This is a genomic window from Variovorax sp. GW821-FHT09B05, assembly GCF_059418265.1.
Genome location: NZ_JBWKPN010000001.1, coordinates 904,242 through 1,088,218, shown reverse-complemented (window position 1 = coordinate 1,088,218; position 183,977 = coordinate 904,242). Strand labels below are relative to the sequence as shown.

171 protein-coding genes (1 of these 171 only partly in view) are annotated in these 183,977 nt (G+C 69.2%); 88 read left to right on the top strand and 83 right to left on the bottom strand.

Annotation, left to right across the window (positions count from 1 at the left end; all coding sequences use genetic code 11):
- On the bottom strand, positions 1 to 307 hold a 307-nt coding region (locus AC07RM_RS04720), incomplete at its 3' end, for a GntR family transcriptional regulator (RefSeq protein WP_495333390.1).
- Positions 308 to 423: 116 nt separating this feature from the next.
- Here AC07RM_RS04720 and AC07RM_RS04715 point away from each other — a divergent pair.
- Both AC07RM_RS04715 and AC07RM_RS04710 read left to right on the top strand, forming a co-directional pair.
- On the top strand, positions 424 to 1,692 hold the full coding sequence (locus tag AC07RM_RS04715; protein ID WP_495314220.1) for a 4-aminobutyrate--2-oxoglutarate transaminase: 1,269 nt from the start codon (positions 424 to 426) through the stop codon (positions 1,690 to 1,692).
- Positions 1,689 to 3,155, top strand: a complete 1,467-nt coding sequence (locus AC07RM_RS04710; protein ID WP_495333388.1) for an NAD-dependent succinate-semialdehyde dehydrogenase — start codon at positions 1,689 to 1,691, stop codon at positions 3,153 to 3,155. Before AC07RM_RS04715 ends, AC07RM_RS04710 begins: the two co-directional genes overlap by 4 nt.
- Before the next feature lie 21 nt (positions 3,156 to 3,176).
- Here AC07RM_RS04710 and AC07RM_RS04705 read toward each other — a convergent pair whose 3' ends face one another.
- From AC07RM_RS04705 to AC07RM_RS04680, 6 genes are read right to left on the bottom strand one after another with little or no spacing between them, the layout of a single operon-like run.
- On the bottom strand, positions 3,177 to 4,742 hold the full coding sequence (locus AC07RM_RS04705) for an ABC transporter substrate-binding protein (protein WP_495333386.1): 1,566 nt from the start codon (positions 4,740 to 4,742) through the stop codon (positions 3,177 to 3,179).
- A 26-nt stretch (positions 4,743 to 4,768) separates the two neighbouring features.
- On the bottom strand, positions 4,769 to 6,433 hold the full coding sequence (locus AC07RM_RS04700; RefSeq protein ID WP_495333384.1) for an ABC transporter ATP-binding protein: 1,665 nt from the start codon (positions 6,431 to 6,433) through the stop codon (positions 4,769 to 4,771).
- The gene (locus tag AC07RM_RS04695; protein ID WP_495333382.1) at positions 6,430 to 7,257 is read right to left on the bottom strand and encodes an ABC transporter permease; all 828 of its coding nucleotides are present in this window, start codon (positions 7,255 to 7,257) and stop codon (positions 6,430 to 6,432) included. Before AC07RM_RS04695 ends, AC07RM_RS04700 begins: the two co-directional genes overlap by 4 nt.
- Positions 7,258 to 7,265: 8 nt before the next feature.
- Positions 7,266 to 8,210: an ABC transporter permease gene (locus AC07RM_RS04690; protein ID WP_209542038.1), complete on the bottom strand. Its 945-nt coding sequence runs from the start codon at positions 8,208 to 8,210 to the stop codon at positions 7,266 to 7,268.
- 27 nt (positions 8,211 to 8,237) lie between these two features.
- Positions 8,238 to 9,116: an alpha/beta hydrolase family protein gene (locus tag AC07RM_RS04685; protein ID WP_296799729.1), complete on the bottom strand. Its 879-nt coding sequence runs from the start codon at positions 9,114 to 9,116 to the stop codon at positions 8,238 to 8,240.
- A 28-nt stretch (positions 9,117 to 9,144) separates the two neighbouring features.
- On the bottom strand, positions 9,145 to 10,290 hold the full coding sequence (locus AC07RM_RS04680; protein WP_495333379.1) for a C45 family autoproteolytic acyltransferase/hydrolase: 1,146 nt from the start codon (positions 10,288 to 10,290) through the stop codon (positions 9,145 to 9,147).
- A gap of 148 nt (positions 10,291 to 10,438) precedes the next feature.
- Here AC07RM_RS04680 and AC07RM_RS04675 point away from each other — a divergent pair, with 148 nt between their 5' ends.
- The 3 genes from AC07RM_RS04675 to map all read left to right on the top strand — a co-directional run bounded on the left by AC07RM_RS04675 (position 10,439) and on the right by map (position 12,482).
- Positions 10,439 to 11,335, top strand: a complete 897-nt coding sequence (locus AC07RM_RS04675; RefSeq protein WP_495333377.1) for a LysR substrate-binding domain-containing protein — start codon at positions 10,439 to 10,441, stop codon at positions 11,333 to 11,335.
- A 77-nt stretch (positions 11,336 to 11,412) separates the two neighbouring features.
- Positions 11,413 to 11,691, top strand: a complete 279-nt coding sequence (locus AC07RM_RS04670) for a ParD-like family protein (protein ID WP_296740093.1) — start codon at positions 11,413 to 11,415, stop codon at positions 11,689 to 11,691.
- A complete protein-coding gene (map, locus tag AC07RM_RS04665) occupies positions 11,688 to 12,482 on the top strand; it encodes a type I methionyl aminopeptidase (RefSeq protein ID WP_495333375.1) in 795 nt (264 codons plus the stop codon). Before AC07RM_RS04670 ends, map begins: the two co-directional genes overlap by 4 nt.
- Positions 12,483 to 12,494: 12 nt before the next feature.
- On the opposite strand, the gene AC07RM_RS04660 is transcribed toward map, so the two are convergent.
- Entirely contained in the window at positions 12,495 to 13,880 is a 1,386-nt protein-coding gene (locus tag AC07RM_RS04660; RefSeq protein WP_495333373.1) for a tryptophanase, read from the bottom strand.
- Between the two features lie 247 nt (positions 13,881 to 14,127).
- On the opposite strand from AC07RM_RS04660, the gene AC07RM_RS04655 reads away from it, so the two are divergent.
- Complete coding sequence (locus AC07RM_RS04655; protein WP_495333371.1) at positions 14,128 to 14,610, top strand: Lrp/AsnC family transcriptional regulator; 483 nt, start codon at positions 14,128 to 14,130, stop codon at positions 14,608 to 14,610.
- Between the two features lie 21 nt (positions 14,611 to 14,631).
- Here the strand turns inward: AC07RM_RS04655 and AC07RM_RS04650 are convergent, their stop codons facing one another.
- The gene (locus AC07RM_RS04650) at positions 14,632 to 15,534 is read right to left on the bottom strand and encodes a LysR family transcriptional regulator (protein WP_495333369.1); all 903 of its coding nucleotides are present in this window, start codon (positions 15,532 to 15,534) and stop codon (positions 14,632 to 14,634) included.
- Between the two features lie 108 nt (positions 15,535 to 15,642).
- Here AC07RM_RS04650 and AC07RM_RS04645 point away from each other — a divergent pair, with 108 nt between their 5' ends.
- Positions 15,643 to 16,521: an aldo/keto reductase family oxidoreductase gene (locus AC07RM_RS04645; RefSeq protein ID WP_495333367.1), complete on the top strand. Its 879-nt coding sequence runs from the start codon at positions 15,643 to 15,645 to the stop codon at positions 16,519 to 16,521.
- Between the two features lie 707 nt (positions 16,522 to 17,228).
- On the opposite strand, the gene AC07RM_RS04640 is transcribed toward AC07RM_RS04645, so the two are convergent.
- The 3 genes from AC07RM_RS04640 to AC07RM_RS04630 all read right to left on the bottom strand — a co-directional run bounded on the left by AC07RM_RS04640 (position 17,229) and on the right by AC07RM_RS04630 (position 18,960).
- Positions 17,229 to 17,897: a hypothetical protein gene (locus tag AC07RM_RS04640; RefSeq protein WP_495333365.1), complete on the bottom strand. Its 669-nt coding sequence runs from the start codon at positions 17,895 to 17,897 to the stop codon at positions 17,229 to 17,231.
- Positions 17,898 to 18,000: 103 nt separating this feature from the next.
- On the bottom strand, positions 18,001 to 18,396 hold the full coding sequence (locus tag AC07RM_RS04635; protein WP_495333363.1) for a DUF2314 domain-containing protein: 396 nt from the start codon (positions 18,394 to 18,396) through the stop codon (positions 18,001 to 18,003).
- 129 nt (positions 18,397 to 18,525) lie between these two features.
- Positions 18,526 to 18,960: a hypothetical protein gene (locus AC07RM_RS04630; RefSeq protein ID WP_495333361.1), complete on the bottom strand. Its 435-nt coding sequence runs from the start codon at positions 18,958 to 18,960 to the stop codon at positions 18,526 to 18,528.
- A 53-nt stretch (positions 18,961 to 19,013) separates the two neighbouring features.
- On the opposite strand from AC07RM_RS04630, the gene AC07RM_RS04625 reads away from it, so the two are divergent.
- The 3 genes from AC07RM_RS04625 (at position 19,014) to AC07RM_RS04615 (ending at position 23,220) form a co-directional block, all read left to right on the top strand.
- Positions 19,014 to 19,469, top strand: coding sequence for a DUF5990 family protein (locus tag AC07RM_RS04625; protein ID WP_495333359.1), 456 nt, complete (start codon positions 19,014 to 19,016; stop codon positions 19,467 to 19,469).
- Between the two features lie 134 nt (positions 19,470 to 19,603).
- The gene (locus tag AC07RM_RS04620; protein ID WP_495333357.1) at positions 19,604 to 21,943 is read left to right on the top strand and encodes a DUF8426 domain-containing protein; all 2,340 of its coding nucleotides are present in this window, start codon (positions 19,604 to 19,606) and stop codon (positions 21,941 to 21,943) included.
- A gap of 2 nt (positions 21,944 to 21,945) precedes the next feature.
- Positions 21,946 to 23,220: an McrC family protein gene (locus AC07RM_RS04615; RefSeq protein ID WP_495333418.1), complete on the top strand. Its 1,275-nt coding sequence runs from the start codon at positions 21,946 to 21,948 to the stop codon at positions 23,218 to 23,220.
- Positions 23,221 to 23,466: 246 nt separating this feature from the next.
- Here the strand turns inward: AC07RM_RS04615 and AC07RM_RS04610 are convergent, their stop codons facing one another.
- The 3 genes from AC07RM_RS04610 to AC07RM_RS04600 all read right to left on the bottom strand — a co-directional run bounded on the left by AC07RM_RS04610 (position 23,467) and on the right by AC07RM_RS04600 (position 26,988).
- Positions 23,467 to 23,829, bottom strand: coding sequence for a hypothetical protein (locus AC07RM_RS04610; protein WP_495333355.1), 363 nt, complete (start codon positions 23,827 to 23,829; stop codon positions 23,467 to 23,469).
- A 108-nt stretch (positions 23,830 to 23,937) separates the two neighbouring features.
- Positions 23,938 to 24,765 (bottom strand): helix-turn-helix transcriptional regulator, encoded by an 828-nt coding sequence (locus tag AC07RM_RS04605; protein ID WP_495333353.1) that lies wholly within the window; start codon positions 24,763 to 24,765, stop codon positions 23,938 to 23,940.
- A gap of 75 nt (positions 24,766 to 24,840) precedes the next feature.
- Entirely contained in the window at positions 24,841 to 26,988 is a 2,148-nt protein-coding gene (locus tag AC07RM_RS04600) for a PQQ-dependent dehydrogenase, methanol/ethanol family (RefSeq protein WP_495333351.1), read from the bottom strand.
- Between the two features lie 227 nt (positions 26,989 to 27,215).
- Here AC07RM_RS04600 and AC07RM_RS04595 point away from each other — a divergent pair, with 227 nt between their 5' ends.
- The 5 genes from AC07RM_RS04595 (at position 27,216) to AC07RM_RS04575 (ending at position 30,843) form a co-directional block, all read left to right on the top strand.
- The gene (locus AC07RM_RS04595; RefSeq protein WP_495333349.1) at positions 27,216 to 28,661 is read left to right on the top strand and encodes an aldehyde dehydrogenase family protein; all 1,446 of its coding nucleotides are present in this window, start codon (positions 27,216 to 27,218) and stop codon (positions 28,659 to 28,661) included.
- Positions 28,662 to 28,869: 208 nt separating this feature from the next.
- Positions 28,870 to 29,160 (top strand): proteophosphoglycan ppg4, encoded by a 291-nt coding sequence (locus AC07RM_RS04590; RefSeq protein ID WP_495333347.1) that lies wholly within the window; start codon positions 28,870 to 28,872, stop codon positions 29,158 to 29,160.
- Positions 29,161 to 29,177: 17 nt separating this feature from the next.
- Entirely contained in the window at positions 29,178 to 29,852 is a 675-nt protein-coding gene (locus AC07RM_RS04585) for a L,D-transpeptidase (RefSeq protein WP_495333345.1), read from the top strand.
- 86 nt (positions 29,853 to 29,938) lie between these two features.
- Positions 29,939 to 30,439, top strand: a complete 501-nt coding sequence (locus tag AC07RM_RS04580) for a helix-turn-helix transcriptional regulator (RefSeq protein ID WP_495333343.1) — start codon at positions 29,939 to 29,941, stop codon at positions 30,437 to 30,439.
- Positions 30,436 to 30,843: a VOC family protein gene (locus AC07RM_RS04575; protein WP_057589938.1), complete on the top strand. Its 408-nt coding sequence runs from the start codon at positions 30,436 to 30,438 to the stop codon at positions 30,841 to 30,843. Before AC07RM_RS04580 ends, AC07RM_RS04575 begins: the two co-directional genes overlap by 4 nt.
- Positions 30,844 to 30,859: 16 nt before the next feature.
- On the opposite strand, the gene AC07RM_RS04570 is transcribed toward AC07RM_RS04575, so the two are convergent.
- Both AC07RM_RS04570 and AC07RM_RS04565 read right to left on the bottom strand, forming a co-directional pair.
- A complete protein-coding gene (locus tag AC07RM_RS04570) occupies positions 30,860 to 31,216 on the bottom strand; it encodes a hypothetical protein (RefSeq protein ID WP_093346578.1) in 357 nt (118 codons plus the stop codon).
- Between the two features lie 118 nt (positions 31,217 to 31,334).
- Complete coding sequence (locus AC07RM_RS04565) at positions 31,335 to 32,477, bottom strand: type 1 periplasmic-binding domain-containing protein (protein ID WP_495333341.1); 1,143 nt, start codon at positions 32,475 to 32,477, stop codon at positions 31,335 to 31,337.
- Between the two features lie 229 nt (positions 32,478 to 32,706).
- Between AC07RM_RS04565 and AC07RM_RS04560 the strand changes: the two genes are divergently transcribed.
- The 5 genes from AC07RM_RS04560 (at position 32,707) to AC07RM_RS04540 (ending at position 49,028) form a co-directional block, all read left to right on the top strand.
- Positions 32,707 to 33,354 carry a TonB family protein gene (locus AC07RM_RS04560; protein ID WP_495333339.1) on the top strand — a complete coding sequence of 216 codons (648 nt, stop codon included), beginning with the start codon at positions 32,707 to 32,709 and terminating at the stop codon, positions 33,352 to 33,354.
- Between the two features lie 2 nt (positions 33,355 to 33,356).
- On the top strand, positions 33,357 to 33,881 hold the full coding sequence (locus tag AC07RM_RS04555) for an RNA polymerase sigma factor (RefSeq protein ID WP_296786574.1): 525 nt from the start codon (positions 33,357 to 33,359) through the stop codon (positions 33,879 to 33,881).
- A gap of 105 nt (positions 33,882 to 33,986) precedes the next feature.
- Positions 33,987 to 34,985 carry a FecR family protein gene (locus tag AC07RM_RS04550; RefSeq protein WP_398492180.1) on the top strand — a complete coding sequence of 333 codons (999 nt, stop codon included), beginning with the start codon at positions 33,987 to 33,989 and terminating at the stop codon, positions 34,983 to 34,985.
- 208 nt (positions 34,986 to 35,193) lie between these two features.
- Entirely contained in the window at positions 35,194 to 48,273 is a 13,080-nt protein-coding gene (locus AC07RM_RS04545; RefSeq protein ID WP_495333337.1) for a filamentous hemagglutinin family protein, read from the top strand.
- Positions 48,274 to 48,392: 119 nt separating this feature from the next.
- Complete coding sequence (locus AC07RM_RS04540) at positions 48,393 to 49,028, top strand: RNA polymerase sigma factor (protein WP_495333335.1); 636 nt, start codon at positions 48,393 to 48,395, stop codon at positions 49,026 to 49,028.
- Here AC07RM_RS04540 and AC07RM_RS04535 read toward each other — a convergent pair.
- Positions 49,025 to 49,651: a flavin reductase family protein gene (locus AC07RM_RS04535; RefSeq protein WP_495333333.1), complete on the bottom strand. Its 627-nt coding sequence runs from the start codon at positions 49,649 to 49,651 to the stop codon at positions 49,025 to 49,027. The genes AC07RM_RS04540 and AC07RM_RS04535 overlap by 4 nt on opposite strands.
- A 245-nt stretch (positions 49,652 to 49,896) precedes the next feature.
- Here AC07RM_RS04535 and AC07RM_RS04530 point away from each other — a divergent pair, with 245 nt between their 5' ends.
- The 7 genes from AC07RM_RS04530 to hmpA all read left to right on the top strand — a co-directional run bounded on the left by AC07RM_RS04530 (position 49,897) and on the right by hmpA (position 56,684).
- Entirely contained in the window at positions 49,897 to 51,033 is a 1,137-nt protein-coding gene (locus AC07RM_RS04530) for an ABC transporter substrate-binding protein (RefSeq protein ID WP_495333331.1), read from the top strand.
- An 11-nt stretch (positions 51,034 to 51,044) separates the two neighbouring features.
- The gene (locus AC07RM_RS04525) at positions 51,045 to 51,956 is read left to right on the top strand and encodes an ABC transporter permease (protein ID WP_495333329.1); all 912 of its coding nucleotides are present in this window, start codon (positions 51,045 to 51,047) and stop codon (positions 51,954 to 51,956) included.
- Positions 51,953 to 52,783 carry an ABC transporter permease gene (locus tag AC07RM_RS04520; protein WP_495333328.1) on the top strand — a complete coding sequence of 277 codons (831 nt, stop codon included), beginning with the start codon at positions 51,953 to 51,955 and terminating at the stop codon, positions 52,781 to 52,783. Before AC07RM_RS04525 ends, AC07RM_RS04520 begins: the two co-directional genes overlap by 4 nt.
- A 7-nt stretch (positions 52,784 to 52,790) precedes the next feature.
- Positions 52,791 to 53,891, top strand: coding sequence for an ABC transporter ATP-binding protein (locus tag AC07RM_RS04515; protein ID WP_208510783.1), 1,101 nt, complete (start codon positions 52,791 to 52,793; stop codon positions 53,889 to 53,891).
- 24 nt (positions 53,892 to 53,915) lie between these two features.
- On the top strand, positions 53,916 to 54,422 hold the full coding sequence (locus AC07RM_RS04510; RefSeq protein WP_093346614.1) for a nucleoside deaminase: 507 nt from the start codon (positions 53,916 to 53,918) through the stop codon (positions 54,420 to 54,422).
- Positions 54,423 to 54,494: 72 nt separating this feature from the next.
- Positions 54,495 to 55,310: a GntR family transcriptional regulator gene (locus tag AC07RM_RS04505; protein ID WP_218159401.1), complete on the top strand. Its 816-nt coding sequence runs from the start codon at positions 54,495 to 54,497 to the stop codon at positions 55,308 to 55,310.
- Positions 55,311 to 55,496: 186 nt separating this feature from the next.
- Positions 55,497 to 56,684 carry an NO-inducible flavohemoprotein gene (hmpA, locus tag AC07RM_RS04500; protein ID WP_495333327.1) on the top strand — a complete coding sequence of 396 codons (1,188 nt, stop codon included), beginning with the start codon at positions 55,497 to 55,499 and terminating at the stop codon, positions 56,682 to 56,684.
- 12 nt (positions 56,685 to 56,696) lie between these two features.
- On the opposite strand, the gene norR is transcribed toward hmpA, so the two are convergent.
- Positions 56,697 to 58,262 carry a nitric oxide reductase transcriptional regulator NorR gene (gene norR / locus AC07RM_RS04495; RefSeq protein ID WP_495333326.1) on the bottom strand — a complete coding sequence of 522 codons (1,566 nt, stop codon included), beginning with the start codon at positions 58,260 to 58,262 and terminating at the stop codon, positions 56,697 to 56,699.
- Positions 58,263 to 58,333: 71 nt separating this feature from the next.
- Here norR and pdxR point away from each other — a divergent pair, with 71 nt between their 5' ends.
- The 5 genes from pdxR (at position 58,334) to AC07RM_RS04470 (ending at position 61,874) form a co-directional block, all read left to right on the top strand.
- A complete protein-coding gene (gene pdxR, locus AC07RM_RS04490) occupies positions 58,334 to 59,737 on the top strand; it encodes a MocR-like pyridoxine biosynthesis transcription factor PdxR (RefSeq protein WP_495333324.1) in 1,404 nt (467 codons plus the stop codon).
- A 121-nt stretch (positions 59,738 to 59,858) separates the two neighbouring features.
- Complete coding sequence (locus tag AC07RM_RS04485) at positions 59,859 to 60,602, top strand: NAD-dependent epimerase/dehydratase family protein (protein ID WP_495333323.1); 744 nt, start codon at positions 59,859 to 59,861, stop codon at positions 60,600 to 60,602.
- The gene (locus tag AC07RM_RS04480) at positions 60,599 to 61,135 is read left to right on the top strand and encodes a cupin domain-containing protein (RefSeq protein WP_495333322.1); all 537 of its coding nucleotides are present in this window, start codon (positions 60,599 to 60,601) and stop codon (positions 61,133 to 61,135) included. Before AC07RM_RS04485 ends, AC07RM_RS04480 begins: the two co-directional genes overlap by 4 nt.
- Positions 61,136 to 61,221: 86 nt before the next feature.
- Positions 61,222 to 61,551 (top strand): type II toxin-antitoxin system RelE/ParE family toxin, encoded by a 330-nt coding sequence (locus tag AC07RM_RS04475; protein WP_490875689.1) that lies wholly within the window; start codon positions 61,222 to 61,224, stop codon positions 61,549 to 61,551.
- On the top strand, positions 61,548 to 61,874 hold the full coding sequence (locus AC07RM_RS04470; RefSeq protein WP_495333320.1) for a helix-turn-helix domain-containing protein: 327 nt from the start codon (positions 61,548 to 61,550) through the stop codon (positions 61,872 to 61,874). Before AC07RM_RS04475 ends, AC07RM_RS04470 begins: the two co-directional genes overlap by 4 nt.
- Positions 61,875 to 61,899: 25 nt before the next feature.
- Here the strand turns inward: AC07RM_RS04470 and AC07RM_RS04465 are convergent, their stop codons facing one another.
- Complete coding sequence (locus AC07RM_RS04465; protein WP_431514546.1) at positions 61,900 to 62,457, bottom strand: DUF308 domain-containing protein; 558 nt, start codon at positions 62,455 to 62,457, stop codon at positions 61,900 to 61,902.
- Between the two features lie 123 nt (positions 62,458 to 62,580).
- Between AC07RM_RS04465 and AC07RM_RS04460 the strand changes: the two genes are divergently transcribed.
- The gene (locus AC07RM_RS04460) at positions 62,581 to 64,056 is read left to right on the top strand and encodes an HD domain-containing phosphohydrolase (protein ID WP_495333318.1); all 1,476 of its coding nucleotides are present in this window, start codon (positions 62,581 to 62,583) and stop codon (positions 64,054 to 64,056) included.
- A 16-nt stretch (positions 64,057 to 64,072) separates the two neighbouring features.
- On the opposite strand, the gene AC07RM_RS04455 is transcribed toward AC07RM_RS04460, so the two are convergent.
- The 9 genes from AC07RM_RS04455 to hydA all read right to left on the bottom strand — a co-directional run bounded on the left by AC07RM_RS04455 (position 64,073) and on the right by hydA (position 73,903).
- Complete coding sequence (locus AC07RM_RS04455) at positions 64,073 to 64,834, bottom strand: SDR family NAD(P)-dependent oxidoreductase (RefSeq protein ID WP_495333316.1); 762 nt, start codon at positions 64,832 to 64,834, stop codon at positions 64,073 to 64,075.
- The gene (locus AC07RM_RS04450; protein ID WP_495333314.1) at positions 64,831 to 65,751 is read right to left on the bottom strand and encodes an allantoinase PuuE; all 921 of its coding nucleotides are present in this window, start codon (positions 65,749 to 65,751) and stop codon (positions 64,831 to 64,833) included. The genes AC07RM_RS04455 and AC07RM_RS04450 overlap by 4 nt, the downstream gene beginning before the upstream one ends.
- 2 nt (positions 65,752 to 65,753) lie before the next feature.
- On the bottom strand, positions 65,754 to 66,239 hold the full coding sequence (locus AC07RM_RS04445; RefSeq protein ID WP_495333312.1) for an ureidoglycolate lyase: 486 nt from the start codon (positions 66,237 to 66,239) through the stop codon (positions 65,754 to 65,756).
- The gene (locus AC07RM_RS04440; protein ID WP_495333310.1) at positions 66,236 to 67,177 is read right to left on the bottom strand and encodes an NAD-dependent epimerase/dehydratase family protein; all 942 of its coding nucleotides are present in this window, start codon (positions 67,175 to 67,177) and stop codon (positions 66,236 to 66,238) included. Before AC07RM_RS04440 ends, AC07RM_RS04445 begins: the two co-directional genes overlap by 4 nt.
- Positions 67,174 to 68,838 (bottom strand): ATP-binding cassette domain-containing protein, encoded by a 1,665-nt coding sequence (locus AC07RM_RS04435; protein WP_495333308.1) that lies wholly within the window; start codon positions 68,836 to 68,838, stop codon positions 67,174 to 67,176. The genes AC07RM_RS04440 and AC07RM_RS04435 overlap by 4 nt, the downstream gene beginning before the upstream one ends.
- A complete protein-coding gene (locus tag AC07RM_RS04430) occupies positions 68,835 to 69,680 on the bottom strand; it encodes an ABC transporter permease (RefSeq protein ID WP_495333306.1) in 846 nt (281 codons plus the stop codon). Before AC07RM_RS04430 ends, AC07RM_RS04435 begins: the two co-directional genes overlap by 4 nt.
- A complete protein-coding gene (locus AC07RM_RS04425; protein ID WP_203206714.1) occupies positions 69,677 to 70,717 on the bottom strand; it encodes an ABC transporter permease in 1,041 nt (346 codons plus the stop codon). The genes AC07RM_RS04430 and AC07RM_RS04425 overlap by 4 nt, the downstream gene beginning before the upstream one ends.
- Before the next feature lie 73 nt (positions 70,718 to 70,790).
- On the bottom strand, positions 70,791 to 72,407 hold the full coding sequence (locus AC07RM_RS04420) for an ABC transporter substrate-binding protein (RefSeq protein WP_495333304.1): 1,617 nt from the start codon (positions 72,405 to 72,407) through the stop codon (positions 70,791 to 70,793).
- A gap of 62 nt (positions 72,408 to 72,469) precedes the next feature.
- Positions 72,470 to 73,903, bottom strand: a complete 1,434-nt coding sequence (gene hydA / locus AC07RM_RS04415) for a dihydropyrimidinase (RefSeq protein ID WP_495333302.1) — start codon at positions 73,901 to 73,903, stop codon at positions 72,470 to 72,472.
- 353 nt (positions 73,904 to 74,256) lie between these two features.
- Here hydA and AC07RM_RS04410 point away from each other — a divergent pair, with 353 nt between their 5' ends.
- On the top strand, positions 74,257 to 74,964 hold the full coding sequence (locus AC07RM_RS04410) for a GntR family transcriptional regulator (protein ID WP_093346649.1): 708 nt from the start codon (positions 74,257 to 74,259) through the stop codon (positions 74,962 to 74,964).
- A 25-nt stretch (positions 74,965 to 74,989) separates the two neighbouring features.
- Here the strand turns inward: AC07RM_RS04410 and AC07RM_RS04405 are convergent, their stop codons facing one another.
- From AC07RM_RS04405 to AC07RM_RS04390, 4 genes are all read right to left on the bottom strand, one after another.
- A complete protein-coding gene (locus AC07RM_RS04405; protein ID WP_495333300.1) occupies positions 74,990 to 76,204 on the bottom strand; it encodes a GAF domain-containing sensor histidine kinase in 1,215 nt (404 codons plus the stop codon).
- Between the two features lie 181 nt (positions 76,205 to 76,385).
- Positions 76,386 to 77,450, bottom strand: coding sequence for a serine hydrolase domain-containing protein (locus tag AC07RM_RS04400; RefSeq protein ID WP_495333298.1), 1,065 nt, complete (start codon positions 77,448 to 77,450; stop codon positions 76,386 to 76,388).
- A complete protein-coding gene (locus AC07RM_RS04395; protein WP_495333296.1) occupies positions 77,451 to 78,542 on the bottom strand; it encodes an extracellular catalytic domain type 1 short-chain-length polyhydroxyalkanoate depolymerase in 1,092 nt (363 codons plus the stop codon).
- 32 nt (positions 78,543 to 78,574) lie between these two features.
- Positions 78,575 to 79,000, bottom strand: coding sequence for a CopG family transcriptional regulator (locus tag AC07RM_RS04390; protein ID WP_398492232.1), 426 nt, complete (start codon positions 78,998 to 79,000; stop codon positions 78,575 to 78,577).
- Between the two features lie 233 nt (positions 79,001 to 79,233).
- Here AC07RM_RS04390 and AC07RM_RS04385 point away from each other — a divergent pair, with 233 nt between their 5' ends.
- Positions 79,234 to 79,788, top strand: coding sequence for a hypothetical protein (locus AC07RM_RS04385; protein ID WP_495333293.1), 555 nt, complete (start codon positions 79,234 to 79,236; stop codon positions 79,786 to 79,788).
- Between the two features lie 69 nt (positions 79,789 to 79,857).
- Here AC07RM_RS04385 and AC07RM_RS04380 read toward each other — a convergent pair whose 3' ends face one another.
- From AC07RM_RS04380 to AC07RM_RS04335, 10 genes are all read right to left on the bottom strand, one after another.
- Entirely contained in the window at positions 79,858 to 80,499 is a 642-nt protein-coding gene (locus AC07RM_RS04380; RefSeq protein ID WP_495333291.1) for a glutathione S-transferase family protein, read from the bottom strand.
- Between the two features lie 22 nt (positions 80,500 to 80,521).
- Positions 80,522 to 81,355, bottom strand: coding sequence for a helix-turn-helix domain-containing protein (locus AC07RM_RS04375; RefSeq protein WP_495333289.1), 834 nt, complete (start codon positions 81,353 to 81,355; stop codon positions 80,522 to 80,524).
- A gap of 174 nt (positions 81,356 to 81,529) precedes the next feature.
- The gene (rraA, locus tag AC07RM_RS04370) at positions 81,530 to 82,033 is read right to left on the bottom strand and encodes a ribonuclease E activity regulator RraA (protein WP_296786439.1); all 504 of its coding nucleotides are present in this window, start codon (positions 82,031 to 82,033) and stop codon (positions 81,530 to 81,532) included.
- Positions 82,030 to 82,869: an SDR family NAD(P)-dependent oxidoreductase gene (locus AC07RM_RS04365; protein WP_495333287.1), complete on the bottom strand. Its 840-nt coding sequence runs from the start codon at positions 82,867 to 82,869 to the stop codon at positions 82,030 to 82,032. Before AC07RM_RS04365 ends, rraA begins: the two co-directional genes overlap by 4 nt.
- Positions 82,866 to 83,648 (bottom strand): SDR family NAD(P)-dependent oxidoreductase, encoded by a 783-nt coding sequence (locus AC07RM_RS04360; RefSeq protein WP_495333285.1) that lies wholly within the window; start codon positions 83,646 to 83,648, stop codon positions 82,866 to 82,868. Before AC07RM_RS04360 ends, AC07RM_RS04365 begins: the two co-directional genes overlap by 4 nt.
- Positions 83,645 to 85,279: an AMP-binding protein gene (locus AC07RM_RS04355; RefSeq protein ID WP_495333283.1), complete on the bottom strand. Its 1,635-nt coding sequence runs from the start codon at positions 85,277 to 85,279 to the stop codon at positions 83,645 to 83,647. Before AC07RM_RS04355 ends, AC07RM_RS04360 begins: the two co-directional genes overlap by 4 nt.
- A gap of 3 nt (positions 85,280 to 85,282) precedes the next feature.
- Entirely contained in the window at positions 85,283 to 86,518 is a 1,236-nt protein-coding gene (locus AC07RM_RS04350) for a thiolase family protein (protein ID WP_495333281.1), read from the bottom strand.
- A gap of 55 nt (positions 86,519 to 86,573) precedes the next feature.
- Positions 86,574 to 87,572 carry a tripartite tricarboxylate transporter substrate binding protein gene (locus AC07RM_RS04345; RefSeq protein WP_495333279.1) on the bottom strand — a complete coding sequence of 333 codons (999 nt, stop codon included), beginning with the start codon at positions 87,570 to 87,572 and terminating at the stop codon, positions 86,574 to 86,576.
- A 56-nt stretch (positions 87,573 to 87,628) separates the two neighbouring features.
- Positions 87,629 to 88,333 carry a TetR/AcrR family transcriptional regulator gene (locus tag AC07RM_RS04340; RefSeq protein ID WP_177239423.1) on the bottom strand — a complete coding sequence of 235 codons (705 nt, stop codon included), beginning with the start codon at positions 88,331 to 88,333 and terminating at the stop codon, positions 87,629 to 87,631.
- Between the two features lie 328 nt (positions 88,334 to 88,661).
- The gene (locus AC07RM_RS04335) at positions 88,662 to 89,621 is read right to left on the bottom strand and encodes a hypothetical protein (RefSeq protein ID WP_495333277.1); all 960 of its coding nucleotides are present in this window, start codon (positions 89,619 to 89,621) and stop codon (positions 88,662 to 88,664) included.
- 144 nt (positions 89,622 to 89,765) lie between these two features.
- Here AC07RM_RS04335 and AC07RM_RS04330 point away from each other — a divergent pair, with 144 nt between their 5' ends.
- From AC07RM_RS04330 to AC07RM_RS04320, 3 genes are all read left to right on the top strand, one after another.
- A complete protein-coding gene (locus AC07RM_RS04330; protein ID WP_495333275.1) occupies positions 89,766 to 90,674 on the top strand; it encodes a LysR family transcriptional regulator in 909 nt (302 codons plus the stop codon).
- Between the two features lie 78 nt (positions 90,675 to 90,752).
- Positions 90,753 to 92,111, top strand: coding sequence for an MFS transporter (locus AC07RM_RS04325; protein WP_495333274.1), 1,359 nt, complete (start codon positions 90,753 to 90,755; stop codon positions 92,109 to 92,111).
- Entirely contained in the window at positions 92,108 to 93,196 is a 1,089-nt protein-coding gene (locus AC07RM_RS04320) for a M14 family metallopeptidase (protein ID WP_495333273.1), read from the top strand. The genes AC07RM_RS04325 and AC07RM_RS04320 overlap by 4 nt, the downstream gene beginning before the upstream one ends.
- A 24-nt stretch (positions 93,197 to 93,220) precedes the next feature.
- Here AC07RM_RS04320 and AC07RM_RS04315 read toward each other — a convergent pair whose 3' ends face one another.
- Positions 93,221 to 93,928 carry a Crp/Fnr family transcriptional regulator gene (locus AC07RM_RS04315; protein ID WP_495333272.1) on the bottom strand — a complete coding sequence of 236 codons (708 nt, stop codon included), beginning with the start codon at positions 93,926 to 93,928 and terminating at the stop codon, positions 93,221 to 93,223.
- 69 nt (positions 93,929 to 93,997) lie between these two features.
- On the opposite strand from AC07RM_RS04315, the gene AC07RM_RS04310 reads away from it, so the two are divergent.
- Positions 93,998 to 94,813: a crotonase/enoyl-CoA hydratase family protein gene (locus tag AC07RM_RS04310; protein WP_495333271.1), complete on the top strand. Its 816-nt coding sequence runs from the start codon at positions 93,998 to 94,000 to the stop codon at positions 94,811 to 94,813.
- A gap of 3 nt (positions 94,814 to 94,816) precedes the next feature.
- On the opposite strand, the gene AC07RM_RS04305 is transcribed toward AC07RM_RS04310, so the two are convergent.
- Entirely contained in the window at positions 94,817 to 97,198 is a 2,382-nt protein-coding gene (locus AC07RM_RS04305; RefSeq protein ID WP_495333270.1) for a DNA polymerase II, read from the bottom strand.
- Positions 97,199 to 97,239: 41 nt separating this feature from the next.
- Positions 97,240 to 98,682: an aminotransferase-like domain-containing protein gene (locus AC07RM_RS04300; protein ID WP_495333268.1), complete on the bottom strand. Its 1,443-nt coding sequence runs from the start codon at positions 98,680 to 98,682 to the stop codon at positions 97,240 to 97,242.
- A 109-nt stretch (positions 98,683 to 98,791) separates the two neighbouring features.
- Between AC07RM_RS04300 and AC07RM_RS04295 the strand changes: the two genes are divergently transcribed.
- Together AC07RM_RS04295 and AC07RM_RS04290 are read left to right on the top strand one after the other, a co-directional pair.
- Positions 98,792 to 99,667: a DMT family transporter gene (locus AC07RM_RS04295; protein ID WP_296786395.1), complete on the top strand. Its 876-nt coding sequence runs from the start codon at positions 98,792 to 98,794 to the stop codon at positions 99,665 to 99,667.
- A gap of 7 nt (positions 99,668 to 99,674) precedes the next feature.
- Entirely contained in the window at positions 99,675 to 100,754 is a 1,080-nt protein-coding gene (locus tag AC07RM_RS04290) for an ABC transporter substrate-binding protein (protein WP_495333266.1), read from the top strand.
- Positions 100,755 to 100,760: 6 nt separating this feature from the next.
- Here the strand turns inward: AC07RM_RS04290 and AC07RM_RS04285 are convergent, their stop codons facing one another.
- From AC07RM_RS04285 to AC07RM_RS04270, 4 genes are all read right to left on the bottom strand, one after another.
- Positions 100,761 to 101,627, bottom strand: coding sequence for an alpha/beta fold hydrolase (locus tag AC07RM_RS04285; RefSeq protein ID WP_495333264.1), 867 nt, complete (start codon positions 101,625 to 101,627; stop codon positions 100,761 to 100,763).
- On the bottom strand, positions 101,624 to 101,983 hold the full coding sequence (locus AC07RM_RS04280) for a nuclear transport factor 2 family protein (RefSeq protein WP_495333262.1): 360 nt from the start codon (positions 101,981 to 101,983) through the stop codon (positions 101,624 to 101,626). Before AC07RM_RS04280 ends, AC07RM_RS04285 begins: the two co-directional genes overlap by 4 nt.
- Before the next feature lie 106 nt (positions 101,984 to 102,089).
- On the bottom strand, positions 102,090 to 102,530 hold the full coding sequence (locus AC07RM_RS04275) for a GNAT family N-acetyltransferase (protein ID WP_495333260.1): 441 nt from the start codon (positions 102,528 to 102,530) through the stop codon (positions 102,090 to 102,092).
- A 121-nt stretch (positions 102,531 to 102,651) separates the two neighbouring features.
- Positions 102,652 to 103,368 (bottom strand): GntR family transcriptional regulator, encoded by a 717-nt coding sequence (locus AC07RM_RS04270; protein ID WP_495333258.1) that lies wholly within the window; start codon positions 103,366 to 103,368, stop codon positions 102,652 to 102,654.
- Between the two features lie 102 nt (positions 103,369 to 103,470).
- On the opposite strand from AC07RM_RS04270, the gene AC07RM_RS04265 reads away from it, so the two are divergent.
- The 5 genes from AC07RM_RS04265 to AC07RM_RS04245 all read left to right on the top strand — a co-directional run bounded on the left by AC07RM_RS04265 (position 103,471) and on the right by AC07RM_RS04245 (position 108,011).
- The gene (locus AC07RM_RS04265; RefSeq protein WP_495333256.1) at positions 103,471 to 103,989 is read left to right on the top strand and encodes a TRAP transporter small permease; all 519 of its coding nucleotides are present in this window, start codon (positions 103,471 to 103,473) and stop codon (positions 103,987 to 103,989) included.
- Between the two features lie 22 nt (positions 103,990 to 104,011).
- Positions 104,012 to 105,289 (top strand): TRAP transporter large permease subunit, encoded by a 1,278-nt coding sequence (locus AC07RM_RS04260; protein WP_495333254.1) that lies wholly within the window; start codon positions 104,012 to 104,014, stop codon positions 105,287 to 105,289.
- A 41-nt stretch (positions 105,290 to 105,330) separates the two neighbouring features.
- Positions 105,331 to 106,314 (top strand): TRAP transporter substrate-binding protein, encoded by a 984-nt coding sequence (locus AC07RM_RS04255; RefSeq protein WP_431514505.1) that lies wholly within the window; start codon positions 105,331 to 105,333, stop codon positions 106,312 to 106,314.
- Positions 106,315 to 106,429: 115 nt separating this feature from the next.
- On the top strand, positions 106,430 to 107,080 hold the full coding sequence (locus AC07RM_RS04250) for an RraA family protein (protein WP_093346731.1): 651 nt from the start codon (positions 106,430 to 106,432) through the stop codon (positions 107,078 to 107,080).
- On the top strand, positions 107,067 to 108,011 hold the full coding sequence (locus AC07RM_RS04245) for a sugar kinase (RefSeq protein ID WP_495333251.1): 945 nt from the start codon (positions 107,067 to 107,069) through the stop codon (positions 108,009 to 108,011). Before AC07RM_RS04250 ends, AC07RM_RS04245 begins: the two co-directional genes overlap by 14 nt.
- Before the next feature lie 13 nt (positions 108,012 to 108,024).
- Here the strand turns inward: AC07RM_RS04245 and AC07RM_RS04240 are convergent, their stop codons facing one another.
- Positions 108,025 to 109,224 carry a trans-sulfuration enzyme family protein gene (locus AC07RM_RS04240; RefSeq protein WP_495333249.1) on the bottom strand — a complete coding sequence of 400 codons (1,200 nt, stop codon included), beginning with the start codon at positions 109,222 to 109,224 and terminating at the stop codon, positions 108,025 to 108,027.
- A gap of 262 nt (positions 109,225 to 109,486) precedes the next feature.
- Between AC07RM_RS04240 and AC07RM_RS04235 the strand changes: the two genes are divergently transcribed.
- On the top strand, positions 109,487 to 110,368 hold the full coding sequence (locus tag AC07RM_RS04235; protein ID WP_495333247.1) for a LysR family transcriptional regulator: 882 nt from the start codon (positions 109,487 to 109,489) through the stop codon (positions 110,366 to 110,368).
- A gap of 9 nt (positions 110,369 to 110,377) precedes the next feature.
- Here the strand turns inward: AC07RM_RS04235 and AC07RM_RS04230 are convergent, their stop codons facing one another.
- Together AC07RM_RS04230 and AC07RM_RS04225 are read right to left on the bottom strand one after the other, a co-directional pair.
- Complete coding sequence (locus tag AC07RM_RS04230) at positions 110,378 to 111,334, bottom strand: PDR/VanB family oxidoreductase (RefSeq protein ID WP_495333245.1); 957 nt, start codon at positions 111,332 to 111,334, stop codon at positions 110,378 to 110,380.
- Between the two features lie 2 nt (positions 111,335 to 111,336).
- The gene (locus AC07RM_RS04225) at positions 111,337 to 112,272 is read right to left on the bottom strand and encodes a pyridoxamine 5'-phosphate oxidase family protein (protein WP_495333243.1); all 936 of its coding nucleotides are present in this window, start codon (positions 112,270 to 112,272) and stop codon (positions 111,337 to 111,339) included.
- Between the two features lie 130 nt (positions 112,273 to 112,402).
- On the opposite strand from AC07RM_RS04225, the gene AC07RM_RS04220 reads away from it, so the two are divergent.
- Positions 112,403 to 113,302: a LysR family transcriptional regulator gene (locus tag AC07RM_RS04220; protein ID WP_495333241.1), complete on the top strand. Its 900-nt coding sequence runs from the start codon at positions 112,403 to 112,405 to the stop codon at positions 113,300 to 113,302.
- Positions 113,303 to 113,327: 25 nt separating this feature from the next.
- On the opposite strand, the gene AC07RM_RS04215 is transcribed toward AC07RM_RS04220, so the two are convergent.
- Entirely contained in the window at positions 113,328 to 113,699 is a 372-nt protein-coding gene (locus tag AC07RM_RS04215; RefSeq protein ID WP_495333239.1) for a DsrE family protein, read from the bottom strand.
- 238 nt (positions 113,700 to 113,937) lie between these two features.
- On the opposite strand from AC07RM_RS04215, the gene AC07RM_RS04210 reads away from it, so the two are divergent.
- The 4 genes from AC07RM_RS04210 to gstA all read left to right on the top strand — a co-directional run bounded on the left by AC07RM_RS04210 (position 113,938) and on the right by gstA (position 117,474).
- On the top strand, positions 113,938 to 114,849 hold the full coding sequence (locus tag AC07RM_RS04210; protein WP_495333237.1) for a LysR family transcriptional regulator: 912 nt from the start codon (positions 113,938 to 113,940) through the stop codon (positions 114,847 to 114,849).
- 23 nt (positions 114,850 to 114,872) lie between these two features.
- The gene (locus tag AC07RM_RS04205; RefSeq protein ID WP_495333235.1) at positions 114,873 to 115,796 is read left to right on the top strand and encodes a LysR family transcriptional regulator; all 924 of its coding nucleotides are present in this window, start codon (positions 114,873 to 114,875) and stop codon (positions 115,794 to 115,796) included.
- A gap of 181 nt (positions 115,797 to 115,977) precedes the next feature.
- Positions 115,978 to 116,856 carry a glutathione-dependent disulfide-bond oxidoreductase gene (gene yghU, locus AC07RM_RS04200; RefSeq protein ID WP_495333233.1) on the top strand — a complete coding sequence of 293 codons (879 nt, stop codon included), beginning with the start codon at positions 115,978 to 115,980 and terminating at the stop codon, positions 116,854 to 116,856.
- A 6-nt stretch (positions 116,857 to 116,862) separates the two neighbouring features.
- Positions 116,863 to 117,474 carry a glutathione transferase GstA gene (gene gstA / locus AC07RM_RS04195; RefSeq protein ID WP_495333231.1) on the top strand — a complete coding sequence of 204 codons (612 nt, stop codon included), beginning with the start codon at positions 116,863 to 116,865 and terminating at the stop codon, positions 117,472 to 117,474.
- On the opposite strand, the gene AC07RM_RS04190 is transcribed toward gstA, so the two are convergent.
- On the bottom strand, positions 117,471 to 118,304 hold the full coding sequence (locus AC07RM_RS04190) for a phytanoyl-CoA dioxygenase family protein (protein WP_495333229.1): 834 nt from the start codon (positions 118,302 to 118,304) through the stop codon (positions 117,471 to 117,473). The two genes, gstA and AC07RM_RS04190, sit on opposite strands and share 4 nt — an antisense overlap.
- Positions 118,305 to 118,416: 112 nt before the next feature.
- Here AC07RM_RS04190 and AC07RM_RS04185 point away from each other — a divergent pair, with 112 nt between their 5' ends.
- Positions 118,417 to 119,187: an AraC family transcriptional regulator gene (locus AC07RM_RS04185; protein WP_495333227.1), complete on the top strand. Its 771-nt coding sequence runs from the start codon at positions 118,417 to 118,419 to the stop codon at positions 119,185 to 119,187.
- A gap of 25 nt (positions 119,188 to 119,212) precedes the next feature.
- On the opposite strand, the gene AC07RM_RS04180 is transcribed toward AC07RM_RS04185, so the two are convergent.
- The 10 genes from AC07RM_RS04180 to AC07RM_RS04135 form a co-directional block, all read right to left on the bottom strand.
- Entirely contained in the window at positions 119,213 to 120,064 is an 852-nt protein-coding gene (locus AC07RM_RS04180) for an ABC transporter ATP-binding protein (protein ID WP_495333225.1), read from the bottom strand.
- A 20-nt stretch (positions 120,065 to 120,084) separates the two neighbouring features.
- The gene (locus AC07RM_RS04175; protein WP_495333223.1) at positions 120,085 to 120,891 is read right to left on the bottom strand and encodes an ABC transporter permease; all 807 of its coding nucleotides are present in this window, start codon (positions 120,889 to 120,891) and stop codon (positions 120,085 to 120,087) included.
- Positions 120,888 to 121,727: an ABC transporter permease gene (locus AC07RM_RS04170; protein WP_495333221.1), complete on the bottom strand. Its 840-nt coding sequence runs from the start codon at positions 121,725 to 121,727 to the stop codon at positions 120,888 to 120,890. The genes AC07RM_RS04175 and AC07RM_RS04170 overlap by 4 nt, the downstream gene beginning before the upstream one ends.
- On the bottom strand, positions 121,724 to 122,806 hold the full coding sequence (locus AC07RM_RS04165; RefSeq protein WP_495333219.1) for an ABC transporter substrate-binding protein: 1,083 nt from the start codon (positions 122,804 to 122,806) through the stop codon (positions 121,724 to 121,726). Before AC07RM_RS04165 ends, AC07RM_RS04170 begins: the two co-directional genes overlap by 4 nt.
- Positions 122,803 to 124,323, bottom strand: coding sequence for an amidohydrolase family protein (locus tag AC07RM_RS04160; protein ID WP_495333217.1), 1,521 nt, complete (start codon positions 124,321 to 124,323; stop codon positions 122,803 to 122,805). The genes AC07RM_RS04165 and AC07RM_RS04160 overlap by 4 nt, the downstream gene beginning before the upstream one ends.
- A 107-nt stretch (positions 124,324 to 124,430) precedes the next feature.
- Positions 124,431 to 125,306 (bottom strand): LysR substrate-binding domain-containing protein, encoded by an 876-nt coding sequence (locus tag AC07RM_RS04155; protein ID WP_495333215.1) that lies wholly within the window; start codon positions 125,304 to 125,306, stop codon positions 124,431 to 124,433.
- 101 nt (positions 125,307 to 125,407) lie between these two features.
- Positions 125,408 to 127,558 (bottom strand): phosphocholine-specific phospholipase C, encoded by a 2,151-nt coding sequence (locus tag AC07RM_RS04150; RefSeq protein ID WP_495333213.1) that lies wholly within the window; start codon positions 127,556 to 127,558, stop codon positions 125,408 to 125,410.
- 39 nt (positions 127,559 to 127,597) lie between these two features.
- On the bottom strand, positions 127,598 to 127,852 hold the full coding sequence (locus AC07RM_RS04145) for a hypothetical protein (RefSeq protein ID WP_495333211.1): 255 nt from the start codon (positions 127,850 to 127,852) through the stop codon (positions 127,598 to 127,600).
- Positions 127,853 to 127,863: 11 nt separating this feature from the next.
- Positions 127,864 to 130,089 carry a hypothetical protein gene (locus tag AC07RM_RS04140; RefSeq protein ID WP_495333209.1) on the bottom strand — a complete coding sequence of 742 codons (2,226 nt, stop codon included), beginning with the start codon at positions 130,087 to 130,089 and terminating at the stop codon, positions 127,864 to 127,866.
- A 129-nt stretch (positions 130,090 to 130,218) separates the two neighbouring features.
- Positions 130,219 to 131,106, bottom strand: coding sequence for a LysR substrate-binding domain-containing protein (locus tag AC07RM_RS04135; RefSeq protein WP_490878809.1), 888 nt, complete (start codon positions 131,104 to 131,106; stop codon positions 130,219 to 130,221).
- A gap of 147 nt (positions 131,107 to 131,253) precedes the next feature.
- On the opposite strand from AC07RM_RS04135, the gene phnD reads away from it, so the two are divergent.
- From phnD to psrA, 4 genes are all read left to right on the top strand, one after another.
- A complete protein-coding gene (gene phnD, locus AC07RM_RS04130) occupies positions 131,254 to 132,123 on the top strand; it encodes a phosphonate ABC transporter substrate-binding protein (protein ID WP_431514489.1) in 870 nt (289 codons plus the stop codon).
- Positions 132,120 to 132,926, top strand: coding sequence for a phosphonate ABC transporter ATP-binding protein (phnC, locus tag AC07RM_RS04125; protein WP_495333206.1), 807 nt, complete (start codon positions 132,120 to 132,122; stop codon positions 132,924 to 132,926). Before phnD ends, phnC begins: the two co-directional genes overlap by 4 nt.
- Entirely contained in the window at positions 132,923 to 133,747 is an 825-nt protein-coding gene (gene phnE / locus AC07RM_RS04120; protein WP_495333204.1) for a phosphonate ABC transporter, permease protein PhnE, read from the top strand. The genes phnC and phnE overlap by 4 nt, the downstream gene beginning before the upstream one ends.
- Before the next feature lie 74 nt (positions 133,748 to 133,821).
- Positions 133,822 to 134,919: an iron-containing alcohol dehydrogenase PsrA gene (psrA, locus tag AC07RM_RS04115; RefSeq protein ID WP_495333202.1), complete on the top strand. Its 1,098-nt coding sequence runs from the start codon at positions 133,822 to 133,824 to the stop codon at positions 134,917 to 134,919.
- On the opposite strand, the gene AC07RM_RS04110 is transcribed toward psrA, so the two are convergent.
- A complete protein-coding gene (locus AC07RM_RS04110; protein WP_495333200.1) occupies positions 134,920 to 136,065 on the bottom strand; it encodes a DJ-1/PfpI family protein in 1,146 nt (381 codons plus the stop codon).
- Positions 136,066 to 136,105: 40 nt separating this feature from the next.
- Between AC07RM_RS04110 and AC07RM_RS04105 the strand changes: the two genes are divergently transcribed.
- The gene (locus tag AC07RM_RS04105) at positions 136,106 to 137,098 is read left to right on the top strand and encodes a GlxA family transcriptional regulator (protein ID WP_495333198.1); all 993 of its coding nucleotides are present in this window, start codon (positions 136,106 to 136,108) and stop codon (positions 137,096 to 137,098) included.
- Positions 137,099 to 137,124: 26 nt separating this feature from the next.
- Here the strand turns inward: AC07RM_RS04105 and AC07RM_RS04100 are convergent, their stop codons facing one another.
- On the bottom strand, positions 137,125 to 137,622 hold the full coding sequence (locus AC07RM_RS04100; protein ID WP_208508296.1) for a glutaredoxin domain-containing protein: 498 nt from the start codon (positions 137,620 to 137,622) through the stop codon (positions 137,125 to 137,127).
- 101 nt (positions 137,623 to 137,723) lie between these two features.
- Between AC07RM_RS04100 and AC07RM_RS04095 the strand changes: the two genes are divergently transcribed.
- A complete protein-coding gene (locus AC07RM_RS04095) occupies positions 137,724 to 139,253 on the top strand; it encodes an FAD-dependent monooxygenase (protein ID WP_495333196.1) in 1,530 nt (509 codons plus the stop codon).
- 12 nt (positions 139,254 to 139,265) lie between these two features.
- On the opposite strand, the gene AC07RM_RS04090 is transcribed toward AC07RM_RS04095, so the two are convergent.
- Positions 139,266 to 139,619, bottom strand: coding sequence for a DUF1161 domain-containing protein (locus AC07RM_RS04090; protein WP_495333194.1), 354 nt, complete (start codon positions 139,617 to 139,619; stop codon positions 139,266 to 139,268).
- A gap of 23 nt (positions 139,620 to 139,642) precedes the next feature.
- Positions 139,643 to 141,880 (bottom strand): NADP-dependent isocitrate dehydrogenase, encoded by a 2,238-nt coding sequence (locus AC07RM_RS04085; RefSeq protein ID WP_093346814.1) that lies wholly within the window; start codon positions 141,878 to 141,880, stop codon positions 139,643 to 139,645.
- Positions 141,881 to 142,196: 316 nt separating this feature from the next.
- Between AC07RM_RS04085 and AC07RM_RS04080 the strand changes: the two genes are divergently transcribed.
- Positions 142,197 to 142,946: a response regulator gene (locus AC07RM_RS04080; protein ID WP_495333192.1), complete on the top strand. Its 750-nt coding sequence runs from the start codon at positions 142,197 to 142,199 to the stop codon at positions 142,944 to 142,946.
- A 67-nt stretch (positions 142,947 to 143,013) separates the two neighbouring features.
- Here AC07RM_RS04080 and oxlT read toward each other — a convergent pair whose 3' ends face one another.
- The gene (gene oxlT / locus AC07RM_RS04075) at positions 143,014 to 144,345 is read right to left on the bottom strand and encodes an oxalate/formate MFS antiporter (protein WP_093346820.1); all 1,332 of its coding nucleotides are present in this window, start codon (positions 144,343 to 144,345) and stop codon (positions 143,014 to 143,016) included.
- 283 nt (positions 144,346 to 144,628) lie between these two features.
- Between oxlT and AC07RM_RS04070 the strand changes: the two genes are divergently transcribed.
- On the top strand, positions 144,629 to 146,461 hold the full coding sequence (locus AC07RM_RS04070; RefSeq protein WP_495333190.1) for a histidine kinase: 1,833 nt from the start codon (positions 144,629 to 144,631) through the stop codon (positions 146,459 to 146,461).
- On the opposite strand, the gene AC07RM_RS04065 is transcribed toward AC07RM_RS04070, so the two are convergent.
- The 4 genes from AC07RM_RS04065 to AC07RM_RS04050 are packed head-to-tail and all read right to left on the bottom strand — an operon-like array spanning position 146,443 to position 151,608.
- On the bottom strand, positions 146,443 to 148,149 hold the full coding sequence (locus AC07RM_RS04065; protein WP_495333188.1) for an FAD-dependent oxidoreductase: 1,707 nt from the start codon (positions 148,147 to 148,149) through the stop codon (positions 146,443 to 146,445). The two genes, AC07RM_RS04070 and AC07RM_RS04065, sit on opposite strands and share 19 nt — an antisense overlap.
- A 35-nt stretch (positions 148,150 to 148,184) precedes the next feature.
- Complete coding sequence (locus AC07RM_RS04060; RefSeq protein ID WP_495333186.1) at positions 148,185 to 149,177, bottom strand: NADPH:quinone reductase; 993 nt, start codon at positions 149,175 to 149,177, stop codon at positions 148,185 to 148,187.
- A complete protein-coding gene (locus AC07RM_RS04055; RefSeq protein WP_495333184.1) occupies positions 149,174 to 150,394 on the bottom strand; it encodes a CaiB/BaiF CoA transferase family protein in 1,221 nt (406 codons plus the stop codon). Before AC07RM_RS04055 ends, AC07RM_RS04060 begins: the two co-directional genes overlap by 4 nt.
- Positions 150,391 to 151,608 (bottom strand): cytochrome P450, encoded by a 1,218-nt coding sequence (locus AC07RM_RS04050; protein WP_495333182.1) that lies wholly within the window; start codon positions 151,606 to 151,608, stop codon positions 150,391 to 150,393. The genes AC07RM_RS04055 and AC07RM_RS04050 overlap by 4 nt, the downstream gene beginning before the upstream one ends.
- Before the next feature lie 192 nt (positions 151,609 to 151,800).
- Between AC07RM_RS04050 and AC07RM_RS04045 the strand changes: the two genes are divergently transcribed.
- Positions 151,801 to 153,009 (top strand): ABC transporter substrate-binding protein, encoded by a 1,209-nt coding sequence (locus AC07RM_RS04045; RefSeq protein WP_495333180.1) that lies wholly within the window; start codon positions 151,801 to 151,803, stop codon positions 153,007 to 153,009.
- A gap of 12 nt (positions 153,010 to 153,021) precedes the next feature.
- Here the strand turns inward: AC07RM_RS04045 and AC07RM_RS04040 are convergent, their stop codons facing one another.
- From AC07RM_RS04040 to AC07RM_RS04025, 4 genes are all read right to left on the bottom strand, one after another.
- Positions 153,022 to 153,324: a hypothetical protein gene (locus AC07RM_RS04040; RefSeq protein ID WP_495333178.1), complete on the bottom strand. Its 303-nt coding sequence runs from the start codon at positions 153,322 to 153,324 to the stop codon at positions 153,022 to 153,024.
- A gap of 217 nt (positions 153,325 to 153,541) precedes the next feature.
- Entirely contained in the window at positions 153,542 to 153,958 is a 417-nt protein-coding gene (locus tag AC07RM_RS04035; RefSeq protein ID WP_398501000.1) for a MarR family winged helix-turn-helix transcriptional regulator, read from the bottom strand.
- Between the two features lie 43 nt (positions 153,959 to 154,001).
- Positions 154,002 to 154,427, bottom strand: coding sequence for a type II toxin-antitoxin system VapC family toxin (locus AC07RM_RS04030; protein WP_495333176.1), 426 nt, complete (start codon positions 154,425 to 154,427; stop codon positions 154,002 to 154,004).
- Positions 154,428 to 154,473: 46 nt separating this feature from the next.
- Positions 154,474 to 154,737: a type II toxin-antitoxin system Phd/YefM family antitoxin gene (locus tag AC07RM_RS04025; protein ID WP_177239426.1), complete on the bottom strand. Its 264-nt coding sequence runs from the start codon at positions 154,735 to 154,737 to the stop codon at positions 154,474 to 154,476.
- Positions 154,738 to 154,936: 199 nt separating this feature from the next.
- On the opposite strand from AC07RM_RS04025, the gene AC07RM_RS04020 reads away from it, so the two are divergent.
- From AC07RM_RS04020 to AC07RM_RS03980, 9 genes are read left to right on the top strand one after another with little or no spacing between them, the layout of a single operon-like run.
- Positions 154,937 to 156,409 carry an amidase gene (locus tag AC07RM_RS04020; protein ID WP_495333174.1) on the top strand — a complete coding sequence of 491 codons (1,473 nt, stop codon included), beginning with the start codon at positions 154,937 to 154,939 and terminating at the stop codon, positions 156,407 to 156,409.
- Position 156,410: 1 nt separating this feature from the next.
- Positions 156,411 to 157,289, top strand: a complete 879-nt coding sequence (locus AC07RM_RS04015) for a polysaccharide deacetylase family protein (RefSeq protein ID WP_208510699.1) — start codon at positions 156,411 to 156,413, stop codon at positions 157,287 to 157,289.
- A 38-nt stretch (positions 157,290 to 157,327) separates the two neighbouring features.
- The gene (locus tag AC07RM_RS04010) at positions 157,328 to 158,743 is read left to right on the top strand and encodes an MFS transporter (RefSeq protein WP_208510698.1); all 1,416 of its coding nucleotides are present in this window, start codon (positions 157,328 to 157,330) and stop codon (positions 158,741 to 158,743) included.
- A gap of 12 nt (positions 158,744 to 158,755) precedes the next feature.
- Entirely contained in the window at positions 158,756 to 159,535 is a 780-nt protein-coding gene (locus AC07RM_RS04005; RefSeq protein ID WP_495333172.1) for an SDR family NAD(P)-dependent oxidoreductase, read from the top strand.
- 16 nt (positions 159,536 to 159,551) lie between these two features.
- Positions 159,552 to 160,307, top strand: coding sequence for an SDR family NAD(P)-dependent oxidoreductase (locus AC07RM_RS04000; RefSeq protein WP_495333170.1), 756 nt, complete (start codon positions 159,552 to 159,554; stop codon positions 160,305 to 160,307).
- Positions 160,308 to 160,329: 22 nt separating this feature from the next.
- Entirely contained in the window at positions 160,330 to 160,617 is a 288-nt protein-coding gene (locus tag AC07RM_RS03995) for a hypothetical protein (protein ID WP_495333416.1), read from the top strand.
- Positions 160,614 to 161,717, top strand: a complete 1,104-nt coding sequence (locus AC07RM_RS03990) for a CobW family GTP-binding protein (RefSeq protein WP_495333168.1) — start codon at positions 160,614 to 160,616, stop codon at positions 161,715 to 161,717. The genes AC07RM_RS03995 and AC07RM_RS03990 overlap by 4 nt, the downstream gene beginning before the upstream one ends.
- A 2-nt stretch (positions 161,718 to 161,719) precedes the next feature.
- Positions 161,720 to 162,907, top strand: coding sequence for an ABC transporter substrate-binding protein (locus AC07RM_RS03985; RefSeq protein WP_495333166.1), 1,188 nt, complete (start codon positions 161,720 to 161,722; stop codon positions 162,905 to 162,907).
- Positions 162,908 to 162,958: 51 nt separating this feature from the next.
- Positions 162,959 to 163,978, top strand: coding sequence for a GntR family transcriptional regulator (locus tag AC07RM_RS03980; RefSeq protein WP_495333164.1), 1,020 nt, complete (start codon positions 162,959 to 162,961; stop codon positions 163,976 to 163,978).
- Between the two features lie 20 nt (positions 163,979 to 163,998).
- On the opposite strand, the gene AC07RM_RS03975 is transcribed toward AC07RM_RS03980, so the two are convergent.
- Genes AC07RM_RS03975 through AC07RM_RS03965 form a run of 3 tightly spaced genes read right to left on the bottom strand, consistent with a single transcriptional unit; the run spans position 163,999 to position 167,599 of the window.
- Positions 163,999 to 165,990: an oxidoreductase gene (locus AC07RM_RS03975; RefSeq protein ID WP_495333162.1), complete on the bottom strand. Its 1,992-nt coding sequence runs from the start codon at positions 165,988 to 165,990 to the stop codon at positions 163,999 to 164,001.
- Positions 165,991 to 165,997: 7 nt separating this feature from the next.
- Positions 165,998 to 166,729: an SDR family NAD(P)-dependent oxidoreductase gene (locus tag AC07RM_RS03970; RefSeq protein WP_296800737.1), complete on the bottom strand. Its 732-nt coding sequence runs from the start codon at positions 166,727 to 166,729 to the stop codon at positions 165,998 to 166,000.
- 39 nt (positions 166,730 to 166,768) lie between these two features.
- Positions 166,769 to 167,599 (bottom strand): SDR family NAD(P)-dependent oxidoreductase, encoded by an 831-nt coding sequence (locus tag AC07RM_RS03965; protein ID WP_495333160.1) that lies wholly within the window; start codon positions 167,597 to 167,599, stop codon positions 166,769 to 166,771.
- Between the two features lie 167 nt (positions 167,600 to 167,766).
- Between AC07RM_RS03965 and AC07RM_RS03960 the strand changes: the two genes are divergently transcribed.
- Genes AC07RM_RS03960 through AC07RM_RS03910 form a run of 11 tightly spaced genes read left to right on the top strand, consistent with a single transcriptional unit; the run spans position 167,767 to position 176,380 of the window.
- Positions 167,767 to 168,573, top strand: a complete 807-nt coding sequence (locus tag AC07RM_RS03960; RefSeq protein WP_495333158.1) for an ABC transporter ATP-binding protein — start codon at positions 167,767 to 167,769, stop codon at positions 168,571 to 168,573.
- Positions 168,573 to 169,286 (top strand): ABC transporter ATP-binding protein, encoded by a 714-nt coding sequence (locus AC07RM_RS03955; protein WP_495333156.1) that lies wholly within the window; start codon positions 168,573 to 168,575, stop codon positions 169,284 to 169,286. The genes AC07RM_RS03960 and AC07RM_RS03955 overlap by 1 nt, the downstream gene beginning before the upstream one ends.
- A 15-nt stretch (positions 169,287 to 169,301) precedes the next feature.
- Positions 169,302 to 170,174, top strand: a complete 873-nt coding sequence (locus AC07RM_RS03950) for a branched-chain amino acid ABC transporter permease (RefSeq protein WP_057597314.1) — start codon at positions 169,302 to 169,304, stop codon at positions 170,172 to 170,174.
- 2 nt (positions 170,175 to 170,176) lie between these two features.
- Entirely contained in the window at positions 170,177 to 171,217 is a 1,041-nt protein-coding gene (locus AC07RM_RS03945; RefSeq protein WP_495333154.1) for a branched-chain amino acid ABC transporter permease, read from the top strand.
- A gap of 31 nt (positions 171,218 to 171,248) precedes the next feature.
- Positions 171,249 to 171,572 (top strand): 2Fe-2S iron-sulfur cluster-binding protein, encoded by a 324-nt coding sequence (locus AC07RM_RS03940; protein WP_490876657.1) that lies wholly within the window; start codon positions 171,249 to 171,251, stop codon positions 171,570 to 171,572.
- 29 nt (positions 171,573 to 171,601) lie between these two features.
- A complete protein-coding gene (locus AC07RM_RS03935; protein WP_281077911.1) occupies positions 171,602 to 172,258 on the top strand; it encodes a VOC family protein in 657 nt (218 codons plus the stop codon).
- A 13-nt stretch (positions 172,259 to 172,271) separates the two neighbouring features.
- Complete coding sequence (locus tag AC07RM_RS03930; protein WP_495333151.1) at positions 172,272 to 172,739, top strand: DUF3237 domain-containing protein; 468 nt, start codon at positions 172,272 to 172,274, stop codon at positions 172,737 to 172,739.
- Complete coding sequence (locus AC07RM_RS03925; RefSeq protein ID WP_495333149.1) at positions 172,736 to 173,524, top strand: SDR family NAD(P)-dependent oxidoreductase; 789 nt, start codon at positions 172,736 to 172,738, stop codon at positions 173,522 to 173,524. Before AC07RM_RS03930 ends, AC07RM_RS03925 begins: the two co-directional genes overlap by 4 nt.
- Positions 173,525 to 173,541: 17 nt before the next feature.
- Positions 173,542 to 174,306 (top strand): SDR family NAD(P)-dependent oxidoreductase, encoded by a 765-nt coding sequence (locus AC07RM_RS03920; RefSeq protein WP_495333147.1) that lies wholly within the window; start codon positions 173,542 to 173,544, stop codon positions 174,304 to 174,306.
- Between the two features lie 41 nt (positions 174,307 to 174,347).
- Complete coding sequence (locus tag AC07RM_RS03915; RefSeq protein WP_495333145.1) at positions 174,348 to 175,598, top strand: cytochrome P450; 1,251 nt, start codon at positions 174,348 to 174,350, stop codon at positions 175,596 to 175,598.
- Entirely contained in the window at positions 175,595 to 176,380 is a 786-nt protein-coding gene (locus tag AC07RM_RS03910) for an SDR family NAD(P)-dependent oxidoreductase (RefSeq protein ID WP_495333143.1), read from the top strand. Before AC07RM_RS03915 ends, AC07RM_RS03910 begins: the two co-directional genes overlap by 4 nt.
- A gap of 92 nt (positions 176,381 to 176,472) precedes the next feature.
- Here AC07RM_RS03910 and AC07RM_RS03905 read toward each other — a convergent pair whose 3' ends face one another.
- Positions 176,473 to 177,549: a hypothetical protein gene (locus AC07RM_RS03905; protein ID WP_495333141.1), complete on the bottom strand. Its 1,077-nt coding sequence runs from the start codon at positions 177,547 to 177,549 to the stop codon at positions 176,473 to 176,475.
- 342 nt (positions 177,550 to 177,891) lie between these two features.
- Here AC07RM_RS03905 and AC07RM_RS03900 point away from each other — a divergent pair, with 342 nt between their 5' ends.
- The 5 genes from AC07RM_RS03900 (at position 177,892) to AC07RM_RS03880 (ending at position 181,967) form a co-directional block, all read left to right on the top strand.
- A complete protein-coding gene (locus AC07RM_RS03900; protein WP_208510659.1) occupies positions 177,892 to 178,311 on the top strand; it encodes a hypothetical protein in 420 nt (139 codons plus the stop codon).
- A gap of 58 nt (positions 178,312 to 178,369) precedes the next feature.
- Complete coding sequence (locus AC07RM_RS03895; RefSeq protein ID WP_495333139.1) at positions 178,370 to 179,410, top strand: hypothetical protein; 1,041 nt, start codon at positions 178,370 to 178,372, stop codon at positions 179,408 to 179,410.
- A 208-nt stretch (positions 179,411 to 179,618) separates the two neighbouring features.
- A complete protein-coding gene (locus AC07RM_RS03890; RefSeq protein ID WP_093346926.1) occupies positions 179,619 to 179,915 on the top strand; it encodes an iron uptake protein in 297 nt (98 codons plus the stop codon).
- Positions 179,916 to 179,962: 47 nt separating this feature from the next.
- Complete coding sequence (locus AC07RM_RS03885; protein WP_495333137.1) at positions 179,963 to 181,636, top strand: PepSY-associated TM helix domain-containing protein; 1,674 nt, start codon at positions 179,963 to 179,965, stop codon at positions 181,634 to 181,636.
- Positions 181,629 to 181,967, top strand: coding sequence for a DUF3325 domain-containing protein (locus AC07RM_RS03880; protein ID WP_490876665.1), 339 nt, complete (start codon positions 181,629 to 181,631; stop codon positions 181,965 to 181,967). The genes AC07RM_RS03885 and AC07RM_RS03880 overlap by 8 nt, the downstream gene beginning before the upstream one ends.
- Here the strand turns inward: AC07RM_RS03880 and AC07RM_RS03875 are convergent.
- Positions 181,888 to 182,766 (bottom strand): helix-turn-helix transcriptional regulator, encoded by an 879-nt coding sequence (locus AC07RM_RS03875; RefSeq protein ID WP_495333135.1) that lies wholly within the window; start codon positions 182,764 to 182,766, stop codon positions 181,888 to 181,890. The genes AC07RM_RS03880 and AC07RM_RS03875 overlap by 80 nt on opposite strands.
- Before the next feature lie 109 nt (positions 182,767 to 182,875).
- Here AC07RM_RS03875 and AC07RM_RS03870 point away from each other — a divergent pair, with 109 nt between their 5' ends.
- Positions 182,876 to 183,977: the 5' portion of an MFS transporter gene (locus AC07RM_RS03870; RefSeq protein WP_495333133.1), read on the top strand. 512 nt of this gene lie beyond the right edge of the window; the window shows 1,102 of its 1,614 coding nt (coding positions 1-1,102); the start codon lies at positions 182,876 to 182,878; the stop codon falls past the right edge of the window.

The window sequence follows — 183,977 nt, the reverse complement described above, 5'->3', positions numbered from 1 at the left end:
CCCCCCCCCCCCCCCCGCGGCCGGTGGCGAGCTGGCTCTCGGGCGTGGTCTCGGCCACGAAGGTGCCGCTGCCCACGCGCGAATGCACGTAGCCCTCGGCGCGCAGCTGCTCGTAGGCATGCAGCACGGTGTTGCGCGACATGCCGGTCTCGCGCGCCAGGTCGCGTGAGGCCGGCAGCGCGCTCGAGGGCGGCAGGCTGCCGTCGAGGATGGCGCCGCGCAGGCAGTCGTAGAGCTGGCGGTTGAGCGCGGCGCCGGCGGCGGGGGCAATGCGCTGCAGCACCAGGTCGGCGCAGATGGATTTCATGGCTTTTTGGATTGGCTCCATCCTGATTGCAGGAAGTGGATCTTTTTGATGGAGCCAATTGCGCATTCAATCAGAACTTCCGATCGACCTCCAGCCTTTCCCGGACGCCTTCAGCCATGACCACCAACTCCGAACTCCAGACCCGCCGCCTCGCGGCCACCCCGCGCGGCGTGGGCGTGATGTGCGGCTTCTATGCCCAGCGCGCCGAGAACGCGACGCTGTGGGACATCGAAGGCCGCGAATACATCGACTTCGCCGCCGGCATCGCGGTGCTCAACACCGGCCACCGCCATCCGCGCCTGGTGGCCGCGATCCAGGAGCAGCTCGGGCGCTTCACGCACACGGCCTACCAGATCGTTCCCTACGAGAGCGTGGTGACGCTGGCCGAGCGGCTCAACGCGCTGGTGCCGATCTCGGGCCCGGTGAAGACGGCCTTCTTCACCACCGGCGCCGAGGCGCTCGAGAACGCGGTGAAGATCGCGCGCGCCCACACCGGCCGCGCCGGCGTGATCGCCTTCGGCGGCGGCTTCCACGGCCGCACGCTGATGGCGCTGGCCATGACCGGCAAGGTCGCGCCCTACAAGACCGGCTTCGGCCCGTTCCCGGCCGACGTGTTCCACGTGCCGTTCCCGAGCGCGCTGCAGGGCGTGAGCGCCGACGATTCGCTGGCCGCGATCGAGAAGCTGTTCAAGGCCGACATCGACCCCAGGCGCGTGGCCGCGATCGTGATCGAGCCGGTGCAGGGCGAGGGCGGTTTCAACGTCGCGCCCACCGCGCTGCTGCAGGGCCTGCGCCGCCTCTGCGACGCGCACGGCATCGTGCTGATCGCCGACGAGGTGCAGACCGGCTTCGCGCGCACCGGCCGGCTGTTCTCGATGCAGCACCACGGCGTCGAGCCCGACCTGATCACCATGGCCAAGAGCCTCGCGGGCGGCATGCCGCTGTCGGCCGTGGCCGGCCGCGCCGCCATCATGGACGCGCCGGCGCCCGGCGGCCTCGGCGGCACCTATGCGGGCAATCCGCTGGCGGTGGCCTCGGCGCACGCGGTGCTCGACGTGATCGCCGACGAGAAGCTCTGCGAACGCGCCGCCGCGCTGGGCGAGCGCCTGGTCGGCCGGCTGCTGAAGATCAAGGAATCGAACCCGGCGCTGGCCGAGGTGCGCGCTCAGGGTTCGATGGTCGCGGTCGAGCTGCGCGATGCGGCCACGGGCGCGCCCGACGCCGAAGCGGTGGCACGCGTGCAGGCCAAGGCGCTGGCGCAGGGCCTGGTGCTGCTGAGCTGCGGCATGTACGGCAACGTGATCCGCTTCCTCTACCCGCTGACCATTCCCGACGCGCAGTTCGAACGCGCGCTGGCCATCGTCGAGGAGGCGTTCTCGGCATGAGCACCGCATCCACCCTGGGCCTGCAGCGCCCCGACCTGCTGCGCGGCGCCGGCCTGATCGACGGCCAGTGGGTCGCGGCCGACGACGGCGCCACCTTCGCCGTGAACGACCCCGCCACCGGCCGGCACCTGGCCGACGTGCCGCGGATGGGCCGCGCCGAGACCGAGCGCGCCATCGCCGGCGCCGCCGCCGCGCTGCCCGCCTGGCGCGCGCGCACCGCGCCCGAGCGCGCGCGCGTGCTGCGCCGCTGGGCCGAGCTGATGCTCGCGCACCAGGACGACCTGGGCCGGCTGATGACGCTCGAGCAGGGCAAGCCGCTGGCCGAGGCGCGCGGCGAGATCGCCTACGCGGCCTCGTTCATCGAATGGTTCGCCGAGGAGGCCAAGCGCGTGGACGGCGAGGTGCTGCAGCCGCAGCGCGCGGGCCAGCGCATCGTGGTGCTCAAGCAGCCGATCGGCGTGTGCGCCGCGATCACGCCGTGGAACTTCCCGGCCGCGATGATCACGCGCAAGGTCGGCCCCGCGCTGGCCGCGGGCTGCACCATCGTCGTGAAGCCGGCCGAGCTCACGCCGCTGAGCGCCTTCGCGCTCGGCGTGCTAGGGCTCGAGGCCGGCCTGCCGCCCGGCGTGCTGCAGATCGTGGCCGGCAACGCGCCCGAGATCGGCGCCGCGCTGTGCGAGAGCCCGACCGTGCGCAAGCTCAGCTTCACCGGCTCCACCGGCGTGGGCCGCGTGCTCGCGCAGCAGTGCGCGCCGACCATCAAGAAGCTCTCGCTCGAGCTCGGCGGCAATGCGCCGCTGGTCGTGTTCGACGACGCCGACATCGACCGCGCGATCGAGGGCATCGTGGCCTCCAAATTCCGCAACGCGGGCCAGACCTGCGTCTGCGCCAACCGCATCTACGTGCAGGCCGGCATCTACGACGCCGTGGCCGCGCGGCTGGTGGCCGCGGTCGAGGCGATGCGCGTGGGCAACGGCCTCGAGGCCGGCATCACGCAGGGCCCGCTGATCGACGGCCGCGCGGTCGCCAAGGTGCGCCAGCACATCGACGACGCGCTCACGCAGGGCGCCGAGTTGCGCATCGGCGGCAAGCCGCATGCGCTGGGCGGCACCTACTTCGAGCCCACCGTGCTGACCGGCGTGACGCAGGCCATGCGCGTGGCGCGCGAGGAGACCTTCGGGCCGCTGGCGCCGCTGTTCCGCTTCGAGACCGAGGAGGAGGTCATCGCGATGGCCAACGATTCGGAGTTCGGCCTCGCCGCCTACCTGTTCACCGAGGACCGCCGCCGCCTCTGGCGCGTGGGCGAGCAGCTCGAGACCGGCATGGTCGGCATCAACACCGGCCTGATCTCGAACGAGGTCGCGCCCTTCGGCGGCGTGAAGCAGTCGGGCCTGGGCCGCGAGGGCTCGCGGCACGGGATCGAGGACTACCTCGAGCTCAAGTACCTCTGCCTGCAGGACTGAGCATGGCGGCGCGGCGGCCGCTCACGAGGCCTTCGCGGTCGCCGATACGCCCCACAGCCGGGGCTTGCCTTCCCACACCGAGAAGCCGCTCAGGCGCTTGCGCACGCCCCAGGCATCGATGCCGTTGAACAGCATGATCATCGGCACCTGCTGGATCATCAGCGCGTGGATCTGGTCGAACAGCGCCTGGCGCTTCTTCGGGTCCGATTCGGCGAAGCTCTCGTCGAGCAGCTTCAGCGCCTGCGGGTCTTCCCAGACCTTGCGCGACTGCTTGTCCTTCGGGCCCGAGAACTGCTCGTAGCTCAGCGCCGGGTCGAGCCGCGACGAATAGGTGAACGAGCTCATCTGGTAGTTGCCGCTGTTGTAGCGGTCGAGCTGCGTCGCCCATTCGAGCACCTCGATCTGCGCGTTGATGCCCACCGACTGCATCATGGCCTGCGCCAGCACCGCCACCGTGTAGCTCGGCACGTGGGCGCGCTTGTTGGTCTGGATGACGATCTTCTCGTTCCTGTAGCCGGCCTCGCGCAGCAGCTTCGCGGCCAGCGCCGGGTCGTAGTGGTAGCCCTTCTTCTGTACCGGGCCGTAGAAGGCCGAGGTCTTGTGGATGGCGGCATTGTTCACCGTGCCCAGGCCCTCGGAGGCGGCCGCCACGATCTGCTCCATGTCGAGCGAGGCCGCGATGGCCTGGCGCAGCTTCTGGTTCTTGAGCAGCGGATCGCGGGTCTGGATCAGCAGCGTGTTCTTGGTGGCCTCGGTCGGCGCCTGCACGACGAGGTTGCGGTCGGTCTTGAGCTCCTGCGCGTCGCTCGAGGTGATCTGCGCCGCGTCGATGGCGCCCGACTTCAGGCCCGCGGCGGCCGTGGCCGCGTCGGGCACAACCAGGAAGCGCACCGTGTCGACCAGCGGCGCCTTCAGGCCCACGTAGCCGTCGACCTTGGTCGCGCCCGGCGGCGAGGTGTAGCCCTTGAAGGCCGTGACCGTGACGTACTCGCCGCGCTTCCATTCGCCGAACTTGAAGGGGCCGGTGCCCACGGGCTTGTCCCAGCTGCCGTCGGCCTTGACCGAGCTCCTGTGCAGGATTGCCGTCATGCCGCAGTCGGAGCGCGCCAGCGAATCGAGGAACACGGCCGAGGGCCGGTTGATCTTCATCGTGAAGGTGGCGTCGTCGGGCGTCGCGGTCTCGACCACCTTGAGGCCGTTGCGGCCGTCGTATTCGCTGAGGCAGCGCCAGTCGGTCTTCGGGTCCATGTAGCGCTTCCAGCTCCAGGCCACGTCGGCCGAGGTCAGCGGCGCGTCGTTGTGGAACTTCACACCCTTGCGCAACTTGAAGGTGTAGGTGAGGCCGTCGGGCGACACCTCGACCGACTGCGCGAGCAGCGGGCCGACGCTGCCGTCCTGCCGGTAGCCGACCAGGCCCTCGACCATGTTGAGGACGATGCCATCGGTGGTGTTGTCGCGGTTCACGCCCGGGTTGGTGGAACGGATGTCGGCCGGCTGGGCGACCGTCACCGTGGTCTGGGCCAGCGCCGCGCCGCAGGCGAGGCCGGCGCCGGCGAGGGCGGCGAGTCGGAAGAAGGGACGGGGCATGGAGGACTCCTGCGAAAAAAAGAACTTCAGGCGAGGGCGGTCTCGGCGCCGAAGCGCCAGCGCAGCCGCACGCCGCCGGCCTCGGTGGGCTCGAGCGCCGGGATGGCGGACAGCAGTTGGCGCGTGTAGTCCTGCCGCGGCGCGTCGAACACGGTGTCGCGCGTGCCCTGCTCGACGATGCGGCCGTCCTGCATCACGACCACGCGGTCGGCCACCTGCTCGACCACGCCGAGGTCGTGGCTGATGAACAGGCACGAGAAGCCGTGGCGCTTCTGCAGTTCGGCGAACAGCTCGAGCACCTGGGCGCGCACGGTGACGTCGAGCGCCGACACCGGCTCGTCGGCGATCACGAAGGCGGGCCGGCGCACCAGCGCGCGCGCGATCGCCACGCGCTGGCGCTGCCCGCCCGAGAGCTGGTGCGCATAGCGCGGCGCGTAGGCGGTGCCGAGCCCGACCTCGTCGAGCACCTCGGCCACGCGCTTCGCCTTGTCGGCCGTCGACATGCCGGGCACCAGCCGCAGCCCCTCGCCGACCAGCTGGCCGATGGTCATGCGCGGATCGAGCGAGGCGTAGGGGTCCTGGAACACCATCTGGCACTGCAGCCGGTAGTCGGCCCAGCCGGGGTCGGAGCGCGCGATCGGGCGGCCGCGGAACAGGATCTCGCCGCCGCCGGGCTTGAGCAGTCCGGCGATGGTGCGGCCCAGCGTGGTCTTGCCCGAGCCCGAGCCGCCGACCACCGCGACCACCTCGCGCGGACGCACCACGAGGTCGATGCCGTGCAGCGCGCGCTTCGGCGCGGTCTTGGCGAACAGCCGGCGCCGGCCGGGGTAGTCGATGACGAGGTTGCGCACCTCGACCACCGGCGGCTCGTCGGCCACCGCGCGCGCGGGCAGCCGGCGCGGCATGGCCTGCAGCAGCTCGCGCGTGTAGGGGTGCTTCGGCTGCTCGAGCAGGTCCTCGGTGCGGCCGGTTTCCTTCACCTCGCCGTGCCGCATCACGACCATGCGTTGCGTGAAGCGCGCCACCATCGGCAGGTCGTGGCTGATCATCAGCACGGCGGTGCGGTGCTCGCGCGTGAGGCCCACCATCAGCTCGAGCACGTCGCGCTGCACCACGGCGTCGAGCGCGGTGGTCGGCTCGTCGGCGATCAAGAGGGCGGGCTCCAGCAGCATGACCGAGGCCAGCATCATGCGCTGGCGCATGCCGCCCGAGAACTCGTGCGGCCAGGCCGCGAGCGCGCCCTGCGGATCGCGGATGCCCACGCGCGCGAGCATGTCGAGGACGCGCGTGCGCCGCGCGGTGGGCGACAGTTCGCGGCGGTGCAGCGCGAGCGCTTCCTCGAGCTGGCGGCCGATGGTCATCGACGGATTGAGCGAGGTCATCGGCTCCTGGAACACCATGCCCACGCGCGCACCGCGCAGCTCGCGCAGCCGCGCGGGCCTGGCGAGCGCGAGGTCCTCGCCCTCGAACAGGATGCGGCCCGCGGTGCGCACCAGCGGCGGCGGCGTGAGGCCCATCAGGGCGCGCGCGGCCTGCGTCTTGCCGCTGCCCGATTCGCCGACGATGCCGACCATCTCGCCGGGCGCGATGTCGAAGCTCACGTCGCGCACGATCTCGCGGCCGCCGGGGCCGACGGCGAGCGTGAGGCCTTCGACGCTGACCAGCGGCGCGGTGGTAGGAGTGGAAGTCATTGCACGCCCTTCATGCGCGGATCGAGCCAGTCGCGCACCGCGTCGCCCAGCAGGTTGATGCCCAGCAGCGTCAGCGCGATGCACAGGCCCGGAAGAATCGAGAGGTGGCTGGCCTGTGCCATGAACGGCCGCGCCGAAGCGAGCATGTTGCCCCAGGTGGGCGCCGGCGGCGGCACGCCGAGGCCGAGGAAGGAGAGCGCGCTCTCGGCCAGGATCACCCAGCCGAACATCGAGGTGGCCAGCACCGTGAGCGGCGCGGTGCAGTTGGGCAGCACGTGGCGCACCATGGTGTAGAGCTCGGAGTTGCCGAGCACGCGCGAGGACTCGATGAACTCCTTCTCGCGCAGCGACAGCACCGTGCCGCGCACGATGCGCGTCACCGAGGGCGTGTAGGCCAGTCCGAGCGCGAGCACGATGCCGTACTGGTTGGCGCCCACCACCGCGAGCAGGCCCAGCGCCAGCAGCAGCCCGGGGAAGGCCAGCAGCGCGTTGTTGAAGGCCATCACGATGCGGTCGGTCCAGCCGCGCAGGAAGCCCGTGAGCACGCCCACGATGCTGCCCACCACGATCGAGAAGCCCACCGTGAGCACTGCTATCCAGACGCTGGTGGCGGCGCCGGCCATCAGGCGCGAGAGCTCGTCGCGGCCGAACTCGTCGGTGCCCAGCAGGTAGCGCGCGCCGGGCAGCTTGAGTCGCGAGCCGAAGTTGATGCGCAGCGGATCGTGCGGCGTCCACACCAGGCTGACGAGCGCCGCGGCCACGATGAGGCCGACGATGACGATGCCGACCATTGCGTTGAGGGGAATGCGTTTGTTGCGGGTCATCTTCGTGCCTATTCGACGGCGACGCGGGGGTCGAACAGGGGATAGCAGAGGTCGATCACGAGGTTGACCACCACGTAGATCACCGCCACGAACAGCAGGCAGCCCTGGATCACCGGGTAGTCGCGCGCGAAGATCGCGTCGACCAGCAGCCGGCCCAGGCCCGGGATGGTGAACACGGTTTCGACCACCGCGATGCCGCCGAGCAGGTTGCCCAGCACCAGGCCGATCAGGGTCCAGGTCGGGCCGAAGGCGTTCTTGAAGGCATGGCGCATCAGCACCGCGCGCTCCGACAGGCCCTTGGCACGCGCATGCGTGATGTAGTCCAGGCGCAGCACCTCGAGCGTGCTGGCGCGCGCCATGCGCATGAGCACGCCGATCTCGTGCAGGAACAGCGTGAGGATCGGCAGCACCAGGTACAGCAGGCCGTTCTTCCAGTCCTCGGCGATGCCCACGTAGCCCACCACCGGCAGCCAGCCCAGCTTGAGGCCGAACAGCAGCAGCAACAGCAGGCCGAGCCAGAAGGTCGGGACCGACACCAGCAAGGTGGCCGAGCCGACCAGCAGCAGGTCGGGCGCGCGGTTCTGCTTCCATGCGGCGACCATGCCGGCCGGCACCGCCACCAGCGCGGCCAGCGCCACCGCCACCAGCACGATGCGGCCGCTGATGAGGAAGCGCTCGGCCACCAGCGAGAGCACGTCCTGCCCGCTGTTGATCGAGGTGCCGAGGTCGCCCTGCAGCACGTGGCCGAACCAGATGCCGAACTGCGCCGGCAGCGAGCGGTCGAGGCCGAGCCGCGCGCGCAGGTCGGCCAGGCTCGCGGGCGTGGCGAGGTCGCCGAGCAGCAGCTGCGCGGGGTCGCCGGGAATCAGCCGGATCAGGACGAACACCGACACCGCCACGATCAGCAGGGTGGGGACGGCCATCGCGATGCGGGCCGCTGCGAAACGGAACATGGGCCTTCTTCCTCGTGGTGGGTGGGGTCAGGCCGGCGACGGCGCGGCGCGCAGTTCTTGCAGGGCCTTGGCGAAGAAGTCCTGCACATGGCCCACGCAGGCCAGCCCGTTGTGCGGCACGTTGTCGAGCAGCTCGAAAGCCACCTTCACGCCGGCCGCCTCGAAGGAGCGGCGCAGCGTCTCGAGCCGCTCGGGCCGCGTGCGGCCGGCATCGTTGGCGCCCGGCATGAAGAACTTGCCGCCGGGCTTGTGCGTGATCTCCCAGGTCTCGATGTCGGCCTTGCCCGCGATCATGTGCACCGGCAGGCGGCGCAGCGCCTCGAGGTCCATGGGCTTGCCGAAGCGGGTCTCGAAGTCTTTGGTGCCGACCCACCAGCCCTGCTCGGGATCGATCAGGGTGACCGAACCCGGCGCGCCGATCGACACGGCCCACAGGCGCTCGGGGTGCAGCATCGCGAAGCGGTTGACGAACTGCCCGCCGCCCGAATAGCCGAACAGCGCGAAGCGGTCGAAGTCGCAGCCGAACTTCTCGCCCACCTCGGCCACCATGTCGAGCAGCACCTGGTCGTAACGGATGTCGGCCTCGATCAGGTGCTTGAAGCCGTCGCGGTTGCCGTCGCCGCGCACGCCGGCCGGGAACAGCGGGCACAGCACGATGCAGTCGTTCCATTTCGCGAAGCCGCTGAAGGCCTCGCGGTAGTTGACGAAGGCGCGGCCGGTGCCGTGCACCACCACTACCAGCTGCATCGGTCGCGTGCCGGGCTGGCCCACGTGCTCGGGCACGTAGGTGCAGTAGGAGAAGCGCGGGTCGCTGCGCGCGGCGTAGATGGTGCTCGGGCCCAGGTCGTAGAGGGTGCGGGCGCGCCGCTCGGCGAGGGCGGCGGGGGCTTCGGTGGTGTCGGTCATGAGGGAAGGCAGGAGGAAGGGGGAGGGACTACAGCGTGTATTCGCGGAAGTGGCGTGCCTCGTAGGGCTTGCGCGCCACCCACATCACGCGGTTGGCCGCGTCCATCAGCGTGGTGGCCACGGTGGCCGAGATGCTGCTGAAGTCCGCGGGCTTGGGCGTGCGCAGCACGCCGTCGGGCTTGCCGAACTCGTCGGCCAGCGCGGCTTTGACATCGCTCCAGTCGATGCGGCCCTCGACGCGGCGCAGCGCGTTCTCCACGCGGTGCTGGCGGTAGATGCTGTCGGGGCGCTGCGGCAGGCCGGGGTCGCGCAGCTTCATGGTGGCCGCGGGCGACATCCAGTGGTTGGCATGCACCAGCAGGTCGTTCTCGGGCAGGGTCCAGAAGATCTCGCCGGGCGAGGTCTCGAGGCTGATGCCCGAGCCGTCGTTGCCGCTGGCCTGCGCGAGGATCATGTTGTTGGCGCAGTAGCGCTTCGAGGCCCAGATCGTCTTCATCGCCTGTGCCAGGTTGGCGGCTTCGAGCACGCGGCGGCGCAGCAGCACCAGCGGCACGCCCGGGCCCTTGCGGAAGTCCTCGTCGCAGGTCAGCGAGTTGCCGGTCAGCGAGACGCCATGGCTGTTGAAGCCGTGGCGCGCGAGCGCGCCGGCCTCGGTGAAGCTCAGCATGTCGGGACCGTTCTCCGCGCGGATGCGCAGCACGATGCCGGTGTCGACGCATTCCTGGCGCCAGTCCCAGTTGTGGGCATGCATGAGGCGGCCGCTGGCCGAGCGCGCGGGCAGCACCACGAGGCCGGTGCAGTCGCCGTCCTCGCTCGATGCGGCGTCGACTGCAGGTGCGGCGGCCGGCGCCGTGGCCTGCTTCATGTCGGCATAGCCGAACAGCATCTCGGTGCGGCAGTTGATCATCACCACGTCCTCGAGCGCGACGCCCGCGCCTTCGGCGATGCCGCGCATCTCCTCGAGGTAGCTCGCGTCGTAGGCCGCGATCACCGGCAGCATCGACTGCGCGAGCTGGCGGATGGTGGCGTCGTCCAGGCCGCGGCGGCCCAGTTGCGCGCGGTAGAGCGCGATGCCGCCGGCCACGCGCTCGGGCACCGCGCGGCCGTGCTGCACGCCGCGCGCATGCGGCGTGCCGGAAACATCGACGAGGGGAAAGTATTCAGGGGTGGTCATGGCGTTGGTTTGTCATCGGCCTGCCGCGCGAAGGCGGTAGTGAACGGCGCGGCGGTGGCGATGGCCCGCATTGTTTGGCAGGCACAGGAAAAAATAAATTTAAAAATCGTTTAGAGTTAATAAAGGATTTGTTTATCGTCTCGCTCCCATGAGCACCATCCGTTTCCTGCGCACCTTCGTCGCCGCGGCCCGCGGCGGCTCGTTCGCGGCCGCGGCCGACCAGGTCGCGCTGACGCAGGCGGCCGTGGGCCAGCAGATGCGCGCGCTCGAGGCCGAGATGAAGAAGTCGCTGTTCGACAAGACCGGCCGCACCATGGCGCTGAGCCCGGCCGGCCACCTGCTGCTGCCGCGCGCCGAGGAGCTGCTCGCGCAGTACGAGTCGATGCGGCGCGACCTGCAGGACCAGCGCCAGATCGCCGGCACCATCAAGCTCGGCTCGCTGATCTCGGCGATGGGGCTGCTGTCGAGCACGCTGGCGGTGTTGAAGTCGCTGCATCCGAACCTCGAGGTGGAGCTGCGCGTGCGCGAGCAGACGCAGCTGATGCAGGACGTGATCAGCGGCGAGCTCGACGCGGCCGTGGTGGTCGAGCGCCAGTGGCCCGAGGCGCCAGGCCTGCTGTGGACGCCCTGCTACGACGAGGCGCTGACCGTCATCGCCAACTCGGGCATCGCCTCGGCCGAGACGCCGATCGCGAGCCTGTTCGCGAACCATCCCTTCATCCGCTTCGACCGCCGCACGCCGACCGGCGCGCGCATCGACAAGATCCTGCGGCGGCTGCAGTACGTGCCGAAGGAGTTCCTCGAGCTCAACTCGCTGCTGGCCATCGCGGAGCTGGTGCGCAAGAACGTGGGCTTCACCATGGCGCCGTTGCTGAAGAACTTCGACTGGGAGAGCGACCCCGCGCTGTGCGTGCTGCACCTGCCGGGCCGGCCCGTGGCGCGGCGGCTCGGCATGCTCGAGAACGGCAAGCGCAGCCATGTGACGGGGGTGGTGCGCGAGGAGATGCTGGCGCATCTGCGGCGCATGAAGCCGGCGGCGCCCTGAGGGGCGGGCCGGCCTCGCGAGGCGGCTCTGCCGAAAAATCTATATGATTCGTATACGTTTCATATAGACCAGGCACCATGGGCATCGTCAAGATCTCCGACCTCATGCACGAGAACCTGCGCGTCGCAGGCACCGCGCTGAGCCGTTCCATCAACGCGCAGGCCGAGCACTGGATGCGCATCGGCATGCTCGCCGAGCTGCATCCCGATCTCGATCACCGCGAGCTGTGCCAGCTGCTGGTGCGCGCCGAGATGGCCGGCGGGCTCGACCTCGCGATGGCCTGCGCGCCGAGCGAGCCGCATGCGCCGCGGCCATCGGGCCGCGCGGCGGGGCGAACGGCGAAGGTCGTGCAATGAACATGGCCGTGCCCCTGAAGACGCCCGAGCAGATCGCGCTGTCGCGCAAGGCCGGGCACCTGGCGGCCGAGGTGCTGCAGATGATCGGGGCCTACGTGAAGCCCGGCGTCACCACCGAGGAGCTCGACCGCCTCTGCCACGACCACATCGTCAACGTGCAGCGCGCGATCCCGGCCAACGTGGGCTACAAGGGCTTCCCGAAGACCGTGTGCACCTCCGTCAACCACGTGGTCTGCCACGGCATTCCCTCGGCGCAGAAGACGCTGAAGAAGGGCGACATCGTCAACATCGACGTGGCCGTGATCAAGGACGGCTGGTTCGGCGACTGCAGCCGCATGTACTTCGTCGACGAGCCGAGCCCGCTCGCGCGCCGGCTGGTCGAGACCACCTACGAGGCCATGCGCGCCGGCATCCTGGCCGTGCGCCCGGGCGCGACGCTGGGCGACGTGGGCCATGCGATCCAGAGCGTGGCGCACCGCGAGCGTTTCAGCGTGGTGCGCGAATACTGCGGCCACGGCATCGGGCAGATCTACCACGACGATCCGCAGGTGCTGCACTACGGCCGGCCCGGCGAAGGCCTGCGGCTCGCGCCCGGCATGGTCTTCACCATCGAGCCGATGATCAACGCGGGCCGCCGCGAGACCCGCGAGCTGCCTGACGGCTGGACCGTGGTCACGCGCGACCATTCGCTGTCGGCGCAGTGGGAGCACATGGTCGCGGTGACCGAGGACGGCTTCGAGGTGCTGACGCCCTGGCCCGAGGGAACAGGCAGCTATCCCCCCATCGGCTGAGCGCGGGTCGGCTCAGGCCCAGCGAAAACGCGCCGTGAAGTTGCGCAGCAGCGCCGGCTCGTAGGTGAAGGCCATGCCGCGGATGCGCGCTGCGCGCCGCGCCACCTCGGCCAGCGCGTCGGCCACGTAGTCCATGTGGTCGTTGGTGTAGACGCGCCGCGGGATCGTGAGCCGCATCGATTCGAGCGGCGCCTTCTCCTGCAACCCGGTGGCCGGATCGCGCCCGAGCAGCAGCGAGCCGATCTCGACCGCACGCACGCCCGCCTCCAGGTACAGCTCGCAGGCGAGCGCATGTGCCGGAAAGCTTTCGGCCGGCAGGTGCGGCAGCAGCGCGGCCGCGTCGACGAACACCGCATGCCCGCCGGTCGGGTGCTGGATCGGTATGCCCTGTGCGCGCAGCCGCTCGCCGAGGTAGGCGACCTGGCCGACGCGATAGCGCAGGTAGTCGGCATCCATGGCCTCCTCGAGGCCGACCGCGAGCGCCTCCATGTCGCGGCCCGCGAGGCCGCCGTAGGTGATGAAGCCCTCGCTGACCACGCAGCGTTCCTGCACGGCGCGAAACAGGTCCTGGTCATCGCGAAAGCTGCAGAAGCCGCCGATGTTGACCAGCCCGTCCTTCTTCGACGACATCACCGCGATGTCGGCGCAGGCCATCATGTCGCGCACGATGTCGGCTACCTCGCGCTGCGCCTGGCCGGCCTCGCGTTCGCGGATGAACCAGGCGTTCTCCGCGAAGCGCGTGGCGTCGATCACCACCGGAATGCCGGCTTCGCGCGCGAGTCGCGAGGCCGCGCGCAGGTTGGCCAGCGCGACCGGCTGGCCGCCGCTGGTGTTGCAGGTCACGGTGGCCACCAGCGCCACCACGTTGGCCGCGCCATGGGTCTCGATCAGCCGCGCGAGTTCGTCGAGGTCGAAGTTGCCTTTCCAGTCGTGGTAGGTGGCGGTGTCCAGTGCCTCCTTCGTCAGTGCGTTGAGCGCGCGCGCGCCGGCCAGCTCGATGTGGAGCTTGGTGGTGTCGAAGTGGAAGTTCGACAGGAACACCGGCTGCTTCGCGCCGCGGCGCTTCACGAGCTCGGGGTAGAGCAGCTGCTCGGCCCCGCGGCCCTGGTGCGCGGGCACCGTGTGGCGATGGCCGAAGACTTTCTCGATGGTGTCGGCGAGCCGGTAGTAGCTGCGGCTGCCGGCATAGGCCTCGTCGGCCGCCATCATCGCGGCCCACTGGCGGTCGCTCATCGCGCCGCTGCCGCTGTCGGTCAGCAGGTCGATGAAGACGTCGTCGCTGCGCAGCAGGAAGGGGTTGAGCCCCGCTTCGAGCAGGGCCTGCTCGCGGTGCGCGCGGCTGGTCAGGGCGATGCGCTCGATGGTCTTGATGCGGAACGGTTCGGGGATGCGCTTCATGGGTTCTCCTGGTCGAAGCTCGGTGCGGATGGATCGGATGGCTGACCCGGGGCGTTCGCGAATGGCGATGCAATGCAGTTGCGCATTCGTTGCCTATCGAGAGAAGATGTCTCACCTGCTCTCGCCCCTGGGTCGAGCTCGCAACGATTCTTTCGCCCGGCTCGCGCAATGGGTTTTCATCGCGCCTGGGGATCGCCCCTCGAAGAAGAGAAGTTCTTTCGCCATTCCCACCAAACAGGAGAACATTTTGCAACCCGTACCGCTGGACTCGATGGACACCCGCATGCTCGAGGTGCTGCAGAGCCATGGCCGCATCTCCAATCTCGAGCTCGCGGCCGCGGTCGGGCTCTCGCCCGCGCAATGCAGCCGCCGGCATCACCGGCTCGAGGAAGAAGGCGTGATCGCGCGCTACGAGGCACGGCTGCGGCCCGCGGCCGTGGGCCTGCGCGTGATGGCCTTCGTCCAGATCGCGATGGAGCGCGGCCACGTGCGCGATTTCAAGCGCTTCCGCCAGGCCGTAACGCAACTGCCCGACGTGCTCGAATGCCACTCGGTGACGGGCGACGTCGACTACGTGCTCAAGGTGATCGCGAGCGACCTCGAGGCACTCAGCACCTTCCTGACCGAGAAGCTCTCGGCGCTGCCCGGGGTGAGCATGGTGCGTTCGAGCGTGTGCCTGGAAGAACTCAAGGCCGGCGCGGCGTTGCCGCTGTCGCAGGCCGGTCGCTGAAGTCGACGCTGAAGCGCGGCCTCAGCCGCGCCGCGACTGCACGAAATCCACGAAGGCGCGCAGCGGCGCCGGCAGCCGTTCGCGGCCCTGGTAGTAGAGAAAGGGCCCGGTGAAGGGCTGCCACCAGTCCTCGAGCACCGGCACCAGCGCGCCGCTCGCCAGTTGCGGCTGCAGCCATTCCTCGAACAGATGGATCACGCCGATGCCGGCCACCGCCGTTTCGACCGCGAGCTCGACGCCGCCGCCCAGGCGCACGATCAGCGGCCCATCGACGTCCACCGTCACCACCTCGCCCTCGCGCTCGAATTCCCAGCCCGCCATCGCGCCGCTCGCGAAGCGCCCGCGCAGGCAGGCGTGCTGCAGCAGGTCGCGCGGATGCATGGGGCGGCCGTGCGCCGCGAGGTAGGCCGGCGAGGCCGCGGTCGCCATGCGCTGGCGGCGCGGGCCGATCGGGATCGCGATCACGTCCTGTTCGAGCCGTTCCTCGTAGCGGATGCCGGCATCGCAGCCCGCGGCCAGCACGTCGACGAAGCTCTCCTCGACCACCACCTCGAGCAGGATCTCGGGATAGGCCGCGAGAAAGGGCGGCACGATCGCCGGCAGCACCAGCCGCGACGCGCTCGCCGGCACGTTGAGCCGCAAGGTGCCCGCGGGCTTGTCGCGAAAGCCGTTGACCACGTCGAGCGCGGCCTCTACCTCGCCGAGCGCGGGCCCGAGCCGGTCGAGCAGCCGCGCGCCGGCCTCGGTGGGCACCACGCTGCGGGTGCTGCGATGCAGGAGGCGCACGCCCAGCCGCGTTTCGAGCCGGCGCACCGCCGCGCTGAGGCTGGAGGCGCTCACGCTCTGCAGCCGCGCCGCCTCGCGAAAGCCGCCCGCGCGCGCCACCGCCACGAAGACCGCCAGATCGCCGAGCTGTTCCGTCATCGCCTGTCTTTCGATTGTTCGTTTTTCCGCACGACCCGTGCGCATTGAGCCGGCTTATCGTACGCCGCCGCGGTGCCTACATTCAGCGTCAACCTGAAAGGAAAGCCCATGAACCCGCTCGACACCATCTCCACCTTCCGCCTTGGCAGCCGCGACGTGAAGCGCCTCGGCTACGGCGCCATGCAGCTCGCCGGCCCCGGCGTCTACGGCCCGCCGAAGGACCGCGCCGCCGCCGTCGCGGTGCTGCGCGCCGCGATCGAGGCCGGCGTGGACCACATCGACACCAGCGATTTCTACGGCCCGCACGTCACCAACCAGATCATCCGCGAGGCGCTGCACCCGTACCGCGACGACCTGACCATCGTCACCAAGGTGGGTGCCACGCGCGGGTCCGACGCCTCGTGGAACCTCGCGGCCTCGCCGGCCGAGCTGCGCCAGGCGGTGCACGACAACCTGCGCAACCTCGGCCTCGACGTGCTCGATGTCGTCAACATGCGCAGCATGCTGGGCGTGCACGGGCCGGCCGAAGGTTCGCTCGAGGCGCCGCTGACCGCGCTCGCCGAGTTGCGCCAGCAAGGGCTGATCCGCCACATCGGCCTGAGCAACGTGACCGCGAAGCAGGTCGACGACGGCCAGCGCATCGTGCCGATCGTCGGCGTGCAGAACATGTACAACCTCGCGAACCGCGCCGACGACGCGCTGGTCGAGAAGCTGGCGCGCGAGGGGATCGCCTATGTGCCCTTCTTCCCGCTCGGGGGCTTCACGCCGCTGCAGTCGGGGGTGCTGTCGGAGGTGGCGGGCGAACTCGGCGCGACGCCGATGCAGGTGGCGCTGGCCTGGCTGCTGCAGCGCTCGCCGAACCTGTTGCTGATTCCGGGGACTTCGTCGCTGGGGCATCTGCGGGAGAATCTGGCGGCGGCTGGGCTGGAATTACCGGTGGAGGCGGTGGCGCGGCTGGATACGATCGGTGTCGGGGCGGGGCACTGACGGACTTAGTCGGGAAGCAGGCATCCTCGCGCGCCGACCGATGCACCTGAACAGCCGCATCGATGAACTGCTTCCTCGCGATTGGCGTGGCACGCTAAAGGCGGTGCAGGGCTGAAGCAGAGGCTGGGGAGCCCGGTATAGGCCCGCCAGTCAGTCCTCGTTTCGGAGTTTCATGCTCCGCGACGAGAATCCTGTCCACCACCGACCCCGTTCGCCTCGTGAATTGGAATCCTGAGGGTGAATAGAAAGCGGGCACGGTACGCCGTAGCTCGCTCCATGTGACCCAGCGCCTCGGCCGCTCGTTCCATGTCTCGCCAGAAGCCGCCTCGGGGGCGCTCCTGAACCCCGCACGCAGCCAGGAGATCCATGCACGAGACCAGTGCTTCCTCGGAAAGTCTTTGCTCAACCTCCGCGAGAGCGACATGACTATCCGGTATATCCGATGGCACGCGCAGGGAAACGTACTGCTTTGCAGAAAGAAGATGCGCGTGAGTCGATAAAAGCCGTTTGATCCGAGCTGGGTTGTTCATGGCGTTCCTCGGCTGATGCGACGTAGCCAGATTCATGAGCGTATTGTGCCGGCACGACGAACGATTGGTGGTGTCCGAAAAGGGCATCGTAGTGAGGATAGCTACGGCCCAAGCGGAATTGGATCGTGCTTCATACCGATGATTGATTGACGCGGCAGCTTGCTTTCCCCGGGGGGGTTAGCTGAAGGGGTAAGCACTATGTTGAATCTGCTCGAAGTGATGGATCCGGCAAAGCACGCTGTCCTTGATTCGCAGCCTCGTGCAGGCAGCGCTGCGGCAGCGTTCAGGTCCAATTTCCTCGCCAAGCATTTTCCAGAACGCCAATGCCGCTTCGTCACGTTTGCGATCTAGCTGAAGCTGGAACATGTTCGCGTTCTTCGTGATGCGCAGTTCAACAAATTCGCGTGCCTGATCGACGTCTTCGAAAATCCAGTCCAAAGAACTCGCATCCCAGTCAAGGTCGTCGACCAGAAGGCTTCGCAATGCGCCCTTGCAGTCGGCGCCTTCGACAATTGCGAATGGCGACTCCTCAAGCGCTCTCCATCGGTCTGGGACGTTCAAGACTTTTCCGAGCATGTCTCCCCATTGATATGCCATTGCTGAGAAATCCAGAATGACTCCTTCGGGATGCAGTACCTCGTCGGCTGCCCGGAACATTGCATCCATGTACGTCGCATCGCGGTTTCCGGCTGAGCCGTAGCCGTAGTTACCGCTGAAACAGACTCGAAGCAGCTTGCCTTGTTCTGCTGACCTTACAGGAGCGACCTGGAAGCCAACATTAACCGAGCTATGGTCTTCCCACTTCACCGCTGTGAATGCACCATGGTCTCTAATTTCGTTCGCCATACGTATGAGGTGAGATTCTGCTTGATCGAGCGACGTTCTGGTCGCGGCCGAATTTTGCCCAACCGCACGACCGGCTGGTTGTGGCTGAAAGCAGCAGCATTCATCAGTCGCCGTCGTAGATCTGAATGATGTGTTGAGGACCAAATGCCACCAAAGCGCCGATCTGAAGCTCGTTCGTGGACACCGGTTGATTGTTGAGCGAACCGATGTAGCCGGTAGCGATGGCTTCCTCCACGATTACCCACATCCGTTCAACGTCAACGGTCTCATCATGCTCGATGCGAAACACCAGCTTGACGAGTTGGCCAAGCTGCAGGTTGGCCCGCTGCTCCCGAGGAGGGATGTAGAACGTCTCCGGAGCTTCTTCGTGCAGAGCCTCCCCATCATCGAGTTCGAAATGCCCAACTGTCCTCCTTGCTTGAGAGAGTGACCGCCTCCCGGCGAGCTCGGTCTGACTCGTCAGCGATCGGTCCTGGCCGAATTCTGCCTCGGTATCCACGCCGGAAATGCCCGTACGAACATCCCGACAGCCACTTGGCCGTCCTGCTAGTGCGGGCTCGGGATGTGGATGAAATTTCGGCCTTCCGCGAAGTCATATTGACGTCTCGCGCGGAGGGTGGAGCAAACGTCAGTCGGCGTCTTGACCTGGCCAGCCGGGGCCATCACGGAGTGAGTCGTCGTGCTCTGGAAAGCTTGCCAGGTTAGGCCAGGAGATCGGAGCTTCTCCTCGTGCCGTCCGTTTCGCCTGGTCTGCCAAGCTGGCGAAGAGGTCGGAGTAGCCGGGCCAGAACGTGGGATCTCGCCAGCCCGTTGGTCCATTGGCTTCGCTGCGCACTTGTGCCATCACAAGTGCAGACAGGAAGGCCTCCCGGTTGGCAGGCGTGAACGTTCGAGCGTCAAGGAAGCCATAGAGATGGATGCCGGCGTTTTCATCCGAGAGCCATGTTGCGAGTGCATCGTGACCGCGTTCTGTGAGCACCTGCGAAATCTCTCTCACGATCGCGCGACAGATCCAACCAGCACACCCTATTCCTACGTTTTCAGCGGCGATCAATATAGCCATGGGGTTTCCGTGATGATGAGACTCGCGCGAGCGCTGACTCTAAACTGCAGTCCATGCAGAACGACCAAGCACAAAGCCTTCAACTCATTCTCACTCTGCAGTCGCCGCCGCCAGGCGTCGACTTCGCCGTGCAGCGCGGCCGTGATGAGCTGGTGAAACCATTCCTCGCGACGGCAGACGCGGTGTCGTTCGCCATCACGCTGACACTTGGACCTTCGCTGGCCGATGGGGCCCCGAACTTCCGGGGCCCTTTCGCGCAAGGCACGCCCGCGGATCGATTCGTGTACGTGAACTCCGGTTTCTACGCAGGCCAGATGGGCACGCCGTGGGAACGAAGGGCGAAGATCAAGCTGGTTGATATTCCGATCGCGCTGGTGGAAAGCGCGGTGGGCAACCCGAATGCCGCGATCGAGGCGCGCATCGAAGGAACGATGAAGGATGGGGGGCCGGTGTGCGCCAGTGTTCGGGCGCCGCAGACTTCGTGGCAAGTGGTGACGCGGTCCGATTGAGCCAATGAGTGGGATTCGGGCTCCCGGCCTACCGGCTTTACATTTTCGGAAAGCTCGCGCAGCATCGAACTCAAACGCCCGATGTGAGCGATACCAAGGCAGCCCCAAGATAACCACACCATCCTCAAAGAAGAATGTTCAGTCCTACCCCTCGTTTCGAGCAGTTGCTCAGTCTGCTTCGTCAGAGTCCTTTTCCTATCGACAGAGTGGTATCCACCAGCGCTCTGTACCAGGACTTCCTTCGGGCCTATCCTGTGGAAAATCTCAAACTCCTGACTGTCGATGAGTACTGCATCGGTAAAGGCGATAACTCAAGCTTTAGCTGGTGGATCGAACGAGGACTCCAACCCCTCCTGGGAAGGTACATGCCAGGAACCTCGAAAGGTCATCAGGTGCATTGGAGAAAAGACGGCACGCTGTACAAGAATCGCAAGCTGCGCGACCTCGCCGATCAGGACGCCGTAACGTACACGATGCAAATCCAACACGCCATCGCTAGCGCAGAGCTGGGCGACCTCGAATGGGTGGACGATGATGCGCAGGTCTATTCCCGCGCCAATCTCGAGAGCAAGCGCGTCATGATCGGCGAGGGGCGAAAACTTCGTCTGTTGAGTGTCTACCATCCCGATGACATCATCCCGATCTCATCGTCCGAACATATCCGCCACTTTTTGATTGAGTTGGGCTATCCAGCGGCTCTGATTCCTTCGGTAAAGAAGCCTGTGGCACGTCTGACGCTGCTTAGAGAGGTGTATGAAGAGGCTCGGCGACAGATTTCGAAATTGACCGTCCATGGCTTCATGCAAGCGCTGTATAGCGCTGAACTCGGTTTGGCGCCTACAAAGGAGACAGCAACCGAAGACGCGAGCGCACTTGAAATGGATGTGGATGCCGGCGAGGACATCGAAGATTTCAACGACAGCGAAGCCCCGACATCGATCAACACGATTCTTCAGGGGCCACCGGGTACCGGCAAAACCCATGCCACGATTGACGAGGCGCTGCGGATCCTGGATCCGGAGTTTCTCGAGAAAAACGCCGACGATCGTGGTGTACTCAAGGAACGGTATGACGAGCTTACGGAAGCCAAGCGCATTCGCTTCATAACCTTCCATCAAAGTTTCAGCTACGAGGATTTTGTGGAGGGTATCCGGCCCGATACCGACAACTCCGATCCGGGGCAAATCAGGTATGTGGTGGAGCCGGGAATTTTTCGGCAGATCTGCGAAGCTGCATCGGGTACTCCCAAGCAAGACGTGCAACTCGGCGTCAATGCCAGTCCACGGCTTTGGAAAATTTCAATCGATGGAACTGGGCAAAGCGCTACTCGCCAATATTGCTTTGCCAATGGCGAAGCTCGTATTGGTTGGGGACATGTTGGAGACCTACGCAAGGCAGACTTGACGTACCCTGACTTCAAGCTCGGATCGAACGATCGCAGCACGCTCGGTGATTTCTCGCAGAACATCCAGCCTGGCGACATTGTGCTTTGCATCGGAAGCGCAACGGAGGTTGCTGCAGTCGGTGTGATTCAGGGGGAGTATCGTTACGAAGAAGCAGCTCCCGAAGGCGTGCGGAAGGACTACAAGAATGTGCTTCCTGTCAAATGGCTTGCTGTCGGCCTGAAATTTCCAATCACGGAGCTCAACGCCGGCAGGCGCTTCACGCTGAAGACTGTCTACGAAATAGACCGCTTCACTTGGCCTGAGTTGCGGCAGGCCCTGCTCGTCGGTGACGTGAAGATGACGGATCCGGACAAAAAACAGAGCAATGTTGTGCCCCCGCAGATCGAGCCCTATGTCCTGATCATCGATGAGATCAATAGGGGTAACGTTTCCAGGATCTTCGGCGAGCTCATTACGCTGATCGAGCCATCCAAGCGCGTCGGGGCGTCGGAGGCTCTCTACGCCACGTTGCCATATTCTCGCAAGCGCTTCGGCGTTCCGCTGAACGTGCATTTGATCGGCACGATGAATACGGCCGACCGCTCCCTTACAGGCTTGGATATCGCGCTTCGCCGGCGCTTCGCATTCAAGGACATGCCCCCACGGCCGGAACTGCTCGAGGGTGTCGTCGTGGAGGGCATCGACATAGGCAAGATGCTGCGGAGCATGAATGAGCGTATCGAGGTCCTGCTAGATCGGGATCACTGCCTTGGCCACGCATATTTCCTACCGCTCAAGCGCACCCGTACGCTGGACCAGCTTGCCGCGATCTTTCAGCAGAATGTGCTGCCGCTTCTTCAGGAGTATTTCTTCGACGACGCTGAACGTATCGGTTGGGTTCTGAATGATCCGAATGCTCCTTCGGGCGTGGAGCCGTTCATCCGGTCCGACAGCGCGAGTGGAAGCACACTCCAGAGACTATTTGGCGAGGCGAATGCCGCCAAGGTGCGGGACAACCGCTGGGCCGTCAATGAGCGCGCCATGAAGTCCCCCGCTAGCTATCAGAACATCTCAAAAATCGGTGCTTGACCATGCAGATCGTGACGGTCCGTGAGCATGCGCGACTGACCACGCAAAAGCTCTCGGCGAATGATGCTGCGCGCCCTCTTGATCGCGCTCAGATCTCCGCATCCGCCTTCGACTGGCTGTGCGACCTGAGCTCCCGTCTACGGGTCGCTGGTGCTGCGCTGGTGCACGCGGAAAATCGGACATGGCTGCGTTTAGACAACTTCGTGGGCGTGGTGCAGACCCCATGCGGGACTGTGATCGAAATTCTTCCCAAGCACTATGACACTGAGGATGCCGCGCCACGCAGTCGCCTGCTTCTTCGTCGACTCATACTCGGAGCCCTAGACCTTCCAGCGCGTGTTACGGAAGAAGCCGCACTGGAGATCTTCGATGGCCCCGTTTCGGAATGGTTGATCCGCCAATTCCTGCGTGAACTCGATGTGCTGATCAAGCGAGGCTTGCGTTTTCACTATCAGTGTGTTGAAGAGGAGGCGCTCTATCTGCGTGGTCAGTTGAACGTATCCAGACAGATGCAGCAATGGCCCGGCCGAGGGCACCGGTTTCATATTCGCCACGACCTGCATCTGCCTGATCGACCGGAGAACCGCTTGCTCCGGCGCGCGCTCGATCAGGTCTGCAAGGCAACGCAGGATCCTGCCAACTGGCGATTGGCGCATGAATTGCGTGCAGTCATGTCGGAAGTGCCGCTGAGCGCTGACATAGAGAGCGACTTTCGTCGTTGGTCTCACGACCGCCTTATGGCGCACTACGAGGCCGTTGAACCATGGTGCCGATTGATCCTAGGGCACCAGGTTCCGCTTGCCGTCGTCGGCGCATGGCAGGGCATCAGCCTACTGTTTCCGATGGAGAAATTATTCGAGCGCTGCGTCGCCAAGGCGTTGCGTCAATTGATCGTACCGCATGCTAGGCTGCATACCCCTGCTCGCTCGCAATACCTGTGTTGGCACGACGACAGCAGAATTTTTCGGCTCGAACCGGACATGCTCGTGACGCATGGCGAGAATGCATGGGTTCTCGATTGCAAATGGAAACGCGTCGATGATGAAAGGAAAAGCAAGTACGGCCTGAGTCAGCCGGACTTCTACCAACTTTTCGCATATGGCCATCGCTACATGGCAGGCAAGGGGGACCTGTTTCTGGTCTTCCCGCACGGTGCTGAATTTCCGCAGGAACGACTGTTCGATTTCGACGCAGGCATGCGGCTATGGCTTGTTCCCTTTGATATCGACGGAGCCGGATTTGACAGCGATCACCTCTCAGCGCTGCCGCTGAATTGATGATGGCAGCCTCTAGCAAACAATGGTTCAGACAAATGCGGCTGAAGTTCCGGCGACCGGATTGGTCGCAAAGGTTCGAAGGGCCCCTGCTTTTGAGATCAGACGGCTTTCAACCTGAATACCAACGATCTGTACAGAATCCACTTGGGCTCTCTCAAATATCGTGCAGGTGCCCGCAGGCTGAGGTGCATCATTCGGCAGCGCTGGGTAAGCAAGTGCTCTGCCGGAGCATCGCGCCTCGGAATGCTAGAGCCGCTTCTCTCGCAGCAATGTGATGACTTCCCTTTGCTCGGAGAGCAGGCTCTTGCAGTCGTTGTTCAAGGCCATCATCTGCTCACCGCTCAACGGCATTTCCTTCTCCAGTTCATCCACCCAGGCCAGCGTCAGTTGCGTACCGGCGCTGAGCGAGCCAAGCCGCAGCATCAGTCCTCTGACCATCCGGTTTGCATCCCTGACCTTGTCGTCGTGAGCCTCTCGCGCAGCAATGCCGAACAGATAGCTGCATCGGATGGCACGGCGCGAATCTTCCAGCGTCGGATACTGGACTTCTGCGAGAAGCGTCGGTGAGACCAGAAGGAGGGACAGAAATATGGCAACTCTTGAGTTCATGGCCTGGCTGCAGGATAAGAGCGGTGAAGGCGAATACCTGTCTGCTCAAGAACGTGTGGCGCTGGTCTCGCGCCGCGTGCTCAGCGGGCAAGATGGCCAAACATGACCTTAGTGCGACCGCGTCCCCGACATCAAATTCACCAGCCGCGCCGTTGAACTAACCCCCAGCTTGCTCCGCGCACTGCGCAACTGATGATCCACGGTGGAGAACGAACGATTGAGCCGCCGCGCGATCTCCTTGTAGCTCAACCCATCGACCGCCAGCCGAGCCACCGTGCGTTCAGCCGGCGTCAGGCTCTCAAGCAGATCGATCGCATCCCCGCCATGCACCGGTCGACCCACATCGCGCGCGCCGCTGGCCATGCGCTGCGCCGTGCTCATCACCGGCCCCAGCACCACCGCCGCAATCTCCTCGAACCGCGCCCAGCGCTCGTCGCGCGCCGGCTCGCAGGCATCCATCCAGTCGACGCACATCAGCCCCAGCGGCCGCGTGCGGTCCATGATCGGTGCGGCCATCTTCACGCGCGTGCCCATGCGCAGCAGTTCGGCGCGCGTGCTCTGGCCGAGCCTGCGCTCCTGCTCGACGTCGCGCAGCACCACCACGCCGTGCGCATGCCAGACGGTCTGCACGCCGCAGTCGGCGGCGTCGATTGCGAGGCCGATCACCGAGGGCACGTCGCGGTCGCGGCGCAGGGCTTCGGCCTGGGGGCGGTAGCAGGCTTCGTCGGGGCGGCCGAAGCCGCAGTCGACGCGGTCGGCGTCGAAGGCCTCGCGCAGCCAGCCGGCGGCGAAGCGCCAGCAGTCGTCGGGTTCGTCGAGATGCAGCAGCAGGTGCGCGGCCAGGTCGCGCGCGGGCCGCCAGCGCAGGGCGCCATGGCCATCCAGCAGGCTTCGGCGCAACTGGCGTTGCGCGGCCATCAGCTCTTCGTCGTTCATGCGCCCATCTCCGACTGCACATCCAGGTCGGCCGGATGATAGCCAGTCCGGGCAGGGCGTCGGCATGGGGTTTGCCTACTTGGCGGCCGGCCGCGTGGCCGCGATCTCCGCGCTGAGGTCGTGCGTGCGCTTGATGACGTACTGGTGCAGCAGCTGCATGTCCTCGGGCTTGAGCACGCCCGCGAAGCCCGGCATGCCGCGGTTGATGCGCGCGCCGCTCACGGTGGCCGCGAACAGCTCGTGCTGCTCGGGCTTCATGTAGCGCAGGTCGGGCACGACGCCGCCGCTGACGGCATTGAGGCCGTGGCAGGAGCCGCACAGGCCGTTGAACATCAGGCGCGCCTGCTTGATCTGCTCGGCCGAGGCGGTCAGCGGCGGCACGTCGGCGGCGCGCGGCAGCGCGGGCGCGAGCTTGGCAGGCGGCAGCTTCTGGCTGGCGCCGAGCTTGAAGGTGACGACGCGTGCCTCGGGCCGCACGCGGGCGCTCAGCGAGATCGGGCCGGTGATGTGCGGGAAGGCGCCGCCCCAGCCGACCATGAAGCTCACGTACTGCTCGCCGTCGACCTCGTAGCTGATCGGGCCGGCCATGGCGCCGCTGTTGACGGGGCTCTGCCAGAGCTGCTTGCCGTTGTCGGCCGCATAGGCGACCGCGCGGCCGTCGGCTGTGCCCTGGAACACGAGGTTGCCCGCGGTGCTCAGGGTGCCGCCGTTCCAGGCGCTGGCGTAGTCGTGCGACCACGCGGCCTTCTGGCGCACCGGGTCCCAGGCCAGCAGGCGGCCCTTCCAGGCACCGCGGATCTGGGCTTCGATCTTCGGGTCCTCGGGCAGCTCGGGCACCTCCAGGCCGAGGTTGACCACCGACTTGGTCGGCAGGAACAGCGGTTCCTTCTGCGCCTCGAGCTCGGCCATGGTCTCCTGCGCGGGCAGGTAGACCAAGCCGGTCTTCGGGTTGAACGACATCGGGTGCCAGTTGTGGCCGCCGAGGAAGGCCGGGATCACCAGCTTCTTCTGCTCGCCGGGCCCGTAGTTGCCGGCGCCGGTCTCCACCGGCCGGCCGGTCTTCAGGTCGATGTGCGAGGCCCAGTTGACCGGCACGTAGTTCTTCGCCGAGATCAGCTTGCCGTCGGTGCGGTCGAGCACGTAGAAGAAGCCGTTCTTCGGCGCCTGCATCAGCACCTTGCGCAGCTTGCCGTCGATGCGCAGGTCGGCCAGCACGATGTGCTGCGTTGCGGTGTAGTCCCAGCGATCTGCGGGGGTGGTCTGGTAGTGCCAGACGTAGTCGCCGGTGTCGGGGTCGAGCGCGACGATCGACGACAGGAACAGGTTGTCGCCCTTGCCCTCGCTGCGGAACTGGTAGTTCCAGGGCGACCCGTTGCCGGTGCCGATGTACAGCAGGTTGAGCTCGGGGTCGTAGGCCATCGAGTCCCAGGCCGTGCCGCCGCCGCCCCACTTGACCCAGCCGTTGCCCGACCAGGTCTTCATCGCCATGGCCATGGCCTTGTTCTCGGGCGGCTGGGCCGGGTCGCCGGGCACGGTGAAGAAGCGCCAGGCCTGCTGGCCGGTGTCGGCGTCGTAGGCGGTGACGTAGCCGCGCACGCCGAACTCGGCGCCGCCGTTGCCGATCAGCACCTTGCCCTTCACGATGCGTGGCGCGCCGGTGATGGTGTAGCTCTTGGTCTTGTCGAGCACGGTGTCGACCGACCAGACCTGCTCGCCGGTGCGCGCGTCGAGCGCGATCAGCCGGCCGTCGAAGGCGCCGACGTAGACGCGGCCCTTCCACACGGCCACGCCGCGGTTGACCACGTCGCAGCAGCCCTGGCTCAGCGACTCGGCATTGACCTTCGGGTCGTGGCGCCACAGCAGCTTGCCGGTGCGCGCGTCGAGGGCGTAGACGATGCTCTCGGCGCCGGTGGTGTACATCACGCCGTCGACCACGATCGGCGTGGCCTCCACCCCGCGGTCGACGTCGAGCTTGTAGGTCCAGGCCATGCCGAGCTTGCCGACGTTGCGGTCGTTGATCTTCGCGAGCGGGCTGAAGCGCTGCTCGTCGTAGGTGCGGCCGTGGCTCATCCAGTTGCCCGGCTCGCGATCGGCCGCCGCGATGCGCGCGCCGTCCACGGCCTGGGCCGCGGCCGCGCCGGCGAGGGCGCAGCCGGCCAGCAGCAGCGCGAGGCGCGCAGGCGGGCGAAGGCCGGTGAGAGCGGGCGGAAGGCGGTGGGGCATCGTGACTCCTGGTTTCTTGTCGGTTGTTGTGAGGGGGCCGGGGCCGGCGAGGGCAGGGCAGCGGCCCTCGGGATTCTGGAAAGCGCCCGCGCGGCTGGCTATCGCGAGCTTTCGCGATAGGGTTTGCCGCAGGGGGCGGCGCGGCGGGCCCTGGGGAAGGCCCCGGGAATACCCCGTCGCGAATGTTCGCGATGCCATGAAGGCGGCGGGCTCGCAGACTGCGCCCCATGAGCCTTCAAACCTACCCCAACACCGTCGACAACCGTCCGGTCACGTCGGAGCGCAGCTTCGAATCGAAGAACCCCGCCACCGGCGAAGCCATCGGCCTCGTGCCGCATTCCACGGCCGAGCAGGTCGAGCAGGCCGTGCGCGCGGCGCGCAAGGCACAGCCAGCCTGGGCCGCGCGGCCCGACGCCGAGCGCCGCGCGCTGCTGATGAAGGTGGCCGAGGTGCTGCACGGCAATGCCGAGTACCTGGCCGGCTGGGTCACGCGCGAGCAGGGCAAGCCGCTGGGCGGCGTCGGCCCCACCGAGGTGCCGGGCGCGCGCTTCGAGCTGTTCGGCTGCGAGGCCTGGACCCAGGTGCCGGCCAGCCTCGAGATGCCGGTGGAGGTGGTGTTCGAGGACGCCACGCGGCGCGACGAGATGCACCGCAAGCCCTTCGGCGTGATCGCGGCGATCGCGCCGTGGAACTGGCCGCTCTTGATCGCCATCTGGCAGATCGTGCCCTCGCTGCGCGCGGGCAACACGGTGGTCATCAAGCCCTCGGAATACACCAGCATCGGCACGCTCGAGATGGTGCGGCTGATCGCCGAGGTGCTGCCGCCCGGCGTGCTCAACACCATCAGCGGCACCGGCGAGGTCGGAGGCTGGCTGGTCGAGAACCCCGACATCGACAAGATCATGTTCACCGGCTCGAGTGCCACCGGCGCGAAGATCGCGGCCGCCGCGGCGCGCAACCTCACGCCCACCACCATCGAGCTCGGCGGCAACGACGCGGCCATCGTGCTGCCCGACGCCGACCCGAAGGCCATCGCCATGGACCTGTTCTGGGGCGCCTTCCTCAACATGGGCCAGACCTGCGCCTGCGCCAAGCGGCTGTACGTGCCCGATGCGCTGCACGACGCGGTGGTGGCCGAGCTCAAGGCGATCGCCGAGGCGATGCCGATGGGCGACGGCGCGCAGCCCGGCATCGCGATGGGCCCGATCCAGAACCGCATGCAGTTCGACAAGGTGCGCCGGCTGGTCGACGAGGCGCGCGCCGGCGGCGCGACCATCGTCTGCGGCGGCGAGCCGCGCGCGGGCGCCGGCAACTTCTATCCGCTCACGCTGGTCACCGACATCGCGGACGGCGCGAGCCTGGTCGACGAGGAGCAGTTCGGCCCGGTGCTGCCGGTGATCCGCTACCGCGACATCGACGACGCGATCGCGCAGGCCAACCGCGTCGACGTGGGCCTGGGCGCCTCGGTCTGGGGCACCGACATCGAGCAGGCGCGCGCAGTCGCGTCGCGCATCGAGGCCGGCACCGTGTGGATCAACCAGCACGGCGCGATCCATCCGATGGTGCCCTTCGGCGGCGTCAAGAGCTCGGGCTGGGGCCTGGAGTTCGGCATCGACGGGCTCAAGGCAGTGACGCAGCCGCAGGTCATCAGCCTCAAGAAGAAGCCGCAGTAGCCAACGCCACCGAATGGCATTTGCCGGCACGGGCCGGGCGTCGCGCACGCCTGGCCCGTGCCGTTTTGGGGTGTCGCGCTCCTACAGGAGGCCGCGCCGCGAACTGACCTGGCGATTTTTCGTGGGGCCTAAGTTGATCCATGTCGGGCATCCGGTCCGGCGGATCTCAACCTTCCGGCCTTGCCGGATTTCCCCAAGGAGCATTTCCATGAATCGCACGTCTCACCTGATCGCAGCCCTCGCACTCACCGCCGCCGGCGCCGCCTTCGCGCAGGGCAACCCGCCCACCACCGCGCCGCCGAACCCGGCCACCGCCGCCGGCCAGCAGAGCCCCGCGGGTGGCCCGATGGGCACCACCGGCACCACGCCGCAGAACAACACCATGGCCGCCACCCCGGCACCGGCTCCGATGCGCGGCACCGCGATGTCGCAGGACTCGGGCAGCAGCACCATGGCCGCCGCACAGCCGATGCGTCCGGCGCGCGCCGACCGCAACTGAGGCCGCGGGCTTCAGTGATGCACACAGGCATTCCGTATCCGCGGGCGGCGGCGGCAGCGCTGCTGCTCGCGAGCGCGGCGGCGTTCGCCGCCCCGCCCGCGATGCCCGCGGCCCCGCTGACGGCCGATGCCCAGCGTATCGCCCAGGCCGCGGTCGCGGTGCGCGACAACGCGGGCGGCGCCTTCGCGGTGGTCGACAAGAAGGCTGCGAGCGTCTTCGTCTTCGACGCAAAGGGCACGCTGCTCGGCTCATCGCCGGTGCTGCTGGGTCTCGCGCGCGGCGACGATTCGGTGCCGGGCATTGGCGAGCGCCCCATGGCCAAGATCAGGCCGCACGAACGCACCACGCCGGCCGGGCGCTTCGCTTCCGAGCCGGGGCGCAACACGGGCGGCGAGGACATCGTCTGGGTCGACTACGACGCCGCGATCTCCATGCACCGCGTGCGCACCACCAACAAGGCCGACCGCCGGCTCGAGCGGCTCGCCTCGCCCACCATCGCCGACAACCGAATTTCCTACGGCTGCATCAACGTGCCCGCCGCCTTCTACGACGCCTACGTGAAGCCCGCATTGGGTCAACGGCGCGGCGTGGTCTACGTGGTGCCCGAGTCTTCGCCGGTGGCCACGCGCTTCGATTTCCTGAACCCGGCGAAGGATGCGCGCGCGCCATCCGCCGCGCGGCCGGCGCTGTAGGCCACCGCGAAGATCCCCCGCACGCTCCTGCGACACAATGCCGCATGCCGACGCATGGCGGCATGTTCATCGAAGGAGACACACCCATGACAAGTGCGGACGCCGCGCCGCCCGTTCAGGACCCCGCGCTGTTGCGCCGCCTGCTGCGCGCCAAGGACCGCATGGACGCTGCCTCGCACGAGGAATGGCCGGTCGAGCGGCTGGCGCAGGTCAGTGGCGTTTCCGAGGCCCACTTCGCGCGCTCGTTCAAGCAGGCCTTCGGCACCCCGCCGCATCGCTACCTGCTCACGCGTCGCATCGAACGCGCGAGCGCGCTGCTGCGCGAAACCGAACTCTCGATCACCGACATCGCCTTCGCCACCGGCTGGTCCAGCCTCGGCACCTTCGGGCGCACCTTCCGCGACATCACGGGTGGCAGCCCGGGCGAGGTGCGCACGCGCGGCAAAAGCGAGGCGCAGGCCTTCGGGCCCGTGCCCGCCTGCATCGTCAGCGCCTCGCAGCGGCCCCATCTCGAAACAGCAGTTTCGGAGAAGCGCCGCCAGGCCGCGGCCGGTACAAACGAGGCCGAACCACAGGAGATTCCATGAGCCAAGGTATTGAAACGGTCGGTCTGTATGTGCGCGATCAGGAGGAGGCACTCGCCTTCTACGCGGGCAAGCTCGGCTTTCGCGTCCACACCGATGTCGGCAACGGCGACTACCGCTGGTTGACCGTGCAGCATCCCGAGCAGCCGGCGTTCCAGCTCGGCCTGTTCAAGCCCGGCCCGCCGGTGCACGACGCAGCCACGGCGCAGGCCTTGCAGGCGATCGTCGCCAAGGGCGCGATGCCGCCGCTGGTGCTGAGCGTCGACGACTGCCGCGCGAGCTACGAACGGCTCCGCGCCCAGGGCGTGGAGTTCACGCAGGAGCCGGTGGAGCGCTATGGCACTGTCGATGCCGGCTTCAGGGACCCGTCGGGCAACGGGTGGAAGATGATCCAGCGCGCGGGCTGAGATCTGAGATCGCGACTCAGCGCTTGACGAAGTAGTCCTTGGCGCCCGTCGCGTCGAGCACGGCGTTGAGGGCGAAGGCCACCGCGAGCCCGCGGCCATCCACGGCCTGGGCGGGTGGCGGCAGGCCATCCGTCGTCAGGAAGCTGCGTGTGCGCGTCTCCCAGCGGGCCGAGGGGTAGAGCCCCTGGTTCGGGTCCGACGCCATCAGCGGCTTGGCCCCGACCCAGCTTCTCTTGATGTAGGACGACGAAGCGGCCTGCGACGCAGCGGCTTCGAGGAGCGGGTCGCTCGCGGACTGCGCGAGCGACTCCGCGAAGGCATGGCCGTGCGACAGCAAGACGGCGAGCACGCCGGTGGACAGCAGCAATTTCATTTTTTCTCCCTGTTCGATCGTGTCGGCGCGGGGCCGACGGGCATGCGGCCCGGCGTCGCCGTGCCGCGCGCGCATCTTAGCGTCACGATCGGCGGGCCCGCGCGTGCCCCCGCGGCCTTCAGCCCACGAAGTTCCCGCTGCTGTTCAACAGGATCTGGCTGACCTGGCTGCTGGCGCGCGATCCGCCCGCATAGTCGAAGCGCCAGCCATCGAGGTCCACCGCGGCGCGGCGCTTGAACTGGGTCAGCAGCTTCGCGCGCCCGGGCTCGGTGCCCGCGCCGGCGATGACGGCGCCCGCATAACGGCCGCCGAGGTAGCCGGCAAAGCTGGTCGGCGAGGGGTCCTCGTCGAAGTAGCGCTGCAGCGCGTTGCGGTAACTGCGCACGATCGCCACCTTGCTGGTGCGCGGGTCCGGCACCACGCGCGTGAAGATGATCGGCACGCCCTTGCCGGGGCTCAGCTGCAGAAAGGTGTTGGTGTCGACGTCGGACAGGCACACCACGGTGCGCTGCACGCCCCGTTTGGCGAGCCCGCGCGTGAACAGCGCCAGCTCGATGGCATCGCCGGTGAACAGCAGGAAGTAGGGCGTGCTGGCGGGCAGCTGGCCGCCGAAGGCTTCGAGGTCGCGGCCCTTGGGTGCCGTCAGCACCTGCGCCTCGAGCTTGAGGCGCTCGGCGATCTGCGCCATGCCCGGCTGCAGCGCCGTGGCGTGAGCGGCCGTGGGATACACGATGCCGATCTTGGCCACGCCCATGGTCGCGAGGTTCTTGAGCACGTGCCGGATCTGGTCCTCGCGCGATGCGAACAGGGCGAACAGGTTTGGGTTCGCATCGAAGCGCGAATCGGCGAGCCAGGGCGCGACATGCGCGATCTCGAGGCGGCCGCTTTCCGCATGCGCGAGGCTCGCGAGCGCGAGGCGCTCTCCCACGGTGCCCACCAGCGCGACCTGCGCGCTGTCCTCGCCGATGGCCTTGAGCGCGGCCTGGGCGTCGGCGTCCGAGTCGCCGACCTCCACGGCCTTGAGCTGCACGTTGAGCCCCGTCGTGGCCTTGAGCTCCGCGAACGCGAGCCGGAAGCCGGTCGCATAGTCGCGCGACAGCGCCTGCTGGCTCGGCGACGTGTCCATGAGCTGCGTGACCCGGACTGCCGGCTGTTCGGCGGCGCGAGAACCCTGGGCGAAGCTGGCGCCGACGGACGACGCGAAGGCCATGGCCGTCGCACCACGAAGGACTTGGCGGCGGCTGGGGCGATGCAGGCTCATGCGGCCATGCTAGGTGGAATTTATGACATCGGTGCTCGCCGCCGCGCTTGCATCGGCGGGCTCGCAGGCTGTCACGAAAGTGTCGTCTCGAGTCCTTAAGTTTCAGGCCCCGGGCGATTCGCGTCGCTCCTCCCTTCTGGAATCGACGGCTGCGCGACAGGAAATGGCAGGCTCCCCGCTATTGGGTCATGTGGTCGCGCTGGCACGAAGACTGATCTCGCTGTCTCTCATGGCCGGAGCGGGCGCCGCGCATGCGCAAGCGATCGAGTCCGTGACCATCGCGCCGGGATCGAGCGAGTCGCAGATCGAATTCAACATCCCGGCCCAGCCATTGCCCATCGCACTCGACCAGTTCGCCAACGCGGCGCGGCAGTCGGTGCTGTTCGACGACGAACTGGTGGATGGCCGCAGCTCGGCGGCCGTGCAGGGGCGCTACACGCCGCTGGCGGCTTTGCATGCGCTGCTCGCCGGAACCGGCCTGACGGCGGAGAACGTCGGGGGCCACCGGGACCGGATCGCGGCCTTCGTGCTGAAGACAGCTCCGGAGGTCGCGACCCGCGATGTTCCCGCCGAGCTGCATCGCCGCTACGACGGCTCGGTGCAGGCCGGGGTGTGGAAGGCCCTGTGCGCCGACCCGCGCACCGCCCCCAGCGACTACCGCGCGATGCTGCGCTTCCAGGTGGATGCCGCCGGCCTGGTGCGCCAGGCGCGCCTGCTCGCATCGACCGGCAACCGGCAGCGCGACGCGGCCGTGATCTCGACGCTCTCGGCGCTGCGCGTCGAGCCGCCGCCGCCCGATCTCAGGCAGCCGCTGACGCTGATCGTGCTGCCGCTCGATGCGGTCGCGCAGGCGCGCGTCTGCCAGCCGGTGCCCTGACCATGGCTGAAGACGTCCTGCCGCTGTTGCGCAGCTTCCTGGTCCAGCGCTACGGCGACCTGAAGCGCCGGTTGCGCCGCACGGTGGGCAACGACGAGCTCGCCGACGATGCGCTGCACGACACCTGGTTGCGTTTGCAGCGCGGCGAGATCCAGGGGCCGATCGCCAACCCGCAGGCCTACGTGATGCGGATGGCGGTCAACTTCGCGCTCGAGGCGCGGCGCGGCCAGCAGCAGCTGCTGTCCGCCGAAGACGCGCAGGTGCTGCTCGACCTGGTGCCCGACGGCGCGGCCGGGCCGGACCGGGTGGCCGAGGACCGCTCGCAGCTGCAGGCGCTCCACGAGATCCTCGAGAAGATGCCGGCGCGGCGGCGCGACATCCTGTTGCTGGTGCGCTGGGAGGGCTGGTCGCAGCAGGACGTCGCCAAGCACCTGGGGGTGTCGCTGCGCACCGTCGAATACGAACTGAAAGCGGGCCAGGACTACTGCGCGACCCGCCTCGCGCAGCGAAACGGCAGGCCGGGATGAAGATGTCGAGAAGAAATAGTTCGGGGATTCGCCGCGCGAAATCCATCTTGAGAGAAGGCAGGCGTGCGACGGACCGCACGGGCAGCGCGAGGCGAAGGAGCTGAGATGCGCGACCTCTCCGATTCATCCGACAAGACCGATTTCCCCGAGCTGCTGCGCCAGGACGCGCATGCCTGGCTGGTGCTGCTGACCTCGGGCAAGGCGACGCAGGAGGACGCGCAGGCGTTCCAGCGCTGGCGCGCGCTCGGCCCGCGCCATCAGAAGGCCTTCGAGGAGGCGCGCGACCAGTGGCGGCTGCTGAAGCCCGCGTTCGGCAAGCTGCTGGGCACGCGCGCGGAACTCGCACGCCACCACCAGCGGCTGCTGCAGCGGTCGTCGCTCGGCCGTCGCGTCTTCCTGGGCGCGGCCGTGAGCGCCGCGGCGGTCGCGGGCGTGGCCGTGGTGCATCCGCCGCTGGGGCTGTGGACGCCGCTGGACGAGTGGAACGCGGACTACCGCACCGCGGCCGGCGAACAGCGCTCGGTGGCGCTGACGAGCCAGGTCGACGTGACGATGAACACCCGCACCAGCGTGCGCCAGGTCGCCGCGGAGGGCCGGACCGTCGGCCTGATCCTGCTGGCCGGCGAAGCGGCGGTCGATGTGCGCGCCGCCGAGCGCGCCTTCGGCGTGGTCGCGGGCAAGGGGCGCAGCCTCTGCGAGGGCGGGAAGTTCGAGGTGCGCTTTCTCGATGGCAAGGCCTGCGTGACCTGCATCGAGGGCGCGGTGCGCGTCGAGCATCCGGCGGGCAGCCTGTCGTTGCGTGTGGGGCAGCAGGCGAGCTACGACGACGCATCGATCGGCGCGCCGGTCGCGGTCGATCCGGCCGATGCGGCCGCCTGGCGCCGGGGCGAGCTGGTGTTCAAGCGCAGCCCGCTGTCCGCGGTGATCGACGAGATCAACCGCTACCGGCCGGGACGCGTCGTGCTGATGGCGCCGTCGCTGCGCCACAAGACCCTCAGTGCCCGCCTGCAGTTCAAGGCGCTCGATGCGGCGCTGCTGCAGATCCAGCGCTCGTTCGACCTGAGCGCGCGGTCGTTGCCGGGCGGTGTGCTGATCCTGAGCTGAGGGTGGATTCGATGACCGCGTCATGACAGCGGTCCTCGGCCCGGGAGAAAAAAATTCTTCGGGGTTTCGCGCGGTGCCAGCCATCTAGAAGGGACGGGCCTTGCATCGGCGGCTTCCAGCCGCAGCGGTGTCGGGTTCTCTCCGGAAATGGCGGGCCGCGCGAGGGGCCGGCCGTGGCAACGACTCAACCAGCGGGCGGGAACATCACATGAGCACAGGCGGACGCAACGGCGCGGCCAGGCAGGCGACACAGGCGAAGCACCATCCACAGGCGAGGCACGATCTGCGGAGGGCGCCGATCGCGCGGGCCATCGCGATGGCGCTGGCGGCCGGCGGCCTGCTCGGCACGGCGCATGCGCAGCGCGCGTTCAGCGCGGGCTGGATGGCGCAGAAGAACATGGCGCAGAACACCGCCATCGCCACGGGCCGGCTGCCCAACGGCATGCCGGCGTCGAGCCTGACGAGCACGCAGGCGCAACAGCAGCAGGCCAATGCGCAACTGCAGCGTTCCATCGGCAACCTCAACCTGGCGGCGCAGGCCATCGCGGCGCAGCAGGGCGCGCAGGCCGCGGCACGGCAGGCGGCCGCGAACGATCCGGCATCGGTCCCCGACGGCCTCGCCGACGGCGGCCTCAAGGTCGACACCGATTCGCTGACCGCCGGCTGGCTCAACGCCAACGCGCCCGTGCAGACCGTGTCGAACGGCCGCACCAACGTCGCGATCCGGCAGACCGCCGACCGCGCGATCCTGAACTGGGAGACCTTCAACGTCGGCAAGCAGACGACGGTGGAGTTCCAGCAGCAGTCGGCCTGGAGCGTGCTGAACAAGGTCAACGATCCGCAGGCACGGCCCTCGCAGATCCAGGGGCAGATCAAGGCCGACGGCACGGTGATGATCGCCAACCGCAACGGCATCGTGTTCTCGGGCTCGAGCCAGGTCGACGTGCGCAACCTGGTGGCGGCCGCGGCCAGGATCACCGACAACCAGTTCACGAGCGGCGGCCTGTACGGCGCCAGCGTGGCGACCCCCACCTTCACCGACGCGCTCGGCAAGGTCGAGGTGCAGGCCGGCGCGAAGATCACGACCACCGAGCCGCGCTCGGTCACCGACGGCGGCGGCTACGTGATGCTGCTGGGCACCGAGGTCTCCAATGCCGGCGAGATCGCCACGCGCAAGGGCCAGGCACTGCTGGCCGCGGGCGACAGCTTCCTGATCCGCAAGGGCGTGGGCACCGACGGCAACACCTTCTCCACCACGCGCGGCAGCGAGGTCGCGCCGCAGTTCATTGCCGACAGCACCGCGGGCAAGGTCGTCAACAGCGGCCTGCTGCTGGCGCGCGAGGGCGACATCACGCTCGCGGGCCGCGACGTGCGGCAGAACGGCGTGGCCGTGGCCACCACCACGGTCAACACGCGCGGCACGGTCCATCTGCTGACCTCGGCCAACGACGCCACGGGCACCGTGCGCATGGGCGAAGGCGCGGTCACCGCCATCGTGACCGAGGACGACGGCAAGACCACCGCGCTCGACTCCCAGCGCGATGCGCTGATCAAGGACTCGGCCGCACTCGACCAGCTGCGCGCCCTGGCGGCCGCCACCTCCGGCAGGAACTTCGACAACCTGTCCACGCTGACCGACCGGCGCGACCTGTCGCGCATCGAGATCGTCGGCGGCAGTGCGGTCGACTTCGAGGGCGGCTCGCTGACCCTGGCCACCGGCGGCCAGCTCGCCGTGTCGGCCGGCAACGCGGCGGCCGGCACCCGGGAAGACGTCGCCACCACCACGCCGGCCACCTTCGGCGCGATCCGCGTGCGCTCGGGCGCGCAGCTCGACGTGTCGGGCAGCGTGGGCGTGCGGGTGGCGATGGAGAGCAACGACGTCAAGGTCAACGTGCAGGGCAACGAGCTGCGCGACGCACCGCTGAACCGCGACGCGGGCAAGCTGTTCAACCGCGACCTCTGGGTCGACCGCCGACGCCTCGTGCGCGTGCCCGCGGCCGCGGGCGTGTACGACAGCGACCGCTGGTACACGGCCGGCGGGCTGCTCGAGGTCAGCGGCTACCTGGGCAACCAGGGCCACGGCATCGGCGAGTGGACGGCGCAGGGCGGCATCGTCAACCTGGCCGGCGACAGCACCGTCACCGCGGCGGGCTCGAGCATCAACCTGTCGGGCGGCACGCTCGACGTGCAGACCGGCTCCATCCACAACACCTGGCTCAAGGGCAGCGACGGGCGGCTCTACACGGCGAACAACGCGCCGGCGGACCTGGTCTACAGCGGCGTGTATGTCGGCTACGAGGACAAGCACGCGCGCTGGGGCGTGACCGACTCCTTCTACAACCCGCTGATCGCGCCGCAGCGGCAGATGGAGAACGGCTACACCGTGGGCCGCGACGCGGGCTCGCTGGTCATCGCCTCGGCCAACGCGCTGCTCGATGGCGACATCGAGGCGCGGGTCTACAACGGGCCGCGCCAGACCGACGCGCGACCGCTGACGGTGAGCGATGCCTACAAGCTGAGCCAGACGCAGGCGGCGCTGCCGGCGCGGCTGGTGATCCAGAGCTACGACCCGACGCTCAAGACCGATGGCGCCAGTCCGCGCCTGCAGAGCATCTCCGACGTGCGCATCGACAACGAGCGCCCGTCGGACGAGCAGCCGCCGAGCGCGATCGCCAAGACGGGCAACCTCGTGTGGATGAACCGCGACCGCCTCAACGACGCGGGGCTCGGCGGCCTGAAGACGGTGGCCTTCGGCGACCTGACGATCGGCGGCGACGTCGCGCTGGCACCGGGCGGCGCGATGGACTTCACCACCTCGGGCAACGTCACGCTCGACGGCAGCCTGAGCGCGCGCGGCGGCTCCGTGAGCCTGGTGGGCGGCACCGGCCTGTTCGGCGACCTCCACGGCCTGACGGTCCAGCGCGGCATCGTGATCGACACGCGCGGCCTGTGGACCAATGCGGCGCTCGACCCCGCGAGCGCCTGGGGCGCGGCCTTCCGCAACGGCGGCACGGTGACGCTGGTCACCAATGGCGCGCTGCAGCTCGAGTCGGGTTCGCGCATCGACGCCTCGGCCGGCGCGGCGCTGCTGTCGAACGGCAGCGTGCTCGGCGGCGCGGGCGGCGACGTCAGCCTGAGCGCGGGCGGCCTGGTGATCGATGGCGGCGGCACCATCGCCTCCTACGGCTTCACCCGTGGCGGCAAGCTCAGCATCGTCACGCCGGCGGCGATCTCCATCGGCGGCACGCTGCTGGCGACCCGCGGCCTGCTGGCGCCCGGCGAGGCGGCGCCCTTCGATCTCACGGTCGGCGCGGACTTCGTGCTGCCGGCCGGCACCACGCTGCCCTTCGAGCTGAAGGTGTCCTCGGGCGACTTCATCCGGCTGGGCGCGGTGGTGCCGCCCAACGCCATCGTGAACATCCCCTTCAACAAGCCGGTCACCGTCGGCCCCAACGGCTGGACCACGCCGATCGACGGCGTGTACGCAAGGGATCCGGTGACGGGCGTGCAGACGGCCTATGCGGCCGGCAGCCTCGTCCCGGCCGGCTACCTCGTGGTGACGATCCAGAATTCCTTCCCGACCGGCTACGTCATGCCGGCCGATGCCTTCACGGCACCGCTGCCGATCTACCGGCGCACCACCACCTATGCCGCCGGCACCGTGCTGGCGATGGACCTCGACGTCATCGCCGGCACCGCCTTGCAGCGCGGTGCCGTGCTGCCGGTGGCGGCGTCGGTCATGCCGGTGTTCGAGGTCACCGATGCCCAGGCCTTCTTCCAGCAGGGCTTCTCGGCCTACAACCTGAGCGGCGCGGCCGGTGCGGTCGTGAAGCCGGGCACCAAGGTCGACGTGGCGATGCCGATCTACCGCCTCACCGGCGCCAGCCTCGGCAGCGGCGCGCCGCAGCAGTCGCTGGCCGGCGATGCGCTGGCCGAGGCCGCGCAGCTCTACCTGCCGCCGCTGTTCACCGAGAACGCGCTCAAGGGCACGCTCAAGCAGCGCGCCGGCGCCGACCTGTCGCTGACCGGCGGCATTCCCAATTCGGTCGCGGGCGCGGTGGCGAATCCGCTGGTCAGCGGCGGCATCGTGATCGGCGAGGGGGCGGTGGTCAGCGTCGACCCCGGCCGGCGCATCGACCTCACCAGCAAGGGCCAGATCACCGTCGACGGCAGCTTCGTGGCGCCGGGCGGCGCGATCTCCATCGTCAACACGCGCACGCTGGACGACGTGGCCGCGGCCTGGCGCATCGCCCATCCCAACGAATGGAACTACGAGGACAACGATCCCGCCGACGCGATGTCGGTGTGGATCGGCGAACACGCGGTGCTCGATGTCGCGGGCCGCGCCTACACCGCGCTCGACGCGCAGGGCCGGACCTACGGCACCGTGCTCGACGGCGGCGCCATCGTGCTCGGCAGCCTGGGCGGCAAGAACCCGCTCGCGAGCGGCGTCATGTCCAGCAGTTCCTACGTGGTCGTGCGCCCGGGCGCGCGCATCGATGCCTCGGGCGCGAGCGCCGTGCTCGACGTCGCGGCCGGCAGCGTCGGTGCCGCCGGTCCCGCGCGCGCGCCGCGGACGGTGGCCAGCGACGGCGGATCGATCACGATCAGTTCCTACCAGAGCTTCTTCCTCGACGGCGAGCTGCGCGCCGCGGCCGGCGGCGCGGGCGCCAGCGGCGGCAGCCTGTCGCTGGTGCTCGAGTCGCCGGTCTACGGCGGCCCCTTCGGCATCGATCCGCTGACCCGGCCGGGCCGCGTGATCATGGTGGCGCAGGACGACCGGCCCGGCAGCCTCGCGGCCGACCTGGCGCCCGGCGCGCTCGACGACGGCTTCGTCGTCGGCACGGCGCGCGTCAGCGCCGCGCAGGTCGCGCGCGGCGGCTTCGACAGCCTGTCGCTGTGGGCGCGCTCCGGCCTCTTCTTCGACGGCGATGTCGACCTGCGCCTGGGCCGCAGCCTCGCGCTGCAGCAGGGCCTGATCTACCAGACCACGGCCGGCGCCAACGTGCGGCTCGCCGCGCCCTACCTGCTGTTCGACGGCGGCATCCAGATGGTGGGGCGCTCGCCGTCCTCGCAGGTGCCGCTGGTGGGCGGCGCCAAGCTGCCCGACCACGAGACCGGCGGCAGCTTCACGGCCGAGTCCGACCTGATCGACCTGCGCAACGCGGTGCGCATGCAGTTCGACCGCACGCTGCTGCAGAGCAGCGGCGACCTGCGCTTCCTCGCCGGCACCGCCTCGGCGCCCGAGGCGCAGCTCAACGATTCGTCGGGGCGCACGACCGAACTGCGCGCCTGGGGCGACCTCGAGCTGGCGGCCGCGCAGGTCTATCCGGTCAGCGGCGCGGTGGCCGTGGCGCGCGCCGGCGCGGGCAAGGCGCCCGATGCCACGACCTCGTCCGTGCTGTCGATCCGCTCGACGGGCGAGGTGCCCGCGCAGCCCTATTCGGTGCTGGGCAGCCTCACGCTGAACGCCGATGTCATCCGCCAGGGCGGCGTCGTGCGCGCGCCCTTCGGTTCGCTCACGCTGAACGCGACGCGCGAGGTCGAGCTGCTCGACGGCAGCGTCACCTCGGTCGGCACCAGCGGCCTCGCGATGCCCTTCGGCGGCACGGTGGACGGCGTCAACTACACCGTCAACGGCGTGGACGTTCTCAAGCCGGCCCTGGGCTCGGGCCAGTTCGGCGGGGTCTTCACCAAGGACGAGCTCGGCATCAACGGCCAGGTCGGCCTCCGGATCAACGCGGCCTCGCTGGTCGGCGATGCCGGCTCGCTGCTGGACCTGTCGGGCGGCGGGCAGCTGCTGGGCGCGGCCTTCGTCACCGGCCGCGGCGGCTCTGTCGACACGCTGCTCAGTCCGCTCAAGGCCGGCGGCAAGGTCTACGCCATCGTGCCCGGCGCGAAGACGGCGCCGGTGCCCGGCGGCTACAACGCGGCCTGGACCGGCGCGGCGCCCGGCATCGGCCAGCAGATCACCATTCCCGACGGCGTGCCCGGCCTGGCCGCCGGCACCTACACGCTGATGCCGGCCAACTACGCCCTGCTGCCCGGCGCCTTCCGCGTCGAGCTCGGCGGTGCGGTGCAGGAGTTCGCGGGCGCGCTGCCGCTGCGCAACGGCTCCTACGCGCTGACCGGCGTGCAGGGCATCGCCAACACCGCCATCCGCGATTCGCTCGGCACCATGGTCACGGTCACGCCGGGCGCCACGCTGCGCACCTACTCGAGCTACAACGAGCAGGGCTACGACCAGTTCCAGTTCGCGCGGGCGAACACCTTCGGCACCCTGCGCCCGCAGCTGGAGATCGACGGCAAGCAGCTGATCTTCAATGCCCGCGTTGCGCCCGACAACGCCAACGCCAGCGCGCTGGTGTTCAACGGCCGCGCCGACTTCTCGGCCGCCCGGGGCGGCTATCCGGGCGCCTTCTCGCTGCTCGGCGGCGTCTATACCGATCCCGCCGCCACCAGCCTCGTCATCACCGCCGACGGCAGCGCCACGCGCAACGACGCCACCACGATCGCCGTGGCCGCCTCGGAGATCGGCAAGCTGCAGGCGCCCAACCTCTACATCGGCGGCATGCCGAACGTCACCACGCCGAACATCGCCCTGCAGGGCGTGATCGGCAACGAAGGCCTGATGGCGAAGAACCTGGTGCTCGAGCGCGGCGTGACGCTGACCGGCGGACAGGTCGTGCTCGGCGCCGCCAGCAAGATCACGCTCGAGGAGGGCGCCAGCATCAGCACGCTCGGCCAGGGCACGAGCTGGCTCGATTCGCGCAACGGCCTGCTGTTCGGCCCCAAGGCCTCGCCCTTCGGCAGCACGGCCATCCTGCTGGTGTCCAACGGCACCTTCACGCTCGATGCGCCCTCGGGCCTGTACGGCAGCAACATCGAGCTGAAAGACGGCGTGGCGCTGTACTCCGAAGGCACGGTGGGCTTCTATTCCGACCTCGGCGTGTCGCTGGTCGGCACGCCGAAGATCGGCACGCGCAACCTCTCGCTCGCGGTGCCCTCGTTCAACATCGGTACCGCGGCCGCGCTGGCGGCGGTGGCGCAACTGCCGGCGGGCATGAGCCTGGACCAGGGCATCCTCGACACGCTGTTCGCCGGCAATCGCGCCGCGGGCGTGCCCGCGATCGAGAACCTGGTGCTGAGCGCGGGCAAGTCGATCAACTTCTTCGGCACGGTCGACCTCGACACCATCGACCCGGCCACCGGCAAGTCGCACCTGAAGCAGCTGGTGTTCAACAGCCCCGCGATCTACGGCTATGGCGCGGCCGGCGACACGGTGCGCCTGAGCACCGACACGCTGGTGTGGAACGACACCTTCACGAAGGTCATCAACGACAACGCCAGCCGGCCGCTGTACGGCAGCGCCGCGCCGGGTGCCGTGATGGCGGGCGGCCCGGGCAGCGGCCGCTTCGAGGTGAACGCGAACAGCATCGTGTTCGGCTACCCGACGCCGGCGCAGCCCGACAGCTCGGTGCGCTTCGACCGGCTGATGCTGGGTTTCTCGGACGTGGCGCTGAACGCCAGCGAGCGCATCGTCGGCAATGCCAACGGCACGGTCTCGATCTACCAGAACGGCGCCGATCCGAGCACCGCCTTCGATCCCGCCACCTACGCCGGCACCGGCGCCACGGTGCGGCTGAACACGCCGCTGCTCACGGCCGAGTCCGGCGCGGTGCTGGGGCTGTACGCGGGCGGCGCGCTCTTCGTGACCGCACCCGACGGCGCCACCGCCAGCACCGACAAGGTCGGCGGCCAGATCGACCTGCACGCGGGCCGCATCGACATCGCCTCGGCGATCGTGCTGCCCACCGGCAAGCTGACGCTGACGGCCGAGGGCGACATCACGCTGGCCGCGGGCTCGCGGCTCGACGTGTCGGGCCGCAGCCTCGCCTTCTTCGACCAGGTGCGCAACACCTGGGGCGGCGACATCCTCATCGAGAGCCGGCACGGCAACGTGCTGCAGGCGCAGGGCTCGACGATCGACGTGTCGGCCGCGCACGAGGATGCGGGCACGCTGCGCATCTCGGCGCTGAACGACGGCGCCGATGCCAGGCCCGATGCCGGCGCCGTTCGCCTCGACGGCACGCTGCGCGGCGGCGGCGCGCAAGGCCATGCGGGCGGCGGCATCGACCTGCGCGCGCAGCGCATCGGCGACAGCGCCGCCACGCTCACGAGCGACTTCGCGGCCCTGAACACCCGGCTCACCGACGCCGGCTTCCTCGGCAGCCGCGGCTTCGCGTTCAAGCAGGGCAACCTGGAGATCGGCGACGAGCTCAAGGCGCGCGACGTCACGGTCTCGGTCGATGGCGGCAGCCTCACGGTGAAGGGCCACATCGACGCCTCGGGCGAGCGCCCCGGCAGCATCCGGCTGGCCGCGCACGACGACCTGCGCCTGGCGGGCGGCGCGGTGCTCGATGCGCACGGCACGGTGCTGCAGGTGGAAAGCTACGGCCAGCCCATCGAGGCCCTGAACCGCGGCGCGATCGAGCTGACGTCGGCCCAGGGTTGGCTGCGGCTGGACGACGGCACCACGCTGGACGTGTCGGCGCCGGGCGTGAACTTCGGGCGCGTGGTGCTCAATGCGCGGCGCGCCACCGAGACGGGCGGGGACATCCTGGTCGATGCCTCGGGCCAGGTGAACGTGCACGGCGCGGCCAGCATCGCGGTGAACGGCTTCTGGACCTATGCGCCCACCGATGCCGCGGGCACCATCGTGCGCGACACCGGCGCCGACAACGTGCCGGCCGGCGCCGTCGGCCTGAACCAGATCGATGCGAAGAGCCAGGTCTTCTACGCCAACGCGCTCGCCAACGGCGCGCTGCAGGGCCGCCTGGCGGGCCTGAAGGCCTATGGCGATGCCTACCACCTGCGCCCGGGCGTGGAGATCATCAGCAGCGAGGCCTCGGGCGGCAAGCTCACGATCGCCAGCGACATCGACCTCGCGGACTACCGCTACGGCCGCGGCGAGCCGATGGCGCTGACGGTGCGTGCCGCGGGCGACCTCGACATCAAGGGCAGCATCACCGACGGCTTCGGCAAGCCCAAGGGCTCGCCCGACGACTTCACGGTGCTGCTGCTCGCCGGCGCCAAGCTGAACGCCGACTACGTGCTGCCGGAGAACGCGACGCTGGCGGTCGGCACCACGCTCGGCGTGGGCGTGACCCTGCCCTTCAACATCGAGTTGCACGACGGCGAGGTGCTGCGCGCGGGTGAGGCCACGCCGCGCCAGATCGTGCTGCATCCCGCCTACGACCCGAACGTGGGCGCGAACGTCTACTACTTCGGCGGCGCGAACTCCTGGGGCGAGATGCTGGAGCCGGTCCAGGTGGTCTCGGGACGCGTGGACGACTGGAACTGGAACGGCACCAGCTTCGGCCCCGGAAGCTACATCGCCTACGGCCTGGGCGACGGTGCGGTCATCTACCCCGGCACGGTCTTCCGTTCGGCCACGGCCGGCTATGCCGACGTGGTGCTGGCACCCCCGCCCCAGGTGGCGGCAGGCAAGTCGCTGCCCCAGGCGGTGACGCTGGCCGCGGGCTACACGCTGTCGGCGGCGCTGACCGCGACCGGCACCATCGCCACGCCGACCCGCACCTGGACCGCGGGCATGACCATTCCCGCCGGCACCGTGCTGCCGAGCGGCACGACGCTGGGCACCGGCGCCTCGCTGCCCTTCGACTTCGACATCGCCGCCACCACCTGGCAGGCGGGCAATCCCCTGGTGCTCGTCGGCGGCTACACCCTGACCGCGTCGATGGACCTGCCGGCCGGCACCGTGCTGCCCGCGGGCACGGCGGTGTCGACCACGGCGGACGTGCTGTCCATGCGCTCGCGGCCGCTGTGGGCGCTGGCGCCGATGCTTGCGGCCGGCAGCCCGTCGGCCTCGATCCGCCTGGTCGGCGGCGCCGACCTCGCCGCCGCCGACACGCGCGCGCTGCGACCGGCCAGTGCGCTGCGCGGCGCCGGCAACATCACGCTGGACGACTCGCGCCTCAGCGGCCTGACGCAGAAGCCAATCTTCAGCGTGATCCGCACCGGCACCGGCGACCTCGACATCCTGGCCGGCGGCGACTTCAGCCAGGCCACGCCCTTCGGCGTCTACACCGCCGGCACGCAGAGCGAGCTGCCCGAGGGCAACGCGGCCTTCGAACTGCCGCGCGCCAAGCTCACCGGCGTGGCCGCCTACGACGCGGCGCTGAACGACCGCAGCACCTGGTTCCCCGACCACGGCGGCGACCTCTATGTCGCCGCGCAGGGCAACCTGACCGACTGGGGACCGTTGAGGGACGACAAGACCACCTCCATCGCCAGCTGGCTGTGGACGCAGGGCGGCGACGGCATGGGACAGCAGCCGGCCTGGTCGATCAACTTCGGCACCTATGTGCAGACCGGCACGCGCTACAACCCGGCCACGGGCCGCAGCGACGCGCTGATCGGCGTCTCGGGCTTCGACGGCTTCGGCGCGCTGGGCGGCGGCAACGTCACGATGCGCGTGGACGGCCATGCCGGCGTGCTCGAGGCCTACGACCCGAACGGCCTCGACGTCGGCACCCGGCCCGCGGGCGGCCTCACGGTGGCGGTCGGCGCCACCGGCCGCGTGACCTCGGTGACCAGCCGCGACGGTGTGGTGACCGGAGGCACGCTGGTGCAGACCGGCGGCGGCGACCTGCGGCTGAAGATCGGCGGAGCGCTCAATCCGGCGCCGGCCGCGGACCGCCGGGCCCTCGCGGACGAGATGAACGGCACCTTCGCCGACCTGCGCGGCGACATCGCCATCGACGCGGGATCGATCGGCAGCCTCCAGCTCGCCTACGGCGTCAAGGGCTCGCAGGATCCGCGCGGCGTGGACCTCTACACCGCCAGCCTCGCGGGCAGCGCCGGCGGTCCGGCCATCGTGCCCGGCGACGGCACGGCGAGCTTCCGCACCCGCGGCGACCTGGTGCTGGGTGGCTACGGCGATGCCACCATGCTCGATCCGGGCACCGTCGGGAACTACCAGTTCAACTACACCGTGCTCGGCGCGCTGGCCTCGGACCCGACCAAGGTCGGCGTGGGCCGCAGCTGGTTCTCGCTGTGGACGCCGCGCACGGCCGTCTCTCTGTTCGCCGCCGGCGGCAACCTGGCGCCGTTCTGGGGCCAGGGCACCAGTGTCAACGAACAAGGCTATGGCGGCATCTACGGCATCGCCCTCATGCCCGCGCAGTTCAGGGCGGTGGCCGGCAGCGGCAGCATCTACTACGGATCGCAGCAGAGCAATGCGCCCACCACCTACGAGCTGACGCCATCGGCCGGCGGCCAGCTCGAGCTGCTGGCGGCGGATTCGATCTATGCCAGCGGCGCGGGCGAGGCGACGGCGCTGGTCGGCATGTCGGGCGCCCGGGCCGGCGTCGACGCGCTGCCCAATCCGTTCAAGCCCGCCTGGCTGCTGGTCGCACCGAACTTCACGTCCAACATCGTCACGCTGACCATCGACGGGATCAACGGCTACGGCACCAATACGCTGGTGCGCATCGCGCCGCCGCCCTTCGTCGGCGGGCCGACGACCTACTCGCCCACGCTGGGGTACTTCGCCTTCCAGCCCGCGGACACGCCGGCCGGCGTGCTGCATGCCGGCGACACCGAGCCGATCCGGCTGTATGCCGTCGACGGCGACATCGTCGGCGCGACGCTGGGCGCCAGCCAGCCGGCCAGCACCTTCGGCGCGCCGCGGCCCGCCACCTACCTCGCGGCCAAGGCCGCGCAGGTGCGCGCGGGGCGCGACATCGTGGGCTTCGGGCTCGGGAATGCCAACGACCCGCTGGGCGCGCCGAGCGTGATCATGAATGCCAACGACACCGACGTCTCGTCGATCGAGGCCGGGCGCGACATCTTCTATGCCAACGCCCGCATCGCCGGTCCCGGCACGCTCGAGGTCGCGGCCGGGCGCAACATCTACCAGGGCGACAAGGGCACGATCGTGAGCATCGGCCAGGTGGTGCCGGGCGACAACCGCGCGGGCGCGGACGTCGTGCTGCAGGCCGGCACCGGTGCCGGCGGCCCGGCCTACGCGGGCCTGATGAAGTACCTGGATCCCGCCAACCTGCTGCCCGAGGGCACCGCGCTCGCGGGCTCGGGCAAGGTGGTCAAGACCTATGAGCAGGAACTGGCCGAGTGGCTGAAGAAGACGCACGGCTTCGGCGGCAGCCCCGCCGAGGCGCTGGCCTACTTCGGCACGCTGGCACCCGAGCAGCAGCACATCTTCCTGCGCACGGTGTACTTCGCGGAGCTGCGCGCGGGCGGACGCGAATACAACGACGAGGCCAGCAAGCGCTACGGCTCCTACCTGCGCGGGCGCGATGCGATCGCCGCGCTGTTCCCGAAGCTCGATGCCGAGGGCAACGCCATCGAGCGCGACGGCGACATCACCCTGTTCGGCGGCTCGGGCGTGCGCACGCTGTTCGGCGGCAGCATCGAGCTGCTGGCGCCCGGCGGGCAGGTGGTGGTGGGCGTGCAGGGCCAGGTGCCGCCCTCGACCGCGGGCATCGTCACGCAGGGCGCGGGCGACATCGGGATCTTCAGCCAGGGCAGCATCCTGCTGGGCCTGTCGCGCATCATGACCACCTTCGGCGGCGGCATCCTCGCGTGGTCGGAAGAGGGCGACATCAACGCCGGGCGCGGCTCGAAGACCACGCTGGTCTACACGCCGCCCAAGCGCGAGTACGACACGCTGGGCAACGTGAAACTGTCGCCGAACGTGCCGAGCACGGGCGCGGGCATCGCGACGCTCGACCCGATCCCGGAAGTGCCGCCGGGCGACGTGGACCTGATCGCGCCGCTGGGCACCATCGACGCGGGCGAGGCCGGTATCCGCGTCTCGGGCAACGTCAACCTCGCGGCGCTGCAGGTGGTGAACGCCGCCAACATCCAGGTCAAGGGCGAGTCGAAGGGCCTGCCGGTGGTGGCCTCGGTCAACGTGGGCGCGCTCACCAATGCGAGCGCGGCGGCTTCTCAAGCCGCGATGGCCGCGCAGGACACGGTGCAGCGCGAACGCGCCACCGCGCGCCAGGCGCTGCCCTCGGTGTTCACGGTGCGCGTGCTGGGCTTCGGCAACGAGCCGGCGGGCACGAGCCCGGGCGAGGAGAAGAAGCCGATGCCGCAGACCGGCTCGCTCTCTTCCTCGGCCCCGACGGGCCCCGACGCGCGGATTCCGGTCCAGGTGCTCGGCCATGGCGGCGGCTTCGATGCCTCGGTGCTGTCGATGCTGAGCAACGAAGAGCGGCGCCTGTTGCGGCAAGGCCGCTAGGCCTTCTTCCACGCCTGCCTGCTTCCTCCTCCGCTCCCGCTTGCCGCGGGGCGGAGGGCGGCGCCCTGCGCGCGGCAGCGGCGGAGTTTGCAACCCCTGAATGCGGAGATCGAACGGCCATGGACCTGAGCGTTATGCAGTATCTGGACGTCGCCGCGCCCGCCGACGCGGACGCGGCGCACCCCGGCGGCATCGACGACGGCCTCGCGCTGCGCGAGGTGCTGGTCATGCACTACGAGAGCCTGAAGCGCCGCCTGGTGCGCAAGCTCGGCTGCCCGGACCTGGCGAGCGATTGCCTGCACGACGCCTGGCTGCGCCTGGGCGAGTTCACCGCCCCGGTGCCCACGCGCAGTCCGCAGGCCTATGTCTACCGCGTCGCCTGCAACGTGGCCATCGACGGGCTGCGCCGCAACCGGCTCTGGCAGCCGGCGGGCGAGGAGGCGGTGGCACCGGAGGCGATGGCCGATCCCGCGCCGGGGCCCGACGTCATCGTCGAGAAGCGTTCCGAGATGCGCGCGATGGACCGCGCGCTGCAGCGCCTGCCGGGCCGGCATCGCGCCGTGCTGGTGGCGCTGCGCATCGAGGAGCGCACGCGCGAGGAAGTGGCCGACTGGCTGCAGATGTCGCTGCGCAGCGTGGACACGACCCTGCGCCAGGCGCTCGACCACTGCGCCGAGGTGTCGGGCCAGACGGTGTGCGTGGGCGTCAGCGGGCCGCGCCGGCACTGGCGCGCCGATGCTGAGGTGAGGCGCTAGAGCTGGTCGATGGCGCCGCTCGCCGAAGCCGCGGCGCCGAGCGCGAAGCGCTGCTGCGTGCCCACGTAGAAGCTCGCGCCGAAGCGTCCCACGGGCCGGTAGTCCTGCAGCTGCACGCGCCAGCGTTCCGCGTCCACGAGCCCGTCGCGCACCGCGAGCCATTTCACGCGGCCGAAGAACACATAGCGGCTCTCGGTTTCCATCGTCTCGTGCAGCACGCATTCGAAGGCCACGGGCGCCTCGGCGATGCGCGGCGGCGCGACGCTGTTCGACGGGATCGCATGCAATCCGGCATGCGCGAGTTCGCTGGTTCCGCGCGGCAGCGAATCGCCACAGGCATGCATCTGCTCGGCCATCGCCTCGTCGGTCAGGTGCACGACGAACTCGCCGGTGCGCAGGATGTTGGCGGCCGTGTCCTTGATGCGCCCGTCGTGCAGGCGGTTGATGCTCACGAAGACCAGGGGCGGGTCTTCGCCCACCATGTTGAACATGCTGAAGGGCGCGGCGTTGACCGTGCCCTCGGGCTCGAGCGTGGTGATCAGCGCGATCGGCCGCGGAACGATGAGGCTCGCCATCAGCTTGTAGCGGGCGTAAGGGTCGAGGGTCTGGAAGTCGATTTCCATGGAGGTTGGGTGTCGGTTATTTAAGAAATCGCATGCAATTTGTTTTTAATTCTGCATGCGAATGGTGCGTTCATGTGCGCTAGAGGCTTCATTGTTGTGCAGTGTATGGCTCGGTGGATGCGGGAGGATCGGTCGATTTCATTGGGAAATTCAAGAATTCTCGCGGCCGGTGGCCCTTGGCATGAAGGATGCATGCGGCAAAGATCGTATGCAATCCGTGTTCCACCCTTTCTGAAGGAGTCGTCATGTCCGCAGCCCCGCTTCCGCCCCCGCGCGATCTCAGCCGTCGCACCTTCCTGCAAGCCGGCCTCGCCGCCGGCGCCGCGGCCGCCGGCGCGGCCTGGACCCCGGCCGATGCGGCGTCGCCCCAGGTGCTGAACTATCTCTCCTGGCCCGGCAATGCCGATCCCTACCTGATCGAAGCCTTCGAGAAGGCCCACGGCGTGAAGGTGCGCATCAAGGAATACGTGGGCGGCGACCAGATGATGGCCGTCATCAACCAGTCCCCGCCCGGCAGCTTCGACGTCGTGCTCGCGGACGCCGAGTACATGCACCTGCTGCACGAGGCCGACTTCATCGAGGCGCTCGATCCCGCCGACTATCCGCTCAAGGACTACTGGCCCGAGTTCCAGAAGTTCCCGCTGCACTGGTTCGACGGCAAGCTCTACGGCGTCATGACGGACTTCGGCTACCTGGGCCTGTCGTACAACACCAAGGCCTTCACGCCCAAGGAGGTGGCCTCCTATGCGGCGCTGTGGAGCGAGAAGGCCAAGGGCAAGGTCGGCCTGTTCGACTGGTACCTGCCGTCGATGGGCTCGATCAGCCTGGCCAACGGCAACCGCCCGCCCTTCGACATCGACAAGGCGCGCTTCGAGGCCGTGAAGAAGAAGCTCTTCAGCCTCAAGCCGCAGGCCTCGGGCTTCTACACCATCGCCGACATCTTCTCGTCGATGACCAATGGCCGCGCCCAGCTCGTGCCCGGCATCGGCGAATGGATCACGCTCGGGCTGCGCCAGAACGGCGTGCCGGTCGACACCATCATCCCGGAGGAGGGCGGGCTGCAGTGGACCGAGTCGCTGTCGATCGTCAAGGGCACGCCCAAGCGCGACCTCGCGCGCAAGTTCATCCAGTACACGACCTCGCCCGAAGGCCAGGTGCGCATGGCCACCAAGGCCGACAACAAGAAGAGCATTCCCTCGATGGCCGGCTGGAAGCTGCTCAACGAGACCAAGCCGAAGGAGGCCGAGATCCTGCGCATGACGCTCAAGGGGCCGAACGTGATGGACGAGTACAAGGCCAGGAAGATCCAGTTCCGCCAGCTGCCCTCGAAGCAGTCGATCGAGGACTGGAACGACGCGTGGAGCCAGTTCAAGAGCCTCTGAGCGCGCGCACCATGAACGCCTCCTCCACGCCATCGATGGCGATCGCTCCCGTGCCCGCCAGAGGCCGCGGGAGCGCGCGCCGCGGTCCCTCGCCCAGGACGGTGCCGGTGCTGCTCGGCCTGCCCGTGCTGCTGTGGCAGCTCGTCTTCTTCGCGGCGCCGCTGCTGTTCCTCGTGGTCGTCACCTTCTGGCAGGTGCGCTCCTTCAAGCTGCAGCCGGCGCTGTCGCTCGACAACTGGACGCGCGTCCTCGGCGCATCGAGCTTCCACCAGGCCGCGCTGCACAGCCTCGCGGTCTCGGCCACGGCCACGGTGCTCGCGCTGGCGATCGCATTCCCGGCCGCCTACACCATCGCCTTCCGGCTGCCCGCGCGCTGGCGCGACGCCGCGATCGCGGCGCTGCTGGTGCCGGTGTTCTCGAGCTACATCCTGCGCATCTATGCATGGCAGATCGTGCTGAGCCCCGAGGGCCTCGCGAACACGCTGCTGGGCGCGTTCGGCGTGCCGGCGCTGCCCTTGCTGGGTGGCGCGCTGTCGCTGCAGATCGGCCTGCTGACGTTGAGCCTGCCGGTCGCGGTGCTGATCCTGGTGTTCGCGCTCGGCGGCGTGGATTCGTCGGTGGTCGAGGCGGCCGAGAACCTCGGCTGCAGGCGCCTGCGCGTGGTGGGCCACGTGCTGCTGCCGGCCATCCGCCCGGCGCTGGTGCTCGCGGGCTCGACCACCTTCCTGCTGGCCTTCGGCGACTACGTGAGCCCGGTGTTCATGACCGGCAGCAATCCGCCGACCCTGTCGATCCTGATCGTCGACACCGTCAAGTCGGGGTCGCAATGGCCGCGGGCCTCGGTGATCGGCGTCTGCATGCTGGCGTTGCTCGGCTTCGTGCTGGGCTTGGCCCGGCGCCTGGGCGCGAGGAGTGCGGCATGAGCGGCATCGACCACGCGCGCGCCAGGAAGATCTCGCGCGCCGCGCAGTACGCCTGGCTGGCCCTGCTGTTCGCCTTCATCGCGGCGCCGATGCTGGTCATCGTCGTGTTCTCGTTCGACGCGAACCGCTATCCCACGATCCCGTGGGGCGGCTTCAGCCTGCAGTGGCAGCGCGCGATCCTCGACGACGAGATGGTGCGCGACGCCTTCGTCAACACGCTGGTGGTCGCGCTCGGCACCGCGGTGCTCTCGACCGTGCTCGGCTTCGCGGCCGCCTACCTCGACCACCGCTATCGCTACCGCGGCAAGACGGCCTTCGCGATGCTGGTGGCCATTCCGCCGGCCGTGCCGGCCACCATCCTCGGCATGGCGATGCTGGCCTTCCTGTCGCGCATCGGCCTGTTCGGCCGGCTCGAGGCCATCGTCGCCTGCCACGTGGCGATCGCGACCTCGTTCTCGATGGCGATCATCCGCCTGCGCCTCGGCGAACTGGGGCCCGACATGGAGCAGGCGGCCTGGAACATGGGTGCGTCGCCGGCCACGGGGCTGGTGCGCGTCGTGATCCCGTACTGCCGGTCGTCGCTGATCGCTTCCTTCTTCCTCGCGGCGGCGGTCTCGTTCGACGAATTCATGATCGCCTGGTTCGTCGGCGGCGTGCACGAGACGCTGCCGGTGCGCATCCTCAACCTGCTGCAGGGCCAGGTTAGTCCGAAGATCAACGCCATCGGCACCGTGGTGCTGGCGGTCAGCGTGGCGCTGGTGCTGCTCGCGCAGCGCTTCATGGGCGTGCGGGCCGGACGACCGGCCGCGCGCATCGCAACCGAGTGAGACCAGGATGAACAACGACGCTTACGTTTCGCTGCGCGCGCTCGACAAGCGCTTCGCGGGCCACCACGCCGTGCGCGGCATCGACCTCGACATCGCGGCCGGCGAGTTCGTCGCCATCATGGGGCCCTCGGGCTGCGGCAAGTCCACCACCTTGCGGCTGCTGGCCGGGCTGGACCAGCCCAGCTCCGGCGACATCCTGATCGGCGGGCGCAGCATGCGCGATGTGCCGGCCTACCAGCGCGACACGCCGATGGTGTGGCAGAGCCTGGCGCTGTTCCCCTTCCTCACGGTGGCCCAGAACGTGGAGTTTCCGCTGCGCATGAAGGGACTGGGCGCCGAGGCGCGGCGCAAGCGCGCGCTCGACTGGCTCGGCCGCATGGGGCTCGCCGGCATGGGCGACCGGCAGATCGCGCAGCTCTCGGGTGGCCAGCGCCAGCGCGTGGCCATCGCGCGGGCGCTGGTCACCGAGCCCTCGATCCTGCTGCTCGACGAGCCGCTGAGCGCCCTCGATGCGCACCTGCGCGTGCGCATGCAGACCGAGCTCGCGCGGCTGCACCGCGAGCTGCGCATCACCTTCGTCTACGTGACGCATGCGCAGTCGGAGGCCTTCGCGCTGGCCGACCGGATCGTGATCATGAACGAGGGCCGCATCCAGCAGGTGGGCGCGCCGCAGGACGTCTACCGCGCGCCGGTGAACCCCTTCGTGGCCGACTTCATCGGCACCAACAACCTGCTGACCGGCACGGTGGGCGCGCTCGACGCCGAAGGTTGGGCGCGCGTCGATGGCGCGCTCGGCAGCTTCGCGGTGCCGGCGCGGCGCGCGCTGGACCGCGGCGCCGACGTGAGCTTCGTGGTGGCGGCCGACCGCGTGTCGCTCAGGCCCTCGGAGGCCGAGGCACCCGCGGGGGCTTCGCGCCTCGAAGGCGCCGTGCTGGGCCTGGAGTTCGTCGGCTCCACGCAGACGGTCTTCATCGAACTGCCGGGCGGGCACGAGTTCCGGGTCCAGAAGCAGCAGCACGAGATCGAGTCGCTCGAGCTCGCGCCGGGCCGGCGCGTGGGCCTGCATTGGGACCCCAGGCATGCGTGGCTGTTGCCGCGCAACGCCTGACGACACCTCGAGACTGGAGCACACATGTACGAAGAGAGATTCATGCGCCAGGCGCTGGCCTTGTCCGCGCAGGCACTCGCGAAACCGGGCACCGAGCCTTTCGGCGCGGTGATCGTGAAGGACGGCCAGGTGGTCGGCGAGGGCTTCAACCATTCGGTCGCGCACTTCGACCCGACCTCGCACGGCGAGGTCGAGGCCATCCGCGATGCCTGCCGGCGGCTGCGGCGCGTCGACCTGTCGGACTGCGAGCTGTATTCGTCGTGCGAGCCATGCGCGATGTGCGTGGCCGCGATGCGCGTGGCGGGCATCCGCCGGCTGTTCCATGCCGCCACGCTCGCGCAATCGGGCGCGGCCTTCGAGGGCCTGCCCGTGGCGGCACGCCATCCCATCGACGTGGACGAGCTGCGCCGCGTGGCCGGTGCCACGCTCGCCGAAGGCCTGACGCCCGCCGAGCAGCACCTGCCGTGGGATGCGATCGAGATCCTCGAGGCCTGGGCGGCCCCGCGCAAGCTGCCGCAACCCTCCCGTTGAGCGGGGCGCCGGCACGGCCGCGGGCGCAATAATCGCGCTTCCCGATCCTTTCGCCACGCGACACCGAGCCCCGTGCCACCCTCCAGACGCCCGCCGAGCAACGCCACCGCCCCCGACGACAAGCTCGGCCGCACGCGGACCGAGACCGTGCACGAGGCCCTGCGGCTGGCCATCATCGAGCAGAGCCTCCAGCCCGGCGCGCGCCTGCCCGAGGACGCGATCGGCGAGAGCTTCGGCGCCAGCCGCACCATCGCGCGCGAGGCGCTGGGCCGGCTCGCGGTCGAAGGCCTGGTCGAGCTCAAGCCCAACCGCGGCGCCTTCGTGGCCAACCCCAGCCTCGAGGAGGGCCGCGAGATCTTCCAGGTGCGCAACGGGCTCGAGCGCACGGTGGTGCAGACGCTGTCGGGCAAGCTCTCGGCGGCGCACGAGTCCACGCTGCGCTCGCACGTCGTCAAGGAGCAGCAGGCCTCGGGGCGCGACGCCGTGCGCTCGATGCGCCTGGCCGGCGAGTTCCATCTGCAGCTCGCCGCGATGACCGGCAACCAGCTGCTCGAGCGCTATGTGCGCGAGGTGGTCTCGCGCTGCTCGCTGATCCTCGCGACCTATGGCCGGCCGCACTCCAGCGAATGCGCCGTGACCGAGCATGCGGAGATCGTCGATGCCCTGGCCAAGGGCGATTTCGCAACGGCCGCCGACGTGATGCAGCGGCACCTCGAAGCGGTGGCCGACCGCGCGCTGCCGCCGATCCGCGCGGGCGTGGACATCCGGGACGTGCTGGCGCGCTATGCGTCGGCATCGGCGGGCACCGGCCTGGAAGCCGAGGCCGCGGCGGTTCCGGCGCCCCAGGCGAAGGGCGGCGGGCGCGGGCGGCCGCGGAAGAAGGGATAGGCGCTGCGGCACGGGCATCGAGCAGAGGATGTCCCCAGTCGATTGGACACGGGCAGTCAGATCGACTCGAAATATCGAGCGGTCGATTCGACATGAAAGCCTCTAACCCGTTGATTTGAAAGGCCCTTCCGCATGGCACACCGGTTGCGTTGAAAGCCCCGTCTTTCAACACCACCCCGAGGTCCCATGCTCACCGCCACCCAGCGCGCCATCGTTTCGTCCACCGTGCCCCTGCTCGAACAGGGCGGCGAGGCGCTCACCACCCACTTCTACCGGATGCTGCTGGCCGAGCATCCCGAGGTGCGGCCCTTCTTCAACGAGACCCACCAGGCCAAAGGCGACCAGCCGCGCGCGCTGGCGAACGGCGTGCTGATGTACGCGAAGAACATCGACCGCCTCGAGGCCATGGGTCCGCTCGCGACGCAGATCGTCAACAAGCACGTGGCGCTGCAGGTGATGCCCGAGCACTACCCGATCGTCGGCGGCTGCCTGCTGCGCGCCATCCGCGACGTGCTCGGCGCCGAGGTCGCGACCGACGCGGTGATCGATGCCTGGGCCGCCGCCTACGGGCAGCTCGCCGACATCCTCATCGGCGCCGAGAAGCAGCGCTACGACGCGCAGGCCGCGGCGCCGGGCGGCTGGCGCGGCATGCGCGCGTTCACGCTGGTGCGCAAGCAGGCCGAGAGCGCCGAGATCGTCTCGTTCCACCTGGCGCCGGCCGATGGCGGGCCGTTGATGGACTTCGCGCCCGGCCAGTACATCGGCCTGTGCCTGCGGGTCGACGGCAAGGACATCCGCCGCAACTATTCGCTGTCGGCCGCGCCGAACGGCCGCAGCTACCGCATCAGCGTGAAGCGCGAGCCCGGCGGCGTGGCCTCGAACCACCTGCACGACCAGGTGCACGAGGGGGACACGCTGCAGCTGCTGCCGCCTTCGGGCGAGTTCACGCTGGCCGACAGCGCGCGGCCGCTGGTGCTGATCAGCGGCGGCGTCGGCATCACGCCCACGCTCGCGATGCTCGAGCAGGCACTGGCCACGCAGCGCGAGGTGGTGTTCATCCACTGCGCGCGCAATGGCGCGGTGCATGCGTTCCGCGAGCACATCGACGGCATGGCGGCGCGCCATCCGAGGTTGAACCGCTTCTATTGCTATGACGAGAGCGACGCGAGCGATGTCGTGCGCCCGCATGCGGTCGGCCGGCTCGACCGCGAGAAGCTCGCGGCCTGGCTGCCCGCGCACACGCGCGATGTCGATGCCTATTTCCTCGGGCCCACGCCCTTCATGCAGCAGGTGCGGCGCGAGTTGCGCGCATGGGGCGTGCCCGATGCGCAGTCGCGCTTCGAGTTCTTCGGGCCGGCCTCGGCGCTCGAGTGAATCGCCCTGCGGTCAGCGGCGCGCAACGCCCAGCCGCTTCGCGGTGCGCGCGAGGTTGGCCGGGTCGACCTGCAAGGCGCGCGCCGCGGCGGCCCAGCTGAAGCCGTGGCGCTCGAGCGCCTGCTCCACCATCGTTCGCTCGAACTGCGCCACGGCCTCGCGCAGGCCTTGCGAACCGATCGCATCGCCCCTAGGGCGCGCCGCCGCGGGCTCGATCTTCGGCGGCGCCGCGGCCGGGCTGGCGAGCCCGAGGTCCTCGGCGCTCAGCGTGAGGATGCGCGGACGCTGCGCATGCCGGCCCAGCGCCTTGAGCACGCTGCGGCCCAGCAGATGTTCGAGCTCGCGCACGTTGCCGGGCCAGTCGTAGGCCAGCAGCGCGGCCTGCGCGCCCGCGTCGAGCCGCACGCCGCCCAGGCCCATGCGCACGCGCGCCTCCTCGAGGAAGAAGCCGCCGATCGGCAGCACGTCGCGCCCGCGCTCGCGCAGCGGCGGCACCTGCAGTGGATAGACGCTGAGCCGGTGGTAGAAGTCGGCGCGCAGGCGGCCCGCGCGCACTTCTTCGGCCAGGTTGCGGTTGCTCGCGGCGATCACGCGCACGTCCACGCGATGCTCGCGGTCGGAGCCCAGGCGCTGGATCTGGCCGTTCTGCAGCGCGCGCAGCAGCTTGGCCTGCACGGGCAGCGGCAGTTCCGCCACCTCGTCGAGGAACAGCGTGCCGCTGTCGGCGAGCTCGAACTTGCCGCGGCGATCGGTCACCGCGCCCGTGAAGGCGCCGCGCACATGGCCGAAGAGCTCGCTCTCGACCAGGTTGTCGGGCAGGGCCGCGCAGTTGATGCTGACCAGCGGCTGCTTCGCGCGCGGCGAGGCCGCATGCAGCGCCTGCGCCACCAGCTCCTTGCCCACGCCGGTCTCGCCCTGGATCAGCACGCAGAGTTCGCTCGGGCCCGCGAGCGCGATCTCCCTGAGCAGCCGCTTGTGCGCGGCGCCGTGGCCGATCAACTGGCGCGGCGCCTGGCCCCCCGCGCGCGCATAGCTGTCGGCGCGCAGCCGTTCGTCTTCCACGCGCGCGGCCAGGCCGTCCATGCGCGCGGCCACCACCACGGTGGCGGCCGCGAGGCTCGCGAAGGCCTGCAGCACATCGAGTTCGACGCGCGAGAAGCGGCCGACCTCGAGCGCGTCGAGCGTCAGCAGCCCCCAGGGCCTGCCGTCGACGCGCAGCGCGCAGCCCATGCAGTCGTGCACCGGCAGATGGCCCTGTACGCCCTCGACCAGTCCGTCGAAGGGATCGGGCAGCCCGCAGTCGGCCGCGAAGCGCACGGGACCGGGCGCCTCGAGCAGCTGGGCGAAGCGCGGATGCTCGCTCGCACGAAAGCGCCGGCCCAGCGTGTCGCGGCCGAGGCCGTCGACGGCCAGCGGCACCAGCCAGTCGCCCTCGAGCCGCAGCATCGCGGTGGCGTCGCAGGGCAGCAGGGCGCGCAGGGTCTGGAGCAGGCGGCGATGGCGTTCGGCCTCGGGCAGGTCCTGGGCCAGGTCGGCCATCAGGGGCAGCAGGGCGGTGAGCAGGCTGGGAGGCGTCATGGAGCAGTGGCCATTGTCGCGGCGCGCCGATGCACGCAGCGGCCGCAAGGCCACCTGCTTAACATCCGCCCATGTCGAAGCTGCAGATACGAATCGACCGCGCGGCACGCGAGCCGGTCAGCGAACAGATCGCCGCGGGCCTGCGCGCGGCCATCCGAGAAGGCCGCCTCGCGCCGCGCGCGCGCCTGCCGTCGTGGCGCGACCTGGCCTCGCAGCTCGGCGTGGCGCGCGGCACGGTGAGCGCGGCCTACGAGCGGCTGCTCGATGCGCAACTGATCGTCTCGCTGGGCGCGGCCGGCACCTTCGTCGCCGAGCACCTGCCGCCGTCATCGCGCCCGCGCGAGGCCGTGGCGGTTCCATCTGCGCCCGTCGGCACCATCCCGAGCTTCCCCGGCCGCTCGGGCATCTTCCAGATGGCGAACCCGGCGCAGGACCTGTTCCCCGCCAAGGTCTGGGCGCGGATCATGACGGGCGCGGTACGCGCCACCTCGCATGCCCGGCAGATCAATCCCGATCCGCGCGGCGAGCTCGCGCTGCGCAGCGAGATCGCGGCCTACCTCTCGCTCGCGCGCGGGCTGCCGTGCACGGCAGCGCAGGTCTTCGTCACCACCGGCTATGCCGGTTCGCTCTCGCTCGCGGTGCAGGCGCTCGGGCTGCGCGGCAGCTCGGCCTGGACCGAGGATCCCGGCTATCCCACCACGGGCCGCTGCCTGCATGCGCTCGGCGTGGAGCCGGTGCCCGTACCGGTCGATGCCGAAGGCCTGGTGGTCGACGAGGGCGTGGCACGCGCGCCCGATGCGGCGCTGGCCGTCGTCACCGCGGGGCAGCAGGCACCGCTCGGCGTGGCGCTGTCGGCGCGGCGGCGGCAGGCGATCCTCGCCTGGGCCGAGCGCGCGCGGGCCTGGGTGGTCGAGGACGACTACCTCGGCGAGCTGCAGCTCGGCGCCCGCGCCGCGCCTTCGCTCGTGGCCGCCGGCGACGGCGCGCGCGTGCTGCACGTGGGCACCTTCAGCAAGACCATCAGCCCGATGCTGCGGCTCGGTTTCCTGGTCGTGCCGGCGGATCAGGTCGAGCGCTTCGCGCGCCATGCGGCGGTGGTGCCGCCGGCCCCGGCGCCGCTGGTGCAGCTGGCGGTGGCGGCCTTCCTGCGCGATGGCCATTTCCTGCGCCACCTGCGCCGCACCCGGCAGGTCTATGCGCAGCGGCGCGCGGCACTGGTCGCCTGCCTCGATGCCGCATCGGCCACCTACATCGCCGCGGGCCTGACCGTGCTGCTGCGCCTCGCGCCGGGCGTGTCGGACCTGGCGCTGGCGCAATCGCTCGCGGCGCACGGCCTGACGCCGGTGCCGCTGTCGCCGTGGTTCGCGCAGCCCAGGCCCGAGAACACGGGGCTGCTGCTTGGCGTGGCGGACCTGCGCGTGGAGATCGCGGCCGAGACCTGCGCGCGGCTGCTGACGCTGGTGCGGCAAGGCTGAGTGCGCCCCGTGATGGGCCGCGATGGTCCATCCGATCCACCGATTCTTGGCACTGTGCGCCGGACCATCGGCTGCCTAAGCTGGAGGCTCCAAAGCATCCGCATCCGAGAGAAAGAACGCCATGAACGAAAGAATTTTCCTGGCCGGCGCCACCGGCGCCATCGGCTCGGCCCTGATCCCGCTGCTGCGCGAGGCCGGCTACGAAGTGCACGGCAGCACCCGCCAGCCCGAGCGCGCCGCGGCGCTCGAGGCCCAGGGCGTGAAGCCGGTGCTGGTCGACGTGTTCGATGCGCAAGCGCTGAAAGCCGCGCTGGTGCGCATCGCGCCGCACGGCGTGATCCACCAGCTCACCGATCTGCCGCGCGGCCTCGATCCCGCGCGCATGGCCGAGGCCACGGCGCGCAACGCCCGCGTGCGCACCGAGGGCACGCGCAACCTGGTCGAGGCCGCGCGCGCCGCGGGCGCGGTGCGCATGGTGGCCCAGAGCATCGCCTGGGCCTACGCGCCGGGCCCCAAGCCGCATGCGGAAGCGCAGCCGCTCGACACCGAGGCCGAAGGCGCGCGCCGCGTCAGCGTGGGCGGCGTGGTGGCGCTCGAGCAGGCCGTGCTTCACGCACCCGGCATCACCGGCACCGTGCTGCGCTACGGCCAGCTCTACGGCCCGGGCACCGGCGCCGACGAGCCCAAGGGCGCGAGCCCCGTGCATGTCGAAGCCGCCGCCTGGGCCGCGCTGCTGGCCTGGCGCCATTCGGCCGGTGGCGTCTTCAACGTCACCGAGGACAACCCCGAGGTCGACAGCGGCAAGGCGCGGCGGCTGCTGGGCTGGACCCCGTCGATGCGCCTGGGCGCGGAGGCACGGTCGTGAGCATCGCGGCCCGCCTATCGTCGCGCGCGCCGCGGCATGCGGTCGCGCTGTCGCTAGCGGGGCTCGCCCTCGGTGCGGCCGCATGGGCCCTGGTGCCGCATGCGGGCAGGCAGGCCACCGTCGCATGGCTCGACGACCTCTGCAGCAGCGTGACGCGCCCGATGTTCGCCTCGGCACCCGCGCCCGAGGGCAGCGCCGCGCGGCCGCAGACGACCGTGCGGCCGCTGTCGTGCGAGCCGCTGCCGAACGTGCCGGGCAAGTCCATCACCACCGCCCTGGTCGAGTTCCCGCCGCTGGCCTACACGCCCGCGCACCGGCACCCGGGCTCGGTGCAGGCCGTGGTGGTCAGCGGCACCGTGCGCTCGCAGATGGCGGGCGGTCCCGCGGTCGACTACCAGGCCGGCCAGACCTGGTTCGAGCCGCCGCGCGCGCTGCACCTGTTCGCGGAGAACCCCGATCCGGTGAAGCCGGCGTCGCTGATCGCGACCTTCATCGCGGATTCGGATTGCGGGCCGTTGGTGTTGCCGCCTTGAGCGGCCAGCTTTTCCAGAGAAGATTCCGCGCGGGAGCGTGCAGAACTGCACTGGAGGATTTAATATAAAATTTTGTATAAATGGGCATGAAGCCCATCGAGTTCCGAGGCACTTCCTTGAACGATCTACGCAGCTTTCCCGAGCTTGCTCGGAGCGAGGCCGGCTACCAGTTGCACCTCGTGCAGAACGGCCTGGCGCCGGTCGATGCCAAGGCGGTGCCCAGCATCGGCGCAGGCGTGGTGGAGTTGAGGATCTGGGATGAAGCGGGAACCTTCCGCGTGATGTACGTGGCTCGGCTGGCCGATGCTGTCTATGTGCTGCACTGCTTCCAGAAGAAGACCCAGCAAACTGCGAAACGCGACATCGAACTGACCAGAAAGCGCTTGAAAGACCTAGTGAAGGACCTTGCATCATGACCGGAGCCCGGCGTTTCGACAGCGTCTTCGACGCCATTGCAGGCACGCCCCAGGAGGCAGCCAGCATGCGCGCGCGTGCCGATCTGATGATGAGCCTGGCCGAAGTCATTCGGCAGCAGGGCATGACGCAAACCGAGGCGGCGCAGCTGTTCGGCGTGACGCAGCCGCGCATCTCCGACCTGGTTCGGGGAAGGATCAGCCTGTTCTCCCTGGACACCCTGATGGACATGGCCGCCACCGCCGGCATGGCGCCGGTGGTGAAGCTGTCCAGACCGAAGGGCCTGGCGCAAGCTCGCCGCCGCAAGGCGGCCGAGGCTGCATAGCGCGGCGCGTCGTCGTACCGACGTTTCAGCGCCTGCGCTCCCGCACCAGAATCACCACCCCCGAAATCAGAAAGTACACCGCCCCCACCGCCGCATACCCCGCCAGCGTCTGCGGAATCGGCGCATCGGTGCCCTGCCGCGAGATGAAGAGCCCGCCGGCCAGCGCGGACTGCGCGCCGCTGAGCATCATCACCCACTGGCCGCGTTCGGCCTTGCGGCGGCGGAGGGCCGTGGCCAGCTGCAGCAGGCCCGACACGATGGCCCAGACGCCAAAGATCAATAGCACGACCTGCCAGCCGGCCACGAGCGAGGCCGCGACTGCGAGCGCGACCAGGGTGCTCATCCAGAGGTTGAGCATCTGCGTGGGATTGGCCTGCGCGCCGCCGCTCATCCGGGCGTCCCACAGGTTCGCGAAGGCGTCCCAGGCGGGGTAGACGATCAGCAGCACGGTGGCCAGCGCGGGCGACTGCTTCGCGACGGTGAAGGCCAGCGCGACCCAGGCGAAGGAGAAGGCGGCGCGGGTGAAATAGAGCTTGCGCAGCCAGGCGGCGCGCGGGGATGGGTTTTGCAGGATGTCGGACATGAGGAAGAGGCGGTGGAGGCCGCGAGTGAGAGGGGCCGCCCGTCGAGCGGTGGATGCCACGATTCTTCCGAGCCACCCCGGCGGCCGGTATCGGTCGAATGACCGACACGCGCAAAATGGGCCATGTCCGACGACACGACCATCCCCGTTTTCGACGCCGTCCGCGCGCTGGCCTTCATCGGCGACCTGAGCATGGGCCAGCCGATCGACCATTCGCTGCGCACGGCCTGGCTCGCGGGCCGGATCGCCGCGCAGGCCGGCTGCACCGCGCCGCAGATCGAGGCGGCGCGCCATGCCGCGCTGCTGCGCTGGTCGGGCTGCACGGCCAATGCACAGGAGTTCGCCGATTTCCTCGACGACGACGTCGAGGGCCGGCGGGCCCTGCTCGCATCGTCGGCACCGCGCATGCGCCAGCCCCACGACAGCGCGCCGGTGCCCGGCGCCGTGCTCGCCATGGCCGAGATCCACTGCGAGATCGCGGGCGACATCGCCCACACGCTGGGGCTGAGCCACGACACCGAAGCCACGCTGCGCGCCGTGTTCGAGGCCTACGACGGCAGCGGCGTGCCGGGCCTGCTGCGCGGCGAGGCGGTGCCGTTCTCGACCTACGTGGTGGCATTGGCCAGCGACCTCGAGATCTTCGGCCGCCTCTACGGCATCGAGCAAGCGCTCGCGTTGGTGCGCGGCCGTGCCGACAGCCTCTATCCGGCCGCGCTGCTCGACGCCAGCGCGGCCGATCTCGCGGCCTGGATGCAGGCGCTCGATGCGCCCGCCGCGCCATGGGCCGAGGCGGCGGAACAGCCGGCCTCGATGCGCCGGCCCATGGGGCTGGAACTGGTCGGCGATGTGATCGACCTCAAGCTGCCGTGGATGACGGGCTACTCGCGCCGCGTGGCCGTCCTGGCGCGCGACTGCGGGGCGCGCATGGGGCTGGACGAAGCCGGCTGCGGCCGCGCCTACAAGGCAGGGCTGATCCACGGCATCGGACGCGCCTCGGTGCCCAATGCGATCTGGAACGCGCCCGGGCCGCTGCAGGCCTCGGCGCTGGAGCGCGTGCGACTCGTGCCGTACTGGACCTCGCGCGCCGCCGGGCAGATCGACGGCCTCGCGGCCGAGGCGGAGATCGCGTCCTTCGCCTTCGAGCGGCGCGATGGCTCGGGCCATTTCCGTGGCCGCTCGGGTGCGGCCATGCCGCTCGAAGGGCAGGTCGTCGCCGCGGCCGAACAGTGGTGGTCGCATTGCACGCGCCGGCCGTGGCGCGAGGCGCTGACGCGGGAACAGGCGGCCGAGCGCATGAAGGAAGACGCCGCGGCCGGCCGCTTCGACACGGCGGTGGTCGAGGCGCTGTGCGCCAGCACGCTGCCGGGCGCGGTGCCGCCGAAGCCCGCGGCGCCGGCGCAGGACGATGCATCGCTGTCCCAGCGCGAGCTCGAGGTGCTGCGCTGCATCAGCCAGGGCGACAACACGAAGGAGGTGGCGCGCGCGCTGGGTATCAGTCCCAGCACGGTGCGCACGCACGTGGAGCGCGTGTTCCAGAAGCTCGGGTGCACGACGCGCGCGGCCGCGACGCTGAAGGCGGCGACGCGGGGGCTGATCTAAGGCTGTTGACGGAGCCTCAGAGCATGACGTCGCCCCCGTTCGGCGACAGGGTCTGCCCCACGTAGAACGCGCCCGCTTCCGAAGCCAGCAGCAGCGCGGTCGGCGCGATCTCGCCCACCTCGCCGAACCGTCCGACCGGCAGCTGGCTCTTCTTGAACGCCAGCCATTGCTCGCTGTGATTGCGCAACAGATCGGTGTCCACGGGACCCGGCGCGATGGCATTGACCAGCACGCCGCGCGGGGCGCCCTCATAGGCCAGCGCACGCGTGAATCCGACAACGCCGGCCTTGGCCGCGCAGTAGTGCGCGAGGCCGGGCGCGCCCTTGTAGGCGAGCTGGGAGGCGACATTGATCACGCGTCCCCATTGGCGCGAGGTCATGCCCGCGAAGAAGGCCCGCGTCACCAGCATCGTGCCGCGCAGGTTCACGCCGACGGTCAGGTCCCAGTCGCGCTCGTCGGTCGATTCGAAGGGCCGGTCGCCGCCGCCGACGCCCGCGGAATTGACGACGATGTCGACCTGCCCGAGCCGCTGCGTGGCCCATTCGGCGAACCGGTCGACGGCAGCGGGGCTGGAGACATCGCATTCGGTGCAATGGAGCGTGTGTCCCCTGGCAGCCATCCGCTCGCGCAGCAGGCTGGCATTGGCCTCGTCGCCCAGATGGCAGATGGCGACCTCGGCACCATGTTCGAGGAACAGCTCGGCGATGGCGCCGCCGATGCCGCGGCTGCCGCCGGTGACGACGGCCTTGCGGCCGGAAAGATCGAACGGGCTCTTCACGATTCGGCTCCCTGGGTTGCAGGCGCCGGATGCACGTGCCGCCAGTGCCGGGCGATGTCGATGCGCCGCGTCACCCAGACGTCGGGGAACTGGCGGATGTAGTCGAGGAATCGCTCCAGCGCAGCGGCGCGCGCGGGATGGCCGACGAGCCTCATGTGCAGGCCGACGGACATCATCTTGGGCTGGGTCCGGCCTTCCTTGTAGAGCATGTCGAAGGCATCCTTGAGGAAGCCGTACCAGTCGTTGCCGGTGCTGACGCCGGCTGCGAACTGGCCGTCGTTGTTGGTCAGCGAGTAGGGGACCACCAGGTGCGGTTGGCCGTCGACCCGCGTCCAGAACGGCAGCTCGTCGCCGTAGTAATCCGAGTCGTAGAGAAAGCCGCCCTCCTCGACCAGAAGCTGGCGCGTATGGACGCTCGGTGCGTAGCGGCAGTACCAGCCCTGCGGGCGCTCGCCGATCGAATGGGTCAGCGATTCGACGGCGCGACGGATGTGCTCGCGCTCCTCGTCCTGCGACAACCGATAGTGCTGGATCCAGCGCCATCCATGCGAGCACACGTCGAAACCCGACGCCTTGATGGCATCGCAGGCCTCGGGGTTGCGTTCGAGCGCCAGCGCGCAACCGAAGATCGTGGCGGGCAGCGAACGCTCCTGCAGGAGCCGCATGACCCGCCAGAAACCCACCCGGCTCCCATACTCGAAGAGCCCCTCGGCGGCGAGGTCTCGCCCCTCGAGGTTGGCCAGGCCGTGGCTTTCGGTGAACCAGGTCTCGGTGAGGCCTTCTCCGTCGTGGACGGAGGGCTCGGACCCTTCCTCGTAATTGAGGACGAAGTTGAGAGCGAGCCGGGCGCCGCCTGGCCACTTCGGATCGGGAGGATTGCGGCCGTAGCCGACGAAGTCTCTTTGAAGGTGGGTCACGATCAAGCTTCTTTCAGGATCTTGGACAAATCGATGGTCGTCGGCTCGACGTCGACGAAGGTCTCGTCGCCTTCGGTCCCGTCGCGCCACATGAAGATGGCATGCGTCGATCGCCTGTCGAGCACATGCAGGCCGAGGTGCCAGACGCCGGGACGGAAGGTGATGCCCTGCGACGGGCCGGCGATGAAGGCGAGCGCCTGCTGCATGTCGGGGCGGCCGAGCGCGTCGGGCGCCACGACCACCAGCCAGCGGCCGGCGCTCATGGGAATGAACGACTGGGACGAGTGCGGGTGGCATTCGAGGCTGCTGAATGCGAGCACGTTCTCGCGCACCGGATCGTTGGTGACCAGGGACAGCGAAGCGCTCGCGTGCGATCGACGCGAGGCCAGTTCCGCGTCGAAATAGTCCCGCCGCGGCAGGGCAGGTGCCTCGATGACGCGCCCGAAAGGCGCGAACCCGGCTTGGGAAAGGGCGCGCGGCTCGATCATGGCCGGCCACTCCGGCGTGCCTCGATCCACTCGGCGTACGAGCGGATGCCTTGTTCGAGCGAGACCCGGGGCTCGTAGCCGAGGTCGCACCGTGCCGCCTCGATGCTGAACTGTTCCTGGAACTCGTCCACCGGGTCCGGCCCGGGCTGCAACACGATGTCGGCTTTCGGAAAGACAAGGCGCACCAGCTGCGCGAGCTCACCCAGCGTCACGCGCGTGTTGCCCGTGACGTTGTAGGTCGTCCTGGGCAGGGATTCGGCATCCAGCGCCTCCAGCAGGCCGTCCACGGCGTCGTCGACATGGATGAACTGCCGGGGAAAGTCCGAGCCGAACGCCATGCGCGTGGGCCGCGCGGCGAGCGCGTCCTCGATCATGGTGCGGACCACGCAGTCCGTCGTCCGTCCGGGTCCGTACACCCACGAGAGGCGGACGCTCGCCGCCGACAGGCCGTACTGCTGCGCATAGGACGTCGTGATGTATTCGGACGCGACCTTGCTCGCGCCATACAGGCTCGCGGGTCGTAGCAGGCAATCCTCCGTGACCGGCGCCGCCGATCGAACGACGCCATAGGCGCTGGTCGACGAGCAGTAGACGAAGCGCCGGGCCTCGTGAACGCGCGCCAGCTCGAGCATGTTGGCCGTGCCGACGATGTTCACCTGCACCATCGCGTGCGGCGTATCGCGGGCCACCATAGGCCCGGAGAACGCCCCGCAATGAACGACCGAATCGATCCCCTCCCGCGTGAGCGCGTACATGCGGTGCACGTCGCCGAGATCGCAGCCGACGATCTCGATGCCGTCCTCGGTGACGGACGCGGTTCGGTCCAGCGCGATGAAGGCGCGTTGCCGGTCGGCCAGTCGGCGCGCGAGCTTGCGGCCGACCAGGCCCGCGGCGCCGGTGACCAGCACCGGCTTGGTGGTTGTTCGATCGAATGTCATGAGGCCTCGGCAGTCTCCAGGGTCAGGGTCGCAACCGGCTCCTTCGCCTCGATGGGAAGCTCGGCCTCCAGCAGCTTGCGCGTGTAGGCCTCCTTGGGGTGCGAGAAGATCTGTTCGGTCGGGCCTTGCTCGACGATCTTCCCGTGGCGCATCACGGCGACGTAGTGGGCCAGCGAGCGCACGGAGTTCAGGTCATGCGTGATGAACAGCGCGGACAGTCCCATGCGCTTTTGCAGGTCGCGCACCAGGTCGATGATCTGGGCGCGCACGCGAATGTCCAGCGCGGTCGTTGGTTCGTCGAAGATGACGAAATCGGGCCGCACGGCCAGTGCGCGTGCGATGCCGACGCGCTTCTGCTCGCCGGCCGTCAGTTCGTGCGGGTAGGCGTTCGCCTTCGCACTGGCGATGCCGACCAGGTCGAGCAACTCCATCACGCGGGCGTCGCGCTCGGTTCGCGACAAGGCCTCCCCGAGCTTCAGCGGCTCCGCCACCAGCTCGCGCACGCGCCATCGCGGGTTCAAGGCGACGTAGGGCTCCTGGAACACCATCTGCATGCGCCGGCGCACCGTTCTGAACGCCTTGTCCGAGAGCGCCAGCGTTTCCTGGCCGTCGAAGCGGATCGAGCCGGCGTCGGATGCCAGCAGCCTGACGAGGCATTGGCCCATCGTCGTCTTGCCGGAGCCGCTCTCGCCCACGAGGGCAAGGGTCTCGCCGCGGGCGATGGTCAGCGACACATGGTCGACGGCGCGCACCACGTCGGAGGAACCATCGACATGGAAGGTCTTGACCAGGTTCGTGACCTCGAGCAGCGGCTGCCCGCCCGGTAGGCCCGCGCTCGCGGAAGCGTCCGGGACCATCGGAAGCGGACGCACCTTGGCCGCTTCGAGCAGTTCGCGGCTGTAAGGATGCCGCGGACCCTGCGTGAGGAACGAGTGAACGCTCTCGAGTTCGAGCAGCTCGCCGGACTTCATGATGCCCACGCGGTCGCAGTACGCGGCGACCATGCCCAGGTCATGGGTGATGAGCACCACGGCGAGACCGAGCTCGCGGCCCTTCTGGACCAGCAGGTCGAGCACCTGCAGCTGGATCGTGGCATCCAGCCCCAGGGTGGCGTCGTCCGCGAGCAGGACCTTGGGTTGCGCGATCAGTGCCATCGCGATGACGACCCGCTGCGCCATGCCGCCGGACAGCTCATGCGGGTAGGCATGGGCGCGGCGCTCCGGATTGACGATGCCGACCTGCTCGAACAGGGCGATGGCCTCGCGCCAGGCTTGCGCCTTGTCGATGCCGCGGTGGGCGCGAAGCACGCGGGCGATCTGCTCTCCCACCTTGACGACGGGGTCGAGCAGCGACTTCGCGTTCGTGCCTATCAGGGCGACTTCGCCACCGCGGAGTCCGCGCTTCTGGGTCTCCGTCATCTTCGAGACGGCCTGGCCGCGAACGAGGACCTCGCCGTCGAGGATGCGGCCGTCGCCCGGCAGCATGTCGATGATGGCGCGCGCCAGCAGCGACTTTCCCGCGCCCGTTTCTCCGACGATGCCGAGGATCTCTCCGGGCCGCAAGCTGAAGCTCACGCCGCGCAGCGCGGGGGAGGCCTGTGCATCGGAGAAACCGACGCTGAGGTTGCGAACCTCGAGCAACGCGTCTGCGACCTGGTTCATGGAGCGCTCCTCGTTTGGGGATCGAACATCTGTTTGGCGGCATCGCCCAGCAGCGCGAATGTCAGCACGGAAAGGACGATGGCCAGGCCCGGGAAGAGCGCGACCCACCACACTCCGAGGATCATTTGCTGCGCGCCGTTGCTCACCATGAGCCCCCATTCGGGCGTGGGCATCCGCACGCCCGCGCCGACGAAGGACAGCCCGGCGGTCAGCAGGATCGCCATCCCGATGCTGATGGAGATCTGGACGATGGCCGGGGTCAGTGCGTTCGGCAGGATGTGCTGGAACATGATGGCGCCGTCGGTCGCGCCGCTGCAGCGCGCCGCGGCAATGAAGGGCCGGTCGCGCAGCGAAAGAACCTCGGCGCGGATCAGGCGCGCGAACACCGGCGTGAAGAGCACGGCCAGCACGATGGCGACGTTCCATATCTCCTGGCCCATGACCGAGACCAGCACCATCCCCAGCACGAAGACGGGAAAGGACTGGACGAAGTCGAAGATGCGCATCGCGAAGGAGCTCGCCCAGCCCTTGTAGTAGCCGATGGCCAGCCCGATCGGCACCCCGATGACGAAGGCGATGGCCACCGCGGTCACGCTGATGAGCAGGTTGATGCGCGTCGCGAAGATCACGCGCGAGAAGATGTCCATGCCGGACACGTCGGTGCCGAACAGGTGCGCGAAGGACGGCGACTTCAGTGCATTGATCGGGTCCGCATCGACCGGGGAATACGGGGCGATCCACGGGGCGAACACGATCGCGAGGAACTGCATGGCCAGCAGCGAGAGTCCGATGGCCAGGGTCAGCTTCGCGCCACGCCGGTGGGCGGCAGCCATGATCTTCATACTTCGATCCTCGGATCGGCAATGCCGTAGAGAACGTCCACCACGGTGTAGACGATCAGGATGAATGCGGCGGCGACGAGCACGAAGCCCTGGAGCGCCGGATAGTCGCTGTTCATGACCGCGGAGACGGCGTACTGCCCGAGACCGCCCCACGCGAAGATGGTTTCGACCAGGACGGCGGCTCCCAGCAGGAAGCCGAACAGGAAGCCGACCATCGTGATGATCGGCGGCAGGCTGTTGCGCAGTGCGCTCTTGATGAGCTGTCGCTCCGACAGGCCGCTCGCGCGCGCATGGCGGATGTATTCGCTGCGATAGTTGTCGGCGAACACGATCTGGGTCATCTTCATCAGCGCCCCGGCATTCACGATCGCCAGGGTCAGCACCGGCAGGCACAGGCGCCCCACGGCCGACGCGAAGGCCGCCGTGTCGCCGGCCAGCAGGGTGTCGATCGTCAGGAAGCCGGTGACCGCGGGCGGCGCCGACATGATGGCGTCGATGCGTCCGAACGGCGCGGGTGCGATGCCGGCGACGTAGAACAGAAAGTAGATCAGCAGCAGCCCGACCCAGAAGTCCGGCACGGCGCCCGCAGCCAGGCCATAGACCTTGCTGAAGCGGCTCACGAATCCCCGGGGCTTGACGACCGAGACGACCGCCAGCGACAGGCTCACGACGATGGTCAGCAGCATGGCGTAGGTGATCAGCTCGAGCGTGGCGGGCACGCGATCGAGCAGGTCCACCGCCACGGGATTGGCGGTGAACATGGACGTGCCCAGGTCGCCGTGCACCACGGTGGAGAGATAGCTCGTGAACTGCGACCACAGGCTGCCGTTCAGTCCCAGCCTTTCCCGCAGGTTGGCGATCTGCTCGGGCGTCGCCATGTTGCCGAGCATCAGCAGGGCCGGGTCGCCCGGCAGCAGCCGGATGAGCAGGAAGGTGGCCAGCAGCACGCCGAACATCTGCGGAATCAGAATGCTCAGCCTGGCCAGGACGATTCGAAGCGGTCGCGGTAGCGATCGCAGCGACGTGCGTAGCGTCATGTCTTTCCTTGTTGGGTGGCTCGCGTGTGCCAGGGCGCCCGCGCAAGCCGCGGATCGCCCGGCACGGCGGGGTTCACTTCTTCGAGAAGTCGGACCAGTTGTTGCTGTTCGGCGTGTACCAGCTGTAGCCCGTCACGCTGGCCCGCGTGGCGAGCTGGTAGCCCGGGTTCATGAGAAAGACCCACGGCGCCTGGTCCATCACGATCTGCTGCACGCGCTTCATCCCGGCCTCGCGCTTGGCTTCGTCGGTGCTCGACAGCCCTTCGTTGATCAGCTTGTCGACTTCCGCGTTCTTGAACTTGGGATAGTTGATCAGCGAGGCGCTGTTGAGCCACAGGTTGGCGACATAGGCGGCGTCCGGCACGATGGCCATGTCGCGGAAGAAATACATCGGGATGGTGCCCTTGGAGTAGCGCTCGACCAGCGTCGATGCGGGCAGCTTGACGAGCTCGGCCTCCACGCCGGCACGCGCGAAGGCGGTCTTCAGGATGACGGCGATCTCTTCCTCGATCTGGTCGCCGGTGCGGTAACCGAGTTGCGTCTTGAAGCCCGACGGCTGGCCCGCCTCCTTGAGCAGGGCCTTGGCCTTCTCGACGTCGAGCGTGTACTTGAAGTACTGGTCGGTGTAGGACGGATAGATCTCGGAGATCGGGCTCTTGGTCGGCCGGGCCTTGCCGTAGTACACGGCCTTCAGGATGTCCTCGCGAGGCACCAGGTAGTTCAGCGCCTGGCGGACCTTGGGGTTGTCGAACGGCGGCGTGGTGTTGTTCATCTCCACGCGGTGGATGTAGTTGCCGAAGACCTGCCAGACCTTCAGCTGGGGGTTCTTCTCCAGGGTGGCGAGTTCGCGCGGCGAGAGCCATTCGGCCACGTCGACCGCGCCGGCCTGCAGTGCCGCCAGCCGGTTGGCGGACGTGGGCATCTCGCGGAAGATCACTTTCTTGATCTGCGGCGCGCCACGGTAGTAGTTCGGGTTGGCCTCGTAGACCACCTCCTGGCCCGACTGGAACTTCGTGACCTGGTACGGCGCGAACGATGCCGAATGCGTCGCCAGCCAGCGCGATGCCCAGGCGTCGTCGGCGGTGGCGTTCTTCTTCGCCGCCGTCGCGTCCAGGATGCCGAGGTCGTTGTTGACCCAGAGGCGCTCGATGAGCGGAGAGGTCTTCGGCAACGTCACCTTGACCGACATGTCGTCGATCTTCTTGAACGCGTCCTCGTACTTGCTGATGCCGAGGATCTGGTTCATGTACCAGCGGAAGTTGGCGTTCTTGTTCCAGCCGCGCTCGAACGACCACATCACGTCGTCGGCGCGCAGCTCGTTGCCGGCCGCGCTCTTCACGCCCTTGCGCAGGAAGAAGGTGATGGAGGTCTTGTCCGCGGAGACCTCCCACCGTTCGGCGAGCGCACCGACGAGCTTGTCGAAGTTCTCGACCTTGACGCCGTCGACCGTCTTCGTGTCGTAGGCCAGCAGGCGCTCGTAGATGTTGCGCTTCGCTTCATGCGTCGCCTCGGTCGGCGGGTACTCCTGGTCCAGGGACTCGGGTGTCCGGGGACCGGCCACCACGAGGATCGATTTCGCATCCTGCGCGAACGCGGCGGGCACGAGGACCGCGCCGAGCAGCGATGCCGCGAAGAGAGCCCGGGCGGCAGGCCCTGCGAGCGATTGCACGACGTCGGTCTTGATGTTCATTGCTGGCTTTCCAAGTTTCTGAGGGTGGTTGAAATGAGAAGGGCGCATGGGGAGGCCGGGCTTCAGGCCGCAGCGAGATGAGCGGGCGGCAGGATCGAGGGGCGACCGGCGGCGATGAAGCGGCCCTGGTTCTTCGGGCCCACGCAGGAGCTGCCGTCCCACAGCACTTCGCCGCGCAGCAGCGTGAAGGCGGGCCAGGCGCCGAGCCGCATGCCTTCGTAGGGGGTGTAGTCGACCGCGTGGTGCAGCGCGCTGTTGCGGATGGTGAGCTCGCGCTCGTCCCAGATCACCAGGTCCGCATCGGCGCCGATGCAGATGGCGCCCTTGCGCGGATGGATCCCGTAGGTCTTCGCGGGGCCGGTGGCGGTGAGTTCAACGAACTTCTCGAGGCTGATGCGGCCCTTGAGCACGCCTTCGGAATAGAGCAGGGGCATGCGCGTCTCGAGCCCGGGAATGCCGTTGGGGATGTGGCGGAAGGCCACCTCTTCGCCGTTCGGGTGCTTGCCGCCGGGGCCATCGAACTTGAAGGGCGCGTGGTCGGAAGAGAACACGCTGAAGAGGCCGTCTCGCAGGCCGTTCCAGATGACCTCCTGGTTGGCCTTGTCGCGCGGCGGCGGGCTGCAGACGCACTTCGCGCCGTGATAGCTGTCGTCGATGCCCAGGTCTTCCGCGGTCAGGAACAGGTACTGCGGGCAGGTCTCGGCGAAGATGTTCAATCCATGGGCGCGGCCCCAGCGGATCTGCTCGATGGCTTCCCGGCCCGAGACATGAACGATGAGGATCGGCACGTCCACCAGTTCGGCGAGCGCGATGGCGCGGTGCGTCGCTTCGCGCTCCACCAGCATGGGGCGCGAGTGCGCATGAAAGCGCGGCGCGCTGCGGCCCATGGCCTCGAGCCGCTGGGTGAGCCATTCGATGCAGTCCGAGTTCTCGGCGTGCAGCATCGCGATCGCGCCATGGCGCTTCGCGACATCGAGCACGTCGAGGATCTGCCCGTCGTCGAGCTTCAGGTCGTCGTAGGTCATGTAGGCCTTGAACGAGGTGTAGCCCTCGCGGATCAACGCGGGCAGCTCGGCATTCAGCACCTCGGGCGTCGGATCGCTGACGATGAGGTGGAACGCATAGTCGACATGGGCGATGCCGTCCGCGCGCCGGTGGTAGTCCTCGACGGCGGCGCGCAGGCTGCCGCCTTTTTGCTGTGCCGCGAACGGGATGACGGTCGTGGTGCCGCCGCAGACGGCGGAAAGGGTCCCGGTGTCGAAGTCGTCGGCCATCCTGACCGGCGGCGGCGAGGGCTGGTCCAGGTGGCAATGGGCGTCGACGCCGCCGGGGGTGACGACGCGGCCCCGCGCGTCGATCTCGCGGCTGCCTCGCGGCAGGTCCAGCCCCAGCTGGACGATCCGGCCGTCCTTGATGCCGATGTCGGTGTCGAACACGTCCGAAGCCGTCGCCGCCCGGGCGTTGCGGATCACTAGATCAAAAAGGGATGCACTCACTTGGGTTCTCTCGCACCAAAAATGTTCAACAAAATGATCTTTCTTTGACTTCAGTGGATTGCTTTGAGTGTTTGCAAAACATATGCCACATTGTCTAAAAGATTGTTGACATAACTTTAGCCGGTCGATGGGCAACGAGAAGGGAGGGCAAACCCTCGAAGGAGAAGCGCAAGAATCTGGTGGCTCGTAGCGCCCGTGCCGGCGGTGCGGCTATCCTCATCGGGCCTTTCCGCAGAGGAGGCAAGGGTTGTCCGGGCGTCGAGCGAGGCGCCCACTGGAGCGCGGCCTCGGTGTTAGACTTTCTACAATCTTCTAAAAAATTGTTGGCACCTGAAGAACCGATGCCTGGAAACATGTCTACGCCTTCCACCGCCATCCCCGCGCCGCGCCGTGAGCGCGACAGCAGCGAAGAGATCTACGAAAAGATCTATGTTGCGATCCAGGAGCACCGGCTGCTGCCGGGGACCAAGCTGGCCGAAGAGCGCCTGGCCGAAATCTTCAAGGTGAGCCGGCCCCGCATCCGGGAGGTGCTGACCCGGTTTGCCTACGAGCAGATCGTCGAGCTCATCCCGAACAAGGGGGCGTTCGTCGCCCGGCCGACGATCGAGCAGGCGCGCGATGTGTTCGAGGCCCGCCGCGTCATCGAGCCGGCGATCATGCGGCGGCTGGCGCAACGGGCCACGCCGGAAGTGGTCGATGCCCTGCTCACGCATGTGGACCAGGAGATGGGCGCGCGCACGCGTGGCGACAAGCGGGCCGTCATCCGCCTGTCGGGCGAGTTCCACAACCTGTGCGCCGACCTGGCCGGCAACACGACGCTCGCGCGCACGCAGCGCGAGCTGTCGACGCTGACCTGCCTGATCATCCTGGTGTACGACGCGCCCCCGGCGGAAAGCTGCCGGGCCGACGAGCATTCACTGATCGTGGAGGCGATCAAGTCGAAGGACGCGGAGCGCGCCGCGCAGCTGATGCTGCATCACCTCGACCACATCGAGAAGAGCGTGAACCTCCATCAGGAGCCTGAAGAGGTCAACCTCGAGGACATCTTCGGGGCCAGCTAGTCCTGGCGCGCCGCCGCGCGGACGCCTAGGCGACGGCCGCGACCCCCGGCCGCACCGGAATGCGCGCCACGAAGCTCGTGCCGTGCTCCGCCGTCGAGGTCACCTGCAGCGTGCCGCCGTGCGACTTCACGATCAGCGAGCAGATGTGCAGCCCCAGGCCCAGCCCGCCATGGCCCCGGCTCTCGGCCGGTCGCCAATAGGGCTGGAAGATCTTCTGCAGGTTGCCGGGCGAAATGGGCTCGCCCTGGTTCTTCACGCTCAGCACGAACCAGCCGTCGCGCGTCCAGGCCGCCACGTCGATGGGGCTGTCGGGCGCGCCGTGCGAGACGGCGTTGCCCAGCAGGTTCGACAGCACCTGCTGCAGGCGGCCGCGGCTGCCGTGCACGATGTCGGTCACGTGGATGTCGGCGGCGATGGTGCGCGCGGGATGCGCGGCGCGCATCTCGGCCACCACGTCGTCGAGCGCGAGGCCCAGGTCGGGAATCTGCTCGCGCGCGACATCGAGGCCGCTGCCCATGCGCCCGCGCGCGAAGTCCATCACGTCCTCGATCAGCGAGGCCATCCGCTTCGTGGTGGCGCGGATGCGCAGCCCCGCGCGCGTGCTGTCGGGGTCGGCCGCGCGCCGGGCCAGCAGCTCGCCGATGGCGCTCAGCGAGGCCAGCGGATTGCGCAGGTCATGGCCGAGCACGGCGATGAACTGGTCGCGCAGCTCGGCGGTCGCCTCGGCATCGAACAGGGCAACCTCGGTCGCGCTCTGCCGGTCCTCGAGTTCCAGCGTGTGGCCGATCAGGTCGGCGAAGCCCTGGAACATCGCGATGGTGCGGGCGTTGTCCACGCCGTGCGGCGTCGGATCGATCGCGCAGAGGTTGCCGAAGTAGCTGCCGTCGCCCTTGACGATCGGCACCGAGATGTAGCTCTCGATGCCGTAGATGCGGGGCGTGTGGTGCGTGCGAAAGACCGGGTGCGTGCTCGCGTGGTCGAAGGCGATGGGCTGGCGCGCCGCGCGCGACTCGACGCACAGCGTGGTGTGGACCTCGAGCTGGCCGCCGGGCTTGAGGCCGAAGTTGATCCGGTCGAGCACGGCGCAGGCGGTCCAGCTGTCGCCGTCGACGCGCGCGACGGCGGCAAAGCCCATGCCCGTCTGTTCGCAGATCAGCCGCAGCATCGAGGGCACGGCGCTGATCCGGCCGATGGCTTCGACGTCGCGCCGGATGTGGTCGGCCAGTTCCAGGGATTCCATTCGGGGTCGTCCTGACTCGGGGTGACCGGACGCATCCGGTCTGTCGTTCGATGATCGACAGGGCCCGTACGTCAGGTCAAAGGCCCAGTCCGCGGCCATTGTCGAGCAAGAAACGGAATGCACCTATGGCAAAAGACACTGCGGCAGCGCGGCGTCCGCGCGCATGCCCCGGGGCGTCCCGTCAACCGGCCAGCGCCACCGCCTGGGCCACGAGTGCCATGATCGCCGTCGTCTGTGCCTGCAGCTCCCGGGGCCCGGGATCGGTGGCCGCGGTGGCGATGGCGAGCCGCAGCGCCGGTGCCACGAAGGCGAACTGGCCGCCATAGCCCCAGGCCCACGCGACCGGGGTGCCGTGAAGCTGCCCGGTGAACCACAGGTAGCCGTACGCGGTCGGCCCGATGGGCGGGATCGACCAGGCGCCCGGCGTGTGTGCATGCGTGCTGTCCTCGATCCAGCGCGACGGCACGACGACCTGGTCGTTCCATCGCCCGCCATCCGCCACCAGCCATGCCACCTTCGCGAGGTCGGCGGTGCGAAGGGACAGGCCCCGGTGCGCGAACGCGCGCCCGGTCCTGTCGCGCTGCCATGCGGAGTGCGCGATCCCCAGCGCGTCGAACAGATCGCGCTGGGCCAGCGCGGCCAGGCCCAGGCCCTGAACGCGCTCGAGGATCGGGCTCAGCAGCGCGATGGCGGCGTCGTTGTATGACCAATGGCCCGGTGGCTGGGCGTCGGCCTCGAGGCCCATCGCGTAGATCGCCGGGTCGGCGGCGATCGAGAGCGCGCGGGCCTGAAGCCGGTAGTCGTAGGCGAGTCCGGTCGTTCCCGAAAGAATCTGTCGCAGCGTCAGGCCATGGGCCGCGGCGTCGGGAAAGCGGGCGGCCAAGTCCGGCAGCAGCTCGGCCACGGTCTGTGACAGGTCGCTCTTCAACTTGCCCTGAGCCACGGCCTGGCCGACCAGCAGCGAGACGATGCTCTTGGTCGCCGAGTGGATGGGCAGCAGATCGTCGGGCCGGGTGCCCGCGTAGTGGCGCTCGCCGACGAGATGGCCGTTCCGGACCACGACCAGGGCTCGAAGCGCGGGCACCAGGCTTCCCGTTTCGAACAGGCGGTCGAGCGCGCCGGCTGCAAAGCCTTGCGTCTCGGGTCCTGCTTTCATCCAGGACGCAGCTGTCGCCGCTGCCGCCGGTATGCCGATGCCGGACGCCAGCGCCGATGCACCCAGCACGAAGGCGCGCCGCGAGCCCATTCAAGGCGCCCGCTGCGGCTCGCTGGCGAGCGTCGACCGATGGGCGAGGAAGAAGCGCAGCATCTCGCGGCTGGCATCGATGCCATCGGGTTGCGTATAGCTGCCCGCGGCGCTGCCGCCCGACCACGCATGGCCCGCGCCATGAAGCAGCCAGTGTTCGGCATCGCCTCGGCCCGGCGATGCGGGATGCACGGTGCGGGTGTAGCGCCGGCCCGCCGCGGAGCGGCCTTCGCTGACCGTACCGGGCATCGCGCCCGCGACGATCGCGCGGCCGTTGCCCGGATGCACCGTCGGGTCCGCGTCGCCGTGGAAGACGATGGTCGGCGGCGATCCCTTCGCCGCGCCGGCGCGTGCCTCGGGCGCCCCGGTGCGCATGACGTTCAACGCGCTCATCATGTCGTTCGCCGCGCCGTGCGGCAGCCCCGAATGCACGCCGACCGCGGCGTAGAGATCGGGATAGCAATGGCCCAGCACGTCGGCCATGGCACCGCCCGCCGAGAGGCCCGCCACGTAGACGCGCGAGCGGTCCGCCTGCTGTTGCGCGACGATGTGCTCGGTCAGCGCGGCGAGCAGCGCGGGTTCTCCGCGTCCGCGTTGCTGGTGCTGGGTCTTGAACCAGTTCCAGCACTTCTGGCCATGGGCGCGCTTCGCCTGCTCGGGGTAGAGCACGATGCAGCCGTTCTCGCGCGCATGCTCGTTCATGCGCGTGCCCGCCGCGAAGTCCGCCGCGCCTTGGGTGCAGCCGTGGAGCATCAGCACCAGGGGCGGGGCGGCCGCCGGCTGCGCCGAGGCCGATGCGGGCACGAAGAGCATGTAGTCGATGCTGCGGCCCTGGTGCGTGAAGCTGCCCGAGGTCCAGGCGTCGGCCGCTTCGGACCCGCGCGGCTCGGGCGTTGGATGCACCTCGACCACGCGCACCTGCGCTTCGATCACGTCGTCTTCCACCACCGCTTGAGACGTCGTGGTGGGCGCCTCGGCGGGCGACGTGTCGCCCCGCAAGGCGCGCTGAATGAGCTGCGTGGCATCCACGAGGCGGCCAGTGCGCGTGAGTTGGGCAGCGTCGCGCATCAGGCCCGAGAAAAGTGTGTTCATGGATGAGAGTCCGTTGGATGCCGACCGCAAGGTCAGCGAATGCGGTCCGCCAGCGCGGTCTTGACGGCGGGCGACGCGTGGAGGGCACCGAGCACGGTGAGCGAAGCGATGGTGGCCTTGGCAAGCGCGGGGCTCACGTCGGGGGCGATGACGGCCAGGCCGAGCACGCGGATCTGCAGCGTCTCGCCGGCCGCGCGAACGGCCTCCAGGTCGGCCGTGGAAAAGCGCTGCAGGCCCAGCACCAGCATGTTGCGCGACACCGCCTGGCGCAGCGCGTCGGCATGCGTCGCGAGGTGCGTGCGTATCGCCGTGCGGATGAAGTCCGTGCGGTTCGAATAGAAGCCCTCGGCCACCAGCAGATCGACCTGCCCGAGGTCGACGAAGCCCATGTTGATGGTGATCTTCTCGGATTCGGGGGCGCGGGTGACGACGGGGGCGGGGCGGGTTTTGGTCGGCATGGGCCATCCTAGCACCATCTGTATGGATGGTGATGGGATGGAATATGCTGTTACGCACTCCACTGCCGATGGCAAGGCCTTCGTTGCGAGGCCGGGGAAACGCAGCTCTGGACGTACGTCTTCCGCCATACCCTGTCCGGGAGAAGACGAGACGCGTAGACCGCTACAAGATTCCTTTCTCGCGGCGACCGCCTTGCCTCCCTCGAAACCACAGCAGGAGCTCCATCGTGAACTTGGCCACCCAGTTCGAGACCCTCGGAAGAAAGCAGCTCGCGATCCAGGACGGCATCCAGTTGCTGACGCAGGTACGCAGCGACCTCGCGCGCACGCGATCGGCGGCCGATGCGTGGGGAACGATCGCCGTGTTGTCCAACGTCACGCTGATTCCGCTGAATGTGGTGCTCAATGCCTTCGAGCTGAAGAGCGCGAACACGATGTACCAGGTGCTCGTGCAGCAGCTGCACGGAAAGCTCGCCAGGAGCGGCACCCGCCTCGACGGCGCCTGGAAGCCCGTGCTGTCCCTGCTCAAGCAGGCGATCGTCGAGGAACTGGAGCGCAAGGCCCTCACGGCGTTCATTCCCGGCGTCAACATCCTCGTCGGGCTGTCGGAGGATTCGCTGGCCGCGTGGCAAGCCATCCGGCTGGTCGAGTCGGGCAACCGCGAGATCGCCGGGCACCTCGTCAAGCTCGACAGAACGATCGAGGAGGCGAAGCGCCAGCTGGTGGAATTCGGCATCCGACGAGCGGAGATCCTCGGCCTGATGCAGAGTCAGGCGCGCACCGCTTGAGGGACCCTGGCCGGTGACGAGATCGATGGCCGCCCGGCGCTCTGAAGCCGCGCGGGCGAACCAGGCGCGTCAGGACAACAGCGGCACGAGATCGGGGTCCCCCTTCGCCATGGCCTTCCGATAGGCCGGCCGCTCGCCGATGCACTGCAGGTAGGCGCGGATGCCCGGATACGGCGCCAGGTCGACCGGCATGAACAGGCGCATCGTCGTCAGCGAGAACACGTTCATGATGTCCGCGGCGCTGAAGTCCTGGCCCGCGAGCCAGGGCACCTCCGTGAGCCGCGCTTCCATCAGCGCCATCAGGCGCGCGAAGCGATCGCGCGTGGCCGCGAGCACCGGATGGTCCGACCCCGCGGTGGCCCGGCCCACGGTCATGAGCCGCAGCAGCGTGGGCTGCAGATTGCCGTTGGCGAAGTGGAACCAGTAGAGGAAGGCCGCGTAGTCGGGATGCTCGGGGCCGGGCTTCAGGCGCCCCGCGCCATGCCGGCCGATCAGGTACTCCACGATCGCGGCGGATTCGGCCAGCAGCAGGTCGCCGTCCTCGAGCACGGGCGCGGCACCCAGCGGATGCAAGGCGAGCAGTTCGGGCGGCGAGAGACGCGTCACCGGGTCGCGCGTGTAGTGCTGCAGTCGATAGGGCAGGCCGAGCTCTTCGCACAGCCAGAGGATGCGTTCCGATTGGGAGTGCCCGAGATGGTGGATCTTGATCATGGATGCCTTGGTGTGAGCGCTGTCATGGGTTGCGTTCGTGGCCGCGCACCGCGGTGGGCGCGAAGCCGAAGCGGTGGCGAAAGCGCACCGCGAAGCGCGAGGGAGATTCGTAGCCGACCGTGAGCGCCACCTGGGCGACGGGCTGGGTCGTGGCCTGCAGCAGGCTCAGCGCGGTCGCCATGCGCGCGTCGGTCAGCAACTGCGTGAGCGAGGTGCCCTCCGCCGCGAGGCGCCGGCGCAAGGTGGCCTGCGACTGCGCGAGCTCGCGCGCCACGCGATCGGCCGGCCATGCATCGGCCAGGTTCCCGGCGATCAATGCGCGCACGCGTGTCGACGCGTCGGCACGCACGGGTGAGTTGCGCAGCACGATGCCGTGTTCCAGCAGCCAATGCATGACTTCGAGCAGGCGAAGCCGGACGATGGCATCGGGCAATCGCTGTGCGAGCGGCAGCGCCAGCGTCGCGGCGTCGAAGGCGCGCGCCAGCGCCTCGCCGGGATGGGCGAGCACGCGGGCCGGTGCCGAGGCGGCGCCCGCGCGCTCCATCGCGTCGGCGTGGCCGCGATAGTGCGCGTCCTCGAGCAGGGCGGCGTCGAAGACCAGCCAGCGCGCTTCGTACTGCGCGCCCTCGGGAATGTCGTTGTGGAAGTCGACGGTCTGGTGGCCCGCGAGCACGAGCGCCTGGCCCGGGAGCGCACGCACCGTGCGACCTTGCGCCGTGCGCACGGTCTTGATGCCCCGCACCACGAAGACCAGCGCGGCCTGTTCGACGTGCATGCGCAAGGCCGCGAGGCCACGCCCCTGGATCACATGCGCCGCGACGCCGATGCCCGCGCGCGCATGCAGCTGCCGGGCCAATGGCGCGCCATCGGCGGAGGGCGGAAGTTCGGGTGCCGCGGACCGGGAAGGGCGGCGGTCCGCGGCGCGAAGGCGTGCTTGCATGGCCGCAGTCTAGGGCGGCACGCGCGCGGCATCGATGCCGTGCCGATCGACTTCGGTGCCGATTCGATCGGAAGCCGCGCGGCCCGGGCCTCAGCCCGGATAGACGAACGGGGCCGGCCTGTATTCGGTGTCCCGCACCAAAATACCGTCGGCATCGGCATAGACCCAATCGCCGGGCTCGAAGGTCACGCCCCCGAAGCGCACGGCGATGTCGCGTGCGAAAGGCGCGGCCACGGTCGCGCTGCGCGGCGTCGTGCACAGGGCCTTGACGCCGAGCTCACAGGTGGCCATTTCCCGCGCATCGCGGATCGCTCCGAAAACGATCGCGCCCGCCCATCCGTTGCGCACGGCGATCGAGGCCATGGTGCCGCCGAACAACGCGATGCCGCGCGAGCCGTGGCCGTCGATGACCAGCACCTTCCCATGGCCCGGTTCGAGGCAGATCGGGATGCCCGCGCGGTGATCGTCGCGGACCCGCAGCGTGACCGCCTGGCCCCAGAACGTCCGTCGCTGCCCGAAGTCGAGCAAGCCGGCGTCGCACCACCTGCTGGCGTCGGGATCGTCGTCGGAGATGTCGGCGGTGGCGAAGGTCATGCGGGGGCCCCGGTGCCTGCCGTGCTCGCGAGAACCGGTGCGGTCACCTGGTTGTGCAAGCCGCCGTCCACGAAGATGTCGGTGCCCGTGATGTAGCGCGCCGCGTCGCTGGCCAGGAAGGCGGCCGCGTCGGCGGCGTCCCAGGGCGACCCCATGGCGCCGGTCGGGCAGGTGGCGTTGCGCGTGGCCAGCAGATGTTCGAGGCCTTGCGGATGGGCCACGGCCAGTTGCTGGCGCACCAGCGCCGTGTCCATCAGGCCCAGCAGGATGTTGTTGCAGCGGATGCCGCGCCCCGCGTACTGCATCGCGACGCTCGCGCCCAGGGCGTTCAGCGCGGCCTTGCTCGCGTGATAGGCGCACAGCGCGGCCGAACCCGCGCGCGCGGCCGCGATCGACGACACCTGCACCACGGCACCGCGCCCGGCCTTGTCCATCAGCGGCAGCACATGCTTCAGCGCGAGGAACGCCGAGCGCGTGTTCAGTGCAAAGGAGCGGTCCCAGTCTTCCACCGCCAGTTCCGCCGGCCCGCCGTGCATGACGACGCCGACGTTGTTGACCAGGATGTCGACGTTGCCGTTGATCGCCTGCGCGATCCGCACCGCGTCGCGGATCGAGGACTCGACGCACACGTCCGCCTCGATCGCTTCGCAGCGTCCGCCGCTCTCCTGCGCCAGGCGCTGGGTTCGCCGCGCGGCCTCGAGGTCCTTGTCGGCCGCGAACACGAGCGCGCCGTGCTGCGCCATGCGGATCGCGATCGCCGCGCCGTTGCCCGGGCCCGCCGCGGACGCGCCGGCGCCGAAGACCAGCGCGGTTCTGGATTGAAGGGGGAAGTTCATCGTGGATTCATCCTCAATGCGCCGTCGATGCGCACGCACTCGCCATTCATGTAGCCGTTGGTCAGCAGGAACTCGACCAGCCGGGCGTATTCGTCGGGATCGCCGACGCGGCTCGGAAACGGCACCGACGATTCCAGCGCCCGCCGAACATGTTCGGGCCCGGCGCGCAGCATCGGGGTGTCGAAGACACCGGGCTTGATCGTGTTGACGCGGATGCCCTCGCTGGCGAAGTCGCGCGCGATCGGCAGCGTCATGCCCGCCACGCCGGCCTTCGATGCCGCATACGCCGCCTGCCCCATCTGGCCCTCGTCGGCACTGATCGACGCGGTGTTGACGATCGCGCCGCGCTCGCCGTCCGGCAGGCGGTCGAGCGCCAGCATGCCGGCGCTCGACCGGGCGATGCAGCGGAAGGTGCCGAGCAGGTTGATCGCGATCACGCGTTCGTAGTCGGCCATCGGATGGTGGCGGATCGCGCCCGTCGCGCGGTCCCGCGCCGCGGTCTTGTGGGCATGCACGATCCCCGCGCAATTGACGAGGATGCGTTCCTGGCCATGCGCCCGGCGGGCGCGTGCGAAGGCGTCGTCCACGCTGGCGTCGGAGGCCACGTCGGCATGGCAGAACACGCCGCCGATGCGGCGGGCCAGCGCCGCGCCGGCCTCGGCGTCGAGATCGAACAGCGCGACCTTCACGCCGCGCGCGGCGAGCCGGATCGCGGTGGCCGCTCCGAGTCCCCTGGCGCCGCCGGTGACGACGGCCGAGAGCTGGTCGTCGAGCTTCATGCGGCGGCTCCCGCTCCGGCACGGCGGGCGCCTTCCTCTTCGTGCACGCCCAGCGGTTCGCGGGCCAGGGCCTCGATCAGCAGGCGCTCCAGCGGCTTCTCGGAAGCGGTCTTGGGAATCTCCGAGACCACCTGGACGAAGCTCGGCACGAAGTTGGGCTCCAGCGCCGCGCGGCAGCAGCGGAACAGCGCCTGCACATCGAGCGTCGAGCCGTCGAGCGGCACCACCGCCGCCACCACGTCCTTCTCTCCCGGTGCGCCCGAGGCGGCCGGCACGCCGTACACGAACACGTCGCGGACCAGGCCCGATTCGGCGATCGACTTCTCGACATAGGCGGTGTTGATGAAGTCGCCATTGCGGCGCAGGCCGCCGCCCTGGCGGTATTCGAAGAACAGCCAGCCGTCGCCGTCTTCGCGCACGACGTCGCCCATGTGCAGCCAGCCGCCCGCGCACTTGCGCGCGGAGGCCTCGGGATTGCCGACGTACTCGACGCGAAACGGCGAACCGTCGGCCGGCCGCAGCCACAGCTCGCCGGGAACGCCGCGCGGCAACTCGGCGCCCGTGTCGTCCACGATGCGGTAGCTGAAGTGCGGCGCGACCCGCCCGATGCTGCCGACGGGGCCCGCGTCCAGCGGCTTGATCGCGAGGCCGCCCTCGGCCGAGCCGTAGAACTCCAGCACCTTCACGCCGAAGCGTTGTTCGAACCGCGCCCAGATCGCGGCCGGCATGCCCGCCGACACGACGAAGCGCACCGGGTTCTGGGCATCGTCCGCGCGCGGCGGCTCGGCATACAGGGTGGTCGTCATGCCGCCCAGCAGCGTGAAGGTCGTGCACCGGTACTTGCGCGTGAGGGCCCACAGCCGCGAGCGCGTGAAGCGGCGCGAGAACACCACGGGCAGCCCGCCGAGCAGCGCCGGCGCGAGCGTGACCTGCAGCGCGTTGGCATGGGTCAGCGAGAGGCCCGAATACAGCCGGTCGTCGGGCCGGTAGCCGAAGCCCTTCAAGGCCGCGGCGGCGGTGTCGCAGAAGCGGCGATGCGTCATGACGATGCCCTTGGGATCGCCCGTGGTGCCCGAGGTGTGGAGGATCAGCATCGCCTCCTCGCCGTTGTCCGCCGGCACCGGCAGGTCGTCGCCCTCCACGATCCGCAGCGCGGCGTAGTCCTCCACGCGCGGGGCCCACATCGCGCGTCCCGGGCCTTCGTCGGTGGCGAGCGCGGCGATCCATTCGATGCCCGCGTCGTCCTCGAGCAGTTCCTCGGCGCCGGGCAGCGCGTAGTCGGCGGCGACCAGGCCGGTCGCCCTCGAGTTCGCGATCATGAAGCGCAGCTTCTCGCCCCGGGTGCGAGGGTCGATCGGCACCAGCACCACGCGCAGCAGCGCGGCCGCGATCATCAGCTCGACGAACTCGGCATGGTTCGCCATCAGGACTGCGATCACGCTGCCGGGCCCGGCGCCGCGCCGGCCCAGGCCGCGTGCCAGCGCCTGCGCGTTGCGCCACAGCTGGCCGTAGCTGCGCGCGACATCGGGCACCGCATGGCCTCCTTCGAACAGCAGGGACTCGCGCGCCGGCTCGGTGTGCGCGAAGGAATGGACGATCGAGGCGAGATTGACGTGAGAGCGCTCGGCCATGGCTCAGTCCTTCTGCAGCACGCTGACGACGATGGCCGCGGCGTCTTCCCCGATCCAGCCGCCCCCGTTCTCGGCGAGCGCGGTGCGGGCACCGTGGACCTGGCGTGCCGCGCAGCGGCCGCGCAATTGATCGCTGAGCTCGACCAGCTGCGCGCAGCCCGAGGCACCGATCGGATGGCCCTTGCGCAGCAGCCCGCCCGACGGGTTGACCGGCACCCGGCCGCCGAGCCGGGTGGCGCCGCTGTCGAGCAGCGCCACGGCCTCGCCCGGCGCGGCGAGCCCCAGGTGCTCGTAGTAGATCAATTCGGCCGGGGCGCCGGCATCGTGCAGCTCGACCACGTCGAGCTCGGCCGGCCCGAGGCCCGCGGCCTCGTAGGCCTGCGCGGCGACGGTCGGCGCCAGCCGCGCCGGATCGCCGGCCTCGTAGTCCCAGCCCGAAGCCAGCACCGACGACAGCACGCGCACCCGGTCGCGCAGCCCCAGCCGCGCCGCCGCCTGCGCGGATACCAGCACCAGGGCCGCGGCGCCATCGCCGATCGGCGCGCACATCGGGCGCGTCATCGGGTCGACGATCAAGGGCGCGGCCAGCACCTGCTCGATGCTCAGCACCTCCTGGAACTGCGCCTTCGGATTCAGGCTGCCGTGGAACGAGTTCTTTGCCGCCACCGCGGCGAAGTCGCGCTGCGTCACGCCATGCGTCGCCATGAAGTCGCGCGCCATGCCGGCGTACAGGTCCATGAAGAGCGAGCGCGACCTGCCCGCCTCGGAGATGTCCGCCTCGGCGCCGGAGCGCGCGAGGTTGCGCGCCAGCCCCGCGAGCACCTCGTCGATCGCCTCGAGGTCGACGGCGCCGTGGAACACCGAGAAGGTGCGGGCCTTGTCCTCGCTGTAGAGCTTCTCGAAGCCGGCCACGAGCACGATGTCGTAGGCCTGCAGCGTGATCATCTGCACCGCCTGCTGGAAGGCGGTGGCCGAGGTGGCGCAGGCATTCTCGACATTGACGACCGGGATGCGCCCGATGCCCAGGCCGCGCAGCACGACCTGGCCGGGGATCAGCACCTGGCCGGTCATCACGCCGGCGGCCGCATTGCCCATGTAGGCCGCCTGCAGCTGCGAGGCTTCGATGCCGGCATCGGCCAGCGCTTCGCCGATGGCTTCGGCGGCCAGCGACTTGAGTCCACGGTCGAGGAATTTGCCGAAACGGGTCATGCCCGTTCCGGCGATGAAGACGGGTTGCATTGGAAGAAGCGTCGGGTTCGGAAAGGAGCGCGGAGACGGTCGGCTGGGCGCTCGTCTATTCGGGCGTGAAGTTGATCGAGCGCAGCACCTCGCCGACCTTGTCGTAGTCGGTGCGCAGCGTCTTCGTCAGCTCCTCCGAGGTGCGCGGCTGGCCGACGGCGAGGCCGATCTCCTGCAGGCGCTCGCGCACGGCGGGCTGCTCGAGGATCTTCAGGGTGGCCTGGCGCAGCCGTGCCTGCGCCGCGGCCGGCACGTCGGGCGTGGTCCAGACGCCGATCCAGACGACGGTCTCGAGGTCCGGGAAGCCGAGTTCGCGGAAGGTGGGCACGTCGGGCAGCATCGGCGAGCGCTGCGGCAGGCTGACCGCGAAGGCCTTGAGCTTGCCCGCCTTGATCAGGGGCAGCGCGGTCGACATGCCGTCGATCATCAGCGGCACATGCCCGCCCATGACGTCCGTGAGCCCCGGCATCGATCCCTTGTAGCCGACATGCGTCATGTCGAGGCCCGCGGCCTGGTTGAGCTTCAGGCCGGTCACGTGCGCGATCGTGCCCGCGCTGTAGGAGGCGTAGCTGACCTTGCCCGGGTTGGCCTTGATGTAGGCGATCAGTTCGCCCATCGTCTTCGCCGGCACCGAGGGATGGCCGACCATCACCAGGCCGAAGCGCGCGAACTCGGCGATCGGCTTGATCTCCCTGGCCATGTCGATGCGCAGCTTGACGATGTGCGGGACCTCGGAGACCAGGCCGCTGATTCCCACCAGCGCGGTGGCGCCGTCGTGCGGCATCTGCATCAGGTCGTTGACCGCGAGCGCGCCGCCCGCGCCCGGCTTCGGATCGACGACGACCGCCTGGCCCAGTTCCTTCTGCAGGCCGTCGCCGAGCATGCGCGCGACGATGTCGGAGGCGCCGCCGGCGGGGCCCGCGACGATGAGGCGCAAGGGCTTGGCCGATGCGGGCTGTGCCTGCGCGCCGGGCGCGGCGAGGGCGGCGAGCGTTGCCGCGGTGGCGGTGCAGAGGAGGCGGCGCAGCGAGTCCGTGCGCGTTCGGTCGGTCATGTTGTCTCCGGTCTTGGGGGCTGTTGCGAAATCGGGCGGCGGGACGCTTCGAGGCGTCACTTCGCCGTTCTCTTGCGGGGCGCGGTCGGCTTTTTTGCCGCCGCCGCTTCGGGCTCGCGCGCCTTGTGGGGCGTGATGCCGTTCCACAGGATCGACATCAACGGGGCGGCCTGCGCCGCGAGCGAATAGCTGCGGCGGCGGTACTCCCACATCAGGAAGGCCCGGTTGAAGATGGCGTTGAAGGTGTCGAGGATGAGCCGGCTGTCCACGTCGCAGCGCAGTTCGCCTTGCTGCTGCGCTTCGGTGATGGCGTGGAGCAGGCGCCGCATCATCTCGTGCTGTGCGTAGCTCGGATCGCGCATCCATCGCTCGAGCGGAACGGTCATGAAGATGATGCGCCCGACGTTGGGATTCCTCTCGTAGAACTCGAGGTGCAGCGTGAGCACCGCGAGCAGCTTGGACTTCAGGTCGCCCGCGTCGTCGAAGGGCTTGAGCGCCGCCGGATAGAGGCCGCCGAGCCAGTGCTGGATGAACCAGAACAGCAGCGCTTCCTTGTCGCCGAAGTAGCGATAGATGGTGCGAAAGCTCATGCCGGCTTCGCGCGCGATGGTGCGCATGTCGGCGCGATGGAAGTCGCCGGCGGCGTAGGTTTCCATCACGACGGGCGAGAGCCGATCGCGCAGGTTCGCGGGAATGCTCTGCGTTCCGGAAGGGGTCGGGAGGGGCTCGGGCGCCGCCGCCGGTGCGTTGCTCTTGGGCATGGACGATGTCGCGGGTGATGAAGTCGGCCGCGAAGGTAACATCGTTACCCACTGGCTCGTTCAAGGGAAAACCCGGGGCCTTCGCGTGGGCCGGACCTCCCATGAAGAAGGCCCGCGAAGGTCATCACCTTGGCGGGCCGGGGCGCGGCGCATGTGCGAATGCGCGCACGCGGCATCGAATCGATAAGGCGTCGCCCCTTGCGCGGAGCGACGCGAAGATGCCTAGTGGAAGAACAGCGCGATCAGGATGATCACCGGGATCGGCACGCCGAGAAACAGAAGCAGAAGCGAGCGCATGAGAGGTCTCCTCGAAGTGGTGGAAGTGGGTTCAGAGATCGCGGCGACGGCCGCCGTAGGTGGCGGCGAGACTCGCGAAGAAGGCGCCGATGAGCAGCGAGACCACGAGCCACATCGCGGCATAGGCCGAGGCCTTGCGGGCCGTGTCGGCCGCTTCCTTGGCCTTGGCCTGCACGTCGCGCAGCGCGGCCTGCGCCTTGGCATAGACCTCGTTCACGCGCTTCTCGGCGTCCTGCTGGCTCATGCCGGTGCGCTGCGCGACCACCTGGCCGACGTACTTGCTGTCCTCGGGCGGCAGCGCGCCGGTGCGGATGCTGTTGAGGAAGATGCGTGTCACCTCGGCGTTCGCGCCGGCCGTGTCGCGCATGGGCGGCGGCGACACCGCGAGGGTGCCGGCATCGCCGGCGGGCGGCGGCGTGGCACCGGCGTCCTGACGGAACAGCGAATCGACGAAGTAGCTCATCGGGCCCGCGCCGCTGTCCGAGCCGGACTGCGATGCCGCGGAACCGGCGCCCGCCGCGCCAGCAACCGTGGCGGCACTCGCCGCACCGCCGGCCACCGTGGCACTGGCCTGCGCACCCGCGCCGAGCACCGAGCCCACGGCGGAGCTCAACAGCGCGGCCGTGAGCAGCGTCGCGACGGCCCAGGCGAGAAAGCCATGGGCCGTGTCGCGAAAGTAGACCTCGCCGGTATGGATGCCGGCCCACTTGGTGCGCAGCCGGCCCGCCAGATAGCCGCCCAGTCCCGAGGCGGCGAGTTGCGTGAAGCTGAGCCAGAGGATGGTCGCGATGCCGATCGCGCCCGCGCTCGCGCCGCGGCTGGCCCAGGGGCTCACCGCGGACATCCCGAGGCCCGTGCCGAGCAGCAGCAGGACCAGCGACAGCGAGGCCGCGCCTGCGGCGCCCGCGAAGATCGCGCCCCAGGAAACGCCGCTTTCGCCGCGTGGCCCTTCGATGACGTCGACCGGTGAATTGATGCCGTACTGGGCCATGGCTGCTCCTTGTTGTAGAGCATCGACTCTGGACTTCGCGCGACCCGTTGCAGTCGGTTCCCGGCGCGCGAGCGGGTAGGCAACGATCCCGTCGCGACCGCCGTACGTACACTGCAAAACCCCGATCCATCGAGCCCGACCGCCATGAAACTGAGTCAACTCCGCTCGTTCCTCAGCGTCGCCGAGCATGGGAGCATCCGAGCCGCGGCGCGCGCGCTCGGCATGTCGCAGCCGGCCGTGACCCAGGCGATGCGCGAGCTCGAGCTGTCGGTCGATGCACCGCTGTTGCAGCGCGGCACGGCCGGTGTCGAGCTCACCGTGTACGGCCGCTCGCTGGTGCGCCGGGCCAGCGTGATCCAGCGCGAGATGGAGCGCGCGGTGGCGGAGATCGAGGAGATCCGCGACGGCAGCTCGGGCCTGATCTCGATCGCGATCTCCACGGCCGTCGCCTTCGAGATCCTGCCGAAGGCCTTCGCGGCGTTCCGCGCGCGCTTCCCCCATGTCGAGGTCCGCTTCAACGAAGCCTCGATCCCGCACACGCTGCCGCGCATCCTCGACGGAACGGTGGACTTCATGGTCGCGCACATGCTGCCCGGCTCGCTGGCCGACTGGGAGGTCAAGCGCCTGTTCCGCACGGCCATGGTGGCGGTGGCGCGCGAGGGCCATCCGATCCTCGACGCGGCGGACACGGACCGCTTCGCCGAGTGGGAATGGCTGCTGCCCTACGACGACGAGAGCGCGCCCGAGTTGGTGCGCCAGCTGTTCGCGCAGAAGCGCATCGCGCCACCGACGCAGGTGGTGCGCTGCACCTCGACGGCGATCGGCCTGAAGCTCGTGGGCGCGAGCGACCTGGTCGGGGTGTTCGTCGACACGATGACCCGCGAGGAGTTTCCGCACTACGGCCTGGTGAAGGTCCCGCTGTGCGACCCGCTCGCGGCGCTCGACGTCAGCGTGATCTCGCGGCCCGGATCGGTGCTGAGCCCGGCGGCGCAGAACTTCCTCGATTGCCTGCGCCATGAAGCGGCGATGAAAGGCAACGCCTATCACCCCTGAAGAGTGCTTGTCTTCCGGCCGCGGATCGCTGCTCCTAGCATCCGCCATCGCAACAAAAGGCAAGGCCAGGAGACAACGATGGGTACCCAGACAAGTGGCGTCGCGCCACCGCTATCGAAGCGCAAGGCGGTGACGGCGATCACGGTCGGCAACGCGCTGGAGTTCTACGACTTCACCGTCTACGGCTTCATGACGAGCATCATCGGCCGGATCTTCTTCCCCTCCCTGAGTCCCTACGCGCAGCTGCTGCTGGCGGTGGCCAGCTTCGGCGTCGGCTTCCTCGCGCGGCCGCTGGGCGGCGTGGTGATCGGTGCCTATGCCGACCGCCATGGCCGCAAGAAGGCGATGGGGCTGACCATCGGGCTCATGGCGCTGGGCTGCGCCATGATCGCGGCGGCACCGACGCCCGCGCAGATCGGGCTGGCGGCGCCGGCGATCATCGTGCTGGCGCGGCTGATCCAGGGCTTCTCGGCGGGCGGCGAGGTCGGTGCATCGACGGCCATGCTGGTCGAGTACGCGGGCCGCAACGAGCGCGCCTTCATGGCCAGCTGGCAGGTCGCGAGCCAGGGCCTGGGCGTGATGTTCGGCGCGCTCGTCTCGAGCACCGTGATCTCGGTGCTGGCGCCGGCCGATCTCGAGAGCTGGGGCTGGCGGCTGCCCTTCGTGCTCGGCATCCTGATCGCGCCGGTGGGCATGTACATCCGCACGCGCCTGCACGAGACGCATGTCGATGCGCTGACGCCATCGGCTTCGGGCGAAACGGGCGGCAAGATCGGACTGCTGCTGCGCCACCACTGGAAGGAACTGATCCAGGCCAGCCTGCTGTTCCTCGCGTGCACGGTCGGCATCTACGTGGTCGCGTTCTACATGCCCACCTACGCGGCCCGGGAGCTCGGGCTGCCGGTGCAGGTCGGCATCTGGGCCGGCGTGGTGTTCGGCATCGTGAACCTGCTCGTCGCGCCGCTGTCGGGCCTGCTGGCCGACTGGTTGCGGCGCAAGCCCGTGATCTTCTGGTCGCGCGTGGTGTTGCTGCTGCTGGTGTTCCCGTGCTTCCACTGGCTGCTCGCCGCGCCCTCGCCGGGGCGCCTGTATGTGGTCGTCGGGCTGCTCAGCGTGTGCCTGACGTCGCAGTTTCCCGCGCTGCTGGTGATGCTCACCGAGATCTTTCCGAAGCATGTGCGCGCCAGCGGCCTGTCGACCGTCTACAGCGTGGTGGTCGCGGTCTTCAGCGGCTTCTCGCCCTTCGTGCTGACCTGGCTGGTGCATGAGACTGGCGACAAGCTGGCGCCCGCCTGGTACCTGGTGGCCGTGACCGTGGTCTCGACCCTCGTCATGCCCTGGCTCGTGGATCGCACCGGCGAGGACCTCGATGCGGAGAGCCCGAGGGAAGCATCGCCCCGTGCTCGCGCCGTGATGCCCGTGAGGAGCTTCGAATGAAACCCACGAGCCATTTCGCGGCGAACTATGCCGCTGCACGCGAGCGCTTTCTCGCGAGCGCGGATTCGGCGGGGCTCGCGGTGGCCTCGCATGCGATCGAAGGCGTGCGCGGCGCGCAGGGCGAGGAACTCGCGATGGACGTCGTGCGGGTCGGCGATCCGCGTGCCGACAAGCTGCTGGTCCTGACCTCCGCGATCCACGGCGTCGAGGGCTTCTGCGGTTCGGGCTGCCAGTCGGCGATGCTCGTGGACGAGCCGCTGCTGACCACGGCCGGGCGCATGGGCGTCGGCCTGCTGTTCGTGCATGCGGTCAATCCCTTCGGCTTCTCGCACCTGCGCCGCGTCAACGAAGACAACGTGGACGTGAACCGCAATTTCGTGCGCTTCGAGGAGGCGCGTTCGCCGAACCACGGCTATGCCGAGCTGGAGCCCCTGCTGCTTCCGCCCGTATGGCCTCCGGGCCCCGAAGAGGCCGCGCGGCTCGATGCCTGGATCGGCGCGCACGGCGTCGAGGCCTATGGGCAGTCCGTGTTCCAGGGACAGTACGACTCGCCCACGGGAATGTTCTACGGCGGCAGCCGCGCGACCTGGAGCAACAGGACGATCCGGCAGGTTCTTCGGCAAGAGGGCGCCGCGGCGAAGCAGGTGGGCTGGATCGATCTTCACACCGGGCTCGGCCCGCGGGGCCACTGCGAGAAGGTCTTCATCGGCAGGCGCGGCGAGATCGACCGGGCCCGGACCTGGTGGGGCGCCGATGTCATCTCGACCGAGCGCGACGACTCGGTGATGTACGAGATCAACGGCCCGATGGTGACGATCCTCGCGGAGGAATGTCCCGATGCACTGGGCACCACGATCGCGCTCGAGTTCGGCACCGTGCCGTTGCTGCGGATGATCGATGCGCTGCGCGCCGACCACTTCTGCTGGCGGGCCGAGCCGCCCGTCGCGCCACGGCTCAAGGCCGAGGCCGGGCAGGAACTGAAGGCCTGCTTCTACGTCGACAATGCCGATTGGCAGGGCATGGTCTTCGGCCAGGCGCGCACAGCGGTCGTGCAGGCCTTGTGCGGGCTCGGCGCTTCGGCGTGACCGGGTGCGCGGCGCGCCGGCTGGCTAGGTGGCGCGCCCGCTTTTCCTGCGGCCGCCGGCCTTCGCGCCATGGCTCGCCAATCCGGCGAAGTCCACGATCCTGATCCGGGGTCCGTCGAGCTGCACCAGCCCGTCGGCCCTCAGCGCGCGCAGCGCCATGTTGGTCCGCTGGCGCGACAGCCCGCACAGGTTGGCGAGCTGGTGCTGCGGCAGGGCCAGCGCGTCGCCGTCGTCGCCCTGGGCCAGCAGCGACAGGCAGCGCGCGACGCGCATGTCGGGCGCCAGCATGCGCGAGGCTTCGAGCAAGGCCGTGACCGTGCCCATGCGCTGGTTGAGGTTGTTGAGCAGGAAGTTGTTGAACGGCACGCTCTGCGCGAGCAGCAGTTCGAAGGTGGGTGCGGGCAGCAGGCAGACGCGGCTTGCGCGCACCGCGATCACGTCATAGCGCCGCTGCTCGCGCTTGAGCATCGAGCCTTCGCCGCCCCACTCGCCCTCGCGCAGGAAATGCAGCGTGGTCTCGCTGCCATCGGCGGCGGTCACGGACATCTGCAGGAAGCCGCTGTCCACGCCGATCCAGTGCGCGGCGGCCTCGCCCACCCTGGCCACGCATTCGCCGATCGCGGCCTCCTTCTCGACCAGGGTGGCGCGCACCAGCGCCTGCTGCGCCGGCTCCAGCGTGGCGAACCAGGCGGTGCGGTCGAGCAGGGCGGTGGGCGGTGTGGCGGACTTCATGGATGTCGTTGCAACGACAGCGCGATGCGCGTGTCTTCACGATAGTAAGCACTTCAACAGGAGACGCCAATGACCGTGAGAACCGAGAAGGATGGTGCGGTGTGGACCGTGATCCACAGCCGCTTCGACGCAGCGCGCAACGCGATGGACCCGGACAGCGCCGACGCGCTGGTCGAGCAGTTGCAGGCCTTCGACCGCGATCCGCAGGCGCGCGTCGCGGTGCTGTGGGGCGAGGGCGGCGCCTTCTGCGCCGGGTGGGACCTCAAGTACGCGAGCACGCTGGCGGACCGCGAGCGCTTCGACCAGGACATCGTGCGCGGCCTGGCGTTTCCGATGGGTGCCAACGCGGCGCCGCGGGGCCCGCTGGGGCCGACGCGGCTGGAGCTGTCGAAGCCCGTGATCGCGGCGGTGGAAGGCCCCGCGGTGGCGGGCGGCATGGAGCTCGCGCTGTGGTGCGACATCCGCGTGATGGCCGAGAGCGCTTACTTCGGCGTGTACTGCCGCCGCTGGGGCATTCCCCTGCTCGATGGCGGCGCGGTGCGCCTGCCGCGGCTGGTGGGCCAGGGCCGCGCGATGGAGATCATCCTCACCGGCCGCAAGGTGCCGGCCGAGGAGGCGCTGCGCATCGGCATGTGCGAACAGCTGGTGCCGCATGGCGAGGCGCGGCAGGCGGCCGAGGCGATGGCCAGGGAGATCGCGCGCTTTCCGCAGGCCGCCGTGCGGGCCGATCGCCGCACGGTCCACGAGAGCCACGGGCTGCCGCTGCGCGATGCGATGCGCGTGGAGTGGGCCAACGGCGTGGAGGCACATCATCAGGAAGGCGCCGATGGCGCGGGCCGCTTTGCATCGGGACTGGGGCGCGGCGGCGACTTCGGCCGCATCTGATCTTTACTCCTCGAACAGGCGCGACTGCGAGGAGGTCAGCGCCGAGAAGCTCTCGCCCATCGGCTGCAGGATCGCGTCCGCGATCGGCCGCAGCTGCTTCGCGAGGTAGTGCTCGTAGTCGATGCGCGACTGGCGCGCTTCCAGCGGCTCGGGCCCGTTGCGCGTCATCACGTACTGGATCCAGCCGCCGTTCTGGTACTGGCGCGGCCGCTGGGCTCGGTCGTTGAACGCATCGGCGATGCGCGCCGCGCGCACCTGCGGCGGCACGTTGACCTGGTAGTCGTCGAGCCGATGGCGCAGGCGCTTGCGGTAGATCAGCAGCTCGTCCTTGGCGCCCGCCAGCATCGAGCGCGCGTAGTCGGTGACGAAGTCGCGGTAGGGCTCGTCGTGGAAGATGCGCGACAGCAGTCCTTCCTGGAACTGGCGCGCCAGCGGCGTCCAGTCGCTGCGCGCCATCTCGAGTCCGCGATAGACCATCTCCTCCTGGCCCTTCGCATCCACGCTCAGGCCCGCATAGCGCTTCTTGCTGCCGATCTCCGAGCCTCGGATGGTGGGCATGAAGAACTTCTTGTAGTGGGTGTCGAACTCGATCTCGAGGAAGTTGCGCAGCCCCTGTTCGTCGTGCAGGGTGCGGGTCCACCAGGCATTGATCTCGGTGGTGAGCGCCGCCGCGATGGCGTGCGCGTCCTCGCTGGAATGCGCGCGCTTGAGCCAGATGAAGATGGAGTCGGTGTCGCCGTAGATGACCTCGTAGCCGCGCTCCTCCACGAAGTCGCGCGTGAGCCGCATCATCTCGTGGCCGCGCAGCGTGATGGCGGACACCAGGTCGGGGTTGAAGAAGCGGCAGTCGGACGCGCCCAGCACGCCCGCGAAGGAGTTCATGAGCAGCTTCAGCGCCTGCGACAGCGGCTCGTTCTTCGCGCGCTTGGCCTCGTCGCGCGCATGCCAGAAGGTGCTGACGATCTCGGGCAGGCAGTGCCTGTCGCGCGAGAACAGGGTGCCGTTCGGGCCCTTCACGCCCGCGGCCGGGTCTTGCGCGCGCGTGCCTTCCACCAGCCCCACGGGGTCGACGAGGAAGGTGCGGATGATCGATGGATAGAGGCTCTTGTAGTCGAGCACCACGACCGAGTCGTAGAAGCCGGGCTTGGAGTCCATCACGTAGCCGCCCGGGTAGGCCTTGCTGAGGATCTCGCCGACGTTGGGCGCCACGTAGCCCAGCCGGTGCATGCGCGGCAGGTAGTGGTGGCTGAACGCGGCGATGGAGCCGCCGAAGTGGTCGGCCTGCAGGCCCGTGGTCTGGGCGCGCTCCAGCACGAAGCTCAGCAGCTTCGTCTTCTCGAAGATGCGCAGCACCAGCTCGCAGTCGCGGATGTTGTAGGTGGCGAGCGCCGGCTTGTCCTGCTGGTAGCGGCGCTCGATCTCGGCCATCTTGTCGTACTCGTCGCCGATGGCCTTGCCTTCGCCGAGCAAGGCCTGCGACACCGACTCGAGGCTGAACGACGGAAAGCTCCACATGCCGGAGCGCAGTGCCTCGATGCCGTCGATGATCACGCGGCCCGCGGTGGTCGCGAACAGGTAGCCCTGCTTGCCCGGATGCGTGCGCCATTCGAAGGGCCGGCGTTCGCGGCCCGGCAGCAGCGGCGTGCCGGCGGTGTCGGCCGTCTTCTGCAGCACGCGCAGGTCGAACTGGATCACGCTCCAGCCGACGATGACGTCGGGGTCGTTGTGCGCGAACCAGTCGTTGAGGCGCTCGATCATCGCCTTGCGGCTGGCGCAGTAGACGAGCGAGAAGCCCAGCGGCTCGCTCGCCGCCTGCGCGGGCGGCTCGCCCAGCATGTAGACCACGCGCTCGCCCGTGCCGTCGAGCGCGATCGAGTAGAGCTCCTCGTGCTGGCTGGTCTCGATGTCGAGCGACACCACCTTGAGCCGCGGCCGGTAGGCGGGCGCGGGCTTGAGCCTCGGATCGACGATGGCGGTGCCGTCGGGCCGGCCGCCTTCCACGAGCGCGCCCGCCGTGATGAAGCGCTCCATCAGGTAGCGGTCGTGCGGCCGGATGTCGGCCTCGAGCAGTGGAATGTTCTTCGCCTCGAGCAGTCGCACCAGCCGCTTGAGCTGGCGGAAATGCGTGACGTAGACGCCGACGACCGGCTCCTGGCCGAAGGTCTTGAGCGCGAGTTCGCGCAGCTGCAGGCCCGGCAGCTCCGGGGCGTGCGACTCCACCGCCTGCCTGTGCTTCGCCGCGACGAAGGCGACCGAGGTCTGCGCGTTGAGCAGCACCTTGCGCGGGCCCGCGTCGGTGGCGAGCCAGAACTCGATCTCGGTGCCGCCGGGCGCATCGCGCCAGCGCCGGGTGAGGATGAAGCCCTGGAGTTCGGTGGACGGCACGGGCGGCTGGAGATCGGGTGGAGCGGGAGCGTGATGGATTTTCACAGGGCCGCGCTTTGCTTGCGCCTGGCCGTCGCATGGCGCGGCGGCATGCTGTCCTTCATGGCCTCCTTGAGGAGGCCGAACACGCGCCGGTCGCCGAGCTGCGCGACATTGAAGCGCACGAACGCGCCGGCCGTCTGCGAGACGCTGAAGACATTGCCGGGCGCGAGCACGACCTTCTGTTCCATGCAGCGCCGCGCCAGCACCGCGGAGTCGAGGCCATCGGGCAGCCGGCACCAGAGGTAGAAGCCGCCGCGCGGCGCGAGCCAGGGCGCGATCCCCAGCGCGGCCAGGCGATCGGTGGCCTCCTTGCGCGCGCGCGTGAGGCGCTGGCGCACCTCGTCCATGTGCTTGCGGTAGCTGCCGCCGGCCAGCACGCCCGCGATCAGTTCGGTGGCCACCGGGCTCGGGCCGCCGAACTGGGTCGCCACCTGCAGGTCGACCAGTCCGTCGATCCAGTCGCGGCGCGCGGCGATGTAGCCGCAGCGCACCGAGGCCGAGAGCGTCTTGGAGAAGCTGCCGATGCGGATCACGCGCTGCAGGCCGTCGAGCACCGCGAGCCGCGGCGAGGGCGAGGGCTCGAAGTCGGCGAAGACCTCGTCCTCGACGATCGTCATGCCCTGCGCCGCGGCCGCGCCGAGCACGCGGTGCGCGGTCTGCGGCGAGATCGTGGCGCCGGTGGGGTTGTGCAGCGCCGAGTTGGTGATGTAGAGCCGCGGGTTCTGCGCCAGTGCCCGCGTGAAGGCCGCGACGTCGGGGCCGGTGGGCGTGAACGGCACGCCGACGATTTTCGCCTGGTGGGCGCGCAGCAGCGCCTGGAAGTTGAAGTAGCAGGGGTCGTCCACCAGCACCGTGTCGCCGGGCCGCAGCAGCAGGCGGCAGATCAGGTCGATGGCCTGCGTGCCCGAGGTGGTCAGCAGCAGCTGTTCGGGCGTCGCGGCGATGCCCTCGTCGGCCAGGCGTGCCAGCAGCAGGCGGCGCAGCGCGAGCGCGCCGCGCGTGCTGCCGTAGTCGGCCAGCAATGCGTCGTCGGCGCGGCTCAGTGCGCGCAGGCCCTTGCGCAGGGCCGCGTGCGGCATCCAGTCGGCCGGCAGCCAGCCGCAGCCCGGCATGAGGAAGGAGCCATCGGCATCCAGCGACTGGCGCGAGACCCAGAAGGGATCGACGTCGCGCTCGCGCGGCGCGCCCATCTCGGCCAGCGCCATCGGCGGCAGGTTGGCGCCGGTCACGTAGAAGCCCGAGCCGCGGCGCGCGCGGATCACGCCCTCGGCCTCGAGGCGGTCATAAGCCTCGACCACGGTGGAGGGAGAGACGCCCATGGTCTCGGCGAAGCTGCGCACCGAGGGCAGGCGATCGCCTTCCACCAGGGCGCGGTTCGCGATCTTGGCGCGCACCGCCTCCATCAGCGCATCGGTCCGCATCGTTGCCTTCACACCGCTCATCCTCGTCGCCTTCCCGGGTGACTGTGTGGCCGGGATGAGCCATACAGTTTGCGGAAATTGTATGCCTCTGTGCCTTCCCGCCAGTGCGCTGCCCCGCTACGCTGGGCGGATGACAAGCGAAGGTTCTCGACGACATTCCGCCGGCTGGGGCAGCGGCCTGCTGGGCGTGCTCATCTTCAGCGGCTCGCTGCCCGCCACGCGCGTGGCCGTGGCCGATTTCTCGCCGTTGTTCCTGACGGGCGCGCGCGCGGTGATCGCAGCCTTGCTGGGCGCGGTGTTCCTGTTCGCGCTGCGCGAGGCGCGGCCCAAGCGGGCCGATCTCGTGCCGCTGACCTTGGTGGCGATCGGCGTGGTCGTCGGCTTCCCGCTGCTGACCGCGCTCGCGCTGCAGCACATCGATGCCGCGCATTCGGTGGTCTTCGTCGGGTTGCTGCCGCTGTCAACCGCGATCTTCGGCGTGCTGCGCGGCGGCGAGCGGCCCAGGCCCGCCTTCTGGCTGTTCTCGATCGTCGGCGCCGCGGTGGTGGCCGGCTTCGCGCTGCACGGCAGCCGCGGCGGCAGCCTGCAGGGCGACCTGCTGATGATCGCGGCCATCGTGGTGTGCGGACTCGGCTATGCCGAAGGCGCCACGCTCTCGCGCCGCCTCGGCGGCTGGCAGGTGATCTGCTGGGCGTTGCTGCTGTCGCTGCCGCTCATGGCCGCCATCGCGCTGTTCACCCTGCCGCATGCCTGGGACCGCATCGGCGCCCCGGCCTGGGCCGGCCTCGCCTACGTGTCGGTCTTCAGCATGATGATCGGCTTCGTCTTCTGGTACCGCGGCCTGGCGCTTGGCGGCATCGCGGGCGTGGGGCAACTGCAATTGCTGCAGCCCTTCTTCGGCCTGCTGCTGGCCGGGATGCTGCTGGGCGAGCCCGTGGCCTGGACCATGATCGCCTCGACCGTGGTCGTGGTGTTCTGCGTGGCGGGCGCCAAGCGTTTCGCCTGAGCGGCCGATGAGTTCTTCCGCGATCGAGATCGGCGCGCTCGCGCCGCTGAGCCGGCCGGGCTGGGTCGAGGCGGGCGAGCATCTGCTCGCGGGCATGGAATTGGCCGCCCTCGAGATCAATGAGGCAGGCGGGATCGCGGGCAAGCCGCTTCGACTGGTGGTGAGGGACACGGCGGCCGACCCGAACAAAGCCGTGGCCGCGGTGACCGAACTGGCCCGCCTCGGCGTGGTGGCGCTGGCGGGCGAGTACCACAGCGTGGTCGCCCGCGCTGCCGCCGCACGCGCGCATGCGCTCGGCCTGCCGTTCCTCTGCGCATCGGCGGTGCTCGATGCGCTGTGCGAACAGCCGACGCCCTGGGTGGCGCGGCTGGCGCCGGCGCAGTCGCATGGCTGGCGGATCTATGCGGACTTCCTGCTCGGCGAAGGCCATCGCCGCATCGCGGTCGCGGCCGATGCCAGCGTCTACTGGGCGGCGGGCACGGGCATCCTGCGCGAGCACCTGGTCGCGCGCGGCGGCGTGTTGATCGAGCTCGATGCGCGCGCGCTGTCGCCCGCGGCACTGTGCGACCAGCTGTTCGAGCAGCGCGCGACGGCCGTCCTGATGCTGGCCGGCCATCCCGAGCCGGCCGTGCCCATCGTCAAGGCCGTGCGCCATGACCCGCGCCTTGCCGGCATGCGGATCGGCGCGCCGGCCGGGCAGCCCGAGTTCGCCGAATGGATGGCGGCTCTGGGCGTGAATGGCGCGGCGATTCCGTTCCTTCGCTATCTGCCCGAGCACCTCGGTGCGTCAGCCACGCGCATCGAAGCGGCATTGCGCGAGCGACTGGGCGTGGCGCCTTCGTTCGTCGCCTTCGAGGGCTACGACACGATCGCCGTGCTCGCCGAGGCGATGCGATCGCATAGTGCGCGGCGCGAGGGCATCGCCGAGGCCTGGGTTCAAAGGATCTTCGAAAGCAGCCGCGGCCCGCTTCGGTTCTCGCGCGTGCCGGGCATCGATGTCCTGCAGTGGGCCTGGCCGCAGGTCCAGGTCGTCGAGCGCGATCCCTCGAAGCTCGATCGCTTCAAGGTGCTCCACGCCAGCGCCTGATCTGGCTCAGGCGTGCACCCTGCCGAGAAAGTCGCGCATCAGGCCCGATACCTCGTCGAGATGCGTCTCGAGCAGCCAGTGCCCGCCATCGAGCAGATGCAGTTCGGCCTGCGGCAGGTCGCGCAGATAGGCGCGCGCCGATTTCTCGGGCATGTAGTGATCGTGCGGCCCCCAGACGATCAGCGTCGGCGGCTTGTGGGTCGCTAGGTACTGGCGATGCGCCGGAAACCACGCGCGGTTCTGCTTGAGGCCCGCGATCAGGTCGATCGCAACCTCCTTGCGTTTCGGCGTGACCAGCGACCAGTGCAGCTTCCACAGGTCCGGCGGAATCCGGTCGGCGCGCTCGTCGTCCAGTGCATTGAGGAACTCCTCCTTGAAGGTCTTCTCGTCGATGGCCTTCGCCAGTTGGGCGCGCATCTCGGACTCGGGCAAGGTCCAGGTCTCTTCGATCTCCGCGTACTTCGGGCCCAGCGCATCCTCGTAGGGGATGTCGCCGTTCTGGATGATCTGCGCCGCGATGCGCTCGGGCGCCATGATGGCCAGCCGCGCGCCGATCGGCGATCCGAAGTCGTGCAGGTAGAGCGCGAAGCGCGACAGGCCCAGCGTCTTCACGAAGCGGTCGAGGAAGGCCGCATAGCCATCGAAGCTGTAGTCGAAGTCCTCGGGCGTGGCGCTGTACCCCGCGCCCGGATAGTCGGGCGCGACGAGCCGCCAGCGGTCCCCGAGAAGCGGCATCAGGTTGCGGAACTCGTAGGACGAGCACGGGTAGCCATGCGGCAGCAGCACGGCCGGCGCATCGGGCGGACCGGCTTCGCGGTAGAAGGTGTCCACCTTGCCGACCTGGATGCGGCGGTGTCGAACGGCGGAGGTCATGCGGTGCTTCCCGTCTCGACCACGAAGGCATGCAGCTCGGCCAGCTTTCCGTCGCGAAAGCGCCAGACATCGCAGTAGCTGTGATGGGTCGCCTTGCCCGCCTCGTCCTTCAGCGTGATCTCGCCGATGGCCGCCACGATGTCGCCCTCGGCGACCAGCCGATGCACGTCGAACTTCGGCGGCTCCTTGTACGTCTGGGCCATCCATTGGCGAACGGCTTCCTTGCCGTCGAGCGTTTGCTCGCCGACGAAGGTCCACTTCGTGTCTTCGGTGCAGGCACTCAGAAAACCTTCGTAATCTCCTTCGACGATGGCCGCGTTGGCCTTCTCGAGGGTGGCCTTGTTCGTCTGTGACATCCGGAACTCTCCTTCGTTGAACCAGGAACAGGTCCCGGTTGTAGAGCTCCGGTGTCGCGCGATCGTCAGCCCATGGGCAACGATGGCGTACGCGATCGGCTGACAGCTAGCGCAGATCGAATCCGAAGTACAGGCCGCGCGCGAGCAGGCCGTTGCGGAAGTAGAAGCGCTGCGCCAGCGCGTTGTCCATGCCGGTATCGAGCGTGAGGCGCGTGCACCCGGCTTCGCGCGCCAGCGTCTTCAGCGCGCCGAGCAGCGCGCTGCCCACGCCGCTGCTGCGCTCGTCCTGCGTGGTCACGAGGTCGTCGACATAGAGGAAGCGCCCGTGGATCAGGTTGCGCTGGAAGCGGTAGCCCGCGAAGCCGCAGGGCGCATCGTGCTGCCAGGCCGCGAGCATGCGATAGCCCTCGCGGCGCTGCTCGGCCACGGCCTGCTGGAAGGCCTCGGAGCTCGCGAGATGCGGGCGCAGTTGCCGCACGATGGGGTAGCAGGCGAGGAGGTCCGCGTCGGATTCGACGGGGCGGAAACTGATCGGGGTGGCGGTCATGAGGGATGAGGTCGATGAAGGGCGCAGGCAGTGTGCAGCCACTACCTTCCGTCCCCTTGGACCAACTTCGGTGATTCGGAGTGGGCCATGTCGCCATGACCCCGCCCGTTGCGTACCGACTCTAGACGGCCGCGCGCTCGCCGCGCCCCGGCGCCACCATGTTGCGGCAGGCGATCAGGTAGGCCTGCTCCGTGCTCTGGATGTGCTCGCGCAGGATCGCCTGCGCGCGCGCCGCGTCGTTGGCGCGGATCGCGTCGACCACCACGCGGTGGTTGTCCTGGCAGTGCGTGACCTGGCTGTTCTCGGCCGGCAGCCGGTAGCGCAGGGCAGTGAGCTGCGCCGCCACCAGCGTGTAGGCGGACTGGATGTAGCCGTTGGCGCAGCTCTCGATGATGGCGTTGTGGAACTCGGTGTCCAGGCGCGGGAACTCGTCGTGCTGCTGCTTCGAGAAGGCGGCGGCCATGTTGTCCAGGCATTTCTCGAGCGCCTGGATCAGCGCCTCGGGCCGGTGCTCCATGCCGTCGGCCAGCGCCTCGCATTCGATCATCGAGCGGAAGCGGCAGATGTTCGCGACCTCGGCCTCGCCGAGCTGGAACACGAAGGTCCCGCGCTGCGGATGGACCTCGACCAGCCCTTCCATCTTGAGGTGCAGCAGCGCCTCGCGCACCGGCGTCTTGCTGATCCCCAGCGTGGCCGCCAGCACCGACTCCGACAACGCCTCCCCGAACCCCAGCTCGCCCCTGACGATGGCGGCGCGGATCTGGTCGATCGCGAGTTCGGTGAGCGATTTGGGCCGCTCGACCTTGACGGAGAGGGCGGATTGACGGGGCGGGGCCATGCGCGATCCTAACAGGACCGGCCCTCGGGAAATACCGGATCTGATCTCTGGCGTTCCATATCTGGAATCTGATATATTTGTTGCCATAGAACAGGAGACAAGATGAATGCAGCAATGGACCGGCTCTACCGGTGGTTCGAGCACGCGCTCGTGGGCGGCCTGGCCGTGATGTCGCTGATGGTGTTCGCCAACGTGGTACTGCGCTATGTGTTCGACACCGGCATCACCTTCACCGAGGAGGTGTCGCGCATGCTGTTCGTCTGGCTGACCTTCATCGGCTCGATCGTCGCGCTGCGCCAGGGCACGCACCTGGGCATGGACACGGTGGTCAGCCGGTTGCCGCATGCGGGCAAGCTGGCCTTCTTCGTCCTGAGCCACCTGCTGATGCTGGGCTGCATCGTGATGCTGTGGCTCGGCTGCTGGGAGCAGACCCGCGTCAACCTCGACAACCACGCGCCGGTCTCGGGCATCCCGGTGGCGGCGGTCTATTCGGTCGGGTTGGTGGCCGCGGTGCTGATGGGCATCACCCTGCTCGCCAACCTCTGGCAGGCGATGCGCGGCGACCTCAGCGACGCGCAGCTGGTGACGGTGCGCGAGAGCGAAGACCGCGCCGCCGACTGAGCGCAAGGACAGAGGCCATCCCATGACCGTCTTCACCTTCATCGCATCGCTGCTCGGCGCCATGACGCTGGGCATGCCGATCGCGTTCGCCCTCATGGTCTGCGGCGTCGCGCTGATGCTGCAGATGAACAGCTTCGACGTGCAGATCCTGGCGCAGAAGCTGGTCGACGGCGCCGACAACTACCTGCTGATGTCGGTGCCCTTCTTCCTGCTGGCCGGCGAGATCATGAACCTCGGCGGCCTGTCGCGGCGCATCGTCGATGCCGCGATGGCCGTCATCGGCCACATCCGCGGCGGCCTGGGCTACGTGGCGGTGCTCACGGCGCTGGTGCTGGCCAGCGTCTCGGGCTCGGCCATCGCCGACACCGCGGCGGTGGCGGTGCTGCTGATCCCGATGATGCGCAATGCCGGCTACGACGTGGGCCGCTCGAGCGGGCTGATCGCCGCGGCCGGCATCATCGCGCCGGTGATCCCGCCCTCGATCGGCTTCGTGGTGTTCGGCGTGGCCGCGGGCCTGTCGATCACCAAGCTGTTCATGGCCGGCATCGTGCCGGGCCTGATGATGGGCGCCTCGCTGATCGTCACCTGGTGGTGGCTCTCGCGCCGCGGCACGGTGCAGCCGGCGCCGCGCCGCAGCCTGCCCGAGATCGGCGTGGCCGTGCTGCGCAGCCTGTGGGCGCTGGGGCTGCCGGTGATCATCATCTTCGGTCTCAAGCTCGGCGTGTTCACGCCCACCGAGGCCGGCGTGGTGGCCGCGGCCTACGCGCTGTTCGTGAGCACCGTGGTCTACCGCGCGCTGTCGCTTCGCGACCTCTACCGCGCACTGCTGAGCGCGGCCATGACCTCGGCCATCATCATGTTCCTGGTGGCGGCCTCGCTGGTGTCGGCCTGGCTCATCACGGTGGCCAACATCCCCGACCAGATCGTCTCGCTGGCGCAGCCCTTCATCGAGCACAAGACGCTGTTGATGCTGGTGCTGATGGCGGTGGTCGTGCTGGTGGGCACCGCGCTCGACTTCACGCCCACCATCCTGATCCTCACGCCGGTGCTGATGCCGATCATCAAGGAGGCCGGCATCGACCCGATCTACTTCGGCGTGCTGTTCATCATCAACAACGCCATCGGCATGGTGACGCCGCCCGTGGGCACGGTGCTCAACGTGGTGGCCGGCGTGGCGCGCATCCGCATGGACGACGCGATCCGCGGCGTCATGCCCTTCATGGCGGCGCAGCTCGTCGTGCTGCTGCTGCTGATCCTGTTCCCCGCGCTGGTCCTCGTGCCCGCCACCTGGTTCCGCTGAATCCGTTCGTCCATCGAATCACACACAAGGAGACAACAAGCATGCTCAAGAAGATCATCGTCGCGCTCGCGGCCACCGCGGCGCTCGGCCTGGCCCATGCGCAGGCCGGCAAGTTCGGCTACGGCGCCAGCGACGACAACTCGCAGGGCCTGGCGGCCAAGCGCTTTTCCGAACTGGTGAAGACGCGCACCGGCGGCCGCATCAACGTCAACACCTACGGCAGCGGCAAGCTCGGCACCGATGCGCAGATGCAGTCGGCGCTGCAGGGCGGCGTGCAGGAGCTGATGGTCGGCCCGACCTCGGGCCTGGTCGGCGTGGTCAAGGAATACGCGCTGCTCGACCTGCCGTTCCTGGTCTCCAGCTTCAAGGAGGCCGACTCGCTGCTCGACGGCCCGGTCGGCCAGTCGCTGTTCCAGAAGCTCGAGGCCCATGGCCTGGTGGGGCTGGCCTACTGGGAGAACGGCTTTCGCCATCTCACCAATTCGCGCCGCCCGGTCAACAAGCTCGAGGACATCGCGGGCCTGAAGATCCGCGTGATCCCGAACCCGGTCTACATCGAGACCTTCAAGGCCCTGGGCGCCAACCCGCTGCCGCTGCCCTACACCGAGCTCTACGGCGCGCTCGAGACCAAATCGGTCGATGCGCAGGAGAACGGCCTGGGCCTGATCGAGTCGGGCAAGTTCTACGAGGTGCAGAAGTACCTGACCCTGAGCGCCCACAGCTACACGCCCTACATCGTGCTGGCGAGCAAGAAGTGGTTCGACAAGCTGCCCGAGGCCGACCGCGAGCTGGTGCGCAAGGCGGCGGTCGATGCCGGCACCTACCAGCGCCAGATCAACCGCGAGGAAACGCGCAAGCTGGTCGACCAGATGAAGAAGCACGGCCTGCAGGTGGTCGACCTGCCGGCCGCCGAGGCCAACCGCATGCGCGAGAAGGTCAAGCCCGTGCACGAGAAGTTCACCGAGCAGATCGGCGCCGCGCTGATGAAGCAGGCGCGCGAGGAGATCGCCAAGGCCGCGCAGTGAGCGCCTGAACCCCCGATTCGTTTTTTCGCCGCCCTCCGCGAGGAGGGCGGGCGGGAGCCTGCCCGCCATTCGCCGTCATCCAGCCCATCGCATACATACACAAGGAGAGAGATCCATGGACACCCAGCAACTGATCGCCGCCTTCGAGAAGGTCGCGACCGCCTCGGTCGCCGATGCCGTCGACAAGGTCACCGGCAAGCGCGGCTACCTCGACCACGAAATCAAGCCGCGCATCAACGACAAGCGCGTGGTCGGCCCGGCCGCCACCGTGATCGAGGTGCCGACCGACGAGTTCGTGCCGCCGCAGCATGCGCTCGACCTGATCGACGAGGCGCCCGAGGGCAGCGTGATCTGCATCGGCATCGGCGGCGAGAGCGACGTCGCCGTCTGGGGCGGCCTGATGACCGCGGGCGCCTTCGCCAACCGCCATGCGGGCGCGCTGCTCGACGGCGGCGTGCGCGACATCGCCGAGATCCGCCGCGACTACGACTTCCCCGTGTTCGCGCGCAGCGTCTCGCCGGGCACCACGCTGGGCCGCCACAAGACCCTGAGCTCGGGCGTGCCGACCATGATCGGTGGCGTGATGGTGCACCCGGGCGACATCGTGGTGGCCGACATCGACGGCGTGGTGATCGTGCCGCTCGCCCATGCCGAGGCCGTGCTCGCGATGGCGCAGGAGATCGACCAGCGCGAGCTCGAGCAGGCCAAGCTGATCGTGGCCGAGCGCTCGCTGCGCAAGGGGCTGGCGAAATATGGCCGCATCTGAAGCCACCGGCGCGGCGCAGATCGTCGCGCTCGGCGAGCCGATGGTGGAGTTCAACCAGGTCCGCCCTGGCGAGCCGAACTACCTGCAAGGTTTCGGCGGCGATACCTCCAACGCCATCATCGCCGCCGCCCGGCAGGGCGCGCGCACCGCCTACCTCACGCGCGTGGGCAGCGACACCTGGGGCGATGCGCTGATGGCCCTGTGGCGCGCCGAGGGCGTGGCCACCGACGGCGTGGCGCGCGATGCGCAGGCGCCGACCGCGGTGTACTTCGTCACCCACGATGGCGACGGCCATGCCTTCAGCTACCTGCGTGCCGGCAGCGCCGCCAGCCGCATGGTGCCGGCCGGGCTGCCGCGCGACACCATCGAGGGCGCGCGCTTCCTCCATGTGTCGGGCATCAGCCAGGCGATCAGTGCGAGCGCCTGCGACACCGTGTTCGAAGCCATCGCCATCGCGCGCGGCAAGGGCGTGCAGGTCAGCTACGACGCCAACCTGCGCCTCAAGCTCTGGCCGCTGGCGCGCGCCCGCGCGGTGATCCGCGAGACCGTGGGCCTGTCGGACCTGTTCCTGCCGAGCATCGAGGATGCGCAGCAGTTCACCGGCCTCGACGGCGAAGACGCCATCCTCGACTGGTGCTTCGAGGCCGGCGCGCGCACCGTGGTGCTGAAGCTCGGCAAGGCCGGTGCGGTGCTCGCCACGCCGTCATCGCGCGAACGCATCGCTGGCCATGCGGTGCAGGCGGTCGATGCCACCGGCGCCGGCGACTGCTTCGCGGGCTCGCTGCTCGCGCGGCTGGCCGCGGGCGACGCGATCGCGCAGTCGGTGCGCTATGCCAATGCGGCGGCGGCGCTCACGACCACGGGCTTCGGGGCGGTGGCGCCGATACCGCGGCCGGAGGATGTGCGGGGCTTGCTCGCGCGCGCGGCCTAGAGATCGGTGCCGCTCAGCCGGCGGGCGACGCTTCCAGCGCCTGCCGCAGGTCCTCGAGGATGTCCTCGATCCCCTCCAGCCCGATCGACAGCCGGATCAGGCTGTCGCCGATCATGTGCTGCGCGCGCTCCTCGGGCGTGTAGGTCGCGTGCGTCATGCTCGCGGGATGCTGGGCCAGGCTCTCGGCATCGCCGAGGCTGACGGCGCGCGTCACCAGGCGCAGCGCGTTGATGAAGCGGCGCCCGGCATCGAGTCCGCCGTGGATGTCGAACGCGATCACCGCGCCCGGTTGCGCCATCTGCCGCCGTGCCAGCGCGTACTGGGGATGCGAAGGCAGTCCCGGGAACTTCACGCGCGCCACCTCGGGCCTGGCTTCGAGGAACTCCGCGACGCGCTGCGCGTTCGCGCAATGCCGGTCCATGCGCACCGGCAGCGTCTTCAGGCCGCGCAGGATCAGGTAGGCATCCATCGGCGATATGCAGGCGCCGGTCAGCTCCTTGATGCCCACGAAGCGCAGCGTCGACATCAGGGCCCTGGTGCCGACCAGCGCGCCCGCGATCACGTCGCCATGGCCGTTGATGTACTTGGTGAGCGAATGCACCACGACGTCGGCGCCGAGCTTCAGCGGCTGCTGCAGGTAGGGCGTGCAGTAGGTGCTGTCGACCGCGACCAGTGCCGTGCTGTGCGCATGGACCACCTCCGACACCGCCGCGATGTCGACGACGCGCATATGGGGGCTCGCGGGCGTCTCGAGCAGCACGAGCTTCGTTCTCGCGTTGAGATGGGCCGCCAGCTCGCCCGGCTGCGTGAAGTCCGCGACCCGCGTGACGATGCCGAAGTCGGGCAGCAGGTGGTGCACGAGGGCATGGGTGCAGCCGTAGAGCGTGAGGTCGACGAGCAGCTCGTCGCCCGGTCTCAGCAAAGTCCACATCAGCGTGCAGATCGCGCCCATGCCGGACCCGAAAGCGAGCGCGGCCTCGCCGCCCTCGAGCGATGCGAGGCGCTCCTCGAGCAGCTGCACGGTCGGGTTGGTGATCCGCGTATAGATCATGCCCGGCTCTTCCTGCGCGAAGCGCGCGGCGCCCTGCTCGGCCGAGTCGAAGGCGAAGGTCGAGGACCAGAAGATCGGCGGGTTCAGCGCGCCCTGGTGCGCCGAGGCGTCGTAGCCCGCGTGGATGGCGCGGGTCGCGAGGGAGAGAGGGGGTGATTGCATTGCTGGATTCGATCCTAGGTTGAATCGCGCGGTGATGCGCACCGCATTCGATGGCTCATTCTTTCCGAATGCGCCGCTCGACTATCGAGTTGTTTGCATCGCGCGCGCGCATTGATGCGGATCGGGAATCGATGAGCGGCGACTGGACGTTGCCAGCGAGGCCTGTCGAGCGCAGGGACCGTCCGCCTCGAAACGTAGAATGGCCCGGCCCTCCCCCCAAGACACCACAACCATAGCAACCGCAGTGGATCGCGCGCACCTGATGACCGTGTTCCTCGCGGTGGCCGAAGCGCAGAATTTCGCTGCCGCGGCGCGACGCCTGGGGATGTCGGCGCCCGCCGTCACGCGCGCGATCGCCAGCCTCGAGGAACACCTGGGCGTGAAGCTGATCCTGCGCACCACGCGCAGCGTGAGGCTCACGGATGTCGGGCATCGCTATCTGGAGGACGTGAGGCTCATCCTCGCGAAGCTCGCCGACGCGGCCGAAGCGGCGCGCGGCGTGAACAGCGCCGTGCAGGGGCATCTCCACATCACGGCGCCCGCGCTGTTCGGCATCTCGCACGTGATGCCGTGCATCGATGCCTACCTCGAGCAGTTTCCCCGGATGAGCATCTCGGGCTACTTCCTCGACCGCATCGTGGATCTTCGCGAGGAAGGGATGGACGTCGCGATCCGCATCGGCTTTTTTCCCAACACCGGTCTCGAGGCCATCCGCGTGGGGCAGGTCCGGCGCGTTCTCTGCGCATCGCCGGGCTACCTGAAGGCGCACGGCACGCCGAGCGATCCCTCGGAGCTCGAGCGGCATGCGGTCGTGATGGCCGCGCCTTTGTCTCCCGGCAACGAATGGAAGTTCAGGTCCAAGGGCACGAGCGTCGCGCTTCGCCTCGCGCCTCGGCTGATCGTCGGCACCAACGATTCGGCCCTCGAGGCGGCCGTGCGCGGCAGTGGGATCACCCAACTTCTCTCCTACCAGGTCGCCGCGCATCTGGATGCCGGGCGCCTGGCGATCGTGCTGCCGGACCACGAGGAGCCGCCCTGGCCGGTCCATGTGGTCTACGAGAAGGAGCGCGGTGAATCGCCGCGCGCCCGCGCGTTCATCGACCTGCTGGTGCACCGCCTGCGCGGCAGCAAGGCGTTGAACTGAGGGGCGGCCTCACACCCGAAGGGCCAGCCTGTCGCCCGGCTCGGCCCAGGACACGCACAGGCACAGCGAATGCGTGCGCTGCTGCGGTGTCAGGCAGTTGTCACGGTGGATCGGCGTGCCGCCGCTGTAGCTCACGATGCAGGCACCGCATTCGCCGCGCCTGCAGTCCGACGGGATCCACGCGCCCGCGGCCTCGACCGCATCGAGCAAGGTGGTTCCCGGCGAGGCTTCCAGTTCGAGTCCCGATTCGGTCAATGCAAGCCGGACCTTCGTGTCGGTGGCGCTCCACGCGGGCCCGAAGCTCTCGAAGTGGATGCGCGACGACGCAACACCATGGGCCACGGCCGCGAGGCGCACATCGTCGATGAGTTTCGCCGGACCGCAGACGTAGAAGTGAGCGCCTTCGTCGCGCAGATGAGGCTGCAGCAGCCCTCGCACATCCATGCGCCGCGGGGATTCTCCCTGCTGCGTCGCGTAGAGGAACAGCGTGTCGTGTCCCTCGCCGAGCAGCCGGTCGCGAAAGGCCATTTCCCGGTCGTGCCTGGCCGCATAGTGCAGTTCGTAGGACGCACCGCGCTGCTTCAGCGTCGATGCCAGCCCGAGCATCGGCGTGATGCCGATACCGCCGGCGATCAGCACGTGGTGGCTGGCGGCAGGCGCAATGCCGAAACCATGGACCGGCGTGGAGACTTCCAGCGTGTCGCCAACCGCCAGCACGTCGTGCAGGAAGCGCGAGCCGCCGCGGCCGCTGTCGTTGCGCTTCACCGCAATGTGGTAGCGGTCGAGTGCCCCGGTGTCGGAGACCAGCGAATACTTGCGCAGCAGGTGTTGCCCATCGACTTCGAATCCCAGTTCGATGTGCGCGCCGGCATCGAAACGCGGAAGCGGCGCATCGGCGGGATCCTGCAATCGAATCAGGCGCACGTCGTCCGCCAGCGGCTCGGCCCGGGTCACGGTGAGGCGCATGCTCAGTTCACCTCGGGCAGGAAGGGAGAAAACTCGATGAACTTCGTCCGCAGCGTCGTCGGCAGTTCGCTCTCGATCCAGTGCGAGGGCCTGAACTCCCAGAACCGACCGGTGCCGCCCGTGAGGCCCTGCGGGTCGGCCTGGTTCCACATCATCTCGACCGTGCCGGCCAGCTGCAGCACGCGGCGCCGCTCGTAGTCCGGGAAGGCCAGGCCCGCTTGCGGGTTCAGCAGGAAATTCCCGAAGCTGTTGAACATGCTGTTGCCGTTGTAGTCGGGAATCCTCAGCACGCCATCGCCCGCATGCCGAACGAAGCCGCGCGGCCCCCCGCGGTGCGAGCAGTCCGCGCCGCGCGTGGCATGCGCCGATGCGAGGAAGAAGGTGTCGGCGTCCGCTATCAGTTCGAGTTGGGCCGGACCCAGTTCATGGCCTCGACTGGAGGTCGAGGAGGGCGGCGCCTTGCCCGCGTCCGCGAGCACGATCTCGCGCCGGTGGATGTAGCGCGGGCAGATGGGGAAGGACTTGGTCACCTGGACCTCGAGCCGCTCGCCTTCCAGATGGGCCTCGCCGTTGATCTTCAGCCGGCGTCGGCTCTGCAGTTCCAGCAGCAGCAGGCCGATGCGCGCGTCGTGCCGGATGTTCTCCCAGAGCGGGTCCGCATCGAGTTTCGCGACCTTGCCCAGGTCGACCGACAGCGTGGCCGCGTCGTCGCTGGGGGCCAGGAAGCCGGGCTCGCCGAGCAGGATCGAGGCCCACACCTGTCCGCTCGGATCCAGGCTGGCGGCGTAGGCCGTCTTCTGCTGGCGCACGAAGGGCAGGGCGCCCCGGATGATGGTGCGGCCCACGGTGGCGCCGTTGCGCACGGCGATGTCCCTCTCGCCCGCATGGCGCTGGGCCATCAGTTCGCCTTCGTGGAACAGGGTGTCGCTGGTCGTCATGGATCGATGCCTTCGAGAACGGTCATTGGAAAAAAATTGTGCCGATCGACACGGCGACCGGAAAGCAGACGGACCGCAATTGATAATTGCGCGCGACGCAGGGCGGTCGAGCCAGGACAACGGTGGTGCCATGGATGACATTCATTTGATGACGGTGTTCGTCGCCGTCGGCGAGGAACAAAGCCTGGCCGGCGGCGCGCGGCGGCTCGACATCTCGGCCGCGGCGGCCATGCGCGCCATCAACCACCTCGAATCGAAGATGGGCGTCGCCTTCTTCCAGCGCAACACCCGGGGGCTGGCACTCACCGAGAGCGGGCAGCGGTATCTCGAGGATTCCCGCGCGGTGCTGCAGCTGGTCGAGCAGGCCGAGGCCTCGGTGATCGGCGCCAACATCGTCGCGCGCGGCCAGTTGCGGATCACCGCGCCGACGGTGTTCGGCCGGCTCTTCATCATTCCGCTGATCAAGGAATACCTGGCGCTCTATCCCGAGATGGAGATCTCGGCGATCTTTCTCGACCGCACCGTGAACCTGATCGACGAGGGCTTCGACGTGGCCATCCGCATCGCCGAGCTGCCCGATTCGGGCATGAAGGCACTGAAGGTCGGCCAGGTGCGCAGGCTGAGCTATGCCTCGCCGGCTTACCTCGAGAAGCACGGCGAGCCGGTGCATCCGATGGATCTGCAGAAGCACAGGATCATCGCGGCCGAGGTGTCGGCCCAGGTGGCGGTATGGAAGTTCAAGTCGAAGGACAGCGCCATCTCGGTCAAGCTCAGGCCGGTGCTCGATGTGATCGGCAGCGATGCCGCCATCGATGCGGCCGTGCGCGGCATCGGCATCGTGAACCTGCCGTGCTACCAGGTGGCCGACAAGGTGCGCAGCGGCGAGCTTCGCGCGATCCTGGTCGACTACGCGAGCGGCTCGCTGCCGATCCACCTGCTGCATCGCGAGAGCCGATTCGGCTCGTCCAGGGTGCGAAGCTTCATCGACCTGGTCGGACCGAGGCTGCGCAAGGAGATCGCCGCGCTCTAGGCGCGGCGGTGATTGCAGCAGTCGATCAGAAGGTCAGGATGGTGAAGCCGTCTGCCGCCAGGGCGCCGATGCTCGGCAGTCCGGACGTACCCGGCACGTCGTTGCCGGTCAGCAGTTCGAAGCCGTTCTTGATGGCGTCCTCGCGCGCACCGAAGACGTCGGCGCAGCCGCAGGAAACGCCCGCGACCTTGTCCTCGACGGCCTTGTAGAGCCCATGCACCGGGTGGTCGGCATTGCCGACCACGCCGGCCCAGCGCGTGCCGGTGCCCTGGAAATAGATCGCGACTTCGACATTGCGCTGCTTGAAGTCGTAGGCGGTCGCGAGCGCATTGAAGAGGCGCCCGAGGGCTTCTTCACCGGCCTTGGGATCGGAGAAAACGAAGATTGCGAATTTCATGGAAAGGCCTTGAATCGGTTGCATTGAATTGAAAGAAAAGCCTGTAGCCCGGGCTGGCGAAGTCGATCTTAGGTTTGACGGATCGATTCGATGCATCGGCAGACGCAACTCACAATTGCGCCGCGCGTCGCACCCGGCGCGGTGTTCTTGCGTAGAGTCCTGCGTGCACCAATCCGTCTCGCGATGCGGTGCCATCACTCTTCCCATGGACCGTCAAAGACCGCTATCGATCGGACCCTTGCGCGCTTTCGCAGCGGTCGCGAGGCATCTCAACTTCAATGCCGCGGCGGCGGAACTCCATCTGACGCAATCGGCCGTCAGCCGCAAGATCCAGGCGCTCGAGAGCGACATCGGTGCGACGCTGCTGGCGCGTAGCACGCGCTCGGTCGAGCTGAGCGCCGAGGGCCGGGTGCTGGTCAAGGCCCTGTTCCCGATGCTCGACCGCCTCGACGAGGCCGTGCGCCAGATCCGCTCGCCGAGCGCCAAGGCGCGCGTCACCGTCAGCACCTTCGCCTCGTTCACCTCGCTGTGGCTGTTGCCGAGGCTGGAGCAGTTCCAGCGCGAGAACACCGAGATCGACATCCGTGTCTCGTCGAGCGATGCAATGGCGCCGATCGAGAGTCCCGACACGGACGTGTTCCTGCGCTACTGCGCGCCCAAGTTCGCGCCTGCCGGTGCCGCGCGGCTGTTCAACGAGTCGCTGACGCCGGTCATGAGCACGGCCTTCGCGCGGCAGATCGAGCTCGGCGATGCGCCACCGCTCAAGAGCGTCGGCGACCTCGCGCTGCACACGCTGGTCGAGGAGGACGACGCCTATGCCTCGGCCGGCCTGGCGAGTTGGCGGCATTGGCTGCGCATCCACAACCATGCCGAGCTGGAGCCGCGCAACTGGATGCATCTGAACTTCACCTATCAGCAGGTGCAGGCCGCCGTGGCGGGACATGCGCTGGCCTTGGCGCGGCTGCCGCTGGTGGCCGACCTGCTGCGGCGCAACGAGCTGCACGAGGTGTTCGGCGAGGCGTTCCGCACCGCGGGTCCGGGCGCCTATTGGATGGTCGTCAATCCGAATGCGGTCGGCCGCCCCGAGGTCGACGGCTTCTGCCGCTGGGTCCTCCAGCAGGCCGAGGGCACCCGGGCGTTCCTGGCATGACGGGCGGCGGAGCGGGGCGAGCGATGAACAAGCTGCAGGCAATCGAGGTCTTCGTGCAGGTCGTGGACACGGGCAGCTTCACGCGCGCGGCCGAGAACCTGAAGCTGCCGAAGGCGACGGTCTCGACGTTGATCCAGTCGCTCGAGTCCTCGCTGTCGGCCAAGCTGCTGCACCGGACCACGCGCAAGGTCAGCGTGACCGCCGAAGGCGCGGCCTATCACGAGCGGTGCCTGCGCATCCTGTCGGACGTGCGCGAGGCCGATGAGTCGCTGTCGCGCACGCGGCGCAGTCCCTCGGGGCGCCTGCGCGTCGATGCGCCCACGGGCCTGGCGAGCCTGGTGATCATTCCCGCCTTGCCCGAGTTCTTCGCGCGCTATCCCGACATCCATCTGGAACTCGGTTGCAGCGACCGGCCCGTGGACCTGATCGAGGAAGGCGTGGACTGCGCGGTGCGCGGCGGAGCGCTCGGCGACACGCGCCTGGTCGCGCGCCGCGTCGGGGCGATGCACTACGTCACCTGCGCCTCGCCGGCCTACATCGAGCGCCATGGCCGGCCCCTGCATCCGGACGACCTGGCGCGGCATCGCTGCGTCAACTACTTCTCCGCGCGCACGGGCGAGATGTTCCACTGGGACTTCACGCGCGGCGGCGAGCGCGTGCAGCTCGTGCTGTCCGGCCAGATCGCGCTGAACGACAGCTATGCGTACACGGCGGCGGGCCTGTCGGGGCTGGGCATCGTGCAGATGGCGAACTTCCTGCTGCGGCCCATGATCGAGGACGGCCGCTTCGTGCCCGTGCTCGAGGACTGGAGCAACGACCCGCTGCCCATTCACGTGGTCTTTCCGCAGAACCGTCACCTGTCGAACAAGGTGCGGGTATTCGTGGACTGGGTGGCGGAGCTTTTCGAGAAGCATCCGGTCATGCGACAGGGCCGAGACTCGGGCTGATTGGAAGTTTCGAAGAAAGTCTTTCAATGTCGCCGAGCCGTTGCATTGTTCGGGATGCCGAATGCTCAATTCGATGTGAGCCCGTATATCGAATGAAGTCGTCTCCATAGAATTTCCGCACCGAAAGAAGAGTCCTGGATTCCCAGGAATCAAAGTGATTCCGGTGCATATGGAGCGATCAATGACCGACATCCCCGTGGATGAAAACCAGCCCCTGGGCTATGTGCCAGACAAGGTCTGGCGTCCGAAGACCGTCCATGGCGGCCAGTTCGCCGCGATCAATCGCCCGACGTCGGGGCCTCGCTTCGAGCAAAAGCTGCCGGTGGGCAAGCATCCCTTGCAGCTCTACTCGCAGGGAACACCCAATGGGCAGAAGATCACCATCATGCTGGAGGAGTTGTTGGCCGCGGGGCACTCGGGGGCCGAGTACGACGCGTGGCTGATCGATATCTTCAAGGGCGAGCAATTCGGAAGCGGCTTCGTCGACATCAATCCGAACGCCAAGATCCCGGCGCTGGTGGACTCATCGACCGATCCGGCCATGCGCGTCTTCGAGAGCGGCTCGATCCTCGTCTATCTCGCGGAACGCTTCGGCGCGTTCCTGCCGACCGAAGCTGGTGCGCGTACTCGGACCTTCAATTGGCTGATGTGGCAGATGGGTTCGGCGCCTTTCGTGGGCGGCGGTCTCGGTCACTTCTACGCCTACGCGCCGTTCAAGATCGAATACGCGATCAACCGCTATGCGATGGAGACCAAGCGGCAGTTGCACGTGCTCGACACCCACCTCGCGTCGAACGAGTTCCTCGCGGGCGACCAGTACACGATCGCGGACATGGCGGTCTGGCCGTGGTATCCGGGCAGCCTCTACGGCGTCTACAACACCCACGAGTTCCTGGCCGTCGAGGACTACAGGCACCTGCTGCGCTGGTACGAAGCCATTGCCGCGCGGCCCGCGGTCGCACGCGGCAGGGTGGTCAACCGCACGTCGGGCGCGCCGGGCACCGTGCTGCGCGAGCGCCACGACGCCAGCGATTTCGATGCCCTGGTGCCCGCTCTCTAGTCAGTCATGAAACTCTATTACGCTCCCGGCTCCTGCGGCCTTGCTTCGCAGATCGCATTGCAGGAGGCCGGCCAGGCCTATGAACTGATCAAGGTCGACTTCAAGACCAAGACGACGGTCGAAGGCGACTACCTCCAGGTGAGCCCCAAGGGCTTCATTCCCGTCCTCCAACTGGACGACGGCGACCTCCTCACCGAAGGCGCAGTGATCCTGCAGTGGATTGCCGACCGACATCCCGAGCACCGGCTGCTTCCACCCTTCGGCACGCGGGCGCGCTACCGCGCGCTCGAGTGGCTGAACTTCGTCGCAAGCGATCTGCACAAGGGCATGGCCGTGATGTTCTCGCCGTATCTCGATGCGGCCACCAAGAAGCGATTCGCCGACGGCAACCTCACGAGCAAGTTCGCCTACATCGACGAGCACCTGTCGACCCACGACTATGTGCTGGGCGCCGATTTCTCGGTGGCCGATGCCTATCTCTACAACGTGCTGTCGTGGCCGCCGCGCGTGAATCTCGATCTCTCGGGTTATGCGGCGATCCAGCGCTTCATGGTCCGCATGGGGCAGCGCGCCAGCGTTCGCGCGGCGCTGGAAGCGGAACGCCTCGCGGCCCGTTAACTGGAAGCCGGCGGCCACAGCACCGGAAACAGCGGATGCGCCATCGGTGCGCCCGCCGCCAGCTGCTCGGCCAGCCCCGGGAAATCCGGCGAGGTCTTCCAGCGCCGCGGCGCATGCCGCATGTCGTCTCCCAGCATGCGGACCGAGAACACCCGCCGCCGCCGACCGGGCTCGAGCCCGGCCGAGGCGTGCAGCGTGAGCATGTTGAAGGCGATGGCGTCGCCCGGTTCCACGGCCCAGCCGAGGATGTCGTGGGCCGCGCGGTCGGCCTCGATATCGGGCAGGTCCGCCAGCGCGCCTTCGGGAAACCACTTGGCCTCGTTGGTCATGAAGGTGCGTGGCATCAGCCACGGCCCCTTGTGCGATCCGGCGACGAGCTCCAGCGTGGAGGCTCGCGACACCGGATCGACCGGAATCCAGAAGCTGACGTTCTGGCTGCCCTCGACGTTGTAGTAGGGTTGGTCCTGGTGCCAGGGCGTGCGCTGGCGCGTGCCTGACTCCTTGGTGAGCATGTGGTCGTGATAGAGCCGCACCTGCGTGCTCTTCGTGAGCCTGGCTGCGGCGGCCGGCAATGCCGAGCGCGAGATCACGTCCCAGTACGCCGGGATCTCCTGCCAGTTGCAGAAGTCCTCGATGAAGAAGCCCGGGTCATCGGGCCGGCTCGCCACCTTCGCGCGCACGCTCGGCGCGGCGAGGTTGGCATCGATGCCCTGGCGCAGCAGCTCGACCTCGGCCGGCCGCAGGACGCCGCGCAGCACGATGGCGCCATCGCGCGAAAACTCATCGACCTGTTGGTCCGATGGAAGCCGGTCGTCGGGTCGTGCATTCATGGGCGGTGTCTCCTTCGAGGTAGACAATGGTTGCGGGGCCGAAGGCAGTCTAGAGTGACGGCCTGGAAAACAGCCCATCCAATCGGACAAGCGATCGAGCAAGCCGGACAACATGAAGCGACCCCTTAAATCCGCCGCCGACGGGCAACCCGTGCTCTTCAAGGTCGTGCACTTGGCGCCGGGCGGCACCGCGCCGCGCGACAGCCACGAGGAAGGGCAGTTCGTGCATGCGATCTCGGGCGTGATCGAGGTCGGGATGAGCGGCCGGGTCTTCCTGGCGCCGCCGCAGTACGGCGTGTGGATTCCGCCGCGCGTCGAGCACCTGTCGAGCAACCGCCATGCGGCCAGCTACGCCACGGTCTACCTGGCCGAGGCCTTGTGCGACCTGCTGCCGAAGCGCGCCTGCACCATGGTCATCAGCCCGCTGACGCAGGCCGTGCTCGACAGCCTGCGCAGCCGCTCCATCGAGGTGCCGCACACCCCGGCCGAGCAGCGCCTGTTCGAGGTCCTGCGCGATGAACTGGCCATCGCGCCCGGCCACGACAGCTACCTGCCGATGTCGGACGACCTCCAGCTGGGCCGCGTGCTCGAGGCCTTGCAGGCGCAACCCTGGGATGGCCGCTCGCTCGCCGAATGGGCCGCCACGGTGCATTCGACCGAGCGCACGCTGGCGCGGCGCTGCGAGCGCGACCTGCAGATGCCGTTCAGCGAGTGGCGCCAGCGCCTCAAGGTGATTCGCGGGATCGCCCTGCTGGAGGCGGGGCGCGCGGTGAAGGACGTCGCGATCGAGCTGGGCTACGGCTCGCCCTCGGCCTTCATCGCCATGTTCTGCAAGCAGATCGGCATGACGCCGCAGGCGTACATCCGGCAGAAGGGGCGCTGATCGCGCTGACGGCGGCGAGCCATGCTCACCATGCGAGCTGCAATCGCGAGGGCCGTGCCTCGCCGGGTTCGTAGTCGCGCGGTGGCGCGCGGCGCTCGTCGACTCCCGCATCGACGAAGTCGCTCAGCACGTCGTCGCGCAAGCGGATGAAGGCCGGATCGCTGCGGTTGCGCGGATGCGGCAGGTCCACCGCCACGGTGCGGCGGATGCGCCCCGGCGAGGGCTGCATCACCACCACGCGGTCGCCGAGGAACACGGCCTCCTCCACGTCGTGCGTCACCAGCAGCATGGTGATGCGCTCCTTCTGCCAGATGCGCTGCAGTTCGTTCTGCAGCCGTGCGCGCGTGAGCGCGTCGAGCGCGCCGAAGGGCTCGTCGAGCAGCAGCACGCGCGGCCGGTTGACCAGGCCGCGCGCGATGGCCACGCGCTGCGCCATGCCGCCCGAGATCTGGTGCGGCCACGATTTCTCGAAACCGCCGAGGCCGACCAGCGCCACGTGCTCGGCCACCAGCTCGGCCTTCTGCTTCGCGCCGAGCGACGCGTTGCGCAGGCCCACGGCGATGTTCTGCTCGACCGTGAGCCACGGGAACAGCCGGTGGTCCTGGAACACGATGCCGCGCTCGCGGCCGGTGCCCGCGATCGGCTGGCCGCCGAGCAGGATCTGGCCCTCGTACTGGTCGTCGAGCCCGAGGACCAGCCGCAGCAGCGTCGACTTGCCGCAGCCGCTCGCGCCCACGATGCTGGTGAAGCTGCCCGGCGGCACATGCAGGTCGATGTTCTCGAGCACCTGCAGTTCGCCGCCGCGCGCCTGTGCCTGCGCGTAGCGCTTGCCGAGGTCGCGGATGTCGAGTTCGTTCGATGCGATGGAGGTGCTCATGGTGCGGAGAGGAAGAGGTGTCAGGCCCGGCCGGTCCAGCGTGCCAGCCGGCGTTCGAGTGCACGCGCCGAGGCATTCATCAGCCAGCCGACCAGGCCGATGACGAACATGCCGAAGATCACCAGGTCCATCTGGAAATGCTCGCTGCCCTCGATCAGCGTGTTGCCGATGCCCTTGCCGGCCACCAGCAGGTATTCGGCGCCGATGGTCGCGAGCCAGGAATAGATGAGCGCGAGGTACACGCCCGTGAAGATGGCGGGCAGCGCGGCCGGCAGCACCACCTGCGTGAGCGTCTGCCAGCGCGTGAAGCCGTAGACGCGCGCCACCTCGAGCAGCGCGGGCGGCACGGTGCGGATGCCGTCGCAGGTGTTGACCACCACCGGCACCAGCGCGGCCAGCGAGAGGAACACCACCTTGGCCACGTCGCCGAGGCCGAACCAGACCGAGATCAGCGGAATCCACGCGAACAGCGAGATCTGCTTGAAGGTGTTGAAGCTCGGGCCGACGATGCGGTTGAACAGCGGCCACAGGCCCAGCAGCGCGCCGAGCACCAGGCCCGAGGCGGTGCCGATCAGGAAGCCCGTGGCCTCGCGCGCGAGGCTGGCGCTTAGCGCGCGCCACAGACGGCCGCTGACGATCTGGTCGGCGGCGGTCGCGAGCACCTTCTGCGGCGAGACCAGCAGCGCCGAATTGACCACGTCGAGCCACGACAGCAATGCCCACAGCGCGATCGCCACGGCGGGCAGCACCAGGCCGCGCCAGCGGCTGCGATCGACGGGCCGCAACGGCTGCACCGCGTCGCGCGACAGCGAGGCGGGCCCGCTCATCGCGCGGCACCGCCCGGGCGGTGCCGGTGCAGCGTGTTCTCTAGCCGCTCGAGCAGGCGGTCGATGGCCCAGCCGATCGCGCCCACGACCACCACGGCGGCCATCACCAGGTCGAGCTGGAACAGCTGGCGGCCATAGACGATCAGGTAGCCCAGCCCCTCGCTCGAGGCGACCAGCTCGACCACCACCAGCGACAGCCAGGCCTTGGTGAAGCCCAGCCGCACGCCCGTGAACAGCGTGGGCACGGCATGCGGCAGCACGATCTCCAGCACCTGCTGGCGCCGGCTGTAGCCGTAGACCTCGCCGACCTCGCGCAGCGACCGCGGCGTCTGCCGGAAGCCCTGCAGCGTGTTGAGCGCCACCGGCACCAGCGCCGCCTTGGCGATCAGGATGTACTTGAGCGGCTCGCCGATGCCCACGATCAGCAGCACGAAGGGCAGCCAGGCCAGCACCGGGATCTGCACCAGTGCATTGAAGCTGGGCAGCAGGTAGGCCTCGACGCGGCGCGACAGGCCCATGGCCGTGCCCAGCAGCAGCCCGAGCAGCGTGCCGATCGCGAAGCCCACGCCCACGCGCGCGAAACTGGTGCTCACGTGCAGCCACAGGTCGCCGCTGGTCGCGAGGTCGCGCAGCGTCTCGGCCACGAACTCGGGCGGCGGCAGCACCTGCGGCGAGATCCAGCCCTGGCCGGCACCCACGAACCACAGCGCGAGCAATGCGGCGGGCAGCAGCCAGGGCAGGGCGGCGTCGCCGAGGCGGCGCCATGGCAACGAGAGGCGCAGCGGCGCGGCCTCGTCGCGCTGCAGGACCGCCGACAGTTCGGCTTCGGCGCTCATCGCGACGCGACCGCGGGCCCGCCCTTCGGCCGGCCCTTCGCGTCGGAAGCGGTCCAGTAGCCCTCGAGGCCCTGCTTCTTGAGCGCGGCCTTGAGGTAGCGCGTGTCGAACCAGTCGTCGACCGTGACCTCGCGGCGGATCAGCTTGAGCTTGAGTGCGTCGCCGACCACGGCCTTGTAGCGCGCCACGATGAAGTCGTCGGCCAGCGGCGAGTTGCGCTGCGCCAGCGGCTGCTTGTCGAACTCGGCGGTCCACGAGGCGACCGGCGTGCCGCTGCGGGCCCAGATGCGGAACAGCTCGTCGCGGTTCTTCTCTTCCGACGACCAGTGCGCGGCGCGCACGAACACGTCGACCACGCGCTGCACCTCGGCGGGGTTGGCCTGTTCGAACTCGCTGCGCACCAGCAGCGCGGCCTGGCGCGTGAGCGCCGGATCGCGGCCCTGGGTGGAATAGACCACCTTCGCGAGCCCCTGGTCGCGCACCTTGAACCATTCGTAGCCGCCGAAGGCCGCGTCCACGCCGTTCGAGACCAGCGCCGCCTGCGCGCTGCCGGTGTCGAGGTTCACGCCCTTGATGTCGCGCTCGGCCAGCCCGTCGGCCGCCAGCACGTTGATCGCGACCAGGTGGCCGTTGGTGCCGCGGAAGATCGACACCGTGCGGCCCTTGAGGTCCTTGATCGACTGGATGTTCGATTGCGTCGGCGTGACCAGGTAGAGGTTGTTGCGCGCGCCGCTGACCAGCAGCACCCTGGTCTTGAGGCCGTTCGAGCGCCCGACGATCGAGGGCAGGTCGCCCTGGTAGGCGAAGTCGATCTGCTTGTTCGACAGCGCCTCGTTCACGGCCGGGCCCGCGCCCTTGAAGAACAGCCACTCGACCTTGATGCCCGAGGCCTTGAACTCCTCCTCGAGCCAGTTGTTGGCGCGCGCCACGCCGCCGGGCGAGCCGCCCCAGGTGACGGGATCGCCGCCGCCCGCCGTGGCCACGCCGATGCGGATAGTGTCGGGCGCGGCCTGCGCCGAGGCCGCGAGGGCGATGGCCAGCAGCGCGGTCCAGCGCAGCAGATGCCGCACGGGCTTCATGGCGTGCCTTTCTTCGCGGCCATCTTGCGGCCGACCTCGGTGCCTTCGAAGAAGCGCGGGTTGGCCTCGGTGTAGAAGCGGTGCGGGTTCTCGAACACGAAGGCCCGGAAGTCGGCCGCCGAGATCACGCCCTGCTGCACCAGGTCCCAGGTCTCGGCCAGCGGTTCGGTGAACTCGGGCACGTCCCAGTGGCCCACGTCGGACGACCAGATCGCGTTGATCTTCACGCCCAGCGGGTTCACCTTGTCGTTGAAGGCCGCGGCCACGGTGCGGTCGTCGGCTTCCGAGCCGAAGTAGAAGTTGTTCACCCAGCGGTCGCGGATGTCCTCGATCTTCTCGATGCCCGCGAGCGCGAAGTCGTCGATCTCGCTCTCGTTCGGCTCGCGGCTGTGCGGCAGCGCCGAGATGCCCAGGCTGTCGCGCAGCAGCGTGGCCTTGTCGAGCGTGCGGCCCTTGACGAAGTCGCCGCCGTAGCGCTCGAACAGCGAGGCCAGCAGCTCGATGTCGGCCTCTGCCGGGTCGTAGTTGCGTACCGCATGCCGGTTGCGTTTCTCCCAGCGGTCCACCAGGTGCGTGTAGACGTGCGAACCCCAGTCCGCGCCGCCTTCGAGCAGGCCCACCCGCAGCCCCGGAAAGCGCCGCGTCACGCCGCCGAAGAACAGCGCCTTGGCGAAGGCCTGCGAGCCATCGGCGAAGTGGCCGATGTGGTTGTTCATGTAGTTGCTGATCGACTGCCGGCCGGTCCAGCCCTGGCTGCCGTAGTGCGTGGTCACCGGCACGCCGAGTTCCACCACCTTGGCCCAGAAGGGGTCGTAGTCGTGCTCGCTGTCGATGCCGTAGAAGTCGATGTAGCCGACCTGCCTGGCGATCTCGGGATGCTCGACGGCCGGGTACTTCTCGGCGATGGCGCGGATCGGGCGGCGCACGCCGCCCGCGATGTTGATGACCTTCAGGCCCAGCGTCTTGACCGCGAACTCCAGTTCCTCGATGCCCTCCTGCGGCGAGTGCAGCGGAATGCCCGCCACCGGCGTCAGCCGGTCGGCATAGGGCCGGTACTGGTCGGCGTGGAAGTGGTTGATGGCGCGGTGCAGCGGCTGGCGGTACTCGCTGCCGGCCGCGGCCGGCGAGAGCACGTCGTTGGGGAACAGGATCGAGTAGTCCGAGCCCTGCTCGCCCAGGCGCTCGTGCAGCAGCGCGGGCAGCGTGTAGGTCGCGAGGTCGTAGGTGTTGCGCGTGACGCGGGCCCACCAGGGCGCGCGCAGCGTGCGGTGGAACTGGCGTTCCTCGGCCGACTGCTGGTACCAGTCCTTGCCGCCGCCGTTGCGCGTGACGAAGCGCCCGCCGAGCGCCTTGCGCAGCGCGTCGACCAGCTTGTTGCCGCCGTACTGCGCCACGTAGTCCTCGAGCACGGGCGCGAAGTCGTTGACGTGCACGTCGGTGTCGATCACCGGATGGTCGAGGCCGGCCTTCACGGCGGCCGAGCGCGAGGCATGCACGCGCTGGAGTCGGTCGTTCATCTGCGGGGTCCTTGCTGAAAGAGGATCGACGCAGACTAAGGTGGCCGCCGGTGGCGGGCCAACGAAGGCTTTCAGGGATGCTTAGCCGTCGTTCGCATAAGGCCGGATCACGCCGCGGGCGCCGTGCGATCGGCGATGGCCTCGAAGAAGGAAGCGATGAGCCGGCTGTCGCGCCGCTCGCGCAGGCAACACACGTGGATGTGGGTCGAGACCACGTCGCCCTCGATGCGCACCGGCCGCAGGCGCGGGTCGGGCACGTACTCGGATTCCGAGACCGTGCCGATGCCCAGCCCGCGCGCGACGGCCTCGCGCAGCGCCTCGCGGCTGCCGATCTCCATCGCGACCTGCACCGCGATGCCCTGCTTGGCGAGCGCGTCCTCGAGTGCCTTGCGCGTGGTCGAGCCCGGCTCGCGCATCAGCAGCGGCTGGCCCGAGAGTTCGCGCAGCGCGATCGCCTCGCGCTTGGCGAACGGATGGCCGACATGGACGAAGGCGATCACCGGGTAGCGCGCATAGAGCTGCATGTGATAGCGCTCGTCGGGAAAGCGGCTCGCCACCACGCCCACGTCGCTCACGTAGCGGTCGAGCGCGTCGAGCACCACCTCGGAGTTGCCCAGCGTGACCGAGATCTTGATGCGCGGATGCACCGCGTGGTAGGCCTCGATCATCTCGGTGACGTGGTACGGGCCGACCGCGCCGACCTTCAGCGAACCGTGGCGCAGCTTGCCGCTGTCGTCGAGCAGCGAGCTCATGTCGCCCTCGAGCGCGATCATGCGCCGCGCCAGCGGCAGCATCTCGAGGCCGAGCGCGGACAGCTCGACGCGGCGCCCGCGCCGGTGGAACAGCTCGGCGCCGTACTCGAGCTCCATCATCTGGATCTGCGAGTTGAGCGTGCTGTGGCTCATGCCCAGCGTGCGCGCCGCAGCCGTGAATCCGCCGTCGTGGGCGACCGCGACGAAGGCGCGGATCTGGTTGAGCGTCACTGCGGGTCTCCGGGATCGGTGGGTCGTTGCGAAACGCACCATGATGCCGGCCGATCGTGATGGCCTCGTGTAAGTGTGCCGTCGTGCGGCGGCACCTTGCACTACGAGGCGGCGACGCCCATCGCCGGATCGCTGGTGCCGTCCTGGCCGGTCTCGAGCCGGCCGGCGAAGCGCCGCTCGAAGCCATCGCCCATGGTCAGCGTGAAGTCGTACCAGCTGTGGGTGCCGGCGAGGCTCCACGAGGGCTCGAGCTGCATGCCCGGCGACACGGTGTAGGTCCACGGGCCGTCGCCGCGATAGGCGTTGGCGCGCACCGTCACCGCGGCCGGGGCCTCGCCCATGTTCATGATGGTGAGGCGGACCGCGTTGCGCTCGGGGTCGTAGCACACGCGCACCTCGGGGTTGGCCGCGCCGGCCAGCGCGCCGAGCTGGCCCTTGAAGCGCCGGTGATAGCCGTTCGGCCCGAGCACCCAGAGGCTGTAGCGGCCCGCGTCGTCGGTGCTGGCCTGCCAGGCGTCGGAGATCATCTTGCCGGCCTCGACGGTGTAGCGCCGCGGATAGCGCGCGAGGTTGAGTTCGTCGTAGACGTGGAACACCGCGCCCTGCGTGCCCGTGTTGCTGAAGCTGAGCCACACGCGGCGGCCCGCGAGGTCGACATTGGCGCTGGTGTGCAGGCGGTAGGGCAGCGCGCGCGAGGGGCGCAGCGCCAGCGCCTGCGAGGGCAGCGGCACCGAGCCCGCGGCGGGCACGGGCACGCCCGGCGATGCCACCTGCTGCGAGTAGGTGGCATCGGCCTGCGCGCGCGTGGGCGCGGGCGCCAGCGCGGGCCGGGCGCCGTTGGGGTTGCGGAAGTCGAAGCAGGACATCAGGTCGCCGAACACCGCGCGCCGCCACGGGCTGATGTTGGTCTCGCGCACGCCGAAGCGCTGTTCGAGGAAGCGCAGGGTCGAGGTGTGGTCGAAGGCCTGCGAGTTGACCCAGCCGCCCACGCTCCACGGCGAGATCACGAGCATCGGCAGCCGCGAGCTGGCGCCGAAGGGGCGGCCGTCGGGCGTGCGCTGGCTCGAGTCGCCGGCCGGCGCCGACATGGTGTAGTACTCGTTCGCGATGTCCACCGTCGACTTGCCCTCGTGGCTGCCGTCGGCGTTGCGCCAGGGCGGTGCCGGCGGCGGCACGTGGTCGAAGAAGCAGTCGTTCTCGTCGAAGTTGATGATCAGCACCGTCTTGCTCCAGACCTCCGGGTTGGCGGTCAGCATGTCGAGCAAGGTCTGGATGTACCAGGCGCCCTGCTGCGGCACCGACATGCTCGGATGCTCGCTGTAGGCGCCGGGCGCGACGATCCAGCTTACCTGCGGCAGCGTGCCCGCGGCGATGTCGTCGGCCACGGCCTGCAGGAAGCCGCCGTCGGGCATGGTGTTGCCGAAGCCCTTGTAGAGCGGCGACAGCGCTTCCATCGCCGGGCCGTAGGCCGCGTTGGGCGAACCCTGCGCGCGCAGTTGCTCGTCGACCGCGCGGTAGGACGCGAAGGCGACCAACTGGTTGTTGTTGCTGTTGTTGCCGGGGCGCGTGTAGACCTTCCAATTGACGCCGGCCGCCTGCAGGCGCTCGGGGTAGGTGGTCCAGTTCAGGCCGTCGCCCGAGGGGCCGAGGCCGCCCCAGTTGGCGTTGGTGACGCAGGCGCGGCCGACGACGTTGGCGCCGTTGGTGCCGCTCCACAGGAACATGCGGTTGGTGAAGGTGCCGGTGTGGATCGACGTGTGGTACGCGTCGCAGACCGTGAAGGCATCGGCCAGCGCCCAGTGGAACGGCAGGTCGGACTGGCGCAGGTGGCCCATCGAGATCTTGGTGTTCTTGGCCTTCGGCCAGGCCGCCATGCGCCCGCCGTCCCAGGCCGCCTGCTGGTCGCCCCAGTCGTGCGCGCCGCCCACGCGCAGCGCGTTGCCCTTGGTGGCGTCGAGGTAGAAGGGTTGCACCGTGTCGGCCGCGCCCTGCTGCAGCCACACCGGCTGGCCCGAGGCCATCGGGATCGTGAAGCGGTCGCTGAAGCCGCGCACGCCGGGCATGGTGCCGAAGTAGTGGTCGAAGGAGCGGTTCTCCTGCATCAGGATGATGACGTGCTCGACGTCGTTGAGCGTGCCCGTCGCGTTGTGGGCGGGAATGGCCAGCGCACGCTGGATGGCGGGCGGGAAGGGCCCGAGGGCGGCACTGGCCGCGGCGGCGCGCAGCAGGGCGCGGCGGTTCAAGGTGGTCATGGTGATCGGCAATGAGAGTGACTGGCCGGACGCGTGCGCTCAGGGCGCGCAATCGAGCCTGGAATTCCGGACGGGGACGTCGGCGCCGGATTCGGCGCCGTTGCCGGGCGCCGAGACGATCGGCACCTGGGGCGCGGCGGCGCCATCGCCGCTCGCATTGGCCGCGGGCGGCGCGGCGAACGGGGCGCCCGATCCGCCGCCACCGCCGCAGGCGGCGAGCAGCGCACCCGCGGCGCAGGCCAGGGCGAGCGCCTTCGCGGCGGCGCGCCATCCGGGGAAGAACTTGGATGTCATCGCGCTTCCCTTCAGTTGGCCGACAGCGTCGACAGCGGCTTGTTCGACAGGAAGATCGACTGCAGCTCGGCATCGGTCAGCACGCGGTTCCACAGCGCGAGGTCGCCGAAATGCTCCTGGTAGGTCGGCGCGGTCGCGCACTTGCCCGCGACGTACGGCGGCGTGACGGAGCCATTGCACTTGTTCATCAGGAAGGTGCCGGTGCCGTCGTCGCCGATGCCCCAGTGCGGGTACGGCGAGAGCTTCGAGAGGTCCACGGCGCCGGTCGACTTGCCCACCGCCACGCGGTTGGTGGTGCTGGTCACGGGATCGAACACGGTCATGTTCATCGTCTTGGCCACGCCGTCGACCGAGAACGCGATGTAGACCCAGCGGTCGATGGCGATCTGCGTGTAGGGGCTGGTCGGCCCGTCCGCGCGCACGCCGCCACCCGAGCCGATGTTGAAGGCCACGCCGCACTGGTCGCCCGAACTCGCGAACAGGCCGAGCGCGACGCCCGCGTTGCCGCCGCTGACATAGCTCTTGTTGGAGAGGATGGTCACGTTGTTCTTCGAGACGCAGACGGGCGTCTTGAACCACAGGCCGATGGTGAACTGCGGCGCCGTGCCCTTGGCGATGTCGAAGCCCTCGGCCGGCGTGAGCCGGTAGCCTTCGATCCCGGCGGTGGTGACGAAGTTGGTGTCGATCAGCAGGCCGTGCGTGCCCGGGAACGGACCCGGCACAACCAGGCCTGCCGCCGCGGGCAGGTCGCTCGCGGCCGGGCCCATGGTGCTGTGGCCCATGGCGTCGATCGGCGGCAGCGTGGCGCTGAACGGGTAGTAGGAGACCAGGCCGTTCTTCAGCGTCGGCGCCAGCGGCACGGGCGGCACGTACGACACGCGCGGCGAGAGCACGGCCCGCGCGGCCGCGTCGTCGCCGTCGCCGGCCTGCACCGTGTAGTCGAACTGGTAGCTGCCCTTGGCCGTCAGCACCTGCGCGAGCTGGTTGTCGGTAAAGGTGGTGGTGCCGGCCGGCAGCTTCGACGCGATGGGCTGGCCGTCGCGCAGCACCGTGATCGCGCCGGTCGAAGGCGCCACCCAGTCGAGCTTCACGCTCACGGTGGCGGAGTTGTTGTCGAGCACCGAGGCCGTGAGCCGCGACACGGGCTGCGCGCCGGTGAGCCGGCCGCCGTCCATCGGGGATGCCTTCGCGTCGGGCAGCGCCTTCAGGTGGCCGAGCACGGTCGGCGCCACGTCGGCGATGCTGGCGTAGCCGTAGAGCTCGGCCAGCGTCTGCGGCAGCGCCGCGCCGATGCCCTGTGCCGCGATGTTGGCGGGCTGGTTCAGGCCGATGAAGGTGCTCGACTCGGGCACCAGCGGCAGGCCATCGTCCTGGCTGTTGGCGCTGAGGCCGTGGTTGCCGGTGATCACGACCAGCCAGCGTTCGTTGGCGCGCTTCGCGGTGGCCGCGAGCAGCGTGCCGACCGCCTTGTCGAGCGTGGCCAGCGTGCCCGCGTACTGGGGAGAGGCGAGACCGAAGTCGAGCGCCGCGTCCTTGCTCGCGCGGTATTGCGCGAGCACGGTGGCGTAGTCGCCGCCGATGAATTGCGTGGCCTGCGTGGTCACGCAGTCGGTGGCGGTCGCATCCTTCGAGCAGTCGGCCAGCGCATCGAGCGTGCCGCTGTCGTGGTCGGAGGCCAGCAACTGGGCCAGGCCGGCCGAGGCCACGGCGGCGCCGTTGCTCGTGCCGTTCTTCGTCTTGGCCAGCTGGAACACGGTGGCGCCGCGGATCGCCTGCTTCGGCGCTTCCGACATCACCTGGTGGCGCGCGGCCCAGGTGCCGGTCAGCAGCGTGGCCCAGCCGGGCGTGTCGAGCGTGGGCTGCTGGCTCGGCGTGCCGGCCATGCCGCCGCTGTAGGCCAGCCGCGGCTCGAGCTGCGCGAGGTTGGGCAGCGTGCCGGCGGCGATGCCGCTGCGCACCGCGCCGTAGGTGGCGCCATCGAGGTCGATGATCAGCGCGCGGTTCGCGGCCGGCGCCGAGGGGCCCTCGGGCGTGTCGTTACCGCCTTGCGCGGGCGGCAGGAAGGGCAGCGAGGCGCCCCCGCTGCCGCCGCCGCAGCCCGCGAGCGCGGCGACGAGCGTGGCGGCGAGTGCGAAGGCGCGCGTCGATGCGGCCCTGCGGGGGCGCGCGGATTCAGGGAAGCGGCGCGCCGGCGTGGCGCGGTCCGCGGGGGCGTGGGGTAGTTGCTCGACTGGCATGTCTATCGGCCTCTGGTGATGGAGTGGCCGAATTACAGAAGAGCGGGGTGACGTGCCAGAGACGAAAGCCCATGAGTATTTCGTTCGTCCTGTCGGCTTTTTCGTCAGATCGATCGGTGCGAGCGCGGCTCACGCTGCCTCTTCGAACTCCCCCTTGCGCAGCTTCAGCGCCACGTCGAAGAAGGAGGCGAGTACGCGGCTGTCGCGCCGCACCTGCAGGCAGTAGAGGTAGGTCTGCGTCACCGCGGGATCGCCCTCGATGCGCACGGTGCGCAGGCGCGCGTCGGGAATGAACTCGGCCTCGGAGACCGCGCCGATGCCGATGCCGCGCGCGGCCGCTTCGCGGATCGCCTCGCGGCTGCCGATCTCCATCGCGAGCTTCGGCCGCACGCCCGCGCGCGCGAAGGCTTCGTCGAGCGCGCGCCGCGTGCTGGAGCCGCTCTCGCGCTGCAGCATGGGCTGGCCGTGCAGTTCCTCGAGCCGGATCTCGCCGCGCCTGGCGAACGGATGGTCGCGGTGCACGAACAGGATCAGCGCATGGCGCGCATACGGCGTCGCGCTGAAGCCCGGCGCCTCGTGGAAGCGCGCGAGCACGCCGATGTCGACCGCGTATTCCTCGAGGTCCTTGAACACCGACGACGAATTGCCCATGCGGATCGAGACGTCGAGCCGTGGATAGCGCCGGCGGTAGGCGTCGACCATCTCGATCACGTGGAAAGGGCCGACCGCGCCGAGCTTGAGCTCGCCCGACTGCAGGTCGCCGCTGTCGTGCAGCAGGTTGTACGAATCGAGCTCGAGCGCGGCGATCTGGCGCGCGATGGGCAGCAGGCGCTCGCCGACGCTGGTGAGCTCGATGCGGTGACCCTGGCGGTGGAACAGCATCACCTTGTGCTGGCGCTCCAGCGCCTGGACCTGGGTGGTCAGCGTGGGCTGGCTCAGGCCCACGGCGCGCGCGGCGGCGCTGAAGCTGCCGTGCTGGGCGACGGCGAGGAAGGCGCGGAGTTTGGCAGCGGACATCCATAGATTGTTTGAATGGAATCGTGACAAATCCGTGATCGATCTGATATGCGCCTGTCACATGGCGTTCTTAGCCTTGGGGTACTCGCAGGCCGACGCCTGCCGTTCCGGTCCCTTCCAGTCCCTTTTCCCATCCCCAACACCACCATGAACACCCTTCTTCGCCTGCGCCGCAGCCTGATCGCCCTGGCCCTCTCCGCGGTCGCCGCCCTGCCGGCCCTGGCCGCGCAACCCCTCACCATCGGGCTGATCCCGGCCGAGGACTCGCAGGCCATGATCGAGAGCAGCCGCCAGGTGCTCGACAGCCTGCAGCAGCAGCTCGGCATGCCGGTCAAGCCCTTCGTGGCGACCGACTACAACGGCGTGATCGAGGCGCTGCGTTCCAAGAAGCTCGACGTGGCCTACCTCGGCCCGTTCTCGTACGTGCTCGCGAACCAGGTCGCGGACGTGGAAGCCTTCGCGGTGGCCGTGACCAAGAAGACCGGCCAGAGCTCCTACAAGAGCGTGATCATCGCGCGCAAGGAAAGCGGCATCGCCAAGACCGCCGACCTCAAGGGCCGCAGCTTCGCCTTCGTCGACCCGACCTCGGCCTCGGGCCACCTGTTCCCCAAGTCGGGCCTGCTGCAGGCCGGCTACGACCCCGAGACCTTCTTCGGCCGCGTGATCTTCTCGGGCTCGCACGACGCCAGCATCCTGGCCGTGGCCAACAAGAAGGTCGACGCCGCCGCCGTGGCCGACCGCATCCTCGCGAGCGCCATCGCCAAGGGCCAGGTCAAGCAGGACGAGCTCGAGATCGTCTGGTCGTCGAACCCGATCCCCGAGTCGCCGATGGTCTGGCGCAAGGACCTCGATCCGGCGCTGAAGGCGAAGATCGCGAAGGCGCTGGCCAACGTGAAGGACCTGCCCTGGGGCGACCAGGGCGTGCTCAACGGTTTCCAGCCCACCACCGACGCGGCCTACAACGTGGTGCGCGACACCGCCAAGGTGCTCAAGCTCGACCTGCGGAGCATGAAGTGATCTGCATCCGGCAGCTCACCAAGCGCTACGGCGACAACGCCGTGCTGCGCGGTGTGGACCTCGATGCCGCGGCGGGCGAGTTCGTGGTGGTGCTCGGCGAATCGGGTGCCGGCAAGTCGACCCTGCTGCGCTGCGTGAACCGGCTGGCGCTGGCCGATGGCGGCGAGCTCAGGGTCGACGGCATGGACGCCGTGAACTGCGCCGACACGCGCGCGCTGCGCCAGCGCGTGGCCATGATCTTCCAGCACCACAACGTGGTGCCGCGGCTCAGCGCGCTGAAGAACGTGCTCACGGGCCGGCTCGGCGCGGTGTCGACCCTGGCCTCGGTGCTGCACTTCTTCAGCCGCGCCGACATCGCGCTGGCGCACGAATGCCTGGGCCGCGTGGGCCTCGCGCACAAGGCCCATGCGCGCACCGATTCGCTCTCGGGCGGCCAGATGCAGCGCGTGGGCATCGCGCGCGCGCTTGCGCAGCAGCCGCGGCTGATCCTGGCCGACGAGCCGGTCGCGAGCCTCGACCCGCAGACCTCGCGCAAGGTGCTGCAGTACCTGCGCGATGCCTCGCGCGATCTCGGCATCACCGTGCTGTGCAACCTGCACCAGGTCGACTACGCGCGCGAGTTCGCCGACCGCATCGTCGGCCTCTCGCAGGGCCGCGTCGTGTTCGACGGCGCGCCGCAGGCCATGGGCCCCGACGACATCGACCGCATCTACGTGCCGCAGCCCGCGGCCGATCGCAAGGAGCCCGCCGCCCCGGCGGCCGTGCCGCTGCCGCTCTTGGCGCGCACCGAAGGACACGCATGAACAACCCCTCGACCCGATACGCCTGGACCGGCCCGCTGCCCGAGAGCCGCCGCGGCTGGTTCAACCTGCTGATCGGCCTGTGCGTGGTCGGCTGGGCATTGCAATGGAGCGCCGGCGGCGCGCAGCTCAGTTGGTCCGAACTGGCAGCGGGCCTGCCGCAGATCCTCGACTTCCTGGGCCGCACCATGCCGCCCGATACCAACATCCTGAGCCGCCTGGTCGCGCCCGCGCTCGAGACCATCCAGATCGCCGTCTGGGGCACGCTGCTGGCGGTGCTGCCCGCCATTCCGCTGTCCTTCCTGGCGGCGCGCAACCTGCAGAGCCGGCGCTGGGTCTACCAGTGCACGCGCCAGGCCCTCAACGTGGTGCGCAGCATCAACGAGCTGATCCTTGCGCTGGTGTTCGTGTCGGCCGTGGGGCTCGGTCCGTTCCCCGGCGTGCTGGCGCTCGCGCTGCATGGCGCGGGCATGCTCGGCAAGTTCTTCGCCGATGCCATCGAGGAGATCGACCAGGGCCCGCTCGAGGCCCTGCGCGCCACCGGCGCGCGGCCGCTGCAGGTCATCGTGTTCGGCGTGCTGCCGCAGGTCGTCACGGCCTGGATCGCCGTCGTGCTGTACCGCTTCGAGGTGAACCTGCGCTCGGCCACCGTGCTGGGCATGGTGGGCGCGGGCGGGCTGGGCTTCGAGCTGGTGAGCAGCCTCAAGCTGTTCCGCTACCAGGAGACCGCCACCTGCATCATCGTGATCACCGTGATGGTGATCGTGGCCGACCTGCTCTCTAGCCAATTGCGCCACCGCATCCAGCACAGCGGCCGGCACTGAAGGCCGCGCGGATCTTTTCTCTTGAGCGCCCGGCTGCATGACGCGGCCGTGGCGCGAGCTTTCCCGAACCCATCATGTGGACCTACTACAACCCCGTCGACGTGCATGCCGGCTGCGGCTCGCTCGATGCACTGCCCGGGCTGCTCGGCGCACGCCGCGCGATCCTGATCGCCTTCCCCGAGGCGGTCGGCCTCGGCCTCGTCGATCGCATCCGCGGCCTGCTGGGCGAGCGCCTCGCGGCCATCGAGACCGAGGTACTGCCGAACCCCGACGTGGCCTGGCTGGCGCCGATGTACGAACGGCTGTGGCGCGAGCATGCCGAGGTCGACTGCGTCATCGCGCTCGGCGGCGGCAGCGTGATCGACTGCGCGAAGGTCATGCTCACGCGCCCCGCAGGCGGCCGCTTCGACGAACTGCTCGCGCTGCTCGAAGGCGCGGACAGCGCGCCGGCCGCAGCGCGGCGGCACCGGCAACTGCTGGCCATTCCCACGACCGCCGGCACCGGCAGCGAAGTCACGCCCTGGGCCACCGTGTGGGACCAGACGCGCGCGCGCAAGCTGTCGCTGCAGCTGCCCTGGACCTGGCCCGAGGCCGCCATCGTCGATGCCGACCTGATGCTGAGCCTGCCGCATGCGGCCACCCTGGCCAGCGGCCTCGACGCGCTGTCGCATGCGCTCGAGTCGCTGTGGAACGTGCACCGCAACCCGGTGTCGGCAAGCCTGGCCGTGAGCGCGGCGCGCAGCATCGTCGCCACGCTGCCCGAACTGCTGGCGCGGCCCGACCGGCCCGAGCTGCGCGAACGCCTGGCCACTGCCGCGCTGCAGGCCGGCCTGGCGTTTTCCAACACGCGCACCGCGCTCGCGCATTCGCTGTCCTACGACATCACGCTGCGGCACGGCGTGCCGCACGGCATCGCGTGTTCGTTCAGCCTGCCGCGCATCATGCAGCTCGCGGCCGGGCGCGATCCGGCGCTCGATGCGTTGCTGCTCTCGGTGTTCGATGCGCACGACATCGAGCATGCCGTCGCGTCGCTGAGCGCCTTTCTCGAGGGGCTGGGCGTGAGCGTCGATCCGCTGAGCTATGGCATCCCCGAGGCGGACTGGAGCGAACGCATCCTGCAGGCGCTGGCCGGTGCGCGCGGGCGCAACTTCATCGCCGCCGACGCCGGCTGATCAGGACGCGCAGGCGGTGTTCGCTGCCGTGCGCGGGTATTCCATCTCCTGCATCACCCAGTCGCGCCGCGCGTTGCCGTAGCGGCTCGCGATCTCGCACAGCGTGCGGTCGAGCTGCTGCACCGGCTTGAGCGTGGCCACCAGCGGCAGCGGCCGTGCTTCGCGCGTGGCGGGGCCGGCCACCAGCACGAGACCGCTGCGCAGCTTCACCGGGCCCGAGGCCGAGACCGCCTCGACATCGACATGCCCCGTGCGCGTCCATGCATCGGTGGCCAGCGCGAGCGCGATGTCGTCGGCGCCGTCGCGCACCTCGAGCTGCCGACGCTCGCCGCGCCAGAACGCCGTCTTGTTGAACAGGTACTCGGCGCCGCGGCCGGTCGTGAGGCCGAAGGGCGCGCTCGCATGCGCCGGTCCCCAGCCGTCCACGCCGAGTTCGGCCGCCATCGCCCCGGCCTTCGCGGGCCCGCCGATGGCCTCGACCAGCGCCAGTGTCGCGGGCACCGAAGCCGTGATGCCGGTGGTCGTCGCCACGTCGCGATCGACCAGGTAGCGCCGGTCGGGCACATGCGTGGCGCCGGGCCGCTGGCGCAGCGTGCCGCGGTCGTACCAGTGGCCGGCAAAACGCCGGCCGTCGAGCAGGCCGGCCTGCGCGAGCACCAGCGCGCCCGAACACACGCCGATCACGCGCGCGCCTCGGCTGGCCTGTTGTTGCAGCCAGGCCCTCACCGCGGGCGCATCGGCCGGCTCCATCGCGGGCACGATCACGTAGTCGGCGCCCGCGGGATGGGCGCGGTCGAAGGTGGCGAAGTCCTGCGCCCCCTCGACCTGCAGCGCCGGGAACAGCGTGACCCGGCCCGCACGCGGCGCCACGATCCGCACTTCGGCCACGTCGGCGCGCTGCAGCACCGCGTGCGGCAGCAGCAGGTCGGTGAGCTCGGTGCCTTCGTTGAGCGCCAGCATCGCGACCACCGGCCGGCCGGCCCGGCGCGGCTTTATGGCCTCGACGAAGGCCTGCCGGTCGCGCGCGAGCGCCGCCTCGTCGTGCGCCGCGGGCGGCACCGCCGCATCGCGTGTGCCCGTGCCGCATCCCGCCAACCCGATCGCCGCCATACTCGCGCACAGCAGCGCACGCAGCCCGTTCCACATGGAGAATCCCCTTCATGACCTCGATGCACCGAGCTTAGGAATGCCGACCCCCACCCACAAGGACGAAGAAGCCGCGGTTCCTGCCAGCACCGTCGTGCTGATCGCGTTCGATGGCGTCGAGGCCATCGACGTCGCGGGCCCCGCCAGCGTGTTCAGCAAGGCCGAGCAATTGCGCCCCGGCAGCTACGAGGTGCTGATCGCCTCGCCGGGTGGCGGCACCGTGTCGACCAACAGCGGCCTGCAGCTGGGCGACACCCGCAGCCTCGACGCGCTGCCCGCCGCCATCGACACCCTGATCGTGGCCGGCGGCGACGAGCCCGCCGTGCGTCACGCCATCCTCGAGCAACGCATCGGCGACTGGATCGCCCAGGCCGCGCCGCGCGTGCGCCGCGTCGCGAGCGTGTGCAGCGGCGCCTTTGCGCTCGCCGCGGCCGGCCTGCTCGACGGGCGCGAGGCCACCACCCATTGGCGCGTGTGCGAGATGCTGCAGGAACTGCGCCCGCAGGTGCGCGTGCGTCAGCAGCGCATCTACGTGCGCGACGGCAAGGTCTGGACTTCGGCGGGTGTGGTCACCGGCATCGAACTCGCGCTCGCGCTGGTCGAGGACGACCTCGGCCATGAGGTCTCGATGGACATCGCGCGCACCCTGGCGCTGCCGATGCTGCGCGGCGGCGAGCAGCCGCAGCTCACCCCCGCGCTGCAGGCGCAGGCCAGCGCGAGCCACCGGCTGCGCGAACTGGTGGCGTGGATCGGCACCCATCCGCAGGAAGAGCTCGCGGTCGAGGTGCTGGCCGAACGCGTGGGCATGAGCCCGCGCAACTTCGCGCGTGCCTTTGCGGCGGAGACCGGGTGCACACCCGCGCGCTTCGTCGAGCGCACGCGCGTGGCGGCGGCGGCGCAGTTGCTGCGGCAGACCGCGTGGACGCAGGAACGGATCGCGAGCCGCAGCGGGTTTCGGTCGGTGGATGCGCTGCAGCGGGCATTCGTGCGGCTGCATGGGGTGACGCCGGGGGGGTGGAGGGAGGGGAGTTAGGCGGGTCCCCGCTTCCGGCGGGAAAGCTATTTGCGAGGCTGCAGGAAGGCGTCGTAAGCAGAGGCCGTGAAGCCGGTGAGACCTCGGCCATTCACGAACAGTTGGGGCACGCCGTTGTTGCCACCCAGTTGCGCATAGGCCAGCTTGCCTTCGTTGGTGTCGATGTCCACTTCGCGATAGCCGATGCCCTTGGCCGCCAGGTAGGCCTTCGCCTGCCGACAGAAGCCGCACCACTTGGCCGAGAACAGCACCGTGTCGCGAGGGAGCGGTGCCGATGCCCGGCTGTCCGCGGATTGGCGCAACTGCTCGATGTACGCGAGGGTCTCCGCGGACAGGGGGCTGGCCGGCAGGTTCTTGAACGTCAGCGTCTTCGATTCGCGTGCCTGTGGGGGCGGGACGTCGCTGTAGATCGTTCGACCGTCGGGGCCGATGGACTTGTAGAGCGTGGTCGTCGTGGCGGTCGGGCCGTCGGCGGCGGATGCCGCGCTCGCAAGCAGAACCACGAAAATGGGGAGCAACCGCATGGGGCGTACCTGTTGTCTGGTCGAGGCCAAGCAGGGCGATGTTACAGGGCCCTCGTGGTATCCGAACAAGCCGTACACCATCGCATGGAGGACCGCAGGCAATGAGTCGATCGAACGAGACGGGCCGAACCCAGGACGAGATTTCCGCAGGCGTCACCGCGCCTGGCGATGGTCATGCGGTGCTGATCGCAGGCGCGGGCCCCACCGGCATGATGCTCGCGGGCGAATTGGCGCTGGCCGGCGTCGATGTCGCGATCCTCGAGCGGCGCTCGAACCAGGACATCGAAGGATCGCGCGCCGGCGGCCTGCATGCGCGCACCCTCGAGATCTTCGACCAGCGCGGCATCGTCGACCGGTTCCTGGCCGAGGGGCAGACCGCCCAGGTGGCCGCGTTCGGCCTCAACCGGCTCGACATCAGCGACTTTCCGACGCGGCACAACTACGGACTGGCGCTGTGGCAGAAGCACATCGAGCGCATTCTTGCGGGCTGGATTGCCGAACTGGGGGTGACCACGTATCGGGAGCGCGAGGTGGTCGGTTTCGATCAGGACGAGGCCGGTGTCGACGTCCATCTGCGCGACGGCCAGACGCTGCGTGCGCAATACCTGGTCGGTTGTGATGGCGGGCGCAGCGTGATCCGGAAGGCGGCGGGGATCGAGTTTCCGGGGTGGGACCCGACCGTGAGCCACATCCTCGCCGAGGCCGAGATCGCCGACGAACCCACCTGGGGCATGCGTCACGACGCGATCGGCATCCATGGCCTCAGCCGGATGGACGACGGGAAGACGGTTCGGATCATGGTGACGGAACGGGATGTAGGCCGCGCCGATCAACCCACCTTGCGCGATCTCAGCGAAGGCTTGATCGCACACTATGGGACTGACTTCGGTGTCCACAGCCCCCTTCACATCTCACGCTTCACGGACATGGCTCGGCAAGCCGCCAGCTATCGGCAGGGACGGGTCCTGCTGGCCGGCGACGCGGCGCATGTGCACTACCCGGCGGGCGGGCAGGGGCTCAATCTCGGCGTGCAGGATGCCTTCAACCTCGGGTGGAAGTTGGCGCAGGTGGTCAAGGGGATCTCGCCGGACAGCCTGCTCGATAGCTATCAGGCGGAGCGGCATCCGGTGGGGGCGCTGGTGCTGCGCAATTCGCTGGCGCAGGTCGCGCTACGGCGGCAAGACGATCGCAGCAAGGCGTTGGCGGAAAGCATGTCGGAGCTGCTTCGGATGGAGGAGCCGCGCAAGCGCTTCGCGGGGATGATGTCGGGATTGGATATCCGGTACGACCTGGGAGAGGGGCATCCACTGGTGGGCAGGAGGATGCCGGATATCGAGGTCGTGACCGCGGAAGGTACGAAGCGCGTCTTCACGCTGATGCACTCGGCGCGGCCGCTGCTGCTGAATTTCGGGATGCCGGGCAGCCCCGATGTGGAACGCCTGGCCGACAAGGTCCAGGTGGTCGATGCCAGCTTCGATGGCACCTGGGAGCTTCCGGTGATCGGCGAGGTCGGTGCACCGGCGGCCGTGTGGGTCAGGCCCGACGGCTACGTGGCGTGGGTTGGAGGGCCATCGTGGGAGGGTCTTGAAGAAGCCCTGGCCACCTGGGTTGCAGCGCCATGCACGACGTGATGCCTCAGGAAGCTACTTGCAATCCCCACCCATCGACACCCTCCCGTCCTTGCACTCAGTCAGCATCGGCTCCCCCACCGAAGCCGAGCCCGGTCCCGCCGCCACCGGCGCCGACCCCGCGCCAGTACCGACGTCCCTTTCATAGACGATTTTCCTGCTGCCAAGCTCGCAGCTCCCCACCACCTGCCCGTTCGTCGACGCGTTGGCATCGACGACGGCCACGGTGAAGCGCGCCACGCCGGCGGCGGCGATCTTCGACTCGATGCGGGTGCGCAGGGCCTCGCAGTCCTCGGCCGCGTGCGCGCTGCCCGCCGCGCCGGCCAGGGCCAGCACGGCGGGGAGCATCGCGCGCCAGGAGGGCTTCACGGCTGCCACCCGCGCGCTGTCGATCAGCCCTGGGCCGAGGCCAGCGCTGCGTTGAGCGTGGCGCTCGGGCGCATCACGGCTTCGAACTTCGCCTTGTCGGCCAGGTAGTAGCCGCCGATGTCCACGGCCTTGCCCTGCACGGCCGCGAGTTCGTCGACGATCTTCTGCTCGTTGGACGAGAGGGCCTCCGCCAGCTTCTTGAAGCGGCCCTGCAGTTCCGTGTCGTCGGTCTGCGCGGCGAGTTCCTGTGCCCAGTACATCGCCAGGTAGAACTGGCTGCCGCGGTTGTCGAGCTGGCCGGTCTTGGGCGAGGGGTTCTTGTTGTTGTCGAGCAGCTTGCCGGTGGCGGTGTCGAGCGTCTTGGCCAGGATGGCGGCCTGCTTGTTGCCGGTCTTCAGGCCCAGGTCTTCGAGGCTCACGGCCAGCGCGAGGAACTCGCCCAGCGAGTCCCAGCGCAGGTGGTTCTCTTCCACCAGCTGCTGCACGTGCTTGGGGGCCGAGCCGCCCGCGCCGGTCTCGTACAGGCCGCCGCCGGCCATCAGGGGCACGATCGACAGCATCTTGGCCGAGGTGCCCAGCTCCATGATGGGGAACAGGTCGGTCAGGTAGTCGCGCAGGATGTTGCCGGTGGCGCTGATGGTGTCGAGGCCGCGCACGACGCGTTCCAGCGTGTAGCGCATGGCGCGCACCTGGCTCATGATCTGGATGTCCAGGCCCGAGGTGTTGTGCTCGTGCAGGTACATCTTGACCTTGGTGATCAGCTGTGCCTCGTGCGGGCGGTAGGCGTCGAGCCAGAACACGACCGGCATGCCGGAGTTGCGCGCGCGGTTGACGGCCAGCTTCACCCAGTCGCGGATCGCGGCGTCCTTGACCTGGCACATGCGCCAGATGTCGCCCTGCTCGACGTCCTCGCTCATCAGTACTTCGCCGGTGTCCAGGTCGGTGATGTTGGCGACGCCGTCTTCCGGGATCTCGAAGGTCTTGTCGTGCGAACCGTATTCCTCGGCCTTCTGCGCCATCAGGCCGACGTTGGGCACGGTGCCCATGGTCTTGGGGTCGAAGGCGCCGTGCCACTTGCAGAAGTTGATGATCTCCTGGTAGATGCGGGCGAAGGTCGATTCGGGCATCACGGCCTTGACGTCCTTCAGGCGGCCGTCGGCGCCCCACATCTTGCCGCCGTTGCGGATCATCGCGGGCATGGAGGCGTCCACGATCACGTCGTTGGGCGAGTGGAAGTTGGTGATGCCCTTGGCCGAGTCGACCATGGCCAGCTCGGGGCGGTGCTCGTGGCAGGCGTGCAGGTCGCGCTTGATCTCGTCCTGGGTGCTCTGGGGCAGCGTGGCGATCTTGGTGTAGAGGTCGACCATGCCGTTGTTGACGTTGATGCCCAGTTCGTCGAACAGCTTGCCGTGCTTCTCGAAGGCTTCCTTGTAGAAGATCTTCACGCAGTGGCCGAACACGATGGGGTGCGAGACCTTCATCATGGTGGCCTTGACGTGCAGCGAGAACATCACGCCGGTCTTGTGCGCGTCCTCGATCTCCTTCTCGTAGAAGGCCAGCAGCGCCTTCTTGCTCATGAACATGGAGTCGATGACCTCGCGGTCCAGCAGCGCGACCTTGGGCTTGAGCACGATGGTCTTGCCGCTCTTGGTGATGAGCTCCATCTTGACGTTGCGCGCGCGGTCCAGGGTCATGGACTTCTCGCCGTGGTAGAAGTCGCCGCCGTGCATGTGCGAGACGTGCGAGCGCGAGGCCTGGCTCCAGTCGGCCATGCTGTGCGGGTTCTTGCGGGCGTATTCCTTGACGGCCTTGGGCGCGCGGCGGTCGGAGTTGCCTTCGCGCAGCACGGGGTTCACGGCGCTGCCGGTGCACTTGTTGTAGCGCGCGCGGATGTCCTTGTCCTCGTCCGTGGTCGGGTTTTCGGGGTAGTCGGGGATCTTGTAGCCCTTGCCCTGCAGTTCCTTGATGGCCGACTTGAGCTGGGACACCGAGGCGCTGATGTTGGGCAGCTTGATGATGTTGGCTTCGGGCTTGAGCGTGAGCTTGCCCAGCTCGGCGAGGTTGTCCGGCACCTTCTGGTCGTCGCTCAGCAGCTCGGGGAATTCGCCCAGGATGCGGGCCGCCACGGAGATGTCGCTGGTTTCGACGTTGATGCCGGCCGGGTTCGCGAAGGCGCGAATGATGGGCAGGAATGCGTAGGTCGCCAGCAGGGGCGCCTCGTCGGTCAGGGTGTAGATGATGGTAGGTTGCTTCGTGCTCATGCGCTTCTTCCGTAGATGCTGGGCTGTCGGGTCACTGGGATTTCCGGCCGTCGGGGGGCCCTTTTTCTGGCCGTAGACCCGGATTGTCGCGCGGACGGGACCCGGTTCCGCCGCGCGGGCTCCGAAACCCTGGCGTGGGGGTATGTCTCCAGGGGGCACCGACCGGCCGGATACGGTCTTTTCGGGGTATTTTCGCGCCACGCCGGGGGGCGGCGGCCGGCCCGGGGCCCGAAAATACCCGGCTGCCTCAGGGCCATCCCTGTCCGCCACGGGCCATCCTGCATCGCACAATGAGCGCATCTCCCCCGATGCCCCCATGAGCGCCACCACCGTTTTGCCCGTTCCACCCCTTGCGCCCGCCGACCCGCGGATCCGGGTCCTCGTCGCCGACGACCAGCCGCTGATCCGCCGCGGCATGGCCATGCTGCTGGACGCCGCATCCGACATCCAGGTCGTCGGCCAGGCCGCCGACGGCATGGAGGTGGTGGAACTCGCGCGGCGCCTGCTGCCCGACGTGGTGCTGATGGACCTGCGCATGCCGCGCCAGAGCGGCGTGCTGGCCACGCGCGAGATCACGGCCGCGCTGCCGCGCACCCGCGTGATGGTGCTGACCACCTTCGACCGCGACGACCTGGTGTTCGACGCGGTGCGCGCCGGCGCGCAGGCCTACCTGCTCAAGGATGCGTCGGAGGAGGAGGTGCTGGACACGGTGCGCGCCGTGCACCGCGGCGAGTCGCGCATGACGCCGCAGATCGCGCGCAAGGTGATGGACCAGTTCCGGCTGCTGGCCAACCACGTGGCGCAGGACGTGGCGGTGGAAGACCCGCCGGCCTGCGCCGAGCCCGCGTCGGCCGAGCCGCAGGAGGCGCCCGATCCGCTGACCGAGCGCGAGGCCGTGGTGCTCGACCTGATCGCCAAGGGGCAGAGCAACCGCCAGATCGCGGCGGCGCTGAACCTGGCCGAGGGCACGGTGAAGAACCACGCGAGCCGCATCATGCAAAAGCTTCACGCGAACACGCGCACCGAACTGGCGGTGCTCGTGCTCGCGCGAAGAAAACAGTCCTGAAGAAAAAAAGACGCCGGGTCGTGCCCGGCGTCGTTCATTCGCTCATTCGCTCATTCGCTGAAGCGGGTCATTCGCTCAATCCGAAGCGTCCATGCTTGCCCGCGGGATTCGCGGACGAGGCTTCCACGTGCGCCTTGAGCATCGGCCGCAGCGCCACGATGGCCAGGAAGGCGGCGAACAGGTCCAGCGCCGCCACGGTGTAGAGCACGGTCGACCAGGTGCCGGTGGCTTCCATCATCAGGTTGCCGATGGGCACGAACAGCGCGCCGACGCCCTTGGCGCAGTACAGCACGCCGTAGATCTTGCCGATGTGCTTGGTGCCGAAGGCATCGCCGGCCAGCGCCGAGAACAGCGAATAGACCTCGCCCCAGGCCAGGAACACGACGCCCGACAGGATCAGGAAGGCCCACGGGTTGTGGCCGAAGTAGCCCAGCGCGATGATGCCGATGCCCTCGAGCGTGAAGGCGATCACCATGGTCTTCTCGCGGCCGATGTGGTCGGAGATCCAGCCGAACAGGGGGCGCGAGATGCCGTTCATCACGCGGTCGAGCATCAGCGCCAGCGGCAGCGCGGCCATGACGAAGAAGTAGAGGTCGACCTTGAACTCCTTCACGCCCAGGTCCTGCGCGATCACGCCCAGTTGCGCCACGGCCATCATGCCGCCGGTGACCACGCACGAGAACATCAGCAGCATCAGCCAGAACAGGCGGGTGTTCAGCGCTTCCTTCAGCGTGTAGTCGCGGCGGCTCTGCGTGAGCTTGGCCGAGGCGCGGATCTCGTGCGCCTTCGGGGCGCGCAGGAACCACGCGGCCAGGAAGGCCAGCGAACCCTGCATCACGCCGAAGAAGAAGAAGGCTTCCTGGAAACCGGACGATTCGATCATCGCGGCGATCGGCAGGATGGTCGCGGCCGAGCCGGCGCCGTAGCCGCCGGCCGTCAGGCCCACGGCCAGGCCGCGGCGGTCGGGGAACCACTTGAGCGCGTTGTTGATGCAGGTGGCGTAGATCGATCCCACGCCGATGCCGCCGACGGCCGCGCCGATGTAGAAGCCCAGCAGCGTGGTCGCCTGCGAGTTGATGACCCAGGCCGCGCCGATGAACAGCGCGCCGAAGGCCACGATCAGCCGTGGCCCGAACTTGTCGATGAAGTAGCCCTCGATCGGCGCGAGCCAGGTCTGGACCAGCACGAAGATGGTGAAGGCGATCTGGATCGAGGCGCGCTCCCAGCCGAAGGACTTCTGGATCTCCGGCACGAACAGCGTCCACGCGTACTGGATGTTCGCGGTCGCGATCATGCAGACGATGCCGACGACCAGCTGCGTCCAGCGGCTGGCGTACCAGCGTACCGGGACGCCGGCGGAGGCGCCGACGGCCGGCGAGAGGGATGTGGGGGTGCTCATTGTCGAATGTCTCCTTGGCAGGTCACGCCGATCGCGTCGCGGCGTTGTCGAACGGGGTGGATGTGGCGCATCTCTCGACACGCTGCGCGATGGACGCAACTGTCGTCTCGAAAATAACTGCTCGCGCCTGCCGGAAGTCACGCCGCGACCCGAGGAAAACCCCGAGATCTCAGGGTAAGTGCCCATACCGAAAGTCATGGGCTGACGCGCCCCGGGTCCTTTGCGACAATGCGCCGCCCATGACCGCGCGCCCCCCTCCCGCCCCGCCGGCTTCGACCTCTCGATGAGCCTGCTGCAGCGCATCGACCCCCGACGCAGCCTCGCCGCCGCGATCGGCTGGCTGATGATCGCGCTGGCCATCTGCCTGGCGCTGGCGGCCAACCTCTGGCTGCGCAGCTTCGTGCGCTCGACCCTGCTCGAGGTGCACTCCCAGCGGCTGGAGACGGCCGGCGAGCACGTCAGCGCCGAGCTCGACACCGCGATGCTGCTGCGCCTGCAGTCGGTGAGCGTGGTGGCCTCGATCCTGTCGCAGGACGTGCAGGGCGACGACGCCGCGTGGCGGCAGCGTTCGCTCGAGGCGGTGCACCGCGGCGTGCCGGACCTGATCTGGCTGGCGCTGACCGATGCGGACGGTTTCATCGTCGCGGCCACCGACCCGAAGGTGGTGGGCGAGAACGTCAACCAGCATGCGTGGATCTCGCAGGGGCTGGCCGATGCGTGGATCGAGGAGGGCCGCTCGCCGGGCGAGCACTTCCTCAAGCTCAGCGCGCCCGTGAGCAACGCCGACGGTGCCATCGTCGGCGTGGTCGCGGCGCAGCTCAGCTGGCAATGGGTGGACCACACGGTGTCCGGCATCAAGGCCTCGCCGGGCGAGTGGCTGCTGATCGACCGCGACGGCATGGTGCGCCACGGCCCGGCGGCCCTGCTCGGCACGCGCTGGCGCGAGAGGGGCGACCTGGCCGCGCCCTTCGACCCGACGGTCGCCGGGCTGGGCACCGATGGCGCCGACCTGCCGGCGCGCATCCGGGTGCGGCGGCTGGTCGACAACAAGCCCTTCCTGGTGGCGGCGCCGCGCACCGAGCGCGACGGCACCTTGCGGCGCCTGGGCTGGCGCGTGGTGGTGGTGGAGCCGGTGGCCTCGCTGGCCTCGTTCGCGACCGCCATCGAATGGCGCATCACGCTGGTGCTCAGCATGCTGGGCCTGTGCGCCGCGGTGGTCGGCGTGGCCATGACGCACCGCCTGACCCACCGCGTGAGCGTGATCGCGAGCTCGGCCGACGCGGTGCTCGCCGGCAGCGCCTCGCGCATCGAGGTGCCCGAGGGCGCCGACGAGGCCGCGCGCCTGGGCACGGCGCTCGACCGGCTGCTCGACACCCTGCAGCGCGAACGCGACGAGCTGCGCCTGCTCAACGCGGAACTCGACGAGCGCGTGCGCCAGCGCACCGTCGAGATCAGCCGGCTGGCGCAGGAGTCGCGCGAATCCGCCGTGATGCGCGAGCGCCTGCGCATGGCGCGCGACCTGCACGACACGCTGGCGCATTCGATGATGGCCATGCTGACCGAGATCCGCGTGCTCAAGCACATCGCGACCACGCAGCCGCAGGAACTGCCCGACGAGCTGATGCGCGCCGAGCAGGCCGCGCGCGAGGGCCTGGACGAGGCGCGCCGCGCCATCGACCAGCTGCGCAGCAACCCGGTGCGCGACATCGGGCTGGGCGCGGCGCTGGTCGAGCTGGCCCGCGGCATGAACGAGCGCACGGGCATCGTGCTCGACTGCGAGCTCGCGCCCGACCTGCCGGCGCTGGTCGCCGAGCCCGCCGAGACCGTGTACCGCATGTGCGAGGAACTGCTGCGCAACGTCGAGCGGCATGCGGGCGCGCGGCACCTGGGCCTGCGCCTGCAGCCCGCCGCCGACCCGGGCGTTCTGCAGCTCGAGATCGTGGACGACGGCGTGGGCTTCGACAGCCAGGCCATCGCGCCCGGACACTATGGGCTGGTGGGGTTGCGCGAGCAGGCCGAGGCCATGGGCGTGCGGCTGGCCATCGACAGCCGGCCCGGCCAGGGCACGCGCGTGACCCTGCGCTGGGCCGCGCCCGGCTACGCGCCGATCGTCTGAGCGCGGGCCTCGGCCGGCGGCGTCGCCGGGCGCGCCTGCGCCATCTGCCGCGCCGCGATGTAGCCGAAGGTCATCGCCGGCCCGATGCTGCTGCCGCCGCCCGGATAGCGCCCGCGCATGATCGAGTTCATGTCGAGCCCGGCCGCATAGAGCCCCTCGATCGGCGTGCCCTGCGGCGTCAGCACCCGTGCCTCGGCATCGGTCTCGAGGCCGCCCACCGTGCTGAGATCGCCCGGATGCAGTGCAAGCGCGTAGTAGGGCCCGTCGCCGATCGGCGCCACGCCCGGATTGGGCGCATGCGCCTGGTCGCCGCGAAAGCGCGAGTGCGCATCGGCGCCCTTGCCGAACTCGGGGTCCTCGCCGCGCGCCGCGCCGTCGTTGAAACGCCGCACCGTGGCCTCGAGTTCGTGCGGATCGATGTGGAGCCGCCCGGCCAGCTGCGCCAGGGTCGGCGCCTCGATCAGATACCCCGCCTCGATCAGCGAGCGCGCGCTGAAGGGCGCGGGCCGCGCCAGACCCAGCCCGTAGCGGCGCAGGAAATCGCGGTTGGCGATCAGGTGCGCGGTGGTGATGCCTCGCCGGTGCATCGTGCCCACGAAGGTCTGGTACGACCCACCCTCGTTGACGAAGCGCCGCCCGTCGGGCCCGACCGCGATGCAACCGGGCATGGCACGGTCGATGAAGATGTGCGGATACCTCACGATGCCGCCGTCGGGCTTGCGCAGCACCGACACCGGCGTCCAGATGCAGTCGCCCGCATGGGCCGGATCGTGCAGGCCGCCGACCGCCACGCCGAGCCGCACGCCGTCGCCGACGTTGCCTTCGGGCTGCAGCGAATGGTGGTGCTCGGCGAACGGGATGTGCTTGCGGCGCATCGCCTCGCTCGCGCCATAGCCGCCGGTGGCCAGCAGCACGCCGCGCCGCGCGACCACCTGCATGCGGCGGCCTTCGCGCTCGATCTCCACGCCGGTCACGCGGCCGTCCCGCATCGTGAGCTCGAGCGCGGGCGTGTTCTTCCACAGGGTCACGCCGGCCTGGATCGCCGAATGGAACAGCCGCGCGGCCAGCGCGTTGCCGTTGACGATGCGCGTGCCGCGCCCATAGCGCAGCCGGTCGGCGACGAAGCGCCGCATCACGCGCGCGGTGTGGCGAAAACCGGCCCAGGTCTTGAGCGCATGGCGCATCGGGTGGATGTCGGCGCCCTCGATCTGCATGCTGCCGAACAGCATGAGCTGCGGCAGCGGCATGCGCAGGTCGGCCAGGCGGTGGCCGAGCAGCCGGCCGTCGAAGGCCTGGGTCAGCAGCGAGCGGCTGCGCGCCGCGCCCGGCAGGTCCGATTCGTAGTCGGGCAGCGGAAAGGGCTTGAAGCGCACCTCGGAGTGCCGCTCCATGAAGGCCAGCATCTCGGGCGCATGGTCGAGGTAGCTGGCGACGAGGTCGTCCCGGTAGGCCTCGCCGAGCACGGCGCGCAGGTAGGTTTCGGCGGCCGCGCGCGAATCGTCGAGGCCGATCTGCTTCATCACGTGGTTGCACGGAATCCAGGGCGCGCCGCCCGAGTAGGCGGTGGTGCCGCCGAACAGCGCGGTCTTCTCGACCACCAGCACCTCCAGCCCCAGCTGGCGCGCGGTGATGGCGGCGGTGAGTCCGGCCGCGCCGCTGCCGATGACGACCACGTCGGTTTCGATCATGGGGAACCTCTGGGAAATGATGGGATGGAAGGGAGTCAGTCGATGGCGAGCACGACGTTGCCAAGGACCTCGCCGCGCTCCACCAGTTCGTGCGCGCGCACGATCTGTTCGAGCGGCAGCAACTGGCCGATGGTGTGCAGCAGCAGGTCGTCCTCGAGCAGCGGCAGCAGTTCGCGCAGGCAGGCCTCGCGCTCGCTGGGTGCGATCTCGTAGATGGTGAAGAAGCGCAGTTCGGCGCTCTTCTGCATCAGCACCACGGCCGGCAGCACGGCATCGAGGCCGGTCGTGCCGTAGACCACGACGCGCGCGCCGGGCTTCAGCAGCTTCGGGTAGTGCGCCGCGTTGTTCGCGAGATCGACCTCGATCACGCGGTCCACGCCCGCGCCGCCCGTGAGGGCCTTCACGCCGTCGCCGAGGTCCTGCTCGCGGTAGTCGACGACATGGTCGGCGCCGGCCGCGATGGCATGCGCGGCCTTGCGCGCCGAACTCACGCTGGCGATGACCTCGGCGCCGCGCAGCTTCGCGAACTGGATCGCATAGTGGCCCACCGATCCCGCGCCGCCCGCCACCAGCACGCGCTGGCCGGGGCCGCATTCGGCCAGGCGCACGGCGTGCAGCGCGGTGAAGGCGGGAATGCCGAGGCAGGCGCCCTCGGCGAAGCCCAGCGCGGCCGGCAGCGGCACGGCCTGCGCCGACGGCAGCGCGACGTAGTCGGCCGCGGTGCCGAAGGCGCGCCGCCATTGGGCGTTCCAGGTCCACACGCGTTCGCCGATGCGCACGGTGGGCACGCCATCGCCCACGGCGTCGATCACGCCGGCGCCGTCGCTGTGCGGAACGATCAGCGGCGCCACCAGCGCGCGGCCACCGCCGCCGCGCCGCATCTTCCAGTCGGAGGGGTTCACGCCCGAGCTGCGAAGCCGTACCCGCACTTCGCCCGGGCCGGGCTCGGGCCGCGGCTGCTCGCCGACGCGGATCACCTCGGCCGCTTCGCCCTGGCGCGTGTAGAAGGCGGCGCGCATCGTGCTCATGCCTCGCTGCCCGCGACGACGCCGCGCCGCTTGAGCTCGTCGATCTGCGCGGGCGTGAGGCCGATCTCGGCGAGCACCGCGTCGGTGTCCTGCCCGAGGCGCGGTGCGTTGCGCCGCTGCGCACCGGGCGTGCGCGAGAGCTTGGGCACGATGCCAGGCACCTGCAGCGCATTGCCGTCGCCCATGGCGATGGTCTGCAGCATGCCGCGCGCGAGGTAGTGCGGATCGGCCGCGATGTCGGCCACCGAGTAGATGCGGCCGGCCGGCACCGAGGCCTCGTCGAGCCGCGCGAGCACTTCGGCCACATCGCGCTGCGCGGTCCAGGCGCCGATGGCGGCATCGAGTTCGGCCACGCGCGCCACGCGACCGGCGTTGTCGGCCAGCGCCGGATCGGCCGCGATATCGGGTCGCTCGATCGTGGCCATGAGCCGGCGGAAGATGCTGTCGCCATTGCCCGCGATCAGCGCATAGCCGCCGTCGCCGCAGAGGTAGGCGTTGCTCGGCGCGATGCCGGGCAGGGCGCTGCCGGCCGCGCCGCGCACCGCGCCGAAGGCGCTGTACTCGGGCAGCAGGCTTTCCATGCAGTTGAACACCGCCTCGTAGAGCGCCACGTCGATCACCTGGCCGCGGCCCGAGCGCTGGCGCTCCTGCAGCGCCATCAGGATGCCGATCACGCCATGCAGCGCGGCCAGCGTGTCGCCCAGCGAGATGCCCACGCGCACCGGCACCCGGCCGGGTTCGGCCGTGAGATGGCGCAGCCCGCCCATGGCCTCGGCCACCACGCCGAAGCCGGGGCGGTCGCGGTAGGGGCCGGTCTGGCCGTAGCCGCTCACGCGCAGCACGATCAGCCGCGGATTGGCCTCGAGCAATGTTTCGGGACCGAGCCCCCAGCCCTCGAGCGCGCCGGGGCGGAAGTTCTCGATCAGCACGTCCGACTCGGCGGCGAGCCGGCGCACGATGGCCTGCGCCTCGCTGTCCTTGAGGTCGAGCGCGATCGAGCGCTTGTTGCGCGACTGCACCTGCCACCAGACCGAGGTGCCGTCCTTCAGCAGCCGCCACTTGCGCAGCGGATCGCCGGCGCCAGGGGGCTCGATCTTGATGACCTCGGCACCGAAGTCGCCGAGCGTCTTGGCGGCGAAGGGGCCCGCGATGAGCTGGCCCATCTCGAGCACCTTGAGGCCCGCGAGCGGACCGCGCGCTTCGCTCGCTGCCGTCATGCCGGCACGATGCGCATCGGCAGCCGGTCGAGCGTGCGCATCTGGTTGATCGGCCGGTAGCTGGCCGGCGCCGTGAGTTCCATGCGCGCCACGCGGCGGCTCAGCGCGCCGATCAGCGCTTCCGATTCCTGGCGCGCGAGCATCTGGCCGATGCAGGCATGGATGCCGTTGCCCAGCGCGACGTGGCTGCCCGCGAGCGCGGGGCGGTCGACGTCGAAGCGCTCGGGCTCGGGGAACTGGCGCGGATCGCGGTTGGCCGCGCCCATGAACACGCCGATCTTGGTGTCGGGGGCCAGGCGCACGCCCGAGAGCTCGGTCTCGCCGCGCGTGGTGCGGTAGGTGACCTGGAACGGCGTCTCGTGGCGGATGCCTTCCTCGAACGCGGCCTTGACCTTGGCCGGCTCGTTGCGCACGCGCTCCCACTGCGCGGGATTCCTCGCGAGCTGGTGCAGCGTGAAGCCGATGCCGGCGATGGTGGAGTCGGTGCCGCCGCCCACGAAGCTGCGCACCACGTTCGAGGCGATGCCCTCGTCGAGTTCGCCCGCGTCCTCGGCGCGGAACAGCAGCTCGGCGATCGAGTCGGGAATCACGCCCTGGCGCGACACGCTCTGCTCGAACCACGCGAGGTAGGGCTGCGCGGCCTGCATCGCGCGCTCGTAGAGCGCGTTGCGCGGGCCGCTCTGGTTGAAGCGCATCTCGCCGATGGCCAGGGTCTCGGTGCGCGGCAGGCGCACGCCCACCGCGGCCGGGAAGGCCTCGAGCACGAAGCGCTCGGCGCAGTCCTCCACGCCATCGAACTCGCGCTGGTCCAGCAGTTGTTCGACCAGCGACTCGGCCTTGCGCTCGAAGCCTTCCTTCCAGCGCCGGATCACGAGCGGCGACAGCAGGCGCGTGACCACCGAGCGGATCTTCGTATGGTCGGGCGGGTCGGCCTCGAGCAGCCGGCTCGGGATGCGGAACTCGCCGGGCTTGCGGATGTCCTGGATGCCGATGCCGCCCGCGTTGGTGAAGCGCGCATGGTCGGCCAGCACCGTCTTCGCCTCGGCATGGCGGCCCACGGCATAGATGCCGTGCGGCGCGATGAAGGCCACGGGACCGGCTTCGCGCAGCGCCTCGTGGAACGGATAGGGATCGAGCAGCACCTCGATCGCGTACGGGTCGATGTCCAGCACGGGCGCGTCGCGCAGCGCGACGGGTTCGGCGGTGGTGGTCATGCAGGGGCTCCTGGCGTGGGGGAATGCATCGAGTCTCGATGGCCGTCCGCCGCGCGTCAGTCCCCTTGACGGGGACGGCGCGAACCTGTCGAGAGGCTGCGTCCCCGGCAAGGGGACAGACGCCGCGCGCGCCGCTTGATGTACTCGCGCCGGCTCGAAGAACGACCATCCCCGGAACCAGGAGACACACACATGCGCGCTTCCCTGCTAGCCCTCGTGGCCTGCACCGCCTTCGCGACCGCGGCGACGGCACAGGCCCAGAAGACCTACGGCCCCGGTGCCAGCGACACCGAGATCAAGCTCGGCCAGACCGTGGCCTACAGCGGTCCCGGCTCGGCCTATTCGATGGTGGGCCGCATGTCGGTGGCCTACTTCAAGATGCTCAACGAGACCAGGGGCGGGGTCAACGGACGCAAGATCAACCTGCTGTCGGTCGACGATGCCTACAGCCCGCCCAAGACCGTGGAGGGCACGCGCAAGCTGGTCGAGTCCGACCAGGTGCTGGCGCTGGTCAACTCCATGGGCACGGCCTCGCAGACCTCGGTGCAGAAGTACCTCAACGGCAAGAAGGTGCCGCAGGTGTTCTTCTATGCCTCGAGCCCGAACCTGCACGACTCCGCCACCACGCCGTGGACCGTGCCCTTCTCCTTCGCCTACGACATCGAGGGCTCGATCTATGGCAAGTATCTCGTCGACGCCAAGCCCAACGCGAAGATCGGCGTGCTCTACCAGAACGACGACGTGGGCAAGTCGTACATGCGCGGTTTCCGCAAGGCGTTGGGCGCGAAGCAGTCGAACATCGTGAAGGAGGTGAGCCAGGAGATGAGCGACCCGACCGTCGACTCGCAGATCCTGCAGCTGCAGGCATCGGGCGCCGAGGTGCTGGTGGCCTTCACCTCGAACAAGGCGCAGGCGCAGGCGATCCGCAAGGCGGCGGCGATCGGCTGGAAGCCGTTCTACATCGTGCCCTACGTGTCGAGCTCGATCAGCGGCGTGCTGACCCCGGCCGGCCTCGACAACTCGGTGGGGCTGGTGTCGAGCTACTGGTTCAAGACGCCGTCGGACCCGACCTGGAACAACGACAAGGCGATGCAGGAGTACCTGGCCTTCTTCAAGAAGTACCTGCCCAACGACGATCCGGGCGACACCACCTCGGTCTACACCTACATGGGCGCGCAACTCACGGCGCTGGTGCTCGAGCGCTGCGGCGACAACCTCACGCGCGAGAACTTCCTCAAGCAGGTGCAGGGGCTGAAGGACATCGAGCTCGGCATGCTGCTGCCCGGCATGAAGATCAACTTCCGCGCCGACGACTACTACCCGATCCGGCAGGCGCGGCTCGCGCAGTTCGATGGCAAGTCATGGAAGCCCATGACGGAGCTCATCACCATCGAGCGCTGAGCATGCGCGGTGTCAGGGCCGCGGCTGGCGCTCGATGCTGAGTTCGCGCCGGCAGCTCATGTCGGCCATGCGGATCGCCTGCGGCGCGCTGTCCATCGAGCGGCCCGTGGGCTCGAGCGCACCCCACTGGTTGCGCGCGAGTTCGACGCCATAGCGCATCTCCCAGCGCTTGCCGACGATCTGCTCCATGCAGTGCTCGGCGTCCGCATAACGCTCGGCCATCTCCATCGCATCGGCGGGCTCCGCTCGAACGGCGAAAGTGGCGAGCAGCGAACACAGGAGGAGGGCGGAGCGTGCGGGGAGGCGAAGGAGCATGGGGAGGCGAAAGAAGAGATTGAAGGAAAGTCGCGGATTTTAACGACCGGCCCGCGCACGATGCCGGCCGTTGCGGATGCCCGACCCGCGGGCTCAGAAGGTGTGAAGGAACCGTCGCGAGCGCCCCGAGGTCGCGTCGAGGACCGGAGCCGTACTGACGTACGGCGAGGACCGCAGATGCGAGATCGGGGTGCGCAGCAGGTTCATTCACACCTTATCAGTCGCGCAGGCTGCTCGCGAGCCGCACTACCTCGGCCAAGGTCGCGAGCTGGTCGGCATGCGCGGTCGCGAGGCGCGCGAGCTTCTTGCGGCCCGCGGGCAGCAGATGCACTTCCACCTGCCGGCGATCGACGGTGCTGGGCTTGCGCACGACCAGGCCCGCTTCTTCGCAGCGCGACACCAGCGCCACCACGCCATGCGGCTGCGCCTGCAGCCGTTCGGCCAGCTCGCCGATCGAGGCCCAGTCGCGGCCCGGAAAGCCCTGTGTGTGAAGCAGCAGCTGGTATTGCAGCGCCGTGATGCCTTGCTCGCGCGCGGCGTCCTCGCTGAAGCGCAGGAAGCTGCGCAGCGTGTGGCGGAAATTGGAGAGGGCTTCGAAGCGCTGCTTCTGGGCCGGGCCGGAGGAGGTCGACATGGGCGGGATCGGCGGGGGACGCGGGAATGTAGCAGCCGGTCCGTCAGCCGCCTGTGGAGTCCCAGGGATTCATCAGCGGCACGCCGGACGCTTCGAAGTGCTTGAGGTTGCGCGTCACCACCGTGGCGCCGTGCACCAGCGCCGTCGCGGCGATCAGGGGATCGCGGTAGTCGCGGCCATCGGCCCATGCGAGGCTGGCCGCACGCCGGGCCACCACGTGATCGACGGGCAGGATCCGGCCGGCGAAGGCCGGGAGCACCATGGTCTCGAGCCAGCGATGGAAGACCTCGGCCTGCAATTCGTCGCCGCGCTGCGCGGCCTGGCTGATGCCGCGCTGGATCTCCAGCACCGTGACGGCGGACAGGTACATGTCCCCGGTGGCATGAGCGACCATCCAGGCCAGCACGTTTGGGTGGCAACTGCTCTTGCGGACTTCGGAAACGACGTTGGTGTCCAGCAGCCACATCATGCGCGCCGTCCTCCCTCGGGCTCGTTCGTGTGCGAGGGATCGCGCTTCATGCGTCGATGTCCTTGGCGCCGATGCGGATCGGCTCGACGTCCAGGTCGAAGGCGTCGGCTTCGGGCATGCGCAGCAGCTCGACCAGGTTCTTGTCGGTCTTCGTGAGGCGGCGGTATTCGGCGATCGGAATGAGCGCCTGGGTCGGCTCGCCGCGGTCGGTGATGATGACCGTGCCGCCCTCGCTCACCACGCGCCGGGCGGCGCTGACGTTGTGCACGAACTCGCGGCTGGAAACCGTCTTGATCTGTGCATGTCCCATGGTGCGTCCTTTCAATGAGGCGGAACCCGCCATGCAATGTGCATCGCGCCGTTGTCGCCTTCTATGAGAAGGTTAGCTACGTTGCTAACTTCCGTCAAGACAAGCGTTCGCGCACGCGTAATCCAAAGATCGAGTTCACGCGTCAATAAGCATTAACGCCTAAGGCAGGCACGTCAAAAGCACCTACGATCCGCCTGAAATGTACTTTGTCATCAAAGTACAAAACAAACGGATCATGAACCTCGACACAGCACATCAAGCAACGACAGCCGGTGCCTTGGCTGCCGCCTACGCCCGGCGCGAGCTCACGCCCACGCAGGTCGCCGAGCGCTGCCTGGCGCGTGCGCAGACCGCGCGCGGCGTGTTCACGCAGCTCACCGTGTCGCGGGCCCTCGCGCAGGCCGAACGGGCCACCGCTCGCTGGCGGGCCGGCACGCCGCTCGGTCCGATGGACGGCGTGCCGTTGACCTGGAAGGACCTGTTCGACATCCGCGGCACCCCCACCACGGCCGGCTCGGCCTTGCTTGCACGGGCCGAACCGGCGAAGGCCGATGCCACGCTGGTGGCGCATGCCGAGGCGGCCGGCATGGTCTGCATCGGCAAGACCAACCTGAGCGAGTTCGCCTATTCGGGGCTGGGCCTGAACCCGTTCTTCGGCACGCCGGTGAACCCGGCCCTCGGCACGCGCGCCAGGGCACCGGGCGGATCGTCCTCGGGGGCCGCGCTGGCCGTCGCGCTGGGCATCGCGCCGATCGGCATCGGCACCGACACCGCCGGCTCGGTGCGCGTTCCGGCATCGTTCAACGGGCTGGTCGGCTACCGGGCCAGCAGGCGGCGCCATGCGATGACGGGCGTGTTCGCGCTCGCCCCGTCGCTCGACACCGTCGGTCCGCTCGCGCATTCGGTGGCCGATTGCATCGCCATGGATGCGGTGCTCCAGGGCGGCCGCGGCGACGAAGCACGCGAACTGCTCGCCGGCGGCTTCGACGCAGCCCGCCGCACCCTGGCGCAGCAGACCTTCGTCGTCGATCCGGCCATCCTCGACAGCGAGCGCGTCACGACGGCGGTGCGCGAGAACCTGCGGGCGCGGATGCGCTGGCTGCGCGCCGCGGGCGCGACGGTCGTGGAGCGCGAGGTGAAGAGCCTGCACCTCGTGCAGGCGCTGATCGACAGCCACGGCTGGCTCGGCGCCAGCGAGGCCTTCGCGATGCACCAGGCGCGGCTCGATGCGCCGCAGGCCGAGGCCATGGACCCGCGCGTGCGCCGCCGGCTCGAGGCGGCGCGCGATGTCAATGCCGCGCGCTACCTGCACCTGCGCTGGGAGCGGCAGCGGCTGATCGCCGCCTTCGAGCGCGATCTCGAGGGCGCGACCCTGGTGCTGCCCGCCACCGCGCACACCGCGCCGCTGCTGCAGCCGCTGGAGGCCGACGACGAGCTCTTCGCGCGCACCAACCTCGCGACGCTGCGCCTCACGATGCCCGGCAGCTTCCTCGACACGCCCGCCGTCGCGATGCCCAGCGGCGTCGAGCGCGTGGCCGCGCCCGACGGCAGCACCGATCTCCTGCCCACCGGCCTGCAGCTGATGCGCCCCCGCGGCGACGACGCGCGGCTGCTGCAGATCGCCCTTTCCCTCGAGCACCTGTTTTCTTCACCCCACTTCAAGGAGCAATGACATGACCAAGGAAATCTTCATCACCTTCGGCGTCGACGTGGACGCCGTCGGCGGCTGGCTCGGTTCGTACGGCGGCGAGGACTCGCCGGACGACATCTCGCGCGGCATGTTCGCGGGCGAGGTGGGATCGCCGCGGCTGCTGAAGCTGTTCAAGAGGTACGGCCTGACCACCACCTGGTTCGTGCCCGGGCACTCGGCCGAGACCTTTCCGGACCAGATGAAGGCCGTGGTCGACGCGGGCCACGAGCTGGGCATCCACGGCTACAGCCACGAGAACCCGATCGCGATGACGCCCGAGCAGGAAGAGGCCGTGCTCGACCGCAGCATCGACGTCATCACGCGCCTCGCGGGCCGGGCGCCGACCGGCTATGTCGCGCCGTGGTGGGAGTTCAGTCCGGTCACCAACGAGCTGCTGATCAAGAAGGGCATCAAGTACGACCACAGCCTGATGCACAACGACTTCCACCCGTACTACGTCCGCGTCGGCGACCGGTGGACCCGGATCGACTACAGCAAGCATCCGGACAGCTGGATGAAGCCGCTCGAGCGCGGCACCGAGACCTCGCTGGTCGAGATCCCGGCCAACTGGTACCTGGACGACCTGCCGCCGATGATGTTCATCAAGAAGGCGCCCAACAGCCACGGCTTCGTGAACCCGCGCGACATCGAGCAGATGTGGCGCGACCAGTTCGACTGGGTCTACCGCGAGCACGACTACGCGGTGTTCCCGATCACGATCCATCCGGACGTCTCGGGCCGGCCCCAGGTGCTGCTGATGCTGGAGCGGCTGATCGAGCACTTCCAGTCCCACGCCGGCGTGCGCTTCATGACCTGCGACCAGATCGCGGACGACTTCCTGCGCCGCCATCCGCGCGTCTAGGCCCCGGCATTGCACCGCCCCTTCCACAGAGAACGACCATGACCGCCTCGATCCCTCCCCAAGCCGCGGCCGACGCCGCCTGGACGCCGCCGACCGTGACGAAGAAGCAGGTGAACTACGCCACCTGGGTGTGCTTCTTCGCCTGGGTGTTCGCCGTCTACGACTTCATCCTGTTCGGCACCCTGCTGCCCCGGCTCGGCGACCACTTCAAGTGGACCGCCGACCAGCAGACCAACCTCAACACCTGGGTCACGCTCGGCACGGTCATCGTGGCCTTCGGCATCGGGCCGATCGCCGACCGGCTGGGCCGGCGCAAGGGCATCATCATCGCGGTCGCCGGCGCGGCCCTGTGCTCGGGACTGACGGCCTTCGCGGGCTGGGTGATCGGCCTGTCGGCCGGGGTGGGCTTCGTGCTGCTGATCCTGGTGCGCTCGCTGGCCGGGCTCGGCTATGCCGAGCAGAGCATCAACGCCACCTACCTCAGCGAACTGTTCTCGCTGGTGCACACCGATCCGGCCGCCACCCGGCGGCGCGGCTTCATCTACTCGCTGGTGCAGGGCGGCTGGCCGGTGGGCGCGGTGCTCACCGCGGCGCTGGTGGCGGCGCTCTATCCGCTGGGCGAGCGCTGGTTCGGCGAAGGCGGCGGCTGGGCGCTGTCCTTCGTGTTCGCGATGTTCCCCGCCATCGTGATCGCGATCCTCGGCCGCCGGCTGGTCGAGACGCCGCAGTTCATCACCGGCCAGCGCATCGCGCGGCTGCAGCGCGAAGGCCGGGCCGCCGATGCGCAGCGGCTCGCGCAGGCGCAGGGCATCGACCTGTCGGCGCGGCATCACACCGGCATCTCCGCCATGTTCAAGGGCGCATCGCTGCGGCCCACGCTGTCGCTGGCCCTGAGCTTCTTCCTCAACTGGTTCGCGATCGTGATCTTCGCCGTGCTGGGCACCTCGGTGCTCGGCGGCTCGGGCGGCACGCCCGGCAAGGGCGTGGACTTCTCCAATGCGCTGCAGGTGCTGATCGTCTCGAACCTGGCCGGCTTCCTCGGCTACATGTTCCACGGCTGGCTCGGCGACCGCATCGGCCGGCGCAACGCGGTTGCCATCGGCTGGGTGCTGGGCGGGCTCGCGTTCTACCTGATGCTGCAGGCGCCGCAGGGCGACTTCTGGCGCATCGTGCCGCTGTACTCACTCGGCCTGTTCTTCCTGATCGGCCCCTATGCCGCGGTGCTGTTCCTGGTCGGCGAGAGCTTCCCGAGCCACATCCGCGCCACCGCCAGCTCCTTCGTCAACGCGATGGGGCAGGTGGGCGCCATCGCGGCCGGCTTCGGCGTGACCTACACGCTGTCGCACGGCGCCGACTGGGTGCAGGCCGCGGTCGTCTGGGGCGCGATTCCCTGCACGATCTCCGGCATCGTGATGCTGCTGGTGCCGCACGTCGACCCGAAGTCGGTGCGCTGAAGGAGCAACCCGATGACTTCATCGCAAGCAAGTGCGGGCCGCGTGGCATTGATCACCGGTGCCGCGAGCGGCATCGGCCAGGCGCTGGCGCTGGCCTATGCGCAGACCGATGTCGCGGTCGTGGGCGGCTATTTCCCCGGCGATCCGCACGACCCGGCGCAGACCGAGCGGCTGGTGAACGACGCCGGCGGCCGCTGCGTCATGGTGCCCGTCGACGTCGGCGATGCCGACCAGGTCGAGCGCTTCGCGCAGACCGCCATCGAGCGTTTCGGCCGTCTCGACCATGCGGTCGCGAATGCCGGCCTGTTGCGCCAGGCGGCACTCACCGCCATGAGCGATGCGCAATGGATGGACGTGATCAACGTCGACCTCAGCGGCGTGATGCGCACCTTCCGCGCCGCGGCCCGCCACATGGGCGAGGGTGGCGCGATGGTCGCGGTGTCGTCGATCGCCGGCGGCGTGTACGGGTGGGAGCACCATGCCCACTACTCGGCCGCGAAGGCCGGCGTGCCCGGCCTGTGCCGTGCCGTGGCGATGGAGCTCGCGCCGCGCGGCATCCGCTGCAACTGCGTGATTCCCGGGCTGATCGAGACGCCGCAGTCGCTCGACCCGGTCAACTCGCTCGGTCCCGAGGGCCTGCGGCAGGCGGCCGCCGGCATTCCGCTCGGCCGGGTCGGCAGGGCGCGCGAGATCGCGACGCTGATCCGCTTCCTGAGCGGCGACGACGCGTCGTACATCACGGGCCAGTCGGTGATCGCCGATGGCGGCCTCACCGTGCGCTGGCCCGGTTGAACTGGCAGGAGCACCCATGAACGACAGACTCCTCAACGGACGGCGCGCCGTCGTGACCGGCGCCGGCAGCGGCATCGGCGCCGCCATCGCGCTGGCCTATGCGCGTGCCGGCGCCGACCTGCTGCTGGCCGACATCGATCGCGCGCGGGTGGAAGACACCGCGCGCCGCTGCCGCGAAGCCGGTGGCCGCGTCGAGACCGCCGTCGGCGACATCGGCGACGAGGCGGTGGCCAACGAGGCCATCGATGCCTGCGTGGCGGCCTTCGGCGGCATCGACATCCTGGTCAACAACGCCGGCATGCTGACCCAGTCGCGCTGCGCCGACATGCCGACCGCCATGTGGGACGACATGCTGCGCGTCGACCTGCGCAGCGTGTTCCTCTGCGCGCGCCGCGCCGTTCCCCACATGGCGGCGCAGCGCTGGGGGCGCGTGATCAACGTGGCCTCGCAGCTCGGCATCAAGGGCGGTGTCGAGCTGTGCCACTACGCGGCCGCCAAGGCCGGCGTGATCGGCTTCACCAAGTCGCTCGCGCTCGAGATGGCGCCGGCCAACGTGCTGGTCAACGCCATCGCGCCCGGCCCGATCGCCACGCCGCTGGTCGACGGCATCAGCGCCGACTGGAAGCGGGCCAAGGAAGCCAGCCTGCCGCTGGGCCGCTTCGGCCGCGTGGAAGAGGTGGCGCCCACCGCCGTGCTGCTGGCCTCCGATCCCGGCGGCAATCTCTACGTGGGCCAGACGCTCGGGCCCAATTCCGGCGACGTGATGCCCTGAAAGGCGGTGGACCATGTGCGGAATGTGCGGCTTGCTGCAAGGGACGGCGCACTGGAGCCATGCCGCGGCCGGTTCGGTGCAGGGACGGCGCCAGCGGCTGCTCCAGGTGGCGCGGGCCAACCGCCTGCTGCGGCTGTTCCGGCTCGAGTTGCAGGACTTCCATGGGCAGTCCTACCTGCTGCAGGGCGCGACCGGTGCGAGCGTGCTGGTGCCCGACTTCAGCGCGCTATGGAGCGCGGCCGAGCAGCTGCTGGGCCGCACCATCGATCCGCTGGCCATGCCATGGCCCGCGAAGGACGACGCGCCATGACGGACATCGCCTTCGAGGTCCTGCCCGTCGGCATCCTGACCGGCTTCCTGGGCAGCGGCAAGACCACGCTACTGCGGCGCTGGCTGCAGGGCAGCGTCGCGGGCGACACGGCCGTGCTCATCAACGAGTTCGGCGATGTCGGCCTCGACCACCTGCTGGTCGGTGCGATCGATGCCGACACCGTGCTGCTCGACAACGGCTGCATCTGCTGTTCGATCCGCGGCGAACTCAAGGAGGCGCTGATGCGCCTGCTGTCGCGCCGCCAGCGCGGGGAATTGCCGGCCTTCCGCCGCGTGCTGATCGAGACCACGGGCCTGGCCACGCCGGGGCCGGTGCTGGGCACGCTGCTGGGCGATGCGCAGCTTCGCCATCACTTCCGGCCGGCCTTCGTCGCCACCGTGGTCGATGCCCTGCATGCCGAGCGCCAGCAGGCGCGGCACCCCGAATGGATCGCGCAGGTCGCCGCGGCCGACACGCTGTGGCTGAGCAAGACCGACCTGGTGGCACCCGGGCAGGCGACGCGGCTGCGGGCGATGCTGGCGGAACTCAACCCCGTGGCCCGCCAACTGGACGCGCCCTCGGCGGCGTCCGTGCCCTGGCTCGACGATCTCGCGGACGGCGCTTCTCGCGACGACACCGCGGGCTGGATCGCGCGCGTCGCCGCGGGCACGCTGCGGCCGCGTGCCGGCGCACGGCCGGTGCCCGCGCGCATCGGCGGCACCCATGCGCAGCAGCTGGCCGGCACGGGCGCGCGTTCGTTCTGCCTGGTGTTCGAGCGGCCCCTAGAATGGTTCACCCTCACTCTCTGGCTCACGCTGCTGGTGCATCGTCATGGCGATCGATTGCTGCGCATCAAGGGCTTGCTGGGCATCGCGGCCGACGGCTTCGCGCACGGGCAGCCCACGGTCCTGCACGGGATCGGGCACCTGATGCACCCGCCCGAACACCTGGCCGACTGGCCCGACGACGACCGGCGCTCGCGCCTGGTCTTCATCGTGCAGGGCTTGTCCGAGGCGGACGTGCGCGCGTCGTGGGAAGCCTTCGAACGCTTCTACGCGCCGCGGGAAGCCGGGCCGAATCCTCTCACCTCGAAAGCGTAGCCATGGCCGCCCTGGCATCGAAGAGAACCGAGCTGCGCGTGCTGGGCACGTCGGTCACGCTCACGGAAGCCGTGCGCAAGCGCGCCATGTCGGACCTCGGCCTGCGCATCCACTTCGAGGTGCTCGACGGCTTCGACGCGCAGCGCCAGGCCGTGATCGAGCAGGGCAGTTTCGACGTCTACGACCAGTGGTTCCACAGCATCGACTATCTCTGGCCGGCCGGCGCGCTGCAGCCGATCGAGCTGGACCGGATCGAGCACTGGTCCGAGGTCAATGCCCTGCCCAAGACCGGGCGGATCGCGCCGGACGCGCGCTACGGGCAGGGCTGCAATCCCGTGACGCGCCTCTATGTGCAGCCCGACGGCAGCGTGGGCGATGCGCCGAGCGCGCGGATCAGCATGCTGCCGCTCACGCACAACGCCGACAGCTTCGTCTACCTGCCGGCCGAGATCCCGTCGCTGTTCGGCACCGAGGAGAGCTGGTCGTGGCTGGTGTCGCCGGCCTGCAATGGCCGCGTGGCGCTGCAGGCCGATGCCGCGATCGGCGCGCTCGACGCCGTGCTGGCGCTGCGTGCGAGCGGCGAGATGGCGTTCGGCGACATCAGCAACCTCGAGATCGAGGAGGTCGACCGGATGATCGCGCTGCTGATGGCCAAGAAGAAGGCCGGCCTGTTCCGCGGCTTCTGGGGCAACTACGCCGATGCCGCGCGCATGATGATCGATGCCCGCGTCGCGATCCAGAGCAACTGGTCGCCCGCCATCGCGCAGTACGAGCAGGCCGGCCTGGCCTACCGGCTGGCGCGTCCGCGCGAAGGCTATCGAGCCTGGTACGGCGGCCTGGGCATCGCGCGCCGCGCGCAGGGGCCCAAGCTCGACGCGGCCTACCGCTACCTGAACTGGTGGCATTCGGGCTGGGCCGGCGCGGTGATGGCGCGCCAGGGCTTCTACATCTCCAACCCGCTGCGCACGCGCGCGCACCTGAGCGCCGCCGAATGGGACTATTGGTACGCGGGCCTGCCGGCGGCCGAGGACCTGCCGGGAACTGACGGTACCATCCTGATCCGCCAAGGCAGCGTGCGCGACGGCGGCTCCTACGCGCAGCGCATGAGCGACGTGGCCGTGTGGAACACCGTCATGGACGAGCACAACTACCTGGTGCGCAAATGGACCGAGTTCCTGCGCAGCGGCTGACCCCCTGTTGAGACCCCCGAGACGCGACTGCACGACAGCGATGAGAAGACCATGAGTCCGCCAGCCTCCGACCCCGCGTCGGCCGAGGAAAGCTCCGAAGCTGGCGAACGGAAGCTGCGCTACGAACTGATCCGCCACCGGCTGCGCCAGGCCATCGTCGACCGGCGCATCGTGCCCGGGCTGGTGCTGCTCGAAGGACCGGTCGCCGACGTGTTCGGCACCAGCCGCGTGCCGGTGCGCAAGGCCTTCCACCTGCTCCATGAAGAAGGCCTGCTGCAGAAGTTCATGGGCCGCGGCTACATGGTCGCGCCGCGCGGCCAGCAGGTGGAGCCGCTGCGGCTGCCGATCGACGAGGCCTCGCTCGGGCAGGATGCGCAGGACGCGACCATCTACATCCCTTCCGAGGGCGAGCGCATCTACAGCGAGCTGGAGCAGTCGATCTCGGCCGCCATCGTGTTCGGCCATTTCCGCATCGACGAGGCGCAGGCCATGCAGCATTTCAGCGTGAACCGCGGCGCGCTGCGCGAGGTGCTGAGCCGGCTGGTCGACCGCGGCCTGGTCGAGAAGAGCGCCTACGCGGCCTGGCGCGCCGGCCCGCTGACCGCGCGCGCCATGGCGCAGGACTTCGAGGTCCGGCTGCTGCTGGCGCCGGCCGCGTTGCTCGAGAGCGCACCGAAGCTCGATGCGAAGTTCCTGTCGGGCCTGCGCGAGGTGCTGCGCGATCCCGCGGCCGTCGACACGGAAGAGCTGCTGCGCATCGAGAGCCAGATCCACGACACCTGCCTGGCGCACCACCCCAACACCAAGATGCTCGGCATCCTGCGGCAATGCCAGATGCCGCTGATCGTCCATCAGACCTTCTGCCGCATGTTCCACCAGCCGATGCATCCCGCGCTGATCGACGAGTACCGGCAGATCGTCGAGCACCTGTGCGAGGGCCGCTACGCGCAGGCGGCCGAGGCGCTCGCGGCGCACCTGCAGGCCGCGCGCAAGCGCACGCAGCAGCAGCTCAAGGTGCTGGCCGTGCTGCCCGAGCCGCCGTTGCCGGCCTACCTCGTGCGCATTGCCTGAGCGCGGGCCATGGCCCGGCCTCAGCCGATCGCCTGCGCCTCCCTGAAGCCCTCGAGCACCGCGTCGTCCACCTCGCGCGGCGCCACGCAATCGCCGATGCGGCGGACCGCGAGGCCGCGTGACCTCAGCTGGTGGTACAGCCCGTCCTCGCTCTCGCGCAGCATCGACAGCACGACCGTGTCGGCCGCCAGCGTCTCGCTCGCGCCGCCCAGCGTGCTGCGCAACACGACGCGGCCCGGCTCGATGTGCTCGACGGTGGTCGAGGCACGCAGCGCCACGCCGGCCGCGGCCACGCGCGGCATCAGCCAGGGCCAGTCGAGCGTGGGCTCGAGCTTGCGCCCGAGCAGCGCGTCGGCACCAACCACCGTGACCTCGCGGCCGGCGGCGCTCAGCAGCCGGGCCAGGCCCAGCGGCAGGTAGTCGCCGTTGTCGTCGACGATCAGCACGCGGCGCCCGCAGGCGGGCAGGTCGTCGAGCGCCGAGAGCGCGTCCGTCACATGCGGCAGCTCCGCGCCCGGGATCGCGTCGCGGTCGGTGCGGAACATCGAGCGGCCGCCGCGCTGCCAGCGCGCGCCGGTGGCCACCACGACCTCGTCGGCGCCGAAGGCGGCCACCGCGTCGGCCGTGGCCTCGCGGCGCAGCACGATCTCCACGCCGCGCCGGCGCAGCGAGGCCTCGAGGTCGTCGACCAGGAAGTTCCACGAACCGTAGTCGGGCAGCAGGCCGGCGCGGCGGATCTGACCGCCGAGCCGGTCCATGTGTTCCCACAGGGTGACGCGATGGCCGCGCGCGGCCGCGCTGTCCGCGAACTTGAGGCCGCCCGGGCCGCCACCGATCACGAGCAGCGTGCGCGGCGTGGCAGCGGGACGCGCCAGCGCCGCACCGAACTGCAGTTCGCGGCCCGCCTCGGGGTTCACGGTGCAGCTCACGTTCTGCCCCAGCCGTCGCCAGCAGCCCTGGTTGGCGCCCACGCAGCGCCGGGTCTGGTCGGCGCGGCCTTCTTTCGCCTTGCGCACGATCTCGGGGTCGGCGATCTGGGCGCGCACCAGCCCGACCATGTCGGACTGCCCTTGCGCGACGATCTTCGCGGCCGTGTCGATGTCGCGCACCGAGCCCTGGATCAGCAGCGGGATGCGCCCGCGCAACGCCTCGCGCACGCGCGCGGCGTTGGCGGCCAGCGGCGCGGTCTCGCCGCTCGATTGCGGCGGCACCAGCCGGTGGTTCTGGTGGTAGTCGGTGTGCGAGAGGCACAGGTAGTCGAACAGGCGCTCGGCTTCGAGCAGCGCGACCACGCGCAGCGTTTCCTCGGGCGTGGTGCCGGCCTCGCCGAGGTACTCGTCGAGGCTCAGCTTGATGCCGATCGCGAAATCGCTGCCGCAGCGTGCGCGCACCGCGCGGCCGATCTCGAGCGCGAGCCGCGCGCGGCGCTCGGTGTCGCCGCCCCATGCATCATCGCGCCGGTTCCAGTACGGCGAGAGGAAGTTGCTCAGCAGGTAGCCGTGCGAGCCGTGGATCTCCACACCGTCGCCGCCGCCGGCCTGCACGTTGGCGCAGGTCGCGGCGAAACCCTCGATCACTTCGCGAATGTCGTCCTCCTCCATCGGCTGCGGCATCGCACGGTGCACCGGCGAGGCCAGCTGCGAAGGCGCGAGCACGGCGCCCCAGTGCGCGATGTCGTCGGTGCGGCGCGTGCCGCTGGCGCCCATGTGCGTGACCTGCACGATCACCGGCACGCCGAGCCGCTTGCTCGGGGTGACGAAGGCCCGCACCGCATCGGCCCAGCCGGGCTCCCACGGCGACACGCCGGCGCGCGCGCTGGCGGGATGCACATGGAAGCCGTGCGTGACGATCAGGCCGACGCCGCCGCGCGCGCGTTCGGCCAGGTAGGCACCATAGGCCGGCGGCGGCAGGCTGACCTGGTGCGCGGGCAGGTAGATGCGGTTGAGCGCCTGCACGGGGCCGATGCGCACCGGTTCCCACAGGCCGTCGAGGGCGGCCGGCTGCGTCGTCATGCGCGGCTCAGGAGAAGCACATGCCACCGTTGACGTCGAGCACCGCGCCGGTGGTGAAGCTGGCGCCGCGCGAGGCCAGGAAGGCGGCGGGCCAGCCGATCTCCTCGGGCTGGCCCAGGCGCTTCATCGGGTACTGGTCGACGGTGAAGGGCTGGTTTGCCGACACCAGCAGCGGCGTGAAGATCGGCCCCGGCGCCACGCCGTTGACCACCACGCCCGAGGCCGCGGCCTGGCGCGCGAAGTAGCGCACCAGCGCCGACAGCCCGCCCTTCGAGGCCGCGTAGGCCGGCTCCACCGCCAGCGTCGAGCCCGCATTGCGCGCGGCCATCGAGCTGGTCAGCACGATGCGGCCGCTGCCGCGCTTCATCATCGCGGGCAGGGCCGCGCGCAACAGGTTGACCGGGCCCTTCACGTTCACGGCCATGGTGCGCTCGAACAGCTGCTCCCATTCGTCGCCGCCATCGAGCCAGTCGCCCTTGACGTAGTAGCCGCTGGTGTCGATCAGCGCGTCGATCTCGCCGATGTCCTGCAGCAGTGCATTGACGTCGTCGCGCTTCGTGTTGTCGAGCCCGGCGGCGCGGGCCTTGAGTTCGTCGGCCAGCTCGGTCGGCGCCTTCAGGTCGGCGATGAACAGCTCGGCGCCGAGCGCGGCGCACACGCGCGCGGTGGCGCCGCCGATGGCGCCGCCGGCGCCGGTGATCAGGATGCGCTCGCCGCGCAGGTCGAAGAGGTTCTTCATGGGTGGTCGTCCTTCAAGGGGTGGTGCAAAGAGTTCGTTTCAGTCGGGCGCGCCGTAGGCGCCCGCCTCGAGCAGCGCGCGCGAGCCGAGGTCGGCGCCGTTCCAGCGTGTGAAGAAGCCTGCGGCGCTGCCGCCGTCGACGGTCATCACCGAGCCGGTGACGTAGCTCGCGGCATCCGACAGCAGGAACAGCGCGGGGCCGGCCTGCTCCTCGGCCCGGCACAGGCGGCCCAGCGGGTTGCGGTCGACCATCGCGTACTGCAGGTGGTCGGGCGGGATGTTGGCCTGCACGAGCGGCGTGTCGACCACGCCCGGCGCGAGCGCGTTGACGCGCACGCCGAAGCGGCCCCACTCGATGGCGAGCGCGCGCGTGAGGCCGATCACGCCGTGCTTCGAGGCGCTGTAGTGCGCGCGGCCGGCATGGCCGCCGAGGCCGTCGATCGAGGCCACGGTGACGATCGCGCCGCGCCGGCGCTCGAGCATGCGCCGGCCCACGGGCTGCAGCGAGCGGAACATGCCCGTGAGGTTGACGTCGAGGCAGCGGGTCCAGAGCTCGTCGGGCATGGTGTGGGCGGGCGCCGGCGGCGAGATGCCCGCGCAGGCCACCATGCCGTCGATGGCGCCGAGCTGTTCCTCGATGCGTGCCACCGCGGCTTCGCAGGCGGCGGCATCGCGCACGTCGAGCGTCTGCGCGACGGCCTGCGCGCCGAGTTCGCGCAGCTCGGCCGCCACGCTCGTGGCGCGCTCGGCCACCGCATCGACGACGGCGATGCGCGCGCCGCCGCGCGCGGCCTCGATGCCGATCGCGCGACCGATGCCGCTGCCGCCGCCGGTGACGAGGATCACGCGGTCCTGCAGTCCGTAGTCCATGGCTGTGCCTCCACGAGGGAATGAGTGAATGGGGAGTGGGAAGAGGGGAGTGCGGCGAATGTGGCAGCGCCGCCGCGCGGCGTCTGTCCCCGTGGCAAGGGACAGCGCGGCCTGTACCACGGGCAGGGGACTGACGGGCCCGCGATGCGCGGCGAATACTGCCCGCCATGACAACCCCCTCCGTCTCCACCACCGCCGCCGCCGACGACGTGCTGCTGCGCGTCAGCGGCCTCGGCGTGCGCTTCGGCGGCATCGTGGCGCTCGACGGCATCTCCTTCGAGGTGCGCCGCGGCCAGATCTGCGGGCTGATCGGTCCCAACGGGGCCGGCAAGACCACGCTGTTCAACTGCCTGAGCCGCATCTACACGCCGGCCGCGGGAGCTATCGTGTTCGACGGCGTCGACCTGCTCGCGCAGCCGCAGCATGCGATCGCGGCGGCGGGCATCGGCCGCACCTTCCAGAACGTGGCGCTGTTCCCCGCGATGACGGTGCGCGAGAACGTGATGGTGGGCCGCCATTGCCGCACCGGCACCGGCTACCTCGCCAATGCCTTCCGCCTGCCTTCGGTGCGGCGCGAGGAGGCCGAGGTGCGCGAACGCACCGAGCGGTTGCTGGCCCTGCTCGACCTCTCCGCGCTGGCCGAGACGCCGGTGAAGAACCTCTCGTTCGGCACCCGCAAGCGCGTGGAGATGGCGCGCGCGCTGGTGGCCGATCCCAAGCTGCTGCTGCTCGACGAACCCGCGGCCGGCCTCAACCACGAGGAGGTCGACGGGCTGCGCCAGCTGATCCTCGACGTGCGCGAGCGCTTCCACGTGACCGTGCTGCTGGTCGAGCATCACCTGAACCTGGTGATGCGGGTGTCCGACCAGGTGGTGGCGATGAACTTCGGCCGCAAGATCGCCGACGGCCCGCCCGCGCAGGTGCAGGCCGACCCGGAAGTGGTGCGCGCCTACCTCGGCACGGAGATCGCCTGATGGCCGCGCTGCTGGAGGTGAGGAAGCTCGAGGCCTTCTACGGCCCCACGCGCGTGCTCGAGGGCATCGACTTCGAAGTCGCCGAGGGCGGCATCACCACCATCCTCGGCGCCAACGGCGCGGGCAAGACCACGACGCTGCGCGCGCTGAGCGGCCTGGTGCGGCGCACCGGCGAGATCCGCCTCGCGGGCCATCGCATCGATGGCCACAGCACCGAGAAGACCGCCGCGCTGGGCATCGCGCACGTGCCCGACGGGCGCGGCACGCTGGTCAACATGACGGTGGAGGAGAACCTGCGCGTGGGCGCCTACCTGCGCCGCGGCAAGGCCAAGGTCGAGCAGGACATGGCGCGCATGTTCGGCTACTTCCCGCGGCTGCGTGAGCGGCGCGGGCAGCAGGCCGGCACGCTCTCGGGCGGCGAGCAGCAGATGCTGGCGATCAGCCGCGCGCTGATGCAGCGCCCGCGCCTGCTGCTGATGGACGAGCCCTCGTTCGGCCTCGCGCCGCTGGTGATCCGCGAGATCTTCGAGATCATGCGCGTGGTCAATCGCGAGGAGGGCGTGGGCATCCTGCTGGTCGAGCAGAACGTCGCTCGCGCGCTCGAGATCGCCGACCACGCCTGGCTGCTCGAGACCGGCCGCACCGTCATCTCTGGCACCGCGAAACAGCTGCGCGACGACGCGCAGATCCGCCGCTCCTATCTCGGCTTCTGACCAGGACCCCACCCCATGTACAGCCTGCTGCAACAGATCGCCTCCGGCATCGCCATGGGCGGCATCTACGCCTGCCTCGGCCTGGCGCTGGTGATGATCTACCAGTCCACCCACCACATCAATTTCGCGCAGGGCGAGATGGCGATGTTCTCCACCTTCATCGCCTTCCTGCTGCTGAAGTGGGGCCTGCCGTACTGGGCCGCCGCGCTCGCCACGCTGGCCTTCGGCTTCGTGGCCGGCTTCGCCATCGAGCGGCTGGTGCTGCGGCCGCTGGGCGACGTGCCCGAGCTCTCGGTGATCGTGGTCTTCATCGGCCTGTTCGTCGGCATCAACTCGCTGGCCGGCTGGATCTTCGGCCACCAGCTCGAGCCGTTCCCGAGTCCGTTCCCCGACAAGCTGCCCGGCGGCAGCACGCTGATCTCGGGCCACGAGCTCGGCACGGTGGCGGTGGTGCTGCTGGTGATGGCGCTGCTCTATGCCTTCCTGCGCTTCACCAAGGTCGGTCTCGCGATGCGCGCCTCGGCCGAGAACCCGGTGTCCTCGCGCCTCGCGGGCATCCCGGTGTCGCTGATGCTCTCGCTGGGCTGGGGCCTGTCGGCGCTGATCGGCGCGGTGGCCGGGCTGATGGTGGCGCCCGTGGTCTTCCTCGAGCCCAACATGATGGGCGGCGTGCTGATCTACGCCTTCGCGGCGGCGCTGCTCGGCGGCATCGACAACCCCTGGGGCGCGGTGGCCGGGGGCCTGATCGTGGGCGTGGTCGAGAACCTCGCGGGCACCTACCTCGTGGGCACCGAGCTCAAGCTGACGCTGGCCCTGGTGTTGATCGTGGCCGTGCTGCTGGTGCGGCCCTCGGGCCTGTTCGGCCGCAAGCTGGTGGCGAGGGTCTGAAGATGTCGGCACTGCCCTTCATTCCCGAGCAGGCACCGGCCCTGGCCGCCGACGCCGCGCCCGCGCGTTCGCCCTGGCGCATCGCCGCCTTCGCGCTGCTGGCCGTCGCGTCGCTCGCGCTGCCCTTCGCGCTGTCGGACTACCGCCTCTTCCTCGTCACCATGACGCTGATCACCGCCATCGGCGTGCTCGGCCTCAACATGCTGGTGGGCTACAACGGCCAGCTCTCGCTGGGCCATGGCGCGCTGTACGCGCTCGGTGCCTACGTCACCGCGGTGCTGATGGAGCACGGCGGCTTCGCCTGGTGGGCCACCCTGCCGGTGTCGGCCGCGGTGTGCTTCGGCTTCGGCTTCCTGTTCGGCTGGCCGGCGCTGCGGCTCAAGGGCCATTACCTTGCGCTCGCCACCTTCGCGCTCGCGCTGGCCACGCCGCAGCTGCTCAAGCACAAGGCGCTCGAACCCTGGACCGGCGGCGTGCAGGGCATCGTGCTGATGAAGCCCGAGGCGCCCTTCGGCCTGCAGCTGTCGGCCGACCAGTGGCTCTACCTCGTGGTGCTGGCCATCGCGGCGCTGATGTTCGTCTGCGCCTGGAACATGCTGCGCGGCCGGCTGGGCCGCGCCACCATCGCCATCCGCGAGCAGCCGACCGCCGCGGCCGCGATGGGCGTCAACGTGCCGCACGTGAAGGCCATGACCTTCGGCATTAGCGCGCTCTACACCGGCGTGGCCGGCTCGCTCGGCGCCATCGCCACCGCCTTCGTGGCGCCCGACAGCTTCGGCATGTTCGTGTCGGTGTTCTTCCTCGTGGGCGTGGTGGTGGGCGGGCTCGGCACCATCTCGGGCGCGCTGGTGGGCGCGGCCTTCATCCAGTTCATACCGAACATCGCCGACCAGATCTCGAAGTCGGCGCCCTCGGCGATCTTCGCGGGCTTCCTGATCCTGTGCATGTTCCTGATGCCGCAGGGCTTCGTGGGGCTGGTGCGCAGCGTGCTGCGGCGCCTGCGCGGCAACGGCGCGGCCCAACGTCCCCGTCGAGGGGACTGACGCGAACGAGCGCCTGAGAGAAAGTCCTTCCATGCCCCGCGCCATCTACATCCATTCCAACGGCGAGCGCACCGAGCTCGAGGTCGCAGAAGGCCAGAGCCTGATGCTCGCCGCCACCAGCCACGACCTGCAAGGCATCGTCGGCGACTGCGGCGGCGTCATGAGCTGCGCCACCTGCCACGTGATCGTCGACGCGGCCTTCATCGACAGGCTGCCGCCCGCGGTCGACACCGAGAACCAGATGCTCGACTACACGGCCGCGCCGCGCGAAGCGGGCAGCCGGCTGTCGTGCCAGATCGTCATGAGCGACGCGCTCGACGGCATCGCCGTGCGCATCGCCGACCCTCAACTGTAAGAGCCGACATCAACACGGAGAAACGCTTCATGCAAGCCACCGCAACCGACAACAGCACCAAGCCCAAGGCGGCGCTGACCCCCAATCCCGGCCTCACGCCGATGATGCTGAACCATGCGGCCTGGGTCACGCCCGACGCGGCGGCCACCACCGACTTCTACACCCGCATCATGGGCATGGAGCTCGCGAGCACGGTGCTCGACGACAGCGTGCCCTCGACCGGCGACGCGATTCCCTACTTCCACATCTTCTTCCGCATGGGCGACGGCTCCACGCTGGCCTTCTTCGAGGCACCGGGCGTACCCGCGCCCTCGAAGTCCAGCCATCCGGCCTACGACATCTTCAACCACATCGCGCTGCAGGCGAAGGACCGCGCCGAGGTGACGAAGTGGTACGAGTGGCTGACCTCGCAGGGCGTGGAGGTGATCGGGCCGACCGACCACAAGGGCCTGATCCTGTCGATCTACTTCCACGACCCGGCCGGCGTGCGCCTGGAGATCACCACGCCGCTGGACAAGGAATGGAACCGCCACACCGACAAGGGCTATGCCGACCTCAAGCTGTGGGAGGACTGCAAGCGCCAGGCCAAGGCCGAGGGTCGCGACGTGCCCGAGGCGCTGCTGGAGCTGATCCAGGACGTGCGCAAGCGCTACGGCACGGGCCACGGCGAGAAGGCCGGCGAGTGAGCGGCGCGCCGGCATGACACCGATCGAACTGCGTCCCCTCTTCACGATCAAGGCCGAGGTCACGGCACCGGCCCAGCTCGTGGGCGCCGTGCCGCACGGCTACACGCGGCGCGTGATGTGCGTGAGCGGCGGCCGTTTTGAGGGAGAACGGCTGCGCGGCCGGGTGCTGCCCGGCGGCGCCGACGTGGTGCTCGAGCGGCCCGATGGCGGCCTGCACCTCGACGTGCGGCTGGTGCTCGAAGCCGAGGGCGGCGGACTGATCTACATGACCTACAACGGACGCCGCAACGGGCCCACGCCCGAGATCATGCGCAAGATCGTGAACCGCGAAGCCATCGCGCGCGGCGAGGACTACTTCCGCGTCGCGGTGCAGTTCGAGACCGCGGCGCCGGGGCTCGAATGGCTCAACGACCGCATCGCGGTCGGCACCGGCACGCGCGAGAGCGACGGGCCCGTGTACGACGTGTGGGAAGTCGCATGAAGCGCTTCGAGGGCCGAGCCGCCATCGTGACCGCCGCGGCCTCGGGCATCGGCCGCGCCATCGCGCTGCGGCTGCATGCCGAGGGCGCGCGCGTGCTCGCGGTCGACATCAATGCCGAGGGACTCGCGCAACTGCCGCGCGACGAACGCCTGCAGGTCTTCGCCGCCGACGTCACGGCCGACGGCGCGCCGCAGGCCATCGTCGACGAATGCATGGAGCGCTTCGGCGACCTGCGCGTGCTGGTCAACAACGCGGGACTGGGCAACTGCCCGCCGTTCCACGAGACCACCGACGACGACTACCGCAGGTTCGCCGACATCAACCAGAAGGCCACCTTCATGGTCACGCGCGCGGCCTTCCCGGCGCTGATCGCGGCGCGCGGCGTGGTGCTCAACATCGCGTCCACGCTGGGGCTGGTGGGCTACCGCCGGCAGGCCGTGTACTCGATGGCCAAGGCCGGCGTGATCGGCCTCACGCGCAACCTCGCGGCCGACTATGCCGACCAGGGCATCCGCGTCAACGCGATCGCGCCCGGCATCATCGCCACGCCGCAGACCGCGGCGCGCCTGCACACCGCGCGCTTCCAGGCCACCATCGTCGGCACCACGCCGATGGGCCGGCCCGGCCTGCCCGAGGAGGTGGCCGGCGCGGCCGCCTTCCTGTGCAGCGACGACGCGGGCTACGTCACGGGCCAGGTGCTGGCCGTCGACGGGGGCCAGACCACGAGCGCCTACATCAGCGAACCGCTGGTGCAGTGCTGGGCCGAGGCCCATCCGGACCGCTGAATTCCAGGAGTCTTTTCATGCGCATCGCACTCATCACCGGCGCCGCTGGCGGGCTGGGGCTGGCCAGCGCGCGGCGGCTGGCCGAGGACGGCCTGACCGTCGCAGTGGCCGACCTGCATGCGGAGGCCGCCGAGCGTGCCGCCGCCGACCTGCCGGGCCAGGACCACATCGGCCTGGGCTGCAACGTGGCCGACGAGGACAGCGTGCGCGCCGCCTTCGACACGGTGCAGGAGCGGCTCGGCAGAGTGGCCGTGCTGGCCTGCTTCGCGGGCATCCTCAGCGCGCAGCCCGCGCCGGGGCGGCTGCCCACCGTCGACATCACGCTGCAGGAGTGGGACACCGTGCTGCGCGTGAACGCGCTCGGCACCTTCCTCTGCGTGCGCGAGATGCTGCGCCGTTGCGACGGCCAGGCGATCGAGCACGGCCGCATCGTCACCGTTGCCTCGCTCGCGGGGCAGATGGGCGGCATGCAGAGCGGCGCGGCCTACAGCGCCTCGAAGGGCGCGGTGCTCGCGCTGTCGAAGGTGGTGGCGCGCGAGGCCGCCGCGCTGGGCATCACCGTCAATACCGTGGCGCCGGGACCGATCGACACGCCGATGCTGCACCAGACCGTGCCCGAGGCGCAGCGCGGCCAGAAATACCTCGGCACCGCGGCCGTGCCGCTGGGCCGCATCGGCACGCCCGAGGAGATCGCGGCCGCGGTGTCCTACCTCGTGTCGCCCGGTGCCGGCTTCGTGACGGGCGCCACGATCGACGTCAACGGCGGCATGTTGATGCGCTGACGCTTCCTCTTCCAAGACCACCCACGCCAGGAGACTTCCCGATGAATGCCATTGCCGGTTGCCCCTTTCATGCGGGGACCTCGCCGTCCGCCGAGTTCAAGCCCTACTTCAGCCCCGAGCTGCATGCGGCCTTCGAGACCCAGCGGCGCGACGAGCCCGTGTTCTGGTGCGAGGAGATTGGCTATTGGGTGCTGACCAAACACGCCGACGTCTACAGCGTGCTGCACGACGGCGCGCGCTTCTCGTCGCAGAACACCACGCGGCCCGTGACGCCGATGCATCCCGATGCGCAGGCGATCCTCAAGGAGGGCGGCTATGCGCAGACCGGCAGCCACTCGAGCCTCGACGGCGCGGTGCACAAGCGCATCCGCGGCGTGACCGGCCAGGTGCTGAACCTGCGCGAGTTCGTCAAGCTCGACGGCCACATCCGCCGGCTCGTGAACGAGGCCATCGACCGCGTCGAGGGCAAGGATGCCGTCGACCTGCTGCGCGAGGTCAACTACGAGCTGCCGGCGCAGGTGGTGTTCAAGGTGCTGGGCATTCCCGATTCGGACATCCCGAGCGTCAAGCACTGGGCCGGCGCGCGCAGCGTGATCGACTTCAGCCCCGCCACCCATGCCGAGCAGCTCGAGGGCGCGCGCAACATGGTGGCGTTCTGGCAGTACTGCACCGAGATGGTCCGCGAGCGCGAGAAGCATCCGCAGGACGATTTCACCAGCCGCATGCTCGAGATCCGCAATGGCGACGACGCCGTGATGACCATTCCCGAGATCATCACCCACACCTTCGGCGTTGCCTTCGCGGGCCACGAGACCACCACCAACCAGCTCACCAACACCTTCCGCAGCCTGCTCGAGAACCGCGAGCAGTGGGAGGCGCTGTGCGCCGATCCCTCGCTCGCGGCCAACACGGTGGAGGAGGGCATGCGCTATGCCGGCGCCGTGATCGGCTGGCGCCGCATCGCGCTCGAGGACGTGGAGTTCCGTGGCGTGACGATCCCGAAGGGCGCGCCCATCGTGCTGTCCTTCGCCTCGGCCAACCGCGACGAGGAGGTGTTCGAGAACCCGCAGCGCTTCGACATCCGCCGCGCCAATGCGCGCAAGCAGCTCACCTTCGGCAACGGCGTGCATTTCTGCCTGGGCGCGCCGCTCGCGCGGCTCGAGATGAAGATCGTGTTCGAGGAGTTCGCCAAGCGTTTCCCGCGCATGCGGCTGGTCGAGCCCGATCGCGCGACGCATCTGCATACCTTCGTGTTTCGCGCACCGAGCGCGCTGGAGGTCACGCTGCAATGAGCGCGCCCGTGTTCGAAGGCCGGGTGGCAGTCGTCACCGGCGGTGCCAGCGGCGTGGGCCTCGCACTCGCGCGCCAGCTGCTCGAGGCCGGCGCGCGCGTGGCCATCGTCGACCGCGACGAGGCGGCGCTGGATCGCGCGCTCGAGGGGCTCGATGCACGCGATGCGATCGGCGTCGCGGCCGATGTCGCGCAGGAGGCGGATGTGCAGCGCTACGTCGACACGGCGCTGCGCAAGTTCGGCCGCATCGACCTGTTCCACAACAACGCCGCCATCGTCGGCCCGCAGTCCTCGCTGCTCGAGTTCCGCATGCAGGACTTCGAGCGCATCTTCGCGGTCAACGTGCGCGGCGTGCTGCTCGGCGTGCAGGCCGTGGCGCGCGCGATGCGCGACCAGGGCGGCGGCACCATGGTCAACACCGCCTCGGTGTCGGGCCAACGCAGCAGCCGCGCCGAAGCCGGGCTCGGTGTCTACGGCGCCTCGAAGGCCGCGGTGATCCGCATGACACAGCAGGCGGCGCTGGAGTTCGCGCCGCTCGGCATCCGCATCAACGCCATCTGCCCGGGACCGATCGACACGCCGCTGTTGCGCAGCACCTTCCTCGTCGACGGCCGCACCGAGGCGCAGGCCGAGGCCGCGCTGAAGCAGCACTTCCTGAACCAGCCGCTCAAGCGCGCGGCGACCGCGCAGGAGGTGGCGAACCTGGTGTTCTGGCTGCTGGGGCCGCAGGCGAGCTTCGTGACGGGTGGGGTTTACAACGTGGATGGGGGGATGACGGCCTGAGACCGGGGACAGGGCCGGCCGCTGGATTGCAGGCCGGCCTTGCCGAGCGTGTGCGCTATTTGATGAATCAGGTCAACGGTCTTCCATGCGGCTCAAAAGCTGACCCGATTCTGAGCTGGCTTGCACAATGGACCCTTGCACTTCTTGGCACTGAAGAAATAGCTGAATCCGGGTACGTCCGAACTATAGAAGTGCACGAACGATGAACGTAGAGGCGCTCCACCCTTTGCGCCTTCAGCGTTGACTTGCTCGAGCAGCTTCGCAGGTTTCTCCTGGATGGACAGCCCGTAATAGGAGAAGCTGGAATTCTGGGTGGTGTCTTTCACGAAGACGAATTGCGGTCCGTTGGGGCCCGAGAAGCTGGCATCCGTGAGCCGGAATCCACGCGCGCCGCGTTCGTTGGCCGCCGTCAGGAACGTGTTGTTCTTGAGATCGGGCAATTCCACCGCTTCGTAGGCATAGGTGGAACTGCTCTTCAGATCCTTTTCGTAAATGCCCACCAGGCGATTCGCAGCGGTGCTGGACATGTTGGAGGCGTAGTAGCCGTCGGCGCCCTGGATGTTTGCCTCCGCAGTGATCTTGTCCATCGCGTAGGGCTGGTACTGGACCACGCGATAAGCGAATGTGGTCGCTGCGCTGGCGTCCTTGCGGTAGATATGCCACGTGACGTACATGCCCGAACCTGTACGCTCGGAGTAAGAGCCGATCCATTGGAAGCCAGCCGCGCCGCGATTGGCAAGCTGAGTTCGAAATTCGTCGAGCGTGGCCGGATCGGGCTGCAGCTCGTAGGTGTATGTGGTGTCGCTATCTTTCACGTAGATAGCCAGTTGATCCGTGGGGCTCTGGAACGCGCTGCCGAAATAACGCAGGCCCTTGGCGCCTTGCGCATTGAAGGGAGCGAGGAAGTCCGCGGCGCCGGTCGGGGCCACTGGAACCACCCCTTCGTAGGTGAACTTGAGTTCGGTGGCTTCGGGCTCGGTCGCCGGAGCCGGTGTTTCGGGGACGGTCGTCTCCGGCTGCGGCGTGACCGGTGCCGACGCCGATGGCGGTATGAAGGGAATCCCGCCGCCGCCCCCTCCACCGCCGCCGCATCCGGCGAGAGCCAGGATGATCGCAAGCGCTGCAAATCCCCGCGCGCGCGGCGCGGAACCCAATGTCGTTCCCCTCATGACCTTCTCCCTCTAGGTTGATTGATGTGCTTCTATTTGTTTCAGCATATTGCCGCAAAATGACCGATCGATGTCACTGTCATGGCGCAGAGGCGCACGACACGTTCTATTTTGACGAGACGGTCATGTTCGGTGCGGGCCTTGCAATTGCGCCAGATGGCCTCGCGTGCCTTCGGTCCGCGCCCAAGGAGACTTCGTTGCGGACTCTCCCTGCAGTCCGCCACCTTCTCGGCGGCGCTGCACGGCGGTTGAAAGTTCGGATGATCTCGGTCACAACGGCCCTGTGAACGGCTACAGTCCGCCTCGGCCCCGGCAAGCGCCGCGAGGTCGCGGAGGATCCCGATGCTCCCTATCGTCGTCGCGCTCGCTGCCACCGTCGTCCTGCTGGTCTGGATGGGCTTCTTCATGATGGGCTCGCTGCCCTTGCTCGTGCTCAAGCACGACACGCCGCTCGATGCGCGCTTCATCCGCGGCCTGTTCAATGTCTATTACGTCGCCGTGACCCTGACGGCCGCCGCTGCGGCGCTCAGCTATGTCTGGTCGGGCAAGTTCGTCTTCGCCTTGGGCGCGGCGCTCATCGGCGCACTGGCCTTCGCCCTGCGCGGCTGGTTCATCATTCCGCGCATGGACGCGCTGCGCGGCTCGATTCCCGAGGCCGATGCCTCGATCCTCGAGTTCCGCCGGCTGCACATCGCGGGCATGCTGATCAACGTGGTGCAACTGGCGATGGTGGCCTGGGCGTTGACGCAACTGGGGATCTGATCGGCGGGCGCTGTGCGAGGATCGCGCTTTCTCTTGCAGCACGAACGATCACCGGAAGATGACACCCCTCGAGAAGACGCGCGAACGCCTGGAATCCAAGAGATTTTCCGTGCGCAAGCGGGGCATGCGGGAACTGCTCGATGCGGGCTTGCGCGACGAATTCATCGAGCGCGCGTTGGCCGAAAAGGACGGCGCGCTCGTCGAGCAGGCTGTGCAATGGCTGGAGCCGGAGGTGCCTGCCGCACTCCTGGTCCACATGTTCCGCAAGAATGCGACGCCGGTGCCACAGTCCGGCATTCGCTTCTACCTGCCGTACAACAACTGCCTGCACGCCGAGGCCGAGATCCACGCGCAGTACGCGCCGCAGAGGCGAAGAATCGCCGTCGGAACCGTCGAGGCCGTGGGCATGGGCTATCTCAGGTCCTTCCACGCCGTGCTGCTCAAGGTGATAGCGCAGGACTTCGAGGTCGCCCAGACCGCCTTCGAGCGCAAAGGGGCGAAGGCGCTTTCGGGAGGGATTCACGCCTTCTCGCACGGTATGGACGGCATCGTCTACACCGATCTGGAGAACGAATGGTGCGCCGAATCGCAAAAGGTGCAGGCCGCGTTGCTGGCCTTGCATCGCATCGACTGCGCGGTGCCGATCGAACGCATCGATTCCCTCATCGACCAGGTCGAGCAATGGGCGCAACCGGGCTCGCTGCTGTGGCTCAGGGGTATCAAGATACCGATGTGGCTCCGCCTTCATGGCCTGCCCGACGACGAGTTCGTCCCGGCCGTCGCGCGCTGGCGGGCCCAGTATCCGAATGCGCAGTTTTTCGGGATGGAAGCCGACCTCGGTACGGCTTGTCTCAAGCGCAAGCTGTTCGCGGAATTGGACCGCCTTCTTCAGCAGGAGGACCCCTTTCATTTCTACAGCCCCGTGTTCTGCCACTGGCCGCTCATGCGATACATGGAGGAAAAGGGAGTGCTGAAGATAGAGGATCGGTTCTTCGGCGCGCGGGAATACAGGGACAGGATGGACTGGGGGATCGCGGGACCGCCGTGGGCGGAAGTGCCGGGGGCTTTGGAAAAGGGCGAGTTTCCGGCATCCGCTTGACGTGGAATAGGCTCTTCCGCCTTTTCTTCCAGGTCGTTGGTTGACCACGGCGAACAGGAAGAGTCCCTTCGATTCTTCAGGTTGGCGAAAACCCGCTTGATAGAATGAGAACGACTATCAATTGCCTCGAGTGACCGGTCTCCGGGCCTCCGGGTGCGGCAAGGCGCCACGCCTGCCACCGCTCGCCGTCCATCCCGTCGAAGAAACCATGGCCCAGAACGCTGTCCCCGCCCTGCAGATCGTCTCCCGCATCGGCGCCGCCGTGCTCGGCGGCTATGCGTTCTCCTGGGGCTTCGTCGCGCTCGGCATCGGGTTGCTGTTCGCCGCGGGCATGCCGTTCCACGATGCCGAGTCGCTCGCCAGCATGCTGGCCTTCCTGGTGTTCCTGGTCGCGTTCCTCTGGGCGTTCTCGGCCGCCAACATCAAGCGGGTGTGGCTGGTGCTGGCCGGCGGCGGCCTGTCGATGACGGCGGCGGCGTCGCTCGTGCAGCGGGCGCTGCTCTGACCCGACCCGACCCGAATCGACCCATTCCCCCGCGAGGAGAGACTTCCGTGTTCCAGAACTTCCGCCTCTCGATGGCCTGGCTCCACACCTGGTTCGGGCTGGTGCTCGGCTTCGTGCTGATGGTCGTGTTCTTCTTCGGCTCGCTGTCGGTGTTCGACCGCGAGATCGACCGCTGGGCGATCCCCGAGACGCGCTTCGAGCCGCAGCGCATGCCCTCGTTCGACCAGGTGTTGCTGCCGCTGTTCAAGGAGGCGAAGCCCGCCCCCGCCAACATCGAGCAGGCGCGCTCGCGCGTGAACGGCCCGATGGCGACGAGCTTCGAGCCCAAGCAGTGGCTGGCCTACACCACGCATCGCGACCCGGTGCTGAGCATCTATTCGGGCTTCATCCTGCCCAACGCCAAGGACCCCGAAGACGCGGTCTGGGGCTACGCCACCATCGACCCGCGCACCGGCAAGACGCTGTCGGAAGACCGCCTGAAGATCGGTAGCGACTTCTTCTACCCGCTGCACTACAGCCTGCACATCAACTGGCTGAACCTCGGCACCTGGATCGTCGGCTTCGCGGCGCTGGTGATGCTGATCGCGCTGGTGAGCGGCGTGGTGATGCACCGCAAGATCTTCCGCGAGCTGTTCACCTTCCGTCCGGCCAAGCACGTGCAGCGCAGCGCGCTCGACCTGCACAACCTCACGGGCGTGGTCGCGCTGCCGTTCCACTTCATCTTCGCGTTGTCGGGCCTGGTGGTGTTCGCGGGCGTCTATTTCCCCGTGAGCCACACCCAGCTCGAGCCGCTGCACGAACTGCACGAGAAGCTCGAGGCCCAGGAGACCGGCCTGCCGCACGACCGCGCGGGCACGCCGGGCACGCTGGCCTCGGTCGACGCGATGGTGGCCGAGGCCCAGCGCCGCTGGGCCAGCCGCGGCATGGCGGGCGAGGTGGGCATGCTCAACGTGCAGCACGTGAACGACGCCAATGCCTACGTCAGCGTCTACCGCGCGGGCACCGACCGGGTCACGCTCACGGGCGAGGGCATCCACTTCAACGGCGCCACCGGCGAGGTGATCCGCGAGGACCCGGCGCCCACGGTGGTCGCGGGCATCAAGGACTTCCTGACCGGCCTGCACCTGCAGCACTTCAGGCACTGGCTGCTGCGCTGGCTCTACGTGCTGGGCGGGCTGGCCGGCTGTGCCTGCATCGCCACCGGCTTCATCTTCTTCGTCGAGAAGCGCAAGCGCCAGCATGCGAAGCAGGGCCTGCAGGGCGCGCGCTGGGTCGATGCCTTCGCGGTTGCGACGGTGCCGGGCCTGCTGATCGCGACCTTCTCCATGCTGGTCGCCAACCGCCTGCTGCCGGCCGAGCTGCCGTTGCGCGGCAACTGGGAGATCGGCGTCTTCGCGGGCGCCTGGCTGGTCTCGCTGCTCCATGGCCTGTGGCGCACCGCGCCCACGGCGCAGGGCCGTCTCGCACCGGCCTGGGCCGAACAGTGCTGGGCCGTGGCGCTGCTGGGCGTGGCGGCGGTGCTGCTGAACTGGATCACCACCGGCGACCATCTGCTGCGCACCATCGGCAGCGGCTACTGGCCGGTGGCCGGGGTCGACCTGTCGGTGCTCGCGGCGGTCTCGCTGGCCGTGGTAGCGGCGCGCATGCTGCGGCGCCGTGCCGCCGCGAGTGCCGTTACCACCGTGTCGGCGTCGAACGGATCGGCGGTGGCCCGTGTCTGAGGCCCTGATGCTCGCGGCCGCGCTGGCCGCCAACCTCGTGGGCGCGGGCCTGTTCGCGCTGTCGATGGACGTGCACTGGGAGCAGGCGCGCCCCGGCACGGCCTACCCGGTGCGCATGGCGCGCGTGCTGCGCGTGCTGGGCGCGGCCTGCCTGGTGGTGTCGCTGCTGCTGTGCCTGCGCGTCGACCATGTCTCGATGGCCTCGCTGGTCTGGTTCATGGCGCTCGCGGGTGCCGCGCTCGCCGTGACCTTCACGCTGAGCTGGCGACCGCGCTGGCTGGCGCCGCTGGTGGCGTGGATTCCCGCGCGGCCGGCAACGAGCCCGCGCTGAGCGGCCCGGCGCCGTCCTCGAAGTACACCACCATGCGCAGGTGGCGGTATTCGTCCACCGTCAGCGCCTCGTGCTCGAAGGCCACGCGCCGGCCCTCGGCCAGCAGGGCCGAAATGCCGCGCGAGGGCTGCGGATCGCGCGGCGTGTCCCACCAGCGTCGGAAATCGGGCGACAGCCGCCGCAGCTGATCGACCAGCGCCAGCATCGCGGGATCGTCGGGCGCGACCGCGAGCTCGCGGCGAAACGCGGCCAGCAGGCGCGGCGCATCTTCTTTCCAGTCCGGCAAGCGCCGGCGCAGCTCGGGATCGGCGAAGGCCAGGCGCAGGAAGTTGCGCTGCGCGGGCTCCCGGCCCGAGAATCCGAACAACCGGTCGGCGGCGGCATTCCACGCGACCACGTCCCAGCGCAGGTTGGTGACGTAGACGGGGCGCGCGACCAGCTCGTCCATCATGCGTTGCACCAGCGGCGGGATGCTCGGCCAGTGATGGGCCTCGGCCGAGGGCGGCCGCTGCTGCGCGAGCAGGAACAGGTGGCAGCACTCGGCATCGTCGAGCCGCAGGATCTTGCCGATACGCAGCAGGAAGGCTTCCGAGACACCGATCTCGCGGCCCTGTTCGAACCAGGTGTACCAGGTGATGCCCACGCCCGCGAGCGCCGCCACCTCCTCGCGGCGCAGGCCGGGCGTGCGGCGCCGGCCGCCGCTGGGCAGTCCCACGTCCGCGGGCGCGAGCCGCTCGCGATGGGCGCGCAGGAAGGCCGAGAGTTCGGTGCGCGTGCGGTCGAGCGATCTAGACGCCATGGCACGCCGCGCTTCGTATTGCTGCCAGTAATAGCATGAGAGGAAATATTGTCCTGTTGCTGATCCGTTCCCAGAATGATCGCTCTTTCATCATTCAGGAGTGGCTCGCATGGCTTTCGGTCTCAAACGGCACAACGGCAACAGCGTTGCGACAACGCCGCCGGCGCGCGCGGGCCTGGCCCAATGGGCCGGCCTCGCCATGCTCGCGCTGCCCACGATGCTGCTCGGGCTCGACGTGACGCTGCTCTACCTCGCGCTGCCCAAGCTGGCCGAGGACCTGCGGCCCAGCGCCACGCAGGCGCTGTGGATCATGGACGCCTACGGCTTCATGATCGCGGGCTTCCTGGTCACGATGGGCGCGCTGGGCGATGCGATTGGGCGCCGTCGCCTGCTGTTGATAGGCGCCGCGGCCTTCGCCGTCACCTCGGTGCTGGCCGCCTTCGCGCCCAGCGCCAATCTGCTGATCGCCGCGCGGGCCCTGCTCGGCATCGCGGGCGCGGCGCTGATGCCGTCCACGCTGGCGCTGATCCGCAACATGTTCCTCGATGCGCGCCAGCGCGCGCTGGCGATCGGCGTGTGGGCCACCATGTTCGCCTTCGGCATGGCCGCGGGGCCGCTGGTCGGCGGCCTGCTGCTCGCGCACTTCTGGTGGGGCTCGGCCTTCCTGGTGGCGATTCCCGTGGTGCTGCTGCTGTGGATCGGCGGACCGCTGCTGCTGCCCGAGTACCGGGCGCCGGGTCGCGCGCGCCTCGACCTCGCGAGCGTCGCGCTGTCGCTGGCGGCGATCCTGCCGCTGGTCTACGTGGTCAAGCAGAGCGCGAAGAGCGGCTGGGGCATTGCCACCACGCTGGCGCTGCTGCTCGGCATCGCCTGCGCAATCGCGTTCGTGCGGCGCCAGCGCAGACTCGCGAATCCGCTGCTCGACATCGGGTTGTTCGCCGACCGCAGCTTCAGCGTCGCGCTCGGCGTGCTGCTGGTCGGGCTGACCGGCGTCGGTGGCGCGCTGCTGCTGGTGACGCAGTACCTGCAGCTCGTGATCGGCCTGCCGCCGGTGACGGCCGGCCTGTGGATGGCGCCGCCGGCGCTCGCGATGCTGGTGGCCGGCATCGGCGCGCCGCTGGTCGCGCGGCGCGTGCGCCCGGGCTTCGTGATGGCCGCGTCGCTCGCGCTGTCGGCGCTCGGCCATGGCTTGCTCGCGCTGCTGCCCGTGA

Bases quoted from the DNA above. Each gene is read 5' to 3' on its own strand.
- AC07RM_RS04470 (WP_495333320.1), top strand. From the start codon at position 61,548: ATGACCGGAGCCCGGCGTTTCGACAGCGTCTTCGACGCCATTGCAGGC.
- AC07RM_RS04105 (WP_495333198.1), top strand. From the start codon at position 136,106: ATGCCGACCCCCACCCACAAGGACGAAGAAGCCGCGGTTCCTGCCAGC.
- AC07RM_RS04575 (WP_057589938.1), top strand. From the start codon at position 30,436: ATGAGCCAAGGTATTGAAACGGTCGGTCTGTATGTGCGCGATCAGGAG.
- AC07RM_RS04250 (WP_093346731.1), top strand. From the start codon at position 106,430: ATGGACACCCAGCAACTGATCGCCGCCTTCGAGAAGGTCGCGACCGCC.
- AC07RM_RS03970 (WP_296800737.1), bottom strand. From the start codon at position 166,729: ATGAAGAACCTCTTCGACCTGCGCGGCGAGCGCATCCTGATCACCGGC.
- AC07RM_RS04225 (WP_495333243.1), bottom strand. From the start codon at position 112,272: ATGACGACCAGCGACACCCTGTTCCACGAAGGCGAACTGATGGCCCAG.
- AC07RM_RS04435 (WP_495333308.1), bottom strand. From the start codon at position 68,838: ATGAACCAGGTCGCAGACGCGTTGCTCGAGGTTCGCAACCTCAGCGTC.
- AC07RM_RS04335 (WP_495333277.1), bottom strand. From the start codon at position 89,621: ATGGCCCAGTACGGCATCAATTCACCGGTCGACGTCATCGAAGGGCCA.
- AC07RM_RS04560 (WP_495333339.1), top strand. From the start codon at position 32,707: ATGGCCGGAGCGGGCGCCGCGCATGCGCAAGCGATCGAGTCCGTGACC.
- AC07RM_RS04580 (WP_495333343.1), top strand. From the start codon at position 29,939: ATGACAAGTGCGGACGCCGCGCCGCCCGTTCAGGACCCCGCGCTGTTG.
- AC07RM_RS04585 (WP_495333345.1), top strand. From the start codon at position 29,178: ATGCACACAGGCATTCCGTATCCGCGGGCGGCGGCGGCAGCGCTGCTG.
- AC07RM_RS04205 (WP_495333235.1), top strand. From the start codon at position 114,873: ATGAACAAGCTGCAGGCAATCGAGGTCTTCGTGCAGGTCGTGGACACG.
- AC07RM_RS04320 (WP_495333273.1), top strand. From the start codon at position 92,108: ATGAAACCCACGAGCCATTTCGCGGCGAACTATGCCGCTGCACGCGAG.
- AC07RM_RS04710 (WP_495333388.1), top strand. From the start codon at position 1,689: ATGAGCACCGCATCCACCCTGGGCCTGCAGCGCCCCGACCTGCTGCGC.
- AC07RM_RS04350 (WP_495333281.1), bottom strand. From the start codon at position 86,518: ATGCAACCCGTCTTCATCGCCGGAACGGGCATGACCCGTTTCGGCAAA.
- AC07RM_RS04015 (WP_208510699.1), top strand. From the start codon at position 156,411: ATGACCAAGGAAATCTTCATCACCTTCGGCGTCGACGTGGACGCCGTC.
- AC07RM_RS04000 (WP_495333170.1), top strand. From the start codon at position 159,552: ATGAACGACAGACTCCTCAACGGACGGCGCGCCGTCGTGACCGGCGCC.
- AC07RM_RS04690 (WP_209542038.1), bottom strand. From the start codon at position 8,210: ATGTTCCGTTTCGCAGCGGCCCGCATCGCGATGGCCGTCCCCACCCTG.
- AC07RM_RS03890 (WP_093346926.1), top strand. From the start codon at position 179,619: ATGGCCCAGAACGCTGTCCCCGCCCTGCAGATCGTCTCCCGCATCGGC.
- AC07RM_RS03995 (WP_495333416.1), top strand. From the start codon at position 160,330: ATGTGCGGCTTGCTGCAAGGGACGGCGCACTGGAGCCATGCCGCGGCC.
- AC07RM_RS04030 (WP_495333176.1), bottom strand. From the start codon at position 154,427: ATGATGTGGCTGCTGGACACCAACGTCGTTTCCGAAGTCCGCAAGAGC.
- AC07RM_RS04190 (WP_495333229.1), bottom strand. From the start codon at position 118,304: ATGAATGCACGACCCGACGACCGGCTTCCATCGGACCAACAGGTCGAT.
- AC07RM_RS04055 (WP_495333184.1), bottom strand. From the start codon at position 150,394: ATGACGGCAGCGAGCGAAGCGCGCGGTCCGCTCGCGGGCCTCAAGGTG.
- norR (WP_495333326.1), bottom strand. From the start codon at position 58,262: ATGACGCCTCCCAGCCTGCTCACCGCCCTGCTGCCCCTGATGGCCGAC.
- AC07RM_RS04315 (WP_495333272.1), bottom strand. From the start codon at position 93,928: ATGAAGTCCGCCACACCGCCCACCGCCCTGCTCGACCGCACCGCCTGG.
- pdxR (WP_495333324.1), top strand. From the start codon at position 58,334: ATGTCGAAGCTGCAGATACGAATCGACCGCGCGGCACGCGAGCCGGTC.
- AC07RM_RS04715 (WP_495314220.1), top strand. From the start codon at position 424: ATGACCACCAACTCCGAACTCCAGACCCGCCGCCTCGCGGCCACCCCG.
- AC07RM_RS04410 (WP_093346649.1), top strand. From the start codon at position 74,257: ATGTCTACGCCTTCCACCGCCATCCCCGCGCCGCGCCGTGAGCGCGAC.
- AC07RM_RS04510 (WP_093346614.1), top strand. From the start codon at position 53,916: ATGTACGAAGAGAGATTCATGCGCCAGGCGCTGGCCTTGTCCGCGCAG.
- AC07RM_RS04660 (WP_495333373.1), bottom strand. From the start codon at position 13,880: ATGAAGCGCATCCCCGAACCGTTCCGCATCAAGACCATCGAGCGCATC.
- AC07RM_RS04595 (WP_495333349.1), top strand. From the start codon at position 27,216: ATGAGCCTTCAAACCTACCCCAACACCGTCGACAACCGTCCGGTCACG.
- AC07RM_RS04185 (WP_495333227.1), top strand. From the start codon at position 118,417: ATGAAGCGACCCCTTAAATCCGCCGCCGACGGGCAACCCGTGCTCTTC.
- AC07RM_RS03910 (WP_495333143.1), top strand. From the start codon at position 175,595: ATGAGCGCGCCCGTGTTCGAAGGCCGGGTGGCAGTCGTCACCGGCGGT.
- AC07RM_RS04050 (WP_495333182.1), bottom strand. From the start codon at position 151,608: ATGACCACCACCGCCGAACCCGTCGCGCTGCGCGACGCGCCCGTGCTG.
- phnE (WP_495333204.1), top strand. From the start codon at position 132,923: ATGAACAACCCCTCGACCCGATACGCCTGGACCGGCCCGCTGCCCGAG.
- AC07RM_RS04620 (WP_495333357.1), top strand. From the start codon at position 19,604: ATGTTCAGTCCTACCCCTCGTTTCGAGCAGTTGCTCAGTCTGCTTCGT.
- AC07RM_RS04565 (WP_495333341.1), bottom strand. From the start codon at position 32,477: ATGAGCCTGCATCGCCCCAGCCGCCGCCAAGTCCTTCGTGGTGCGACG.
- AC07RM_RS04540 (WP_495333335.1), top strand. From the start codon at position 48,393: ATGGACCTGAGCGTTATGCAGTATCTGGACGTCGCCGCGCCCGCCGAC.
- AC07RM_RS03895 (WP_495333139.1), top strand. From the start codon at position 178,370: ATGACACCCCTCGAGAAGACGCGCGAACGCCTGGAATCCAAGAGATTT.
- AC07RM_RS04290 (WP_495333266.1), top strand. From the start codon at position 99,675: ATGAGTTCTTCCGCGATCGAGATCGGCGCGCTCGCGCCGCTGAGCCGG.
- AC07RM_RS04405 (WP_495333300.1), bottom strand. From the start codon at position 76,204: ATGGAATCCCTGGAACTGGCCGACCACATCCGGCGCGACGTCGAAGCC.
- AC07RM_RS04460 (WP_495333318.1), top strand. From the start codon at position 62,581: ATGTCCGACGACACGACCATCCCCGTTTTCGACGCCGTCCGCGCGCTG.
- AC07RM_RS03945 (WP_495333154.1), top strand. From the start codon at position 170,177: ATGTCGGCACTGCCCTTCATTCCCGAGCAGGCACCGGCCCTGGCCGCC.
- AC07RM_RS04065 (WP_495333188.1), bottom strand. From the start codon at position 148,149: ATGATCGAAACCGACGTGGTCGTCATCGGCAGCGGCGCGGCCGGACTC.
- AC07RM_RS04340 (WP_177239423.1), bottom strand. From the start codon at position 88,333: ATGCCCAAGAGCAACGCACCGGCGGCGGCGCCCGAGCCCCTCCCGACC.
- AC07RM_RS04365 (WP_495333287.1), bottom strand. From the start codon at position 82,869: ATGAACTTCCCCCTTCAATCCAGAACCGCGCTGGTCTTCGGCGCCGGC.
- AC07RM_RS04345 (WP_495333279.1), bottom strand. From the start codon at position 87,572: ATGACCGACCGAACGCGCACGGACTCGCTGCGCCGCCTCCTCTGCACC.
- AC07RM_RS03935 (WP_281077911.1), top strand. From the start codon at position 171,602: ATGCAAGCCACCGCAACCGACAACAGCACCAAGCCCAAGGCGGCGCTG.
- AC07RM_RS04380 (WP_495333291.1), bottom strand. From the start codon at position 80,499: ATGATCAAGATCCACCATCTCGGGCACTCCCAATCGGAACGCATCCTC.
- AC07RM_RS03960 (WP_495333158.1), top strand. From the start codon at position 167,767: ATGACAACCCCCTCCGTCTCCACCACCGCCGCCGCCGACGACGTGCTG.
- AC07RM_RS04085 (WP_093346814.1), bottom strand. From the start codon at position 141,880: ATGAGCACGAAGCAACCTACCATCATCTACACCCTGACCGACGAGGCG.
- AC07RM_RS03990 (WP_495333168.1), top strand. From the start codon at position 160,614: ATGACGGACATCGCCTTCGAGGTCCTGCCCGTCGGCATCCTGACCGGC.
- AC07RM_RS04080 (WP_495333192.1), top strand. From the start codon at position 142,197: ATGAGCGCCACCACCGTTTTGCCCGTTCCACCCCTTGCGCCCGCCGAC.
- AC07RM_RS04330 (WP_495333275.1), top strand. From the start codon at position 89,766: ATGAAACTGAGTCAACTCCGCTCGTTCCTCAGCGTCGCCGAGCATGGG.
- AC07RM_RS03905 (WP_495333141.1), bottom strand. From the start codon at position 177,549: ATGAGGGGAACGACATTGGGTTCCGCGCCGCGCGCGCGGGGATTTGCA.
- AC07RM_RS04445 (WP_495333312.1), bottom strand. From the start codon at position 66,239: ATGATCGAGCCGCGCGCCCTTTCCCAAGCCGGGTTCGCGCCTTTCGGG.
- AC07RM_RS04680 (WP_495333379.1), bottom strand. From the start codon at position 10,290: ATGACCACCCCTGAATACTTTCCCCTCGTCGATGTTTCCGGCACGCCG.
- AC07RM_RS04170 (WP_495333221.1), bottom strand. From the start codon at position 121,727: ATGAGCGCCGAAGCCGAACTGTCGGCGGTCCTGCAGCGCGACGAGGCC.
- AC07RM_RS04310 (WP_495333271.1), top strand. From the start codon at position 93,998: ATGACCGTGAGAACCGAGAAGGATGGTGCGGTGTGGACCGTGATCCAC.
- map (WP_495333375.1), top strand. From the start codon at position 11,688: ATGAACATGGCCGTGCCCCTGAAGACGCCCGAGCAGATCGCGCTGTCG.
- AC07RM_RS04145 (WP_495333211.1), bottom strand. From the start codon at position 127,852: ATGACATCCAAGTTCTTCCCCGGATGGCGCGCCGCCGCGAAGGCGCTC.
- AC07RM_RS04300 (WP_495333268.1), bottom strand. From the start codon at position 98,682: ATGAGCGGTGTGAAGGCAACGATGCGGACCGATGCGCTGATGGAGGCG.
- AC07RM_RS03940 (WP_490876657.1), top strand. From the start codon at position 171,249: ATGCCCCGCGCCATCTACATCCATTCCAACGGCGAGCGCACCGAGCTC.
- AC07RM_RS04485 (WP_495333323.1), top strand. From the start codon at position 59,859: ATGAACGAAAGAATTTTCCTGGCCGGCGCCACCGGCGCCATCGGCTCG.
- rraA (WP_296786439.1), bottom strand. From the start codon at position 82,033: ATGACCTTCGCCACCGCCGACATCTCCGACGACGATCCCGACGCCAGC.
- psrA (WP_495333202.1), top strand. From the start codon at position 133,822: ATGTGGACCTACTACAACCCCGTCGACGTGCATGCCGGCTGCGGCTCG.
- AC07RM_RS04630 (WP_495333361.1), bottom strand. From the start codon at position 18,960: ATGGCTATATTGATCGCCGCTGAAAACGTAGGAATAGGGTGTGCTGGT.
- AC07RM_RS03985 (WP_495333166.1), top strand. From the start codon at position 161,720: ATGGCCGCCCTGGCATCGAAGAGAACCGAGCTGCGCGTGCTGGGCACG.
- AC07RM_RS04535 (WP_495333333.1), bottom strand. From the start codon at position 49,651: ATGGAAATCGACTTCCAGACCCTCGACCCTTACGCCCGCTACAAGCTG.
- AC07RM_RS04215 (WP_495333239.1), bottom strand. From the start codon at position 113,699: ATGAAATTCGCAATCTTCGTTTTCTCCGATCCCAAGGCCGGTGAAGAA.
- AC07RM_RS04255 (WP_431514505.1), top strand. From the start codon at position 105,331: ATGCTCAAGAAGATCATCGTCGCGCTCGCGGCCACCGCGGCGCTCGGC.
- AC07RM_RS03980 (WP_495333164.1), top strand. From the start codon at position 162,959: ATGAGTCCGCCAGCCTCCGACCCCGCGTCGGCCGAGGAAAGCTCCGAA.
- AC07RM_RS04135 (WP_490878809.1), bottom strand. From the start codon at position 131,106: ATGTCCGCTGCCAAACTCCGCGCCTTCCTCGCCGTCGCCCAGCACGGC.
- AC07RM_RS04400 (WP_495333298.1), bottom strand. From the start codon at position 77,450: ATGGGCTCGCGGCGCGCCTTCGTGCTGGGTGCATCGGCGCTGGCGTCC.
- AC07RM_RS04475 (WP_490875689.1), top strand. From the start codon at position 61,222: ATGAAGCCCATCGAGTTCCGAGGCACTTCCTTGAACGATCTACGCAGC.
- phnD (WP_431514489.1), top strand. From the start codon at position 131,254: ATGAACACCCTTCTTCGCCTGCGCCGCAGCCTGATCGCCCTGGCCCTC.
- AC07RM_RS03950 (WP_057597314.1), top strand. From the start codon at position 169,302: ATGTACAGCCTGCTGCAACAGATCGCCTCCGGCATCGCCATGGGCGGC.
- AC07RM_RS04390 (WP_398492232.1), bottom strand. From the start codon at position 79,000: ATGCCGACCAAAACCCGCCCCGCCCCCGTCGTCACCCGCGCCCCCGAA.
- AC07RM_RS04440 (WP_495333310.1), bottom strand. From the start codon at position 67,177: ATGACATTCGATCGAACAACCACCAAGCCGGTGCTGGTCACCGGCGCC.
- AC07RM_RS03965 (WP_495333160.1), bottom strand. From the start codon at position 167,599: ATGGACTACGGACTGCAGGACCGCGTGATCCTCGTCACCGGCGGCGGC.
- AC07RM_RS04530 (WP_495333331.1), top strand. From the start codon at position 49,897: ATGTCCGCAGCCCCGCTTCCGCCCCCGCGCGATCTCAGCCGTCGCACC.
- AC07RM_RS04610 (WP_495333355.1), bottom strand. From the start codon at position 23,829: ATGAACTCAAGAGTTGCCATATTTCTGTCCCTCCTTCTGGTCTCACCG.
- AC07RM_RS04650 (WP_495333369.1), bottom strand. From the start codon at position 15,534: ATGACGGAACAGCTCGGCGATCTGGCGGTCTTCGTGGCGGTGGCGCGC.
- AC07RM_RS04615 (WP_495333418.1), top strand. From the start codon at position 21,946: ATGCAGATCGTGACGGTCCGTGAGCATGCGCGACTGACCACGCAAAAG.
- AC07RM_RS04675 (WP_495333377.1), top strand. From the start codon at position 10,439: ATGAGCACCATCCGTTTCCTGCGCACCTTCGTCGCCGCGGCCCGCGGC.
- AC07RM_RS04465 (WP_431514546.1), bottom strand. From the start codon at position 62,457: ATGTCCGACATCCTGCAAAACCCATCCCCGCGCGCCGCCTGGCTGCGC.
- AC07RM_RS04110 (WP_495333200.1), bottom strand. From the start codon at position 136,065: ATGTGGAACGGGCTGCGTGCGCTGCTGTGCGCGAGTATGGCGGCGATC.
- AC07RM_RS03875 (WP_495333135.1), bottom strand. From the start codon at position 182,766: ATGGCGTCTAGATCGCTCGACCGCACGCGCACCGAACTCTCGGCCTTC.
- AC07RM_RS04005 (WP_495333172.1), top strand. From the start codon at position 158,756: ATGACTTCATCGCAAGCAAGTGCGGGCCGCGTGGCATTGATCACCGGT.
- AC07RM_RS04395 (WP_495333296.1), bottom strand. From the start codon at position 78,542: ATGAACACACTTTTCTCGGGCCTGATGCGCGACGCTGCCCAACTCACG.
- AC07RM_RS04045 (WP_495333180.1), top strand. From the start codon at position 151,801: ATGCGCGCTTCCCTGCTAGCCCTCGTGGCCTGCACCGCCTTCGCGACC.
- AC07RM_RS04360 (WP_495333285.1), bottom strand. From the start codon at position 83,648: ATGAAGCTCGACGACCAGCTCTCGGCCGTCGTCACCGGCGGCGCCAGG.
- AC07RM_RS03955 (WP_495333156.1), top strand. From the start codon at position 168,573: ATGGCCGCGCTGCTGGAGGTGAGGAAGCTCGAGGCCTTCTACGGCCCC.
- AC07RM_RS04605 (WP_495333353.1), bottom strand. From the start codon at position 24,765: ATGAACGACGAAGAGCTGATGGCCGCGCAACGCCAGTTGCGCCGAAGC.
- AC07RM_RS04555 (WP_296786574.1), top strand. From the start codon at position 33,357: ATGGCTGAAGACGTCCTGCCGCTGTTGCGCAGCTTCCTGGTCCAGCGC.
- yghU (WP_495333233.1), top strand. From the start codon at position 115,978: ATGACCGACATCCCCGTGGATGAAAACCAGCCCCTGGGCTATGTGCCA.
- AC07RM_RS04150 (WP_495333213.1), bottom strand. From the start codon at position 127,558: ATGACCACCTTGAACCGCCGCGCCCTGCTGCGCGCCGCCGCGGCCAGT.
- AC07RM_RS03930 (WP_495333151.1), top strand. From the start codon at position 172,272: ATGACACCGATCGAACTGCGTCCCCTCTTCACGATCAAGGCCGAGGTC.
- AC07RM_RS04040 (WP_495333178.1), bottom strand. From the start codon at position 153,324: ATGCTCCTTCGCCTCCCCGCACGCTCCGCCCTCCTCCTGTGTTCGCTG.
- AC07RM_RS04240 (WP_495333249.1), bottom strand. From the start codon at position 109,224: ATGCAATCACCCCCTCTCTCCCTCGCGACCCGCGCCATCCACGCGGGC.
- gstA (WP_495333231.1), top strand. From the start codon at position 116,863: ATGAAACTCTATTACGCTCCCGGCTCCTGCGGCCTTGCTTCGCAGATC.
- AC07RM_RS04695 (WP_495333382.1), bottom strand. From the start codon at position 7,257: ATGACCCGCAACAAACGCATTCCCCTCAACGCAATGGTCGGCATCGTC.
- AC07RM_RS04275 (WP_495333260.1), bottom strand. From the start codon at position 102,530: ATGACCGCCACCCCGATCAGTTTCCGCCCCGTCGAATCCGACGCGGAC.
- AC07RM_RS04625 (WP_495333359.1), top strand. From the start codon at position 19,014: ATGCAGAACGACCAAGCACAAAGCCTTCAACTCATTCTCACTCTGCAG.
- AC07RM_RS04425 (WP_203206714.1), bottom strand. From the start codon at position 70,717: ATGACGCTACGCACGTCGCTGCGATCGCTACCGCGACCGCTTCGAATC.
- AC07RM_RS04355 (WP_495333283.1), bottom strand. From the start codon at position 85,279: ATGGCCGAGCGCTCTCACGTCAATCTCGCCTCGATCGTCCATTCCTTC.
- AC07RM_RS04570 (WP_093346578.1), bottom strand. From the start codon at position 31,216: ATGAAATTGCTGCTGTCCACCGGCGTGCTCGCCGTCTTGCTGTCGCAC.
- AC07RM_RS04705 (WP_495333386.1), bottom strand. From the start codon at position 4,742: ATGCCCCGTCCCTTCTTCCGACTCGCCGCCCTCGCCGGCGCCGGCCTC.
- AC07RM_RS04515 (WP_208510783.1), top strand. From the start codon at position 52,791: ATGAACAACGACGCTTACGTTTCGCTGCGCGCGCTCGACAAGCGCTTC.
- AC07RM_RS03975 (WP_495333162.1), bottom strand. From the start codon at position 165,990: ATGACGACGCAGCCGGCCGCCCTCGACGGCCTGTGGGAACCGGTGCGC.
- AC07RM_RS04270 (WP_495333258.1), bottom strand. From the start codon at position 103,368: ATGGCCCCGCCCCGTCAATCCGCCCTCTCCGTCAAGGTCGAGCGGCCC.
- AC07RM_RS04235 (WP_495333247.1), top strand. From the start codon at position 109,487: ATGACCGTGTTCCTCGCGGTGGCCGAAGCGCAGAATTTCGCTGCCGCG.
- AC07RM_RS03915 (WP_495333145.1), top strand. From the start codon at position 174,348: ATGAATGCCATTGCCGGTTGCCCCTTTCATGCGGGGACCTCGCCGTCC.
- AC07RM_RS04010 (WP_208510698.1), top strand. From the start codon at position 157,328: ATGACCGCCTCGATCCCTCCCCAAGCCGCGGCCGACGCCGCCTGGACG.
- AC07RM_RS04070 (WP_495333190.1), top strand. From the start codon at position 144,629: ATGAGCCTGCTGCAGCGCATCGACCCCCGACGCAGCCTCGCCGCCGCG.
- AC07RM_RS03925 (WP_495333149.1), top strand. From the start codon at position 172,736: ATGAAGCGCTTCGAGGGCCGAGCCGCCATCGTGACCGCCGCGGCCTCG.
- AC07RM_RS04100 (WP_208508296.1), bottom strand. From the start codon at position 137,622: ATGCGGTTGCTCCCCATTTTCGTGGTTCTGCTTGCGAGCGCGGCATCC.
- AC07RM_RS04265 (WP_495333256.1), top strand. From the start codon at position 103,471: ATGAATGCAGCAATGGACCGGCTCTACCGGTGGTTCGAGCACGCGCTC.
- AC07RM_RS04160 (WP_495333217.1), bottom strand. From the start codon at position 124,323: ATGAACGACCGACTCCAGCGCGTGCATGCCTCGCGCTCGGCCGCCGTG.
- AC07RM_RS04025 (WP_177239426.1), bottom strand. From the start codon at position 154,737: ATGGGACATGCACAGATCAAGACGGTTTCCAGCCGCGAGTTCGTGCAC.
- AC07RM_RS04325 (WP_495333274.1), top strand. From the start codon at position 90,753: ATGGGTACCCAGACAAGTGGCGTCGCGCCACCGCTATCGAAGCGCAAG.
- AC07RM_RS04640 (WP_495333365.1), bottom strand. From the start codon at position 17,897: ATGGCGAACGAAATTAGAGACCATGGTGCATTCACAGCGGTGAAGTGG.
- AC07RM_RS04520 (WP_495333328.1), top strand. From the start codon at position 51,953: ATGAGCGGCATCGACCACGCGCGCGCCAGGAAGATCTCGCGCGCCGCG.
- AC07RM_RS04550 (WP_398492180.1), top strand. From the start codon at position 33,987: ATGCGCGACCTCTCCGATTCATCCGACAAGACCGATTTCCCCGAGCTG.
- AC07RM_RS04260 (WP_495333254.1), top strand. From the start codon at position 104,012: ATGACCGTCTTCACCTTCATCGCATCGCTGCTCGGCGCCATGACGCTG.
- AC07RM_RS04095 (WP_495333196.1), top strand. From the start codon at position 137,724: ATGAGTCGATCGAACGAGACGGGCCGAACCCAGGACGAGATTTCCGCA.
- hmpA (WP_495333327.1), top strand. From the start codon at position 55,497: ATGCTCACCGCCACCCAGCGCGCCATCGTTTCGTCCACCGTGCCCCTG.
- AC07RM_RS04140 (WP_495333209.1), bottom strand. From the start codon at position 130,089: ATGCCAGTCGAGCAACTACCCCACGCCCCCGCGGACCGCGCCACGCCG.
- AC07RM_RS04035 (WP_398501000.1), bottom strand. From the start codon at position 153,958: ATGTCGACCTCCTCCGGCCCGGCCCAGAAGCAGCGCTTCGAAGCCCTC.
- AC07RM_RS03920 (WP_495333147.1), top strand. From the start codon at position 173,542: ATGCGCATCGCACTCATCACCGGCGCCGCTGGCGGGCTGGGGCTGGCC.
- AC07RM_RS04685 (WP_296799729.1), bottom strand. From the start codon at position 9,116: ATGACCGACACCACCGAAGCCCCCGCCGCCCTCGCCGAGCGGCGCGCC.
- oxlT (WP_093346820.1), bottom strand. From the start codon at position 144,345: ATGAGCACCCCCACATCCCTCTCGCCGGCCGTCGGCGCCTCCGCCGGC.
- AC07RM_RS04245 (WP_495333251.1), top strand. From the start codon at position 107,067: ATGGCCGCATCTGAAGCCACCGGCGCGGCGCAGATCGTCGCGCTCGGC.
- AC07RM_RS04545 (WP_495333337.1), top strand. From the start codon at position 35,194: ATGAGCACAGGCGGACGCAACGGCGCGGCCAGGCAGGCGACACAGGCG.
- AC07RM_RS04180 (WP_495333225.1), bottom strand. From the start codon at position 120,064: ATGAGCACCTCCATCGCATCGAACGAACTCGACATCCGCGACCTCGGC.
- AC07RM_RS04295 (WP_296786395.1), top strand. From the start codon at position 98,792: ATGACAAGCGAAGGTTCTCGACGACATTCCGCCGGCTGGGGCAGCGGC.
- AC07RM_RS04420 (WP_495333304.1), bottom strand. From the start codon at position 72,407: ATGAACATCAAGACCGACGTCGTGCAATCGCTCGCAGGGCCTGCCGCC.
- AC07RM_RS04600 (WP_495333351.1), bottom strand. From the start codon at position 26,988: ATGCCCCACCGCCTTCCGCCCGCTCTCACCGGCCTTCGCCCGCCTGCG.
- AC07RM_RS04700 (WP_495333384.1), bottom strand. From the start codon at position 6,433: ATGACTTCCACTCCTACCACCGCGCCGCTGGTCAGCGTCGAAGGCCTC.
- AC07RM_RS04220 (WP_495333241.1), top strand. From the start codon at position 112,403: ATGGATGACATTCATTTGATGACGGTGTTCGTCGCCGTCGGCGAGGAA.
- AC07RM_RS04670 (WP_296740093.1), top strand. From the start codon at position 11,413: ATGGGCATCGTCAAGATCTCCGACCTCATGCACGAGAACCTGCGCGTC.
- AC07RM_RS04230 (WP_495333245.1), bottom strand. From the start codon at position 111,334: ATGCGCCTCACCGTGACCCGGGCCGAGCCGCTGGCGGACGACGTGCGC.
- AC07RM_RS04590 (WP_495333347.1), top strand. From the start codon at position 28,870: ATGAATCGCACGTCTCACCTGATCGCAGCCCTCGCACTCACCGCCGCC.
- AC07RM_RS04060 (WP_495333186.1), bottom strand. From the start codon at position 149,177: ATGAGCACGATGCGCGCCGCCTTCTACACGCGCCAGGGCGAAGCGGCC.
- AC07RM_RS04430 (WP_495333306.1), bottom strand. From the start codon at position 69,680: ATGAAGATCATGGCTGCCGCCCACCGGCGTGGCGCGAAGCTGACCCTG.
- AC07RM_RS04525 (WP_495333329.1), top strand. From the start codon at position 51,045: ATGAACGCCTCCTCCACGCCATCGATGGCGATCGCTCCCGTGCCCGCC.
- AC07RM_RS04645 (WP_495333367.1), top strand. From the start codon at position 15,643: ATGAACCCGCTCGACACCATCTCCACCTTCCGCCTTGGCAGCCGCGAC.
- AC07RM_RS04280 (WP_495333262.1), bottom strand. From the start codon at position 101,983: ATGTCACAGACGAACAAGGCCACCCTCGAGAAGGCCAACGCGGCCATC.
- AC07RM_RS04175 (WP_495333223.1), bottom strand. From the start codon at position 120,891: ATGAGCGGGCCCGCCTCGCTGTCGCGCGACGCGGTGCAGCCGTTGCGG.
- AC07RM_RS04020 (WP_495333174.1), top strand. From the start codon at position 154,937: ATGTACTTTGTCATCAAAGTACAAAACAAACGGATCATGAACCTCGAC.
- AC07RM_RS04165 (WP_495333219.1), bottom strand. From the start codon at position 122,806: ATGAAGCCCGTGCGGCATCTGCTGCGCTGGACCGCGCTGCTGGCCATC.
- AC07RM_RS03900 (WP_208510659.1), top strand. From the start codon at position 177,892: ATGCTCCCTATCGTCGTCGCGCTCGCTGCCACCGTCGTCCTGCTGGTC.
- AC07RM_RS04285 (WP_495333264.1), bottom strand. From the start codon at position 101,627: ATGACCTCCGCCGTTCGACACCGCCGCATCCAGGTCGGCAAGGTGGAC.